This is a genomic window from Phyllobacterium sp. YR531, from assembly GCF_000282595.1.
Lineage (GTDB): Bacteria > Pseudomonadota > Alphaproteobacteria > Rhizobiales > Rhizobiaceae > Phyllobacterium.
The window spans coordinates 401159-625574 of sequence record NZ_AKIZ01000016.1 but is presented as its reverse complement, the minus strand read 5'-3'; the positions used below and the strand labels follow the sequence as shown (position 1 = coordinate 625574).

The 224416-nt window shown below is 52.1% G+C and carries 241 protein-coding genes, 4 tRNA genes and 2 pseudogenes (2 of these 247 cut by a window edge); 127 read left to right on the top strand and 120 right to left on the bottom strand.

What is annotated here, in order from left to right:
* The 5 genes from PMI41_RS10320 to PMI41_RS10300 all read left to right on the top strand — a co-directional run.
* Positions 1–186, top strand: partial view of a hypothetical protein gene (locus PMI41_RS10320; protein WP_008124451.1) — the final stretch only. 816 nt of this gene lie to the left of the window's left edge; the window shows 186 of its 1002 coding nt (coding positions 817–1002); its start codon lies beyond the left edge, outside the window; its stop codon occupies positions 184–186.
* A gap of 373 nt (positions 187–559) precedes the next feature.
* Positions 560–1081: a hypothetical protein gene (locus PMI41_RS10315; RefSeq protein WP_008124448.1), complete on the top strand. Its 522-nt coding sequence runs from the start codon at positions 560–562 to the stop codon at positions 1079–1081.
* An 8-nt stretch (positions 1082–1089) separates the two neighbouring features.
* Positions 1090–1407 (top strand): hypothetical protein, encoded by a 318-nt coding sequence (locus tag PMI41_RS10310; protein ID WP_008124446.1) that lies wholly within the window; start codon positions 1090–1092, stop codon positions 1405–1407.
* 57 nt (positions 1408–1464) lie between these two features.
* Positions 1465–2559 carry a phage major capsid protein gene (locus PMI41_RS10305; RefSeq protein WP_008124444.1) on the top strand — a complete coding sequence of 365 codons (1095 nt, stop codon included), beginning with the start codon at positions 1465–1467 and terminating at the stop codon, positions 2557–2559.
* A 238-nt stretch (positions 2560–2797) separates the two neighbouring features.
* On the top strand, positions 2798–3178 hold the full coding sequence (locus PMI41_RS10300; protein ID WP_008124442.1) for a hypothetical protein: 381 nt from the start codon (positions 2798–2800) through the stop codon (positions 3176–3178).
* Positions 3179–3182: 4 nt separating this feature from the next.
* Here PMI41_RS10300 and PMI41_RS10295 read toward each other — a convergent pair whose 3' ends face one another.
* Positions 3183–3620: a hypothetical protein gene (locus PMI41_RS10295; RefSeq protein ID WP_008124440.1), complete on the bottom strand. Its 438-nt coding sequence runs from the start codon at positions 3618–3620 to the stop codon at positions 3183–3185.
* A 105-nt stretch (positions 3621–3725) separates the two neighbouring features.
* Here PMI41_RS10295 and PMI41_RS24220 point away from each other — a divergent pair, with 105 nt between their 5' ends.
* The 3 genes from PMI41_RS24220 to PMI41_RS24215 are packed head-to-tail and all read left to right on the top strand — an operon-like array spanning position 3726 to position 6712.
* Positions 3726–4076: a gene transfer agent family protein gene (locus PMI41_RS24220; protein WP_008124438.1), complete on the top strand. Its 351-nt coding sequence runs from the start codon at positions 3726–3728 to the stop codon at positions 4074–4076.
* A complete protein-coding gene (locus PMI41_RS10285) occupies positions 4069–4533 on the top strand; it encodes an HK97-gp10 family putative phage morphogenesis protein (protein ID WP_008124436.1) in 465 nt (154 codons plus the stop codon). Before PMI41_RS24220 ends, PMI41_RS10285 begins: the two co-directional genes overlap by 8 nt.
* A complete protein-coding gene (locus tag PMI41_RS24215) occupies positions 4520–6712 on the top strand; it encodes a tape measure protein (protein ID WP_008124434.1) in 2193 nt (730 codons plus the stop codon). The genes PMI41_RS10285 and PMI41_RS24215 overlap by 14 nt, the downstream gene beginning before the upstream one ends.
* 523 nt (positions 6713–7235) lie before the next feature.
* Here PMI41_RS24215 and PMI41_RS10275 read toward each other — a convergent pair.
* Complete coding sequence (locus tag PMI41_RS10275; protein WP_008124427.1) at positions 7236–7484, bottom strand: hypothetical protein; 249 nt, start codon at positions 7482–7484, stop codon at positions 7236–7238.
* 562 nt (positions 7485–8046) lie between these two features.
* On the opposite strand from PMI41_RS10275, the gene PMI41_RS10270 reads away from it, so the two are divergent.
* Positions 8047–8448: a type II toxin-antitoxin system death-on-curing family toxin gene (locus PMI41_RS10270; RefSeq protein ID WP_008124423.1), complete on the top strand. Its 402-nt coding sequence runs from the start codon at positions 8047–8049 to the stop codon at positions 8446–8448.
* On the opposite strand, the gene PMI41_RS10265 is transcribed toward PMI41_RS10270, so the two are convergent.
* From PMI41_RS10265 to PMI41_RS10245, 5 genes are all read right to left on the bottom strand, one after another.
* Positions 8445–8969 (bottom strand): hypothetical protein, encoded by a 525-nt coding sequence (locus PMI41_RS10265; RefSeq protein ID WP_008124420.1) that lies wholly within the window; start codon positions 8967–8969, stop codon positions 8445–8447. The genes PMI41_RS10270 and PMI41_RS10265 overlap by 4 nt on opposite strands.
* Positions 8966–9178 (bottom strand): hypothetical protein, encoded by a 213-nt coding sequence (locus PMI41_RS10260; protein ID WP_008124419.1) that lies wholly within the window; start codon positions 9176–9178, stop codon positions 8966–8968. Before PMI41_RS10260 ends, PMI41_RS10265 begins: the two co-directional genes overlap by 4 nt.
* Positions 9179–9233: 55 nt before the next feature.
* Positions 9234–9743, bottom strand: a complete 510-nt coding sequence (locus tag PMI41_RS10255) for a hypothetical protein (protein ID WP_008124417.1) — start codon at positions 9741–9743, stop codon at positions 9234–9236.
* 122 nt (positions 9744–9865) lie between these two features.
* A complete protein-coding gene (locus PMI41_RS25035; protein WP_008124415.1) occupies positions 9866–10030 on the bottom strand; it encodes a hypothetical protein in 165 nt (54 codons plus the stop codon).
* Positions 10031–10551: 521 nt separating this feature from the next.
* The gene (locus PMI41_RS10245) at positions 10552–11100 is read right to left on the bottom strand and encodes a hypothetical protein (protein ID WP_008124412.1); all 549 of its coding nucleotides are present in this window, start codon (positions 11098–11100) and stop codon (positions 10552–10554) included.
* 128 nt (positions 11101–11228) lie between these two features.
* Here PMI41_RS10245 and PMI41_RS10240 point away from each other — a divergent pair, with 128 nt between their 5' ends.
* The 3 genes from PMI41_RS10240 to PMI41_RS24625 all read left to right on the top strand — a co-directional run bounded on the left by PMI41_RS10240 (position 11229) and on the right by PMI41_RS24625 (position 13539).
* On the top strand, positions 11229–11507 hold the full coding sequence (locus PMI41_RS10240; protein ID WP_008124410.1) for a hypothetical protein: 279 nt from the start codon (positions 11229–11231) through the stop codon (positions 11505–11507).
* Between the two features lie 6 nt (positions 11508–11513).
* Positions 11514–11593, top strand: a tRNA-Leu gene (locus PMI41_RS25030).
* 344 nt (positions 11594–11937) lie between these two features.
* Positions 11938–13539, top strand: a complete 1602-nt coding sequence (locus tag PMI41_RS24625; protein WP_081497124.1) for a recombinase family protein — start codon at positions 11938–11940, stop codon at positions 13537–13539.
* On the opposite strand, the gene PMI41_RS10235 is transcribed toward PMI41_RS24625, so the two are convergent.
* Positions 13496–13572 (bottom strand) — tRNA-Met (locus PMI41_RS10235). The genes PMI41_RS24625 and PMI41_RS10235 overlap by 44 nt on opposite strands.
* A 354-nt stretch (positions 13573–13926) precedes the next feature.
* Between PMI41_RS10235 and PMI41_RS10230 the strand changes: the two genes are divergently transcribed.
* Complete coding sequence (locus PMI41_RS10230; RefSeq protein WP_008124408.1) at positions 13927–14889, top strand: Gfo/Idh/MocA family oxidoreductase; 963 nt, start codon at positions 13927–13929, stop codon at positions 14887–14889.
* Between the two features lie 165 nt (positions 14890–15054).
* The gene (locus tag PMI41_RS10225; RefSeq protein ID WP_008124407.1) at positions 15055–16179 is read left to right on the top strand and encodes a DegT/DnrJ/EryC1/StrS aminotransferase family protein; all 1125 of its coding nucleotides are present in this window, start codon (positions 15055–15057) and stop codon (positions 16177–16179) included.
* Positions 16180–16213: 34 nt separating this feature from the next.
* On the opposite strand, the gene mnmA is transcribed toward PMI41_RS10225, so the two are convergent.
* On the bottom strand, positions 16214–17401 hold the full coding sequence (gene mnmA, locus PMI41_RS10220) for a tRNA 2-thiouridine(34) synthase MnmA (RefSeq protein WP_008124406.1): 1188 nt from the start codon (positions 17399–17401) through the stop codon (positions 16214–16216).
* Between the two features lie 303 nt (positions 17402–17704).
* On the opposite strand from mnmA, the gene PMI41_RS10215 reads away from it, so the two are divergent.
* Positions 17705–17980, top strand: coding sequence for a DUF1153 domain-containing protein (locus PMI41_RS10215; RefSeq protein WP_008124404.1), 276 nt, complete (start codon positions 17705–17707; stop codon positions 17978–17980).
* Positions 17981–18062: 82 nt separating this feature from the next.
* Here the strand turns inward: PMI41_RS10215 and PMI41_RS10210 are convergent, their stop codons facing one another.
* Complete coding sequence (locus tag PMI41_RS10210) at positions 18063–18515, bottom strand: paraquat-inducible protein A (protein WP_008124403.1); 453 nt, start codon at positions 18513–18515, stop codon at positions 18063–18065.
* 170 nt (positions 18516–18685) lie between these two features.
* Here PMI41_RS10210 and PMI41_RS10205 point away from each other — a divergent pair, with 170 nt between their 5' ends.
* Complete coding sequence (locus tag PMI41_RS10205; protein WP_008124402.1) at positions 18686–20803, top strand: carboxy terminal-processing peptidase; 2118 nt, start codon at positions 18686–18688, stop codon at positions 20801–20803.
* A gap of 31 nt (positions 20804–20834) precedes the next feature.
* Positions 20835–21131: a GNAT family N-acetyltransferase gene (locus PMI41_RS10200; protein ID WP_008124401.1), complete on the top strand. Its 297-nt coding sequence runs from the start codon at positions 20835–20837 to the stop codon at positions 21129–21131.
* A 55-nt stretch (positions 21132–21186) separates the two neighbouring features.
* Here PMI41_RS10200 and PMI41_RS10195 read toward each other — a convergent pair whose 3' ends face one another.
* A complete protein-coding gene (locus PMI41_RS10195) occupies positions 21187–21573 on the bottom strand; it encodes a hypothetical protein (RefSeq protein WP_008124400.1) in 387 nt (128 codons plus the stop codon).
* A gap of 488 nt (positions 21574–22061) precedes the next feature.
* Here PMI41_RS10195 and ctrA point away from each other — a divergent pair, with 488 nt between their 5' ends.
* Positions 22062–22763, top strand: a complete 702-nt coding sequence (gene ctrA / locus PMI41_RS10190; protein ID WP_008124398.1) for a cell cycle two-component system response regulator CtrA — start codon at positions 22062–22064, stop codon at positions 22761–22763.
* 65 nt (positions 22764–22828) lie between these two features.
* Here the strand turns inward: ctrA and PMI41_RS10185 are convergent, their stop codons facing one another.
* On the bottom strand, positions 22829–23788 hold the full coding sequence (locus PMI41_RS10185) for a quinone oxidoreductase (RefSeq protein WP_008124397.1): 960 nt from the start codon (positions 23786–23788) through the stop codon (positions 22829–22831).
* 88 nt (positions 23789–23876) lie between these two features.
* Here PMI41_RS10185 and PMI41_RS10180 point away from each other — a divergent pair, with 88 nt between their 5' ends.
* Positions 23877–24737, top strand: coding sequence for a LysR family transcriptional regulator (locus PMI41_RS10180; RefSeq protein ID WP_040854226.1), 861 nt, complete (start codon positions 23877–23879; stop codon positions 24735–24737).
* Between the two features lie 3 nt (positions 24738–24740).
* On the opposite strand, the gene PMI41_RS10175 is transcribed toward PMI41_RS10180, so the two are convergent.
* The 3 genes from PMI41_RS10175 to PMI41_RS10165 all read right to left on the bottom strand — a co-directional run bounded on the left by PMI41_RS10175 (position 24741) and on the right by PMI41_RS10165 (position 26390).
* Entirely contained in the window at positions 24741–25127 is a 387-nt protein-coding gene (locus PMI41_RS10175; protein WP_008124394.1) for a cupin domain-containing protein, read from the bottom strand.
* Between the two features lie 132 nt (positions 25128–25259).
* Complete coding sequence (locus PMI41_RS10170) at positions 25260–25616, bottom strand: response regulator (RefSeq protein ID WP_244423921.1); 357 nt, start codon at positions 25614–25616, stop codon at positions 25260–25262.
* Between the two features lie 144 nt (positions 25617–25760).
* Positions 25761–26390: a histidine phosphotransferase family protein gene (locus PMI41_RS10165; protein ID WP_008124389.1), complete on the bottom strand. Its 630-nt coding sequence runs from the start codon at positions 26388–26390 to the stop codon at positions 25761–25763.
* A gap of 329 nt (positions 26391–26719) precedes the next feature.
* Here PMI41_RS10165 and PMI41_RS10160 point away from each other — a divergent pair, with 329 nt between their 5' ends.
* Positions 26720–27253, top strand: coding sequence for an EipA family protein (locus PMI41_RS10160; RefSeq protein ID WP_244423929.1), 534 nt, complete (start codon positions 26720–26722; stop codon positions 27251–27253).
* 116 nt (positions 27254–27369) lie between these two features.
* Entirely contained in the window at positions 27370–28419 is a 1050-nt protein-coding gene (locus PMI41_RS10155; RefSeq protein WP_008124383.1) for a hypothetical protein, read from the top strand.
* On the opposite strand, the gene PMI41_RS10150 is transcribed toward PMI41_RS10155, so the two are convergent.
* The 3 genes from PMI41_RS10150 to PMI41_RS10140 all read right to left on the bottom strand — a co-directional run bounded on the left by PMI41_RS10150 (position 28390) and on the right by PMI41_RS10140 (position 30296).
* Positions 28390–29214 (bottom strand): RNA methyltransferase, encoded by an 825-nt coding sequence (locus PMI41_RS10150; RefSeq protein ID WP_008124381.1) that lies wholly within the window; start codon positions 29212–29214, stop codon positions 28390–28392. The two genes, PMI41_RS10155 and PMI41_RS10150, sit on opposite strands and share 30 nt — an antisense overlap.
* Positions 29215–29228: 14 nt before the next feature.
* On the bottom strand, positions 29229–30008 hold the full coding sequence (locus tag PMI41_RS10145) for a DUF2470 domain-containing protein (protein ID WP_008124379.1): 780 nt from the start codon (positions 30006–30008) through the stop codon (positions 29229–29231).
* A 96-nt stretch (positions 30009–30104) separates the two neighbouring features.
* On the bottom strand, positions 30105–30296 hold the full coding sequence (locus tag PMI41_RS10140; RefSeq protein WP_008124377.1) for a hypothetical protein: 192 nt from the start codon (positions 30294–30296) through the stop codon (positions 30105–30107).
* Between the two features lie 268 nt (positions 30297–30564).
* Here PMI41_RS10140 and PMI41_RS10135 point away from each other — a divergent pair, with 268 nt between their 5' ends.
* Positions 30565–31467, top strand: a complete 903-nt coding sequence (locus PMI41_RS10135) for a cell wall hydrolase (RefSeq protein WP_052025865.1) — start codon at positions 30565–30567, stop codon at positions 31465–31467.
* 52 nt (positions 31468–31519) lie between these two features.
* Here PMI41_RS10135 and PMI41_RS10130 read toward each other — a convergent pair whose 3' ends face one another.
* From PMI41_RS10130 to PMI41_RS10110, 5 genes are all read right to left on the bottom strand, one after another.
* Positions 31520–31906 carry a DUF930 domain-containing protein gene (locus tag PMI41_RS10130; RefSeq protein ID WP_008124373.1) on the bottom strand — a complete coding sequence of 129 codons (387 nt, stop codon included), beginning with the start codon at positions 31904–31906 and terminating at the stop codon, positions 31520–31522.
* A gap of 111 nt (positions 31907–32017) precedes the next feature.
* Entirely contained in the window at positions 32018–32698 is a 681-nt protein-coding gene (locus PMI41_RS10125) for a hypothetical protein (RefSeq protein WP_157179351.1), read from the bottom strand.
* Positions 32699–32725: 27 nt separating this feature from the next.
* Positions 32726–33316, bottom strand: coding sequence for a protein-S-isoprenylcysteine O-methyltransferase (locus tag PMI41_RS10120; protein ID WP_008124369.1), 591 nt, complete (start codon positions 33314–33316; stop codon positions 32726–32728).
* A complete protein-coding gene (locus PMI41_RS10115; protein ID WP_040854220.1) occupies positions 33313–34509 on the bottom strand; it encodes a hypothetical protein in 1197 nt (398 codons plus the stop codon). The genes PMI41_RS10120 and PMI41_RS10115 overlap by 4 nt, the downstream gene beginning before the upstream one ends.
* 128 nt (positions 34510–34637) lie before the next feature.
* Positions 34638–35399: a 3-hydroxyacyl-CoA dehydrogenase gene (locus PMI41_RS10110; RefSeq protein ID WP_008124365.1), complete on the bottom strand. Its 762-nt coding sequence runs from the start codon at positions 35397–35399 to the stop codon at positions 34638–34640.
* A 318-nt stretch (positions 35400–35717) separates the two neighbouring features.
* On the opposite strand from PMI41_RS10110, the gene PMI41_RS10105 reads away from it, so the two are divergent.
* The 6 genes from PMI41_RS10105 (at position 35718) to PMI41_RS10080 (ending at position 41380) form a co-directional block, all read left to right on the top strand.
* The gene (locus PMI41_RS10105; RefSeq protein WP_008124364.1) at positions 35718–37325 is read left to right on the top strand and encodes an ABC transporter substrate-binding protein; all 1608 of its coding nucleotides are present in this window, start codon (positions 35718–35720) and stop codon (positions 37323–37325) included.
* A gap of 115 nt (positions 37326–37440) precedes the next feature.
* Positions 37441–38445, top strand: a complete 1005-nt coding sequence (locus PMI41_RS10100) for an ABC transporter permease subunit (RefSeq protein WP_008124363.1) — start codon at positions 37441–37443, stop codon at positions 38443–38445.
* Between the two features lie 11 nt (positions 38446–38456).
* A complete protein-coding gene (locus tag PMI41_RS10095) occupies positions 38457–39368 on the top strand; it encodes an ABC transporter permease subunit (RefSeq protein ID WP_008124362.1) in 912 nt (303 codons plus the stop codon).
* A 2-nt stretch (positions 39369–39370) separates the two neighbouring features.
* Positions 39371–40228 (top strand): ABC transporter ATP-binding protein, encoded by an 858-nt coding sequence (locus tag PMI41_RS10090; protein WP_008124361.1) that lies wholly within the window; start codon positions 39371–39373, stop codon positions 40226–40228.
* Positions 40225–41058, top strand: coding sequence for a dipeptide ABC transporter ATP-binding protein (locus PMI41_RS10085; RefSeq protein WP_008124360.1), 834 nt, complete (start codon positions 40225–40227; stop codon positions 41056–41058). Before PMI41_RS10090 ends, PMI41_RS10085 begins: the two co-directional genes overlap by 4 nt.
* A 58-nt stretch (positions 41059–41116) precedes the next feature.
* Positions 41117–41380 carry a hypothetical protein gene (locus PMI41_RS10080; RefSeq protein WP_008124359.1) on the top strand — a complete coding sequence of 88 codons (264 nt, stop codon included), beginning with the start codon at positions 41117–41119 and terminating at the stop codon, positions 41378–41380.
* A 48-nt stretch (positions 41381–41428) separates the two neighbouring features.
* On the opposite strand, the gene choV is transcribed toward PMI41_RS10080, so the two are convergent.
* From choV to PMI41_RS10065, 3 genes are all read right to left on the bottom strand, one after another.
* Positions 41429–42472: a choline ABC transporter ATP-binding protein gene (gene choV / locus PMI41_RS10075; RefSeq protein WP_008124358.1), complete on the bottom strand. Its 1044-nt coding sequence runs from the start codon at positions 42470–42472 to the stop codon at positions 41429–41431.
* Complete coding sequence (gene choW / locus PMI41_RS10070) at positions 42469–43311, bottom strand: choline ABC transporter permease subunit (RefSeq protein ID WP_008124356.1); 843 nt, start codon at positions 43309–43311, stop codon at positions 42469–42471. Before choW ends, choV begins: the two co-directional genes overlap by 4 nt.
* Positions 43312–43406: 95 nt before the next feature.
* Positions 43407–44348 (bottom strand): choline ABC transporter substrate-binding protein, encoded by a 942-nt coding sequence (locus tag PMI41_RS10065; RefSeq protein WP_008124354.1) that lies wholly within the window; start codon positions 44346–44348, stop codon positions 43407–43409.
* Positions 44349–44535: 187 nt separating this feature from the next.
* On the opposite strand from PMI41_RS10065, the gene PMI41_RS10060 reads away from it, so the two are divergent.
* The 6 genes from PMI41_RS10060 to PMI41_RS10035 all read left to right on the top strand — a co-directional run bounded on the left by PMI41_RS10060 (position 44536) and on the right by PMI41_RS10035 (position 51858).
* Positions 44536–45117: a thymidine kinase gene (locus PMI41_RS10060; RefSeq protein WP_040854218.1), complete on the top strand. Its 582-nt coding sequence runs from the start codon at positions 44536–44538 to the stop codon at positions 45115–45117.
* Between the two features lie 137 nt (positions 45118–45254).
* Positions 45255–46343: a hypothetical protein gene (locus PMI41_RS10055; RefSeq protein ID WP_008124350.1), complete on the top strand. Its 1089-nt coding sequence runs from the start codon at positions 45255–45257 to the stop codon at positions 46341–46343.
* Between the two features lie 3 nt (positions 46344–46346).
* Positions 46347–47498, top strand: coding sequence for a hypothetical protein (locus PMI41_RS10050; protein WP_008124349.1), 1152 nt, complete (start codon positions 46347–46349; stop codon positions 47496–47498).
* A gap of 13 nt (positions 47499–47511) precedes the next feature.
* On the top strand, positions 47512–49422 hold the full coding sequence (locus tag PMI41_RS10045; RefSeq protein WP_008124346.1) for an AAA family ATPase: 1911 nt from the start codon (positions 47512–47514) through the stop codon (positions 49420–49422).
* Positions 49422–50708 (top strand): DUF6638 family protein, encoded by a 1287-nt coding sequence (locus PMI41_RS10040; protein ID WP_008124345.1) that lies wholly within the window; start codon positions 49422–49424, stop codon positions 50706–50708. Before PMI41_RS10045 ends, PMI41_RS10040 begins: the two co-directional genes overlap by 1 nt.
* 10 nt (positions 50709–50718) lie before the next feature.
* A complete protein-coding gene (locus tag PMI41_RS10035) occupies positions 50719–51858 on the top strand; it encodes a DUF2333 family protein (protein WP_008124344.1) in 1140 nt (379 codons plus the stop codon).
* A 76-nt stretch (positions 51859–51934) separates the two neighbouring features.
* Here the strand turns inward: PMI41_RS10035 and PMI41_RS10030 are convergent, their stop codons facing one another.
* On the bottom strand, positions 51935–52396 hold the full coding sequence (locus tag PMI41_RS10030; protein WP_008124343.1) for an Lrp/AsnC ligand binding domain-containing protein: 462 nt from the start codon (positions 52394–52396) through the stop codon (positions 51935–51937).
* A gap of 110 nt (positions 52397–52506) precedes the next feature.
* On the opposite strand from PMI41_RS10030, the gene putA reads away from it, so the two are divergent.
* The 8 genes from putA to PMI41_RS09990 all read left to right on the top strand — a co-directional run bounded on the left by putA (position 52507) and on the right by PMI41_RS09990 (position 65362).
* Positions 52507–55596 (top strand): bifunctional proline dehydrogenase/L-glutamate gamma-semialdehyde dehydrogenase PutA, encoded by a 3090-nt coding sequence (putA, locus tag PMI41_RS10025; RefSeq protein ID WP_008124341.1) that lies wholly within the window; start codon positions 52507–52509, stop codon positions 55594–55596.
* An 87-nt stretch (positions 55597–55683) separates the two neighbouring features.
* Complete coding sequence (locus PMI41_RS10020; protein ID WP_008124340.1) at positions 55684–57363, top strand: formate--tetrahydrofolate ligase; 1680 nt, start codon at positions 55684–55686, stop codon at positions 57361–57363.
* 232 nt (positions 57364–57595) lie between these two features.
* Positions 57596–59779 carry an anthranilate synthase gene (locus tag PMI41_RS10015; protein WP_008124339.1) on the top strand — a complete coding sequence of 728 codons (2184 nt, stop codon included), beginning with the start codon at positions 57596–57598 and terminating at the stop codon, positions 59777–59779.
* A 17-nt stretch (positions 59780–59796) separates the two neighbouring features.
* Positions 59797–60726 carry a cation diffusion facilitator family transporter gene (locus PMI41_RS10010; RefSeq protein WP_008124338.1) on the top strand — a complete coding sequence of 310 codons (930 nt, stop codon included), beginning with the start codon at positions 59797–59799 and terminating at the stop codon, positions 60724–60726.
* Positions 60727–60751: 25 nt separating this feature from the next.
* Positions 60752–61333, top strand: a complete 582-nt coding sequence (locus tag PMI41_RS10005) for an NUDIX domain-containing protein (RefSeq protein WP_008124337.1) — start codon at positions 60752–60754, stop codon at positions 61331–61333.
* 287 nt (positions 61334–61620) lie between these two features.
* Entirely contained in the window at positions 61621–62565 is a 945-nt protein-coding gene (locus PMI41_RS10000) for an alpha/beta hydrolase (RefSeq protein WP_008124336.1), read from the top strand.
* Between the two features lie 301 nt (positions 62566–62866).
* Entirely contained in the window at positions 62867–64570 is a 1704-nt protein-coding gene (leuA, locus tag PMI41_RS09995; RefSeq protein WP_008124334.1) for a 2-isopropylmalate synthase, read from the top strand.
* Positions 64571–64747: 177 nt separating this feature from the next.
* The gene (locus PMI41_RS09990) at positions 64748–65362 is read left to right on the top strand and encodes a hypothetical protein (protein ID WP_040854483.1); all 615 of its coding nucleotides are present in this window, start codon (positions 64748–64750) and stop codon (positions 65360–65362) included.
* A 19-nt stretch (positions 65363–65381) separates the two neighbouring features.
* Here PMI41_RS09990 and PMI41_RS09985 read toward each other — a convergent pair whose 3' ends face one another.
* Positions 65382–66287 (bottom strand): metallophosphoesterase, encoded by a 906-nt coding sequence (locus PMI41_RS09985; RefSeq protein WP_008124332.1) that lies wholly within the window; start codon positions 66285–66287, stop codon positions 65382–65384.
* An 85-nt stretch (positions 66288–66372) separates the two neighbouring features.
* Here PMI41_RS09985 and PMI41_RS09980 point away from each other — a divergent pair, with 85 nt between their 5' ends.
* Entirely contained in the window at positions 66373–66843 is a 471-nt protein-coding gene (locus PMI41_RS09980; protein ID WP_008124331.1) for an NUDIX domain-containing protein, read from the top strand.
* Here PMI41_RS09980 and PMI41_RS09975 read toward each other — a convergent pair whose 3' ends face one another.
* The gene (locus tag PMI41_RS09975; RefSeq protein WP_008124330.1) at positions 66844–67830 is read right to left on the bottom strand and encodes a glutathione S-transferase family protein; all 987 of its coding nucleotides are present in this window, start codon (positions 67828–67830) and stop codon (positions 66844–66846) included. It abuts the gene before it with no gap.
* A 307-nt stretch (positions 67831–68137) separates the two neighbouring features.
* Between PMI41_RS09975 and PMI41_RS09970 the strand changes: the two genes are divergently transcribed.
* Positions 68138–68644, top strand: coding sequence for an N-acetyltransferase (locus tag PMI41_RS09970; RefSeq protein WP_008124328.1), 507 nt, complete (start codon positions 68138–68140; stop codon positions 68642–68644).
* A 3-nt stretch (positions 68645–68647) separates the two neighbouring features.
* Here the strand turns inward: PMI41_RS09970 and PMI41_RS09965 are convergent, their stop codons facing one another.
* The 4 genes from PMI41_RS09965 to PMI41_RS09950 are packed head-to-tail and all read right to left on the bottom strand — an operon-like array spanning position 68648 to position 75479.
* Complete coding sequence (locus tag PMI41_RS09965; protein ID WP_008124326.1) at positions 68648–70729, bottom strand: hypothetical protein; 2082 nt, start codon at positions 70727–70729, stop codon at positions 68648–68650.
* Positions 70730–70732: 3 nt separating this feature from the next.
* On the bottom strand, positions 70733–73561 hold the full coding sequence (locus PMI41_RS09960; RefSeq protein WP_008124324.1) for a DUF4159 domain-containing protein: 2829 nt from the start codon (positions 73559–73561) through the stop codon (positions 70733–70735).
* On the bottom strand, positions 73558–74472 hold the full coding sequence (locus PMI41_RS09955) for a DUF58 domain-containing protein (RefSeq protein ID WP_008124323.1): 915 nt from the start codon (positions 74470–74472) through the stop codon (positions 73558–73560). The genes PMI41_RS09960 and PMI41_RS09955 overlap by 4 nt, the downstream gene beginning before the upstream one ends.
* The gene (locus tag PMI41_RS09950) at positions 74472–75479 is read right to left on the bottom strand and encodes a MoxR family ATPase (protein ID WP_008124320.1); all 1008 of its coding nucleotides are present in this window, start codon (positions 75477–75479) and stop codon (positions 74472–74474) included. Before PMI41_RS09950 ends, PMI41_RS09955 begins: the two co-directional genes overlap by 1 nt.
* 123 nt (positions 75480–75602) lie before the next feature.
* On the opposite strand from PMI41_RS09950, the gene PMI41_RS09945 reads away from it, so the two are divergent.
* The 3 genes from PMI41_RS09945 to PMI41_RS09935 are packed head-to-tail and all read left to right on the top strand — an operon-like array spanning position 75603 to position 78117.
* A complete protein-coding gene (locus PMI41_RS09945) occupies positions 75603–76211 on the top strand; it encodes a DUF1285 domain-containing protein (protein ID WP_008124319.1) in 609 nt (202 codons plus the stop codon).
* Positions 76208–76849 (top strand): CoA pyrophosphatase, encoded by a 642-nt coding sequence (locus PMI41_RS09940; RefSeq protein WP_008124317.1) that lies wholly within the window; start codon positions 76208–76210, stop codon positions 76847–76849. The genes PMI41_RS09945 and PMI41_RS09940 overlap by 4 nt, the downstream gene beginning before the upstream one ends.
* The gene (locus PMI41_RS09935) at positions 76846–78117 is read left to right on the top strand and encodes a CCA tRNA nucleotidyltransferase (RefSeq protein WP_008124315.1); all 1272 of its coding nucleotides are present in this window, start codon (positions 76846–76848) and stop codon (positions 78115–78117) included. Before PMI41_RS09940 ends, PMI41_RS09935 begins: the two co-directional genes overlap by 4 nt.
* Here the strand turns inward: PMI41_RS09935 and PMI41_RS09930 are convergent.
* Positions 78114–78296, bottom strand: coding sequence for a DUF1059 domain-containing protein (locus tag PMI41_RS09930; RefSeq protein ID WP_008124313.1), 183 nt, complete (start codon positions 78294–78296; stop codon positions 78114–78116). The two genes, PMI41_RS09935 and PMI41_RS09930, sit on opposite strands and share 4 nt — an antisense overlap.
* A 96-nt stretch (positions 78297–78392) precedes the next feature.
* Positions 78393–79304, bottom strand: a complete 912-nt coding sequence (hemF, locus tag PMI41_RS09925; protein WP_008124311.1) for an oxygen-dependent coproporphyrinogen oxidase — start codon at positions 79302–79304, stop codon at positions 78393–78395.
* A gap of 154 nt (positions 79305–79458) precedes the next feature.
* Here hemF and PMI41_RS09920 point away from each other — a divergent pair, with 154 nt between their 5' ends.
* A complete protein-coding gene (locus PMI41_RS09920) occupies positions 79459–79731 on the top strand; it encodes a hypothetical protein (RefSeq protein ID WP_008124309.1) in 273 nt (90 codons plus the stop codon).
* A gap of 219 nt (positions 79732–79950) precedes the next feature.
* Complete coding sequence (locus PMI41_RS09915; protein WP_008124307.1) at positions 79951–81054, top strand: ABC transporter substrate-binding protein; 1104 nt, start codon at positions 79951–79953, stop codon at positions 81052–81054.
* A 44-nt stretch (positions 81055–81098) separates the two neighbouring features.
* On the opposite strand, the gene PMI41_RS09910 is transcribed toward PMI41_RS09915, so the two are convergent.
* On the bottom strand, positions 81099–81572 hold the full coding sequence (locus PMI41_RS09910) for a tRNA (cytidine(34)-2'-O)-methyltransferase (RefSeq protein WP_008124305.1): 474 nt from the start codon (positions 81570–81572) through the stop codon (positions 81099–81101).
* A 354-nt stretch (positions 81573–81926) separates the two neighbouring features.
* Here PMI41_RS09910 and PMI41_RS09905 point away from each other — a divergent pair, with 354 nt between their 5' ends.
* The 6 genes from PMI41_RS09905 to PMI41_RS09880 all read left to right on the top strand — a co-directional run bounded on the left by PMI41_RS09905 (position 81927) and on the right by PMI41_RS09880 (position 89352).
* Positions 81927–83759 (top strand): ABC transporter ATP-binding protein, encoded by a 1833-nt coding sequence (locus PMI41_RS09905; protein WP_008124303.1) that lies wholly within the window; start codon positions 81927–81929, stop codon positions 83757–83759.
* Between the two features lie 132 nt (positions 83760–83891).
* The gene (locus PMI41_RS09900; RefSeq protein WP_008124301.1) at positions 83892–85742 is read left to right on the top strand and encodes an ABC transporter ATP-binding protein; all 1851 of its coding nucleotides are present in this window, start codon (positions 83892–83894) and stop codon (positions 85740–85742) included.
* Between the two features lie 185 nt (positions 85743–85927).
* A complete protein-coding gene (gene petA / locus PMI41_RS09895; RefSeq protein ID WP_008124300.1) occupies positions 85928–86491 on the top strand; it encodes a ubiquinol-cytochrome c reductase iron-sulfur subunit in 564 nt (187 codons plus the stop codon).
* Between the two features lie 20 nt (positions 86492–86511).
* A complete protein-coding gene (locus PMI41_RS09890; protein WP_008124298.1) occupies positions 86512–87810 on the top strand; it encodes a cytochrome b N-terminal domain-containing protein in 1299 nt (432 codons plus the stop codon).
* Positions 87811–87830: 20 nt separating this feature from the next.
* The gene (locus PMI41_RS09885) at positions 87831–88700 is read left to right on the top strand and encodes a cytochrome c1 (protein WP_008124296.1); all 870 of its coding nucleotides are present in this window, start codon (positions 87831–87833) and stop codon (positions 88698–88700) included.
* Positions 88701–88806: 106 nt separating this feature from the next.
* Positions 88807–89352, top strand: coding sequence for an adenine phosphoribosyltransferase (locus PMI41_RS09880; RefSeq protein ID WP_008124294.1), 546 nt, complete (start codon positions 88807–88809; stop codon positions 89350–89352).
* A gap of 4 nt (positions 89353–89356) precedes the next feature.
* Here the strand turns inward: PMI41_RS09880 and PMI41_RS09875 are convergent, their stop codons facing one another.
* The 15 genes from PMI41_RS09875 to PMI41_RS09805 form a co-directional block, all read right to left on the bottom strand.
* Positions 89357–90292, bottom strand: coding sequence for an alpha/beta hydrolase-fold protein (locus PMI41_RS09875; protein WP_008124293.1), 936 nt, complete (start codon positions 90290–90292; stop codon positions 89357–89359).
* Between the two features lie 80 nt (positions 90293–90372).
* Positions 90373–90849 (bottom strand): MaoC family dehydratase, encoded by a 477-nt coding sequence (locus PMI41_RS09870; protein WP_008124290.1) that lies wholly within the window; start codon positions 90847–90849, stop codon positions 90373–90375.
* Positions 90846–91307, bottom strand: coding sequence for a MaoC family dehydratase (locus tag PMI41_RS09865; RefSeq protein ID WP_008124285.1), 462 nt, complete (start codon positions 91305–91307; stop codon positions 90846–90848). Before PMI41_RS09865 ends, PMI41_RS09870 begins: the two co-directional genes overlap by 4 nt.
* A 9-nt stretch (positions 91308–91316) precedes the next feature.
* A complete protein-coding gene (ychF, locus tag PMI41_RS09860; RefSeq protein ID WP_008124283.1) occupies positions 91317–92420 on the bottom strand; it encodes a redox-regulated ATPase YchF in 1104 nt (367 codons plus the stop codon).
* Between the two features lie 12 nt (positions 92421–92432).
* A complete protein-coding gene (gene pth, locus PMI41_RS09855; RefSeq protein ID WP_008124281.1) occupies positions 92433–93152 on the bottom strand; it encodes an aminoacyl-tRNA hydrolase in 720 nt (239 codons plus the stop codon).
* 24 nt (positions 93153–93176) lie between these two features.
* Positions 93177–93815 carry a 50S ribosomal protein L25/general stress protein Ctc gene (locus PMI41_RS09850; protein ID WP_008124279.1) on the bottom strand — a complete coding sequence of 213 codons (639 nt, stop codon included), beginning with the start codon at positions 93813–93815 and terminating at the stop codon, positions 93177–93179.
* 212 nt (positions 93816–94027) lie between these two features.
* Positions 94028–94960 carry a ribose-phosphate pyrophosphokinase gene (locus PMI41_RS09845; RefSeq protein WP_008124277.1) on the bottom strand — a complete coding sequence of 311 codons (933 nt, stop codon included), beginning with the start codon at positions 94958–94960 and terminating at the stop codon, positions 94028–94030.
* Positions 94961–95104: 144 nt separating this feature from the next.
* Positions 95105–95725: a hypothetical protein gene (locus PMI41_RS09840; protein ID WP_008124276.1), complete on the bottom strand. Its 621-nt coding sequence runs from the start codon at positions 95723–95725 to the stop codon at positions 95105–95107.
* Between the two features lie 62 nt (positions 95726–95787).
* Complete coding sequence (locus tag PMI41_RS09835) at positions 95788–96939, bottom strand: Xaa-Pro peptidase family protein (RefSeq protein WP_008124274.1); 1152 nt, start codon at positions 96937–96939, stop codon at positions 95788–95790.
* Positions 96940–96943: 4 nt separating this feature from the next.
* The gene (gene pgeF / locus PMI41_RS09830; RefSeq protein WP_040854214.1) at positions 96944–97729 is read right to left on the bottom strand and encodes a peptidoglycan editing factor PgeF; all 786 of its coding nucleotides are present in this window, start codon (positions 97727–97729) and stop codon (positions 96944–96946) included.
* Between the two features lie 73 nt (positions 97730–97802).
* Complete coding sequence (locus tag PMI41_RS09825; protein ID WP_008124270.1) at positions 97803–98885, bottom strand: class I SAM-dependent methyltransferase; 1083 nt, start codon at positions 98883–98885, stop codon at positions 97803–97805.
* The gene (lgt, locus tag PMI41_RS09820) at positions 98882–99733 is read right to left on the bottom strand and encodes a prolipoprotein diacylglyceryl transferase (RefSeq protein ID WP_008124267.1); all 852 of its coding nucleotides are present in this window, start codon (positions 99731–99733) and stop codon (positions 98882–98884) included. Before lgt ends, PMI41_RS09825 begins: the two co-directional genes overlap by 4 nt.
* Before the next feature lie 150 nt (positions 99734–99883).
* Positions 99884–100726, bottom strand: a complete 843-nt coding sequence (cysE, locus tag PMI41_RS09815) for a serine O-acetyltransferase (RefSeq protein WP_008124265.1) — start codon at positions 100724–100726, stop codon at positions 99884–99886.
* Between the two features lie 52 nt (positions 100727–100778).
* Positions 100779–102542, bottom strand: a complete 1764-nt coding sequence (locus PMI41_RS09810; protein WP_008124262.1) for a family 2A encapsulin nanocompartment cargo protein cysteine desulfurase — start codon at positions 102540–102542, stop codon at positions 100779–100781.
* Positions 102535–103452 carry a family 2A encapsulin nanocompartment shell protein gene (locus tag PMI41_RS09805; RefSeq protein WP_008124260.1) on the bottom strand — a complete coding sequence of 306 codons (918 nt, stop codon included), beginning with the start codon at positions 103450–103452 and terminating at the stop codon, positions 102535–102537. Before PMI41_RS09805 ends, PMI41_RS09810 begins: the two co-directional genes overlap by 8 nt.
* A gap of 417 nt (positions 103453–103869) precedes the next feature.
* Between PMI41_RS09805 and PMI41_RS09800 the strand changes: the two genes are divergently transcribed.
* Positions 103870–104166: an accessory factor UbiK family protein gene (locus PMI41_RS09800; RefSeq protein WP_008124257.1), complete on the top strand. Its 297-nt coding sequence runs from the start codon at positions 103870–103872 to the stop codon at positions 104164–104166.
* Between the two features lie 21 nt (positions 104167–104187).
* On the opposite strand, the gene PMI41_RS25025 is transcribed toward PMI41_RS09800, so the two are convergent.
* Positions 104188–104361, bottom strand: a complete 174-nt coding sequence (locus PMI41_RS25025) for a hypothetical protein (protein ID WP_008124254.1) — start codon at positions 104359–104361, stop codon at positions 104188–104190.
* Positions 104362–104915: 554 nt separating this feature from the next.
* Between PMI41_RS25025 and PMI41_RS09795 the strand changes: the two genes are divergently transcribed.
* Both PMI41_RS09795 and PMI41_RS09790 read left to right on the top strand, forming a co-directional pair.
* Complete coding sequence (locus PMI41_RS09795) at positions 104916–105416, top strand: YbjN domain-containing protein (RefSeq protein ID WP_008124252.1); 501 nt, start codon at positions 104916–104918, stop codon at positions 105414–105416.
* A gap of 254 nt (positions 105417–105670) precedes the next feature.
* Entirely contained in the window at positions 105671–106006 is a 336-nt protein-coding gene (locus tag PMI41_RS09790; protein WP_244423920.1) for a tRNA-binding protein, read from the top strand.
* A gap of 61 nt (positions 106007–106067) precedes the next feature.
* Here PMI41_RS09790 and PMI41_RS09785 read toward each other — a convergent pair whose 3' ends face one another.
* The 3 genes from PMI41_RS09785 to PMI41_RS09775 all read right to left on the bottom strand — a co-directional run bounded on the left by PMI41_RS09785 (position 106068) and on the right by PMI41_RS09775 (position 108712).
* Positions 106068–107639 carry a GMC family oxidoreductase gene (locus PMI41_RS09785; protein ID WP_008124249.1) on the bottom strand — a complete coding sequence of 524 codons (1572 nt, stop codon included), beginning with the start codon at positions 107637–107639 and terminating at the stop codon, positions 106068–106070.
* A 44-nt stretch (positions 107640–107683) separates the two neighbouring features.
* Entirely contained in the window at positions 107684–108250 is a 567-nt protein-coding gene (locus PMI41_RS09780; RefSeq protein WP_008124247.1) for a hypothetical protein, read from the bottom strand.
* A gap of 66 nt (positions 108251–108316) precedes the next feature.
* Entirely contained in the window at positions 108317–108712 is a 396-nt protein-coding gene (locus PMI41_RS09775) for a VOC family protein (protein WP_008124245.1), read from the bottom strand.
* 213 nt (positions 108713–108925) lie between these two features.
* Between PMI41_RS09775 and PMI41_RS09770 the strand changes: the two genes are divergently transcribed.
* Positions 108926–109246 (top strand): ribbon-helix-helix domain-containing protein, encoded by a 321-nt coding sequence (locus tag PMI41_RS09770; protein ID WP_008124241.1) that lies wholly within the window; start codon positions 108926–108928, stop codon positions 109244–109246.
* Positions 109247–109254: 8 nt separating this feature from the next.
* Here the strand turns inward: PMI41_RS09770 and PMI41_RS09765 are convergent, their stop codons facing one another.
* The 3 genes from PMI41_RS09765 to PMI41_RS09755 all read right to left on the bottom strand — a co-directional run bounded on the left by PMI41_RS09765 (position 109255) and on the right by PMI41_RS09755 (position 111972).
* On the bottom strand, positions 109255–110595 hold the full coding sequence (locus PMI41_RS09765; protein WP_040854477.1) for an ATP-binding protein: 1341 nt from the start codon (positions 110593–110595) through the stop codon (positions 109255–109257).
* 112 nt (positions 110596–110707) lie between these two features.
* Positions 110708–111436 (bottom strand): response regulator, encoded by a 729-nt coding sequence (locus PMI41_RS09760; protein ID WP_008124237.1) that lies wholly within the window; start codon positions 111434–111436, stop codon positions 110708–110710.
* Between the two features lie 32 nt (positions 111437–111468).
* The gene (locus PMI41_RS09755) at positions 111469–111972 is read right to left on the bottom strand and encodes a MarR family transcriptional regulator (protein ID WP_008124234.1); all 504 of its coding nucleotides are present in this window, start codon (positions 111970–111972) and stop codon (positions 111469–111471) included.
* Between the two features lie 247 nt (positions 111973–112219).
* Between PMI41_RS09755 and PMI41_RS09750 the strand changes: the two genes are divergently transcribed.
* The 3 genes from PMI41_RS09750 (at position 112220) to PMI41_RS09740 (ending at position 114323) form a co-directional block, all read left to right on the top strand.
* Positions 112220–113110, top strand: coding sequence for a branched-chain amino acid aminotransferase (locus PMI41_RS09750; RefSeq protein ID WP_008124232.1), 891 nt, complete (start codon positions 112220–112222; stop codon positions 113108–113110).
* A 137-nt stretch (positions 113111–113247) separates the two neighbouring features.
* Complete coding sequence (locus PMI41_RS09745; protein WP_008124230.1) at positions 113248–113559, top strand: hypothetical protein; 312 nt, start codon at positions 113248–113250, stop codon at positions 113557–113559.
* 119 nt (positions 113560–113678) lie between these two features.
* Positions 113679–114323 carry an MBL fold metallo-hydrolase gene (locus PMI41_RS09740; protein ID WP_008124228.1) on the top strand — a complete coding sequence of 215 codons (645 nt, stop codon included), beginning with the start codon at positions 113679–113681 and terminating at the stop codon, positions 114321–114323.
* Between the two features lie 44 nt (positions 114324–114367).
* Here PMI41_RS09740 and PMI41_RS09735 read toward each other — a convergent pair whose 3' ends face one another.
* The 3 genes from PMI41_RS09735 to PMI41_RS09720 all read right to left on the bottom strand — a co-directional run bounded on the left by PMI41_RS09735 (position 114368) and on the right by PMI41_RS09720 (position 116633).
* Positions 114368–114796, bottom strand: coding sequence for a BA14K family protein (locus PMI41_RS09735; RefSeq protein ID WP_008124226.1), 429 nt, complete (start codon positions 114794–114796; stop codon positions 114368–114370).
* Positions 114797–115179: 383 nt separating this feature from the next.
* The gene (locus PMI41_RS09725; RefSeq protein WP_008124224.1) at positions 115180–115395 is read right to left on the bottom strand and encodes a cold-shock protein; all 216 of its coding nucleotides are present in this window, start codon (positions 115393–115395) and stop codon (positions 115180–115182) included.
* Positions 115396–115763: 368 nt separating this feature from the next.
* Positions 115764–116633, bottom strand: coding sequence for a lytic transglycosylase domain-containing protein (locus PMI41_RS09720; RefSeq protein ID WP_008124222.1), 870 nt, complete (start codon positions 116631–116633; stop codon positions 115764–115766).
* 123 nt (positions 116634–116756) lie between these two features.
* Here PMI41_RS09720 and PMI41_RS09715 point away from each other — a divergent pair, with 123 nt between their 5' ends.
* Complete coding sequence (locus PMI41_RS09715; protein ID WP_008124220.1) at positions 116757–117458, top strand: HAD family hydrolase; 702 nt, start codon at positions 116757–116759, stop codon at positions 117456–117458.
* Here the strand turns inward: PMI41_RS09715 and PMI41_RS09710 are convergent, their stop codons facing one another.
* Both PMI41_RS09710 and PMI41_RS09705 read right to left on the bottom strand, forming a co-directional pair.
* Positions 117459–118976, bottom strand: a complete 1518-nt coding sequence (locus PMI41_RS09710) for an ATP-binding protein (protein WP_008124217.1) — start codon at positions 118974–118976, stop codon at positions 117459–117461. It lies immediately after the preceding gene.
* Positions 118977–119078: 102 nt separating this feature from the next.
* The gene (locus PMI41_RS09705) at positions 119079–120107 is read right to left on the bottom strand and encodes a hypothetical protein (RefSeq protein ID WP_008124214.1); all 1029 of its coding nucleotides are present in this window, start codon (positions 120105–120107) and stop codon (positions 119079–119081) included.
* 158 nt (positions 120108–120265) lie between these two features.
* Here PMI41_RS09705 and PMI41_RS09700 point away from each other — a divergent pair, with 158 nt between their 5' ends.
* Positions 120266–120862 (top strand): TetR/AcrR family transcriptional regulator, encoded by a 597-nt coding sequence (locus PMI41_RS09700; protein ID WP_008124212.1) that lies wholly within the window; start codon positions 120266–120268, stop codon positions 120860–120862.
* Here PMI41_RS09700 and PMI41_RS09695 read toward each other — a convergent pair.
* Positions 120859–122163, bottom strand: a complete 1305-nt coding sequence (locus PMI41_RS09695; protein WP_008124210.1) for an MFS transporter — start codon at positions 122161–122163, stop codon at positions 120859–120861. The two genes, PMI41_RS09700 and PMI41_RS09695, sit on opposite strands and share 4 nt — an antisense overlap.
* Positions 122164–122285: 122 nt before the next feature.
* Here PMI41_RS09695 and PMI41_RS09690 point away from each other — a divergent pair, with 122 nt between their 5' ends.
* Positions 122286–122870, top strand: a complete 585-nt coding sequence (locus PMI41_RS09690) for a TetR/AcrR family transcriptional regulator (RefSeq protein ID WP_008124207.1) — start codon at positions 122286–122288, stop codon at positions 122868–122870.
* An 8-nt stretch (positions 122871–122878) separates the two neighbouring features.
* Here the strand turns inward: PMI41_RS09690 and uvrB are convergent, their stop codons facing one another.
* The 5 genes from uvrB to PMI41_RS09665 form a co-directional block, all read right to left on the bottom strand.
* On the bottom strand, positions 122879–125695 hold the full coding sequence (gene uvrB / locus PMI41_RS09685) for an excinuclease ABC subunit UvrB (protein WP_008124205.1): 2817 nt from the start codon (positions 125693–125695) through the stop codon (positions 122879–122881).
* Positions 125696–125819: 124 nt separating this feature from the next.
* Positions 125820–126719 (bottom strand): HNH endonuclease, encoded by a 900-nt coding sequence (locus PMI41_RS09680; RefSeq protein ID WP_157179350.1) that lies wholly within the window; start codon positions 126717–126719, stop codon positions 125820–125822.
* Between the two features lie 120 nt (positions 126720–126839).
* Complete coding sequence (locus tag PMI41_RS09675; protein WP_008124201.1) at positions 126840–127097, bottom strand: SemiSWEET transporter; 258 nt, start codon at positions 127095–127097, stop codon at positions 126840–126842.
* 111 nt (positions 127098–127208) lie between these two features.
* The gene (locus tag PMI41_RS09670; protein ID WP_008124198.1) at positions 127209–128378 is read right to left on the bottom strand and encodes an alpha/beta fold hydrolase; all 1170 of its coding nucleotides are present in this window, start codon (positions 128376–128378) and stop codon (positions 127209–127211) included.
* A 131-nt stretch (positions 128379–128509) separates the two neighbouring features.
* Positions 128510–129706, bottom strand: a complete 1197-nt coding sequence (locus PMI41_RS09665) for a mandelate racemase/muconate lactonizing enzyme family protein (RefSeq protein ID WP_008124197.1) — start codon at positions 129704–129706, stop codon at positions 128510–128512.
* Between the two features lie 148 nt (positions 129707–129854).
* Here PMI41_RS09665 and PMI41_RS09660 point away from each other — a divergent pair, with 148 nt between their 5' ends.
* Positions 129855–130244, top strand: a complete 390-nt coding sequence (locus PMI41_RS09660) for an acyl-CoA thioesterase (RefSeq protein ID WP_008124195.1) — start codon at positions 129855–129857, stop codon at positions 130242–130244.
* On the opposite strand, the gene PMI41_RS09655 is transcribed toward PMI41_RS09660, so the two are convergent.
* Positions 130241–130663: a VOC family protein gene (locus tag PMI41_RS09655; RefSeq protein ID WP_008124190.1), complete on the bottom strand. Its 423-nt coding sequence runs from the start codon at positions 130661–130663 to the stop codon at positions 130241–130243. The genes PMI41_RS09660 and PMI41_RS09655 overlap by 4 nt on opposite strands.
* A gap of 280 nt (positions 130664–130943) precedes the next feature.
* Here PMI41_RS09655 and PMI41_RS09650 point away from each other — a divergent pair, with 280 nt between their 5' ends.
* Positions 130944–132128 carry a low temperature requirement protein A gene (locus tag PMI41_RS09650; protein WP_008124188.1) on the top strand — a complete coding sequence of 395 codons (1185 nt, stop codon included), beginning with the start codon at positions 130944–130946 and terminating at the stop codon, positions 132126–132128.
* An 8-nt stretch (positions 132129–132136) separates the two neighbouring features.
* Here the strand turns inward: PMI41_RS09650 and PMI41_RS09645 are convergent, their stop codons facing one another.
* From PMI41_RS09645 to PMI41_RS09635, 3 genes are all read right to left on the bottom strand, one after another.
* On the bottom strand, positions 132137–133075 hold the full coding sequence (locus PMI41_RS09645) for an extensin family protein (RefSeq protein WP_008124186.1): 939 nt from the start codon (positions 133073–133075) through the stop codon (positions 132137–132139).
* 76 nt (positions 133076–133151) lie between these two features.
* A complete protein-coding gene (locus PMI41_RS09640) occupies positions 133152–134057 on the bottom strand; it encodes a DMT family transporter (protein WP_040854472.1) in 906 nt (301 codons plus the stop codon).
* A gap of 76 nt (positions 134058–134133) precedes the next feature.
* A complete protein-coding gene (locus tag PMI41_RS09635; protein WP_008124182.1) occupies positions 134134–135279 on the bottom strand; it encodes a PQQ-dependent sugar dehydrogenase in 1146 nt (381 codons plus the stop codon).
* 287 nt (positions 135280–135566) lie between these two features.
* Between PMI41_RS09635 and greA the strand changes: the two genes are divergently transcribed.
* Both greA and PMI41_RS09625 read left to right on the top strand, forming a co-directional pair.
* On the top strand, positions 135567–136040 hold the full coding sequence (greA, locus tag PMI41_RS09630) for a transcription elongation factor GreA (protein WP_008124180.1): 474 nt from the start codon (positions 135567–135569) through the stop codon (positions 136038–136040).
* Entirely contained in the window at positions 136031–137107 is a 1077-nt protein-coding gene (locus PMI41_RS09625) for a glycosyltransferase family 4 protein (RefSeq protein ID WP_244423928.1), read from the top strand. The genes greA and PMI41_RS09625 overlap by 10 nt, the downstream gene beginning before the upstream one ends.
* Positions 137108–137110: 3 nt before the next feature.
* Here the strand turns inward: PMI41_RS09625 and PMI41_RS09620 are convergent, their stop codons facing one another.
* Together PMI41_RS09620 and PMI41_RS09615 are read right to left on the bottom strand one after the other, a co-directional pair.
* Entirely contained in the window at positions 137111–137581 is a 471-nt protein-coding gene (locus tag PMI41_RS09620) for an Lrp/AsnC family transcriptional regulator (RefSeq protein WP_008124177.1), read from the bottom strand.
* A 95-nt stretch (positions 137582–137676) separates the two neighbouring features.
* A complete protein-coding gene (locus PMI41_RS09615; protein WP_008124176.1) occupies positions 137677–139077 on the bottom strand; it encodes a TrkH family potassium uptake protein in 1401 nt (466 codons plus the stop codon).
* A gap of 280 nt (positions 139078–139357) precedes the next feature.
* Here PMI41_RS09615 and trxB point away from each other — a divergent pair, with 280 nt between their 5' ends.
* Both trxB and PMI41_RS09605 read left to right on the top strand, forming a co-directional pair.
* Entirely contained in the window at positions 139358–140332 is a 975-nt protein-coding gene (gene trxB / locus PMI41_RS09610; protein ID WP_008124175.1) for a thioredoxin-disulfide reductase, read from the top strand.
* 57 nt (positions 140333–140389) lie between these two features.
* On the top strand, positions 140390–141286 hold the full coding sequence (locus PMI41_RS09605; RefSeq protein ID WP_008124174.1) for a LysR family transcriptional regulator: 897 nt from the start codon (positions 140390–140392) through the stop codon (positions 141284–141286).
* Positions 141287–141636: 350 nt separating this feature from the next.
* Here the strand turns inward: PMI41_RS09605 and PMI41_RS09600 are convergent, their stop codons facing one another.
* The gene (locus PMI41_RS09600; RefSeq protein ID WP_202949291.1) at positions 141637–142101 is read right to left on the bottom strand and encodes a GNAT family N-acetyltransferase; all 465 of its coding nucleotides are present in this window, start codon (positions 142099–142101) and stop codon (positions 141637–141639) included.
* 74 nt (positions 142102–142175) lie between these two features.
* The gene (locus PMI41_RS09595) at positions 142176–143378 is read right to left on the bottom strand and encodes a pyridoxal phosphate-dependent aminotransferase (protein WP_008124172.1); all 1203 of its coding nucleotides are present in this window, start codon (positions 143376–143378) and stop codon (positions 142176–142178) included.
* A gap of 241 nt (positions 143379–143619) precedes the next feature.
* Here PMI41_RS09595 and PMI41_RS09590 point away from each other — a divergent pair, with 241 nt between their 5' ends.
* Positions 143620–144234 carry a glutathione S-transferase family protein gene (locus tag PMI41_RS09590; protein ID WP_008124170.1) on the top strand — a complete coding sequence of 205 codons (615 nt, stop codon included), beginning with the start codon at positions 143620–143622 and terminating at the stop codon, positions 144232–144234.
* Between the two features lie 9 nt (positions 144235–144243).
* On the opposite strand, the gene PMI41_RS09585 is transcribed toward PMI41_RS09590, so the two are convergent.
* Positions 144244–145161, bottom strand: a complete 918-nt coding sequence (locus PMI41_RS09585; RefSeq protein WP_008124169.1) for a LysR family transcriptional regulator — start codon at positions 145159–145161, stop codon at positions 144244–144246.
* Positions 145162–145272: 111 nt separating this feature from the next.
* Here PMI41_RS09585 and PMI41_RS09580 point away from each other — a divergent pair, with 111 nt between their 5' ends.
* Together PMI41_RS09580 and PMI41_RS09575 are read left to right on the top strand one after the other, a co-directional pair.
* Entirely contained in the window at positions 145273–146304 is a 1032-nt protein-coding gene (locus PMI41_RS09580; RefSeq protein ID WP_008124168.1) for an NAD(P)-dependent alcohol dehydrogenase, read from the top strand.
* 98 nt (positions 146305–146402) lie between these two features.
* Entirely contained in the window at positions 146403–147077 is a 675-nt protein-coding gene (locus PMI41_RS09575) for a type 1 glutamine amidotransferase domain-containing protein (RefSeq protein ID WP_008124166.1), read from the top strand.
* An 86-nt stretch (positions 147078–147163) separates the two neighbouring features.
* Here PMI41_RS09575 and PMI41_RS09570 read toward each other — a convergent pair whose 3' ends face one another.
* Positions 147164–147376: a cold-shock protein gene (locus tag PMI41_RS09570; RefSeq protein ID WP_008124164.1), complete on the bottom strand. Its 213-nt coding sequence runs from the start codon at positions 147374–147376 to the stop codon at positions 147164–147166.
* A gap of 333 nt (positions 147377–147709) precedes the next feature.
* Here PMI41_RS09570 and PMI41_RS09565 point away from each other — a divergent pair, with 333 nt between their 5' ends.
* On the top strand, positions 147710–149494 hold the full coding sequence (locus tag PMI41_RS09565) for an ABC transporter ATP-binding protein/permease (protein ID WP_008124163.1): 1785 nt from the start codon (positions 147710–147712) through the stop codon (positions 149492–149494).
* Between the two features lie 28 nt (positions 149495–149522).
* Here PMI41_RS09565 and carB read toward each other — a convergent pair whose 3' ends face one another.
* A complete protein-coding gene (gene carB, locus PMI41_RS09560) occupies positions 149523–153008 on the bottom strand; it encodes a carbamoyl-phosphate synthase large subunit (protein WP_008124162.1) in 3486 nt (1161 codons plus the stop codon).
* A 336-nt stretch (positions 153009–153344) separates the two neighbouring features.
* On the opposite strand from carB, the gene PMI41_RS09555 reads away from it, so the two are divergent.
* On the top strand, positions 153345–154259 hold the full coding sequence (locus PMI41_RS09555) for a neutral zinc metallopeptidase (RefSeq protein ID WP_008124161.1): 915 nt from the start codon (positions 153345–153347) through the stop codon (positions 154257–154259).
* 15 nt (positions 154260–154274) lie between these two features.
* Here the strand turns inward: PMI41_RS09555 and PMI41_RS09550 are convergent, their stop codons facing one another.
* Positions 154275–154997 carry an aspartate/glutamate racemase family protein gene (locus PMI41_RS09550; RefSeq protein WP_008124160.1) on the bottom strand — a complete coding sequence of 241 codons (723 nt, stop codon included), beginning with the start codon at positions 154995–154997 and terminating at the stop codon, positions 154275–154277.
* A 142-nt stretch (positions 154998–155139) separates the two neighbouring features.
* Here PMI41_RS09550 and PMI41_RS09545 point away from each other — a divergent pair, with 142 nt between their 5' ends.
* Both PMI41_RS09545 and PMI41_RS09540 read left to right on the top strand, forming a co-directional pair.
* Positions 155140–155604, top strand: coding sequence for an Lrp/AsnC family transcriptional regulator (locus PMI41_RS09545; protein WP_008124159.1), 465 nt, complete (start codon positions 155140–155142; stop codon positions 155602–155604).
* Between the two features lie 158 nt (positions 155605–155762).
* The gene (locus PMI41_RS09540) at positions 155763–157034 is read left to right on the top strand and encodes a tetracycline resistance MFS efflux pump (RefSeq protein WP_008124158.1); all 1272 of its coding nucleotides are present in this window, start codon (positions 155763–155765) and stop codon (positions 157032–157034) included.
* On the opposite strand, the gene PMI41_RS09535 is transcribed toward PMI41_RS09540, so the two are convergent.
* Both PMI41_RS09535 and PMI41_RS09530 read right to left on the bottom strand, forming a co-directional pair.
* Positions 157031–157588, bottom strand: a complete 558-nt coding sequence (locus PMI41_RS09535; RefSeq protein WP_008124157.1) for a TetR/AcrR family transcriptional regulator — start codon at positions 157586–157588, stop codon at positions 157031–157033. The two genes, PMI41_RS09540 and PMI41_RS09535, sit on opposite strands and share 4 nt — an antisense overlap.
* 5 nt (positions 157589–157593) lie before the next feature.
* Positions 157594–158067 (bottom strand): nuclear transport factor 2 family protein, encoded by a 474-nt coding sequence (locus PMI41_RS09530; protein WP_008124155.1) that lies wholly within the window; start codon positions 158065–158067, stop codon positions 157594–157596.
* 146 nt (positions 158068–158213) lie between these two features.
* Between PMI41_RS09530 and PMI41_RS09525 the strand changes: the two genes are divergently transcribed.
* Positions 158214–159134, top strand: a complete 921-nt coding sequence (locus PMI41_RS09525; RefSeq protein WP_008124153.1) for an aldo/keto reductase — start codon at positions 158214–158216, stop codon at positions 159132–159134.
* On the opposite strand, the gene carA is transcribed toward PMI41_RS09525, so the two are convergent.
* On the bottom strand, positions 159131–160372 hold the full coding sequence (gene carA / locus PMI41_RS09520; RefSeq protein WP_008124151.1) for a glutamine-hydrolyzing carbamoyl-phosphate synthase small subunit: 1242 nt from the start codon (positions 160370–160372) through the stop codon (positions 159131–159133). The two genes, PMI41_RS09525 and carA, sit on opposite strands and share 4 nt — an antisense overlap.
* A gap of 283 nt (positions 160373–160655) precedes the next feature.
* Here carA and PMI41_RS09515 point away from each other — a divergent pair, with 283 nt between their 5' ends.
* The gene (locus tag PMI41_RS09515) at positions 160656–161105 is read left to right on the top strand and encodes a GatB/YqeY domain-containing protein (protein ID WP_008124149.1); all 450 of its coding nucleotides are present in this window, start codon (positions 160656–160658) and stop codon (positions 161103–161105) included.
* A gap of 84 nt (positions 161106–161189) precedes the next feature.
* Here the strand turns inward: PMI41_RS09515 and cml are convergent, their stop codons facing one another.
* A complete protein-coding gene (cml, locus tag PMI41_RS09510; RefSeq protein ID WP_008124148.1) occupies positions 161190–162386 on the bottom strand; it encodes a CmlA/FloR family chloramphenicol efflux MFS transporter in 1197 nt (398 codons plus the stop codon).
* A 397-nt stretch (positions 162387–162783) separates the two neighbouring features.
* Entirely contained in the window at positions 162784–163317 is a 534-nt protein-coding gene (locus PMI41_RS09505; RefSeq protein WP_008124147.1) for a DUF1003 domain-containing protein, read from the bottom strand.
* Between the two features lie 118 nt (positions 163318–163435).
* Between PMI41_RS09505 and PMI41_RS25020 the strand changes: the two genes are divergently transcribed.
* The gene (locus tag PMI41_RS25020) at positions 163436–163600 is read left to right on the top strand and encodes a hypothetical protein (protein ID WP_008124146.1); all 165 of its coding nucleotides are present in this window, start codon (positions 163436–163438) and stop codon (positions 163598–163600) included.
* Positions 163601–163616: 16 nt separating this feature from the next.
* Here PMI41_RS25020 and PMI41_RS09500 read toward each other — a convergent pair whose 3' ends face one another.
* Positions 163617–165287 (bottom strand): Na/Pi cotransporter family protein, encoded by a 1671-nt coding sequence (locus PMI41_RS09500; protein WP_008124145.1) that lies wholly within the window; start codon positions 165285–165287, stop codon positions 163617–163619.
* Between the two features lie 361 nt (positions 165288–165648).
* Here PMI41_RS09500 and dnaG point away from each other — a divergent pair, with 361 nt between their 5' ends.
* On the top strand, positions 165649–167613 hold the full coding sequence (gene dnaG, locus PMI41_RS09495) for a DNA primase (RefSeq protein WP_008124144.1): 1965 nt from the start codon (positions 165649–165651) through the stop codon (positions 167611–167613).
* 303 nt (positions 167614–167916) lie between these two features.
* The gene (gene rpoD / locus PMI41_RS09490; protein WP_008124143.1) at positions 167917–169944 is read left to right on the top strand and encodes an RNA polymerase sigma factor RpoD; all 2028 of its coding nucleotides are present in this window, start codon (positions 167917–167919) and stop codon (positions 169942–169944) included.
* A gap of 144 nt (positions 169945–170088) precedes the next feature.
* Here the strand turns inward: rpoD and PMI41_RS09485 are convergent, their stop codons facing one another.
* Together PMI41_RS09485 and PMI41_RS09480 are read right to left on the bottom strand one after the other, a co-directional pair.
* Complete coding sequence (locus PMI41_RS09485) at positions 170089–170613, bottom strand: TIGR00645 family protein (protein WP_008124142.1); 525 nt, start codon at positions 170611–170613, stop codon at positions 170089–170091.
* Positions 170614–170731: 118 nt separating this feature from the next.
* Entirely contained in the window at positions 170732–172834 is a 2103-nt protein-coding gene (locus tag PMI41_RS09480) for an OmpA family protein (RefSeq protein ID WP_040854461.1), read from the bottom strand.
* Between the two features lie 244 nt (positions 172835–173078).
* Here PMI41_RS09480 and PMI41_RS09475 point away from each other — a divergent pair, with 244 nt between their 5' ends.
* On the top strand, positions 173079–173531 hold the full coding sequence (locus PMI41_RS09475; protein ID WP_040854458.1) for a YcgN family cysteine cluster protein: 453 nt from the start codon (positions 173079–173081) through the stop codon (positions 173529–173531).
* A gap of 61 nt (positions 173532–173592) precedes the next feature.
* Here PMI41_RS09475 and PMI41_RS09470 read toward each other — a convergent pair whose 3' ends face one another.
* On the bottom strand, positions 173593–174321 hold the full coding sequence (locus PMI41_RS09470; protein ID WP_008124137.1) for an SIMPL domain-containing protein: 729 nt from the start codon (positions 174319–174321) through the stop codon (positions 173593–173595).
* A gap of 142 nt (positions 174322–174463) precedes the next feature.
* Here PMI41_RS09470 and PMI41_RS09465 point away from each other — a divergent pair, with 142 nt between their 5' ends.
* The 4 genes from PMI41_RS09465 to PMI41_RS09450 all read left to right on the top strand — a co-directional run bounded on the left by PMI41_RS09465 (position 174464) and on the right by PMI41_RS09450 (position 178276).
* Positions 174464–174757: a hypothetical protein gene (locus PMI41_RS09465; protein WP_008124136.1), complete on the top strand. Its 294-nt coding sequence runs from the start codon at positions 174464–174466 to the stop codon at positions 174755–174757.
* Between the two features lie 185 nt (positions 174758–174942).
* Entirely contained in the window at positions 174943–175974 is a 1032-nt protein-coding gene (locus PMI41_RS09460; protein ID WP_008124135.1) for a thiamine pyrophosphate-dependent dehydrogenase E1 component subunit alpha, read from the top strand.
* A 4-nt stretch (positions 175975–175978) separates the two neighbouring features.
* Positions 175979–176977 (top strand): alpha-ketoacid dehydrogenase subunit beta, encoded by a 999-nt coding sequence (locus PMI41_RS09455; RefSeq protein ID WP_008124134.1) that lies wholly within the window; start codon positions 175979–175981, stop codon positions 176975–176977.
* 3 nt (positions 176978–176980) lie between these two features.
* A complete protein-coding gene (locus PMI41_RS09450) occupies positions 176981–178276 on the top strand; it encodes an acetoin dehydrogenase dihydrolipoyllysine-residue acetyltransferase subunit (RefSeq protein WP_008124133.1) in 1296 nt (431 codons plus the stop codon).
* Here PMI41_RS09450 and PMI41_RS09445 read toward each other — a convergent pair.
* Positions 178257–178895: a hypothetical protein gene (locus tag PMI41_RS09445; RefSeq protein ID WP_008124131.1), complete on the bottom strand. Its 639-nt coding sequence runs from the start codon at positions 178893–178895 to the stop codon at positions 178257–178259. The genes PMI41_RS09450 and PMI41_RS09445 overlap by 20 nt on opposite strands.
* 199 nt (positions 178896–179094) lie before the next feature.
* On the opposite strand from PMI41_RS09445, the gene PMI41_RS09440 reads away from it, so the two are divergent.
* Genes PMI41_RS09440 through ptsP form a run of 5 tightly spaced genes read left to right on the top strand, consistent with a single transcriptional unit; the run spans position 179095 to position 183767 of the window.
* Positions 179095–179529, top strand: coding sequence for a transcriptional regulator GutM (locus PMI41_RS09440; RefSeq protein ID WP_008124129.1), 435 nt, complete (start codon positions 179095–179097; stop codon positions 179527–179529).
* A 41-nt stretch (positions 179530–179570) separates the two neighbouring features.
* Positions 179571–180329 carry a PTS glucitol/sorbitol transporter subunit IIC gene (locus PMI41_RS09435; RefSeq protein ID WP_008124128.1) on the top strand — a complete coding sequence of 253 codons (759 nt, stop codon included), beginning with the start codon at positions 179571–179573 and terminating at the stop codon, positions 180327–180329.
* A gap of 17 nt (positions 180330–180346) precedes the next feature.
* Positions 180347–181369 carry a PTS glucitol/sorbitol transporter subunit IIB gene (locus tag PMI41_RS09430; RefSeq protein WP_008124127.1) on the top strand — a complete coding sequence of 341 codons (1023 nt, stop codon included), beginning with the start codon at positions 180347–180349 and terminating at the stop codon, positions 181367–181369.
* Between the two features lie 29 nt (positions 181370–181398).
* The gene (locus PMI41_RS09425; protein ID WP_008124125.1) at positions 181399–181776 is read left to right on the top strand and encodes a PTS glucitol/sorbitol transporter subunit IIA; all 378 of its coding nucleotides are present in this window, start codon (positions 181399–181401) and stop codon (positions 181774–181776) included.
* Between the two features lie 38 nt (positions 181777–181814).
* Entirely contained in the window at positions 181815–183767 is a 1953-nt protein-coding gene (gene ptsP, locus PMI41_RS09420; RefSeq protein WP_008124124.1) for a phosphoenolpyruvate--protein phosphotransferase, read from the top strand.
* Here ptsP and PMI41_RS09415 read toward each other — a convergent pair.
* Positions 183764–184504, bottom strand: coding sequence for a hypothetical protein (locus tag PMI41_RS09415; RefSeq protein ID WP_008124122.1), 741 nt, complete (start codon positions 184502–184504; stop codon positions 183764–183766). The genes ptsP and PMI41_RS09415 overlap by 4 nt on opposite strands.
* A gap of 195 nt (positions 184505–184699) precedes the next feature.
* On the opposite strand from PMI41_RS09415, the gene PMI41_RS09410 reads away from it, so the two are divergent.
* Together PMI41_RS09410 and PMI41_RS09405 are read left to right on the top strand one after the other, a co-directional pair.
* On the top strand, positions 184700–185698 hold the full coding sequence (locus tag PMI41_RS09410; protein ID WP_244423926.1) for a sugar-binding transcriptional regulator: 999 nt from the start codon (positions 184700–184702) through the stop codon (positions 185696–185698).
* A 97-nt stretch (positions 185699–185795) separates the two neighbouring features.
* A tRNA-Ile gene (locus tag PMI41_RS09405) sits at positions 185796–185872 on the top strand.
* A gap of 61 nt (positions 185873–185933) precedes the next feature.
* On the opposite strand, the gene PMI41_RS09400 is transcribed toward PMI41_RS09405, so the two are convergent.
* The 19 genes from PMI41_RS09400 to PMI41_RS09315 form a co-directional block, all read right to left on the bottom strand.
* Entirely contained in the window at positions 185934–186458 is a 525-nt protein-coding gene (locus tag PMI41_RS09400; RefSeq protein ID WP_008124118.1) for a hypothetical protein, read from the bottom strand.
* Positions 186455–187564, bottom strand: coding sequence for a tyrosine-type recombinase/integrase (locus PMI41_RS24620; protein ID WP_008124116.1), 1110 nt, complete (start codon positions 187562–187564; stop codon positions 186455–186457). Before PMI41_RS24620 ends, PMI41_RS09400 begins: the two co-directional genes overlap by 4 nt.
* A gap of 9 nt (positions 187565–187573) precedes the next feature.
* Positions 187574–187822: a hypothetical protein gene (locus tag PMI41_RS09390; protein ID WP_008124114.1), complete on the bottom strand. Its 249-nt coding sequence runs from the start codon at positions 187820–187822 to the stop codon at positions 187574–187576.
* A 224-nt stretch (positions 187823–188046) separates the two neighbouring features.
* A complete protein-coding gene (locus PMI41_RS25015) occupies positions 188047–188328 on the bottom strand; it encodes a hypothetical protein (RefSeq protein WP_008124111.1) in 282 nt (93 codons plus the stop codon).
* Positions 188321–188593: a DUF3850 domain-containing protein gene (locus PMI41_RS09375; protein ID WP_008124109.1), complete on the bottom strand. Its 273-nt coding sequence runs from the start codon at positions 188591–188593 to the stop codon at positions 188321–188323. Before PMI41_RS09375 ends, PMI41_RS25015 begins: the two co-directional genes overlap by 8 nt.
* The gene (locus PMI41_RS09370; protein ID WP_040854203.1) at positions 188594–189121 is read right to left on the bottom strand and encodes a hypothetical protein; all 528 of its coding nucleotides are present in this window, start codon (positions 189119–189121) and stop codon (positions 188594–188596) included.
* A gap of 80 nt (positions 189122–189201) precedes the next feature.
* Positions 189202–189498: a hypothetical protein gene (locus PMI41_RS09365; RefSeq protein WP_008124105.1), complete on the bottom strand. Its 297-nt coding sequence runs from the start codon at positions 189496–189498 to the stop codon at positions 189202–189204.
* Positions 189495–189635 (bottom strand): hypothetical protein, encoded by a 141-nt coding sequence (locus PMI41_RS25010; protein WP_008124103.1) that lies wholly within the window; start codon positions 189633–189635, stop codon positions 189495–189497. The genes PMI41_RS09365 and PMI41_RS25010 overlap by 4 nt, the downstream gene beginning before the upstream one ends.
* Positions 189632–190045, bottom strand: coding sequence for a DUF968 domain-containing protein (locus tag PMI41_RS09360; protein WP_008124102.1), 414 nt, complete (start codon positions 190043–190045; stop codon positions 189632–189634). Before PMI41_RS09360 ends, PMI41_RS25010 begins: the two co-directional genes overlap by 4 nt.
* Positions 190045–190218, bottom strand: coding sequence for a hypothetical protein (locus PMI41_RS25005; protein ID WP_008124100.1), 174 nt, complete (start codon positions 190216–190218; stop codon positions 190045–190047). Before PMI41_RS25005 ends, PMI41_RS09360 begins: the two co-directional genes overlap by 1 nt.
* Entirely contained in the window at positions 190218–190415 is a 198-nt protein-coding gene (locus PMI41_RS09355; RefSeq protein ID WP_008124098.1) for a hypothetical protein, read from the bottom strand. The genes PMI41_RS25005 and PMI41_RS09355 overlap by 1 nt, the downstream gene beginning before the upstream one ends.
* The gene (locus PMI41_RS09350) at positions 190412–190933 is read right to left on the bottom strand and encodes a hypothetical protein (RefSeq protein WP_008124096.1); all 522 of its coding nucleotides are present in this window, start codon (positions 190931–190933) and stop codon (positions 190412–190414) included. The genes PMI41_RS09355 and PMI41_RS09350 overlap by 4 nt, the downstream gene beginning before the upstream one ends.
* A 20-nt stretch (positions 190934–190953) precedes the next feature.
* Positions 190954–191574, bottom strand: coding sequence for a lambda exonuclease family protein (locus PMI41_RS09345; protein WP_008124094.1), 621 nt, complete (start codon positions 191572–191574; stop codon positions 190954–190956).
* Positions 191571–192341 (bottom strand): ERF family protein, encoded by a 771-nt coding sequence (locus tag PMI41_RS09340; RefSeq protein ID WP_008124092.1) that lies wholly within the window; start codon positions 192339–192341, stop codon positions 191571–191573. The genes PMI41_RS09345 and PMI41_RS09340 overlap by 4 nt, the downstream gene beginning before the upstream one ends.
* Positions 192338–192526 carry a hypothetical protein gene (locus PMI41_RS09335; RefSeq protein WP_008124091.1) on the bottom strand — a complete coding sequence of 63 codons (189 nt, stop codon included), beginning with the start codon at positions 192524–192526 and terminating at the stop codon, positions 192338–192340. Before PMI41_RS09335 ends, PMI41_RS09340 begins: the two co-directional genes overlap by 4 nt.
* A 148-nt stretch (positions 192527–192674) precedes the next feature.
* On the bottom strand, positions 192675–192980 hold the full coding sequence (locus PMI41_RS09330) for a hypothetical protein (RefSeq protein ID WP_008124089.1): 306 nt from the start codon (positions 192978–192980) through the stop codon (positions 192675–192677).
* A gap of 145 nt (positions 192981–193125) precedes the next feature.
* Positions 193126–193473 (bottom strand): hypothetical protein, encoded by a 348-nt coding sequence (locus PMI41_RS09325; RefSeq protein WP_008124088.1) that lies wholly within the window; start codon positions 193471–193473, stop codon positions 193126–193128.
* A complete protein-coding gene (locus PMI41_RS09320; RefSeq protein ID WP_008124087.1) occupies positions 193466–193723 on the bottom strand; it encodes a hypothetical protein in 258 nt (85 codons plus the stop codon). Before PMI41_RS09320 ends, PMI41_RS09325 begins: the two co-directional genes overlap by 8 nt.
* A 45-nt stretch (positions 193724–193768) precedes the next feature.
* Positions 193769–194581, bottom strand: coding sequence for a LexA family transcriptional regulator (locus PMI41_RS09315; RefSeq protein ID WP_008124086.1), 813 nt, complete (start codon positions 194579–194581; stop codon positions 193769–193771).
* Between the two features lie 38 nt (positions 194582–194619).
* Between PMI41_RS09315 and PMI41_RS09310 the strand changes: the two genes are divergently transcribed.
* The 3 genes from PMI41_RS09310 to PMI41_RS09300 are packed head-to-tail and all read left to right on the top strand — an operon-like array spanning position 194620 to position 195767.
* Positions 194620–194838: a hypothetical protein gene (locus PMI41_RS09310; RefSeq protein ID WP_157179349.1), complete on the top strand. Its 219-nt coding sequence runs from the start codon at positions 194620–194622 to the stop codon at positions 194836–194838.
* Positions 194835–195449: a GIY-YIG nuclease family protein gene (locus tag PMI41_RS09305; RefSeq protein ID WP_008124083.1), complete on the top strand. Its 615-nt coding sequence runs from the start codon at positions 194835–194837 to the stop codon at positions 195447–195449. The genes PMI41_RS09310 and PMI41_RS09305 overlap by 4 nt, the downstream gene beginning before the upstream one ends.
* Positions 195450–195767: a hypothetical protein gene (locus PMI41_RS09300; protein ID WP_008124081.1), complete on the top strand. Its 318-nt coding sequence runs from the start codon at positions 195450–195452 to the stop codon at positions 195765–195767. It abuts the gene before it with no gap.
* Between the two features lie 11 nt (positions 195768–195778).
* Here PMI41_RS09300 and PMI41_RS09295 read toward each other — a convergent pair whose 3' ends face one another.
* Positions 195779–196156, bottom strand: a complete 378-nt coding sequence (locus tag PMI41_RS09295) for a hypothetical protein (protein WP_157179348.1) — start codon at positions 196154–196156, stop codon at positions 195779–195781.
* A 29-nt stretch (positions 196157–196185) separates the two neighbouring features.
* Here PMI41_RS09295 and PMI41_RS09290 point away from each other — a divergent pair, with 29 nt between their 5' ends.
* The 10 genes and pseudogenes from PMI41_RS09290 (at position 196186) to PMI41_RS09250 (ending at position 201827) form a co-directional block, all read left to right on the top strand.
* Complete coding sequence (locus tag PMI41_RS09290; protein WP_008124077.1) at positions 196186–196551, top strand: hypothetical protein; 366 nt, start codon at positions 196186–196188, stop codon at positions 196549–196551.
* Positions 196552–196632: 81 nt separating this feature from the next.
* A pseudogene (locus PMI41_RS09285) lies at positions 196633–196842 on the top strand (repressor LexA); the annotation flags it as partial.
* 11 nt (positions 196843–196853) lie between these two features.
* Positions 196854–197504: a hypothetical protein gene (locus tag PMI41_RS09280; RefSeq protein ID WP_008124072.1), complete on the top strand. Its 651-nt coding sequence runs from the start codon at positions 196854–196856 to the stop codon at positions 197502–197504.
* A 112-nt stretch (positions 197505–197616) separates the two neighbouring features.
* Entirely contained in the window at positions 197617–198012 is a 396-nt protein-coding gene (locus PMI41_RS25425) for a hypothetical protein (protein WP_008124068.1), read from the top strand.
* Positions 198005–198304, top strand: coding sequence for a hypothetical protein (locus PMI41_RS25420; protein ID WP_008124066.1), 300 nt, complete (start codon positions 198005–198007; stop codon positions 198302–198304). Before PMI41_RS25425 ends, PMI41_RS25420 begins: the two co-directional genes overlap by 8 nt.
* Complete coding sequence (locus tag PMI41_RS09270) at positions 198301–198663, top strand: DUF1064 domain-containing protein (protein WP_008124064.1); 363 nt, start codon at positions 198301–198303, stop codon at positions 198661–198663. The genes PMI41_RS25420 and PMI41_RS09270 overlap by 4 nt, the downstream gene beginning before the upstream one ends.
* On the top strand, positions 198660–198863 hold the full coding sequence (locus PMI41_RS09265) for a hypothetical protein (RefSeq protein ID WP_008124062.1): 204 nt from the start codon (positions 198660–198662) through the stop codon (positions 198861–198863). The genes PMI41_RS09270 and PMI41_RS09265 overlap by 4 nt, the downstream gene beginning before the upstream one ends.
* On the top strand, positions 198860–200290 hold the full coding sequence (locus tag PMI41_RS09260; RefSeq protein ID WP_008124059.1) for a DnaB-like helicase C-terminal domain-containing protein: 1431 nt from the start codon (positions 198860–198862) through the stop codon (positions 200288–200290). Before PMI41_RS09265 ends, PMI41_RS09260 begins: the two co-directional genes overlap by 4 nt.
* Before the next feature lies 1 nt (position 200291).
* A complete protein-coding gene (locus PMI41_RS09255; RefSeq protein WP_008124058.1) occupies positions 200292–201203 on the top strand; it encodes a DUF1376 domain-containing protein in 912 nt (303 codons plus the stop codon).
* A 27-nt stretch (positions 201204–201230) separates the two neighbouring features.
* The gene (locus tag PMI41_RS09250; RefSeq protein WP_008124055.1) at positions 201231–201827 is read left to right on the top strand and encodes a transcription termination/antitermination NusG family protein; all 597 of its coding nucleotides are present in this window, start codon (positions 201231–201233) and stop codon (positions 201825–201827) included.
* 120 nt (positions 201828–201947) lie between these two features.
* Here the strand turns inward: PMI41_RS09250 and PMI41_RS09245 are convergent, their stop codons facing one another.
* Together PMI41_RS09245 and PMI41_RS09240 are read right to left on the bottom strand one after the other, a co-directional pair.
* A complete protein-coding gene (locus tag PMI41_RS09245; RefSeq protein ID WP_040854191.1) occupies positions 201948–204302 on the bottom strand; it encodes a DGQHR domain-containing protein in 2355 nt (784 codons plus the stop codon).
* Between the two features lie 35 nt (positions 204303–204337).
* On the bottom strand, positions 204338–205129 hold the full coding sequence (locus tag PMI41_RS09240; RefSeq protein ID WP_008124049.1) for a Dam family site-specific DNA-(adenine-N6)-methyltransferase: 792 nt from the start codon (positions 205127–205129) through the stop codon (positions 204338–204340).
* A 241-nt stretch (positions 205130–205370) separates the two neighbouring features.
* Between PMI41_RS09240 and PMI41_RS09235 the strand changes: the two genes are divergently transcribed.
* Positions 205371–205862, top strand: coding sequence for a hypothetical protein (locus tag PMI41_RS09235; RefSeq protein WP_008124047.1), 492 nt, complete (start codon positions 205371–205373; stop codon positions 205860–205862).
* Positions 205863–206009: 147 nt separating this feature from the next.
* On the opposite strand, the gene PMI41_RS09230 is transcribed toward PMI41_RS09235, so the two are convergent.
* Both PMI41_RS09230 and PMI41_RS09225 read right to left on the bottom strand, forming a co-directional pair.
* Positions 206010–206462: a DUF6678 family protein gene (locus PMI41_RS09230; RefSeq protein ID WP_008124045.1), complete on the bottom strand. Its 453-nt coding sequence runs from the start codon at positions 206460–206462 to the stop codon at positions 206010–206012.
* Between the two features lie 104 nt (positions 206463–206566).
* Positions 206567–206866, bottom strand: a complete 300-nt coding sequence (locus PMI41_RS09225; protein ID WP_008124043.1) for a DUF982 domain-containing protein — start codon at positions 206864–206866, stop codon at positions 206567–206569.
* A gap of 1098 nt (positions 206867–207964) precedes the next feature.
* Here PMI41_RS09225 and PMI41_RS25000 point away from each other — a divergent pair.
* Positions 207965–208041, top strand: a tRNA-Met gene (locus tag PMI41_RS25000).
* Between the two features lie 452 nt (positions 208042–208493).
* Here the strand turns inward: PMI41_RS25000 and PMI41_RS09220 are convergent.
* Complete coding sequence (locus PMI41_RS09220; RefSeq protein ID WP_008124035.1) at positions 208494–208781, bottom strand: hypothetical protein; 288 nt, start codon at positions 208779–208781, stop codon at positions 208494–208496.
* 92 nt (positions 208782–208873) lie between these two features.
* The gene (locus tag PMI41_RS09215) at positions 208874–209212 is read right to left on the bottom strand and encodes a hypothetical protein (protein ID WP_244423919.1); all 339 of its coding nucleotides are present in this window, start codon (positions 209210–209212) and stop codon (positions 208874–208876) included.
* A 473-nt stretch (positions 209213–209685) separates the two neighbouring features.
* Between PMI41_RS09215 and PMI41_RS09205 the strand changes: the two genes are divergently transcribed.
* The 8 genes from PMI41_RS09205 to PMI41_RS09165 all read left to right on the top strand — a co-directional run bounded on the left by PMI41_RS09205 (position 209686) and on the right by PMI41_RS09165 (position 217107).
* On the top strand, positions 209686–210108 hold the full coding sequence (locus PMI41_RS09205) for a terminase small subunit (protein WP_008124029.1): 423 nt from the start codon (positions 209686–209688) through the stop codon (positions 210106–210108).
* Positions 210105–211508: a PBSX family phage terminase large subunit gene (locus tag PMI41_RS09200; protein WP_008124027.1), complete on the top strand. Its 1404-nt coding sequence runs from the start codon at positions 210105–210107 to the stop codon at positions 211506–211508. Before PMI41_RS09205 ends, PMI41_RS09200 begins: the two co-directional genes overlap by 4 nt.
* An 8-nt stretch (positions 211509–211516) precedes the next feature.
* A complete protein-coding gene (locus PMI41_RS09195) occupies positions 211517–213352 on the top strand; it encodes a phage portal protein (protein WP_008124025.1) in 1836 nt (611 codons plus the stop codon).
* 253 nt (positions 213353–213605) lie between these two features.
* Positions 213606–214766, top strand: coding sequence for a DUF2213 domain-containing protein (locus PMI41_RS09185; protein WP_008124019.1), 1161 nt, complete (start codon positions 213606–213608; stop codon positions 214764–214766).
* Positions 214766–215230, top strand: a complete 465-nt coding sequence (locus PMI41_RS09180; protein ID WP_008124017.1) for a DUF2190 family protein — start codon at positions 214766–214768, stop codon at positions 215228–215230. The genes PMI41_RS09185 and PMI41_RS09180 overlap by 1 nt, the downstream gene beginning before the upstream one ends.
* 11 nt (positions 215231–215241) lie before the next feature.
* Entirely contained in the window at positions 215242–216180 is a 939-nt protein-coding gene (locus PMI41_RS09175) for a DUF2184 domain-containing protein (RefSeq protein ID WP_008124015.1), read from the top strand.
* Between the two features lie 11 nt (positions 216181–216191).
* On the top strand, positions 216192–216560 hold the full coding sequence (locus PMI41_RS24995; RefSeq protein ID WP_008124013.1) for a hypothetical protein: 369 nt from the start codon (positions 216192–216194) through the stop codon (positions 216558–216560).
* A 52-nt stretch (positions 216561–216612) separates the two neighbouring features.
* Positions 216613–217107, top strand: a complete 495-nt coding sequence (locus PMI41_RS09165) for a DnaT-like ssDNA-binding protein (protein WP_008124012.1) — start codon at positions 216613–216615, stop codon at positions 217105–217107.
* A gap of 3 nt (positions 217108–217110) precedes the next feature.
* Here the strand turns inward: PMI41_RS09165 and PMI41_RS09160 are convergent, their stop codons facing one another.
* Positions 217111–217539: a hypothetical protein gene (locus tag PMI41_RS09160; protein WP_008124010.1), complete on the bottom strand. Its 429-nt coding sequence runs from the start codon at positions 217537–217539 to the stop codon at positions 217111–217113.
* 43 nt (positions 217540–217582) lie between these two features.
* On the opposite strand from PMI41_RS09160, the gene PMI41_RS09155 reads away from it, so the two are divergent.
* The 7 genes from PMI41_RS09155 (at position 217583) to PMI41_RS09120 (ending at position 221444) form a co-directional block, all read left to right on the top strand.
* Positions 217583–217945 (top strand): hypothetical protein, encoded by a 363-nt coding sequence (locus tag PMI41_RS09155; protein ID WP_008124008.1) that lies wholly within the window; start codon positions 217583–217585, stop codon positions 217943–217945.
* Positions 217946–218211: 266 nt separating this feature from the next.
* A complete protein-coding gene (locus PMI41_RS09145; RefSeq protein ID WP_008124004.1) occupies positions 218212–219252 on the top strand; it encodes a phage minor head protein in 1041 nt (346 codons plus the stop codon).
* Complete coding sequence (locus tag PMI41_RS09140) at positions 219252–219737, top strand: hypothetical protein (RefSeq protein WP_008124003.1); 486 nt, start codon at positions 219252–219254, stop codon at positions 219735–219737. The genes PMI41_RS09145 and PMI41_RS09140 overlap by 1 nt, the downstream gene beginning before the upstream one ends.
* Entirely contained in the window at positions 219737–220156 is a 420-nt protein-coding gene (locus PMI41_RS09135; RefSeq protein WP_008124002.1) for a DUF4128 domain-containing protein, read from the top strand. The genes PMI41_RS09140 and PMI41_RS09135 overlap by 1 nt, the downstream gene beginning before the upstream one ends.
* A gap of 54 nt (positions 220157–220210) precedes the next feature.
* A complete protein-coding gene (locus PMI41_RS09130) occupies positions 220211–220702 on the top strand; it encodes a hypothetical protein (RefSeq protein ID WP_008124001.1) in 492 nt (163 codons plus the stop codon).
* 11 nt (positions 220703–220713) lie between these two features.
* Positions 220714–221124, top strand: coding sequence for a hypothetical protein (locus PMI41_RS09125; RefSeq protein ID WP_008124000.1), 411 nt, complete (start codon positions 220714–220716; stop codon positions 221122–221124).
* Positions 221125–221252: 128 nt separating this feature from the next.
* The gene (locus PMI41_RS09120; protein WP_157179347.1) at positions 221253–221444 is read left to right on the top strand and encodes a hypothetical protein; all 192 of its coding nucleotides are present in this window, start codon (positions 221253–221255) and stop codon (positions 221442–221444) included.
* A gap of 16 nt (positions 221445–221460) precedes the next feature.
* On the opposite strand, the gene PMI41_RS09115 is transcribed toward PMI41_RS09120, so the two are convergent.
* A complete protein-coding gene (locus PMI41_RS09115) occupies positions 221461–221805 on the bottom strand; it encodes a hypothetical protein (protein WP_008123999.1) in 345 nt (114 codons plus the stop codon).
* A 56-nt stretch (positions 221806–221861) separates the two neighbouring features.
* On the opposite strand from PMI41_RS09115, the gene PMI41_RS09110 reads away from it, so the two are divergent.
* Positions 221862–224351: a phage tail length tape measure family protein gene (locus tag PMI41_RS09110; RefSeq protein ID WP_008123997.1), complete on the top strand. Its 2490-nt coding sequence runs from the start codon at positions 221862–221864 to the stop codon at positions 224349–224351.
* Positions 224351–224416: pseudogene (locus PMI41_RS25630) on the top strand (carbohydrate binding domain-containing protein) (its annotated part continues 621 nt past the right edge of the window); the annotation flags it as partial. The gene PMI41_RS09110 and the pseudogene PMI41_RS25630, both read left to right, overlap by 1 nt.

The following is a 224416-nucleotide window of genomic DNA, read 5'->3' as shown; positions in this document are numbered from 1 at the left end:
CCTGAAGCCGAGGCGCGCATATTGGAAGAGGCACTATCAAACGCTACGTTTGCCGATATTGGCACACGACTTGGCTACAAAGGCAGGTATGCCGATAGGGCTGGCAAGCATGCCTTCCTGCGCGCCGTCGACACACTCATGGCAGCAAACGACAATTTTGCAGAATTATTGAAAAAGTCTGCTTAAAAACCTGACTTTCTCGGAACTCACCACCCTATATATATAGGGTGCAAGAGAAGACGCACTGCAAAAATTACAGGTCTAATGTTACAAACCGTGCCGCCTGAGCGCGTATATAGTAGAGCATGAATTCAAGGTCGCTTCGGCGGCCTTTTTCTTTGCGCGCGTCCTTGGCGGTTCGCGTTGACCACCTTAACGGGTGGTCTTTTTCTTTTCAGTGTGACCGCGGATGTACCGGCACACTTTAAAATCGGCGTCGCGCACAACGCTGATCCGGCTATGAGCGCAGTTGAGTGGCGGCATTCATCTGCGCTCGCTTGGCCATCACTGCGTTTTTTTGAACGCTCATCTTTAATTCGTAAAAATAGGAGGCGCCCGGATGCGAAAGTCTTCCGTCGTCGAGATTCTGGCGCGCCGTCTTGGGCGGGGTGCTGGACGTATAGAAGCAATTGCACAGCGACTTGCGGAAGCAGGGATGGTGTCCCGTGCGGAGGGGAGTAAACGCTACCCACCTGATCTAGACAACATCGAAATGCTCACAATTGTACTCGCAACGCTAGCGGACAACGGGCTCGGTCATGTCAGACAGTCAGTCGAAACATTTGGCACACTTCAAAATGAGCACGGCCAACATTTCAGCGACGTGCTGTCTGACCTTCTATTCGGCCCGCCTGCGGATATTGGGCACGTCATAATTCGCCATGACCCTGCAGGCGTGTCCGCTGTAATCAATGGCAATCACACGGTCTTTGGAGCGGAAGCTCCAGCAAAAACCGCCGCGAAAGCGTCGATCGTGCCGGGATATGCCCTCGTCGCCATTGCAGCAGAACTTCAAGGCCAGCCTCCAGCACAGGCAGAGTCGATGATCGAATTGGCCCGCTTGCAAAGAGCATTTCGATAAGGAACCAAATGACAAATCTACCAAAAGGTCTGTACCCGCTCCCCGCAGGCCAAGACGTTTCTATTTTCTTCTCAGAGGATACGAAACTCACTAAAAGCGAACAACGCGAACGAGCGTTCTTCATCATCAACGAATTCATTGCGCAACAGGATGCCGGTGACAATGATAGTGCGGCGCTGGAGAAATTGGCGTCTCTGCTCGGCACATCCAATCCTAAAGGCAGCACTACTAGGCATCCAGCCGAGCGAGAGGCTGCACGTATAGATGCGCGCTGGAACACTCGCCGTGCCTGTAGGGCTGCAATCGAAGCAGGCTACCGGCCTTAAACGCCCCAATCACAACAAAAACTACACAACCGGCCCATAGGGCCGAAAGGTACATCTATGACTCAATTAGCTACCCAAATTGGCGAAATCGCCACTGCTATCGAATCCTTCAAATCCGAGTACAACAGTCGTCTATTCGGTCTTGAACAGCGCGCCGCCCGCGAGAAAGATATGTCTGGCGAAGATGTCGGCACATCTCTCGGCGAGCTTGTCGCAAACCACGACGAGATCAAAAACATTACCTCTAGTTTCCGCGGCAAATCCCTTATTCAATTAGAGAGAGCGGCGCTCACATCGGCTAATACTACGGTTGGTGCGGGACGTTCTGCAGGTACTTCTCTGGTGCAAGCTGATCGTCGCCCCGGTATCGTCGCACCTCCAGAGCGTCGATTCACGATTCGTGATTTGATTCCGAGCACTTCTACGACTTCGAACTCAATTGAATATCCAAAAGAGACCGGCTTTACCAACAATGCTGCACCAGTTGCTGAAGGTGCGCAGAAGCCCTACTCGGACATCACGTTCGATCTCGTGACTTCTCCAGTCCGCACGCTCGCCCATCTCTTTAAGGCCAGCCGACAGATTATGGATGATACTCCAGCGCTTGCGGGTTACATCAATACACGTGGCCAATACGGCTTGAAGCTTGTTGAAGAAACCCAGCTGTTGAACGGCAACAATACGGGTCAGAACCTCAACGGTATCATCCCGCAGGCCAGCGCATATGAAACTTCGCGCACGGCTTCAGGCGACACAGAACTAGATATTCTGCTTCACGCCATCAGCCAGGCCGAAGAGGCAGAGCTACCTGCATCTGGTATAGTGCTCTCTGTGCGCGATTGGCGCCGTATTCTCGGCATAAAAGACTTGGGTGGTAACTACTTGTCGGATGGCCCGTTCGGCACCACTGCACCACGTATTTGGGACCTCCCAGTAATTCCAAGCATGGCAATGCCTGTTGGTAACTTCCTGCTAGGCGGCTTCGAAACGGGTGCGGAAATCTTTGATCGGCTCGAAATCGAATTTCTTATCTCGAGTGAGAATTCCGACGATTTTGAGAAGAACCTCATAACTGCGAGAATAGAGGAACGTCTCGCCCTTGCCGTCTATAGGCCGGAAGCTTTCGTCAAAGGCTCGCTTGTAGTCGCGTAAACAATCAGGCGGGTAGTTGGGAAGGCTCGCTCGGTCGCAGTTGGATGAAGGCCCGCCATTTACTCCTTTCCTTCATCCGACATGAGCACAGCACCGCGTGGGTCCCCTCGGCTTCGGCCTTGCACGCGGTGCATCGTTCACGCAGGGGTGCCACCGAAGTCGGCAACACCTCCGGCATAGGACCGGTGTGGCTGCTTTCCGCGCATTTCCACACATCAAACTATGGGGGCAGACTTTTATGGCACCACCACGAAAACCACTTGCCTTAGCCCATCTATCCGGCGCAGTTAGCAAGAATCCACAGCGTTACCGCAACCGAACAGAGGCAAAACTCGGTGAGCCTTTAGGGGCACCACCAAAATGGTTGAAACCCGAAGCAAGGGAAGCATGGAAGGAACTTGATGCGCGCTTACCTTGGCTGGATAAAAGCCACCGCTGCATTGTCGGATTGGCGTGCTACCTACAGGCAAAGGTGCGAGACGGCACACTCGGTGTCCCAGGGATGAACCTGTTGCGCCAGATTCTGGGGCAGCTTGGCGCTACACCAGTGAGCGCTGGCAAGATCAATTGGTCGCCTCAGGTCGACGACCCTGATGATGAGTTGTTTCGGCGCTCATAGCTAGTCAGAGCAACTCGCAATTAGTTCTGCGAAACTTCGACTCTGCTAGATTCTTCCAAAGTCCAGAGTCGATCGGTTTGCCATCTTGTGCAATCCGGACCTCCTTACCACTATTGTCAGAAGCGGTCATCCATATGACCCCAAGTGCGAAATCTGTACTTGGGCCAGACATGTTAAAGCTGAACCCCCAAGGAACGATGGAATTAGCGTCTTTTCCCTCAACTTTATTTTGCTTAACAGCATCAATGAATATCTTACCCAGATCATAGCCCATCTTGAAAAGACGCTCATGTTCCTCTTTCAACTCGGCAGTGGAAGCTAGCGCTGCGCATTCAAAAGCCGACCAAGAACGCTTTGCCATCTGTGCGTATTCTTTCGAGCTTTGCGACCAAGCAGACGTGTTCATCAAAGCTAACGATACTAAGCAAATAATTATTCTCATTTCATTCCCCCTCAATGCGTCATCGGCATAGCAGTCGTGCAGTCGTTCGTCGATACGCGCTCAACGTAACCCGCCCTAGCGCGGGCTTTTTACTATGGAGAATCCATGGACAACGACCACAGTTACGCCCGCATCACTCAGCCTTTTGGCGACGGCAACTACGACTTTCAATTCGGCTGGCCGGAAGCGCTCGAATGGGAAGCTAAATATAGCCGTAGCCTGTTCGGAACGTTCAATCGCATGCATCGCGAAGGCATTTATCTGATTGGTGATATCAAAGAAATTGTACGGCTCGCCCTGGTTGGCGGCGGCACCAAGCCTGTTGATGCTCTACGTCTTGTTGAGCGATACGTCGAGAAGCGTCCACTGACGGAAAACATGGCTCTTTCCTTGATGATCCTCGAAGCTTCGTTCTTCGGTAACGATACCCCGGCTGTTGTGCCCGTCGATGGCTAACGACGGCGGCCTGGCACGTATCCAGCGCAAAATGCTTGCAATCGTCAAGGCAGGCGAGATCGCCGCTTATGACGCCATGGAAGTCGGCGCCGAAGAGATTGTAACCATGATGCGCAATCTCGTCGCTGTAGATGATGGAGACTTGAAAGCAAGCATTGGCTGGACGTGGGGCAAAGCTCCCAAGGGCGCAATGGTTATCGGCAAGGTCAAACCTGCCAGTGGCAACGCAACCATCACGATATTCGCTGGCAACGCCAAAGCTTACTACGCGCGCTTCGTTGAGTTTGGCACGGCTCCCCATTTGAACGGTGGCCGGTTTGCTGGGTCAAAAAATCCAGGAACATCGAAGCAACCCTTTTTCTACGTGTCGTATCGGGCCAATCGGAAGCGCGTAACGCGACGGGTCAATACGGCAGTTCGCAAGGCGGTCAGGAAGGTATGGAATGGCAACGGATGAAGAAAAGCTTCTGCTCTCAATAGAGGCGCGTACAGCGCTTCTAGAGCGGCAGATGAAAAATGCCTCAAAGGTAACGGGACGCGAATTTAAAGGCATGCAGAGGCAGGCCGAGTCCGCTGCGGCAAAAATGAATGCTGCCTTTTCCAAAGTTGGCCGCGCCGGTGGATTTTTGGCTGGTGGTTTCGTGGGAGCGGCTGCACTGAAGAGCGCTTCGTCACTGATCGACAGCAGTATCAAAATCGAAAATTCATTGAAGTCCGCTGGTCTGGCTGGTGAAGACCTAACGAACGTTTACGATCAACTTTTTGCAGCCGCGCAGCGTAATGCAGTGCCTATTGGCGACCTTGCAACCCTGTATGGACGTGCATCACTTGCTGCGAAAGATTTGGGAGTTAACCAGGGGCAACTGGTCAAATTCACCGACAATGTCGCCTTGGCTCTTCGTGCCGGCGGTCAGTCGGCATCCGAATCCGCAGGCGCCTTGCTTCAGCTAGGGCAGGCCATCGGCGGCACCAAAATTCAGGCCGAAGAGTACGGGAGCTTGATCGACGGCGCTCCTGCTCTTTTGCAAGCTGTTGCAGCCGGTATGAAAGAGACAGGCGGTTCTGTCGGAGCGCTGACCCGGCTGGTGAAGGACGGAAAAGTCTCATCAAAAGCGTTTTTTGACGCGTTTGCGGCCGGTGCACCAATCTTGCAAGAAAAGGTTGCTGGAGCAGAGCAAACAGTATCGTCAGGCTTCGTTCGGCTGTTTAATGTGCTCACGGATGTTGCCGGTCGTTTCAACAAATCTTCAACGGCTGCCAAAACCTTTGGCGGTGCCATGGATGAGATCGCCACCGAAATATCGTCGCTCAACTTCGAGACGTTCATTGGCAACATCAATGCCATTGTAACGGCATTCAAAGAGGCTCAGCAGGCGGGCCAAAATTTCTTTACCGAGGCAGGACATTGGACTGGCCTTGATAATATTGGCAAGTTCCTGGCTGGACCAACGGGCGAGCGTAGTTTCCTGGGCGGTGCAATCGGTATCAAGTCGACCGCCACACCTGAAAGACAAGCACTTGATATCTCCAACAAACGCCTGGAGATCGAAAAGAAGATCAGCGATCTTCAGAACAGTCCACTCAAAAACAGCCCGCTGGTGAAGCGGGATATTGGCCAGTATCAGGCGCAGTTGCTGCAGTATCCAGAGCAAGCCAAGCCCGCCTTCAAGATGCCGAGCAGGCCATTTACGCCGACGCCGATCCTGCCTGAAAAGGTTGTGCCCGTTTCGCTGGCGGACTATCCAGTGGATCCGACTAAGACACCAAAGACACCGAAAGCTAAGGCGGCACCGCGGACCGCTGACAGTCGAATCACTGATGACATACAAGCCATCCGTGATCGTACAGAAGCGCTGAAAGTTGAACTGGGGCTCGTTGGACAGTCCTATGAGGCGCAAGAAAAGCGTCGCATGTCCCTGGACCTAGAACAGGCTGCGCTGGCTGATTTGAAGGAAGAGGCCCGCAAAAAAGGCCAAACGGACCTCGACAGCATAAAACTGTCACCAGAACACATTTCGCAAATCGACGCTGTATCGACTGCGTACGCAAGACAGGCTGATGAATTGCGTAGGGTGCAGGATTCTCAGGAACGCGCCGAGCAAGCGTCATCTGAGTTCTATGACACGTTCAAGTCAGGCGCGATGGATGCCCTTACAGGTGCCGCAAGCCTGTCAGACGCCTTGAGCAACCTGGCGAAGAAGCTAGGCGACCTTCTTTTGAACTCTGCCTTTGATGCGTTGTTCAAGCCTGCTAGTGGCGGCAGCGGAGGTGGCGCATTCGGCGGAATATTTGGTGCCATCGGCAAGATTGTTGGCTACGCCAAGGGCACAAATAATGCTCCAGGTGGTCTATCTGTTGTGGGTGAAAAAGGCCCGGAACTGATGAACGTCCCAAAGGGCGCTCAGATTATTCCAAACCATAAATTGCGTGCGCCAAGTATGCCTTCTTTGAAGGCGGGTGGTGTCTCTGGCGGTGCTGGAACCTTCACCTACGCTCCGGTTATCGACAATCGTGGTGCTTCGGCTGAGGCAGTTTCACGTCTTGAAATGGCTTTAGCCAAAGATAGGGCTTCATTCGAAGCTAACACCATCAAGGCTATCCGCAAGGCCAATAAGACAAATACGAGATTGAATTAAAGCAAGGAAACCTATGAAAATTCATCACGACGCACCCGCTCGATTTTCGGCAACTTTGGAAGTCACAAGCGGCAATACATTCCGCCCGTGGCTTGGTGATACCGGGCCCGGTTCGTCGCTTAATGTGCAGGTTATTCATTTCGCAATAGGGAGTTGGTTCTAGTTGGATGGTGAGGCCTGACACTACTGCTTAGGGTGTAGCATCAGGCCTCGTGCTGACGGGGATCAGCAGAGAGCGATACGCAGCGGTGGTGTGGTTGGATCAATGGTCCCGGTGCGCACCCTACCCATAGTACCAACCAAAGTAGAGTGATGTTCCCGCAATTATGATGAACACGATTACATACGGCCATATCCGTGTCATGTACGGATCATAGTCGGTGTCATTGTCGTTATCGTTCGAGAGCGGCATGTCGGTCTCGCTTTACTTGACATTTCTGCCAGATAGATTCGACAGATAATTCAAATCAACAACAAAGCAGTACGGCACAGTGCAGCAATTGGATCAAATCAATTGGTCACATTACCAGTATTCGCCCTCGAACCATATTCCCTGTCCAATGCCGTTGGAAATCCCAAAAACAATGCCCTTCTCTTCTAAAGCGGCAACAAGGGCAGACACATCTGCTTCTGGACCAAAAATAACCCCTGAATAGGATTCAATTTCGATAAGAGAAAGTACTTCTATTTTTGCGAGGTTAGCTAGATCGATTTGGCCCAAATCTAGAACTACCCGTGCTGCAGCTATCTGGTGGCCTGTTATCGGGTCCATGGTGCCGTCCCTCTGCTCGACGCTCGCCAAGCGACGAGGGAACGCAATTGCAATTATAGTATGAGCCCGCCTGCAAACTACTCAGAACAAAACGCACCGGGCCATTATTGCTGACAATAGGTCAGGCACAGGCAGGGTGCGCGCAGTTGGTTAAGGGATGGTGAAGGTGCACTTGTTAGACCCCGTAGTATGTTCTACATGAACTGAAGTGGCAGCGTGGTGGAAGCATGAGAAGACATTACATTAGCACACCGACGCAATGACCATCAGGAATGTCATTACGCGACCATCAGGAATATCATCGCAACTAATTGTTCAACTAGGTGTTGAATAATTAAGTTATGCATGCCATGTGTATGACACACACGCGCACATTAACATCTAGCATGAAGGGAGAGCGTGATGGTTTATAGCACAACTGCGTTCACTCGCACAGCTAATGCTACACGTGAAGCGACAGGTAATGATACCAGGTTCCAAGCACGTCCAACAAGCAAGAAGACGGATTATGCTGCCTTCACTAAGGACGTGATTAAGCGATTTCCTAAGGTGATCGCAGAACTTGCCAAATGAACCTAGGTGGCTGCCTTTAGAGGCGGTATTAGAAATCAACGAAGCTCACGTCGCTGATTCAGGAGAGTATCACGCTCTCCTGTCTCAGGCTAAGCTTGAAGGCGCATTGATGCGTCCTCAGAACATTTACCATTACAATGATGAATACAACGTAGTCACACTTAGCGTGACCCTAATGTTCGCTATCGCGGAGGCGCACGCCTTTGAGCAGGGAAACAAACGGACCGGATTCACATCGGGACTAGCGTTTCTAAGCGACAACGGTTTCAACTACGTGGGCCCAGATACTGTAGAATTTGCTACTCATTTCAAACAAGTTGTTGAAGGACAGAAGCCATATGATTGGTTTCAAGCCAAATTCGTTGAATTTGTCGTACCTGTTGAAGACTAATACTTCTGCGGTGACAGCCAAGGCCTTTGACTGGCGCCCATTCGAACTGGCGGTTTATCATTCACATAAGATAGCGCTACTCGCAAATTCTTGAGTTCGAACTTATGTCGAAGAACGAAACGATAAAGATAAGCATAAACGTGCGCGTTTTCAGTGGCTTCGCGTATGACTTCCAAAACGTCGGGATTTCGTTCCATTATCTCCGTCACGTCGACCACCGAATCCATTAAAAATTCGCCAGCAGCACCTTTCGCCATTCCATCGTAAATTACCGCACAGGTCAGCTCCAGGAGATTGACCAAATGGATTACGTCGTCATTCCACTTTACAGCGTCATTGTTTCTTTGATGATCTCCAAGACGCTCCATGCAATCTCTTAATTCAACACTCTGAGATGCAAGAGCGGCATGGGCACTGGCAATTCTTGATAGTCTTATTTGATAGCCGATAACAAAAAATCCAACAATGGTCACACACGCGGCGATAGCTTCGATGTTTTTGCTATCCAGCCATTCAATCATTTCTTGCTGTTAGCCGAGGCTGTAGGTTGGACCGTTGGCTGCGGTGCTGGTTCAGGAGCGGTGAGTTTGGGCGCCAGCGCGGCGAAGGACTGCCCCTTCTCAATATACTGGCCGGGCCTGGTGAGCTTGCCCTCGAGCGATTTCGCCGATAGTGAGTCACCAATAAACACTCGTGTAGTTGTGGGTTTGTTACTCTTTTCATCACTCATTGTTCCGCCTCCTGTTTTAACTATGAAAGATAAATGGGACAGATACCGGCAACCTTCAACTAGGTGATTCAACTTTTGTGCCAAACTCAAATATAGGAGTAGATTTTAAGCTGTTGTAATCTTGCTCGTTGGCCCAAATTCGCCATTTGACAACAGGGGATCCTTCACTGTCTGCCTTAGACGAGAACTTCATGGTTTCCAAATCGAGCCAGTTTGGTCTACCTACACCGCGTCCGTCCGATAGCTGCAATATCTTGCCGTTATGGCCTAGCGTGATCGTGCCATCTGCATGAGCCGCATAGTTTCCTGGCCATGTCTCGTCCGAATCTAGGAGCTCAATAACATAGTCGGTACCGAAGCTTAGGATTGTGTCTGACGTAAAAAATGTGGAGTGGATCGGCAACGAGGACTGTCCGGTCTCTCGAAGTGCTGCCACACTCAATCGCCCCTCCGCATTTGATAGCACAAATCCCAAACCCCATCCTCTGGCGGTTTGATATTTGATTAGCTCACCAGTCTTAATCTCAGCTTCTCTTTTCACCACAAAATTGGAATGAATTGTCATCACCTTCCCCTTCACAAACCACTGATTAATCTTCTTGTTTTTTCACATCCAAACCCTCACACCGCAACTGCGATTCACCAGCCAGATAGCGCTTCGGGAGTGAGGTCTGGCTAGTCGCCGGGCTATCTCTCTAATCTACCCAGGACGGCACCAAAACCGAGCGAAAGAACTCCAAAGCCGAAAGCCGTTGTCGCTAATATCTCGTGAATCGCAGATTTGGAGCCAATAGCCACAAATATGGCCGCCACGATCTGCAGGATGCCCAGCACGTATATAAATTGTTTCATATCCCCTCCCGTTGTTCAAGCAAGCTTGCACGGCATTGGGAGGAACGCAATTGCAATTGTAGCGGGAGTTTGTTTGAGTAAAAACTGAATAACCAGCATATTCATATGAGGGAACTGTGATGCGGTTAACTATTTTTACAATTGCCGCCCTGATGTTTGCAAATCCGGCGTCCGCTGAGGTCTACAGATGCATTTATACTGGTGGGTATCCCTATGACGGTCACGGTAAGAGTGGAACCCCGTTTATCCTTGCTGTCTCTAACACTGATATAACCTACGTAAACCAAGATGGATTTAGTTTTACATTTCGCACCTGCAATCGAACTGCTAGCTTATTCCTCTGCGATGCATATCAATCGAAGAAGAAACACATTTTCGACTACGACACAAAGACCTTTACGCAAATAAACCAGTCATCTGATTCTGAATCCTTCTATCAATGCAGGTCATTTGAAATCAGATAGATCAGAAGGTTAATTGCTGTCGCGACCATCTGAGAGTCTGGTGGTCGACAACAACAATCACCTACGCAAGTCCTTCAGAAGATCACCTATCATGCCGATTGAAGTGTGTGTGAACTTCGCAGTGAATTCAAAGTCACCCTCCCATTTATAGGGATGGGGAGGGGTTTTCGCCGCAGGAAAATTATAGTGTCTTTCCGTATCGCCTATACTTATCTCAATCTTTGCGCTCGGCTTTGGGCCATACATGAGGACGTTGATATAAAATTCACGATCATAAACATAATCCGGTGACGCTTCTAGCATTGCTGCAATTGCATCACCAAACGTTCCTCCACGCTTGTCTTCCTCCCACATGTAATCGCCATCTAGCTTTAAGGGCGCATAGGCATTAACGACCAGTGCGCTGTCTTTGACGTTGCGGGAAGCAGTAACGGCGATGAGCAGGTTTGCCGCATCTTGGTATGTGACGGACGACTTTCCTCTGCCGCGCTGTCCTTCTGTTCGCAATCCGGTAGCCATTAAGTTCCGATCGTGCTGGACAACTGTGTTTTCGGGAATCCCCGTTGCTTCAGAAACTTTGCTTACCAATTCTTTAGGTGTGGCCATGTGGTTCTCCTCGTGTGGTGTCGAAAAGTGCTCAATATGTCTATTTTACGTATTATGCAAAATAAATATTGCATATGTTCTATTTTACGTTATATAGAAAATATAAGCCAACGAAGGAGCACACCTAAATGATAACCCATCCGACCAGATTGCAAAACATGTCCGGCCTTCTCACGAAGATTCTGGATGCACAATACCACTCTTACATGCCGGATGACGCCATGGATAACCTGCGCGATGCCGTCTTGTCAGTAGTGGATTCCATTGTTGAGGACGATGCAGACAGTAAGGAAGACCGGCAGGCAAAGCTCGACGCTATTATAACCCTCACTGCACGCAATCAGGAAAGCGCACATACCCGCGAAATCACTCGTATCGTCGGCAGTTTGGATCGAGCGGCCGCATAAATAATCGCCCACGTAGCGGCACGCGTTTCTACCGCGCACACCGTAAAGGATGGAAGATGCACGTTCGAATCGTGCCGTGGGCTCCAACTTGCATTTTCGATATCTACCACCCGTAATAAGAAAAGTTGACACACCCATCTGAGTCACTTTGTAATTATAAGCACACCAAAAAAGATGGGCCTAGGCTAGCAGGGCAACCAGTTCGACATCGAAACCCAATGGTGAGCCGTCGCCCTGCGACTTACCAACCGTGGCCAGCGGAATGATACCGCGCGTCTATAAGAGGAGAACTAAGAATGAGGCATCAGCCCGCACAGAATGAAGTTACGCCATCCGACTCGCTCTTGAGCATGATCCGGGCAATGGCGCGTCGACAGGCCCGCCTAGATGCACGTATACCGGAGGCTGTAAACGATAACAGGCGATCGCATTGAAACGTGCTGCCATCTATGCGCGATTCTCTACTGACCTCCAGAATGACAAGTCAGTAGACGACCAAATAACGCTGTGCTCGGAGTATGCTGTGCGTATCGGGTGCAGCGTAGTCGCTTGCTATTCGGATAAGGCCCGTTCCGGCGCATCTATGTTCGGAAGGCCAGGACTTGCCGACCTTATTGAGTCTGCTCAAGAGGGCGGTTTCGACGTTTTGATATCGGAAGCTCCCGATCGCATTAGTCGAGACATGGAGGACCTGGCCGGTATCCACAAAAGACTCAGTTTTCGCGGCATTGAAATCAATTGCGTGAACGGAGGTAAACAGGATTCTTTACAGATCGGCATGCACGGCATTGTTGGCCAGATGCAACGCGAGGAGGGCGCCCGTAAGGTAAAGCGGGGCCTGATGGGCGTCATTGATGATGGGCGCAACGCAGGCGGCAAAGCCTATGGCTACAGCCCTGTACTGGGCAAGCCTGGCGAATTAAACATAGTTCCTGCGGAGGCCGAAACCGTCCTACGTATTTTTAAGGCATATGCCGCTGGACAAAGCCCGCGCGACATCGCTGGCATGTTGAACCGGGATGGCATTCCGGCGCCTCGTGGCACGCGATGGTCTGCACCTACCATCAACGGCAATGGCAAGCGCGGAAATGGTATCTTGCGCAATCCACTCTATTCTGGCCGCATCGTCTGGAATCGTGTGCGCATGGTGAAAGACCCCGCGACTGGCAAGAGAGTATCGCGTCCCAACGATTCGTCAGAGTTTCGGCAAGCGGATGTTCCGCACCTTCGGATAGTAGACCAAGCGCTTTTCGATACTGTGCAGGCGCGCAAAGAAACCGTTGGCGGAGAACATGCAAGTCATGCGCCACGTAATAAACGAGTCCTGAGTGGTTTGCTAAAATGTGGCGCTTGTGGTGGCGGGCTGGTTATGATTGGCCACGATCGGAGCGGGCCACGTGTCCAGTGCAGCACACATCGAGAGTCGTGGTCCTGCAGCAATTCCGCACGATACTACATAGAGAAGGTGGAGATACACGTCATTGACGCACTCCGCCTCCAGTTCTCAGATCCAACGATAATCGCAGAGTATGTCAAAGCCTATCGAGATGAGCGACGGCGAATTGAGTCTGATGCACGCAGGAACCGTAGCACAACCTCGCAGAAACTGGCCGATACACAGTCGAAGCTGGATAGATTGATCGGAAAGATTGCAGCCGACCTTATTTCTGATGAAGAAGCAAAACCGCTGTTGGCAACACTTAGGGCAGAGAAAGAGCGACTCACCGGTGATTTGGCAACGGCAGGTGAGGCAACTAATGTTATTGAACTTCATCCGCAGGCCGTCGAACGCTTCCGGGAAAACATAGAGAATCTAGCGGCTATCCTTTCGCAAGGTAATGTCGCGCCTGATAGTGAGCTCATCGGTTCATTCCGAGAGCTCGTCGCAGAAGTAATCGTAATGCCCCGCCAGAAAGGCGAGAAATACACGATTCAAATCAAGGGTTATCTTTCAAGTCTACTGGGTGCCGACCTGTCGGCTGTGACGATGGTAGCGAAGGAGGGATTCGAACCCCCGACACAAGGATTATGATTCCTCTGCTCTAACCTACTGAGCTACTTCGCCCCATATATCTTACGACCCATAAATGGTTGCCTCATAAAGCTGACCTGGGAGCGTACTGTCATTCGCCAAAGACGGGCGACAGGGACGTGGGCGGATATATGTGGGTGCAATGAGCCTGTCAAGCAATCTTATCCGCATCCAAGTTGGGAAGTTGTGCGAAAAGAAATTCTACTGCCCTCTATGCCTATAAAAAGCCCGAAACCAATCCCAATTGTGAAACTGCCCGATTAGCCACGGCAACATTTACCATGCTTGTCCACTGTATGGGTTGAATTCTTGAGCAGGCACGCTTGCAACACTTGTGTTCGTTAGTTGCTCCAGATATTGCATGCGGACATGAACAAGGCTGAAAAGATGGCTCCACGAATTGCAGTGCTCGGTTGTGGTTATTGGGGCAGCAATCATATCCGTACTCTGAAAAGTCTCGGCGCGCTTTACGCTGTGGCTGACCAGAATAGCGATCGTGCTGCCGGCTTTGCTGCCGAGCAGGGTGTATTGCACATTGAAGTGGAAGATCTTTTCACTCACCCTGATGTCGATGCTATTGTCATGGCGCTCCCACCACAGTTTCATGCTGCTGCTGCGATACGCGCTGTCAATAATGGCAAAGACGTTCTCGTTGAAAAACCAATTGCGCTGACTGTGCCTGATGCGGAAGCTGCCGTGAAAGCAGCACGTGATAATGGCCGCATATTCATGGTTGGTCATGTCCTCCGTTTTCATCCGGCTTTCGAGAAACTGCTGGAACTTATCAAGGTCGGTGATCTTGGCGATGTTCGCTATATTCACTCGCACCGTCTTGGCCTTGGCAAATTCCACACAGAGAACGATGCGCTATGGGATCTTGCTCCCCATGATCTGTCGATGATCCTTGCTATTACCGGCACGGAGCCATTGGAGGTTCGGGGTGAGGGCGCTGCAGTGCTGGATCATCTCAGTGACTTCGCTCATTTGCATCTGCGTTTTCCAAACAACGTTCGTGGCCATCTGTTTGCTTCACGTCTCAATCCTTATCGCGAGCGCCGCCTGACAGTAGTCGGTACGAAGGCGATGGCTGTATTTGACGATATGGAACCATGGGACCGGAAGCTTGCGGTCTACAAACATTCCATCTGGCAGGATAATGGCCAGTGGGCTTCGACGACGGAAGAGCCAACCTATATCAAGGTTGCGCAGGGCATGCCCCTCACACGCGAGTGCCAAAGTTTCATTCACAGTATTGAAACACGTGAAGAACCGAAAACCGATGGTGAGGAAGCCGTTCGCGTGTTGAGAATACTCACCGCGGGTACCGTCGCGCACAACAAGGCTGATTGAGCTTTTCATTGCCCTTGGAGCTTGGCGTTGGTACAAAGCCCACGCCTTGTTACAACAAGAGGCAAACTTTGAACGGCAACATCTGGCGGTCTTTGGTCTGCCCTTTTAAAGAGTTGCCTAGATCTCGCCCGCAATGGATTCGCGGGAACTTTTATTGGAGCAATGATGCAGTTCATCGATCTCGGCGCACAGCGTGAACGGATTAGCGATAAACTTGATGCAGCCATCGCCAAAGTAGTGCGCGAAGGAAAGTATATTCTCGGCCCGGAAGTGGGCGAATTCGAGAAGCGTCTCGCAGAATATATCGGCGTCGAGCACGTCGTTGCCTGCGCCAATGGCACGGATGCACTGCAAATTCCACTGATGGCAAAGGGCATCGGGCCCGGTGATGCGGTATTCGTTCCCAGCTTTACCTTTGCAGCGACGGCCGAAGTGGTGGCGCTTGTTGGTGCGGAGCCTGTGTTTGTTGATGTGGATCCCGATACTTACAACATCAATGTTGAACAGTTACAGGCAGCCGTGGATGCAGTCCGTGCCGAAGGACGCTTGCAGCCGAAGGCGATTATTCCCGTCGACCTGTTTGGTCTGGCCGCAAATTACACCTCGATTTCCTCTGTTGCGGCTAAAGAGGGTCTGTTTGTGATTGAGGATGCTGCGCAATCCATCGGCGGAAAGCGTGACAATGCCATGTGCGGCGCGTTTGGTGACGTTGGTGCCACCAGCTTCTACCCGGCAAAACCGCTCGGTTGTTATGGAGATGGCGGTGCAATTTTCACCAATAATGGTGAGCTGGCAGAAATAATGCGCTCGGTTCTTTTCCACGGTAAGGGCGAGACGCAATATGACAATGTTCGCATCGGCCTGAACTCCCGTCTTGATACGATTCAGGCCGCGATTCTCATTGAAAAACTCGCGATTCTTGAAGACGAGATGGAAACACGACAGGTTGTCGCCAAGCGCTATGCGGCGGGTCTGAGGGATATTGCCAAAGTTGCGGTTATGCCGGAAGGCTCACGTTCTGCCTGGGCGCAATATGCTATCGAAGTAGATGATCGCGATGCCTTGAAGGCGCATTTGCAGGCCAATGGCATTCCGTCCGTAATTTACTACGTAAAGCCACTGCATCTGCAAGATGCGTACAAGCATTATGGCCGTGCACCAGGCGGTCTGGTCGTTTCTGAAACACTGCCAAAAAATATTCTGTGTTTGCCAATGCATCCGTATTTAAGCGCGGATGATCAGGATAGAATCATCGGTACTATTCGTGACTTCCAAGAAAAAGGGGCCTAGTGGCCCCTAATTTATTTGAGTGATGTTGATTTGATCAGGCGTGCTGGCTCTGTGAAGCAAGTTTTTTCAGCATGGCCTCTGCCTGTGGGGCGCGTTCCGAACGACCAATGAAACCACCCCCGAAAACACGGGCTGTATTGCTGTCGTCTGAATAAAGAACGCAAGCCTGACCCGGGGCAATTCCGCTTTCGCCATCGACCAGTTCAACCCATGTTTCGCCTGCCTGATGGTGAAGAACTGCCGGGCGAGGTGGACGCGTTGAGCGAACCTTGGCGTAAACTTCAATGCCGCCTTCTGGAACATCGCCCAAAGCTTCATCGCCAAGCCAATTAACGTTGCGAAGGAAGACTTTACGGGTCTCGAGGGCTTCGCGCGGTCCAACCACGACGCGCGCATTTCCGGCGTCAAGATGCACGACATAAAGTGGGTCGCCCGTTGCCACGCCAATACCGCGCCGCTGGCCGATTGTATAATGAACGATGCCTTCATGGCGGCCTAGAACACGTCCATCAATATGGACAATGTCGCCAGGGTTTGCCGCTTCCGGCTTCAATTTGGAGATAATGTCAGAATATTTGCCCTGCGGGACAAAGCAGATGTCCTGACTGTCCTGCTTGTTGGCAACAGTGAGGCCAAGTTCTTCAGCAATGGCTCGCGTCTCCGCCTTGGTCAGTCCACCAAGCGGGAAACGCAAATAGTCGATCTGTTCCTGCGTGGTAGCAAAGAGGAAATAGCTCTGGTCTTTGTCGGTATCGACAGGTCTGAAAAGTGAGCGATGTTCGCCATTGGCACGACTACGAATATAATGACCCGTCGCAAGCGCATCCGCACCAAGATCACGGGCAGTCTGCAGCAGGTCAGCGAATTTCACTGTCTGATTGCAGGAAACGCAAGGGATGGGCGTTTCCCCGCTGACATAGCTTGCAGCGAACGGATCAATAACAGCTTCGCGGAAACGAGCTTCGTAATCGAGCACATAATGAGGAATGCCAATGCGCTCCGAAACCCGGCGGGCATCCTCAATATCCTGCCCTGCGCAGCACGAGCCTGCACGGTGTGTTGAGGCGCCATGATCGTAAAGTTGCAGGGTAACACCGACTACATCGTAGCCCTGACGTTTAAGAATGCCTGCAACAACAGAGGAATCTACGCCGCCGGACATGGCAACGACGATGCGGGTGTCTTCCGGGCGGGCCGGTAGATCGAGACTGTTCAGTGTCATAAGCATTTCCAATTGGATGCAGCGGCATATAGGCGCACGGCTGTTATCCGACCTATATAGGTGAAATGCATCAGCCTGCCAACAATAACCGGCATCACAAGTATTTTTTCCGTGGAGTCTATTTCGATCGCCTGATTTGAGCGGAGCAGTCGACGCTCATGCGTCTTCGGCTAAAGTTTAACGAAAACAATATGACTCTATTAACGGAAGTTACCAGAGAGTGACCACGTGTTTAGTCAATTATTAAAGCCCTGCATGTAATGTCAGCTGCGATAGGTCTTGAAGTTAAGTGTAGAGAGTACAATGACCGATCTTGTTCGACCGAGAGTAAAATATGTAATCGGCCCGGATGGCAGCCCGCTGACCATCGCCGATCTTCCGCCCGCTAGCACGCGGCGTTGGGTAATTCGCCGCAAGGCCGAGGTGGTTGCCGCTGTACGCGGCGGTCTTCTCAGTCTTGAGGAAGCCTGCCAACGCTATACGCTGACGGTGGAGGAGTTCCTTTCCTGGCAGTCGTCGATCTCCGATCACGGCCTGGCAGGTCTCAGAACGACCCGGATACAGCAATATCGTCATTAGATGATGGTGCATGCGAACGCGAAAAAGGCTGGTCCTCGGACCAGCCTTTTTCTTTTAGTTTCATGCGGCACGCGTTTTAGCGCTAACCAGCAGCTTCCTTGCGAAGCACGATATGGGTCGCAATGGCTGAAAAAATGGCCGATATGGCGAAGAACCATAGTCCGGGTTGAGCAATCGCTGTGGCAAGGCCGCTGGTTTTTGCACCGAAGATTACCAATGCCACGAGCAAGACATCCAGCATCGACCACTTCGACAGGAGTGCGATGGAATGGTGCCACGCGTGCGTTACTGGAGCGGTCTCCATCGTCGCCATTTGCGCAACTCCAAGCTTTGTGATTGGCAAAACAACCGAAAAGAGTGCGACAATTATTGCGAGCAATTGGTCGCCCTCGCTCCACAACGACTGGATGATGCCGAGGAGTGACGGGTTTTCCTCGAAGAAATAGAGTTTACTGACATTCATGAGAGGCATGGTCAGCCCGAGTGCCAATGTGAATGTTGCAACAAACAGAAGTAACGGGACGATTGACCGCATTAAAAAGGATTTCCGGTTAGCTGATCAGGCATATCACATGGCATGATGGCATTTATCCAGAGCGAGATAATTTTTGGTGGCTTTTGCATCTTTAATTTCTGGCCGGACGGGAACAAACACGATACAGACTTGGGATAGTCTTGCAGGCAAAGATATTGGATCGAAATCATATGCGTACTAGAATCGGCTTTCTATTGGTTTTCATGGGGCTGGCAACATCGGCCTTTGCCTTGGAGAGCGGTACGCCGCCAGTTCTGAAACCTCTCGAAGAACAGGCACAGGCCGCCCATTTAAGCGCGCAATTTCTAATCCAGTATCATTACAAGACTGTACCGCTAGGGGATGAACTATCGGAGCAGATATTGGGCCGCTATATCAAGGCGCTCGACCCAGAGAAGTTTTTCTTTTCGCAGGCTGATATTGATGTCTTCAATGCCGATAAAGACAAACTTGATGATGGCATCTATGGGGAAGATCTGACGATCCCTTTCACCATATTCAACCTTTATGAGCAGCGCGTGGTTGAGCGTCTTAACTTTGCCCGTGACTTGCTGAAGCAGAATTTTGATTTCAGCGTCAAAGAAGATTTTCCAATTATCCGTGACGACGAGCCATGGCCCAAAACAGAAGCTGAAAGCCGTGATCTTTGGCGCAAACGCGTGAAGAATGATTGGTTGCGCCTGAAGTTGGCTGGAAACGATGACGCGACAATCCGCACCACGCTCGGCAAGCGATATGCGAATTCGCTTTCACGTGCTTACAAATACAAGAGCGAAGACGTTTTCCAGATATTCATGAATGCCTACACAAACTCGATAGAGCCACACACGGACTATTTCGGCCCAACTGCCGCTTCGGATTTTGACATTTCCATGCGGCTTTCACTGGTGGGCATTGGTGCTGTCCTGCAAGAACGCGAAGAATACACGACCATTCGTGAACTGGTCGCGGGTGGACCGGCACAGCTTTCCGGCCAACTTGGTGTTGGCGACAGGATTGTCGGTGTAGCGCAGGGCAAAGATGGCGAGATGGTTGATGTCGTCGGTACGCCGCTGCCTGATGTGGTTAAACTTATCCGTGGCACCAAGGATACGGTGGTTCGCCTCAGCATATTCCCTTCCGATGCCGGACCGGATGGCAAGCATCGCGAGATCAGCCTTGTTCGCAACACGATCAATCTGGAGAAACAGGCGGCCAAGAAGACAATCCTTCAGGTCAAGAATGGTGACGTGACCAACAAAGTTGGTGTGATTACGCTGCCGACCTTTTATGAAGATTTCGATGGCCGACGGAAAGGCGACAAGAACTACCGGAGTGCCAGCCGCGATGTTTCCAAGCTGTTGAGCGAACTGAAAAAGGAACAGGTAGACAGCGTTATTATCGATCTGCGTAACAATGGCGGTGGATCGTTACCTCAAGCCATCGAAATGACGGGTCTCTTTGTCGGCAAGGGTCCGGTGCTTCAGCAGCGCAATCATGATGGTCAGATCAAGGTCAATGGTTCTGATACACGTACTGCAGCGTGGACCGGACCGCTTGGCGTATTGATCAACCGCGGCTCTGCCTCGGCATCGGAAATTTTCGCAGCGGCCATACAGGATTATGGCCGTGGCATTGTCATTGGTGAGCCAAGCTTCGGCAAAGGAACCGTGCAAACTGTGGTCAACCTTGACGAAGAGGCGAATAATCCGAAGCCGGAGTTTGGCGAGCTGAAAATGACAGTCGCCCAGTTTTTCCGTATCAATGGTGGCACAACCCAGTTGAGAGGCGTTTCTCCGGACATTAGTTTGCCTGGGTTCTCCGATCTCGAGAATATGGGTGAGGCAAGTTACGACAATGCCTTGCCATGGCTACAGGTGAAAAAGGCAGATTATAAGCAGTTGGGTGACATAAAGGATGTGTTGCCTCAAGTTCAGAGCCTTCATGATACCCGTGTGGCCAAGGACAAAGACTTCCAGCGGCTCGTGGAAGATGCGACTGAACTGGATCGCCGCCGTAAACAGAAAACCATTTCACTGAATGAAGCAGACAGACGTAGTGAACGAGAACAGCAGCTCAGTCGCATCAAGGCTCGTGAAAAAGCTGATGGTGTAACACCGCTTGACGCAGCCTTTCAGGAGGACGGGCTGCAAGCCAATGAGCGAAGCCTGACCGCAGACATTGCAAGCGAAAAAGCGTTGAAGAATGCCAAGGACGCGCTGCTTGAGGAGTCCGCTCACATTCTCGTCGACGTTACTGGACTTTTGAACACCGCGTCGAGCACGGTCGGAAAAGCTGCGAAGCAATAATTGCGCTCGCTTGAAACCCAAGGAGTCTTGGATGTCCGAGAAAATCAAGATTGAAAAAGAAGAAGCGAGGAGTGGGGGCCGCTATATAGCAACTGTTTCCGGCAATGAGGCTGAGATGGCCTACTCCCGCGCGAGTGCGCATCTTATCATTATTGATCATACGGCCGTGCCGGATGCATTGCGCGGCCAAGGCGTGGGGCAGGCCTTGGCGCTACACGCGGTTGAAGATGCAAGGACAGGTGGCTGGAAGATCATTCCGCTATGCCCTTTCATGCGCGCCCAATCGCTCAGGCACGAAGATTGGGCTGATGTCATTCAGCAGAAATGAGACATTTTGATAGATTCGCGCGCTTACTGCTGAACTCTATCAAAAAGTCTCCGGACTAACCGATCATTGCGCGGCGGTCTGGCACAACGACTTCTTCGGTATCACGTGGCTTGCCGTCACGCTGCTCTAAAGCTTCAGCCTTTGCCAGTTCCGTTTCCGATTCGACAAGCGCGGCTTCTGCATCATCTTTTTGATTCTTCAGATCTCTGATCGATACAAAAAGATTGTCGCGACGCTGACGCGCAGCTTTTGCGAATGTCGGATAGGCAAAATGTGTGGTGTCTGTGATGCCGGCTTTTGTCTCTTCAGACGTGATTTGCGCGTCCAATTCTGCAGCCATGCGTTCGAATTCGCCCATCATCAGATCGAGCTGGCCGAGTTGGCGCCGCTTTTCCTTGACCTGAAAGAGCTTCAATCGAACCAAACCTTCATGCGACTTCATATTTACAACCCCCGTAACGCTTCACCAAAAGCTGGTACTCTGAGCACCACAAAATGTTTCTGGACACTCATCCAGCCCCATTTGACCCGAATCACCTGGGTAAAATGAAACAAAAACTTAAAGTCAGGCCCGCTTGGTAACCTTTCCTTTACGTTCAGCATTAATCATACGCCTTAAGACTTAAAGCTCTGTAAACCGATGCATCAAGTTTTGAAGCGGCAAGTTTATTGAGTCGAATGAATCGCTTAAGCGAAAAACCTGATGCTTTGGCTGATGGTTTGGGGCGGGCGGTTGACCTTATGAATCAATGCAGTGTCTGTGATTTTTAATTTATGAGTCAAAGACACTTGCAAAGCGGAATTAGATTTTGTTAACCATTCGGTGGCAATCTTAACGTTATGGAAACGGCTTGTTTCGCGACCTGACTCGGGATTGCCTGACCAAGGGTTTTGGGCAACCCATTTCAGCGGCGGGAAAAGGGGAATGATATGCGGGTTCTTTTAATCGAAGATGATAGTGCAACGGCCCAGAGCATCGAATTGATGCTCAAGTCGGAAAGCTTCAATGTTTATACGACGGATTTGGGCGAAGAGGGTGTCGATCTCGGCAAACTCTACGACTATGACATTATCCTCCTCGACCTCAATCTGCCGGACATGTCCGGTTATGAAGTCCTGAGGACCCTGCGTCTGTCGAAGGTGAAAACACCAATCCTTATCCTGTCCGGCATGGCTGGCATTGAGGATAAGGTTCGTGGTCTCGGCTTCGGCGCTGACGACTATATGACCAAGCCGTTCCACAAGGATGAACTGGTTGCCCGAATCCATGCGATCGTGCGCCGCTCGAAGGGGCATGCCCAATCGGTCATCACCACTGGTGATCTGATCGTCAATCTGGATGCGAAGACGGTAGAAGTGACCGGACAGCGCGTTCATCTGACTGGCAAGGAGTACCAGATGCTGGAGCTTCTTTCGCTCCGCAAGGGTACTACGCTTACCAAGGAAATGTTCCTCAATCATCTTTATGGCGGCATGGACGAACCAGAGCTGAAGATCATCGACGTCTTCATCTGCAAGCTGCGTAAAAAGCTCGACAATGCTTCGGGTGGCATCAATTACATCGAAACAGTCTGGGGTCGCGGTTACGTATTGCGCGAGCCTGATGCTGCTGATCTGCGCGAAATCGCCTGATTATTATCGGTTTGATTGGTTAAAGGGCTCCGCTCAATGCGGAGCCCTTTCCTTTTGCGAGCGGTTCAGACTGTAAGAATGACACTTCCAGTTATTCTTCCCGCCTCAAGGTCGCGATGCGCTTGTGCCGCATCGCGTAATGGATATTCGGCGCCAATCGGATTTATCAATCCATCTTGCAGGGCACTCATCAAGGCTTTTGACCCTTCCTGATAAAACTCAGGATCGTTCACTGAGGCAATGACACTGGGCCGCATCAATCCGATATTGCCAAGATCGCTCAGAGCCACCGGAGGGATTGGTCCGGCGGGATGTCCGATGCTAGCCGTCATCCCAAAAGCGCGGACAGTTTTGAGTGTCTGTTCCAGGATTGTCCCGCCGATGCCATCGACTGCAAGATGGACGCCACCTGTCAATTTACGGACCTCATCCACCCAATCTGGCTGCTTATAAAGTATAATCTTGTCGGCGCCTGCTATGCGAGCCTTTTCGATCTTACCGGCTGAACCCACGGTGCCAATGACGTTTGCGCCAAGACGTTTTGCCCATCGCGTTGTGATCTGGCCAAGGCCGCCTGCAGCAGCATGAACCAACACCCAATCTCCCGGACTGATTTTGCGAACCTTGTGTAAAAGCATATAGGCAGTGAGCCCGCGTAACATGGTGCTTCCGGCAATATGGTCGGTTACACCGGCAGGTATTCGTATAAGCCGGGTTGCAGGCAGTAATCTGGTTTCTGCATAGCCGCCAAGAGGCATTCCGGCATAGGCAACCCGATCGCCGACCCTTACGTTCGCTACGCCTTCTCCAACGCTCTCTACATTCCCCGCACCTTCAAGCCCGAGCACTGCAGGTAATTCAGGGACTGGGTACAGACCTTGGCGAAAATAAACATCGACAAAATTGACGCCGAGGACTTTTTGGCGAATGCGAACTTGGGCGGGGCCGGGGTCGCCAATTTGACGGTGTGCAGGGATCAGTACATCTGGTCCACCGTGAGCGGACATTTCCATAACAAGTGACATCAACAATTCTCCTTTTGAGCATAAAGACATGAGTCAAAAGGTGAGAAAATTCTGTATAACCTCACATTACATGTGCAATAATGCACTAATGATCGATTGGCAGGATTTGCATTATTTCGCGGTCCTTGCTCGCACCGGCTCTTTGTCTGCTGCCGCGCGTGAGCTTGGCGTTGATCATGCGACTGTTGGACGACGAGTTGCGGCGTTGGAAAATATGCTTGATTTAAGGCTTATCCATCGTCTGCCGCGCAGTACCAGCTTGACGAATGATGGTTTGGCTATTTCGGCGCTTGCGCAAGGAATGGAGCAATCAGTTCACGATATTGATCGTGTTGCACGTAGATTGAGCAAGTCGACAGTTGCGACTGTGAGAATAAGTGCACCGCCCGCGGTTGCGGTCAAACTGATTGCGCCGCATGTGGCTGCATTTCATGATGCCAATCCGGAGATCATGTTGGTATTATCAGGCACTGCGCAGAATGCGGCACTGGATCGGGGAGAGGCAGACATTGCTATCCGCATGGCAAAGCCCGAGGCGGCCGAGTTATTGATCCGGCGTATTGGCGCAATGCATTTCGGGCTTTATGCAACGACTGTTGTGGCGTCCGGGCCGGAGCAAGGCTTGAAGTTCATAGCCTATGATGCAGCCTTGGACCACCTTGATCAGCAAGTGTGGTTGCGGGCAATACTTGCCGGGCGTTCCATTGTTTTTCAGGCGAGTGATCTTTTCGGTCAGCTCGAAGCGGCGCGTGCCGGGCTCGGTGCAGCGGTATTGCCCCGCTTCATGGGAGATTCTGACCCGATGCTGGTTGAACTGAAAACCAGTGTCCCACCACCTGTGCGAGACTTGTGGCTGACGACTTATAGCGATCTCAGAAAGGTACCGGCGATCCGCCTCGTTATGACTTTCCTTGCCGACATCATCGGCAAGGCGTGTCCGATGCGCTGATCCTTAAATCCAGATGTCGTTTTGCGCAGTACGCTGGCTGGATTCGTGACCTGTGTTAGCCACGCCTCTTGGCTCGATCAGCATAAGCTTTACCTCTTTTTCAGCAAAGGGTTTATGCTCGATCCCCTTGGGAACGACATACATCTCGCCCGCTTTCAAAGTGACTGCACCGTCGCGAAAATCAATGCGCAATTCACCTTCAAGCACGATGAAAGTCTCATCGGTATCTTTGTGATCATGCCAGATAAAGTCGCCTTCCAACCGGGCGATCTTGAATTGATAATCATTCATTTCTGCAATGACTTTGGGTTGCCACTGCTCGGAAAATAACTCGAACTTTTTGCTGAGGTTTATTGCGCGATGGGATTGTGGTGATGCGTCATTGCTCATGACAAGGCTCCTGATGATTGTTGGGTCTCATCATAGCCTGTTTCCGGCTTTGGTCAGCCACTTATTACCTTTGCCGGATAGATCATTTCGCCGCTCGTCAGCATATTTACAGATTTTTCGATCCTGCTGGCGTCAGTTCCCTAATTCTATCGACGGCATGATTTCGGCAATTGATGCGCGGTTGAATGGCTTGAGCAAGTATCCGGAAGCCCCGGCACGTTTGGCACGCATGATTTTGGCAATATCCATTTCCGGCAGGCAGAGGTAAATTCGGGTATGTTCTCCGCCAGGGAGCGCCCGGATCTGTTTAATGATCTCGGGCGCGGGCATATCGATGAGCCCATCGTCCAGAATAATCATATCCGGCATTTCCACACTGCACGCCGCTAATGTCTGGTAACCAGTGTCCGCCATCGTCACAACGACTTTGTCGCTGGAGATAAGGCGGTCAGCAACTTTTCGCACCACTGGTGAGCCGTCAACGACCATACAACGCAGCATAAAGTTCCCCCGAACTAAATAGCCAACTCGGCTATCCTGATCGTGAAACTATAGATTGGCGGTGAATAAAGAGGCAAGCTCAATGGTAAATATTGAAATACCGCACGAACTTTCAGGGCATTTCAATCAAACTCAAGCGGCGGTGAAAACAATCTCTTCCGGAGTCGCGTGAATTGAAATGCTCATACCAGATTCCTGGGCGAGCAAGAGTGTATAATAGGGCTGCACAGCGTGAGCATCGATCGCTTCTTCCGGAGCCTTGCCACTGTGAAGCTCAAGAAACTTCGGGGGCACACGAAGCATCGGTCCGCGGGAGGTAAGGACGAAACGTGGTTCCGTCTCGGGCGTCTGTAATGAAACAGACAAAGAGCCGCCACGCGGCAAAGCTGCATTGGCGATCAAAATGAGGTTAAGCAGCAATTTGACTTTGTTCTTAGGCAAAAGGACGCGATTGCCTTCCCAGCTCAGTTCAGCCTTTTCGCCCTTCATATACTGATCTGCAACATTCTGAGCATCGCCCGTATCAATCTGTACACCCGCAGAACCCGCTGCGCCGAAGGCGATGCGGGCAAACTGCAAGCGAGCAGATGCGCTGCGCGCACTCGACTTGATAAGGTTCATGGCGTCTTCATCGGCGCCACCTTCTTCCAGCAGCTCAAGACCATTGTTTATGGCGCCGACCGGCGAGATGATATCGTGGCAGATGCGGCTTGAAAGGAGCGCTCCGAGGTCCGTTGCCGAAAGGATGACGGGCAATGTCATGAGGAATCTCCTGAAAATGGCTGTTGCGCTAAGTTGCCCGCGAATCAAAGTCGCGAATCACTTGGTTCTCTTGCTTTTCTGGATACAGAGGGCGGTGCAAATGGGCAAGAACGTCATGACTCACAAGCAGAATACCTAAAAAAATGCCGTATTTACGAGCCATTGAAATGCCAAGATCAATTCATAAACTTTTATACAAGGTTTGCTGTCTTAAATAGGGTTAACGCAAACACAGATTTGCGAATCAGGCGTCAGGCAATGAGCGAACACCAAAAGGAATTATTATGGCGTCTCTACTCTTGTCTTTGAATCGTGGCTTTCTCCTTCTCATGACCGTTGTGTCATTGTTTTTCGTGCAGGCGCAGGCAGCGCATGCGCAAAACACCTACTCGATGGACGAGATTGTCAATTCCGGTCAGAGATTTTTCGGTTCGACCTCCGGAGGTCTCGCTACGGCCGTGGAAAAGGTTTTTCAGAGTTATGGATTACCAAATGGCTATGTTCTCGGCGAAGAAGGTTCAGGTGCCATTATCGGTGGTCTGACTTATGGCGAAGGCTCGCTCTATACAAAAAACGCCGGCGATCACAAAACCTTCTGGCAGGGGCCATCCATCGGCTGGGATTTCGGTGGTCAGGGCTCGCGGGTCATGATGCTTGTGTACAATCTTGATGATGTGCAGAACCTCTATGGCCGCTTTGTGGGTGTGGCTGGCTCCGCTTATCTTTTTGCCGGTGTGGGTTTCAACGTGCTAAAGCGCAATCAGGTTTTGCTGGTGCCTATCAGAACCGGCGTAGGAGCGCGTCTGGGTGTCAATGTCGGTTACCTGAAGATTACTCCTTCAGCGACGTGGAACCCGTTCTGACGCTTGACCCGGTATTTTGAAACGAAGGCGCGGGCAATCCAGTTCGCGCCTTTGTGTTTTAAATGACTGGCTGATAATAAGATTTTTGCCCGGAAGACTCCTGACAGGACTTTATCGTGATCCAGACCGCGCTTTATTTTGCTCTTGGATTTCTGGCTGCCGTTCTACTGGCATTGCTGGTAGTGCCGCCGATCTGGCGTCGTGCAACCTACCTGACGCGCAAGCGCGTTGAAGCTGAGACCCCTCTGACCTTGAATGAGATACAGGCGCAGCGTGACGGCTTACGGGCCGAACACGCTCTGGCTAACCGTAAACTGGAACTTATGTTGGAGAATGCGCAGGCGAAAGCTGGAAAGCAACTTGCCGAGGTCAGCGAAAAGGACAGGTATGTAAGAAAGCTTGCTCAGGATCTGGAGCAACGCGAGCAGAAGATTTCTGAACTTGAGGCAATGCTGACTTCAGGAAAAGAGACAATCAAGAAAGCATCCGCGACAAGTGCCGGACAGGAAAAGCTGCTTGAGCAGCGTGCAGCGGAACTGGAGCTTCTGCACCGCCGACTGGCAAGTCTTGCAACGAACGGTGACAGTTTGAAAATTGATCTGGCTGCGCAATCGACCCGAATTGATAATCTTTCGGACGATCTCAAGAGCGCTCGGCAGGATAAGAGAGATAGCGACGAGCAAAAACGCAAGGCTGAAATGGAATTGAAAGCTTTGCGTCATTCGCTGGAGCAAGAAACCAAACGCCGGTCTGAGCTGGATACGCAGGCTAACGCTTTGCTCAGGCAATTTGCAGATAGTGAGGCAAAACTTGCGCGGCGTGAAAAAGATTTCGAGCGTGCAAATGAGCGTTTGCGCAAGGTCTTGGCGGAAGGGAGAAAACAGCCTGTCATCGCCGGGGACGTGCCGCGTGGTAAGCAGGCATTTATTCAGGCTCAAGAGGATGATGTCTTGCGTGAGCAGATGAACGGTCTGGCTGCTCAAGTGATAGCGATGACTGCCAAGCTGGAAGGTTCCGGATCATTGATCGATGAACTGCTTGGGAAAAAAGGCAACGGGGATGCTGTTGCTCGCGATGCCGACGGAAATGTCATCGTCAGCTTGGCTGATCGCATCCGTACTTTGCAGAATGTGGTTTCAAAAGCTGGAAAATCGGCTGAGCCGTGACAGGGCAATTCCAGATGCTGTTGCGACGTTGAGGCTGTCGAAGCTGGTCGACATTGGAATCCTGACTGTTTGCAATTCTTGCAGAAGCGCCAAAGGCAAACCTTCGCCTTCAGTACCAAGCAGGAGGGCCGTGCGGGCCAAAGGTTCTATGGCATTGATGCTTATTGCGCCGGAGGGGCTGAGAGCAAAAATCGTAAAGCCTGCATCCTGTAAGGCCTTAACAATTTGCTCAATTGTCTCCTCACGCGCAAAGGGAACTTTTAGAGCAGCGCCAACAGATACCCTGATCGCCTTGCGATAGAGTGGATCGCAGCTTGTCTCATCCATCACGATGCAATCCGCCTCGAAGGCTGCAGCATTGCGGAAAATCGAACCCATATTATCGTGATTGGATATTCCACATAGAACAACGATCACTGCGGTTTCTGGAAGTGAGCCAATTACAGCTTGCAAGGAGAGTGGATTCTCCCGGCTTCCAACAGCCAGAATACCTCTGTGCATTGGAAAGCCCGCGATAGCATCCATTGTTGTGCGAGAGACGCAATAAATTGGTACGCTATCCGCACACAGCCGAATTTGCTCCTCAAGTCCGGCCAACCTGTTCTCAATTACAAGCAGGGATTCGATAGCGAATGAGCTGTTGGCTAACAGCACGTTAAGCACGACTTTCCCCTCTGCAATAAAGCGCCCCTCACGCCCCACCAAATCACGTTCCCGAACGTTTTTGTAAGGAGCAAGCCGTTGGTCTGCGGGGTCAGCGATACGGATTATACGCTGTTCCAGCCAATCGCCCACGTTATCCGATCCGCTCACGCCGAGGTCTGGTCCGCTTCCAGGCCAGCGCGAGCTTCGCCGGCCATGCGAACCAGGGTCATATGCATGTCTTTCGCAGACTCGAGCGGCTTTTCAAAGAAGATGCGAGCCACTTCATCACCATCTGCAATATCGAAACCGTCCGCGTCAATTCCGGTTATGCGCCATTTACCATCCGGTAACTTGGCATAATAGCGCGCATAGAGCGCTATAGCGTCGGCGTGATCCTCGTTCATATGATCGACGGCATTCTTCTCTGCTGCAGCAAGCTCTGCATTAACAGGACTGAGGCTCAACCACTCTTTCGCTTCCAACTGATAGGCGCGCCCGAAGCCGCCATTCAGTTTCGTGTTTTCGGGTTCAAGACGGAAAAACCGGAAATCACCAAGCCCGACATAGAGTTTTGATTTGGGAAGGTGGGAAAGATAACGCCATTCGATACGCGTGTGATCAGCGGAGCCTTTAATAACTTCCTTCGCTTTTGCTGAAATCGTCATACGGGCATAGGCAAGAGGATCGCCTTTGCCAAGCTCACCGACCAAAAGCGAGCAACGTGGATCTGCCAGCAGAGCAGGTGTATGAGCCGCCAATGCGGAGACCAAAGTTATCGGAGTACCGTCATGATCAGTGGAAACACCGATCCGCGTGGCAATAGGGTTACCGGTCTGAGGTTCCAGCGTGGCGATGACCGCATGGCGTGCACTTCGCATCAACCGACGTATAAGCCGGACAGCGCTGTCGTCCATTTCGCGTAAAACGTCCGTCTTTTCGGTCACATCATATCCTTCACCAGCTTGGAGTATCTGATTGATAAGATGTGCGATGATCGGCGACAAGCCCTGGATATCATTATGGCAAGCAGCTGTGAAAAGTCAGGCAGCGATTGCCTGATTTTGGTCGAGGCCCGCATCTCTCATGCAGTCCGCAAGAAGATCCAGATCGACCGGACCGATAGTGCAAAGGACAGGCGCAACATCTTCGGCGGAAACCTGCAAAGACATGAGCTCACGCAGGGCGTCCATGAGTGATTCGCGCGTATCGTAGCGTGGTGTATTGGAACGCATGGTCTGCCCTTCGGACCTCATTCAATACTTAAAGATTAACCTGATAGTGGTAAACAAATTCTTAATTATGCCATTATTAGGAATTTGGTGCTATTGCATTAGATAAAATAAACGCATAATTTCAATTGGATAGTAGTGGCGTCTTCAAGATTGTATTTCGTTGCCATTGTTTGGCCCCAAATGACATCATTCTGTGCTCAACTTCACCAGCAGGAAAAACAGCGATGAGAATTGCTTCGTGATCGGCGGTAAGTGGAAATTCCACTCAGTGGCGGGAATTGTAGCGGCGGCAGCGATGGTCAGTGGCTGCACTACGCAAAATGGGCAGCAGACCAGCAAGATCAAGCCGGAAGCTGCGACGTCACAGACTACGTCAGGTAACTACGCCTACACGCCCAAGGACAAGGAATGCCTTGAACGGGCCATGTTCTTTGAATCCAATCGCTCGAGCCAGGATGGTCTGGAAGCTGTTGGAACAGTAGTGATGAATCGTCTTGATGCGGGCAAATGGGGAAATTCCATATGCAGTGTCGTTGGCCAGAAGGGGCAGTTTGCTCCTGGTGTTTTGTCGCGTCCTATGAAGTCAGCAGCTTTGCCGGATGTTCAGGCTGCTGCTGATGCGGTTTTGAAAGGCAAGCGCAATCCTCAAGTCAAGAATGCGATGTATTTCCATACTGCTGGATTGCGGTTCCCTTACAAGAATATGCATTACACCGTCGTTGCAGGGGGCAATGCGTTCTATGAGAAGCGTGATCGCTATAATTCAGCGGAGATTGCTTCCAAGGAGGCGAGCCAGTCGATTGCCAACGCTTATATCGCGAGTATAAGGACTTCCGGTGCAGGTGGCACGCAGGTTGCGAGCGCTGGTACGACAACTTCCACGCCTACGTCTGGCCGCGTTGTTGCTACGGCACCTCAGCCTGTTCAAGTTGCGCAGGCCGATATAGCACCGCAGCAATTGGCCTTCGCCAGTGATAAGGTTGCCGTTCCCATCGATCCGCCAGTTCAGGCGATGGAGAACACGTTGCAGGCCCAACAGAACGCTCAGATGGCTCAAACCGCACAAGTCACACCGGCTGGCATACTTGCCTACGAGGCACCCACCAGCAAGAGCGTAGATGCTATAGGTCAGATGCTTCTTGCTCAGGATAGGCCCAACGCCCTGAACTAATAAAAAAGCACGCTTCGGCGTGCTTTTTTATTAAAGGACTTCGCTGGATTTCTTAAGGCACCAGAAAATGATGGTCCCATTCATTGTGGGGAACAAGCTGTCCTATCGCATATTGAAACGTCAGAATTGTCATGTGATCGGGTGAAGTCGAGCATGTATAGGACAAGTGATACCACTCGCCCTTGCTTCGAAATGCGGCACCTGTAGAACGGATTTTGTCACCCTTGATCTTCGGCTCAGCAAAAGCGTAGGCAACAAGTTCATCCGGCACCATTTTGACCGGATCTTTATGTATTCGCTCCATCGCCTCCAGATCGCATCGTTGCTCGAGTCTCGTCTGTGGATCAAGCTTCTCGAGCTGTTCGGCAGCACTGTTGTCCATTGCTGATGCCGGTGCAGAAATTGCAATGACAAGAAGAAGAGCACCAATAATTTTCATCAGTATTGCTTCCTGGCGTAACGCGCGACCCATAGGATCAAGTGCCGTGAGATACCGGTTCTTTTAAGTCGAAACTATGGAAATCAAAACCGTTAGAACATTACAATTTGTTCATGAACCAGCAGATTTCCGCCCCTTGTCACCGTTCGCTTCAATGTAGGAGTAAATATAGGAAAAGGACGGCTGTGCGCGATTGGCTGGCTCGACCAAACCGGCAACGCTACCGAGTGAGGCCGCATAATTATTGCAGTTGAAACCGAACATTCTCCAGAGGGGAGGATTGGCCAGATTGCTGCGCACCTTGCCCAGTAACTGCTGGTATTGGCTTTCGGTCAACGAGACGCGATACGCTGCTCCGGTGGAAAAGTGACAATCGGCATAGCTGGGTTTGAGCTCGGCAGGCATTGGTATTATCGCGCCGCCATAAAGCCCGACCAGACTTCCCTTTGGAAAGAGGCCGTTATACTGGCGCGTCACTGGATTGCCCTGCGCGTCCAGCCGCCCAAAGACAACGTAAAGATGTCCGCTTGGTATGCCGGGCGAAAGACGTTGACGAAATTCTATATAAGCGGGGTCACCAGGATTGGTGCGGTTGGCGGTCAATTTCACTGCATTGCCGTTAACGCTTCCATGCGCGGCGCATGTCAATTGCGGCAGCTCGGCAGCATATGCGGATACGGTGGCTGCACTTTCCGATTGCGGAGATGATTGGCACGCCGCAAGCGACAACGAAAGCAAAAGAGCCGGCAGCGCTTTTGTGGAAGATTTACGGAGCGAAGTGATTTTAAGCACGATGAGATCTTTCAGCCATTGGGCCAATCAGTAAAGGTAAGGCAGGATACGCCAAGTGCGTGCCCGATAGACATCATATTCTTCAGCAAAGGCTTCCCGCATCATGGCTTCTTCGGGACCAACGCGTGAAAAGAACAAATATCCAAATCCGACGATCCCTGCAAATCCTGCAATATAGTTAGGCAGGAGCAGTGCTTGTGCTACCGCGAGACACCAGAATGCCGTGTACATTGGATGGCGGATACGTTTGTAAATTCCAGTTGTAACAAGTTTATGGTCTTGTTTGAGCTGCAGGGAAACCGACCACATTTTGCCGAGCGCTTTATGGGTAAGCCTGAAAAGTATCAGCGCTGCTATTCCTGCCATAATGCCAAACACCAAGAGGGCAGGATGTGCTGGGTAGGAAGCGAACCATGGAAATCCGGTCGCGATATAAATACCCGGAATAATGCCGAGACCCGTTAGCGAGACAATCATCCGCAGGGTATCCGCGCCCTTGCGGTAATCAACAGTGAGGCGGCTGCGGCGGGCACGGCGATCAAAGGGCCGGCGTAGCAGATACCAGCCGACGACCAGAAGGGCCCAAAGAGCCTTCCCAGCCAAAGTAAGGCTTATCATGTGATGGCGGGCCCCACGATTTTCAGACTGTCATCAGCGCACACTGTTTGTTCGCAGGGCAACCCACCCCTTGCGGCAATATCGGCAAACCGTTGGGGGCCGCACAGAATTGCGTGCCATGAATAGCGCGTCCTCTTGTCGACGCCGAATACAAACTGGCGGTGGACCCGGAAGAAGTCACGCCGGATGGCTTTATAAGTCTCGTCACAAAGCTGATGTCTGAAACGGACTTGCATGAGAACCGGCGATCTTCCCTTTGCTATATCGAGATCGCGGATCGGGTCTGACTTGTAAAAATTCATTGGATCCGTCAGCGATTGTGCATCGATCCATGTTGTTTTGCTTTGCGCGACCTTTGCAACACAGTTGCGAAGGCGGGTAGCGGCAGGATGCAAAGCAACTTTGAGCAGGCTGGAACCAACAGTAAGCAGTCCGTAGCGTCTTGATTGATTATGCTTCAAGGCCTCATCAATAACGGGAAGCGCGCAAATGGCTCCAAGACTATGAGCGGCAACAATCACTTCTGTGTCATTTGAAGTCTGGCTGATCTGTCTGGCAGCATCTGCAATGACATTCTCCATCTTTGTCATAACCTCCGGACATTTGCCACGCGCCATGTCACGAGCAAAGGTCCAGTCGTCCATCAAGAGCAGGAGATGCAGTTTCGCAGATGCAAACCATAACAGGCATGTGAAGGCCAAGAGAGCCGTGCCAGGCAGAACAAATGGGCTGTTCGGGAATATGTCATCAATCAGGTAACCTGCACCGAGCGATGCTGCGGCAATACCTGCAAGAACCAGCAGTGGATAGACGAAGAATAGAGCATAACGCCAACTGGTCGTTACAAAGCGGAAAAATGTGCCACTGACAATAAAATCAAGTAGCGCGAACAACCCGCTTAGCAGGCGGATGACCGGATTTCTCGATGCATAAAAAAGCGTAATATCGCCGAGCCCATAAAGGACAAAATCCGTCCGGACCGACGAGTCATCGCCCTGTGTATCCAAACTGAAGCGGCCTGTTTCTACGCCAGCTTCCGCCGTCGATGTTTCAAGTGAGGATGGTTCCGTAAAACGCATGCCATAAACAGGCGCAGTTTTGCCGGCCTCGCGGACAAAACGTCGATAATGTGCCTCCACGGGCATATGTTCAAAGCCTGGCAGCAAAATCACCAGACGCTTGACGATGGACATCCGCATCCTTTCCTCATCGATCACCGATGATTGCGATCTACCTTACTTCGCTAACAAGGATTTTAGATGACCAGCGTTAACAGAACGTCGTCAGCGATTAAAAGTTGCAACAATCAGTGATGCAACTTTTATTTTGGTGCCATGCGGATCGCGCCGTCAAGCCGGATTGTTTCGCCATTGAGCATTGGGTTCTCGATAATATGCACAGCAAGTGCTGCATATTCTTCTGGTTTGCCAAGTCTTGACGGAAAAGGGATGGAAGCGGCTAGCGAATCCTGAACTTCCTGCGGCAAGGCGAGCAGCATGGGCGTTCCGAAAATACCGGGGGCGATTGCCATGACACGAATGCCGAAACGAGCAAGCTCGCGCGCTGCCGGCAACGTCAGACCGGCAATACCGGCTTTCGAGGAAGCATAGGCCGCCTGTCCTATCTGGCCGTCGAAGGCCGCAACAGAAGCCGTGGAGATAATTACGCCACGCTCGCCCGTTTCCAGAGGATCAAGCTTTGCTGCTGCATCGCCTACCAGTCGTAACATGTTGAAAGAACCGATCAGGTTGACCTCGATGACGCGCCGGTAAAGCTCCAGATCATGGGGGCCGTCTCGACCTACGATACGTCCGGCATTGGCAATCCCTGCGCAATTAACGAGAACACGCGGCGTGCCAAGCTTTGCCGTTACCTGCTGGACAGCGCTTTCGGCATCGCTGGCACTGGAAACATTGCAGCTGAGTGCCAGTCCACCAATCTCCTGCGCAACTTTTTGAGCGGCATCGAGATTGATATCGAAAAGAGCAACTTTCGCGCCGTTTTCCGCCAAAAGACGGGCCGTTGCTGCACCAAGACCAGAACCACCTCCGGTTACTATCGCAGTATGTCCTTCAAGATTCATAGTTCGCCTCCCTTGCAAAATGTGACGACTGTCGCAGGCGCTTATCATGGCAATGCTGGAGACGATAGTCGCAACTCTGGTCTATAAGACACATGTATTGGTCTCAGGCTGTCGAAAATGTTAATGGACGGTTTTATAGTGAAATTCACTATTTTTGCATTTATGTGCTCGAGTTTCCCCAGAATCGTGAATTATGGTTCTTCGGATGGGTTGACTGCGAATAAATCTGCTTGCATTGCGACATTGCAAAGGCTTCCATGCAACTTCGGTTGCAGGCAAGGGGGCCGGCAACAAAAAAACCTCTGAAGGTGGAAAAACATGAAGACCTACAAGAAACTCATTGCGGCGACTGCGCTTGCAATGTTGACAGGTGGGCTGATGGCAGGTGGAGCCGCAGCTAAAACTTTCGTTTATTGCTCGGAAGCATCGCCGGAAGGCTTTGATCCCGGTCTCTATACCGGCGGTAATACATTCGATGCCGCAGCTCATACGGTTTATAACCGTTTGCTCGAGTTCAAGCCTGGCACAACTGAGCCGGAAGCTGGTCTCGCTGAAAGCTGGACAATTTCCGATGATGGTCTGCAGTACACATTCAAGATTCGTCCGGGTGTAAAGTTCCAGACCACAGAATTCTTCACGCCAACCCGTGAACTCAACGCTGACGATGTCATTTTCTCTTACGAGCGCCAGTGGAAAGAAGACAATGCCTGGAACAAGTATGTAACAGGTACATCCTGGGAATATTTTGCCGGTATGGGCTTCCCAGAGCTTCTGCAGTCGATCGAAAAAGTCGACGATATGACAGTCAAGTTCACCTTGAAGCGCAAAGAAGCGCCATTCCTTGCAAACGTTGCGATGCCATTCGCTTCGATCATGTCGAAGGAATATGCTGACAAGCTTCAGGCCGATGGCAAGATGAACCAGTTGAACCAGATGCCTCTCGGCACCGGTCCTTTCTCGTTCGTTGCTTATCAGCAGGATGCCGTCATCCGCTATAAGGCCAATCCTGACTACTGGAATGGCAAGCAGAAGATCGACGATCTCGTTTTCGCAATCACCACCGACGCTTCTGTTCGTTACCAGAAGCTCAAGGCTGGCGAATGCCACCTTATGCCTTATCCAAACCCAAGCGACGTTGCAGCTATGAAGGCTGATCCAGAGCTGAAGGTCATGGAACAGGAAGGCCTGAACGTCGCTTACCTCGCGTACAACACGCTGGTTGCACCGTTCGACAAGGCTGAAGTACGCCACGCGCTCAACATGGCCATCAACAAGAAGGCAATCGTTGACGGCGTATTCCAGGGTCTGGCGACACCTGCCAAGAACCCGATCCCGCCAACAATGTGGTCCTATAACGACAAGATCGAGGACGACAAGTATGACCCGGAAGCAGCCAAGAAATTGCTTGCGGATGCTGGTGTAAAGGATCTTTCGATGAAGATCTGGGCGATGCCGGTTGCACGTCCTTACATGGTCAATGCCCGCCGCGCTGCTGAACTGATGCAGTCGGATCTGGCAAAGATTGGCGTCAAGGCAGAGATCGTGTCCTATGAGTGGGCTGAGTATCTCGACAAGTCTAAGGCGAAAGACCGTGATGGTGCCGCTATCCTCGGCTGGACTGGTGACAATGGTGATCCAGACAACTTCCTTGACACATTGCTTGGTTGCGACGCCGTTGGTGGTAACAACCGCGCACAGTGGTGCAACAAGGAATTTGATGATCTGGTGACCAAAGCCAAGGAAACGACTGACCTTGCTGAACGTACCAAGCTCTATGAAGAAGCACAGGTAGTGTTCAAGAAGGAAGCTCCATGGGCAACCCTCGACCATTCCCTGTCGCTTGTACCAATGCGCAAGGGTGTTGAAGGCTTCCATCAGAGCCCGCTCGGTGACTTCGCCTTCGATGGCGTAGACATCACCGAGTAAGACCTGAAAACTAGTAGGAAGGGCGTCCGTCAGGCGGGCGCCCTTTTTTCTTCCGAGCAAAAATGCGCTGAGGCAGCCGGAAGCACCGCCACCGATTGTGGCTGGAAGGTACGATATGTTCAGATTTATTATGGGACGCGTAGCGGTCATGGCCCTGACCTTTGTCGGGGTGTCCATCATCGCTTTTTCGTTTATTCGCATGCTTCCGGGTGATCCCGTTGCTTTGCTTTCAGGCGAGCGTGTCATGTCGCCAGAACGTCATGCAGCTATTTCGCACGATCTTGGCTTCGATCAACCAATCATAGTCCAGTACTTCAATTACCTTTGGGGTATCCTGCATGGTGATTTCGGTACGTCGATTGTCACCAAGCAGCCTGTCGTCGATCAGTTTTTCAATCTGTTCCCGGCCACGCTTGAGCTTTCAATTTGCGCGATCCTTTTTGCGGTTCTGCTCGGCATTCCGGCCGGTGTTTTCGCAGCAATCAAGCGCGGCTCCTTTTTCGATCAGTCAATCATGGGAACTGCGCTCATAGGGTTCTCAATGCCAATTTTCTGGTGGGGCCTGCTGCTGATCATGCTTGTCTCAAACACCTTGCATTGGACACCGGTTTCCGGCCGCATTTCCTTAATGTTCTTTTTCCCGCCAGTGACCGGCTTCATGCTGATTGATTCACTGCTTTCGGGTCAGTCCGGTGCGTTCAAGTCCGCTGTCAGTCACTTGATCCTGCCAACAATTGTGCTCGGCACCATTCCATTGGCAGTTATTGCGCGTCAGACCCGTTCAGCAATGCTCGAAGTATTATCTGAGGATTATGTGCGCACCGCGCGAGCCAAAGGCTTGGCTCCATTGCGTGTTATCGGCGTCCACGCACTTCGCAATGCCATGATACCAGTCGTCACAACGATTGGTCTTCAAGTTGGCGTCATGCTTGCCGGTGCTATCCTGACGGAAACCATCTTCTCGTGGCCGGGTATCGGTAAATGGCTGGTCGATTCTGTCAGCCGCCGCGACTATGCGGTTATCCAGGGCGCTTTGCTGATCATCGCTGCCACCATCATGTTGGTCAATCTCGCTGTGGACTTGCTCTACGGTCTGATCAATCCGCGCATTCGACATTGAGGGGATAGATCATGGCCCAGACAAATATTCAAAGTGGCACGTCCACTGATGCTTCGCTCCGACGCCAGCTTGCCGAGTTCTGGTACTATTTTTCGGAAAATCGTGGTGCCGTCATTGGCCTCGCTGTTTTCGTCCTACTGGTTATCATAGCTGTTTTCGCTCCTTGGATTGCGCCCCATAGCCCGGCCGATCAGTATCGCGATGCAACGCTTCTGCCGCCATTCTTTCAGGAGGGTGGGCGTGCAGATTACCTGCTGGGAACGGACGCGGTCGGACGCGACATTCTCTCGCGCCTGATCTATGGCGCACGCTACTCATTGTTCATCGGTATCGTTGTTACCTTCATTGCGCTCGTAGGCGGAATTTTCCTCGGTGTCATTGCCGGTTATTTCCGAGGCTGGGTTGACACAGTCATCATGCGATTGATGGATGTCATTCTGGCCTTTCCGTCATTGTTGCTGGCGCTGGTTCTCGTCGCAATCATCGGCCCGGGATTGACTGGAGCAATGATTTCCATTGCGCTTGTGTACCAACCTCACTTTGTGCGTTTGACCCGCGCTGCGGTAATGGCAGAAAAGACCCGTGATTATGTAGTAGCAGCGAAAGTTGCCGGCGCGAGCCCGTTGCGTCTGATGTTCAAAACGATTCTGCCAAATTGCATGGCACCTTTGATTGTGCAGGCAACGCTGTCATTCTCTAATGCGATCTTAGATGCAGCTGCACTCGGATTTTTGGGCTACGGAGCGCAACCTCCGGCATCGGAATGGGGCACAATGCTGGCCGATGCCCGCGAGTTTATCGCAAGCGGTCAATGGTGGGTGGTCACGCTGCCCGGTCTTGCAATCCTGATCACGGTGCTTGCCATCAATCTCGTCGGTGACGGATTGCGCGATGCGCTTGATCCCAAGTTGAAGAGGAGCTGAACATGGCAAAGCTACTCGAAATCAAGAATCTCTCTGTCGGCTTTGACACCAGCAGCGGAATGTTTATGGCAGTTCAGGGTATCGATCTGTCAGTGGAAGCCCGTGAGGTGCTGGCAATTGTCGGCGAATCCGGTTCTGGCAAATCTGTTGCGATGCTTGCCGTTATGGGCCTTTTGCCCAAATCGGCAACAGTGACTGCAGACAGCATGACTTTTGATGGCCATGACATGCTGAAGATGACCAGCAAACGCCGTCGCGAGATCATTGGCCGCGACGTTGCCATGATCTTTCAGGAGCCTATGGCCAGCCTCAACCCCTGTTTCACTGTAGGATTCCAGCTGGAAGAAGTCCTGCGGGTTCACATGAAACTCGACAAGAAGGCCAGACGCGCACGCGCAATCGAGCTTTTCAAACAGGTTGGTATTCCTACTCCCGAAGAACGGCTCAAATCCTATCCGCATCAGATGTCTGGCGGGCAATGCCAGCGTGTTATGATTGCCATCGCGATTGCCTGCAATCCGAAGCTTCTGATTGCAGACGAGCCGACCACTGCTTTGGACGTCACAATCCAGAAACAGATTCTGGATTTGCTGGTGGGCCTTCAGGCGAAGCACGGCATGGGGCTTATCATGATTACCCACGATATGGGTGTGGTTGCCGAAACTGCAGATCGGGTCATTGTTCAGTACAAGGGCACGAAGATGGAAGAAGCTGATGTGCTGACACTATTTGAGGCACCAAAAAGCCCATACACCCGCGCTCTGCTTTCAGCCCTGCCAGAGAATGCAACCGGCGACAGACTTTCGACTGTGGCTGATTTCATGAAAAACGAAGCAGCCAATGCAGGAGCGGCATCATGAGTGAGATCGTTCTTGAAGGCCGCAACATTGTTCGCGAGTATCATGTTGGCGGAAGCTTGTTCGGCAAGGCCAAGACTGTTCAGGCCGTAAAGGGTGTTAACTTCACCGTAGAGAAGGGCAAGACCCTTGCGATCGTTGGTGAAAGTGGTTGCGGAAAGTCAACGCTCGGCCGCATATTGACGCTGATCGACCCGCAAACATCCGGCGAACTGCTTATCGACGGCAAACCGATCAATATTGCCAAGGATAAGGTGACGACGGAAATGCGCCGCAAGGTGCAGATCATTTTTCAGAACCCGTACGGTTCGCTCAATCCACGCCAGAAAATCGGCGAGGTTCTAGGCGAACCGCTGCTGCTCAATACCAATAAGACCGCTGCCGAGCGACGCGAACTTGCCATGCAGATGCTGGTGAAAGTTGGTCTTGGGCCGGAACACTATAATCGATATCCGCATATGTTTTCTGGTGGTCAGCGCCAGCGTATCGCCATAGCACGTGCACTGATGCTCAGCCCGAGCCTACTGGTGCTGGATGAGCCGGTTTCTGCACTCGATCTGTCAGTACAGGCGCAGGTGCTCAATCTTCTTGCGGATTTGCAGGATGAGTTCAACCTGACTTATGTTTTCATCAGCCATGACCTGTCGGTGGTGCGTTATATCGCTGACGACGTTATGGTGATGTATTATGGCGAGGTGGTCGAGTACGGTACACGTGACGAGGTGTTTTCCAATCCACAGCACAGCTATACCAAGACGCTATTTGCGGCGACGCCGAAATCCGATGTCGAAAGCATTCGTGCACGTATCGCCAAGAAGAAAGCTGCCGCTTGAGCGGAACCTGCCCTGCGATCGGGCGTTCATTCATTGAGTTTTAACTGGAGGAATGCCCGTGAGCAAAAAGCAGTCGATTTCATCCGCCCCGACAGACGGAAGCAAGGTGCAGATTTTCTGGACTGATGAAGACGGCCAGGAGAACCAGTCGATCGGGCAGTATCGCTCGCTTGACCGATTGAAAGCGACCGGTGGTCAATGGGATGAAACGGATGCTGGCTGGTGGATATTTACAGATTCCAACACGCAGAAAAAAGTAACCCCGACAGGCTGGCAACCCGCGGGCAAATCGGAAGATTCCGAGGAAGCTGAAGAAGAGTAAACGCTAAAGCGATCGGGTGGTTGACCGGATCGCTTCAATGGTAGGCTGTCATGCGGTCTTTTGATGCTTGAGCAGCCCGCGAACGATATCGTCGGCAGAAATCATGCCAAGGATCGCTCCTTTTTCAACGACGCCAACATCACCGCTGTTTTTGGCAACTGCCTGCATGATTTCGCGGATAGGCGTGTCAGGTTTTGCCGTAGCGGCAAAGGGTCTGTCTGCCCGTGAACGATCAAGCGGAACCATGATGTCAGCGGCCGTCAACACGCCAAGGGGATTCATATTGGCAACGAAATCCGCCACATAATCATCTGCCGGGTTCAGGAGTATGTCCTGTGCGGTTCCGCATTGGATAATGCGACCGCCTTCCATAATGGCAATGCGGTTCCCGATCTTCATGGCCTCATCAAGATCGTGGCTGACAAAGACGATAGTTTTTTTCAGCCGGTCCTGAAGGCTCAGAAGCTCATCCTGCAGGCGATTGCGAATAAGCGGATCAAGTGCCGAGAATGGCTCATCCATTAGCAGGATTGGCGCGCCGGTGGCGAATGCACGGGCAAGGCCGACACGCTGTTGCATGCCGCCAGACAGTTCTCCGACTTTACGCTTGGCCCAGTCCTTCAGGTTTACCAGTTCCAACTGTTGTTGAACGGCCTGCGCGCGTTCGTCCTTTGGTACGCCAGACAATTCCAGCCCGAAGCCAACGTTCTCTTCGACTGTACGCCATGGCAAAAGTCCGAATTGCTGAAAGACCATGGACACGAGATGTTTGCGAAGGTTGCGCAAGGTAGGCTTGTCGGCTTTGCCCACGTCAATCGATTGGCCGTTATTATGAACGACGACCGAACCGCGGGAAATCGGATTAAGGCGGTTGATGGCACGCAGAAGGGTAGATTTTCCTGAGCCGGACAGGCCCATCAATACCAGTATTTCACCCTCAGCAATCGTTAGGGAGCAATTGTGAACGCCTAGAACATGACCGGTTTCGGCTTGAATTTCCGAACGGCTTTTCCCTTGATCAGCAAGGGCTAGGGAAGTGTCGGTGCGTTTGCCAAAAATAATGCAGACTTTATCGAGTGTAATAGCGGTCATTCACCATGCTCCTTGCCGGGGCGGAAAATACGGTCAAGCACAATGGCGACGACCACGATAACCAGACCAGCTTCAAAACCGAGAGCGGTGTTGACCGAATTCAGTGCGCGAACGACAGGAACGCCAAGACCATCAGCGCCGACCAGCGCCGCAATAACCACCATGGAAAGCGATAGCATAATCGTCTGGGTCAGACCGGCAAGGATTTGCGGCATGGCATAGGGAAGCTCAATTTTCCACAAGAGCTGCCGGGATGATGCACCAAAGGCTTCGCCAGCTTCGACCAGATGCAGCGGCGTTGATGAAACGCCAAGATGGGTGAGGCGAATGGGAGCGGGTAGAACAAAGATGGCGGTGGCGAGCAGGCCGGGTACCATGCCAATGCCAAAGAAAACAATCGCAGGAATGAGATAGACGAAAGTTGGCAATGTCTGCATCAGGTCCAGCACCGGTCGAATCGCCGAATAGAATTTGGGGCGATGCGCAGCGATAATCCCGATTGGTACACCGATACCCATACACAGTATGCAGGAAGAAAGTACGAGGGTCAGCGTTTCCATCGTTTCATCCCAATACCCCTGATTGAGAATGAACAGAAATCCCACAATCGTCAGGACAGTAACGGCAATTGAACGCCGCAGAGCATAGGCTATGGCAGCAAATATCGCGACCATGATCAGCGGGTGAGGGTATTTCAGCACGAACATAAGCCCGTCGATGAAACTCTGCATCACCAGGGCAAGTCCGTCAAAGAACCCGGCAAAATTGGTGGTGAGCCAATCGACCACAGCCTTGGCCGTTTTGCCGACGGGAATCTTGTCTTGTGTCAACCAGTCCAAACCGAACTATCCCTCTGTCGTTTAACGAATAAGCGGAAAAAGCCTCCCGACCGGATGGCCGGGCGGCTTTATTCTATCGGTATTAATGCATCAGCCTAGAGGCCGAGCTCTGACTTGACGGCGGCTATACCTTCTTTGCCATCATGGGTGGTGACGCCAGCCAACCAGGTGTCCAGGACGGCTGGATTGGCTTTCAACCATTCGGTGGCCGCCTTTGCCGGATCTTCGCCATCGTCAAGAATTTTCCCCATGATCTCGTTTTCCATAGGAAGCGTGAATTTGAGGTTGGCAAGCAGCTTGCCGATGTTCGGGCATTCCGTCGTAAAGCCGGTACGAATGTTTGTATGAACCTTTGCACCACCAAAGTCAGGCCCGAATACTTCATCTCCACCGGAAAGATAGGCGAGTTTGAAGTTTGCGTTCATTGGATGCGGTTCCCAGCCAAGAAACACAATCGGCTTCTCGCTTTTGGTATCCTTGGCGACTTGAGCAAGCATGCCTTGCTCGGATGACTCGGCAACCTGAAAATCTTTAAGGCCGAACTGATCCTTTGAGATCATGTCAAGGATCAATCGATTGCCGTCATTGCCCGGCTCAATGCCGTAAATCTTGCCGCCAAGCTCGTCCTTGAACTTGGCAATATCCTTGAAGTCCTTCAGGCCCTTGTCAAAAAGATACTGCGGAACGGCCAGCGTATATTTCGCGCCTGTCAGATTTGGTCCGAGGTCTTCCACGGTCTTGTTTTCTATATAAGGCTTGATGTCGGCTGATTGGGTGGGCATCCAGTTGCCAAGGAAAATGTCGATGTCCTTCTTGCCGAGCGAGGCATAAGTAACCGGAACCGAAAGGACCTTGATGTCTGTGCTGTAACCGAGTGCCTTGAGCACTTCGGTTGTTGCGGCAGTCGTAGCGGTTACGTCGGTCCAACCTACATCGGCGAATCGGACACTTTTACAGCTCTCGGCTTCGGCAGCCAAAGCGGTTCCTGCCGAAAGCACCAAAGCCAGGGTAACGGTAAGTCTGGATAGAGTTTTCATTGCTTGTTCTCCCCTTCCGGTTATGTCCGGTTGTAATATGCTGAACCAAGCACCAAACGCGCAGGGGTTCAAGCATAGGCGCGCATAAATCCGGTCAAATAGCGACAGTTGTTGATATTCGGTGAAAAGTGAGGGTCACGCGACGAGCAAGGCTTCAAGCCGGAACAAGAGTCTGGTTAAAGCGGTCATGGCCAAACTATATTTCAGCTATTCGGCGATGAATGCCGGTAAATCGACGCTCCTTCTGCAAGCTTCTCACAATTACAGAGAGCAGGGCATGCGCACTATCCAGTTTACTGCTGGTCATTATGCCGAAAATGGAATTGGCAAAATTACGTCGCGGTTGGGTGTCAGTGCGGAAGCGGAGCTTTATTGGGATCATGACGACCTGTTTGCGCGCATCAAAGCCGCTAACGACGGGGCCCGGCTTAGCTGTGCATTTATCGATGAAGCGCAGTTTTTGACAAAAGAACAAGTGTGGCAGCTTGCCCGCGTGGCAGACAGGCTGAACATTCCTGTCATGTGTTTTGGTCTTCGCACGGATTTTCAGGGAAAGCTTTTCCCGGGTTCCTCCGAGCTTCTGGCCATCGCCGACAGCTTGCGGGAAATCCGTACGATTTGCCATTGCGGGGCAAAAGCGACGATGGTTGTGCGCAAGGACCAAACCGGCAATGTTTTGACGGAGGGCGATCAGGTCGCCATCGAAAAGTCGGTTTATGTCTCGCTCTGCCGCAAGCATTGGGAAGATGAAACACGCCATCAGATATAGCGAGGTGATATTCTTTGCTTGCAAGTCGGTCTGTGCCGTTGTCATCTGCCTGCAGGCATTGTTTGACAGGGTATAATCGCTATATGCAACCGAGACTGCGGTTGATATTTTAATTTGAGTAGTAGGGGAGATTTATAATGGCGAGTTTGCAGAACTTCGACACCGAGATCGAAAAGACCAGAACAATGGTCAACGAAATGCGGACGAAGATTGATCAATCCAGTGTGGTTCTTGATAAGTTCGCCAAAACCGATGCAAAGATTGGCGCAGCCGATTTTGACATTGAGAATGCGCGTATCGACGATGTCCTGCGGCAGCAGAAGGTGATGGAAGGCAATATTGCCGAGCTGATTATCGGCCTTGAAGATGCGACCAATATTTTTGGTACAGAATTTGAGAGCATGAAAGGCTATTCAGGCTGGGAAAAGTTCATCGGTGTGTTTTCCAAGGACAAGATGCAGCGTTTGCGGTCCGACCGGGTTCGCAACATGTCACTCGCCGGAAATCTTCAGGAGCTACTGACCAAATCAGATCGGATCGTCGGCATTTTGAAAGAGCAGAAAGTTGTGCTTGATGCCCGCTACAAGACGTCTGAAAGCAGTCTGGCGACAGTAATTGAGCGCCGCAAGACAACCATTGCCACCCTTGAGGCTACCCAAAAGCGTATCGAAGAACTCAATCCTTTGCTGCTCGATATTGAAAACCGTATCGCTGCATCGACTGATCAAGGAACGCGTGCTCAACTTGAGGGAGAGCGTTCCAAGCTTGCTACTGAATATAACGAACGCCAGGCGAAGGAACAGGAACTGCTGGCTGAAAGCCAGACACTCGAGCGCTATACTTCAATGTTCCAGACCTTTGTCGACTCGCTCAACAATCAGATTGCTGCTCAAAGCACTCTTATCAACAAGTTGGCCATCGATACCGAACAGCGCATTGTGCTCTACAAAGCTTTGGAAGATTCACTGAAAACGGCTGCCCAACAGGACGTTGCCCATAAGATCAACACGCTTGGCAGTCAGGTTGATAAGGCGGCGGAAGAAACCATGGCAGGTGTTGGCGCAGCTGCGCAGAAACACATTGGCGATCTTCTTGAGATGCATGAGAAAAACATGGTTAGTTCGCAGGATATTCAGCGCCGCAAAAAGCTGGCTGATGATGCTTTTGCTCGCCGCTTCTCCGAAGTCCTCAAAAAGCATAATTCTGCCGGTTACGTTCAGAGCTAATTCATGGCGGACAATGCAGATCTGACTGCGGCGGAACGCTACTTTGGTGCGATCCGCGCAGCGTTGGACGGGCTTGAGGTGTTCCTGAACAATCAGGACTCTCCTCTATACAAGCATGATCTGGTCGCTCAAACCGTTGCGGAATATCTGCAGCGGCTTGATGCGTCATTTGATTGCTGGCGCAATAGGCTCGGCTTTACGGAGCGCTTTCGCATATCCAAAGCGGAAAGCGGATTTCCTGTTTTTCAGAATGTTCTGGAGCTGGAAAACGACAAAAAGGAAGCCAAGGAACGCTTGGCAGCGCTCTCCCCTGCGGAAACATTGCGAAGCGAGATGACTGATTTTATTCTGCGCCATCGTGAGTTTCCGCGCGACCTGCAAAAATCCATGGCTGAACGCATCTATCTGGAGACAGTCCTTAAGGGCGAAGTATTCTCACCATTCGTGCTACCGACAACTATTCGCGTATCAGTCAATCCAAAGACAATGCGTCCGTTTTACGTTGTTCATTGGGGTGTGTTTGATGGCGCTTCAAATCTTCCGCTCATCTATATGGCGGTCGTGGAAGACTCATCGGAAGATATGGTTGAGGCGCTCGTTCAGGAAGATGGAAAACTAAATCCTAAAGTCAGGATTCCACTTCCCGTTGGTGGATTGCTGAATCCGGATTTGGCGCGGCGTTTTGACGATTTTGCTGCAAAGAATTCCGCCTATTCCCTGTCGCCAGTGACAATCGCGACTAGCCTAGACAAGGACTTCCCCGAACTGCATCCGAAACAATTGCGACGGGTAGTGCTTGGACCATTCTATACTGCGGGCATCACGGAACATAATCAGAAGGTCGCAGACGTGCTTGAGCGCGTCCGGCGGCCGGAAGATGCTTGGTTGTTGACCTGGACAATGCAGGAAGTGTTTTCAACTGCGGAAAAGCCCGGGAAGCGTGGCATCTGGTCGTCTGAACCGTCACGCGAGGAGTTCCATATCAATACTGACGATCTGGAGGCTACCCGCCAGGGCGTCAGTCACTACGAGCAGCATGCTCTGGTTCCGCATGAGGCCTATCAGGCACTTTATGCGTCGGGAGAGGCATCCAGCATCTTTACCGGCTTTGAAACGCATATTCTGTCCAATGGACAAGTCATCAGCGGCATTTAAGGAAACTGGAATTATGGATGTCGGTCTGACAACAATCGAAGAAAAAGAAATTGCCAAGCATCTTGCTGTCGCACAGGCAATGGTTACGCGATTTGTTTCGCTGGAAGCAAATGAAGGAGGATCCGGCACTGAAATTGCTGGCACAGGCCGTCGCTTCGTTTCAACAGTGTCGACCGGCGGTTTGCGCAAGACACGTGAAGTCGAACTGGCGAAAACCATTCAGTCTGTCCGTACAGATGACCAGATGCTATCGATTGCTCAGCACACACTGCTATTCAGGGCGCGACGTGGCGTCGCTGTTGCGCTGGCGGTATCAGATGTATTCGGGCGACAGAGTGATCTTGAAAGTTTAATGGCGCGGAATGCTTCTGCCCCATTGCAAGGCGAGGATGCGAGTCATTTCAAGCGCCTGCTGTCTGCTGCGTCTTATGTTGCTGCGTTTTCGCTGTCTGCTTATTTGGCACAGCTTGTTGAAGCAGATGGCGAGCCTGCGAACGATATTGCTCAACCGGACTTTGTTTTTGACACCATTCAGGACGCACTGAAGTCCGTGATTGCCGGACTTGACCGCGCGATAGCAGGAACAACTGACGAGCAGACAATGCTGGCGAGGGCCAAGGCATTTGCGTCGCTCAGTATAGAAGGTCTTCTGCAGCGCAAAGGCCGGTTTGACGGGCTGGGTAGCTTTGAAGACATGCATCTGCGCCTTGATGGCGATGATTTCACATTGGATGGTTTTGATGTAGCTCCATCAAAGAAGCGCACGCCTTTGGTAATGACCTTCAGAAAGCCAAGTGAGGTTGTCGGCAATCACATCGCTAAATACCAGGCCCTGAAACTGTCTAAAATGTTGATGGCCTATGATTTTGACAGGCAGCTAAATCCATTTGTCGAACTTGGCGGGTTTCTGTTTACATTCATTGGTGATGGCGCGCCGGGAACGGGCAAGACGACCTTGATCCAAATGATTGCAGGTCTTGTGAATGATTATTGTCAGGTCGCCGGATATGCATTCCATTACGAAAATTTCGGTGTAGACCAGATATCATCCTATCAGGGTAAGTCAGGTCAGAACTGTAAGCAGTTCGTTACCAATGTTCTGAATCCACGCACCATTGGGTTTGGGACAATTGATGATATCGATCAGGTCGCGGCCAAGCGCTCGGATGACCGCGCTTCATCGGGTCAGCATGAAATCACTGGCGTGTTAATGGAAGCCTTTGCAGGTGCATCAACGGTGGTTCGCGGTAATTGCTCGTTCGGTATGTTTTCCAATTACCCGGAGAATGTTGACGATGCGCTCCGTCAACGTGCGGGGGCTCGTTGGCTGGTAGATGGCCCACAGACCCGCGATGACTATATTGATATTTTTGCGTTGCTGGCAGGCAAGAATCACAAGATCCCACTTGGTGATCACAAACTTTTTGAGGCCCAGCAAATCCAACGCGCCGTGGAAACGGCTTATGAGGAATTGTCAAAGCCGCAGGAGGACGGGCTGAAGGTCGTTTATGATCGATTTATCCGAGAGAATGGCGAGCCTGAGACGCTTTCCGACATTGGAACATATCTTCATATGATCAAGGAGCGCGAACCGCGCTTCACTGGTCGTGCGATCAAGAATGTTACTGACGCGATCAAAATGCGCGCTATGGATATTGAACTGCCGGATGAATGGTTTGAGAAGCCGGAAACATTCATGCATAAATCCTACGACGATAAAAAGGCCATGATTGAAGAACTGCGCAAGCCATTCACGATGGATATGGTGGTGCAGGAAACCAATCGTTACGCGGATTCGGAATTCCGTTATGCGGACAAATCTGACGATGCCGCCATCGAAAAAATGGTGCGAGATGCAAGATTGCGCGAGCGGGCAGTACGGGAAATCGAGTCATTGAAAGCCAAGGGGCAGTGGGAAGCTTGATGGAACTGCTCTATCAAAACGACCTCATCTATGGCCGGTTGCTGAAAGTTGACCAGCCGCATCTTATCGAGCGGTACAACAAGGCGCTGCAATCTTTCGGTTTTGCTGCCACGAAGCTGGCAGAATTCGACATAGACAGAACGGGTTTTTCGCCGCAGATCGCTGAAGAACTGAAAGACCCGAGCTATCTCGACCCGAATGGCGTCAACAGGCGGTTCATCATCCTGACGCCGTCGCAAGCCGGCCTGCCGGTCGTTCATACGCAATTCTCCAATACATCCCAGTTGATGTATGAGTTTTTTTCGAGCAATGCCCGGGCAATCAATGCGCTGACAATCAAGGACGTGCTTTATGGGGAGATCGAGGATTCAGTCTCGGTCGTGTCTGATATTGAGGATTTGCTTTCGATCAATCAGGTCGAGTTTCGTGTGCTTTCGGCGCAGAATGTCATGGGGCAGGCCGCGGAGCTGAGGCTACTATCTGATCGTCTTAAAAATGAACCGGATGCATGGCGTGATAATGCTATGCTGGAGCGTATGGTCGAGCTTGCCAAAGTGACCGGCGACATTCGTGAGAATTCGCTGGTTCCAGATAAGGTTCTATTCCGGCACAGTGCCTTCTGGACCAGTCATTTCGGTGGCGTCTATATCTTTGTTGATGACAATACGACAACAGTTATCGGCGACCCGTCAGTGCCGGGTTTTCGGCGCTCACGTCCCTGGCAGGTCAATTACATCTCGATCAAGGATGCAGAGCAGGTTTTTCAGTTTCTGAGCACAACCTCGCGCATTGAATTACCGCGCGCATCATGGATCGAGCAATCAGGTTATCTGGAAAACCGGGGCGAGATGATTATTCGCCAGTTGATCCAGACATTGGAACCAGAGCGTGATCTGAAAAATATCGACCGCATTTGGTTGCAGACCTGGATTCACGCCAATGCCAGCCTTATCAACCATGACGGAACATGGCCGTTCCTCAATAGCGTCAAGCGAGAGATTGGACAGACCGGGCAATTAAATATGTCCGAGATTGATCCGTCGCGACGGTTTCTCGTTGTTCGTGCACTGCCACGACATCCCGATGCCTGGCTGGTCAATCAACTGATCAGCGACTTTGTGCCTTGGGATTTTATGTCCCGTTATGTGTTCAACAAGCCGGGTTTCTATGCTGATTACCAGCGCTGGAGCCTTCCTTATCAGGAACATGTTGTTGATATTCTCAAAACAACCTATTTGAAAGACAAGGAAGGGCTGCGAAAGCGGCTCTATGGACTTGACCAGTGAAGGAAACCGAATGCTCGATCCCGTGATCAACTTCTTCAGCCGGATTTTCACCTATATCGGACGCGGTATCGGGTTCGTTGTGGGCATTCTCCTTTGGCCATTCATGTGGGCGGGCAGTTGGTATACGCAACGAGGCTTCATTCTAAAGATTGTGCTCGGCCTTGCGCTCATCCTCTGGCTGGGTCTCTACGGTTACTTCTTCTACAATACGCAGACCTGGACCAACTTTAATCCGGATTATGTTGCGTCCTATAATTTCAAGAGCCAGACCGCTCCAGCCGGCGAGCCGCTTGCTGCTCCGGCAACAGCTGCCGCAGCAGGCACGAATGTGCCAAAAACCTGTGCCCGCTCGGCTATCGTTACGGTCACAGCGGATCTGACGGATTTCAACGTCAATCAGAATGCCTGGATTTCCTCGATGCTGCTCTACAAGCTCGGATTATTCGGTATGGATTGGGACAGAACACCATTTCTCGACAATAAGGCTTCATTCCAGCGCGGTATTAATTCTGCTGTTCGCCGTACCGGTATCGAACTTGTCGATACACTTGGGCGTGTTCGCGGTACTTCGCAGATTGATGGCGACTTGCAAAAGGCCCGTGGCAATTTGCAGTTCACCGAAGATGCCTGGTATTTCGGGCTTAATCCGTTTGGACCCAAGACACCTACGCCAAGTTACTATCGCTCGGCTGTCAACGACCTGCGGACTTTCAACAGCAAGCTGGAAAACTGCAATGCAATTTTCGACGCGCGCGCTGATAATTTGATCCAGTTCATTGATCGTATCGCCAACGATATTGGCGCAACTTCTGCGATTCTCAAGGATCGCTCGGAGAACCATAATAATGGCTGGTTCGACACACGTGCTGATGACCGTTTTTGGTTCGCCTACGGTCAGCTCTATGCATATTATGGTCTGATGAACGCTGCGCAGGTCGATTTCAAGCAGGTGCTGGACGAGAAACACCTTGCTCCACTATGGGATGGCATGGATGGGCAATTGCGCTCTGCTCTCGCCATACAGCCTTGGATTATCGCAAATGGCAGCGAAGGTGGATGGCTTTTGCCAAACCATTTGACGACGATGGGCTTTTATATTCTGCGCGTGCGGTCAAATCTGATCGATATCAAACAGGTTCTGCAGCAATAGTCTGCGAGCCAAACAGAGGCGGGTCAGTGACCCGCTTTTTCTTTTCAGGGAACAGATGCACCAGAGGTTGCGCGCATCAAACTGGTAGGGCCGATGTTTCTTTGACCTCTTCCATGACCGCATAGGTATGGGTTTCACGCACGCCCGGTAGTGAAAGCAGAGCATCTGACAGGAAGCGTCGATAGTGCTCCATGTCTGCAACGCGGGCCTTGATCAGATAATCGAAGCCGCCAGCCACCATATGGCATTCCATGACATCCGGGTTTCTGCGGGTGGCTGCTGCAAAAGTGGCAAAGACGTCAGGTGTAGTGCGATCCAGTTTGATTTCAACAAAGACAAGCATTGCGCGATCAAGCTTTTTGGGCGACAATTTTGCTGTATATCCAAGGATGTAGCCGTCACGGGAAAGTCGCTTCACCCGTTCGGTTGTGGCCGTCTGCGAAAGGCTGATACGTTCTGATAATTCGGTATTGGATAGCCTTCCATCCTTTTGCAGCTCGCGCAGAATCCTGCGATCGAGACTGTCCAAATTTTTCATCTCTAAATAGTTCCCCATTTTTAGTTTTTTACTCTGCTTAAGCTGTTTTCATTGGTGAGAATAACCATGTCGAATAGATTATATGGGAAAAATCAATAAGGGAAAGCCCGATGACCAACCGTTCGCCATCTACTCAAGATTTTTCTGCTCCATATGCTGTTGATGATCAGCAATTGGTCGCTGATTTGTTGCAAACTATAGCTCTTTCCGAACCGGTAAATCGGCGCATCGATGAGCGTGCCAGCAAGTATATTGCCACAATACGCAAGGAAGCTAGCGGTATTGGTGGCGTGGAGGATTTCCTTCGCGAGTATGGGCTTTCAACGCGTGAAGGTCTTGCTTTGATGGTGCTGGCAGAAGCGCTTTTGCGCGTGCCTGACGCTGCCACTCAGGACAAGCTGATCGAAGACAAGCTCAAACAGGGCCATTGGTCCGAGCATGAGCCGAGCGGAGACACATGGTTTGTTTCTGCTTCTGCTTGGGCGCTCGGTCTTTCTGCAAAAGTTATCAAGCCCGGTGAAACACCGGAGGGCGTACTGTCATCGCTGGTCAAGCGTATCGGGCTGCCAACAGTACGCACGGCCACAAAGCAGGCGATGCGTTATCTCGGTCATCACTTTGTACTGGGTGAAACCATCAAGGACGCCTTGAAACGCGCTGGCACGAACGAAGCTAAAGGATATCGCCACTCTTTTGATATGTTGGGCGAGGGTGCCCGGACGCGCAAGGATGCACAAGGTTACTTCAAATCCTATTCTGATGCGATTGACGCAATTGGCCGTGCCACCGGTAACAAGAAACTACCTGATCGTATGGGAATTTCGGTGAAGTTGTCCGCACTTCACCCGCGTTATCTCGCGACACATCATGATCAGGTAATGGCTGAACTTGTGCCGGATCTTCTTGCTCTTGCACAAAAAGCAAAATCCTATGACCTGAATTTTACAGTCGATGCCGAAGAAGCGGATCGGCTGGAGCTTTCATTGGATGTAATCGACCGGGTTTTTGCGGATCCTTCGCTGAACGGATGGGATGGATTTGGTCTCGCTATTCAGGCCTATCAGAAGCGCGCCCTTGAAGTGATCGATCATATCGACAACCTTGCTGCGCGGCACAATCGCAAGATGATGGTGCGGCTGGTGAAAGGTGCATACTGGGATACGGAGGTGAAGCGTGCACAGGAACGTGGTCTCGCCGACTACCCCGTATTTACGCGCAAGCCTGCAACTGACGCCTCTTACATGGCGTGTGCAAAGCGCATGCTGGATGCGCGACCGCGGATTTTCCCGCAGTTTGCAACGCATAATGCGCTGACTGTCGCTATGATTCTGGAAATGGCCGGAGATGACAAGACTGGTTTTGAGTTTCAGCGTCTCCACGGTATGGGCGAAAGCCTCTACAAACAGATCACCGAGAAAAATGACAAAATTGCTTGTCGGATTTACGCGCCCGTTGGCGGTTATCGTGATCTGCTGGCGTATCTGGTACGTCGTCTTCTTGAAAACGGTGCCAATTCTTCATTCGTTTCCGTGGTTGGTGACAGCAATGTGCCGATTGCCGATCTGCTTGTTCGTCCGGCGGAAAAGCTGAATGACGGCAAGGGCTATCGCCATCCGAATATTCCCTTGCCATTGAAGCTTTACGGCAAGCGCAGCAATTCTGCCGGTGTTGAACTTGGCGACAGAAAAGCACTTGCGGGACTTTTGTCGGGCATTGCGAAGGCTTCGAAAACCGTCAGGGCACTACCGCTTATCGATGGCAAATCATCCGGAAAAACTCAGGATGTCCTCTCGCCGGTAAATGGTGCAACTGTTGGCTCAGTTGTTTTTGCAACCGCCGAAGAGGCGGCAAAGGCTGTTGGTATTGCACGCAAAGGTTTTGTCTCATGGTCCCGAGTCCCGGTAGAAACGCGGGCAAAGGCGTTGGAGAAAGCTGCTGATCTGCTCGAAGATAATCGAGATCAACTACTTGATCTTCTGTCTCGCGAAGCAGGCAAGACAATTGATGACGGTATTGCGGAAATCCGCGAAGCCGTGGATTTTTGCCGGTACTATGCCGCCGAAGCACGTCGCCAGTTTGCAACTGACAAGGCAATGCCGGGGCCAACAGGCGAAGATAACAAGCTTCGCCACCGTGGGCGCGGCGCTTTCGTCTGCATTAGTCCATGGAATTTCCCCTTGGCAATTTTCTTGGGCCAGGTCACGGCAGCGCTTGCAGCCGGTAACACCGTTCTTGCGAAGCCAGCCGAACAAACACCGCTGATCGCCTATGAGGCTGTCCGTATCCTGCATGAAGCGGGCGTTCCGAAAGATGCAGTGCTATTCGTGCCGGGCGATGGTTCTGTGGGTGCGGCACTAACGTCTCATGCGGATATTGCAGGTGTCGCTTTTACGGGCTCTACAGATACGGCTTGGGCAATCAATCGCACACTCGCCTCGAAGAAGGGTCCAATCGTTCCCTTAATCGCTGAAACTGGCGGTCTCAATGCGATGATTGTTGATGCGACGGCTCTGTCGGAACAAGTTGCGGATGATGTTGTCATGTCTGCTTTCCGCTCCGCTGGGCAGCGTTGTTCGGCCTTGCGTATTCTCTATTTGCAGGAAGACGTCGCCGATAACATGCTCGAGATGATCGAGGGTGCCGCAAAGGAATTGGTACTCGGTGATCCTGCCTTGGCGTCGACGGATATTGGCCCGATTATCGACCGGGATCAGCGCAATATGCTTCGAGACCATATAGAAGCCATGCGCAAAACTCAAAAAGTCCGTTTTGCTGGCAGCGCGCCTACCGGGGGATTATTCTTCGCACCTCACATTGTCGAGTTAGATAAGGCTGAAGCTTTGGAACGCGAAGTTTTTGGGCCGGTTTTGCATGTCGTACGCTGGAAGGCCAAAGATCTGGACAAAGTGCTCGATCAGATTGCATCGACGGGTTATGGCCTGACTTTCGGGCTTCATACGCGTATCGAAGCGACGGTTACAAAAGTTATAGACAGGCTCGATATCGGCAATGTTTATGTTAACAGGAATACAATCGGGGCTGTTGTTGGCACCCAGCCGTTCGGCGGTTCAGGTCTTTCCGGCACTGGTCCAAAGGCTGGCGGTCCATCCTATCTGACGCGGTTTGCGCTGGAGCAGGTCGTTTCCATCAATACAGCTGCCGCTGGTGGAAATGCCAGCCTGATTGCCATGGGTGAATAGAGCCATTTGGGGATAGGGACGTTCACCCTATCCCCATTTCGGTTACAGGATGCTATTTGACGTTCTTAAAACATTGGGGAAACGTCAATGGCTACCGTAAAATCCGATATCGAGATTGCCCGCTCCGCTTCCAAAAAGCCCGTCATCGAAATTGGTGCAAGTATCGGCATTCCGCCGGAGCACCTTGTGCCCTACGGTCATGACAAGGCTAAGCTTTCAGCCGAATTCATTCGCTCCAAGAAAGATGCCAAGAACGGTAAACTCATTCTGGTCACGGCTGTTAGCCCAACGCCCGCTGGTGAAGGCAAGACGACAACGACTGTTGGCCTCGGCGATGGTCTCAATCGTATAGGCAAAAAAGCAATAGTCTGTATTCGCGAAGCTTCGCTCGGTCCATGTTTCGGGACAAAGGGCGGCGCCGCTGGCGGTGGCTATGCGCAGGTTATACCGATGGAGGATATCAACCTGCATTTTACTGGCGACTTTCACGCTATAACTTCGGCGCACAATCTCCTCGCGGCGATGATCGATAACCATGTTTATTGGGGTAACGAGCTTAATCTCGATACGCGCCGCATCACCTGGCGGCGTGTGATGGACATGAATGATCGCGCTTTGCGCGGTATTGCGTCAGCGCTGGGAGGTGTAGCCAATGGTTTTCCCCGCGAATCCGGTTTTGATATCACAGTCGCATCGGAGGTAATGGCGATCCTTTGTCTCGCCGTGGACCTTGCAGATCTCGAGAAGCGCCTTGGCGATATTATCATCGGATATCGTTTTGATCGCAGCCCCGTCTATGCCCGGGACCTTAAAGCAGACAAGGCAATGGCTGTTTTGCTGAAAGACGCGATACAGCCCAATCTGGTGCAAACGCTGGAGAACAATCCCGCCTTCGTGCATGGCGGGCCTTTTGCGAATATTGCTCATGGCTGCAACTCGGTTGTTGCCACGACGACGGCGCTCAAGCTGGCGGATTTTGTGGTGACGGAAGCAGGTTTCGGGGCGGATTTGGGCGCTGAGAAGTTCTTTGATATCAAATGCCGCAAAGCAGGTCTGAAGCCGGCTGCTGCAGTTATTGTTGCTACCGTTCGGGCGATGAAAATGCATGGCGGTGTTGCGAAGGCCAATCTGGGTCAGGAGAATGTTGCGGCGGTCAAAGCCGGATGTGCCAATCTTGGACGGCATATGGAGAATGTTCGCCAGTTCGGTGTGCCGGTAATTGTGGCCATCAATCACTTCACTGCAGATACCGAGGCGGAAATAGAAACAGTTAAAGCGTTCGTTGCTACCCATGGGGCGGAAGCAGTCCTTTGCAAGCACTGGGCGCAAGGCTCGGCTGGTATCGAAGAACTGGCTCACAAAGTTGCGGCACTGGCAGAAAGCGGTTCAGCACAATTCGCACCACTGTATGAAGATGAGCTTTCACTGTTCGACAAGATCGAAACAGTCGTAAAGCGGATATATCGGGGGGCGGAAGCGGATGCCGATGCGAGTGTTCGCGATCAGTTGAGACGCTGGGAGGAAGCCGGTTACGGTCATTTGCCTGTTTGTATGGCCAAGACACAGTATTCCTTCTCGACAAATCCTGATTTGCGTGGTGCGCCGGTCAACCATGTCGTTCATGTTCGCGAGGTGAGGCTTTCGGCAGGGGCGGGTTTCGTGGTGGCGATCTGCGGTGAAATCATGACCATGCCAGGTCTGCCCAAATCGCCTTCCGCAGAACGAATACACCTCAACCAAGAAGGTCTGATTGAGGGGCTGTTTTAGACCTTTGTCGAACATGCAATTTTTGCTGTTGCAAGCGTTGCAATGTAACGCTAACAATCATGGCCATGAACACACGCATTCTCTCAACTGGCTGGTGGTGGGCTCGCTTTTAGCGGCCACGCAGCCTTTTGCATGTTTGTGAAAAAGGACAGGGCCGCAACGGGTTTTCCGGGCGGCCTTTTTGTTTGACCGCCATAAGCCCGAAAAGCCAGATGCAACAAAGGATTTGACGATGCATAGAATTGAGGGCGACGTGGAAATATTTGATACCAAGGGCGGAGTAACAATTTCCCGTTCGCGAGTGGCAACCGCTTATGCGAGCGCTATCGACAGTTATGTCGACGCACTGGATGAACGTCGCGGTGCGGTCTTTTCATCTAATTATGAGTATCCCGGCCGCTATACGCGCTGGGATACGGCCATTATCGATCCTCCAGTCGTAATTACCTCAAATGGCCGACATATGACTATCGAAGCGCTGAACAAGCGTGGTGAAGTCTTGCTGCTTCCAATCAAGCATGCGGTCGGCAAACTTGATGAAGTTACAATCAATGCCGCCAGCGTTACGAAGCTTGAACTCGAAATTGCATTGCCAACACGGGCATTCACTGAGGAAGAGCGCTCGCGCATTCCCTCAGTATTTACTGTTCTCCGTGGCATCGTTGCGCTGTTCTTTAGTGAAGATGATGCAAACCTCGGGCTTTATGGCGCTTTTGGCTATGATCTCGCTTTCCAGTTCGACCCTATCGAGTACAAGCTCAAGCGGCCGGATGATCAGCGGGATATCGTGCTTTACCTGCCGGATGAAATTCTCGTAGTCGATCATCATGCGGCCAAAGCTTGGCTTGACCGTTACGATTATGCCTATGAGGGCAAGTCAACAGAGGGTTTGTCACGTGATACGGCGAAGAAGCCGTTTCAACCCACCGACGTCATTCCGGGAAGGGGTGATCATAATCCAGGCGTCTATGCGGAACTCGTCAAGAAAGCCAAAGAGAGCTTTATGCGTGGTGATCTGTTCGAGGTTGTTCCGGGACAGACTTTTTACGAGCGCTGCGAAACAAAGCCTTCGGTAATTTCACGCAGGCTGAAAGCGATCAATCCATCGCCTTACTCGTTCTACATCAATCTTGGTGACAATGAGTATCTTGTCGGCGCTTCGCCGGAAATGTTTGTTCGTGTGGTTGGGCGCCGTATCGAAACTTGCCCGATTTCCGGAACGATTAAGCGCGGTGAAGATGCCATTGCCGACGCCGAGCAGATCATCAAACTTCTGAACTCAAAGAAAGACGAATCTGAGCTCACCATGTGCTCGGACGTGGATCGAAATGATAAAAGCCGTGTCTGCGAACCGGGCTCCGTCCGCGTTATTGGCCGCCGTCAGATCGAGATGTATTCGCGCCTGATTCATACGGTCGATCACATTGAAGGCCGCCTGCGTGAAGATATGGACGCATTTGACGGCTTCCTTTCCCATGCGTGGGCGGTAACTGTTACCGGAGCGCCTAAGCTATGGGCTATGCGCTTCATAGAAGAAAATGAGCGCAGCCCGCGTGCATGGTACGGTGGTGCCATCGGCATGGTCAACTTCAATGGTGATATGAATACCGGCCTGACACTCCGCACCATCCGCATCAAAGACGGCATCGCACAAGTACGTGCTGGTGCCACGCTGCTTTACGATTCAGTCCCTGAAGAAGAAGAAGCTGAGACAGAGCTGAAAGCATCGGCGATGATTGCGGCTGTGCGCGATGCACACAAGAGCAATGTCATTCCGGAAGAGCGTGCTGTCGCGCGGGTGGGCGAAGGCCTGCAAATTCTGCTCGTGGATCACGAGGATTCGTTTGTGCACACATTGGCGAATTACTTCCGCCAGACCGGCGCTATTGTTACCACCGTCAGAACGCCGGTTCCCGAAGAAATATTTGACCGCATCAAACCTGATCTTGTTGTTTTGTCACCTGGACCGGGTACGCCGACAGATTTCGACTGCAAGGCGACAATCAAGAAAGCACGTGCGCGCAATCTGCCGATCTTTGGCGTGTGTCTTGGGCTGCAAGCTCTGGCGGAGGCATATGGTGGCAGTTTAAGGCAACTTCACGTGCCGATGCATGGAAAGCCATCGCGTATCCGCATTACCAAGCATGGTAAGATTTTTTCAGGATTGCCCAAGGAAGTAACGGTTGGTCGCTATCATTCAATCTTTGCAGATCCTGTGCGACTGCCGGATGAGTTCGTTGTCACAGCGGAGACAGAGGATGGTGTTATCATGGCGTTCGAGCATAAGCACGAACCTGTTGCAGCGGTACAGTTCCATCCGGAATCCATCATGACACTGGGACATAATGCTGGTATGCGCATGATCGAAAACGTCGTGGCGCACTTGCCACGCCGTGCCAAGGAACGAGCGGCTTAGAGCGAGGCCTTTTCAGCATGATAGATACACGCTCGACAGTTAATGGCGAGACGACCGTTCGCCGGTTGGCATTCTGGTCGATCTTCATTGGCATTGCCGTGTTGGGTCTGAAGTATATGGCCTATCATGTTACGGGCTCGGTCGCGCTGTATTCCGACGCGCTGGAATCCATTGTGAATGTAGTCGCAGCGCTGGCTGCATTCTGGGCAATTATGGTCAGCCACAAGCCAGCTGATCAAAATCACCCCTACGGTCACCACAAGGCAGAATACTTTTCTGCGGTTATCGAAGGCGTGCTGATCATCCTTGCCGCCTTGTTGATCCTGCGCGAAGTCTGGATGGCTTGGGAAACTCCAAAAACGCTGGATGAGCCTTGGCTTGGGCTTGCGATCAATGGCGGTGCGTCAATGATTAATGCCGTCTGGGCAACTTTATTGCTCAGAAGCGGGCGTAAGCACCGTTCGCCCGCGCTGCTGGCAGACGGCAAGCATATCATGACCGATGTTGTCACTTCGCTGGGCGTTTTTGCCGGTCTTGTGGGCGCTGTCCTGACTGGTTGGACAATTCTTGATCCGCTGCTCGCCATGATCGTTGCGGTGAATATCCTATGGCAGGGTTGGGGCGTTATCAGCAACTCCGTTCAGGGTTTGATGGATGGCGGGGTCTCGACCGATGAAACCATGCGTATCCGCGATGTCATATCGGCAAACGCCGGGGGCGCGTTGGAAGTGCATGACTTAAAAGCTCGGGTTGCTGGACGTATGACCTTCATCGAGTTTCATCTCGTTGTCGAAGCAAGCATGTCTGTTGGTGACGCACATATCATTTGCGACCGCATAGAAAACGCTCTGATGCAGAACATTCCTGATGCAAGCGTTGTTATTCATGTCGAGCCGGAAGATGAGGCGAAGCTGCCCATCGGTACAGCTGCTGTTCCCTTCGCTTGATTCGTCGAAATTTTTGGAGCGTGCTATGAGTGACCACCGGGTGAAAGTCAGATCCACCGAGCTTCTTTCCGACAATTGGGGAACGCTCACCAAATATACCTATGATTTCACTCGCCGTGATGGATTGGCTGAAACCCAGACACGGGAAGTTTACGATCGGGGCAATGGCGCCACCGTATTGCCCTATGATCCGGTCCGCGGGACGGTTCTGCTGACAAGACAGTTCAGGCTCCCGGCTTTCGTGGTCGATCAGGACCCGATGTTGATCGAAGCCTGTGCCGGACTGCTGGATGACAATGATGCTGAGACCACTGCCCGCAAAGAAACAGAAGAAGAGCTGGGTTACCGGCTTGGGGACATCGAGCGTGTCTTTGACGTTTTCATGAGTCCGGGCAGCGTTACCGAACGTTTGGCTTTCTTCATTGCGACCTACAATCCCTCCGACAGAATCTCTGATGGTGGTGGGCATGAGGACGAGGGCGAGGATATCGAAGTCCTTGAGATGACACTCGATGAAGCAATGGCAATGATTGCCCGAAGGCAGATCGTTGACGCCAAGACAATCATGTTGCTCCAACACCTCAAGTTGAAACAACTGTTCCGCTGAAGATAGTTTGGTTGCAGTCATGCAACATTCCGTCACGGAATATTTCAAGCGGTCATGATTTCGTTACAATTATGTTGACATAGATGCCTCGCTGGTTGAAACGTCAGCCGGCAATGCGAACTCTCCGGGCAGAAAAAAGCGCAAAAACGCGAAGTTGGGGACAAGTTTATTTGGCAAAAGCGTCGCTTCCCGATGGTGGAAATGATCGCCAATACGCATGGCAGTGTCCAGCGGACGACCGCGGCTGTTTACAAATTTAGTTAACCTTTAACCATTAGGATTAGCTTATGGGTAAACCTTATCTTTATGCACTGATTGCTGGTCTCTCATTGATCGCAGTGGCTCAACCTGCGTTTGCGCGTAGCACGGCCGACTGCGACAAGCTGCAATCGGGCAAGGCAGAAGTATTGTCGGCAAATATTGATCCTCAGCCTGATATCGACAAGGCTGAATCTGCTGACGCCTGCCCAACAAAAGGCAAGGTCGCCGCTCAAGCTCAAGAAAAGCTGAAACCCATCAACATCCTAGCAACTGGTGGTACAGGTATTTTGAAAAAAGCTGTTAAAGGCGAAATTCTTCCCCAGAGCGAAGGATCGCTTCAGGAAGATTTGTCCTTCAAATATCGCATCTACCGGCCGGAAACTCCAAATGGCGATACCGTCGTGCTTTTGCATGGCTCGGGTCAGGATGAAACCAGCCTCGTATCCTTTGCCTCAAAAATTGCGCCGGATGCTCTGCTGCTTGCAGTCCGTGGCCGTGTCGTTCAGGATGGATCAAATCGCTGGTATCGCCGTCTGACGCCGGTAAGCTTTGACCAGAAAGATATTCGGTCCGAGGCACAAGCCTTTGCTGATTTCCTCAAGCAGGCCACTGTAAAATACAAGATTGATCTTAATCGCACGACATTCCTTGGATATTCGAACGGTGCAAATCTCGTTAACTCGGTGATGATGCTTTATCCGGATTTGGTCAAACAGGCTGTGCTGTTGCGTTCAATGCCGGTTCTTACAGGTTCAGTTGACGCCAACCTCGGCAATGCGCGTGTACTGACAGTATCCGGCGCTTCCGATCAACTTTATGCCCCATATGCACCCGCGCTTGAAGATATGTTGCGCTCGCACGGCGCCCGCGTCGAGGCACGCTCGATCAAGTCGGACCATGGCCTTGGCAAGGACGACGTAAAGGTCGTCAGTGAGTGGCTATCCGGCGCGACGGCCTCGCTCAAGAAATAACGGTCTTTCTCAAGAGCCCTTGCATCGCGGCAAACACTCGTTTAGGTGTTTGTCCATGAAAACGCGCCCGACAAACTTGTCCAATGTTCAGTCTGCCTTCGCAGGCTTGACGAATCGCGCCTTTCTTCTACCGCTTCTTCTCGACCTTATTGGCGATCGCCGGGCTCGTTGAAGGAGCGTCCGGCGGTCGAAACCGCCAAACGGCTCTCGCTCCTTATCCCTTTACAAGTTCAGTTCAACGCCTAAAAGAGTGCCATGACTGCGCCAGAAAATATGCGCATCGGCCGGAAACGAGAAGCAAATGACCGATACAGTTGCCCCCCGATCAGTTGTGGGAATGCCCGACGCACACAAGAAATATGAACCCTATCCCTTTGTTGATTTGCAAGATCGGCAGTGGCCTTCAAAACGCATTAACAAGGCACCGATCTGGTGTTCTGTTGATCTGCGCGACGGCAACCAGGCCCTGGTCGATCCCATGGGACATGACCGCAAGGTGCGCATGTTTGCACTGTTGCTGGACATGGGTTTCAAGGAAATCGAAATCGGATTTCCTTCAGCATCGCAAACAGATTTTGACTTTGCCCGCTGGTGTGTCGAAGAAGGCAATCCGGGGTCGGATGTGTCATTGCAGGTGCTCGTTCAGTGCCGCCCCGAATTGATTACTCGTACGTTTGAATCACTGCAGGGCGCACATAAACCCATTGTGCATTTTTATAACTCCACCAGCGAATTGCAGCGGCGGGTTGTGTTCAATAAGGATGTGAATGGGATCAAGAGCATCGCCACCGATGCCGCGAAAATGATCACGGACATGGCCGCCAAGGCTGGTGGCGGCTTCCGGTTCGAATATTCGCCCGAAAGCTTTACGGGTACAGAACTGGAAGTGGCCTTGGAGATATGCAACGCAGTCACCGAGATCGTCAAACCAACCCCGGACAACAAGCTCATCATCAACTTGCCATCGACCGTCGAGATGTCGACGCCCAACATCTATGCCGACCGCATTGAATGGATGTGTCGCCAGCTCGACAATCGTGAAAATCTGATCATTTCATTGCATCCGCACAATGACCGCGGGACCGGCATCGCTGCAACGGAACTTGGCTTGATGGCGGGTGCTGATCGTGTCGAAGGTACATTATTTGGCAATGGCGAGCGCACAGGTAATGTCGATATTGTAACCTTGGCGTTGAACATGTTCACACAGGGTGTCGATCCTGAGATTGATTGTTCGGATATCAACCGGATGAAAGAAGTCTACGAATACTCAAATCAGCTGATTATCCCGGAACGTCACCCCTATGTCGGTGAACTGGTTTATACGGCTTTCTCCGGTTCGCATCAGGATGCCATCAATAAGGGTATGAAGGCGATCAAACAGGCAAACAAGAGCTTATGGGAAGTTCCGTACCTGCCAATTGATCCGCAGGATGTCGGCAGGAGCTATGAGGCAATTATTCGTATCAATTCGCAATCAGGCAAGGGCGGCATCGCCTACATTCTTCAGGCTGACTATGGATTGAACTTGCCACGCGGCATGCAGGTGGAATTCCGCGAAGATATTCAGAACATTACTGATGAAGAAGGCAAGGAAATGCCTTCAAAGCGCATTTACGATCGTTTTCAGGAACTCTATGTCGACCAGCCAGATGCAAGGCTGAAATTCGTCGATCACCATACCTATCCGGATACTGAACGTAAGGGTGTTCGAATATTGTCAGCCGAAATAACCGATGGTGGTGAAACAAAGCGTATCGAGGGCAGGGGCACTGGACCAGTCGATGGCTTCATTGACGCGCTTTCGCATTATCTCGGCTTTAAAATGTCGGTGGCCAACTATTCAGAGCACTCGCTCCAACGTGGCTCCGATGCGGCTGCCATCAGCTATATGGAAATCGAGCATCCTGGTGGAAAAATCTTCGGTGCAGGGATTAACAAGAATATTGTGACCGCATCGCTTGAAGGCATTGTTTCCGCTGCCAATCGCATCATAGCGAAATAGTGCAGCAGGCTGTTCTGCTTATTTTTATCGGCTAAATAATTCGGCCCAATCCTTTGCTTAAGTCGAAGGGTTGGCCTCATTCTGACAAGTTTCAGGTGCATTGAGGGGGATGGGTTGCTAATGATCAGTAGCCCGGAACTTCGTTCAAAAACCGGTCGATTCAACTTGAAGGAACCGATGAAAGAGAACTCAAATCCCAGAGATAGATTGAGCCTTGCGGAAGCGGTGCGCGGTGCACAACTTGCTGCTGCTGATCGGAACGACTTCATCACGGATGCGAAGGAAGCTGATCTGGCCCGTATTGAGGTTCTTGCGCAGGATTTGCAGGAAGTTTTTGATGATGTGCCTGTCGATGATCCGCAGTGGCAGTTTGCAGTGTCCAAAGGGCAGCAACCGCGTTTATGGATCGATGTAACATCGCATGTTACGATGGCCAGAGATCGACGGACTTATCGTTTTGTCCGTGATACCAGGCATGGAAGGGTGCTGGTTGCTGAAGCTACTGATATAAGACCGATAGCTGATGCGGTGACCAATTACATTGCAGAGCGGATTGTTGAACGGCAGCAGATGATGGAGGGCAGCCGTATCGGTTTGACCGACGCAAAACCTGTAAAAGATTCACCACGCCAGGATTTTAACCCCGAGCTATCTCCAGTTGCTCCGGTAATTAAACAACGATCGCGACTGAGCTCATTTATTACCGCCACGTATTGGTTTTTGATCGGAGCAGCGGTAGGTACGGGAGTACTTGTAGTGGCTTTTTGGGATCGGTTTGCGCAGTACTTTTAAGCGATCGCGCCAGCTTTGCTTAGCCCCATAAATCATCTTCGCGAATAGTCTGGATGTTTATCTGCGCGTCAACCACACCGCGCTGTTTCATATGGCATGACCAGCCGGCATTGGTTTTTTCAATTGTGAACATGTTGTAGGCAGCAGGCGGTTTATGGCTCCCCGCAAAGCTTTGGCTTGCGGAAGGAACGCATATCACTGGAACAGTCCAATTCGGGCCATTGATGTCATAACGCGTCGCGAGATGGGTGTGACCGTGGAGAACAAGCTCGGCGCCGTGCTGACGTACAATACGCTGGAACAGGCCAATGCCAAGCAGCCGCTTATGGGAAGGCGCTGCTCCCCGGACGGGAGGGTGATGAATCATGATGATGCGAAACAGGCCGCGTTTGCCGGTTTCAGCTAAAATTTCGGCCAGTTTCTTCGCCTGCTTTGATCTGAGATCACCGGTCGCCATGAATGGGGCGGTGGCGCGCGCTGAGGATACGCCTATCAGTGCAACATCCCCACGCACACGCAGATAAGGAAACTCGACAGGCAGGTTTTCGGCTGCCTGTTTGTCTCCTCGCATCCATGCTTCCCAAAAGCGCCGTGTCTTCTTCAGCGCGCCGGGAACATAAGCATCATGATTGCCCGGTACGACTGATACATCCTCAGGTTTGCCTAATGTCTTGAGCCAGCGTTGTGCCGTCTCAAGCTCTTCATCAAGCGCAAGATTTACAAGGTCACCTGTAACCGCAATGTGGTCCGGATGTTCTGCCTTGAGCTCTGCCGTCAATACATCAAGGGTGCCGCCAGTCATCACGCCTTTGCGATTTGAGCGCCAGTTGATATAGCCGGTAATACGTTTTGAAATCAGCTCACGCAAAGTAAGCGCGGGCAGGGGTGACAGATGGATGTCGGAGATATGTGCAAGACGGAACATCAGTTCAGCTTTATGAGACTATTCAACAGGAATCCAGTGATACAACCGTCGCATGGTCAGACAGTTCCATTGAAAACAGCGCATCATGGCTGAAAAGCATCCCAAGTGGCGCCACCGTCTTTTCCACACCTATTTTCTGCTTCGCCGCCCAATGACTTTAGGCGCGCGCGGGGTTGTTCTGGATGAAGCTGCAAATTCAGTTTTTCTGATCCGCCACACCTATGTTGGCGGTTGGCAGTTCCCGGGCGGAGGCGTTGAAACAGGTCATACTGTTGAGCAGACACTGGCCAAGGAACTTATGGAAGAGGGCAATATCGAATTGACCGCGCGTCCTGAACTCTTTGCCATCTACCACAATGCCCACGCGTCCAAACGTGATCATGTGGCGCTTTATGTCTGCAGGTCCTTTCGCCAGATTGCTCCATTTGCTGCCAATCGCGAGATTGCCGAAGCAGGGTTCTTCAAACTGGATGCCTTGCCGGAGGATACTACGCCCTCTACCCGGCAAAGGCTTTCAGAAATACTGGGCGGACTGGAGCCACCATTGTTTTGGTAGTCACGCCTGTTCGAAGCGATCCCGATCATGCGGTGCGGCATAATCAATCTCGGGTCCAACAGGAACGATACCGGTTGGATTGATCGTTTTGTGACTTTCGTAGTAATGCCCTTTGATGTGCTGCATGTTGACAGTCGGTGCGACGCCGGGAACCTGATATAGTTCACGGGTATAGTTTGAAAGATTGGTATAGTCCGCAATACGCTGTCGGTTGCATTTGAAATGACCGACATAGACCGGGTCAAAGCGCAGGAGTGTTGTAAAGAGGCGCCAATCTGCTTCGGTCAAACGGTTTCCAGTCAGATAGCGCTGTTTGGCCAATCTTTGCTCGATCTCGTCCAATGCTCCAAATAACTGGATGAAAGCTTCTTCGTAAGCTGGCTGTGTGGTAGCAAAACCTGCGCGGTAGACCCCGTTATTGATGTTCGGGTAAACCAGCGCATTGATGGCGTCGACCTCTCCGCGCAGTTCTTGCGGATAGAAGTCCAAATCTGCATCACCAAACTCGTTGAATGCGGAGTTAAGCATGCGGATGATTTCAGAGGATTCATTGGAGACTATGGTGTTCTGTTGCTTGTCCCAAAGCACTGGTACGGTGACACGTCCTGAATAGTTGGCGTCGGCACGGGTATAGACTTCGTGCAGACGGCTGTAACCGAACAGATGGTCGGCCGTGGCACTATCCTGCCCTGAGAACGTCCAGCCTTCGTCCCCCATATAGTAATCGACAATCGAAACTGAAATCACGTCCTGCAACTGTTTCAAAGCTCTAAAAATCAGGGTTCTATGGGCCCAGGGGCAAGCGTATGAAACATAAAGGTGATAGCGGCCCGGTTCGGCTTTGAAACCAGCTTTTCCGCTCGGCCCGGCACTGCCATCTGGTGTTACCCAATTGCGGAATTGCGATTCCGAACGGATGAACCGGCCTCCGCTTTCTTTGGTGTCATACCATTGGTTATGCCAAACGCCATCAATCAACAGACCCATTTTTGAACTTCCTTCGTGAGCATCCGGTAGCGATAGGGATATGCGTATTTCCTGTGCTTACCTAGGAATTATTTAATTTGCTGCCAGGTGACTTCGAGTAAACACAGTGTCGCTTTCCCGAAGCGGTCTGCATTTTCCGGTTTACGGCGGTTCGGTTTAATGTTAGCGAGAAAAAATGGAGACAATTGTGACAGGTATCTTGTTCATCCGACGATGAAACCTTGACCGGCGCTAGTAGCGGCGGAAGTTCCTGTATTTGCCTTCTGGAAAAGAAGGTTTTGTCCCACTCCCATATGAAGATACCAGCATGCTGTCCCATGTCGTGACCTACGCACCGGAAGAACCGATGCATGATGCCGCCATCGAAGATATCAACAAGGAAGCCTTTGGTCCCGGCCGCTTCACCCGCGCGGCTTATCGCATCCGGGAAGGTGGTCCGCACGATCGCACGCTATCTTTCGTCGCTACCAATGGCGGGCATGTGGTGGGTTCAGTCAGGCTGACCCCTGTGCTAATTGGAACGACAAAAGCCATGTTGCTTGGCCCGCTCGCGGTCCGACCAGCATGGAAGAAGCAGGGTATCGGTGCGGCCTTGATGCGTACAAGCATGGAGGCAGCCCGGGTCGCAGGTCACAAGCTGGTAATTCTGGTCGGTGATGAACCCTATTATGCGCCATTCGGCTTTCGACGGATTGAGGGGCATCAGATATTAATGCCCGCACCTGTCGAGCCATCGCGTTTTCTGGCGTGTGAACTTGTGCCTCACGCACTGAAAGACGTGCAAGGTAAGGTTCGGCACGCTTCGGTGATGTGAGATTTATTTGCCTTCGCGGTACCACATGCCTCCCAGCACCAGTATCATAGCCGCAAGTCCGAGAAAGCCTGAAAACAGGGGCAGGCGGTCAACGCTTTTAAGCACGGTTTCACTGGTGGGGCGCAGTCCAATCCAGTTGTCGCCACTGGCGCTTGCGGCGCCGCGTGAAGCAACAATATTCGGGATTTCAATTAATGCCTGATCTGCATCGGCACGCAGCCGACGTGCGCCGCCGCCTGTTTCACGGGTCAGCGGTTCCAGTTTGGCCGTAGTGGAAATATTGTCTGCAAACTCAGGCGCATCAACAGGTCCAACATGTGCCAATGTCGTCAGATCGCCATTCGCGACCTGATAAAGCCCGATCTCATTCATTGGCACAGATGCCGCGAAAACACCCGGCTCTGTTTCAGCCAGAGGAATGGGCTGAGTCTTGCCGGATGGAGTGATAATACTCGCCGGATCGGCGGTCTTTGCCATAGTCTGACGACGGATTTCCAGGTTACGCCCGGTACCTTTGGCAGTCAGTGCCTCCTCTTCCAGTTCCGGCTCTTTCATTAGCCAATGGGCAATACGCCGATAAAGAGCGGCATGCGGTCCACCACCTTCAAAACCGCGTGCCCAAAGCCAGCCCTGATCCGACAGGAACATACCGACGCGTCCTTCACCCAGACGATTCAGAACCAGCAGCGGCCGGTCTCCTGCGTTCATGACAACTTCACCTTCCGGCTGATTGACGTCGATAACGCGGAACCAGCGGCTCCAGTTTGGCGGTTCCTGTGTGCTGCCTTCAAGGCCGCGAGTTACAGGATGGCGTTTTCCCTGTTCACTTAGGCGAGGATAGAATGCCTTTTCTTCAATGTTCCCTGTCGGTATTGCAGGAAGCACAGAGAGAAGTGGCGTGTTGGCTATCGACATATTCCCGGCATATTCGGGACCAGCGGCGATCAACAAGGCACCGCCCCGCTGAACGTAATCGTTGATGTAGTCGTAATAGAGCAGTGGCAGCACATCGCGGTGCTGGTACCGGTCAAAGATGATCAGGTCGAAATCTGTAATACGTTCAACGAAAAGCTCACGGGTTGGAAAGGCAATCAATGAGAGTTCGTTGATGGGTGTCGAATCCTGTTTTTCCGGCGGACGCAAGATTGTAAAGTGCACCAGGTCAACCGACGCATCGGACTTGAGCAGATTGCGCCATGTCCGTTCACCATTATGCGGCTCACCCGAGACGAGAAGCACGCGAAGATTTTCGCGGATACCATCGACCATAGCCACTGCGCGATTATTAACCTCAGTCAGCTCGCCCGGAATCGTATCAACAATGATCTCAACAATATTGACCCCCGCGCGAGGTAGCGTGACCTCCAGAGGCATATCCTCGCCGATTATAGCGTCCTGACTGCTGACTTCCGTTCCGTTGACACGCACACGTACATTGGCACGCCCACCCGCAGGTTCGCCCGCGCCGGTAACCTTGTAGGTCATTTGTTGCGGTTTGCCGGTGAGACCAAAACGTGGCGCACGGACGAATTGAATTCGCCTGTCAATTTCGTTCGGCGTACCGGTGATCAAACCATGCACTGGAGCGTTGAAACCAATGCCAGCCTTGTTGGCCGGGATATCGTGAACCTGACCATCAGTGATCATGATGGCACCACCGATACGAGCGGGCGGTACATCGCGAAATGCACTGTTCAAAGCGCCGAAAAGTCGGGTCGATGTCGCATCATTGTTCTCGGTGGCACGGCCGGTTTCTACAGTGCGAACTTCAAATTGTGGAAGCCTTGCCAATGCCGCCTGCACTTGAGCGAGTGTCGTATCGGTATCGGCAGACCTGCTGCCGATATCCTGACTCTGGCTCCTGTCAGCGACAATTGCCACCACGCTTTTAAGAGGCTCGCGCTCCTCATTGACGATAATCGGGTTAAACAGCGCCAAGGCAAGGACCGCAACTGCCAGCACACGAATAAGACTACCTCGCTGACGAAAAAAGACACCTGCCAAGGTCAGCGCAAGGAGCGGAACAATCAGGAGCGAAAGCAGCGTATTGGAAAGGAGAGGCTGGAAATCGATTGAAAGATACATGGCCTAGTTCCCCAATCGCAAAAGGAGATCCGGGACATGCACCTGATCGGATTTATAATTGCCGGTCAGCATATACATGACGATATTGATGCCCGTGCGGAATGCATGCACGCGCTGCACGGGATCATTTGGCACTGTTGGCAACAAAGGTGATCCATCAGCATTGACTGCCCAGGCACCGGCAAAATCATTGCCGGTGATAATGATCGGCGATACGCCATCACCTGCGCGGACAGGCCGATCAGCGCGTGTTTCATCGTTAAGCGATGCCTGAACCCAAAGTGGGCTGCCATGGTAACGACCGGGGAAATCCTGCAGAATGTAAAATGATTTCGTCAGAACGTGATCACCGGGCACAGGCTCCAATGGTGGTATGTTCAAACCAGCGAGGATATCCCGCAGCCTTTGGGTGGAGGGTGTTGTCGAGTTCTCGAAGTTGAATGCAGCTGCATCCTGATCGCGTGTATCAAAAAGAACAGTACCACCCTGCTGCATATAGGCATCGATTTTTGCTATTGCTTCGGATGACGGCATTTTGGCCGCGGCATCCACTGGCCAGTAAATCAACGGATAGACGGCAAGCTCGTCTCTGGCGGGATCGACACCGATAGGATCGCCGGGTTCCAGTGCAGTGCTGTCCGCCAAGGCCTTGGAAAGCCCAAGTAAACCAGCCTTGCTGATGTCATCAACACCTCCGTCCCCTGTAATGACATAGGCAAGGTGAGTCACATTGATGGCATCGAGAATGGCTTGGTCACCCGGCTTGCTGTCATTCTGTTGAGCGTATACGGGCGTGGGTGCAAAGGCGATAAGCGCTGGTAGCAACAAAATTGCCAGTGAAGCTGCAGTTGCGGTGCGCATACGTCGGCGCAGATGCCCACCGAGCCAGAGAATGGCAAGTGCATCAAGTGCCAACAGCAACGCAGCAAGAGCAAAAAGCGGCCCACGCAGCGGTACAGATTCATCAACAGCATAGCGTGCGGTCGTTACAGGAAAATTCAGCTCAGGGCGTATGAGCGGATTGATCTCCCCATCGGGCTTGAACAGGTTGAGCGCAGTCATGGCATCTTCAACACCATAAAAGCCGGGAGGATTCTCGAATGTCACAGGTGGATTGGAATCTGTTGCCGTGAGCGGTCTGGTATCCTGATTGGGGGGCATCAATGCCCCTTCACCATTAAGGGTCAAATAGGGCGGCAAAGCCTTCGCCCCGCTTGCTCCATTGTCTTGTGTGATCGATCCGGCATTTGTTGAAAGAGAGACAATCCTGTGCAGCATATCGACAAAGCTGCCGCTGATTGGGAGATTCGACCATGTCGCCTCCGGAGTTACATGAAACAGGACTAGTTGCCCGCGTTCACGTGTTTCGCCAGTAACGAGCGGAGTTCCATCCGCGAGATTCGCCCAGCTCTTTTCAAAGAGGTCTGCACTGGGATCGGCCAGAACCTGCCGTGTTACAGTCACATCTTGTGGCGTCGGCAGGCCTGCAAATGGTCCGTTTGCGGGGAAAGCGGCTACAGGCTGCGCTTCTTTCCACGATAGTGCGCCGCCCAGTGATCGTTCGCCTTTGCGCAATGTAACAGGAAGAAGCGGGTCTTCTTCACTACCACCTGCGAGGCGGGGACCGGCAAAGCGGATGAGTGTGCCTCCCTTGTTGACCCAATCCGACAAGATTTTTTCCGTCTCCGCAGGAAGCTTGCCAATATCGGCCATGATAACGACCGATGGCTTTTGCTCCAGCAGTTCAGGTACTGCGCGAACGAGTTCGGCACTACGCGGGCGAAGTAAGTCTGCAAACGGTTCAAGTGCACGAGAGATGTAGTAGAGCGGTGATAACAAAGGTTGTGACAGGTCAGCCTCAGAGCCCGAAAGCAAAGCAACCCTGCGTCGCTTGTTGTTATCGTCAATCAGATAAGTGGCTCCGGCCTGCGCTGTTCCATCAATACGCAAACTATGAAAGTCGTTTCGCAATTCATAGGGCGCTGCAATTACCGCTTCGGCAGTGGTGTCGCCAGCATTGAATACGAGGCCTGCATCAGAAATCCGGCGGCCCTTCTCGTCAAATGCCCCAACAGTGATCGCGTTCTGGCTGCGATCGACATTTGAACGAACAGCGCGCACGGTAAGGCCGTTGGCATTGTTTGTAGCCTGCCTGATCGCAACCAGTGAACCTATTGATGGTTGATACCACAGCATTGAGGCTATGCCGGAACCTTCGATTGATTTGATGGCATCTGCTGCCTGCGGTGTATCTACACCATCATTGAGATATGCCAGCCGTGTGCCCTTCGTATCTGCCAGCGCTGCTTTGAGCCGGGAGAAGGCTTGCGGACGGTCAACGGGAATTGGTCGGACTGTCAAAGCGCGAAGCCGCTCCATAGCGGTGTTCGCATCGAAAGGGCCAATTTCAGTGTTGGTTTTTTCGGCGGTTCCGACGATGTAAATCAGTGCGCCGTCGCTTTCAGTATCGGCAATCAGCCGTTCCGCAGTTTCCTTGCGGGCGGTCCATTCCTCATTCGACGACCAGCCATTATCGAGCACGATGGCGACAGGGTCCTTTCCAGACATGGTTTCAGCGCGTGGATTCCAGACTGGCTCCGACAAAGCGAGAATAACGAAAGCAGCAAGCAAAAGCCTCAGAAGTGTGATCCACCATGGGCTCTTGTTCGGTGTCTCTTCTTTTTGTTTCAGCTGCGCAAGTATCTTCAAGGGTGGAAATATTTCCAGAACCGGACGCGGCGGGGTTACCCTCAAAAGCCACCAGATCACCGGCAGGACGACAAGTCCTGCCAGAAGCAGAGGCGCACCGAAAGCCAGAGGAAGTGCATTCATGATGCCGCTCCCTGATAGCCCACATTGGCCGTCATGTTCATATGTACGGACACAAGCGCTTCGGATGCCAGCCGGTCCGTACGGTTCGTGGTGTAGCTCCAGCCGATCCGCTTACAAAAATCGCTCAATGCGGCACGTCGGGCGAAAAACAGGCGGCGATAGTCGTCGGCATAATCTTCTGCTCTGCCGAATGTCAGAGTCGAACCGGTCTCCGGATCGACAAATTCGGTTCTGCGTCGATAGGGGAAATCTTCTTCTGCAGGATCGTACACTTCGATCAGATGTGCTCGGGCACCGGAATGAGCGAGTTTTTCCAGCGTGGCGATTGTTTCATCGACAGGATCGAGAAAATCGCTGACAAGAACGACCTCTGAAAAACGTTTAACCCGACTAAGGTCAGGTTTGGCGGCTAGATTGCTTGCGTGCGCAAGGGATGTCGCCAAACGCTCTGCTCCGTTTCGGGCAGAACTTGGATCGGTAACCCCTGGAAAACCGATTCGCTCTCCACTGCGAGATAGCAGTTCCGCCAAGGCCAAGATCATGACAAGCGCGCGAGACTCTTTTGAAACTTGAGCCTGCTCTGATTTGAACAACATGGAAGGTGAAGGATCTGCCCAAAGCCACACTGTGTGTGCAGCTTCCCATTCCTGATCGCGAATATAGGTGCGGTCGTCGCGTGCAGAGCGGCGCCAGTCGATGCGCGATATGGCTTCGCCTTCTGAATAGGGCCGAAATTGCCAGAAGCTTTCACCGACACCGCTTTTGCGGCGGCCATGCCATCCGGTATTCACCGTATTGAGGATACGGCGGGCTTCGACAAGAAGATCGGGCAAAAGAGCGGCGCGTTGACGGGCGCGTGCAAGCGCATCTCCCGTGCCAGTCTTTTGGACCTGCGCGCCGATTGCTGCCATCAGATGGCGGCCTTTGTCAGGTTTCCAATCACATCACGAACATTCATTCCGTCCGCGCGAGCGGCAAAGGTGAGCGCCATGCGATGTTGCAGCACGGGCTCTGCCAGCGCCTTTATGTCATCCACTGACGGGGCAAGACGACCATCATAAAGCGCCCGCGCGCGCGCGCACAGCATCAGGGCCTGACTTGCGCGAGGGCCGGGACCCCAGGAGATGAATTTTTTGGCAATATCGTTGTCAGCACCGGGGCGCGCAGCACGAACAAGATTGAGAATTGCATCGACCACACCCTCTGGAACGGGCATGCGACGAATGAGATTTTGCATGGCGCGAAGACGTTCTGCATCGATGACTTTTGCTGCGACGGCTTCGCTCGTACCTGTTGTCGCAAGCAGGATTTGCCGCTCGGCCTCGAGTTCTGGATAAAGAATATCGATCTGCATGAGAAACCGATCAAGCTGCGCTTCAGGAAGGGGATAAGTGCCTTCCTGTTCGAGCGGATTTTGCGTTGCCAGAACGTGAAATGGCTGCGGCAGGTCATAACGCTCGCCAGCAATGGTCACGTGATATTCCTGCATGGCCTGCAACAGCGCGGACTGTGTGCGTGGTGATGCGCGGTTGATTTCGTCGGCCATCAGCAATTGTGCGAAGATCGGGCCTTTGACGTAGCGGAAAGTCCGCTTGCCATTCTCATCCTGCTCCATGATTTCAGAGCCGAGAATATCCGATGGCATGAGGTCCGGGGTAAACTGGATGCGGCGCTCGTCCAATCCAAGCACAGTTCCAAGTGTTTCGACGAGCTTGGTTTTGGCAAGTCCGGGCACGCCGACAAGAAGTGCATGCCCACCCGCCAGAAGTGCGACGAGTGTTCGCTCAATGACGCTTTCCTGGCCAAAGATGACCTTGCCGATGCCGGTTTTTATACTGGCGATGTCAGCGAGAGCTTTCTCGGCCTCAGCAACCATTTCTTTCGGATCGACCGATACCTCAGGTTTAATCACGCTCATGGGTTCACCTCTTGACTGGTATCTGCTCAGACTCTTTCTTAAATGAATCTAAATCACTATGACATGCTGACAAGCGGCTCAACGGTGACTATTTCGTGACGTATACAGAAAAAAGGTCTGGTCATGGCAGAAACAACGGGCATTCCGGCGGACGCGGCAGGGCTGGAAGCACTGATCTCGCGTGCTGCCGTTGCAGGAAAAGGGCTGCCACCTGTCGATAAATGGAATCCGGACTTTTGCGGCGACATCGATATGGAGATAAAGGCCGATGGGACCTGGTTCTATATGGGAACACCCATCGGGCGGCTTCCGCTGGTTCGATTGTTTTCTACTGTGTTGCGCAAAGACGAAGACGGCAACACCTATCTGGTTACTCCCGTTGAGAAGGTGGGAATCAGGGTCGAGGACGCACATTTTCTGGCAGTCGAGCTGAATGTTTCGGGCTCAGGCGAGGCTCAACTCATGACATTTCGCACCAATGTTGGCGATATTGTTGAAGCTGGTCCGGATAAACCGCTGCGCTTTGTCGTCGATAAGAATAATGGTGGATTGAAACCTTATTTACTGGTGCGTGGCCGCCTTGAAGCTTTGCTTGCGCGGCCTGTGATGTATGAACTGGTCAATCATGGTGAGGAGATCGAAATTAATGGCAAAGCCATGTTTGCGGTGCGCTCCAAGGGCGCTGTCTTTCCGATAATGCCCGCCAGCGAACTTGAAAAGCAAAGCCTATGAAAGAACAGGCGGTTTTAGACGAGGGGTTCTCAGCGCGTTCGTTTGCACAACGTGTGAGGCTTAAGGGCGGTCAGGACTTCGAGATTGAACATGGTGACCATGTGCTTAACCCCGATCTTGATGCGCTGATTGCCGAAAATCCATTGCGAGATGCAGCGGTGCTTGTACCGATTGTTGATCGCGGAGCTGAAGCGAGTGTTATTCTGACACTGCGAAATGCAAATATGCGCAAACATTCCGGCCAAGTTGCTTTCCCCGGAGGCGCGATTGATCCTGAAGATAATTATGAGCCGGAAGTGGCGGCATTGCGTGAAGCCCATGAAGAAATCGGGCTGGAGCGGCGCAACGTAGAGGTTATCGGTCGTCTGCCCCGATATCTGACAGCGACCGGATATTCCATCACACCTGTCCTTGGGCTGGTTTATCCACCCTTCGATTTAGCTCCAAATGCTGATGAAGTTGCCGACATTTTCGAGGTACCTTTGTCATTCCTCATGAATCCTGCCAATCACCGCCGCGAAAGCCGGGTTTGGCAGGGCAAAGAACGTTTTTATTACACAATGCCGTTTGGTGACCGCTTTATATGGGGCGCTACCGCAGGTATTATTCGAACACTTTATGAAAGGCTCTACACTTGAGCGATACAGTTTCCATTGCAGGCGAAGCAGAATGGCTTAAAGAGCCATCATTGCAATCGTTGCTGAGCATATTGTCCGTTGATGGTGAAGAGGCGCGCATCGTTGGCGGCGCAGTGCGCAATACATTGCTGGGTCAGCCTGTCTCAGACATTGATATTGCCACGACATGTTTGCCGCAAATGATACTTGAACGCACGCAAAAGGCGGGCCTCAAAGCAATCCCGACCGGAATTGACCACGGTACAATAACTGTCGTGAGTGATGGCAATCCCTATGAAATCACCAGCTTGCGCGCTGACGTCAATACCAATGGGCGGCATGCGGAAGTAGCCTTCGGCCGCGACTGGCTGGTGGATGCGCAACGCCGGGATTTCAGCATCAACGCTCTCTACGCTGATGCTGATGGTACTGTCTTGGATCTGGTTGGCGGCATCGCCGACATTGAAAGCCAGACCTTGCGTTTCATTGGTGATCCCGAGCAGCGTATCCGAGAGGATTACCTGCGTATTATGCGGTTTTTCAGGTTTTTTGCATGGTATGGCAAGGGTCGCCCGGAAAGCGAAGGATTGAAGGCCTGTGCACGTCTTAAGGACGGCTTGGAACAGCTGTCGGCAGAACGGATATGGTCGGAACTGAAAAAACTTCTCGCTGCTCCTGACCCTTCGCGCGCGCTCTTGTGGATGAGGCAGGCAGGCGTTTTGACGGCTATTTTGCCGGAAAGCGAGAAGTGGGGAATCGATAGTATTCACGGTGTCGTAAACACCGAGCAGGATTTGCGTTGGGAAGTTGATCCCATGCTGCGTCTTGCTAGCATTATTCCACCGGATGCCAATCGGGTGGCAGCGATGGCCGCACGACTGAAATTGTCAAACAGCGAACGCGAACGCTTCGAGCATTGGGCAAACGCTGTTCTTCCTTCTGCAGAAATATCCGAGACGGGTTTGGCTAAAAAGCTTTATCGAAGCAATATTCGAGGTATTGAAGACCGGCTTCGGTTGGCGATCGTCAGTGCACGCACGCAGGCGCTCAATGACAATAAAGCCATGATGCGAGCTGGCCATCTGTCAAAGCTTCTTGCATTTACGGAAAATTACCAGCGCCCAAACTTTCCGCTTTCGGGGGGGGACCTTGTGGCACAGAGCGGACTTGAAGGCCCGGCGATCGGGCAAATTCAAAGACAGCTTGAAGAGGAATGGGTAAACTCCGGTTTCGCACTAGGGCGAGATGCGCTTTTAGCGCGAATACCGGAGATTGCAGCTACAGTCTAAGCTGCTTTGCCCTTTTCAGGCTGGATATTGGCTTTGATGGTGTCCAACATCGACTCGCGGATAGCTGTTTCGCCATGTGTCTCGCGTAGATGCTCGGTCGTCCGTCGAATGATTTCAGCCTCGGTGTCGTGACGTGTATGCCACTGGCAACCAGGAACAATGCAATGAAGTTCTTTCATGGCTTCTCTCCCTATTGCGAGTGCGAGCCGCACTCGTTTCGCAACATTGGAGATTATAACGCATAAGTGGCTGAATTGATCCCTGAGATTGCCCGGTTATGGCCATTTCACTGTTGGCGGCATCGACGATAGAATGGAGTCAACATTGCCCCCTGTCTTCAAACCAAAGATTGTTCCCCGGTCATAAAGCAGATTGAATTCCACATAGCGACCACGCCGGACCAATTGTTCCTGTCGATCAGTGTCAGTCCAATCCTGATTGAAATTTTGCCTCACAAGGTAGGGGTAAACCACCGAGAATGCGCGGCCAACATCACGCGTAAAGTTAAAATCCGCGTCCCACCCACCGTTCTCTTCGGATGAGTGCAGCCAGTCGTAGAAGATACCGCCCGTTCCACGTGGCTCATTACGATGGGGCAAATAGAAGTATTCGTCACACCAGGATTTGAACTTTTCGTGGTTGGCGACAGCCGAGTGCTTGTCGCAAACGAACTTCATTGCTTTGTGAAACGCCACTGTATCAGTGTCGTCAGCTTGACGCTTGCGTTCAAGCACCGGTGTCAGATCGGCGCCGCCACCAAACCATTGTCTGGTGGTAACGACCATTCGGGTATTCATATGGACTGCTGGTACGAGCGGGCTTTGGGGATGCGCAATCAATGAAATGCCCGACGCCCAAAACCGAGGGTCCTCGTCGGCACCCGGTATCTGCTTGCGAAACTCCTGACTGAATTCGCCGTGAACTGTCGAAATATGAACGCCGACCTTCTCGAACACGCGGCCATGCATGACCGACATGGTTCCGCCGCCGCCGTCTCCATCGCGCTGCCACGGCGTTTGCTTGAATCGCCCGGGCGCACGATCGGAAAGAGGGCCATCCAGTTCGTCCTCCAACTGTTCCAGACTGGCGCAAATCTTGTCGCGCAGTTCTGTAAACCAGGCAGTTGCCGCGGTTTTCTTCTCTTCCAGAGCTTCGGGAAGGATGGCGGGAATATCGGGACGGTCCATGAGATGAGAATCCTTGTTTGCCCGGACAATAGCACAACGGATTACAGCCAAAAGACACTGCCGTTTACCCAATTCGCAAATGCACAAAAAATGACTCGTTTTTCGGGCACTCTCCACATAATCTGTGGTGTGTAGGGCAGTGAAGGATACGAGTATGATTTCCAGAGCACCCAGATCGCAATTTCCGAAACCGCCTCTCGACGGACTTCGCAAGAGATTGAAGCAAAGCCGCGAGGACGCAAGCCAACAGCGTGGTGCTTTTGTGCGTGAGAGCTTCAAGCTGCCTAGGGTTGCTGCCCGTGAAAAGGCAAAGGAATGGTTTGCCCAATACCCGAAGGCTGCTTACTGGACAGAGATAGAAAGCTGGTATGAACGCCCCGGCGACATAATTGAGTTTACCATGCGGCGACTGCCCAACGCAGACTAAAGTCGTATTTTTTCACCAAACAACAATAAAATTGATGGTTTCTTCAATAAAATGATCGATTTCCGGACGAAATGGGCTTCGTTTTGAAATTATTTTGAGTTTTTAAGCTATTTCTCTCTTATTGCGATGAATCGTGGCTGACAGCCTATTTTAAAGCCAGTAGAACTTTTTCCCAGCACCGGAGAATCTTCCGGGACGCACAAAAAATTGGAGGATACCATGCGTTTATCGTTGATCTCTGGAGTCGCGGTTGCGGCTGTCATGGCAATGACGTCATTTGCCCGTGCTGACATTGTTGTAGGCATCATCGCGCCTGTCACAGGCCCGGTTGCCGCATATGGCTTGCAGGTCAAGAATGGTGTTGAGAGCGCAGCTGAAGCTATCAACGCCGCTGGCGGCATCAAGGGCGAAAAAATCGTCACCAAGGTCTTTGACGACGCGGGCGAACCGAAACAGGGCGTTTCCGTTGCTAACCAGGTTGTGGGCGAGGGCGTAAAGTTTGTCGTTGGTCCAGTAACCTCCGGTGTCGCAATGCCGGTATCCGATGTATTGGCCGAGAACGGTATCGTGATGGTCACCCCGACTGCCACGACGCCGGAGCTGACAACGCGCGGACTTGAGACAGTTTTCCGTACATGCGGACGCGATGACCAGCAGGCCGATGTTGCCGGCAAGTACATCCTCGATAACTTCAAAGACAAGCGCATTGCCATTGTCTATGACAAGACGCCTTATGGCACAGGTATCGGCAATGGCTTGAAGGCTGTTTTGAACAAGGGTGGCGTGACCGAAGTTGTTTTCGAAGGCATCAATGCCGGTGAAAAGGACTACAGTGCTCTGATCACTCGTATCAAGTCCGAGAAGGCTGATGTCATTTACTTCGGTGGCTACCATGCGGAAGGCGGCCTGATTGCCCGTCAGCTTTCGGATCAGGGCATCAAGGCACAGCTGATCGGCCCGGATGGTCTGTCAAACACCGAGTATTGGGCAATTGGTGGTGAAGCCGCTGCCGGTACGCTCTTCACGAACAGTGCTGACCCGACAAAGAATCCTGCTGCTGCAAAGATTGTTGAAGCGCTGACAGCCAAGAACATTCCGGCGGAAGCTTTCACGCTCAATGCTTATGCCGCCTTGCAGGTTATCGCAGCGGGCATTGAAAAGGCAGGTTCAGCAGAGCCAACGGAAGTAGCTGCCAAGATCAAGTCTGGCGAAGCACTGCCAACAGTTGTTGGTGATCTTGCCTATTCAGCGACAGGCGACCTGACAACGCCGGCGTTCGTTTTCTACAAGTGGGAAGCTGGCAAGCCGGTTCAGCTTGACTGATCTCATACGTTAGAAGAGCCGTCAGCCTCTGGCTGGCGGCTTTTTTATAAAACGTGCAATTGTCGTAGTGCTTCACCTGTCGCAATCGCTGCGGAAAGAGCAAGGTTGAGTGAGCGGGCTCCCGGAACCATCGGGATTATCAATCGTGCGTCAGCAGCCTGATGCACGTTTTCAGGAACACCTGCCGATTCGCGTCCAAGCAAGAGGATATCGCCGGTTTGGAAAGAAAAGCGGGTATAGGGCGTTGCGGCTTTTGTTGAAAAGAGAAGCAGACGGCGTTTTTCGCTGAGTCGCCATTCCTGGAATGTCTCCCAATCCGCATGACGTGTCAGCGCGGCCTGTTCGAGATAATCCATCCCGGCACGCTTCAACGAGCGGTCGGAAATGTCGAATCCGGCAGGCTCGATGACATCGACCCCAATGCCAAAACAAGCCGCCATGCGCAATATGGTGCCGGTATTGCCGGGAATATCCGGCTGATAAAGCGCAATCCGCAGGTTTGAAGTGTTGTGGGTCAAGTTGACGTGCTCCATTGGCAACAGTTGTGTGAAGGAAGCATCGTACAAAATGAATGGCCCCTCGCTTTTGCTGTTCATAATCGCTATACGGGTTGCACCGCAACGGTCGAGCAAATTCTGGAGGTGTCGATGACTGAATTATTCCGACTTCTTCCAAACCGGACAGCTTTTCCAAAGGAAGCTGTGGCCGGTGTCGCGAGCGGTTCTGGGTCGATTAGTCCCTTCTTTTAAAGACGCAATCCGCATTCGTCCCAATGGTTGGCGTTTGCATGTTTCTTCCATCCTGTTTCGCTAACCAGATCCGGCAATTCCCGCTGGATATAATTTCTTGCCGATCCCGAAAGAGGTCTGACGATGTTTCGCTGGTTTGAAGAAAAGCTTGAGCCATTCCCTTCGGCCGAGCCAAGTGAGCCGCCAAAAACGCTGGTAGCATTCTGTTTGCACTACACCCGTGGTGTTTGGCCTTGGCTGGCTGTCATGGCAGTCTGCACGTCGCTGATAGCTGTTCTCGAAGTCTCGATGTATGCGTTTCTGGGCAATATCGTCGACTGGTTGTCCAATCACTCGCGCGAGACCTTTCTGGCCGATGAGGGTTGGAAACTCGCTTTATTGGCGGGTGTCGTTCTCATTGCAATGCCCGGGATAGTGCTTCTCGATTCGCTGATTATCCATCAGACCCTGCTGAGCAATTATCCCATGCGAATTCGCTGGATGGTGCATCGCTATGTGGTTCGCCAGTCAATGGCATTCTTTCAGGATGAGTTTGCCGGACGTATTTCGACAAAGCTGATGCAAACGTCGCTGGCGGTGCGTGAAGCAGTGATGAAGCTGCTTGATGTCCTGAACTATGTGATCGTCTATTTCACCGGCACCTTGATCATCGCGGCCGCCGCCGATCTGCGTCTCATGGTGCCGTTTCTGGTCTGGCTTGCGGCCTATATCGGCCTGATGTGGTATTTCATTCCGCGCCTGCAGGTTGCATCGAAGGCACAGGCAGATTCTCGCTCTTCAATGACGGGGCGTATTGTTGACAGCTATACAAACATTGCGACAGTCAAACTTTTTTCGCACTCAAGGCGTGAGGAAAGTTACGCCCGTGAGGGTATGGAAGAGTTTCTATCGACCGCTTACAGGCAAATGAGGATGGTAACCGGCTTTCACGTCACACTTTATGCGATGAACTGCCTGTTGCTTTTCTCGGTCAGTTCAATCGCAATCTGGCTCTGGCTCGGTTCCGCCATCTCGGTAGGTGCTGTTGCTGTGGGAATTGGTCTGGTGCTTCGTCTTAACGGCATGTCGCAATGGATTATGTGGGAAATGTCCGCATTGTTCGAAAACATCGGCACAGTTGAGGATGGTATTACGTCAATTTCACTGCCAAGACTGGTTATGGATGTGCCTGCTGCGCCTGATCTTGATGTTAGAGCCGGTGCTATCACTTTCGATAAAATCGGTTTCCATTATGGCAAGGGGGCAGGCGTTATTGATCGTTTGTCGCTCGATATCAAACCCGGTGAAAAAATCGGATTGGTCGGGCGCTCAGGCGCAGGAAAGTCCACTCTCGTCAATCTTCTGCTCCGGTTCTACGATCTTGAGAGCGGCAAGATAACGATTGATGGACAGGATATTTCCAAGGTCCGGCAAGATTCACTACGCGAACACATAGGAATGATCACGCAGGATACATCTCTGCTGCACCGTTCCATCCGCGATAATGTACTCTATGGGCGGCCCGACGCCTCCGAAGAACTGATGCGGCAGGCCGTAAAAAATGCGCAGGCAGATGCATTCATCGAATCCGCTTCAGACCCGAAAGGGCGACGCGGCTTCGATGCACATGTGGGTGAGCGCGGCGTCAAACTGTCAGGCGGGCAGCGACAGCGTGTGGCTATCGCCCGAGTGATGCTGAAGGATGCTCCTATCCTGATCATGGACGAAGCAACATCGGCGCTTGATTCCGAGGTCGAAGCGGCAATTCAGGACAATCTTTATCGCCTGATGCAAGGCAAGACCGTTATCGCCATTGCTCACCGGCTTTCGACGATTGCAGCTCTCGACAGGCTTGTCGTGATGGATAAGGGGCAGATCGTGGAAAGCGGCAGCCATGATGAACTCATCGCTGCGGGCGGCATTTACGCCGATCTTTGGGCGCGCCAGTCCGGCGGCTTTCTCGGATTGGATGATTAGCAGACAGCAATATGAACCAAGTTTAATTTGACGGCTGGCGGGACTCACCGGAAAGTGTTCAGCCAGTCGTGATATGGCTGCGCCCGTCATGGTTTAACAAGCCACAAGGATATTCCCAGCGATGTGGTTTGCATGAAACGCCTGTTCTCATTTTTCGAAAGCTGGGTTGATCCCTACGCCAAAGCTCCTTCCGATGGGGTGCCGAACCGCACATTGGCGTTCATGTGGTTCTATGTCCGTCAGCAGAAATATGTTTTCCTCGCCATGCTGGTCTGTGGAGGGCTTATCGCTTTTTTCGAAGCAGGGCTCTTCTGGTTCGTCGGCAAGATCATCGACATCCTGTCGTCAACGGATCGTATTGAGGGCTGGAGCGGTCTGATGGATCGCCACGGTGTAGCGTTGCTCCTGATGTTGCTGGCAGTCTTTGTAGGACGCACTTTGGTCCTCTCACTGGCGGCACTGGTTGAAGAACAGGCGATTGTCCCGGGTTTCAACAATCTGGTCCGGTGGCAGGCCCACAGCATTGTCTATCGCCAGAGCCTGTCATTCTTTCAGAATGATTTTTCCGGCCGTATCGTCACCAAAGTATGGGCGACAGGTCAGGCGCTGGGTGACTTCATGGTCACCTTGCTGCAGGCTGTTTGGTTCAGTCTGGTCTATTGCGCGACAACACTCTTTCTCATTGGTCGACTGGATTGGCGTCTGGCATCTGTCGTTATTATCTGGCTTGGCGTCTTCGGTCTGACCGCGCGTTATTTTCTGCCGCGTGTGCGCCGTGCTGCACGCGAAACAGCCGAGAGCAGTTCCGTTGCCATGGGGCAGCTTGTAGATGGCTATAGCAATATCCAGACATTGAAATTATTCGGTACGGCGAGCCGCGACGATGCCTATATCCGTCAGGGCATGGATCGCTGGCTGCATGCCATCACGACGCTTACACGGGGCTTGAGCGGCATCCGTATCTCCTTGGCGTCTACCAGTGGTGTCATGATTTGCACGGTGGCCTATGTTTCGATTGATCTGTGGCTGGCTGGTGAAATTTCATCCGGTGAAGTGGCTTTCACTCTTGGTCTCGTGCTGCGATTGAGCATGTTGTTGATCCGGATGATGGCAAATCTCAACGGCTTGCTGCGCAATTACGGCACTATTCAAAATTCCATGGAAATGCTGGCGAAGCCAGTTACGGTAGTAGATGCTCCGAGTGCGGCAGAGCTTGCAGTTCCGCGTGGGGCGATAAAATTCGAGAATATCCGGTTTCATTATGACAGTGCCAAAGTCGTCATTGATGATTTGTCGTTATCCATTCAACCTGGCGAAAAGATCGGATTGGTCGGTCGCTCTGGAGCAGGAAAATCCACGCTCGTTAATCTGCTACTACGTTTCTATGATCTTGAAGGTGGTACGATTTCGATCGATGGTCAGAATATCGCAACGGTCATGCAAGACTCCCTGCGCGCCAGTATTGGAATGGTCACACAGGATACCTCGCTTCTTCACAGGTCAGTTCGGGAAAATATCCTTTACGGGCGACCCGATGCTACCGAAGCACAGATGAGTGCAGCGGTAAAAAATGCGCAGGCCGACACATTCATAGATGGTTTGAGTGATCCGAAAGGCAGGAAGGGCCTGAATGCGCATGTGGGTGAGCGGGGCGTCAAACTCTCCGGTGGACAGCGCCAACGTATCGCTATTGCACGGGTTATGCTGAAAGATGCGCCTATTCTGGTTCTGGATGAAGCGACATCCGCCCTCGATTCCGAAGTAGAGGCAGCCATACAGGACAACCTCTATCAATTGATGCATGGCAAGACCGTAATTGCCATCGCCCACAGGCTTTCCACCATCGCAGCGCTTGACCGTCTGGTGGTGATGGATGAGGGGCGCATTGTCGAAACCGGGACGCACGACCAACTTATTGCAGCCAATGGCATTTATGCCAGCCTTTGGGCGCGTCAGTCCGGCGGGTTTATTGCCCACGACTAGGCCTGCGGTTATCCCTGCGACATCCTGCCCTTGTGGCTCTGTCAGGCTGGACAAGGCCCTGCGACACGCTTAGAAACCACCCGATATGTTGGGGATTCCGCGTGGCTCATTCTAGTGGGCCAATCTGCTATTGTTGATAGAGCGGGGGCTTCAGCTGCGTTGTTATTCGGAAAGGACCAGGCCCCGTGAGCGCACACGATACGACCGAGCCGACACGGCGTGACTTCCTCTATATTGCGACAGGTATGGCCGGTGCGGTCGGTGTTGGCGCCTTTGCTTGGCCCTTTATCGATCAGATGCGCCCGGATGCATCCACGCTGGCAGTCTCGTCCATTGAAGTTGATGTTTCGGCCCTTACTCCGGGCATGTCGCTGACAGTAAAGTGGCGCGGCAAGCCGATATTCATTCGCAACCGTACGCCAAAGGAAGTTGAGGAAGCCAAGGCTGTAGAGCTAAGCGAACTCAAGGATCCGATTGCGCGCAACGCCAATCTGCCTAGTGACGCGCAGGCAACTGACGCCGATCGTACAGCGGTCAAGGAAAAGGAAAACTGGCTGGTGATGGTGGGCGTTTGCACGCATCTCGGCTGTATTCCACTTGGTCAGCAGGGCGATTTCGGTGGCTGGTTCTGCCCATGCCATGGTTCGCATTATGACACGGCCGGACGCATCCGTAAGGGACCTGCACCAGAGAACCTGCCAGTTCCGCCACTATCATTCATTTCCGACACCGTTATCAAAATCGGCTAAGGTTTAGGGGGAGACACGACATGAGCGGTGGACATTCATCCTATACGCCCAGCACCGGTATCGAAAAATGGTTTGACGCGCGACTTCCGTTGCCGCGTCTCCTTTATGATAGCTTTGTTGCTTATCCGGTTCCACGCAATCTGAACTACGCTTATGCTTTTGGTGGCATTCTGGCCATCATGCTGGTTTCGCAGATCATCACAGGCGTCGTGCTGGCCATGCACTATGCCGCAGATACAGGCATCGCGTTCAATTCCGTTGAAAAGATCATGCGCGATGTCAACTCCGGCTGGCTGCTGCGCTATCTGCACTCCAATGGCGCATCAATGTTCTTTCTTGCGGTTTTCATCCACATTTTCCGCGGTCTCTATTACGGCTCATACAAGGCCCCGCGCGAGCTTTTGTGGATACTCGGCGTAATCATCCTGCTTTTGATGATGGCTACCGCATTCATGGGCTACGTTCTGCCTTGGGGACAGATGTCTTTCTGGGGTGCAACCGTTATCACGGGCTTCTTTACGGCATTTCCCGTTATCGGTACGCCGATTCAGGAGCTTTTGCTCGGTGGCTTCGCTGTCGATAACCCCACGCTTAATCGCTTCTTCTCGCTTCATTACCTGCTGCCATTCATGATTGCTGGCGTTGTTGTTTTGCATGTGTGGGCGCTTCACGTAACGGGACAGACCAATCCAACTGGTATTGAAGTAAAGTCGAAGACTGACACGGTTGCCTTTACACCCTATGCAACCGTCAAGGACGCATTCGGTCTTTGTATCTTCTTTATCCTCTTTGCCTATTTTGTCTTCTACATGCCGAACTATCTTGGCCATCCTGACAACTACATTCCGGCAGATTCCTTGAAGACACCGGCACACATTGTTCCTGAATGGTACTTCCTGCCGTTCTACGCGATGCTGCGCGCCATCACCTTCAACATCGGGCCAATCGATTCCAAGCTCGGTGGCGTGTTGACCATGTTCGGTTCGATTGCGATCCTGTTCCTGGTCCCGTGGCTTGATACGTCGAAGGTTCGTTCGGCTGTTTACCGTCCTTGGTACAAGTTGTTCTTCTGGCTGTTCGTCATTGATGCGATCATTCTCGGTTGGCTTGGTTCACGCCCGGCTGAAGGCCTCTATACCGTTTTCTCGCAGATCGGAACGGCATACTATTTCGGCTTCTTCATCATCATCATGCCTTTGCTTGGTTTGATTGAAACGCCGCGCCGCTTGCCGAATTCGATTACAGAAGCCGTGCTTGCCAAAACCAAGAGTGGTGGTACGCCTGCCGGTGTAACTGCCGCTCCTGAGACAAAGGGCTGAGAATCGTGAAGGAATCGACAATGAAAAAAATCCTCCTCGGTCTTGCAGTTGCCGGTCTTGGTACCGTGCTGGCTTTCAGTGGCGCTTCCGCTGCTGAAGAAGCCAACCACGCCGCAGAGCCAACACACTTCCCGATCAAGCACCCGGAGCAGATGGACTGGACCTTCGCTGGTCCATTCGGCTACTACGACAAGCAACAGCTTCAGCGCGGATTGAAAATCTACAAGGAAGTATGCTCAGCTTGTCACTCGATGAATCTGGTGCCTTTCCGTTCTCTCGAAGAACTGGGCTACAGTGAAGCTCAGGTAAAGGCTTTTGCTGCCGAGTATGAAGTGCCGGATGCTCCGAATGCTGATGGCGAGATCGTCAACCGTAAAGCTATTCCAGCGGATCATTTCCCATCACCATTCCCGAATGTGCAGGCAGCTGCTGCCGCCAATGGCGGCGCTGCCCCACCGGACTTTTCCTTGATTGCCAAGGCACGCTCGGTAGAGCGCGGCTTCCCGCAATTCCTGTACGATCTCGCTCCGTGGATTCAGTATCAGGAAGGCGGACCGGATTATATCCATGCATTGCTGACCGGGTATGGCCAGACGCCACCAGAAGGAATGCAGATTCCGGAAGGGACGCACTACAATCCGAATTTCATCGCGGCCAAGTCGCTTGCAATGGCGCAGCCACTGCAGGACGGTCAGGTCACATATGATGATGGGTCGCCTGCCACTCTGTCGCAATATTCGCAGGATATCTCTGCATTTCTCATGTGGGCCGCAGAGCCACATCTGGAAGAGCGCAAGAAGACAGGGTTCCGCGTCATGATCTTCCTCATTCTGTTTGCAGGTCTGGTCTATCTGGCCAAGCGCAGGATCTGGTCTGACGTTCCACATTGAGTGGCGAAAACATTGATTTTGAATGGGGCGCATTGCGCCCTTTTCTTTTGGCAAGAGACGCCTAGATTGCCTGATAATGGCTAAAGAAACGAAGGAATTATGAAAAATGGATTCAACCTTGAAGCAAACGCTGGTGGATGCCATTCGCAATATTCCCGATTACCCCAAGCCAGGCGTGATGTTTCGCGATATCACCACACTACTTGGTAACGCTCGGGCTTTCCGCCGTGCAGTTGATGAGCTGGTGCATCCCTATGCTGGTGGCAAAGTCGACAAGGTGGCAGGCATTGAGGCGCGAGGCTTCATAATTGGCGGTGCGATGGCGCATCAACTGTCTGCAGGCTTTGTGCCCATACGAAAGAAGGGCAAGCTGCCGCATGACACTGTGCGTATTGCCTACAGCCTTGAGTATGGTCTCGACGAAATGGAAATGCATCGCGATGCTATTACGCCCGGCGAAAAAGTCTTGCTAGTGGATGATCTGATAGCGACCGGCGGCACGGCTGAAGCAGCCGTCAAACTATTGCAGCAACTGGGCGCGGATATCGTTGCCGCCTGCTTTGTCATAGATTTGCCGGAGCTTGGCGGCCGCAGGAAACTCGAAGCCCTCGGCGTGAAAGTGCGAACACTTATCGATTTTGAGGGACACTGAGCACTCAACGCTTGGCTGGAAGCATCTCGATAATCCCTTTGGTAAAACCTGCCGGGAATACTGTGAGATGATTTTCATTCGGAAGAGTGACTGACTGTACATGCAGGTTTGGATAATTGCGTGATTTAAGCCGCTCTTCGAAAGCCGCCATGTCTTTGACCATATCTTTTGAGCGGTTGTAACGGGCATCTCCCGACTTTAAAGTCTCGTAACCACCCATATACATGAAGACGTTCGCTGATAGGTCTCTGTTGGATTTTGCATATTCTTTTTCAAGATCGAACATGATGTGATCGTCATACCAGTATGACGGGCTACCCAGAATATAACTGTTGAACAAGCTGGGCTCGCTGAGCAGGATTTGTGTTCCAAGCAGTGCTCCGTACGAATGCCCCATGAAAAGTCTCTGGGATGGGTCGGTGCGAAACTTGCCATCGACAAATGGCAGGACAGCATTCCGCAGGTATTTTTGGTATGCAGGACCGCCACCGGAAAGTGCGGCCGCTGCATTTGCTTCATTACGCGGTGCAGGCGTGTAGTCCCGTCGCCGACTGGTCATACCGTCATCGCCTTTGGCGTATGACAGACCGACGAGAATGAAGTCGCCAGTAACAGGCCCATCGAGATTGATACGTTTTGTGATACTGCGGATCAGCGGGAAACCGTAATCGGCATCGGTGATATAAAGGACAGGATAACGCCGTTTGGCTTGCTCATTATATTTTGGCGGGAGGCTTACAAACACTTCATATTCGCGTCCAGAAATTTGATCTGGAACCGGCCATACTTGTGTCCCTTCGAGGACATAGGGTTGCCCCTCAGCAGCTTGGACACTCGAGATGGTATATGTGACCAGCAGAAACGCTGTCGCAAGTACGCTTAAGAAAAGAAACCGGCTTGTTGTATTCAAAGTTCCCCCACTGCACGTCAACGTACACACTCACATCACCTGACAAGCGCCGTAAATCGCACAGCATTTCAGGCGAAATGATGACAGTCGAACTCGTTATAGTTGCAAGGTTAATTGGGCAGCGCAATTAGCGCAGCGCTATCAAATTCCATGACGCGATCGCCATTCTGATTGTACGCGGCAGAAGACATTTGCATCATTGACCAGCCCGGACGAGATTGGAGTGTTCGGATACTATTCACTGTCCGTGTGAAGCGGATTGTATCTCCGGCATAGACAGGTTTCAGCCATTTGAGGTTTTCGAAACCGGGTGAGGGGCCGAACTGCGGGGGGTGTTCTCCGCGCTTCATCGCGTCTTTGATAACGACTTTCATGCTTTCCACATTGAGCCGCATCCAGATCGCGGTGGTATGCCAACCGGAGGCGCAGAGTGCGCCGAAATTGCTTTGCTTTGCAGCTTCGGGATCAACGTGGAAGCGCTGCGGGTCATACTTCTTGGCGAAAGTAATAATTTCATCAGCGCTGAACGTATGGCTGCCAAGTTCAATCTCGACGCCGATGTGCGCTTCAATATCATTGCTCTTCATGCCGCCGGCTCCCGCAAGGAGAACATGCCGGTATTTTGCAGATCACAAACCAGCACGCCGTCCTGATTGAAAATCTCATGGCGTAGAACCACAAATCCAAGCGATGGTTTGGATTTGGATACGCGGCTTTCGATCACAGTTGTTTTGCCCGTCAGCGTATCGCCAGCAAGCACGGGAGCACGCCACCGGGCATAATCGATCCCTGGTGCTCCTTGCGAAGTAGAGTCGAGCAAATAGGCATCACACATCATGCGCATGAACATCGAAACAGTGTGCCAGCCTGAGGCAGCCAGTCCGCCGAGAATACTGGCTTTACCTGCCGCTTCATCCAGATGAAAAGGCTGTGGATCGAACTGGCTGGCAAAATCAATGATTTCGCTGGCCTCGACCTTTTTCGAACCCAGTGACCATTCGCTGCCAACCGCAAGATCCTCGAAAGCGTAGCGGGGTTCGCTCATTACTGCCTCTTATGTGTTGAAGCGGAACAGCATGATATCGCCGTCCTGTACGATATATTCCTTGCCTTCGTCGCGGGCTTTGCCTGCTTCCTTGGCAGCAACTTCGCCGCCAAGCGTGACATAATCATTATAGGCGATGGTCTGCGCGCGAATAAAGCCGCGTTCGAAATCCGTGTGGATAACACCCGCAGCTTGCGGAGCTTTTGAACCACGCTCAACGGTCCACGCACGCGCTTCCTTCGGTCCGACCGTGAAATAGGTAATGAGATGCAAAAGCTTGTATCCGGCCCGGATAAGGCGATCCAGTCCCGGCTCATCAAGATTCATGGCGTCCAGATATTCTTTGGCCTCTTCCTCGGGCAGCTGAGCTACCTCTGCCTCAATGGCAGCCGAGATGATCACAGTTTCCGCGCCCTGTGCGGTGGCCATTTCTTCGACAGCTTCCGTATGCTCATTGCCTGTTGCCGCGTCGTCCTCAGCAACGTTGCAAACATAGAGCACAGGTTTGGAAGTCAGAAGATTCAAGCCTTGCAATATTTCGAGTTCTTCAGCGGAAATGCCATTGAGCATGAAACGCACAGGCTTGCCGTCCTGCAGCAGCGCGAGGGCTTCTTCCATGACAGGCAGGAGGGTCAGCGCTTCCTTATCCTTGCTGCTTGCACGCTTGCGGAATTGCACAATGCGGCGCTCAAGACTTTCAAGATCCGACAGCATCAGTTCCGTTTCCACGGTCTCGGCGTCAGAGGCAGGATCAATACGCCCTTCAACATGGGTAATATCATCGTCTTCGAAACAGCGAAGCACGTGCACAACTGCATCGACTTCGCGGATGTTGGCAAGGAACTGATTGCCGAGACCTTCACCTTTCGATGCGCCGCGTACCAGACCCGCAATATCCACAAAGCTGATACGTGTCGGCACGATATTGGCGGATTTGCCAATCTTGGCAATGGCCTGCAGGCGAGGGTCCGGAACAGCAACCTCACCTGTATTTGGTTCAATTGTGCAGAAGGGATAGTTCGCAGCCTGGGCAGCAGCGGTCTTTGTCAGTGCGTTGAAAAGCGTTGATTTGCCAACATTCGGCAGGCCAACAATGCCGCATTTGAAACCCATAATGTGCGATCCTTATTCTTTTTTGCCAAACAGCTTGTTCAGCATATCGGCCATGGGGCCGGATTTTGGAATGTTAACTGCAGGCTTTTGAGTCCGCGCCTGCCGGATATGGCTTTGCCCGGCCGGTTTTGCAACAGGCTTTTCAGCCGGAGCTTTTTCTGCCCGCCCACCGGTTGCCAAAGCTACACGGTTCATGAAGCCAGCATCGTCCTTTTTGACGATGTAGTCGGCATTTGCGGCTATGGCATCAAGCACGGGTTCAAGCCATTCGGCATCCGATTTGGCAAAATTGCCAAGCACATGATGCGTGACCAGTTCCTTGATGCCCGGATGATCAATGCCGATGCGAATACGGCGGTAATCCTTGCCGACATGGGCGTCGATCGATTTTATGCCATTATGTCCGCCTGATCCACCACCGGTCTTCACACGTACCTTGCCCGAAGCAAGGTCCAGCTCATCGTAGATGACGGCGAGATCGCCAAGAGCAATCTTGTGAAAGCGCATGGCTTCTCCAACCGATTGGCCAGAGAGATTCATGAAGGTCTGGGGTTTTATCAGGAGGACTTTTTCACCACCAATCAGCCCGTCGGATATGAGGGCCTGAAACTTTTTGGTCCAAGGTGAAAAGTTATGGCGGCGGTGTATTTCATCCGCCGCCATAAAACCGATATTATGCCTGTTGGAGGCATATTGGGAGCCGGGATTGCCAAGACCTGCAATAAGCAGCACGCGACCAACTCCCCGTAAAGGCGATTATTCGCCTTCTTTTTCTTCTGCTTCAGTGCTTTCAACTGCAACTTCTGTTGTCTCGTCTTCATCAGCGAGAACGGCAGGAGCAGCAATGGTAGCAATGGTGAAGTCACGATCCTGAATAACCGACGTTACGCCCTTTGGCAGGGTAACTGCGGAAATGTGGATCGAGTCGCCGATAACCTTGCCGGTCAGATCGATTTCGATCGCTTCCGGAATGGCATTGGCTGGAGCATGAAGCTCAACGTCGTGACGAACGATATTGAGAACTCCGCCGCGCTTGATGCCGGGCGAAAGCTCTTCATTGAGGAAGTGAATCGGTACATGCACGTTCACGACCGACTTGGCCGATACGCGTAGGAAGTCGACATGCACTGGCTTGTCGCTAACTGGATCAAGCTGGTAATCCTTTGGCAGGACCTGGATCGACTTGCCATCAAGAATGATGTTGGCAATAGTCGTCTTGAAACCGCCGCCGTGGATTTTATAGTACAGCGTCTTATAGTCTAGGGTAATCGAGATTGGCGCCTTTTTGTCACCATAGATGACTGCTGGCACTTTACCGTTGCGGCGAATTTCTCGGGCGGACCCCTTACCGACCCGTTCGCGCGCCTCGGCCTTGAGCTCGTATGCTTCGCTCATGGCATTTCCTTTCGAGGTTCAAATCTGGAGTGTTCATGCAACGTCATGACTGACGATTCAAAAACATGAAGCGGTCCCAAGCTCATCTGAACGGGTTGCCCCATTGGCAGATGATTGACCGCCCCATTCCGCGTTGCCTCCAAGGGTGTCTACGCGGATGGCGGCTCTATAACGGAAAGATTGCTGCAGCGCAAGTTATGGGAGCTGGAAGCTCAGTCAAACAGGCTGGAAACTGACTCTTCCGATGCGGTGCGCGCAATAGCCTCGCCGATCAGGTCGGAAATAGGCAATACGCGGATATTGTGTGCCGCATTTACCGCAGGCGTTGGCTGGATGGAATCGGTGATAACCAATTCCTTCAGCTTGGAGCCGGTAATGCGGGCAACTGCGCCACCTGACAGAACACCATGCGTGATGTAGGCGGTAACACTTGTCGCGCCTTTCGCCAGAAGCGCTTCAGCAGCATTACAGAGCGTGCCGCCGGAATCGACGATATCGTCAAACAACAGGCAGTCCTTGCCGCTGACATCACCAATGACATTCATCACTTCTGACTCGCCCGGACGATCGCGACGTTTGTCGACGATGGCAAGCTGCGCATCGATGCGTTTTGCCAGCGAGCGGGCACGAACGACGCCGCCGACGTCGGGAGAAACGACCATGACGTTTGAAGTGCCGTAATGAGAGCGCACATCGCGTGCAATAACCGGCACGGCATAAAGATTGTCCGTTGGTATATCGAAAAAGCCCTGAATCTGGCCTGCATGAAGATCAAGTGTCAGGACGCGGTTCGCACCGGCTTCAGTGATCAGGTTGGCAACAAGCTTTGCGGAGATCGGCGTGCGTGGACCGGGTTTACGATCTTGGCGAGCGTAGCCGAAATAGGGCAGAACCGCCGTGATACGTTTTGCAGATGAACGGCGGAATGCGTCGATCATGATGAGCAGTTCCATCAGATGATCATTTGCCGGGTAGGATGTCGACTGCATGACGAAGACATCTTCGCCGCGGACATTTTCTTGAATCTCGACAAAAATCTCTTCATCCGCGAAACGCCGTACGCTAGCCTTGCCGAGCGGGATGTTGAGATATTTGGCTACAGATTCAGCGAGAACGCGATTTGAATTGCCCGCGAAGAGTTTCATGCCGTATTTCCTCGACGTTATTCGGAAGCGTCAGCCAAATTAAGGATATGGCGGGCCTTTTACTGTGACTGACGCACATTGCAAGCAGGCAGAGGCGATTCATGCACAATTGGATGAGGTTAAGCCCTCAAACGTGTAAATATGTCACGTCTTGGAGCCCGAAACCCACGATAGATAGCCGTTGATTGCCTTGTCAGCGATGCCTTCCATCGTTGCAGCGGGTACCGTACTCCATGGGTCGGTTGCGCCACCCGGTACTTTTTCCTGACCTTGTATACGGTGAAGGCGGGTGCCGGCAGGATCAAGGACATCCCAGACATAAATGATTGTCGTCTGGTTGCCGTCGGGAAGTGCGGAGAAATAACCCTTCATGATGTGAGTATTGTCCGTATCACCGGCAGTGCCCAGAACGATGCCCTTTTGCTTGGCAAGAGCAGAGAGGCGTTGTGATAGCGGTGTGGCTGCTGCGATCGGTGCACCAACAATGGGAGCAAAACGCAATTTTGCAGTCTGGGTGGCACCCGGGGCGGCTGGTGTTGTTGCAGTTCCCGTTGCCGTTGCGGCTGGCGCCGTACCTGGAGCAGGTGTGGCACCCGGAACCGGAACTGCTGCCGGATCAGTTCCAGTCGCTGTGTTCGTGCCATTCTGCGCGGGCGGCAGGTCGGATTTTGTAACGCCAAGAGTGTTCTCGGAACTGTTACATGCGCTAAGAGCTATCATCGCGAAAGCGGTGACGGTGCAGGTCAGTGCGTTACGCAACTTCATCTTCACTCAAACCCCGTTATGAACCGCGAAAAGCGGCTTGATAAGCAAAGCTGACAAAAGTTTTATTTTACGATCAAGTCAAGAGGTTGGCGTGAAAGCGTTTCCGCTTTTCCATTGGTAGTCAGGTATGTCTGGCCAAGCGTCATGGCGGTATTGCTGTCCGAATCCATGATGATCATGTGTGCGAACAATGTCATATCCGGCTGGATACGCTCAGGGTTACCCGAATAGAACATGGGCATATCCATCCAGGAAGGCGTAAACCGTGCGCCCACGGAATAACCGCATGCATTGAGGCGGTGGCGCGTCAGTTCGTGATCTTCCATCACTTTGGCATGTGCATCGAAGACATCGCCAAATGTTGAATCCGGCGTCATGGCGGCTTCTACAGCCTGCAATGCTTCCAGCGATGCATCATAAAGCTCCTGATGGCGTTTGGATATTTTGCCAGTCAGAACTGTGCGCATCATCGGGGCGTGATAATGGCGATAGACGCCAGACCATTCCAGCGTCAGCTGGTCGTTTTTGGTCAGCTTGCGTCGACCTGCCTTGTAACGGCAGAGCAGGGCATCTTCGCCGGAACCGATTATGAACTCGTTGGCCGGATAATCACCACCGCCAGCAAAGATTGCTCCCTGCATTGCCGCAAGAATTGCACCTTCATCAGCGCCCGCTTTGATAAGTTTCAAGGCAGCCACCAAAGCTTCATCACCCAATTCAGCAGCTTTGCGACTATAGACGATTTCTGCAGGGCTCTTGAGAACGCGCAGCTTGTCAACAAGACCCGATGCATCGACCAACTGCCCGAAAGCGGCAAGCTGTTCATCAAGCTTGCGTCCATTGGCGGCCGTCAGGCCATGGGTTTGGTATTCAATGCCGATGCGGCGGCCGAGAAGATCGAGATCGTTCAGGAGTTCACGCAGATCTGCAGCCGGATTGGCGTTGTCGCGGTCTGCCCAGACAATGATATTCTCGATATTGGAGGTTTGCCGTGCCTGTCTCAAATCAGCGGAGCGGGTCATCAGCACATTGCTGCCGTCTGCTTTGACGACAAGGCATTGGAAAAAGCAAAAGCCAAACGTGTCGTAGCCGGTAAGCCAATACATGCTTTCCTGTGCAAACAGCAGGATCGCATCAAGCTTCTGCTCTGCCATGACCATCATCAAACGATCGCGGCGTGCAGTGAATTCTTCCGGTTCGAAGTGAAGGCCCATGATGCTACTCCGTAATTGTGATAGCCGAAATTTGGCGGCCATAGTCTGGTTCATTGCGGTGGGTGGTGCGGCGATAGGAAAAGAATTGATCCTCATCGGCATAAGTGCACAGTTCAAGCAAGGACGCGTTCACGCCTGTGCGTTGAAGCTGCGCAGTAATAAATGCCCAAAGATCGAACATCTTGTGGTTCTGGTTGGCGGATTCGCGGAAAAATTTGCTGAATGAAGAATCTGTTCCAATGAACTGTTCGTAAAATTCACGGCCTACTTCATAGTTATCAGGACCTATTGTTGGTCCAAGAACTGCCTGAATACGATCACGCTTCGCACCAAGAGCAATCATGGCATCTACCGTATTTTCCAGCACCCCGCCAATGGCACCTCGCCATCCGGCATGCGCTGCGCCGATAACACCGGCTTCCGGATCAGCGAATAGAATAGGGCCGCAATCGGCAGACAGGGCTCCGATCACAATCCCGGGCGTGGCTGTCACCATGGCGTCGGCCTTTGGTCTATCGCCGGTGAAGGGGGCCGTAATGGTTACAACATCGGGCGAGTGGACCTGATGGACCGTGACAAGATGCGATAGAGGGGCGCCTAAAGCCTCGGCAACCCGACGCCGGTTTTCGGTAACATGGTCCTGATTGTCGTGGGAGCCACTACCGACGTTCAGGCCACGATAAATGCCATCCGAGACACCACCTTTTCGGGTGAAGAATCCGTGGTCGATTCGGTTTTGCGCAGGAGAGCCCAGCAGGGAAGAATGCAGTGGTGCTGGTTTGTCGTACATGTTCATGCCGGAATGCTTTCTCCCAAAGGCTGCGGATGGTGGTTTAGCTCTCGGACGAAGTCAATCTGCAGTTTCATTTTGTCTGAAATGGAAATGCATGGGTGGCAGCGTCTGTTACGCATAGTACCTTGAATAATGTTCCCATTTGGTCAGGTCCCGCCAGGCGTTCTACGTCTGAATGGATATGTCCCTGAAATTCTGCGGTCTTGCCGTGTCCCAAGGAACCGGCGCGATCAAGCAATCCCATGGCAAGAAGAAAATCGCCTTGGGTCATTGCACTGGTCTTGCAACCTTCAGAGCGGGCGGTTTGCGCAAGGCTGTAAAAGTCGACATGAGTCGTCAGATCCGCCGCACCGGGAATGCTGAGGGCATCAACAGGTGCGTGCTGGCTTAGTGCTTGCAGTGTATCGCCATATCCTTGCTGCAAGTGGCCGTAGTCAAAGAGCAGTGCCGCACCACGTTGCTGGCAAATATTTTCAGCGATATGATGCATGAGCGCATTGCGTGCAGGCGCGATCTCGAAAATGCTGCCTTCAGGTGCGTTGCTGCTGCCCTCAGGCAGCAATTTGTCGTCAATGGACCCGGACCCGGCAGCAAAGAGCAGATTTCCCTCAGGGTCGGCAGAGATTAAACGCTCTGAAAAGCGGCCTTGGTACTTCACATATTGTCGTGAGGGTATGGCATCGAAAAGTTCGTTGGCCACCAGGATGATTGGTCCTTCAGGGACTTCAGAAATGTCCTTGCACCATTTGATGTCAATCGAGCAGCTTGCCAGCGTTTCCTGTTGAATCCGGGTCAGGCGATCGCTGATTTCGACCATCGTCACCTTCGCAGTCGCGATGAAGTCTGGCGAAAGCTTTGCTGTCGTGCGGAGAAGGTCGCTCATGAGCGTTCCACGGCCGGGCCCCATCTCACAAAGTACGAAATCCTTGGGCGATCCCAGCGCTTGCCAGGCTCCAACACACCACACACCGACAAGTTCGCCGAACATCTGGCTTACTTCCGGCGCAGTGATGAAATCACCATCTTTGCCAAAGGGTTCGCGCGTTGTGTAGTAGCCTTCATCCCTGTCAAAAAGACATAGCGCCATATAGTCGGCCACGCTGATCGGACCTGTTGTCGCAATCTGCCGAAGGATGCGCTGTTTCAGGCTCATCGTTGCGTTTTTGTCTCGGGATTGCGGGCACTGAGGATGAATGCAAGTCCGATGAGGACCATGGGTATCGAAAGCACCATGCCCATGGTCAACCAGCCGCCAAATAGATAGCCGAGCTGAGCGTCAGGCTCGCGGAAAAACTCCACTATGATACGCGACACGCCATAAAGCGCTACAAATGTGCCGCTGATAAAAAACGGGTTTTTCAGTTTGCGGCCATAAAAGATCAGCAGCGCCAGTACACTGAACAGCACAATACCTTCCAGCCCAGCTTCATAAAGTTGGCTTGGGTGGCGCACTTCCGGTCCGCCAGTGGGGAAAACCATTCCCCAGGCAACATCTGTGGGTCTTCCCCAAAGCTCGCTGTTGATAAAGTTTGCAACGCGGACAAGTCCAAGCCCCACAGGTACCCCTGCTGCAACCGTATCGAGCATGCTCGCTATGTTGATTTTACGGGACCGCGCAAAAAGTACCATCGCGAGCGTTGTACCAAGCAGACCGCCATGGAAGGACATTCCGCCCTCCCATACCTTGAACACATCCAAAGGATTCGCGATGTATTTTGCGAAATCATAAAACAGAATATAGCCGATGCGTCCGCCCAGAACGACACCAAGGGCTGCCCACAGCACGAAGTCATCAAGGTCGATGGGTTTCATGGGCGGCGTATTGTTGGCCCAGAGCCGCGGTTTGCTGATAAGTTTTTTTGCGTACCACCAAGCAAATAGAATGCCGACGACATAGCCAAGGCCATACCAATGTACTGCAATAGGTCCGATTGAAAAAATAACCGGATCGATCTCGGGGAAAGCTATCGCAGCAAATGTCGGTACCAGAAGTTCGCTCACCAAAGCACTCCGTCTCGTTTCTCGCAATTTTGCGGGACCATGCGCGAGGGCGTGATGAGCGTCAAGACGCATCTGCGGTAACATTTACGCGTGGTGATATTGGCTGGCGCGGGCAAGTCCGAACATCAGCCCGCTAAACGTCGTGCCCGATCAGATAATATATTCCGGCTCGTACAATGTTTGATCCATTGTCAAGCCCGGCATGGTGGCGTGAGTGCTGCCGACTGGCCGAGCCGGAACGCCTACGACCGATGTGTAGTCTGCTACCGGTGTTACAACCACGCTGCCGGCACCTACTTTCGCGCCTATTCCGATCTCGATATTTCCGAGGATTTTTGCACCCGCGCCGATCAGCGCTCCCTGCCGAATTTTAGGGTGACGGTCGCCGGTTTCCTTGCCTGTGCCGCCCAATGTTACATTTTGCAGGATTGATACATTGTCTTCCACGACAGCGGTTTCACCAATGACCAAGCCGCTGCCATGATCCAGCATAATACCCTTGCCCATTTGTGCCGCAGGGTGAATATCGACGCCGAATACTTCCGAAATCCGACTCTGGATATGTCGGGCAAGATGTACGCGGCCATTATTCCACATCCAATGCGCAATACGTTGTCCCTGAAGTGCCAAAAATCCTTTGAAGTAAAGAAAGGGCGTGAGGGTTTCCGAATTGGAAGGGTCACGTTCCTTGACTGCAACCAGATCGGCCGCCGCCTTTGCAAGAATTCCAGGTTCGTTCAGAAACGTCTGGCAAATCAGAGCCAGTAGCTCATCCTGATCCAGCTCGGGGCTTGCGAGTTTCAGCGCAATACGATGAGCCAGTGCCTGCGCAAAACTGGCGTGGTAAAGCACAGCCGAATTCATCGATCTTGTCACAGCCGAGTCAATCTCAACAGCAGCAACGGCCTCAGCACATAGTTCATTCCAGATGAGAGTCACTACACCTGAAGATGATGGCTCGGTAGATAGAAGGCTGAAACTATTGGCTGGCATTGATGAAACTCTTTCTGCAAATATTTGATCGTGTTTCGTCCGGTTGGGGTTTTCACCCTATTTTTCGCAATGACTTGATCAGGGCATCGATATCGGCATGTGTGTTGTAGAGGGCGAAAGACGGACGTACGGAAGTTTCCACCCCAAAGCGTCGCAATGTCGGTTGAGCGCAATGATGCCCGGACCTGACCGCAATGCCATCATCAGACAAAGCCTTACCGACTTGCTCTGTTTTCAGGCCATCAAGCACAAAAGATACGGCTCCTGCCCGTTCACGGGGTTTGCCAATGAGCCGCACACCGGGAACAGTCGCCAGCTGATGCACGCAGTTTTCAATAAGGGCGTGCTCATGAGCGGTTACGTGCTCTATGCCCTGCTTTTCAAGATAGGCGAGTGCTGCTCCAAGGCCGACAGCATCAGCTATATTGCCCGTACCTGCTTCAAACAGTGACGGCACCGGTTGGTAGGTGATGGCATCGAAGGTCACGTCCCTGATCATGTTGCCGCCGCTTTGGTAAGGCGGCATTTCTTCAAGGATATGCTTCTTGCCATACAGGACGCCGATACCTGTGGGACCAAATACCTTGTGACCCGAAAAAACGAACCAGTCCGCATCCAGTGCGCGAACATCCGTACGCATATGGGAGACTGATTGTGCGCCATCGACGATCACCTTTGCTCCGGCGGCGTGCGCCATGGCAACCATCAACGCTGCAGGTGTCACGGTTCCCAGCGCGTTGGATACCTGTGTCAAAGATACCAGCTTTGTTCGTGGCCCGAGGAGTTTCGCATATTCCTCGATGATGATGTCGCCATTATCATCGACTGGCGCAACACGCAGCGTCGCTCCATTGGCCTTTGCCAAACGAACCCAAGGGACGATATTGGCATGGTGTTCAAGCCATGTGATGACGATTTCATCGCCAGAACCTATGTTGGCACGGCCCCAGCTATCGGCGAGTAGGTTGATGGCTTCAGTTGTCCCTCGCACGAAGACAATCTCGTCCACTAAACCGGCATTGATAAAACGCCGAACTTGTTCGCGAGCACCTTCATAGGCATCCGTCGCGCGCCCAGCCAAGGTGTGTGCTGCCCGATGTATGTTGGAGTTTTCGTGTTCATAAAAATAGCTCAACCGGTCGATGACCGCTCTTGGCTTGTGTGTGGTCGCGGCATTATCGAGCCAGATCAGCGGCTTTCCATTCACGCGCTCGGAAAGAATCGGAAAGTCCCGCCGGACTTTATCGGCATCAAAGCGCCCATGAGGGATTGAATTTACAATTGCAGGTGCTTTGGCTTGTGCAGGGACATATTCAGATCTCAAAAAATAAGGGCTGGCTCCCAATGTGTCCTGACCTGCAAATGCGGGTTTCTGCTGTTTGCCAAGAAGTGCCTGTAACTCGGCTTCATTGGGTAGAGTTTGATCGAGAGCCGGAATCTGCTGCGGTATTGATTGCGCACGGTTGCCAGCAACGCCGGTCAGATAGAGCGTCGAGGGATGGGCACCATGCTGATTTGCAATTGAAAGCTGGTTGGGGTCCGGCATAGCCGGAATAGCTGCAAATGGTGCATTCGTAGCTATTGTCGGAATGGCCGGTGAGGGGGTGCGGGGAACGTTGCCCGAGGGCGGTGCAATGCCCACTCCAGCAACGGCAGGAGCAGTATTAGCTGTGGCATCTGGCACATTACCCGGCAGGTTTCCTCCGGGGATGGCCCGGAAGAGTTCATTTGCCATCTGCTGAAGCAGCGAAACATCCGGAAAGCCTGCAGCGGCAGGGATTTCCGGCGTGGTGAAGCTTGGAGGTACCTCAGTCATATTTATGGAACTTCGTTATATCAACGTTCTCCAGCACAGCCACAGCATCGTCTGTGAGAATGGCCAGCGAGCAATAAAGCGAGACGAGATAAGAGGCGATGGCTTTGTCATTTATGCCCATGAAACGAACGGAAAGCCCCATGCTTTGCTCGCCAGGAAGATTTGGCTGAAACAGGCCAACGACACCTTGCCGGGATTGGCCGACGCGCAAGAGCAAAATGCTCGATCTGCCATTTTCCACCGGAACCTTGTTTGATGGGACCAACGGAATGCCACGCCATGTCAGGAAAGGAGAGCCAACCATTGTTACGGTTGCCGGCGGTACACCGCGACGGGTGCATTCGCGTCCGAAAGCGGCGATTGTATCAGGGTGAGCAAGAAAGAACGCTGGCTCTTTCCATACCTTGGCGACCAGACTGTCCATCGCATCCGGCGTGGGTAGCCCATTCGCGCTCTGGATACGCTGTGAAGGGGCTATGTTGTTGAGCAGGCCATATTCGGTGCTGGTGATCAGCTGGCTTTCCTGCTGCTCCTTGATAACCTCGATGGACAAGCGCAACTGCTCGCCGATCTGGCTGTGTGGGGAAGAATAGAGATCTGAAATGCGGGTGTGAACATCGACAACGGTGTTGACCGCACACAGCATATATTCGCGTGGGTTTTCTTCGTAATCAACGAAGGTCTGGGGAATTTCCCGTTCGTCGCGGGCAGAGCAGCCAACAGCTACCCGTTCTTCATTCTTGACCCGGTTGACCCGGAGAATACCTGCCTCGACAGGCAACCATTCGAGGCAATGGACAAGCCAGCGCGGCGAGATGCCCACCATCTGAGGAACTGTCTTGGTGGCGTTGGCCAATTGGCGTGCGGCCACATCGCCGAGCGCTGTGAAATGCGTAGGTGTTTCTGACATGAAGATATCCCGGTTTGCAAAAGGTTTTGTTAGAAAGTCAAATTTGTAATGAGGTGAATTAAATCGGATTGCTCGACTAAACAATGGATAAAATATAGAAAATTATTCTATTAATTCAATAAGTTATAATACAATTGCTTTAAGGTGTAGTGTTGGAAATATTCATACTGCCGGCAGGGGGTAATTCCTTCCCCGACATGTTTTGTGGATATTTCTGCATGAATATCGACTCATTTTTCCATCCATGAAAATGGTTGTGGCCACCATCAATATTCATCGCTGGGGCGGGAATTATTTGACCATTTGAGTTGTCACATCACCATGCCAGATAACTGGGTTTGATCAGATCATGCCAACTTGCTTGCAATCGGTACAAGCGAAGATTATTTGAAGGGTGCAACCAGAAAGGTGTTCGCCATGACCAATGGATCAAATCGCGTTCTCGACGAACTTGCAAAGCTCGTGACAGATGCTGCAGGTGCTGCCCAAGGCGTGCGCCGGGAGGTTGAAACTGCGTTTCGCGGCCAGGCGGAGCGCTTGCTCAATACAATGGACGTTGTTCAACGCGAGGATTTTGAGGCAGTGCGCGAAATGGCAATCCGGGCGCGGGCTGAAAATACAGCGCTCCAAGCCCGTATTGAGGCTTTGGAGGCGCTGGTCGGCAAAAAAGATGAAACGGCCAAGCCTGCTTCAACGCGTGCGAAGAAGGCCTGAGCCTTTTCTAAGTTAAGCCGCTTAGGCGATGTCGTCTTCGGCTAATCTTTCTTCGCCGTCTGCAATCGCTTCTTCCTCTGTATCATAGGGGCCTACCTTAGGCCCTTCTACGCCGTCGGTTGTGATGACGTAGTACCAGTTGCCATCATCATTTTTTTGTATGGCTTTGACAGTCGGTTCAGCTGCGTCGGACATGATGGTTCTCCTTTTTTGATCGCTTTAAAGTCTTGGAAAACTGCTTGGAGTTCTAAGGCTAGGATGGTTTGGTATCGGCTATATGACGAAACCTTTCTGTTCTCTAATCCATTTGAGTCCGTTCGCTGGCCTGCCTGCCCCATTTTTTCCCGCTCCGGATCGCTATCCCCAAAATAAATCTTAAGTATTTATCAACAGGTGGAAATCGCCGAAAATCGTTTCCTTAGAGTCAGTTAAAGCGACCAAGTGAATCATTTTCACAACTTCTGTCCACACCCATTCTCGTCAATTGGTCAAAAGGGGACTGGCGCTGTGACTCAGCATCAATACACTGAAATTACAGCATGATTCGTTTCGACGATCATGCAGCGGTCCATAAGTTCGTGGCCGCAACCCGGTTGGTGTGTTCTGCCCGCCGGTGAGTTTTAAAAAATGTTGCTGCGTTCAATGTGCATCTGCTTCGATGTGCCATGCAGCAAGCGTTTGGTGTGCTTGGTTTGGGTGCGCTGTACTCCCGCAGCGTTATACGAGATTCGATTTAGCAGGTAATGGCGATGAGCCTTCTGGAACTAGAGATTGCGCGTGACTTGCATCCGGTGGATGTGATCGAGCACGTAGCCCATGCAAACGAATGGGCCTTCGAGCGCACCGGGGAAGATGAGATTGCCATTACAGTTGAGGGTAGCTGGACCGATTACCAGATATCCTTTTCCTGGATGGAAGATTTTGAGGCTTTGCATCTTGCCTGCGCCTTCGACATTGCGGTTAGCGAGCCACGCATCAATGAGGTGATGCGTCTCCTTTCGCTGGTCAATGAGCAGTTGCTTATGGGCCATTTTGATTTGTGGCGTCAGGAAGGGGCGGTTATGTATCGCCAGTCATTGCTGCTTTCAGGAGGCGCAGAGCCTACAAGCAAACAGGTTGAAGTATTGCTCTCCAGTGCCCTTGATGCCTGTGAGACCTATTTCCAGGCTTTTCAGTTTGTTGTCTGGTCAGGTTCAACTGCGCGGGAATCGCTCGACAGCATTCTTTTTGAAACAGTCGGTTCGGCCTGATTGTCATAATTCAGTATACCCGATTGTGGCGGACTGTCTCTAATTTGCCATGTTTTAAACGCAATTCATGCTGGCATTGACGGGAAAAATGGGAGCAAAATCGGCCAATAGGGGAGCGAAACACCTTAATATTTCATTTGAAATGACCACGAATCTGACGTTTGGGGTGGGCTGATTACTGTCGAAGCAATGGAATACAAATAGGAATAAGTTCTCAGGTGAGAACTTTTCTGATTGTTGGAGATATGGAAATCATGACCATCAGCTTTGATGATTTCGAGAAAGTCGATATTCGCGTTGGTACAATTATAGAAGCCGAAGTCTTCCCTGAAGCGCGTAAGCCCGCCTTCAAATTGCGCATCGATTTCGGCCCGGAAATAGGCATCAAGAAGTCTTCCGCGCAGATTACCAGGCGGCATGCATTGGAGGAGTTGAAGGGTCGTCAGGTTATGGCTGTGGTCAACTTTCCGCCGCGACAGATCGGCCCCTTCATGTCAGAGGTGCTGACCCTTGGTTTTCCTGATGAGGCGGGGGAAGTAGTGCTCGCTGCTATCAGCCATGAAGTTCCGAACGGCGGCAAGCTATTCTAGCGATTGTTTGATTGCAAAGCCCCGGCTTAAGGGGCCCGGGCTTTGCGCGTTTGATAGACAGTTAAATGGCCTTAGCCGCCATTTCCTTTGCAATATAGTCCGCCTGTCGTATCGCCAGACTGACGATTGTCAGTGTGGGATTCTCTGCACCGCCAGTGGTGAACTGGCTTCCGTCGGATACGAACAGATTCTTTATGTCGTGGCTCTGGCCGTGTTTGTTGACCACGCCATCCTGTGCTTTCTCGCTCATACGGTTTGTGCCAAGATTGTGGGTTGAAGGGTATGGCGGTGTTGGAAATGCCCTTGTTGCGCCTACAGCTTCATACAGAGCTACACCCTGCTTATAGGCGTGATCACGCATGGCGATATCGTTTGGGTGGTCGCTAAAGTTAACATTGGCAATCGGCATTCCATGTTTGTCTTTTTCGTCTTTGTGCAGTGTAATGCGATTGTTCTCCTGTGGCATGTCCTCACCAACAATCCAGAGTCCTGCCATATTGGAGTATTGATCCAAAGCGGAGGTGAAGGAACGGCCCCAGCCACCGGGATCGAGAAAGGCAGCCATAAAAGGCAGGCCGAGTGAAAGCGTTTCCATCTCATAGCCGCCAACAAACCCACGAGAAGGATCGTGCCTTGCCTCGTCGCGGATAATACCTGCCATGGTCGTGCCGCGATACATGTGCACCGGTTTTTCAAAAATGCCGTAAACAGAACCCGTGGTATGGCGCATGTAGTTACGCCCGACCTGGCCGGAAGAGTTGGCCATTCCATCCTTGAACATGCTGGATTCGGAATTCAAAAGCAGGCGAGGGCTCTCAATGGAATTTCCTGCGACAGCAACAATTCTGGCCTTCTGCAGCTGTTGTTTGCCGTCCTTGTCAATATAAACAACACCGGTGACCTTGCCGCTTTTGTCATGCTCAATTTTTTGGACCATGGAGTTCGGCCGTACCTCCAGTTTGCCGGTGGCTTCACCCTTGGGAATTTCGGTATATAGCGTCGACCACTTCGCACCCCATTTGCATCCCTGAAAGCAGAAGCCGGTCTGCTGGCATGACATGCGATCATCCCGGTCGGCGGAATTGATGGCCATATTGCCGGTGTGGCATTCCTTATAACCGAGCTTGTCTGCCCCGGCTTTCAAAACCTTGAAGTTGTTATTGCCGGGCAGACCTTCAATGCCATTGGTGCGGGTCACCCCCATCTTGTCTTCTGCTTTGGCATAATAGGGTTCAAGCTCTGCCAAAGTGATCGGCCAATCCAGAAGATTTGCACCTTCGATTTTGCCGTAATGGGTGAGATCCTTGAATTCATGCTCCTGAAACCGTAGTGAAGCGCCAGCCCAGTGCACCGTAGATCCGCCTACGGATTTAACGATCCATGCGGGCAAATTCGGAAAATCCTTGGCTACCCGCCAGTCACCCGATGTCGTTCGCTTGTCGACCCATGCAAGTTGTCCGAAACTGTCCCATTCATCATTGATGAAATCTTCGTATTCATGACGTGCGCCAGCTTCCAGAATGACGACATCGATACCTTTTTGTGCTAGCTCATTGCCCAGCGTTCCGCCGCCAGCGCCTGAGCCGATTATGACGACTACGCTGTCGTCTTTAAGATCATAAGGTGCAGCCATGGTTTCCTCCCAACAGCCTCAAATACAGATGATTTCGAGTAAACTCAGAGCCACTCTATGTCGTCGAACCCGCGCGCTATGTAGCCGCCCTTTGAATAGGATTCGCCCTCGTAGCCGAAGTACGGCCAAATATCCTTTTGATTGTAGAGACCTGTAACCAATCCGCCTCGGACGGTTTGAAAGAACGGTGTTTCTTCTATTCCTCGTAGAAGAGCCAACCTGTCATCTTCCCAGCTGAGACCGATATAGCCGCCTTTTCCTGCTTTTTGATCGAGATTGGCTATGCCATCTTCAATAAGCTTCTTATGATCGGCGTCTGTTCCGGCTTTGGTATCGTAAGCCTTTATTGCGATTGCATAAAAGCGATCGGGGATTTGGTCGTGAGGGTAAATATCCCGAGCCAACTGCAGCAGCGACGCCATGGTTTCAGGCTTCAGATTTGAGGTTTCCAAACCCCAGGCCGCTTGCGGATGAATAATTGCGTTTCCACTGATGACGAGCAGGGCTCCAAGACTGAGCGTTCCACCCCGCTTCAGCAGATCACGACGCGATATGCCCGATTTTTCAACGCGTCCTGGCGGAGCCGCCTTTCGGTTGAAGATAGTGACCATAGAAGTCCTCCCTTGCTTGCTATCGGCACCCCATAGGATGCCCTTGCTGGCTAATGCGTATTCAACTCACTGATAACGTCCGTCTCGTTGCAAAACCTCAATTTTATAACCGTCTGGATCTTCGACGAAAAAGAAACGGGCCAAAAGAATGCCGTCATGTTTAAATTCAACGATGTCTCGAATTTTAAGCTCAAGCGCTTTCATGCGGGCATGCTCAGCGTTCAGGTCATCAACGCTGAATGCCAGGTGACCGTACCCGTCGCCGAGATCGTAAGGTGTCGTCCGGCCCTTATTGACAGTTAGTTCGACTTCAAAGCCGCTTTCTTCATTGCTGAGGTAGACCAGCGTAAAGGTTTCGAAGTCGAGCCGGCCTGCTGTCTGAAGTCCGAATGCTGCACTATAGAATGCTTTCGATACGTCCTCATTGAGCACGCGGATCATCGAATGTATGGCTTTTGCCAATAATACCTCCCTGATTTGTAACGACTGCGTCAAAACTACGGTTGCAGTGTCGTTCCTTGTCAGTGATTATGATCCCGGGAGAAGAGAAGTGGTGGCAATCGGCTACCACACGCGGTGTGAATAGAATTTTTTTGCCAGCTACGACACAAAGGTGGAAATTACCGCTTCAATTTCCGGCAAAACATCGCGCAATAACATCGGGAGGTCGTTTTAATGTGTAAGGTATTTGCAGAACAGGATCCGCAAGGTTACCGGCAGATCAATCGTTCTGTGCGCATTGCAGGTCATTCTACGAGCATTCAGCTGGAGTCGACATTCTGGAAACTGCTTGATGAAATCGCTGAAACCCAGAACATGACAACGCCACGCTTCATATCGACACTGTATGACGAGGCATTACAGGCGCAAGGCGAGATTCCGAATTTCGCATCAATGCTGCGCACGACATGCGCTCTCTATCTGCGTGGCGTGCAAATCTGTGCAAATGCGCAATCTGCCCAACGCGCGCCATTGGTTGGTGAGCAAGCGGCCTGATTTCGAGATCAGGCGGGCACTTTGACGATGGCCCGTAATCCGTTTTTTGGGCTTTCTTCAAGTGTGATATCGCCACCATGGCTACGTGCGATATCAAGCGCAATTGCCAGCCCCAAACCAGTGCCGCCGGCGTCCTGGTTACGCGCCTGATCAAGCCTGAAGAAGGGTTTGAACACCTCTTCGCGCATTTCTTTGGGAATGCCCGGTCCGTCATCATCGATTGTCAGGATCAGCCAGCCATCGCGATGATCTGCTGCAACATATACGTTTTTGGCATAGCGGAAAGAATTTGAGACGAGATTGGTGATCAATCGTGAAAACGCGTTGGGTCGCACGTGAATTTCTGGCCGTCCTCGCATTGTGGACGTGAAACCACGCTCCAGCAGCATACCTTCTTCTTTCAGCTTGGCGAACAGGCGTTCAAGATTGAAAGTACCGGCCTCCTCGTCGGCTTCGCCCCGCGCAAATGACAGATAGCCTTCGAGCATCGACTGCATATCATCGATATCCTGCTCCATAGCTTCCGTATCAACCTTGTTGCTCACAAGAGCGAGTTGAAGCTTGAAACGCGTCAGGATAGTGCGCAGATCATGGCTGACGCCGCTGAGCATTGTTGTACGCTGGTCGATCTGCCGCTCGATCCGCTCACGCATGACAATGAACGCAGCACCAGCGCGTCTGACTTCTTCAGCTCCACGAGGCTTGAAGTTGGGAGGCGGTGCACGTCCTTTACCGAAACTGTCCGCAGCCGTTGCAAGTTGTTGGATCGGCTTGATCTGGTTTCGCAGAAACAGGATCGCGATTGCCAACAATACGAGTGCCGACCCGGCCATCCATACCAGGAATATCAATGTGTTGGACGCATAGGCCTGACTACGCCGGGCAAACACACGCAGAACCTTGTCTTCGAGTTGTATGCGAATTTCGACGAGATCAGAGTCGCCAATCGTATCGATCCAGAACGGGCGATTGATTTGTCTCGTAATCTCTTCACTCAAAATGCTGTCGAGAATCGAGAAGAATGGTTTCGGGCCGGGCGCAGGTAGCGGATCAGGTGGCAGAATCGAAATATTCAAGGCCAACCGTTCGCGTGAAATGCGGATCAGGTTTTCATAACCGGGGTCTTGAGGAAATGTATCCATCAGATCGATGATGCCGGAAATATCCCGCACCACGGCTGTGGACAGGCGTTGTGTTACCGTCTGCCAATGCCGCTCCATGAATACGAAGGCGATAAGCGACTGCAGCAGCACCATGGGTGCAATAATGATGATGAGCGAGCGAGCATAGAGCCTTTTGGGCATCCAGCGCGCAAGCCATCTCGTGAGCTTTCGCCAAGGACCAAGCAATGTGCTCCGTTTGCGCCGCCAATGGCGTTTTTTCACGGCCAATGCGCGATTTGCGGCGTCCGGAGTTGCCATTACATCGATATCCGCTTGCGCTTTCTGTTCTGTGTAGTTGCTATTCTACACTCAACTTATAGCCAACGCCGCGCACTGTCTGCAACCAAACGGGATTGGCGGGATCATTCTCTATCTTGCGACGCAGACGGTTTATCTGAACATCAATTGTTCGCTCGCCCACATCACCTTCCTGTCCAGTCAGCTCGTGACGTGGAACGGTTTCACCAGCCCGGGCGGCGAAGATCGCCATTATATCCTGTTCGCGGTCAGTAAGGCGGATCAGGTCGCCGGAACGCTTCAGTTCGCGTTTAGCGATGACGAATGTGTAGGGTCCGAAAACGATCTGTTCTATTTTGGCCTGTGTAGCAGGAGCACCGCGCCGCAAAATATTGTTGATGCGCAGGATCAATTCGCGCGGATCGAACGGTTTTGGCAGATAATCATCGGCACCAGCTTCCAAACCAGTGATGCGGCTATCCGTTTCCGAAAGCGCAGTCAGCATGAGAATGGGAACGTTTTTTTCCTGACGAAGCGACTGCGTTAAAGCGATCCCGCTTTCACCCGGCATCATCACATCAAGAATCAGCAGATCATAATCAATCCCGGCAAGCTTTCTTCTCGCTTCGTCCGCATTGGCAGCCACCGTAATGCGAAAACCGCTGCCTGTAAGATATTGAGACAGTAGATTTCGAATTCTGGTGTCGTCATCAACGATCAGCAAATGTGGAGCATCATCCGATAGTGCTAGATCGGCGCCAATCGCTGCTGTTTCTGTGTCCTGTGCCATGCGTCCCCTCTCAACCAAGTGGAAATCTATATCTATCCTGACTTCGGCAGGCTGTCGATCTGTTGCCACTGTGCGGGATTTACCATGGCTTTGAGGAAATGCTCAATCACCGCCCGTTTGCTTGGATCAAGCTGTTCCAATGCATTGGCAATGCGGCGTGATTGCGGTGCTGCCAGTTCCAGCGCCAATTGGCGTCCCCGATGTGTTGGGTAAAGTTCGCGCTGCCGCCGGTCGCGCGGTCCCTGAATCTGCACGATATGGTCCTTATCTATAAGCTGTTTCAGGACACGGGCCAGACTTTGCTTGGTGATCTTGAGCACTTCAAGCAATTCTGCAACGGTCATGCCGGGTTTCCGGTTTACGAAATAAAGCACGCGATGATGTGCGCGTCCAAATTCAAGCTTTTCCAGTATCATGTCCGGGTCAGCAGTGAAGTCGCGATAGGCGAAGAAAAACAGCTCGATAATATCGAGTTCTTTTGCGTCTTTCTCCGTCAGGGCTGTCTCGATATGCCCATCTGGTGTATAAGATTTCATGCAAGGTCCCCGGTCTTGGAAAAGATTATGTCAGTGTTGTTGACTTAATTTTAGACTGCTGATAATTTTTGGCAAGCTGTTGGCCCGCATTTTGAATGAATCGAAAAGCCAATACGTGTTTCCAGGATATTTTCCTTAATCGAAACGCCTATTGGTGCCTACGGCAATGGTACACCAATTGGACACCGGGACCAGTTGGCGGAAGGTAAAACCCGCAAAAACATCAGGATAAGGCCTGGAGGAAAACATGGCATCCGCTCCATTTGATCAGCTTGAAGGTTACATCTGGATGAACGGCGAGTTCGTTCGCTGGGCAGATGCAAAGGTTCATGTGCTTACACATGGTCTGCATTACGCAAGTTCAGTGTTCGAAGGTGAGCGGGCGTATGGCGGTGAGATTTTCAAGCTTAACGAACATACGGAGCGCCTGCACGAATCTGCACGTATTCTTGGCTTTACGATTCCATATTCCGTTGAGGAACTTAATGACGCTTGCCGCAAGCTTTTGGCAAAACAGGGCTTTCAGGATGCTTATGTGCGTCCTGTCGCTTGGCGCGGCAGTGAATCGATGGGTGTTTCGGCACAGGCAAACAAAATCAATGTCGCAATAGCAATCTGGCAATGGCCAAGCTATTTCGATCCTGCGCAGAAGTTGAAGGGCATCCGGCTTGACATGGCTGAGTATCGCCGCCCTGATCCAAAAACTGCTCCTTCCAAATCTAAGGCAGCTGGCCTTTACATGATTTGCACGATCTCGAAGCACGCTGCTGAAGCTAAAGGCTATGCGGATGCGCTGATGCTGGATTGGCGTGGACAGGTGGCTGAAGCGACGGGAGCCAATGTGTTCTTCGTCAAGGACGGTGTAATCCATACACCCAAACCCGATTGCTTCCTGGATGGTATTACGCGCCGCACTGTTATCGATCTGGCCAAGCGCCGTGGCTACGAGGTTATCGAGCGGGCGATCATGCCGGAAGAACTGGCGGATTTTGAACAGTGCTTCCTGACAGGAACGGCTGCGGAAGTTACGCCGGTCTCAGAGATCGGTTCATACAAATTCACAGTCGGCGAGATCGCTATTAATTTGATGAATGATTATGCTGCCGAAGTAACGCCGAAGAAAGCTGCAGCAGAATAACCGCGATCATCGATTAACATTACAAGCCTGATACAACTCTATAGGTGTATCAGGCTGTTTGACATTGCCTAAAACTTAGTCATCATGATGTATGTCAGGCATGAGTCTGACGTTGAAACGTTGACGGGGTGTCCACTATGGAAGCGCTTCTTCCTATCGTTATCCAACTTATCTCTGGTGGTGTCGGCGGTAATATTGTCGGCGGTCTTCTTAAAAATCTAAGCCTTGGTACAACCGGCAATACTGTTGCTGGTGGTATCGGCGGACTAATCGGCGGTTATCTGACCCAGTATCTCGGTGCCGGTGGTGCAGCAGTTGTTGCAGATGCGGTTGCCTCATCTGGGCTGGATGTCGGCGCTATTGTAAGTCAGATCGCGGGTGGTGGTATCGGCGGTATTATTCTGACAGCAATCGTCGGTGCCATTAAGAATTCGATGGCAAGAACCTGATCACTGCTAAACGAAGATTTGTTGGGGCGGTCCTTTAGACCGCCCTTTTCATTTGCACTGTTATTACATTAGGTTCATTGCCAGATTGACAGAGACAAAGCAGGACAGGATTGAGATTTATGGGACAATTGCAGGCCGGTATTATTCCCGTTACGGCCTTTCAACAAAACTGCACCATCCTTTTCGACAGTGAAGATAAGCGGGGTGTGCTTATCGATCCGGGTGGGGACAATGATCAGGTACTTCATGCTATCCAGTCGAATGGAATCGTGATCGAAGCAATCTGGTTAACTCACGGGCATATTGATCACGCCGCGGGTGCGATGGATATGAAAGACTCATTAGCCGTCGATATTATCGGGCCACATGAGGCTGATCGCTTTCTTTTGGACAGTTTGGAAGAAAAAGCTCTTCAATACCGGATTTCGGGAGATGTGCGTAATTGCACCCCGGACCGTTGGTTGACTGATGGTGAAACTGTTTCGTTTGGGAACCATGTATTCGAAGTGTTGCACTGCCCGGGTCATGCACCCGGGCACGTTGTCTACTACAACAAGGCTGCAAAATTTGCCCATGTCGGGGATGTGCTTTTTAACGGCTCGGTAGGGCGCACCGATTTGCCGGGCGGTGACCACGCTGCACTGATAAACTCAATTAAAACAAAACTTTTGCCGCTTGGCGATGATATCGGATTTATCTGTGGTCATGGTCCCGGCGGACGTTTTGGCGAAGAGCGTAGGACCAACCCGTTCTTGAACGAATAATAAAAAAACCGCCGGATTTACCGGCGGCTTTCACAATCTTCAAATCAGTTGGCGTTACAGAAATAGTCCCGGCCGTCATAGCCGCGGAATGTTCCTGTTTCCGGATTGAATGACCGGTAGCGATCCGCACAATAGCGGTACCAATCACGCGTCCAAGGCTGGGCCGAGCCGTAATAACGAGGTGCTTCGACCTGACGATAGACCCGAACAGGGGCGCGATATGCAGGGCGGTCATCATAATCACGATAGATTACTTCTGGCTCGCGCGGCTGCGCAAGCGCACCGCCGATCAGGGCGCCGGCTGCAAGGCCGATTGCACCTGCGGCCAGTGCATCGCCGCCACCGCGATGATGATGACGATAACCGCGGTCGTAATGGCGCCAGCGATGGTCTGCCGATGCTGATGAAAGCGGTGCGATAACAGTCGCGGCTACGGCAGTAGCAAGAATGGCAATTTTCATACCCTTGTTCATTTGTGCCTCCTTGAAGCATCTTGGCGACTTTCTGCGCCACTGGATTATTTTGGGCCGGGATCAATTCAAACCGCCAGCCGTAACACTGTTTTATTCGTTTCAGAATGAATGCAGGCTGAACGGCGGACGAGGCAGTTTGTTCCTTGCTGATCCAGTCAAACATTGTTCCGAAATTGGAACAGGACACATGATTTCAGCAATTCAAAGGCATGATGGCTGCAATCCTCGTGGATTGATTGGATTGAAATTGCTTCCAAGAACACGCCATCAAGAATGGAAATCCCCGGCATGAAAGAGGGGATTTCAACAAGTCTTATACAAACAAAGTCTACTCAGTCCCGTCCATCTGACGTGGCTTTAAACTGGTAGTCTGATCACGGAACTTATTCTGTGATCGAGATATTTACGGCCTTCGGGCCCTTGCCACGGCGATCTGGTTCTGTGTCGAAGGAAACCTTCTGATTGTCTGCAAGATCTGTAAGACCGGATGCCTGCACTGCAGAGATGTGAACAAATATATCTGCTGCTCCGTCATCCGGCTTGATAAAGCCAAAACCTTTTTCGCTGTTGAAGAATTTGACCGTACCGGTCTGTGCCATGCTCAGTTCCTTTTTAAATTACCGCGTTCCCCTCCGGGCTTGCGGGATTGGTAGTGCCGTCTTCTGTACTTACGTCCGACGGAGGTCATGCAGGCAATTCTCGAATTCAGGAAAGGAGCCGATCATTGCCGGGATTACTCCCGACCCGGTATTCTTGCGGTTCCGGCGCGCCGTTCTTCCAGTCTTCCAGTGTTCATAGATGCCCGAACGCTTTGAGACTGCTAGAATAAGTCTTTTTTGGCAAGCAAAAGTTTTTCTACCACTTGAGCGAATAGGTAGAAATGCATTTCGTTCATAAGGAAGGCATGTAGAAAATACGTCATTATATGTATGTTGCAAAGCTATGCATGGTGCAGGGGAAACTAGTGTTAGCGATTACGCGTGACGATGCAGGCACCCCCGGCACTTCGCAGCTGCGTGCAGATTTGATTGGCTTCACCGCGGCTGTCGGCACCAATCCGCACTGCATAAATTCCGCGCCGTCCCATAGCTGAACGATTGCGGCTGATAATGGGCTCATGTTTGTCCAAGACGTCAGGAAAGCTGCGCTTCAGCCGTTGCATCTGACGGACTGCTGCCGATTGACGGAAATTGCCTGCAATCTGAATGCCCCAAGGTTTTGGCTTGATCTGCGCCATCGATATCGTCGCGAACCTGATTATGGGGAGCTGTCTGCAAGCTGCGTCAAAACTGAGTTTGCTGTTAAGCGGGCGATTTTTGATCTCTGCACCAGTCGAAAAGTCGTCTGCCGAGATTCCGGTTATGTCCAGAACGTACTCCTCCGTCTCCAAGGGGAGAAAGCCGCCGTTGGATATCCAGCGGGAGACCCGTGTCGGTCCCGCATTATAGGCTGCAGCTGCCAAGCCCCAGTTGCCAAAGGCAGTTTTGAGGTCCCTCAACAATTTGGCCGAGGCTGGAAGCGCTTGCGCGAAATCATACGGGTCCGTCAGATTACGTTCTTTGGCTGTACCGGGCATGAATTGTGCAATGCCCTGAGCTCCGACCGGGCTGGTGGCTGCAACATCAAAGCGGCTTTCCTTCCAGATAAGTCTGGCAAAAAAATCACGCGGCACACCATGTCCGTCGGCGTTTGTAGCTATGGCCGCGCAAATTTGGGTAATACTGGGAACCGGCAGTGCGACCGGAACCGATACCGATGGATTGTTCGCAGCCGATGCATTGGAAGCGGCAAAAATGCTGGTTGCTGCAAGCGCGAAAATCGATTTGTAGCTGGTCACAACGGCCTTTCAGTCAGTAGAGCAGTATTTTCATTAAGCATGCCTGTATTTCTGATAAAAGATGCTTGTCGGCGATTCCGCTGAGCAAGTGTCGATCAGCATTTGAAATTGAAGAGTCTCCTCATGTCACTCCCCATTACGACAATCGGTTTTGATGCAGATGATACACTCTGGCAAAATGAACAGTTCTTCAGATCATCTGAAAAGCATTTTGCCAATCTGTTGGCTCCGTATACCGACATTCCTGATCTGACGGATCGCTTGCTTGAAATAGAAAAAAGAAATCTGGATTCCTATGGATTTGGTATCAAAGGATTTACGCTTTCATTGATCGAGACGGCCGTCGAAGTGACTGAGGGCAAGGTGCCGGCAACAGTCATCGCTGAAATTCTCGATGCGGGGCGTGAAATGCTGCATCATCCGGTGGAGACCCTGCCTTACGTTACCGAAACGCTGGAGCAGCTTACGGAACGTTACAAGCTTGTGCTTGTGACAAAGGGCGATCTTTTCGATCAGGAACGCAAACTGGCCCAGTCCGGTCTTGGTGATTTTTTTGATGCAATCGAGATCGTCAGCAATAAGGATCAAGGCACATATCAGCGTATTTTCAGCAGGCACGGTGATGGAGCTGAGCAGGCTTTAATGATTGGAAACTCACTCAAATCTGATGTCGTACCTGCCATTCAGGCAGGAGCTTGGGGAATATTCGTGCCTCACGAACTCACTTGGGCATTTGAGCATGTTGAAGCGCCGGTGGAGAATCCAAGATTTCGTCAGATTGAACATCTCGGGCAGCTGGCACCGCTACTGGAGGATATAGGCTGATTATTCTGCTGCAAATTGCTCTTGGGCGGAATCGTCGGGCCCATTGGGATCGCCAGCTGCTGTTTCGCAACCCAAATCGGGGAAAGCCACAACGCGGTTTCCTGTGAAGTCGGTTCGGACCACAACTAACCCCTGTTCCTCGAAATAGGTGAGCAGGCGTCGCGCACGACGGGTTGAGTGAGTACCATAGGCCCGGGCTATCGTAGCGTCTGACGGGCAGGGGCTGGCTGTAACCGCTGCCTGTGCCACGATGAAGAATACGCCTTGTACATCGTCGGGCAGGCTTTTTGAAAGCTCCAATGCCTGTTGCCAAGGTTCGCCCTGTGCAGTCTCTCCATCAATTCCAGCTCGCGCAACCGCCAATCTGCGGCGAAATGCAGGAAGCGAAAGTTGATCTCCTGGAACACGTCGTATCCGGCAACGAACCAGAAAGTCCTGATAAAGTACCGCGTCGGTGCGGAATGACGCATCGGGATCGTTGAGCATTTCATGCATGACTGCATCAATGAGGCTGCTGCGTTCAGCTTCGTCGATTTCAGGAAACAACGTTGGTGCTGGCGATTCCGCCTGCGCCATTACCTTGGCTTGCGTCAACTGATTGAGAATGTCCGCTGTCGGCGTAGGGGCGGGCGGTGCAGGTGTCCTGCGTATGACTGTGCGGCGTTCTTCCGGGGCTGGTGTGAAGATCAAATCGCGCGCATCGTCACCCGGCTGCGGAAGTGGCGTAAGCTTTGGGCTGGAAGAGCGAGCGGATGTTTCTACGGCGCCTATCGTAACAGGAAGCGGCCGCCGGGACAGCGCAGGGCCAAGCGCAACAAAATGCCCTCTGGCCAAATCACGGAATTGCTCTGCCTGACGACGTTCCATCCCCAGCAGATCGGCCGCACGCGCCATATCGATATCAAGAAATGTACGGCCCATCAGAAAGTTCGAAGCTTCCGCAGCAACGTTCTTTGCAAGCTTGGCCAATCTCTGTGTTGCAATCACCCCGGCAAGGCCGCGTTTGCGTCCCCGGCACATGAGGTTGGTCATTGCTCCGAGTGAGAGTTTGCGGGCTTCGTCTGAAACTTCTCCCGCTACAGCAGGGGCAAAAAGCTGGGCCTCGTCCACGACAACCAGCATCGGATACCAATAGTCACGCTCGGCATCGAACAGGCCACCCAGAAACGCGGCTGCACACCTCATTTGCTGTTCGACATCAAGCCCCTCAAGATCGAGGACAACCGACACGCGGTGCTGCCTGATACGGGCTGCGATCCGCGTCAACTCGTTTTCCGAGCGCGCACCGTCAACGACAACATGTCCATATTTGTCGGCAAGCGTGACGAAATCGCCCTCGGGATCAATGACACATTGCTGAACCCACTGCGCGCTCTGTTCGAGAAGGCGGCGCAAAAGATGGGATTTTCCGGACCCCGAATTGCCTTGAACGAGCAGGCGCGTGGCCAAAAGCTCCTCCAGGTCGAGCATGGCCTTTGCGCCTGCTGGCGCTGCTCCCATGTCGATGTCGACCTTCATTCATGCTCCAGACTAGAAGTGATTCCGCGCGCGAATTTTCACGCGCGGCTTGTCTAGCATCCCTTTAAGCAGGATGCTCGGGCGTTCTGGTATTTTACGAAATTAACCCACAGGTGGTTTGCTCGTTTCCTGAAAGATCGCACCGAATTCCTTCATTCGATCAACAATGTAATCTGGTTCCATTAGGGAATCTGGCAAGTACAGCCCGGGTTTTACGGGCTCGCCGCCGTGAAGTCCGAGAAGACGCTCCAAACTGAGTGCCACGTGCAGCGCTGTCAGGGGTGCCTGACCCTCAGGATGAACAATGTCCAGCCTCGTTGTAGCGCGTTCGCCAGCGACCAGTTCACCACTTATCTCAATTGCGATTTCCGTTGAGAACGGTTCTCCACGCCGGCGGCTGGCAGATGTGCCGTAGACAAGTCCGATGCGGATGGATTTGGCATTTGTGGCAGTCGAAAGGCTAAGCACGTCCAATGGTGAATAGGCTGTAGATTCTAAGGCCATGCCGTCGATGTCTGTAAATGGTCGCTGCTTGTCATCACCCTTGACCCAGTTCCACCGGCCATTCGTCAGGAGCAATGTATTCGGTGCTGATTCCGTAAGCCGCTCATAATCTGCAAAGGCAGCAGGGCCGCCCATGTCTTCTTCGTCTAAGACGACTGTGATTGAGATGTCTTGAATTGACTTGAACTTGCTTGCAGCCTGAATTGCAGGAAAGGTTGCCGCGCCTGCCAGCCAATTGCTCGCCATCAGTATTGGTGCCGCATTGGGCTTGCTGATAGCCAAGGCCATTTCCGGCCCTACTTCGAAAACGCCGCTTGATACGCTCAGATATGGCAGGCCGTGCAACTGCGCATATTTCATGCTGTTGAGCGTGGAGTCTTTAACAAAAACTGCAATTGCGCTGTAACTGGCATCTTGATTTTGACCAAGATCGGATCGTTCAAGATCAATTTGAGCGGCTTGTGCGTTGCCGATGGCTTCAGCAACCCTTTGTGCCTTGACCAAATCTCGCCCCCCGATTGCGATGGGCAGATCAGGATATAACTGGCGCAGTATTTGGGCCGTTTTTGCTCCGACAACTCCCGATCCGCCAAGGATTAGTACCGGTTTTGTGACGGATGATGACATGATCTCGACTCCTGTTTTAAAGTAAACAATGATGAACGCGTGGCATGCTTCACATATCAACCGCGTTATGTTACTATTAGTAAGTTACTAATAGTAACATTGCAAGGTCTGGAGTTTTTTTGTTTTGTTCTGTCGGTTTGAACTGAAAGGTCGTGTGGATGGGTTTGGCTGGTGCAAAGAAAATGCCCAAGGCGCAGCGCCGTGATCAACTGCTCGCTACGGCATTTGAAGTCGTTCGCAATGAAGGCACTGACGCCTTGACGCTTGGCTACCTTGCTGAGAAGGCAGGTGTCAGCAAACCTATTGCCTATGAGCACTTTGGAACCCGCAGCGGGTTACTGATTGCATTGTTCGAGCAACTTGATCAGCAGCAGATTGATGAACTCGCCATAGCAATTGCAGAAGCACCAAAACGGCTGAATGATGTCGCGCGCGTGTTGAGCAAGGCTTATATGGCTTGCTATCAAACTATTGGGGCGGAGTGGTCGGCTATTTCAGCGGCTCTCAGAGGCGATGAAGTGATGGACGAGATCCATTGCGGTCTTATCGACAGCTATGTGGATCTCTATTGTTCAATATTGGCCCCATATACAGAAATCGCTGCCGATGAGCTTCGCTCGCGTTGTGTTGGAATTATAGGTGCGGCCGAAGCGATTTCACGCGAGATGATACGCGATAAGCTTGAGGAAGAAGCGGCTGCAGCGGTACTGCAGTCGCTCATTGTCACGTGGCTGTCCAATAAGCCCGGCGGCTAGTTAACCGGAACCGTTTCCAATACCGGATTTGGCTTGCCGTGCTTGCTCAATGTCAGCACCAGAAGTGCCGCAATGAGGCATAAAATGCCTGCCACGAAAAACGCAGGCATGTAAGTCTGGTATTCTGTACGCACAAACCCGCCGCCATAGGCTGCCGAAGCCGCACCCAATTGATGGCCAGCAAATACCCAGCCAAAGATCAGTCCAGCTTTTTCGCGGCCAAAACGGTCAGTTGCCAGTTTCACCGTTGGAGGCACTGTTGCGATCCAATCGAGCCCATAGAACATTGCGAACAGCGACAATCCATAGAACGAAAAATTGGAGTAGGGCAGGTACAGAAGTGACAGTCCACGCAGACCATAATACCAGAACAACAGCCAGCGATTGTCTACCCGATCAGAGAGCCAGCCTGAACCTATTGTCCCGAAAAAATCAAAGAAGCCCATCATAGCCAGAACACTGGCAGCCATAACCGGAACCATGCCGAAATCGCCGCACATGGCGACAAAGTGCGTTCCGACAAGGCCGTTCGTGCTAGCTCCGCACACGAAGAAAGTAGCAAATAATACCCAGAAGGTACTGCTGCGAGACGCGTCCTTGAGTGCTAGGAGTGGCATGGTGATGAGTGTAAGAAGTCCGCCTGTGACTGGTGGCGTCGCTACGACTTCTTTATCGCCATAGGCGGGCAGGCCGACATCAGCAGGCCGGTCGCGCATTAGGAAGAACACGGCAATGACTGCGACGATCAGCAAGGCGCAAATCAGCATGATCGCTGTTCGCCAGCCATAGTTCTCGCTGAGCGAGGCCATGAGTGGCATGAATGCAAGCTGGCCTGTTGCTGAGCTTGCCGTAAGCATGCCTAGGGCAAGACCGCGGCGCTCTGTGAACCAGCGGGCTGCAACTGTTGCACCCAAGACCATTGCCGTGAGGCCTGTACCGAACCCTACAACGACTCCCCAAAGCAGGATGAGTTGCCAGATTTCAGTCATTGCAAGCGATGCAAAGAGTCCACCAGTGATCAACACGAGAGCGACACAGACGACCTTCCTGACACCAAAATAGTTCATGAAGGCTGCCGCAAATGGCCCCATCAAACCAAACAGCAGAAGACGGATGGAGAAAGCTGTTGCAATTTCTTTAGTTTCCCAGCCGAACTCTTTTTCGAGCGGGACGATCAACACACCCGGTGCGCCCACAGCAGCAGCGGTGACAAGCATTGTAAGAAATGTGACGGCAACAACCACCCAGCTATAGTGAATGTTGCGCTTTGCCAGAGCGGCTGCGAGCGGATTGGAGATCATGTCGGGTCTTTCAAAAATAGGCCGCAAACAGCCATGAAATTTTAAATGATGGTCATCATGTTTGACTATTCATGACGACCGTCATATATTTTGTCAATAGTTGTTTTGAAGGGGACCGCACAATGCGCGTCAGCAAAGATCAGGCAGCGGAAAACCGCGCCCGTATCATAGAAGTAGCAAGTCAGCAGTTCCGACAAAAAGGTTTTGACGGTATTGGCGTTGCGGATTTGATGAAGAATGCCGGACTGACCCATGGAGGCTTCTATGGGCATTTTGCATCCAAGGACGATTTGATCGCAGTATCCTGCGACGAAGCAATGAAACGATCGGCGGAAAAATGGTCAGCATTGGCGGAGCAGGGGCCAGTGGAAGCGCTTACCGCTATTGTTTCATCTTACCTTGCCAAAAGTCACTCTGGTGGGCTTGCCAATAGTTGTACTATGGCGATGCTTGCACCCGATATTGCGCGTCATGGCGGAGAGGTTCAAACGAACTTTACTGATGGTACCAAGAGGCTGCTCGAGATACTTGCGAGCGTAACCGAGGGTAACTCAGATGCAGATCAGCGTGAGAAAGCCATAGCAACCATGTCTGGCTTGGTTGGCGCTGTCGTTCTGTCTCGGGCCGTCAATGATCCGGCTTTTGCCGATGAAATACTAAGCGCGGGGCGGAAAGTTTTCGGCCCCAACGAAGGCGGCGAACAGTAAGAACAAAATTACCGCCCTGGTCGCCCCGTTTTACCCGGTCTACGCTTCTTACGCGCATCGCTGGCATCCTCATACGAGCCAGCACCTGTTCTTTCCCTGCGGATAATCGTCTGATCGTTGCGATTTGTCCCTGTGAAAGCGGGCTTTTCAGGAACATTGCCCACAACCGGCTTTTCTGTGCGTCCAACCGTCATTTCATCCAGTGAATTCTTGCGGAACACCCCGGGCCCAAGCGGGCGTGTGGTATCACCGCCCATCTCGTCCAGATGTGGTTTGCGGAAGAGCGCCGAATTGGCATCGTTCTCATCCGTAACAACCCGGTGCATAGAGCGTCCAGCGTTGTGTCTACCCTTGGTGCGGCCAGTAACCGGGCTCTCCATTTCTACTTCACGAGCCATTGGATCATCTGAAACTGCAAGTTCCATTTCGCGCAAACGCTTGATTTCATCGCGGAGGCGGGCGGCCACTTCAAAGTCCAGATCATCTGCGGCGTCACGCATCTTCTTCATCAGGTGCTCAAGGTGCGCTTTGAGATTATTACCCATCATTGCGCCTTCTTCGGCAAAGCCGGAGATGTCCGCACGAACATGGTCACGCTCGTAAACACTGTTGAGAATATCACCGATATTCTTCTTGATGCTGGCAGGCGTTATTCCATGCTCAGTATTGTACGCTTCCTGCTTTTCGCGGCGGCGGTTGGTTTCCGCCATCGCACGCTCCATGGAGCCGGTGATGTTGTCGGCATACAGAACGACTTTACCGTCGACATTACGCGCAGCACGACCAATGGTCTGGATCAGTGAGGTCTCCGAGCGCAGGAAGCCTTCCTTGTCCGCATCGAGAATGGCGACAAAACCACATTCGGGAATATCGAGGCCTTCTCGAAGCAAGTTGATGCCAACCAGCACATCAAATGCGCCAAGACGCAAATCGCGCAGAATTTCAATACGTTCCAGCGTATCGATGTCAGAATGCATGTAGCGCACACGAATACCCTGTTCGTGCAGATATTCAGTCAGGTCTTCCGCCATTCGTTTGGTAAGAACCGTTACAAGCGTACGATAGCCCTTGGCTGAAGTCTCGCGGATTTCACCAAGCACATCATCGACCTGTGATTTGGCCGGGCGAACTTCCACCGGCGGGTCGATAAGACCTGTCGGGCGAATGACCTGCTCGGCAAACACGCCTCCAGATTCTTCCATCTCCCATTTGCTGGGCGTTGCAGAAACTGCAACTGTTTGCGGACGCATCGCATCCCATTCCTCAAACCGCAAAGGACGATTGTCCATGCAGGAAGGCAGGCGGAACCCATATTCGGCCAAAGTGGCCTTGCGACGGAAGTCGCCCTTGTACATCGCGCCGATTTGCGGAACGGTCACATGGCTTTCATCAATGAAAACCAATGCGTTGTCCGGGATATATTCAAAAAGCGTGGGCGGCGGCTCGCCCGGCTGACGACCTGTGAGGTACCGGGAATAATTTTCAATGCCAGCGCATGATCCGGTTGCTTCAAGCATTTCAATATCAAAGGTGCATCGTTGCTCGAGTCTCTGAGCTTCAAGCAATCGTCCGGCGGCATTCAGCTCTACAAGGCGGTGCTTCAGCTCTTCCTTGATCGATTTAATTGCCTGATTGAGAGTCGGTCGTGGTGTCACATAATGCGAATTGGCGTAAATTTTGACTGACCGCAGGTCACCGGTTTTCTGCCCCGTCAGCGGATCGAACTCTGTTATTGATTCAATCTCATCTCCAAACATTGAAATACGCCAGGCGCGATCTTCCAAGTGTGCGGGGAAAAGTTCAATCGTGTCACCCCGTACCCGAAATGAGCCTCGGGTAAAGTCCATGTCACGGCGTTTGTACTGTTGGGCAACGAGATCGGCCAGCAATGCCCGCTGATCCAGACGATCGCCAATCTTCATTTCGAAGGTCATGGCGGTATAGGTTTCCACCGAACCAATACCGTAAATACACGACACAGAAGCAACGATTATGACGTCATCGCGCTCAAGTAGTGAACGCGTTGCCGAATGGCGCATACGATCGATCTGCTCGTTGATCGAGGATTCTTTCTCGATATAGGTGTCGGAGCGCGGCACATAGGCTTCAGGCTGATAGTAATCGTAGTATGAAACGAAATATTCGACCGCATTGTTCGGGAAGAAAGATTTGAACTCACCATAAAGTTGTGCGGCCAATGTCTTGTTCGGTGCGAGAATAAGGGCAGGGCGCTGGGTTTCCTCAATGACCTTGGCCATGGTGAAGGTCTTACCCGAGCCGGTTACACCTAAAAGCACCTGCGTTTTATCTTGGTCGCTTACGCCGGATACAAGATCCCGGATGGCGGTTGGCTGGTCACCTGATGGAACAAACTCGGTCTGCATCTGAATGGCAATACCGCCTTCGGATTTGTCCGGGCGCGCTGGCCTATGCGGCTGCCAGGCCGCGCCGTTCTTGAAAAGCGGATTGCCGCTTTCGATAAGGGCAGACAAGGCTGCAACGGTTGCCGTTGCCCCGCCGGGTGCAATGCTTGACGCATCTTCCAAATTGATATCAAGCCCGGCGACGGGATTCAGACCTGCTGCCGCACGCGTTTTGGGGTCTGAAGAACCTCCAATGGACGTGCCGCGGGAAGTTCTGGACGCGTTTGATTTGTCAGCGGATGTTTTCTTCGCTTTGGCAGCTTTTGGTTGTGGCTTTTGGGTTTCTTGCGTGATTTGCGCTGCCCAGTCACCAATTGATCCAGTCAGCGGAGTGCCTTCCAGTTCAGGTTGGGGCGCTTCGCCGAAACCGTCGACGGTGTATTTGTCAGGTGATTTTGCCATAGGCACAATATGGTGAGAGTCTATGCAAATGGGAAGAGGGCTACTCTCAAAACTGCCACCCGTTGCGTGCCTACTGACACAAGGCTGTCAGGAGGCACGCCAGCATCAAAGATTTTGCTCCAGCTCACGGCTGAAAAATATACTCGCGATGGTAGTGCAGGAAGTCGGGATGCGGATGCTCCAACTCGTTCTTGGGCAAAATGATCCTGCCGGACCTATTGATCAGAAGGTCCAGCTTTGTATGGTTGTATCGCGATGAGCTGATTATCCGATAATCCCAATCAATCGAAATAAAGCCTTTGTCGAACAACCAGTGAAAAGTTCGCAACAACGGTATGCCATTGCGCACGCTATCAGGTCCGGAGTCCTTTACGGGTTTGATATGGGCACATTCAATTTCATGGCTCCCGTCAAATGCTGCCAGGGCAATGCCGGTCATTGCGCATTTCCATTCATAGGCTTCTCCGACCGCCTTACTGAACGTTCGATCACGCAAGGCTCGCGATGTCACAAAACGACTTCGGAACAAAAGTTCAGGGGGATCTTCTGCAAAACCAACATATGGTGATGGGTCAACTTTAGGCACGTCATCGATCGATCCAAAGGCGGCTGCCATAATCGCATTGTATTCGTCGACAGAAAGCAGACGTACCCGCTGCTGATTTGCGTGTCGATTCAAGCTTCCGTCGGATTCCTGCATGTTCTGTTCGTAGTAAAATCTAGCTGTCGCTGAAGGTGATGCAATACTGAAAGGTACGCTTGGAAATTCGCAGAACTCGGTGAGTCTGGCTACGGAATGGCTGTTACTACCGGAGGCCGATTCAATGGCAACCACGCGGGCTGTCGCAAAGTATCCTGCTGTTCGCCTGTGTCGATCACCTGCCCGTCGTGCGGGATGATAGTAAATGATCCAGTCGTTCATTGCGGCCTTGACCAGAGGAAGATATTTATTCTCAAAATAGAAAACCTCGTGAAGTGAGGTCGAGTTCGCTTCATTGGACTTGATTTGGAAGATTGCAGGCATGCGATTGAAATTCACCTTTTGAAACATTGGTCTGTCTCAAAATGGCGATCTCAAATATGAAGCGAAACTCACCCGGAATTGTATTTTGTATCGTTGTGCAATTGAGGATGGTGGGAATCTTCAGCCGTAGCGAATCTTCAAACCGAGAATTGTCAGGATCAGCAAAAGCGTCATTCCGTTGGCTGCCATCACAGGCCACGAGACAATCATGATGCCATAACAGAGCCAAAGAAATACGCCCAAGGCCAATGTAATATTGGTCACGAGAGAAATGCTCGCCGTGTCTCTATATTTGACAATTTTTATGATCTGGGGAATCCAGCCCATGGTTGTAATCACAGCAGCAAGGCTGCCAATGAGCTCAATGTGAATCGGCACGGCGCGATACTTTCAAAAGAGATTGTCTGCAATTGATATATGAGAGGATTCACCCTGAAAATACAGCGGAATCGTGGCGTTTATCGCCGAGGCCGCAATAATTTTCCTCTGTTAACGAACGACGCCAAGAAGTCGGCCCGGCAAGTATATGACCAGGGAGGCTGCGCCTGTTATGACAGAGGTGCCGTCTGCCAGAACGGCCTGCCCCGTAGACCGCTCATCGCCAGCCAGAACGCGCTCTGAAAGCTGTCCGCTGCGGGCCATGTTCATAAGTGTCGGAGAGCTGGCAAAAACACCATGTGCGCCACCATCGAGATCCGAAGCATCCAGCACAACAATGCCAAGTTTCTGCAGTATCGGAATACTGGACCCATCGCCGACGCGGGGGTGCCCACCGACGATCCGTCCGGATACATTCAGAGCCCTGTCAGCGCGAGAAACCAAAACGGTGAAAGGCCTTGGCAATTGCCCGATATCAGCGACTTGTGCCTGAAAAACATCGATATCAATGTCGGGAGCGGCGAGCATAACGCCGGACATTCTGCGGAATACAGCCTGCTGCCCATTCTCTGCCAGCTCACGCAACGCTTCCATGACCACAAAAGAACCCATGGAATGGCCGACCAGCAGAATCTTGCTGGCTTTTGTCTTGGCGGCGAGTCTCAAGGTTTCCGCCAGTCCATCACGACCGAAAGTTGCGCTGTCACGGTCATAGACATACAGACCCAGCGAGCCTGCAGACGGCCATGAGTAATGGACGGTGACAGCGGGGATGCCAAAATCGTAGCTCATCTGGGCAGCGCGAAAGACACTGTCTGCAAAATTGTTGTTGTATCCGTGCACAAAAATGAAAAGCTCGCGCTGATTGGCGGGACGCTTGGCAAGTTCAGCGTTGATCCTCTCAACCCAAGCATTGCCGCTATCGTAGGGTTGGAAGGTTGTTGCGGCAAAGTTGCGCGCAGGATTGGGTTTGGTCGTGGATTTCTCAACCTGCCCGTTTTTGTGGGTAGGTGGAATGCCAATGTCAATACGAGAAAAATTGAGCGTTGGTGACCGTTTGGCCGAATAGGGCAAGGACAGATTGTCAGAGCGCTCACGGCTGGTCGCAACAAAGACGGGCACCACGGCTTTGGGCCCGGTTTTGTCGTTAAGAACCGGAGCAGGGATGGCTGCATTTGCCTTCACCACACCTGTTTCATTGAGGCCGAGTACTGCACGTCCGCCACAGCCAGCCAAGACAAGCATGAGAAGCAATAGTGCCGACAAGCGCGAAAGTGTCATGGTTGAACTCCGGACTACCATCCTTGAGCTTCAAACAGCATTTGAAGGTCACTGCAACTTAAATCCCTCTTCCCCCCGCTCTATTTGACGTAGGGCGTGACAAATTTTCAACATACGTAGTTTGCTGAATTTCAAACGATCAAAGGATCACGTCCCATGTTGAGGTGAAGTTCGTTTCCTTCATAGGCGTGAGATTCGGCGACTTCTTCGTTCAATTCAACGCCAAGACCGGGCTCGGACGAGGGGACAATGTAGCCATTTTCCCACTGGATGGGTTTTTTCAGTATTTGTGCGTGAAATCCCCCAAAAGCCTGAATGCACTCAAGGATCAGGAAATTCGGGCTGCATGTCGCCAGTTGAATATTGGCCGCTCCAACGATTGGCCCGCAATAAAGGTGGGGAGCGATTTGCGCGTGAAAGGTCTCAGCCATCCCAGCGATCTTTTTTGCTTCGAGCAAACCACCCACGCGGCCCAGGTTCATTTGCAGAATATTTGCCGCGCGATTCACCAGCAGCCTCTGAAATTCATATTTCGTTGTCAGGCGTTCACCGGAAGCGATCGGGATTGAGGTATGTTGCTGCACAAAACCCATATTTTCCGGCATATCGGGTGGTACCGGTTCTTCCAGCCATAAGGGATCATAGGGCTCCAGGCGTTTTGCCAGGCGCACGGCACTTGTGGGCGTCATTTGTCCATGGGTGCCGAAAAGAAGATCAGCTTTTGAGCCAACCGCTTCTCGGACAAGGCGCACGAATTTTTCGCCAAGGTCCAATTGCTCCAGAGAGAGTTGGCGGGGATCGAACGATGTATAAGGAGCCACGGGATCAAACTTCACTGCCGTATAGCCGTCGGCAACATATTCGGCAGCTCGCTCAGCGGAAGCTTCAGCATTCCAATATATATCCGAGGTCTCGCCAAGCGCCGGCTTTGGGTAGATGTAAGTATAGCTACGCAGTTTTTCGTGAACCTGCCCACCGAGCAGTTGATAAACAGGCTTGTCAGCTTCCTTGCCGATGATATCCCAGCAGGCCATTTCGAGCGCTGACACCGCGCCCATGACCGTCACGTCCGGACGCTGGGTAAATCCACCGGAATAGGCGCGGCGGAAGAATTTCTCGATATGGTGCGGATCTTGGCCAACAAGCCAGCGCTCGGCAATATCTTCGACGACCTTCCGCATGATTTGCGGGCTGATTGTCGAATTATAAGCCTCGCCATACCCGACAACTCCAGAATCAGTGGTCAACTTGACGAAGAGAAACCACGTGCCTCCAAATGAAGGGGGTGGATTGCCGACAACGAAGGTTTTGACATCGGTGATTTTCATGGCTTCTCCAGACATTTGCCTTACAAGAGACTATGCGAGGCTTGACGCAATGCAGAAACCGCGTAACGACCCGGGATATCAGGTTTCCGACAGTTTATTGTGGGAGCCTTTATACAAATAGACCACGAAATCGCCATGGAGGCCGCAAATGACCGAACTTACCAAGCCCATCGGCGAACTGACGCTTCGCACACTCGCCATGCCGGCCGATGCTAATGCGGCCGGGGACATTTTCGGTGGCTGGGTGATGGCGCAGATGGATTTGTCCTGCGGTATCCGGGCAGCTGAGAGGGCACGCGGACGTGTCGTAACTGCTGCTGTTAAAGAGATGGCATTCGCCAAACCGGTCAAGATTGGCGATACGCTCTGCATTTATACGCATATCGCGCATGTCGGGCGTACATCCATAACGCTCAAGGTCGAAGCTTGGGCGCAACGCTATCTTTCAGACTTGATGGAGCGGGTGACCTATGCCGATTTCATCATGGTTGCACTCGACAAAGAAGGTCATCCCACGCCTGTTCCAGCAGAACTTTAACCCTGACTGCCGATCATATATTTATCCCAGAAACCAGCTTCTGCTTCGATTTGTTCAACCACGTCGATCCACAATCCTGACGGATCGTGGAAACCGAAGCGTCGCTGGCCGAATGGCTCATCGGTAAGCGGGTATTCAATTGTCAGTCCGGTAGCAGAAATCTGCTCGAATGTAGCCTTGGCGTCATCAACCTGCAGTTCAAAGCACATGCCGGTTCCGCTGAAGCTTTCTGAGCCGGGAGGCGATGATGGGTGGTCCGGGGTCATGAAGGCGATGGAGGCCGAACCGTCTTCCGCACACAGCCACGAGAACCAGGTGCTGTCGAAGCCACTGACAAAACCGAGATGCTTGATCCAGAAATCGCGGCACGCTTCCTTTCTGGCAGTTATGATAATCGGATAACGGTCAGTAAAGCTCATTATTTCCTCCAGATTTTGAGATTCGGAAGTATTTAACAGGACGTGTGAAAGCTAAGGCAAGCCCCATTTGTCAGGAATGGAAAATAGGAATAAGTTCTCAGCTGAGAACTTGGATGTAGGCATTGTGGACGCGGAATGCCAAACCTGATGACAGGCGATATAGGGTCTGCAATAACGGATAATCGGAAGATTCCGGACCGAAATACTACCATAAGTTGCAGAAATGAAGCGATAATGCTCATTTTCTGAGTAAAAATGGCCTAAAAATTAAGGTGAAAGCATGGCTTTTTTAGGGGCAATTCGTGACTACTCCCGCAAGAAAAATACGCGGGACAGTGCAAAGGTCGATTTTGTAGAGCTGTTCTTTGATCTGGTTTTTGTTTTCGCCATCACCCAGATATCGCATCTTCTCCTGCATGATCTGACGCTGAAGGGGCTGGTTGAAAGCGCGTTACTTCTCGCCGCAATCTGGTGGGTTTGGGTCTATACCACATGGGTCACAAATTGGATGGACCCTGCCACGCCGCCAGTACGCGCCATGTTGTTTGTTTTGATGCTCGCCGGACTTGTGCTGTCGACGTCCATCCCAACAGCCTTTGGTGAGCGTGGTCTCGTTTTCGCAATTGCATTTGTATTCATGCAGCTTGGGCGCTCACTGTTTATGCTTTGGGCGGTTCGCCAGCACAATCCAAGCAATTTTCGAAATTTCCTGCGCATCACGATATGGCTGGCCATTTCAGGGATATTCTGGATTTCCGGCGGTCTTGCTGACCCCGAACACCGGATATTTTTCTGGGGCGCAGCATTGGCGATAGAACTCGGCGGACCGGCCTTCGGCTTCCGCACATTTGGACTTGGCTCTTCCACAACGGCGGATTGGGATATTAATGGTGAGCATATGGCTGAGCGTGCAGCTTTGTTCATTATTATTGCTCTTGGAGAATCCATTCTGGTTTCAGGAGCAACGTTTGCTGAACAGCAATGGAATTTGATTTCATTCTCTGCTTTTCTGACGACCTTTGTTGCATCAGTTGCCATGTGGCTGATCTATTTCAATGTCGGTCAGTCTGCAGCCCATCACAAGATTGCCGCTACTGATGATCCGGGTCGCATTGCCCGTATTGCATACACCTATATCCATGTATTGTTGGTGGCCGGAATTATTGTGGTAGCTGTATCGGATGAATTGATACTCGCTCATCCTTCCGGACATACTGAACCAGCAGCCATATGGACATCCATTGGAGGGACCGCGCTCTACCTCGTCGGCAATCTTCTGTTCAAGTTCTACGTTGCGGGCCGTCCGCCGCTCTCGCACATTGCCGGTTTGGCTTTATGCGGATTGCTGGCCGCATTTTCCGGCCACTTATCGCCGCTACTGCTTGGCGCATTGACCAGCCTTATATTGATCATCGTTACAATTTGGGAACTCAAGGGAAGGCGTAAAGAGCCACATCACGCCTAAATCTGACCTTAACGGCAGGAACGTTTTCCGCTGCGCCGTTCCATCAGATCAAAATGGAAGTGGTCGCGGTGGAAAATGTCATAGCCTGGACCAAGGACAGTGGTGAAATAACTGCAGGCGTCAGAACGAACGCTATTCAATAGGCCACGCTGGCGAAACGCAAAGAGACCGGGCTTCTGGACTTTGATATCTTTGCCATTGTTCAGCGTGACTTTGGCAATATCCAGCGCATTCCCTTTCGAATGTTCGGACATGGCTCGCCCGCGTTGATTGCTCATCGTCCGACAGGAGTAGCTGGATGCCTGATGGATGGTATTAACGCCGGAAAGATAGCGAAGGCGCGATGACGGTACGAGATCGCCCTTGACCCATTTGGCGAAGGCCAAAGTCATTTGGCAGTTGAGGGTTGCAGCTGGTTTCAACTTTATACGCCCGCTGGCAAAGCCGCTGACTTTCAGTGGATGGTCAATCCGGCAAACTCCGCCATCATTGATTGGCTGGCGTTCTTGAAACACGACGCCAAGCCGCTTCAGTTGTGTACGGCAAGAAACCTCGCTGCCTGACATTGCAAATGCGCTTTCTCCGCGTGAGATCGGATCGCTGACACCGGCGGGGTAACCATAGCTTTCCTCGGAGCCGCTTTCATTACTTTCAACCGGCAATTCTTCGGCTCGCGAAAGTGGCTGTATGTTCTCGGCAGGTTGCTCGTATTCTTCTGTTGCATCCGGGGCAGGGGCGACAGTCAAAACCTGCTGATAATTCTCTTCCGCCTGTGGTTGAACATCTTGCTGTGGTTGTACTGCAATGGTGTCCTGTGAATTACCGACATCAGCAGAGGGCCGCCTCACATCGCCCATTCCGCAAGCACTCAATGAGGTGGCCAGCGCAAGAAGAACAATGATTTCAAGGCGCCGTGGACGCTTTGGGGACGACAACGCAAAACTCATGTCACCACATCCTTTGCCTAACTAACGCAAAGGTAGCGTCAAATTGTAAAGGAAAGGTCAGCGATGCGGTTAAGGTCTATGGCGAAACTGAGGCTTGGCTGTCATCAGATCGATTGAGCAAAGTCGGTATTAGCTCGACTGCAATCATCGCCGTGAATATGAGTGCGCAGCCAATCGCTCCACGAAAGGAGATGGTTTCTCCCAAAAGCAGGGCACCGAAGATTGCCGCAAACAGGGCTTCAGAAGACAGCATGATTGCTGCCTGCGCCGATGTGGTGAAACGCTGCCCTACAGCCTGCAATGTGAAAGCGATGCCGGAGGAGAAAATACCGGCAAAAATGATGAGCGGCGCGACTGACAGGATACTGGCAACATTACTATGCTCGATGCCGCCGGAAATGATCAGACCGAGCACCGCACACACAAGAAACTGCACAAGTGACAGCATGATGGGGCGGCCACTTTTAATGGCCAAGCGATTAATGAAAATGATCTGGAGCGCCCAGAACGCCGCGCAAGCTATTGTCAGCCAGTCGCCGGTCGATAATCCTTCAACCTTGCCGCCGGAAAGCAGATATATGCCAGTCAGCGCCGTGAGCGCGCATGGCCAGACAATCAGATGCGGCCATTGCCAAAATAGTACCACCGCCAGAAATGGAACCATTACGACATAGAGGCCGGTGAGAAAGCCGGAGTTTGTTACGGAAGTGGTTTGCAGCCCGACTTGCTGGAGAGCAGCGCCTGTAAAGAGCAGCGCACCAATGAAGAGGAAGCCGTAGTAGTCCTTTGGCTCCAGTTTTGCGGTGGCGCGTCGTGCTTCACGAAAGGCGAGGGGCGTAACTGTCAGTGCGGCGAGCAGAAAACGGATGCCGATGAACATGAATGGTTCGACGCCAGTCATGGCGCTTGATTGCGCGACGAAACCAAGTCCCCATATGGCTCCAGCTGCAAGTAGCAGTAAATTGGCACGCCCGCGCGTCATAATTCCCCCAATGGTTGCGACCGGCAAAGCCGTCGCCGCCATCTCTATCCATTGGCATCTGACGCGGCAAGGGCCGTTATGCGCCTGAAGCGCGGGTCAATCTGACGATCTTGCCGTTGCTGTCATCGGTAAGAAGGTAGACCGAGCCATCAGGAGCCACGCGAACATCTCTTATCCGCCCGAATTCACCTTCGAAAAGCCGCTCTTCGCTTTTCATTGCGCCGGTATCGTCCCGGTCGAGGCGGACAAGCAGTTCAAATTTCAGAGCGCCGGCCAGTAGATCACCCTTCCACTCCGGAAACATCTCGCCATTATAAGCGGCAAGGCCCGATGGGGCGATGGAGGGGTCCCAATAGTATAGCGGTTGCTCATAACCTTCCGCAGTTGTGCCTTTGCCAATTTTTGCTCCCGAATAATCCACCCCGTAGGTTATCACCGGCCAGCCGTAATTCTTGCCGGCTTGTGGCTGATTGATTTCATCGCCACCCTTGGCACCGTGTTCGAGCGTGAGAAGCGAATTGGTTAGAGGGTCCCATGTTGCACCCTGTGGGTTGCGATGACCTTTAGACCAGATTTCCGGCAAAGCCTCCTTGCCATCGGCAAAGGGATTATCGGAGGGAATGGAGCCGTCCGCGTTGATACGCAGCACGGAACCTGCATGATCCTTGAAGTCCTGCGCACGTTTCTGCGCACCGCGTTCGCCCATCGTTACGAAGAGTTTTCCATCAGGCGAGAGAACAATACGGGAGCCAAAGTGCTGACCCGCATTTGTTTTTTTGTTCATTGAAACAAGTGTGCGGACGTCTTCAAGTTTGCCACCATCGGAACTGCGAACAAGTTTTGCACTGGAGAGCGCTGTACCTGCACCACCCTGTCCCGATTGCGAATAAGTGAAATAGATTGTGCCGCTTGCTGGAAAATCCGGTGCAAGAACGACGTCCAGCAGTCCACCCTGGCCATTCGCCCAAACCTCTGGAACATTTCCGATCGGCTGCGATATCTTGCCGTTATCAACTACACGCATTGTGCCCGAACGCTCGGTGACGAGCAGGGAACCATCGGGCAAGAATGCAAGCCCCCATGGATGATCCAATCCATCTGCAACAGTTTCGGCAGAGACAGTGACGGTTTGAGTCTTGAAATCTTTAGCTGCTGCCGACAGTGGAATTGCAGGAAGAAGAGCCAGCAAGCTCGCGGTCAGAACATTGAAATTCCATCTCATGTGTCGCCTTCCTCTCGATCTGGGCATCAGTTGCACGAAGTTTGCCCGCAATATGGGTCACGGTCGTCTCACAGTGACGTGAATTGGTGCCTGATCAGCGTGAATCGATGAAACGGCAGCGTGTTTGCGACATTTTCCACTTTCTTCGTGAAATCGCGGCAAACAGTGCTATATTACAAATTGGATGACTGAACGGTTCCGAAGTCTTTAAGCTTCGGTGACCGTTTTCTTTTTGTGTTGTGAGGCCCTTGGAAGGGTACCCGACATTGACTGCGAAAGGAGAGGGCATGGAAAAGGTCCCGATGACTCAGGCTGGTTTTGACAAGCTCAAGGAGGAGCTGCGCTTTCGGCAACAGGAAGAGCGGCCACGTATTATTCTGGCAATTTCGGAAGCGCGCGCCCATGGCGACCTTTCAGAAAATGCCGAATACCACGCCGCCAAGGAAGCACAGAGCCATAATGAGGGTCGTGTCGGTGAACTCGAAGATTATACAGCGCGTGCTGAAATCATCGATATTTCCAAGCTTTCCGGCGACAAGATCAAATTTGGCGCGACTGTTGAGCTGATTGACGAAGACACTGAAGAAAAGAAGGTTTACCAGATCGTCGGCGATCAGGAAGCTGACCCGAAGGCGGGCCGTATTTCCATTTCATCACCTATTGCGCGGGCGCTGATCGGCAAGAGCGAAGGCGATACGATTGAAGTGAATGCTCCTGGCGGTGCTCGATCCTATGAGATCGTCGGATTCAAATTCATCTGAATCAAGTGCCCGAATCATTGAACGATGTCGAGGTGATAGCTCCGAACTTGAAGCGTAAGCTGTCCGGAGTCACCTCGACTATTATTCAGTTGGTTCCGCTACAACGGGCCAATGGGCTCGGCATTGTCACCATCGGGCCGGGCCTACCCGCGACGCTACCGCATATTGGTTGGGCCGATTTGCGAGGAGCCTGGTTCAAGCCGCGAAATCGGCCATTCCGCATCTGGCATGCCCGTCGCAATACTGAAATGGTCGCAGGAATTATCCTGCGCTCAGTCCTGCGTATGAAGTTCAAGCTGCTTTTTACATCTGCGGCACAACGCGATCACCGGTCTTTCACCAAATGGCTCATCCGGCAGATGGATGGCGTGATTGCAACGAGTGGTAAATCCGGAAGCTTTCTCAAGGTTCCGCATCGGGTCATCATGCATGGCATTGATACGGAAAAGTTTTATCCGCCGCAGAATGAGGAAGATGCTTTCTCAGCGTCGGGACTACCGGGAAAGTATCTGGTTGGTTGTTCGGGTCGCATTCGACCATCGAAAGGCACTGATCTTTTCGTCGATGCGATGATTAACCTCTTGCCGAAATATCCGGAATGGACAGCGGTAATGACGGGCCGCACGACTGCCGAGTTTTCGGGGTTCGAAAAGGATTTGCGCGGACGTATCGCTGCCGCTGGCTTGCAGGACCGGATTTTGTTTCTTGGCGAAGTACCTGATGTACGCGTCTGGTACAGGCGCATGACGTTGTATGTCGCGCCATCCCGCAATGAAGGATTCGGGCTGACGCCACTGGAAGCCATGTCTTCGCAGACGGCTGTTGTTGCAAGCGATGCAGGCGCATATGCGGAGATGATCGAGCTGGAGACAGGTGCAGTTGTGCCTGCTGGTGATGGTTTGGCGCTTGAAAAAGCAATCGAACCCTATCTGGCCGATCCTGCCAAATGCGAAGCCGCTGCAAAAGCCGGACTTGCTCATGTACGGGCGAACTTTCCGCTTCAAAAAGAAGCGTCCAGCATTCTGGAAGTTTATGAGACGATCTTTGCGGACGAACGCGTAGGCTAGGCTCTAAAGCACCATCAATGGTTCGTTTTTAACGGAACGGATGGTCAGCGAGGTTCGCACGCTGTCAACATTAGGCGTTGATGTCAGTTCTTCAATAACGAAGTTCTGGAAAGTGCTGAGATCTGCTGACACGCAATGCAGCAGGAAATCGGACTCGCCGGAGACCATCCAGGCGCGACGGACAATAGTCCAGCTGTTCGTCTTTTCGGCAAAGCTCTTCAGGTCCGCATCGGACTGCCTGTGCAGCCTAATCATGCAGAACGCGACGATATCCTGACCAAGTATCGCGCCATTCAGGATCGCGCGGTAGCCTTGGATAATGCCGCTTTCCTCCAGCTTGCGCACACGGCGCAGGCAGGGTGGTGCCGAGATGCCGACCCGCTCCGCCAACTCAACATTGGTGATGCGTCCATTATCCTGCAGTTGTTTCAGGATTTTCCAGTCGATAGCGTCGAGGTCCGCCTTCAAAGGCATGATTTTTGTTTATCCCCATCCCAAAGCTCAAACATCACCATAGGCGATTCCTGACGCTGTGTAATGCATCCCGCGGCGGTTGCAAACAGGTTCATTTACCTGCTCCAGAAACGCCGGGTGAACAGAATCACGATTGTGATGATCTCAAGCCGTCCTGCGAGCATCAGATAGCTCAGAACCAGCAACGAAGAATCGTTCAATGTAGAAAAGTTTCCGACAGGGCCGATCGTATCGCCGAACCCGGGCCCAACGTTTGAGAGAGCGGTCAGAGCGCCTGTGATTGAGGTTCCCAGATCATTGCCGAGCATTGTGAGGACTGTCGCTCCAATGACGAGCGAAGCCATATATAGAAAGATGAATAGCAGGGCCGATTGCGCGACATCCTGCGTTATTTCCGAGCGGCCATAGCGCATTTTTATAATGGCATTGGGTATGATCAATCGCGTCAGGCTTGCCGAGGCGAGCTGCCACAGGATGATGATGCGGTTCAGCTTGATGCCGCCTGAGGTAGAGCCGGAGCAGCCGCCGAGAAAGGTGACAAGGAAGAATATGCCGAGCGCCTCTGCGCCCCAAAGCGTGTAGTCCTCGGTCGCAAAGCCGGTGGTCGATATGACGGACACCAGGTTGAACGATGTGGCAATTAATGCATCGCCAAAGCCGATATTTGTCTCCAGCTTCAATCCGACTGCCAGAAAGAAGCTGAAGCCGATGACAATGCTGAAAAACAAAATGAGCTGTGGGTCTGCCAGCGAAGACAACCGCTGTGGCATAAGTGCCTTGATGTAAAGCACGAAGGGCAGGGCGCCCAAGATCATGAAGACTGTCGCAATTACCAGAATAGCGCGGTTATGGGCGTAAAAGCCCAGCGAAGAGTCATGTGTGGAGAACCCGGCGGTCGCAACCGTCGTCATGCCGTGATTGATGGCATCGAACATCCCCATGCCTGCAATGAAATAGAGCAGGGTGCATAACAGGGTCAGTGTTAGGTATGCGAGGATAATGCCTTGGGCGATCTGATGTATTCGCGGCAGGATTTTTTCAGATTTGTCTGAGGATTCCATATGCAGTAGCTGAATGCCACCGACGCGCAGCGAAGGGAGCAGCAGCAATCCCAAGCCTACGAAACCCAAGCCACCAAACCAGCACAGGAGCGACCGCCACATCAAAATTCCGCGTGGCATCGTATCCAGCCCCGTCAACACAGTCGCACCTGTGGATGTAATCCCTGACATGGATTCGAACAGCGCCTTGGCAAAACTGATCGGCAGTGTTGAAAAATAGAGCGGAAGCGCACCCAACAATGCTGCGGTGAGCCAGATCGCGACGATGAGCAGAAAGCCGAGACGCGGGCTGAAGCGAATTTCCGAATTGTGTGTGGCTAGAACGACCAGCCCGCTGAGAACGCCGGTAAATATCGCCGACTGTACAAATACCAGCCAGTCACTATTGCCGATGTGGAGATCGACCAAAGCCGGTATCAACATGGTTCCAGCCATGACCAAGCCAAATCGTGCGCAAATATTGGTAATGGTGCGAAGGATCGGACTGGCCTCGTAATGGCGGTTTTGACGGCTTGTATTTCATAGACTTATCTCGGAATTGACACAATCCGCGTTGAAACGCCAGTCTCACATGCACAAGCTGTGGCTAACCTTGCTATATTAACCGAAGACCTTGCAAGGGAGGGGGCTGAAACACTACCTTAGTGCCATTGAAAGCGATGGTGGTGTATGCCACCTATCGTATGTCTCGAAGATGTACCATCAAGGTCTAGTTATGACACAGCGCCATGTGCCCGTTCTCATTATCGGTTCCGGCCCAGCCGGTTATACGGCAGCTATCTATGCGGCCCGTGCCAATCTGAAACCTGTCATCGTTGCAGGTCTTCAGCAGGGCGGACAGCTGATGATCACAACTGATGTAGAGAATTATCCAGGATACGCCGATCCGGTGCAGGGCCCTTGGATGATGGAACAAATGCGGCTTCAGGCCGAACATGTTGGCACCGAGATCATTCACGACATTATTACCGAGGTTGATCTGTCGATTCGCCCATTCCGCCTCACCGGCGATGGTGGGACCCAATATACCTGTGATGCGTTGATCATCGCGACTGGCGCTCAGGCTAAATGGCTGGGAATTCCCACAGAACAGACATTTATGGGCTTTGGCGTTTCGGCTTGCGCCACCTGTGACGGTTTCTTCTATCGTAACAAGGATGTCGTCGTTGTAGGTGGTGGCAATACAGCTGTTGAAGAAGCGCTGTACCTCGCAAATATCGCCAAGTCCGTAACGATTGTGCATCGTAAGGATCATTTTCGCGCAGAGAAAATTCTGCAAGACAGGCTTTTTGGCAAAGAAAACGTCAAAGTTGTCTGGGACAATGTCATTGATGAAATTACCGGGACGGAAGCAAAGCCTCCAATGGCTGCATCTGTCTCAGGTGTACGCCTTAAGAATGTAAAGAGTGGTGAAACCACAGACCTTGAAACCCATGGCGTTTTCATTGCTATCGGTCACGCGCCTGCGGTCGAACTGTTCAAGGGGAAACTCAAGCATAAGCCGAATGGCTATCTTTGGACTGCAGCAGATTCAACAGCCACGGACGTTCCAGGTGTCTTCGCTGCAGGTGACGTAACTGACGATGTTTACCGTCAGGCTGTCACTGCAGCAGGAATGGGCTGCATGGCAGCACTCGAAGCTGAACGTTGGCTTGCCGCCCAAGAACCGGTGCGTCAGGCAGCCGAATAGGCACTGATAGAGGCCGGCCTCGATCTATGGGGCCGACAAAGGGGGAGAGACCGCGCGATGTCGCTTGATTGGGACAAATTGCGAATATTCCATGCTGCTGCCGAGGCTGGGTCATTTACCCATGCCGCTGAGACACTGCATCTATCGCAATCAGCCATCTCGCGTCAGGTCAGCGCGCTGGAGCAGGACGTTGGCGTTCCGCTTTTCCATCGCCATGCCCGCGGCTTGATTCTTACGGAACAGGGCGAAGTTCTCTATCGCACGGCTCATGAAGTGCTGATGAAGCTTGAGAACGTGCGTTCACGACTGACCGAGAGCAAGGACAGACCGTCTGGCAAGTTGCGGGTCACAACGACAGTTGGCCTCGGCTCTGGCTGGCTTGTCGAACGCGTTCAGGAATTCATTGAACTTTATCCTGAAGTGCAGCTGCAATTGCTTTTCGACAATGAAGAGCTGGACCTGACGATGCGTCATGCGGATTGCGCCATTCGCTTGCGTCAACCGCAGCAACCCGACCTGATCCAACGCCGCTTGTTTACGGTGCATATGCATGTCTACGCTTCACCGAGCTACATAGCCAAGTATGGCAAGATCGAAAGCATCGAAGAAATCGATTCCCATCGGATTGTGAGTTTCGGCGAGCCCGCACCATCTTATCTCACCAACCTGAATTGGCTTGAGGTTATAGGACGCTCCGATGGCAATTTGCGCCCCGCAGTACTGCAGATCAACAATCTCCTGTCCATCAAACGCGCTATCCAGAAGGGTGTCGGTATCGGCGTGCTGCCGGATTATATGATCGAGAAAGATTCCACTCTGGTGCGTTTGTTGCCCGAAATGGAATTACCGTCATTCGACACGTTCTTCTGCTACCCTGAGGGAATCAAGAACGCGGCCAAATTGCACGTGTTCAGAGATTTTCTTTTCAACAAGGCGCGTACCTGGTCTTATTAAGCGGTAAATTCAAAATTTTTTAGAAAGTTTTTCTTTCCAAGGATGGCTGATCCTGAGGAAGAAACTTGCTCGATTTGTGATACTCTTCGCGCGGTATTTTTGACCAGTTGAGTAAAATAGCAGCTATGCGTTTTACGCATGGCTGCTATGCATTTGTGTGGGGTTGCAACTCCGACTGGTGAAGAACATATCCATAGTACTTGACGGTGCGTCTCCTCCTCCCATTTGCGCACCGCCAAGTGTTCCCCTCTGGAGGTTCAGCCGGAAACGGCACCTTCAAAACTATAGGCCGGGCACTTGTCCGGCCTTTTTTTATTGCCAGTCATCGGAATACCAATCTCGTGGGTTATTCAGGATTTGATCGATAAGACCTTGGCCATTTCGCTGGTTGCTACCCAACCATTCCGCTCATAGATCGGCCGTCCCGCTGTCGTCGCGTGTAGGATGAGATATCCAATACCGCGAGCGGTAAACTCCTGCTCTGCAGCCTGCATCAACTGTTGAGCGATTCCTCGTCTGCGATAGCCGGGTTCTACATAGACGTTAAACACATAGCCACGGCGCGGCTCGGTTGGATGCAGGGGATGGGGTGGCCAATCAATTTCCATCAGACCAACGGCTGCCACTGCACGCCCTTCGTCTTCGATAACAAATCCGAAATATGTCCCGTTATCGAGACGTGGCCCAAGCCAATCCTTAAAAGGACCTGCCATAGCTAATAGATCATCTGGATTGCGTCCGGCTTCGGAGAACATCATCTCCCGATGGCGGCAGATCAGATCAATATCACTTGAAGCAATTTTCCGCGTTATCACCTTGATTGCTCCACTCTCGACGCCCCTATAAAAAAGGGGCCACATGGGCCCCTTTCGTAAAGCAGTTGAGGCTATCAGCGAAGGTTGGCGCAGAAGCGCTGTATCCGCTTGCCTGCCTCTTCGAGATTTGCGTCAGACGTTGCATAGGAAATGCGGAAATTTGGTCCGAGGCCGAATGCAGAGCCGTGCACGGCGGCTACAGCTTCGGTGGCCAGAAGTTCGCTGACAAAGTCTTCGTCAGTCTGAATAATCTTGCCTGACGGTGCTGTCTTGCCGATAGCCGCTGCGCAGGAAGGATAGACGTAAAACGCGCCTTCCGGCTTGGGGCATTCGAGCATTTTCGTCTGGTTCAACATCGAAACGATCAAGTCACGACGGCCTTCGAAGGCTTTCTTGAAAACAGGAAGATGCTCCTGTGTGCCATCGAGTGCTTCAACAGCAGCCCATTGCGAAACAGAGCTTGTTCCTGAAGTCTGTTGACCCTGAACCATATCCATGGCCTTAATCAGCTCGATAGGACCAGCTGCATAACCAATGCGCCAGCCGGTCATGGCATAGGCCTTCGACACACCGTTCATGGTGAGCGTACGGTCATACAAGTTTGGCTCCACCTGCGCTGGCGTGACGAACTTGAAATCCCCATAGGTCAAATGCTCATACATATCATCTGTCAGCACCCATACATGGGGATGGCGTACGAGAACGTCTGTCAGCTTCTTCATTTCGTCCCACGTGTAAGCCGCGCCAGACGGGTTCGAAGGCGAGTTCATGATAATCCATTTGGTCTTCGGCGTGATGGCACGCTCCAGATCTTCCGGCTGCAGTTTGAAATCATTCGCCTGAATCGCTGAGACAACAACAGGTGTTCCGCCGCAAAGCGAAACCATTTCCGGATAGCTGACCCAATATGGCGCTACACAAATGACCTCATCCCCGGGATTCAAAGTTGCAAGCAAGGCGTTGTAAATGACGTGCTTTCCACCTGTTGAAACGATGGTCTGGCTAGCCTTGTAGTCCAGCTCATTTTCGCGCTTGAACTTGCGGGTGATGGCCTCGCGAAGCTGCGGTATGCCCGATACTGGTGTGTACTTCGTCTCACCGCGACGGATCGCGGCAATCGCGGCTTCCTTGACATTGTCAGGCGTATCGAAATCGGGTTCGCCTACGGAAAGCGAAATAACGTCACGGCCCTCTGCTTTCAAATCACGCGCTTTCTGGGTGATCGCAATCGTTGCGGATGTCTTCACACGGGAAAGGGTGTCGGCGAGGAATGCCATGGTATCGTTCTCCTGAAACGAGCGTTGGTGACCGGTATCCGGTTTGCGGGACTGCTATGTCGCAAGACCCCGAAAATCGCAAGTAAAAGCATGCATAAAGGCTTCACTTCATGCACTTTCTGTGCAGGGTGTGACATCCCATGTCGAAATCATCAGCGTCGGTTACGTGATACGTCAATGGAACTGATTGGACATTGTCAGCGGTAGCGGGGAAATTCGCCCGCCACAGGAGAGACAGACCATGCCGAAACTCTATTCGCAAATTGATTCCGGGAATTGCTATAAGCCACGGCTTTTGATGGCAAAATTGAATCTGCCGTTCGAGCATATCCCGGTTTCATTCAACGATGGCTCTACGCGCAAACCGGAATTTCTCGCAAAGAATCCAAACGGCAAGATTCCCTTGCTGGAGCTTGATGATGGGCGGCTGCTGGCGGAATCAAATGCCATATTGCTTCATCTTGCTGAAGGTACCCGTTTTATTCCCGAAGACGCCTATGAACGCGCGCTGATGTATCAGTGGCTCTTCTTTGAACAGTACTCACACGAGCCAACCGTTGCCGTAAGGCGTGCCCTGCTTGTTTATCCTGAGCGGGCCAAGGATGCGACGCCTGAAAGATTGGCTGCTACACTGGAAGGCGGAAACAAGGCTCTGCTGGTCATGGAGAACCAGTTGCAGAAGACGCCCTATTTTGCGGGTGCTGGCTTGTCCATCGCTGATATAGCGCTTTACGCTTACACGCATGAGGCCAACAGGGGAGGTTTCGATTTGTCTGCCTATCCATCAGTAGCCAAATGGCTCAGCCGTGTTGCCGGTGATGAGGGGCATGTGCCAATCACCTGGCTGCCGGAGTGATTGCAAAGGCTATTTAATCTCCCGACCAACGCCGGTCATTCCCGGCAGAGTTGCTGCAAGCGCATCAATCAAAACTCTGATACGCGTAGGCATGTAGGGCTGCTTCGGCCACACTGCATGCGTATCAAAGATCATGTGCTCCACATCGGGAAGCAGTATCACGAGCTTTCCCGTCTCAACATGCTCGCGAATGAGCCAGCAGGGCAACCAGGCGATTCCCATACCGCGTACAGCCGCATCGGTTACCGCTTCCAGATCGTCAAGAATGATACGACTTGTGGTCTTGGCGGTATCAAATCCTTTCTTGCCATTTGGGAAAAGCCAAGAGCGAATATTGCCATCCTGACCATAGAGGATCGCCTGATGTGAGGTGATATCGTCGATGTTTCTGGGGGTTCCATGTGCCGCAAGGTAGGATGGAGACGCGCATACGGTCATCCGCTGTCGGGCAATGCGTTTTGCTGCGAGATTTGTAGTATCCGGCAATCCCGCATTGCGAACGACGAGATCATATCCTTCGGCGACAAGATCCACAGGGCGATCTGTAAAGGAAACTTCGAAGCGTAGCGATGGGTATTGCCGTGCCAGATCAAAGAGAACCGGTGCCACACACCGCCGCCCAAATAATACTGGCAGGCTGAGGCGTAAGCGTCCTGACACATTGTCCTTGCCGGAAGTGATCACAGTTTCAGCAGCGTCGACCGCTGCAAGAATGACTTGGCAATGCTCATAGAAACTATGGCCGTCATCGGTGAGTTTGAACGACCGTGTTGTTCGTTGGCAAAGGCGGGTGCCAAGTCTTTCTTCCAGTCTTGCAATTGTTTTGCCAACGGCTGAACGCGAGAGGTTCAATCTTTCAGCCGCCGCTGAGAAACTGCCTGCATCTACAACAGCAACGAACTCTTCAATGCCAATCAGTCGATCCATTTTCGAAATCCTTTGTAGAAATCAAGGATACAATTATGAGAGAAATTGGCGCAACTGTTTTGATTAAGCCTCATATAAATAGGAATTCTCGAAATTATATGAGGATTTGAGATGAGCAAATACATGAGACGCTGGCAGCTTAAAGCAGCGGGTAGAGATAATCTCGAACAGGTTCAGGCTGCCATACCGACGCCAGCATATGGGCAGATACTTGTAAAGGTCGCCGCTGTTTCACTGAATTATCGGGATAAACTGCTTGTAGATAATGGCTTTGGGATGCCTGAAACTTTGTTGGAACCGCAGGTTCCAGCCTCTGATCTTGCCGGGAGTGTCGTAGCGATTGGTGAGGGTGTCACCCGATTTACGCCCGGCGACAAGGTTATCTCTACCTTCGTACCGGACTGGATTGAAGGCGATGGTCCGGGCACTGCGCGAACGCCCAATGGCCGGACGCTTGGTGGTCCCTTGCAAGGTGTGCTGGCCGAGTACGTGGCGATAAGCGAAGACTGGGCGGTTCACGCTCCAAAAACCTTGGATCATATTGAAGCAAGTACATTACCATGTGCCGGGCTAACTGCATGGACGGCGCTGGTTGAGCGCGGGAAAATGACAGCTGGCGACAAGGTAGTCGTGCTTGGCACAGGCGGCGTATCGCTTTTTGGTTTGCAAATCGCTTTGGCGCATGGAGCAGAGGTTGTTGTTGTATCGGGTGATGACCAGAAGCTGGCTCGTGCAACCAAACTCGGTGCTCATCATGTCATAAATCGGAAGAAAGAAGATTGGGTCGAAGCGCTTTACAAAATCACTGACGACTATGGTGCTGACCACATAATCGAGACCATCGGCGGTGCGCATCTCGATAAATCGTTGCGTGCAGCGGCAGTTACAGGCCGTATCTCGATGATCGGCATCCTGGATGGCTTGGAAGTGTCCGGCGGCTTTGTACCTCTGGCGGTCAAACGATTGGTTTTGGAGGGCATTCAGGTTGGCCATCGCAAAGGATTGGAAAACTTCGTCAAGGCTGTTGATCGGCTTAAAATAAAGCCGGTGATCGATGCGGTTTATCCCTTTGACCAATTGAATGACGCTCTCGATCATCTGGACCGTGGACCGTTCGGCAAGATCGTTCTCGAGTTGAAGTGAAACATTTAGATACAAATCATAGTTGTGGCGGCCATTGAAACCTGTGGTCGCCGCGGTCATATCAGGAGCATTGGAAATAACCTCAAAGGACCGGCTCCATGAAAATCCTCATCGTTCTGACCTCTCACGACAAGCTCGGCAATACTGGCAAGAAGACGGGATTTTGGCTCGAAGAGTTTGCTGCGCCATATTATACATTTCTCGATGCGGGCGCGGAAATCACCGTAGCATCACCTAAGGGCGGGCAACCGCCACTTGATCCCAAGAGCGATGAACCTGACAGCCAAACCGAGATGACCGAGCGTTTCCGAGACGATAAAACAGCTCAGCAGGTATTGGCCAATACGAAGGTGCTCACGGAGGTGAGTGAGGCGGATTACGATGCCATCTTCTATCCCGGCGGGCATGGTCCGCTTTGGGATCTGACTTCGGATAAAGCCTCAATCAAGCTAATCGAGCAGTTCTACACGAATGGAAAACCTGTTGGTGCAGTATGCCATGCGCCAGCAGTTTTGCTGCAAGCACAGATCGATGGCGAGCCGCTCGTCAAAGGCAAACGTGTTGCTGGGTTCACCAACAGTGAAGAGGCAGCCGTGCAACTTACAGATGTGGTGCCTTTCCTCGTTGAGGACGAGTTGAAGCGCCTTGGCGGCCATTATGAGAAGGTTGACGACTGGCAGGTGCTGGCTGTTGTCGACGGTCATCTTGTGACTGGTCAGAATCCGGCTTCTTCCAGTGCCGTTGCGGGAGAAGTTCTCAAGCTCCTCGCGTAAGCTGCAAATGCAAAAAGGCGGGATAAAATCCCGCCTTTCCGAATTTCATGTGCGTTCAGAAATCAGACGATTCCCGTATGCGGCTATCAGCCTTCGACGCTAAGGTTGTCTGCGGACGACTTGCCCGAACGACGGTCCTGTACGATTTCGTAGTTGACCTTCTGACCATCATTGAGACCGCGCAAACCTGCACGCTCAACAGCGGAAATATGGACAAAAACATCTGCACCACCAGTATCGGGCTGGATGAAACCGTAACCCTTAGTGCCGTTGAACCATTTCACTGTTCCCGAAGCCATGGGAAGTTCCTTTCAGATATATAAAACAGGCAGCATGCACATATGCGGCCCAGGGAATCGAACCTATGCAATGGAGTTCGTCAGGAAGCGCAACAGGTTACGCAGGTCGCAAAGTCACTCGACCGATAAAATCGATGCGAAATACATATGACAGAATTTCTGGCAAAACAAGCCGTTTTCAAATGGGGCTTTTGGAGCTTTTCCAGTCGCCCGTTGCGTGTACAAACCATCATTATACACTTCGCGACAAAAGCCGGGTATGCCGATGCGTAGTTTCAAAAAGTAAATGTTAGAGTGTTCGTGCCGAATCACGGTCTTCGACGGGGGAGCCTAATGGCGAAGCAGAAACCCAGAAAAGTGCCAGCAACCTCCGTCGCTGGTGAAGTACAGGCAGGGCTCTTGGCCCAGCTTGGCGTTATCGTGGATATTTACTGGAACTCGCCGGTCCGCAACCGCTTGATATTGTTCATCTCCGGTGTGTTCGGCATCATCATCCTGACGTCCGTGGGGCAGGTGCTGCTCAATCGCTGGAACGTGCCGTTTTACGATGCACTGTCGCGCCGTGATTTCCCGGCCTTCCTTGACCAGTTGATGGTGTTCTTTGGGATTGCGGCCGTACTTCTGGTCTTGAGTGTGGGCCAGACATGGCTCAATCAGATGACCCGCCTGAAACTGCGTGAAGGTCTCACGCGCGACCTGATCGGCGAGTGGCTTGTGCCCCGTCGGGCATTCAAGCTTTCCAATTCCGGACCTATTGGCGTTAATCCCGATCAGCGCTTGCACGAAGATGCACGGCATCTTGCGGAAATGTCGACCGATCTGGGATTTGGCCTGCTGCAATCGACGATCCTGATGGTCAGCTTTGTTGGCGTGCTATGGGCACTTTCGAGTGGCTTTGTATTCAACGTCTATGGTTATAGTTTTTCGATCCCCGGCTACATGGTCTGGGCTGCGATCCTGTATGCGACCCTCGCATCCTGGCTGAGCTGGCTCGTTGGGCGCAAACTCATCAAATACAATGCCGATCGCTATCAGAAAGAATCGGAACTGCGCTTCTCATTGATGCGTGTGAACGAGCACATTGATGCGATCTCTCTCTATCGCGGCGAGGCGGACGAAAACCGGCGGCTCGGCTTCGATGTTGATAGCCTGCTTGCATCCATACGCTTGCTCGTAACCGCTTTGACGCAATTGACATGGGTAACCTCTGGCTATGGGTGGATCACCATTGTCGCGCCGATCCTTGTTGCTGCGCCGGTCTATTTCGCTGGTAACCTGTCATTTGGTGGGTTGATGATGGCCATTGGCGCGTTCAATCAGGTTCATGATGCGTTGAAATGGTTCGTCAACAATTTCGGGGCAATTGCGGATTGGCGCGCAACCCTGTTGCGCGTGACGTCTTTCCGGCAGGCAGTTCAGGCAACCGATGCCATGAACAGCGTTGAGCAGCGTATCAAGTTTGCAGAGTCAGATGTGGATCAGATTATCCTCGATTCACTCAAAATCACTGCTCCCCGCGCCACGGTACGCTTGAAAGAAAAGCATGCCGTGATCAAAGAGGGTGACCGTGTACTTATTACGAGTGAAGTGGGTATCGACAGAACCCTGCTGTTTCGTGCGGTCGCCGGCCTTTGGCCTTGGGGTGCTGGTACGGTGACCTTGCCGGCGAATAAAACCATAATCTACATGCCACGCCTGCCATATTTTCCGCCGGGCAGTTTGCGCGAGGCGATGTCCTATCCTTTGGGAAAAGACGGCTTTACAGACAAGCAATTGGTGGGAGCGCTGCATGAGCTTGGCCTGAAACGTCTGGAAAGCATGCTGGATTTCAGTGCGCGTTGGGATCGTGAGTTGAGCGATGACGAACAGCAATCACTCGCATTTGCGCGGCTGATGCTGCACAAGCCGGATTGGGTTGTTATCGATGAGGCGCTGGATGCGATGGAAGCCGAGGCTTACGACCGGGTGGTGGCGGTGCTGCGAGAACACCTTGCCAAATCCACCGTGGTTCATATCGGGCGTGAAGAAAAGAACGAGCATGTCTTTTCGAAAGTGCTGCACTTTGTTAGCGACCCCTCCGGCCATGGGCTGGAGGAGGAGGGGCTGCAAGGCGTTTAGGCGCTCCGTTTTTCGAAGCCGCCTGAAATCAGGCGAAATAATCCTGGAGAGGCCGTACTTCCAGCGAGCCAGCCTTGAGTGCTGCAATTGCCTCAGCAACAGCATCAGCGCCTGAAAGCGTGGTGTAGTATGGCACTTTTTGCATCAAGGTAGCTCGGCGCAGCGACTTTGAGTCCGAGATCGCCTTGGCGCTGTCTGTGGTGTTGAACACCAATTGCACCTGACGGTTGCGGATGGCGTCTTCTACGTGAGGACGGCCCTCCTGAACCTTATTGATCTTCTGTGCCGCAACACCATTTTCGCCAAGGAAGCGTGCTGTGCCCCCTGTAGCCAAAATCTTGAAACCAAGTTCCGCAAGCCGCTTCACAGGGGCGAGAATGCGCTGCTTGTCCTCGTCGCGTACAGATACGAACAGCGTACCATCACGAGGAAGATCAACACCCGCTCCCAGCTGTGCTTTTGCGAAGGCAAGGGCATAGTCATAGTCGAGACCCATGACTTCACCTGTCGAGCGCATTTCAGGTCCGAGCAACGTGTCCACGCCGGGGAAGCGGGCAAACGGGAATACGGCTTCTTTGACTGCGATATGTTTGCGACCACTGTTTGAAGGCTTGCCGCCGTAGTGCGCCAAAGCCTGTTCAAGGGTTTCGCCTGCCATGATGCGGGCTGCAACCTTGGCAATCGGCGTGCCAATGGTCTTGGCAACAAAGGGTACAGTACGCGAAGCGCGTGGGTTAACTTCGAGCACATATATTGTGCCATCCTTGATGGCATACTGCACGTTCATCAGTCCAACCACGTTGAGTGATTTGGCGAGAGCTGCAGTTTCCTTCTCAAGATCAGCCACGGTTTCCGCCGAGAGCGAGTGAACAGGCAGTGAGCAGGCGCTGTCTCCGGAATGGATGCCAGCTTCTTCGATGTGCTCCATGATGCCGGAAATCCAAGTGTCCTTGCCATCGCAAAGGCAGTCGACGTCAACCTCAATGGCTTCAGTCAGGTAGCGATCAAACAACAGCGGATTTTTGCCAAGCAGTGTATTGATCTGACCGGTCTTGTCGTTTGGATATTTCTGTTTGATATCTTCCGGTACAAGCTCAGGGACAGTGTCCAGCAGGTAGTTCTGCAAGCCGCGCTCGCCGTGGATAATCTGCATGGCGCGACCGCCAAGAACATAAGAAGGGCGCACGACGAGCGGGAAGCCCAACTCTCCGGCAATGGTGCGCGCCTGCTCGACAGAATAGGCAATGCCGTTCTTAGGCTGTGTCAGATCCAGTTTAATCAGCAGTTTCTGGAAGCGATCACGATCTTCAGCAAGGTCGATCGCATCGGGCGAGGTTCCGAGGATGGGAATGCCAGCCTTTTCAAGAGCATCAGCAAGTTTCAGTGGCGTTTGGCCGCCGAATTGCACGATCACGCCATGCAGCGTTCCCGCTGTCTGCTCGGCGCGCAGGATTTCAAGCACGTCTTCTGCCGTGAGTGGTTCGAAGTACAGGCGATCCGACGTGTCATAATCGGTCGAGACAGTCTCAGGATTGCAGTTGATCATGATGGCTTCATAGCCAGCATCGCGCAAAGCGAAGGCAGCATGGCAGCAGCAATAATCGAACTCGATGCCTTGGCCGATACGGTTTGGTCCGCCGCCGAGAATGACAACCTTTTTGCGATCGGAAATCTGGGCTTCGGAAACCAGCGCACCAGCAAATGGGACTTCGTATGTCGAATACATGTAAGCCGTGGGTGACGCGAATTCAGCAGCGCATGTATCAATGCGCTTGAACACTGGATGCACATCGAGCTTGTTGCGTAGTTTGGTCACTTCACCTGGTTCGATTTTTGCCAGACTGGCGAGACGTGCGTCAGAAAAGCCCATGCCCTTGAGCAAGCGCAGGTTTTGCGCGTCTTGTGGCAACCCGTGTTCGCGCACGCGCTCCTCTGTGGCAATGATCTCAGCCATCTGTTCAAGGAACCAAGGGTCGATCTTGCAGCCCTCGTGCACTTCTTCGACAGTCAAACCGAGACGCAATGCCTGACCGACCATACGCAAGCGGTCAGGCGTAGGCGTACCGATAGCAGCACGAATGGCATTGTTGTCATTACCTTCGCCAATACCGGGAATGGTGATTTCATCAAGCCCGGTAAGGCCGGTCTCCAGCCCGCGCAGTGCTTTCTGCAGCGACTCTTTGAATGTCCGGCCAATAGCCATCACTTCACCGACCGACTTCATGGCGGTGGTCAATGTAGGCTCTGCACCCGGGAATTTCTCGAAGGCAAAGCGTGGGATTTTGGTGACGACATAATCGATGGACGGTTCGAACGAAGCGGGTGTAGCGCCGCCTGTGATGTCGTTGTCGAGTTCGTCCAGTGTGTAACCAACGGCGAGCTTGGCTGCGATTTTGGCAATCGGGAAGCCCGTTGCTTTTGATGCAAGCGCAGAAGAACGTGATACACGCGGGTTCATTTCGATGACGATCAGACGACCGTTTTCCGGATTAACGGCGAACTGCACGTTAGAGCCGCCGGTTTCAACGCCGATCTCGCGCAGCACTGCAATCGATGCGTTGCGCATGATCTGGTATTCTTTATCCGTCAGCGTCAAAGCAGGCGCGACAGTGATGGAATCGCCGGTATGCACGCCCATCGGATCAATGTTTTCGATGGAACAGATGATGATGCAATTGTCCGCCTTGTCGCGAACGACTTCCATCTCATATTCCTTCCAGCCAAGAACGGATTCTTCGATCAGGACTTCGGTGGTTGGCGATGCATCGAGACCACTGCCAATGATCTCGTAAAACTCTGTACGGTTATAAGCGATGCCGCCGCCCGTGCCGCCCATGGTGAAGGAGGGGCGGATAATGGCTGGCAGGCCAACATGATCCAGTGCAGCGCCAGCCATGCCAAGTGCATGGGAAACATAGCGCTGCTTGCGATCACCTTCGCCGAGTTGCCATTCGGTTTCCAGCTTGTCCAATGCGGCGTCGAGTTCTGGACCGGTGTAGTTTGCGTTGACGGAATCACGCTGTTCCTGATGCAGTTTACGGTCGAGGTCTTTGACTTCCGTAGCATTGGCCAGCATTGATTTAGGCGTTTCAAGGCCAATTTTGGCCATGGCTTCGCGAAACAATGCGCGATCTTCCGCCTTGTCGATGGCTTCGGCATTCGCACCGATCATCTCAACATTGTAACGATCAAGCACACCCATGCGGCGCAGTGACAAAGCAGTGTTGAGCGCAGTCTGGCCGCCCATGGTTGGCAGCAGAGCGTCAGGGCGTTCCTTGGCGATGATCTTGGCAACGACTTCTGGTGTGATGGGTTCGATATAGGTGGCGTCAGCCAGTTCCGGGTCCGTCATGATCGTTGCCGGATTGGAGTTGACGAGAATGACGCGGTAGCCTTCCTCTTTCAATGCTTTACAGGCTTGTGTGCCGGAATAGTCGAACTCGCATGCCTGACCGATAATGATCGGGCCAGCGCCGATAATCAGAATAGATTTGATGTCGGTGCGTTTTGGCATGTTCGGTTCCCTATTAGCGGTCTGCACAAAAAACCGCACGGTTTTACCGTACGGGCAGCTACTTGAAATTCAAATGCGAGGCTAAGGCTGCCTTATAGGCAAAGGAAACGCTTTGCGTAACCCCAAAAAAGTGCCGTTTGTGCTTTTTAAGACGGTTTTAACGCTGTGTTTGCCCCTCCAAGGACGCTGTTAATAATCCATCGCAAAAGTTGATGTGTGTCAGGGCACGGCAGCAAGTTGAAAAATAACATCGCGCATGAAACAAATGCTGCATAATAGTGTTGTGCATACAGCGTATCAGCCGGTTTGGATCGGCAAGCGATCGGGAGACGGAACATGCGTTGGCAGGGGCGTAGACAGAGCGACAATGTTGAGGATCAACGCGGCGAAGGCGGCGGCGGTGGTTTTCCGGGTGGTGGCGGGTTTCGTTTACCCGGCGGCTCCGGCCTTCGGACGGCGCGTGGTGGCGGATTTTCCGGCATTATCATTCTCGCGGCAATCTTTCTGTTTTTGAAGTTCTGCACAAATATCGATCCGATGCAGATATTGGTGGATTCAGGCGGCGGGCAATTGGTGCCGGGCCAGACCCAGAGCGATAACACTGTCAAAAACAATGATGAGACGACGCAGTTCGCCAAGACGGTTCTTGCTGAAACGGAAGACGTCTGGAGCGGTATTTTCAAAGCCGAAGGACAGACATATCCCGCGCCGACAATGGTGTTGTTCAGTGATCAGGTCCGCTCTGCATGCGGTTTTGCCAGCGCTGCTTCAGGACCATTTTACTGCCCTGGCGACAGGAAGCTCTATATCGATCTGAGCTTTTATGATGAGCTGGACCAGAAATTCGGGGCGTCGGGTGATTTCGCGCAAGCTTATGTGCTTGCGCATGAGGTTGGCCACCATGTTCAGAACTTGATCGGTGTATTGCCTAAGTTTAACCAGATGCGCCAGAACATGAGCGAAGCGGATGCCAATGCGATGTCTGTCCGCGTTGAGCTGCAGGCGGATTGCTTCGCCGGTATCTGGGGGCATTTCACCGAGCAGAAAGGCATTCTTGACGTTGGTGATCTGGACGAAGCATTGAATGCTGCCCAGCAGATCGGTGACGACACGATGCAGCGCAAAACCCAAGGGTATGTTGTACCCGAGAGTTTCAATCACGGGACATCTGCTCAGCGCAGCAAATGGTTCAAGCGTGGTTTCGACAGCGGCAAGCTGGACAACTGCGATACATTCAGCGGTAGCATTTAACGTGAGAGGGACGCGTTAAACCGCGTCCCGCCTGCTCTCGACCTTATGGCCAAGCGCGTAATTTACAGCTGCGCGCGAGTGTATGGCTGTCGAGTCATAGACAGGCAATGCCAGATTATCGTCTGTAAGCGAGAGGCAAATCTCCGTGCAGCCCAGAATAACGCTGTCAGCACCGGCTTCTTTGCCGCGCACGACGATCTTCTCCAAGGCATGGCGTGAGTCATCAGTAACGATGCCACAGCAAAGTTCGTCGAAAATGACCGAGTGGACTTTGGCTCGGTCGATTTCGTTAGGTACTGCCAGCTCTATCTGAAACTGATCGCGCAGATAGTCTGCGTAAAACCCATGCTCCATTGTATAGCGCGTTGCCAGAAGGAGCGGGCGCTTCTTGCCGGCATCAGACAGGACGCGGCCAGTCTCGTGCCTGATATCGATAAGCGGGATACTGACGGCAGCGGCGACCTCGTCTGCAACGAGATGCATGGTGTTGGTGCAGATCAAAACACAATCGGCTCCAGCCGCTTCAAGGCGGCGAGCGGCGTCTGACAGAAGTGCAGCGGCATCGTTCCAGCGATTGCTTTTCTGCAGTGCAACGACTTCGGAAAAATCCAGGGATTGAAGAGCGATTTTAGCGGATGAAAGGCCACCAAGCTGGGTGCGGACTTCCTCGTTAATCTGGCGATAATAGATCGCAGTGCTCTCCCAGCTCATTCCGCCGATCAATCCGATAGTGCGCATTTCGTGTCCCTCGTTTCGTTGGCTGGATAATAACGAATGTGGCGCACAATGTGTTCGCATAGTTTGCAGAATTTGATTGTGGTTGCGCAAAAATAGAGCGTATACTTTATGTTAAAAGCTGAAAATTTGTTTGGACTTCTATATGATAGACGATCGTGACCGAAAGATTCTCGATATGTTGCAAGAAAACGCTTCCCTAAGCGTTTCCGATCTTGCTGATCGCGTCAGCCTTTCCATCTCGGCATGCTCACGGCGTATCCAGCGTCTGGAGGAGGATGGCTATATCAAGCGGCGTGTAGCTTTGCTGGATCGGCCACTTGCAGGATTGCCCACTACAATGTTTGTCATTGTTCGTACGGCCCGTCATTCCGCAGAATGGCTTGAGCAATTTCGTACCGCAATCAACGACATTCCTGAAATCGTCGAAGTGCACCGCATGACAGGCACCATCGACTATATATTGAAGCTCGTTTTACCGCGTGTCGAAGCCTATGATGAAATCTACAAAACGCTGGTCGAGAAGGTCGAGTTTTTCGACATCTCCGCATCGGTCTCAATGGAGACGCTAAAGGCAACAACGGCTATTCCTACCCATTACGCCCAATGATCTTGTCAGTATGTGGCAGGAGAAATTCTGTTTTGGTCAATTTTCTTAGCGTCAGGACATACTTTCTGATGGTGTTCTCGTATTGTTTCGCCTGAATTTATCGATTATCACCGATTTCCGCGAAAATAGCGGTCAACTTCTCCTATCGCGAGTGCCCAATGATCGACCCTGTTTCAGCAAAACGCGGGCTCAAGCTCGTTTTCGTCATGTTGCTTCTGGATGTGATCGGCATTGCGATCATCGTGCCGGTTCTGCCGGCTTATCTTGAAGAACTGACTGGAGCCAGTGTCAGCGAAGCTGCTATCGATGGTGGCTGGCTGCTGTTTGTCTATGCCGCGATGCAGTTCATCTTTGCGCCATTGATAGGCAATCTAAGTGATCGCTTTGGCCGTCGCCCGGTACTTTTGGCCTCGGTTCTGACTTTTGCTATCGATAATCTCATCTGTGCATTGGCGACGAGTTTTGGAATGCTGTTCATTGGCCGCGTACTAGCGGGCATTAGCGGCGCCAGTTTTTCGACGGCTTCCGCCTATATTGCCGACGTGAGTACCGATGAAAACCGTGCCAAAAACTTCGGTTTGCTTGGCATTGCATTTGGCGTGGGGTTTGTTCTTGGTCCGATCATCGGCGGGTTGCTCGGAGAGTTCGGGCCACGTGTACCGTTCTACGGCGCAGCCTTGATCGCCTTTCTCAATTTCGTGGTCGCTTATTTCTTCCTTCCAGAAACATTGGAAGTCAAAGACCGACGCACATTCGACCTGAAGCGCGCCAATCCATTTGGGGCTGTTAAACAGATACGCAATTACAAAGGTATTGGCTGGATTGCGCTGGTGTTTTTCATGCTCACGCTCGGACATATGGCCTATCCTTCCGTATGGTCTTACGTCGGAAGCTATCGTTATGGATGGAGCGAAGCTGATATCGGGCTTTCACTCAGCGTGTTTGGCATGGGCGGGGCGCTGGTCATGGGCTTCATCCTGCCTCGCGTGGTCGCGAAAGTGGGGGAATGGCGAACTGCCGTCATCGGGCTTGTTTTTACGATGCTTGGCTTTTTCGGTTATGCCGGGGCGTGGCAAGGATGGATGGTCTATGCCGTGATTATCGGCACTTGTCTTGAAAGTTTGGCTGATCCGGCCATGCGCAGTATTGCTTCAGCCAAAGTTTCATCTTCGGAGCAGGGCGAATTGCAAGGTGCTCTGACAAGCATGTTCAGCATAACAAATATCATCGGACCGCTGATCTTTACGCAGATGTTTGCAGTCTTCACAGCGCCTGGAGCATCGGTCATATTCAGTGGCGCACCTTATCTGCTGGGCGGCATATTTCTTCTGATCGCTTTGCTGGTCTTTGTTTTCCGGGTGGAGAAACCTGCACCCGGCATTGACGGCGCATTAACGCCGGGAGTTTTGGCAGAAGGCTCTGGTGGCTAATTGGTCAGCTGTTTTTCTATGCGCGTCATGGCGCGCTCGAATAAGGCAGAGTCGTTGAGTGCTCGCGCTATAACCAAAGCTCCCTGAACGGCGATAACAGCTTCCTCGGCAAGGGTCATCGCCGCTTCAACATTGTGCCCGAGCCTTTGCAAAGCGCTGCTCAGTGCAGTTATCCAAGAAGCAAAGTAGCCATTGATCTGAGAAGCAAACCGGTCGCGGACATTATCGAGAGCAAAAGCGCCCACGAGACAAATACGGCGGCCGGAATTGAAATAATCCGCTACAGCGCGACAGGTTGACCGAATGGCAGATGCAGGGTCTTCCGCTTCACGCAAAGGCCGGTAAATCTTTTCCTCAAACCAACTGTCGATTTCGGTCAGAACAGCCTGCGCCATCTCGGCTTTGCCGCCGGGAAAGAAGTGGTAAAGACTGCCCTTGCCAAGCCCGGTTTTCTCGGTGATCACTGAAAGACTGGCTCCTTCAAAACCGTGCTCCCGAAAAATTTCCGCAAGAACAGGGATAATGTCAGAACGCTCGGCAATTGTTTTTGCCATACGATTTATAGTCCGAGATCCGATAATCCCGGATGGTCCGTGGGACGTGGCCCAGTTTGATCCCAAAAGAACTTCCGCTCCGTCTCTTTGATTGGGAGATCATTGATGGAAGCAAAGCGTTTCTGCATAAGCCCGTTTTCATCGAACTCCCAGTTTTCATTGCCGTAGGCACGGAACCAGTTGCCCGAATCGTCGTGATACTCATAGGCGAACCGCACGGCGATCCGGTTTTCTGAGAATGCCCAGAGTTCCTTGATGAGGCGGTAATCTAGCTCCCGATTCCATTTTGCCTGCAGAAAAGCGATGATTTCAGCGCGTCCACGCAGAAATGTCGATCTGTTGCGCCAATATGAATCTGGCGTGTAAGCCAGTGCCACGCGTTCGGCATTGCGGCCGTTCCAGCCGTCTTCGGCGGCGCGGACCTTTTGCATTGCGGTCTCCCGCGTAAAAGGCGGAAGAGGTGGGCGTTGTTCGGACATGCGACATCTCCAAATTGTACCTATCGGTAAACTCTGTTCCAAAAGGTACAACTTCCATTTGGCTTGTCAATCAATATCGGCATGTCGTTGTTTTACGTATCGGATTCAGACTAAAACAATGGTGCAGCCATTTACAGGAAATCCATATGCCGTATGAAAACCGTATCCCACTAGGTCATGACAATCTCAGCCTCTCCCGATTGGTTCTCGGGGCATGGCGTCTTCTGAGTGGCCCTGATAGGCCAGATGCGGACAGCGTTGCCAAGCTGATTGAAGGAGCAATCAGTATCGGCCTGACGAGTTTCGACCATGCGGATATCTACGGTAATTATGGTGTGGAAGAGGTTTTCGGCGCTGGATTGAAGCGGTGGCGCGGTAAGCGCGATGCGATCGAGCTGATTACCAAGTGCGACATCATGCTGACAACGGATGCTCGTCCGACAAATCGCGTGAAGCACTACGATACAAGTGCGGCGCACATACGGACCTCCGTGGAACGCTCGCTAAAAAATCTGGGCACCGATTACATCGATGTGCTGCTCATCCATCGTCCTGATCCCTTGATGGATGCAGACGACACCGCCCGAGGACTTGAAGATGCGGTCAAAGCAGGAAAGGTGCGGGCTGTAGGCGTTTCAAACTTCCTGCCCTGGCAGTTTGATCTTCTTGCATCACGACTACCATTTCCGCTGGTTACCAACCAGATTGAACTATCGACCATGCATGTCGCGCCATTAACGGACGGCAGTCTCGATCACGCGCAGCGATTGAAGTACCCGCCTATGATCTGGTCGCCTCTTGGCGGCGGCAGCCTTTTTACAGGTGAGGGTGCTCAGGAATTGCGCGTGCGCAAAGCTTTGAGTGAAGTCGCGGCAGAACTGGGCAATGCAGATATTTCGGCGGTCGCCATTGCTTGGCTGCTACGCCACCCTGCCAAGCTTATCCCCGTTCTTGGAAGCCTGAAAATTGATCGACTGACGACCATGGCGACCGCTCTTGATATAGAGCTTGATCGCCAGCAATGGTTCGCAATCCTGAAGGCCAGTTCAGGACAAGACGTCGCCTAGGCGGCGTGATCGCGTTCGGACAAAAGCTCCATGCCCTTCTTCTGCCGGATCAAATTAAAGAACCGGCGGAAAAGGTAGTGGGAATCCTGAGGACCCGGAGAAGCTTCCGGATGATGCTGGACCGAGAATACCGGGCGGCCAGTAACGCGCAGACCGCAATTGCTGCCATCAAACAGTGAGACGTGTGTTTCTTCGACGCCTTCGGGGAAGGACGCTGCATCAACCGCAAAGCCGTGGTTCATCGAGACAATCTCAACCTTGCCTGTTGTGTCATCCCGTACCGGATGATTTGCGCCGTGATGACCCTGATGCATCTTCTTGGTGTCGCCACCAAGTGCCAATGCAAGCATTTGATGCCCGAGACAAATGCCAAATACCGGAATGTCTGTTTTGATCAACTCCTTGATTGCCGGAACCGCATATTTGCCTGTTGCAGCGGGATCGCCAGGGCCGTTGGACAGGAAAATCCCGTCTGGCTTGTAGGCCAGGACATCTTCTGCAGTTGCAGTAGCGGGAAGAATTGTAATCTTTGCACCAAGGCCCGCAATGAGACGCAGAATGTTGCGTTTGATGCCATAGTCAATGGCGACCACGTGAAATTCCGGTGCAGACTGTTCAGCAAAACCTTCGTTCCATATCCAAGGTTTTTCAGTCCAGACTGAGCTTTGTCCGGATGTAACGTCCTTGGCAAGGTCGAGATTGAGCAGGCCGTGCCATGCAGCAGCACGTGCTTTCAATGCCGGCACATCAAATTTGCCATCCGGATCATGGGCGATAACCGCATTTGGCATGCCCTTTTCACGGATGAGCGCTGTCAGAGCGCGGGTGTCTACACCCGCTAAGGCGATGACGCCGCGTGCCTTCAACCATGCATCCAGATGATCTGCCGAGCGATAGCTCGAAGGAGAAGTAATGTCGGCTTTGAATACTGCACCGACCGCGCCAGCCCTATTTGCCGGGGTCAGGTCTTCAATGTCTTCCTTGTTCGCGCCGACATTGCCAATATGCGGGAAAGTAAATGTGACGATCTGGCCGGCGTATGAGGGATCAGTCAGGATTTCCTCATATCCTGTGAGAGCCGTGTTGAAGCAGACTTCCGCTTCGCAAATACCTGAAGCGCCAAGGCCCTTACCCTCGATCACGGTACCGTCTGCCAATACGAGCAAAGCTGTAGGTTTGATTTCGGACCAACCCGCAGTCTTGGCTTGCGTGCCTGCTTCTATAGATGTGGCGGTCATGCGGTACTCCTGAAATGAGCTTGCGTCGCAGTGAAAAACGAGAGGCATTGAAAAATGCCTTCAAGTATTCCATATGACGTGGCTGAGCGCGATGGTTGATAATCATCCACCGCAGCAACAATAAAAATGTCTGGCTAAGTCCCAGTCCATAAACAAAGCAACGCCTCCGGTCAATTGCAAGACGAGCACTTGGTGGTAATTCATGTCGTGGATGACATGGCGGCCATTATTGATTTCGTTCGAAGCCATGACTAGTGTGCATGCATAACAGGAGAATACGGCCATGCGCGATACAATCGCCGGGGCACTGAATACAGCTATTAAATCTCAGGATAAACGCCGCGTTTCAACGCTGCGCCTGATCATGGCAGCCATAAAAGATCGTGACATCGTTAATCGTGGAATCGGAAAAGATCCGGTCAGCGGCGACGAGATCAGCATGATTCTAGCCAAGATGATCAAGCAGCGCGAAGAATCAGCCAAGATTTATGAAGAAGGCAATCGACTCGAACTGGCAGAGCAGGAACGTGAGGAAATCGAGATCATTCGCGATTTCATGCCGAAACAGTTTTGCGAATCCGACATACGCAGTGCCTGCACACAGGTAATCGGCGAAATCGGGGCCGGTGGGCTGCGCGACATGGGTAAGTGCATGAATGCGTTGAAAGAAAAATATGCCGGGCAGATGGACTTCAGCAAGGCCAGCGGGATTGTAAAAGAAATACTGCAATAACGGTAACGTCTGCTGTCCATGCAGCTGACGGAATAAGTCAGAAGGGCGAAAGACTGAGAGGTCTTTCGCCCTTCTTTATCCCGGCTATCGGATTTTTTGTGGTTTACTGCCCAGCGCTACTGCCAGCAGGACGATAGCGGGCAATGCTGTACAATAGGCAACCAATGGCCAGACTGTGCTGCCATCAAACAGAATCACCGCTCCGGTTCCTGCCAGTCCAGTAATCAGGCTTTGAATGCAGAAGTAAAAAGCCACTGCCGAGCCAGCCATATCAGCGAAGTCGGCAAGCGCACCATTGGCGGTGACTGATCCGGTTAACACGATACCGGCAGCTATGATCCACATCGGTATTACAAGGCTTGCAAAGTATGGGGCTGCTGCAAGCTGGCATATGGCAAGGATTGCAGCGCCTCCCAACATTGTCAGCATACCTCTGATCAGGCATCCCTTTGTGCCCCATTTGGCGACAAACCATTTGGCAGAGCGGCTGGTTATTATCATCGCGACTGCAACAGTGGCAAAGGTCAGGCTGAACTGCAGCTCAGAGTAATTTGCCTTGCCGATAAGTATTCGGGGTGCTGTTGAGAAGAACACAAAAAATGCCCCCATCGCTGCGCTGAAGCCAAATGTATAGGTCCAGAATGCCGTATTGCGAAGAATCGGGATGAAGGATCTCCGTTGAGTGCTGATGTTTGCGGGAAAAGTCTCATGCCAGAGAAACGCAGCCCGGAGTGTCGCCAGTGCGCCCAGTCCACCCAGTGCCACGAAAATAGCTCTCCATCCAAGAACATCCCCAATTAAGGCCCCGGCAATAGGTCCAAGCGCCGGTACAAAAGCGAGCATTGAAGTGAACAGGCCGTAAATGATGGTGCTTTCCGGGCGTTCGCCGTAAACATCGCGCACCGTTGCGAAGGTTGCCACCATTGCTGCGGATGCGCCAATTGCCTGGAGCACCCGGAACAACAGAAAGGGCAATGCTGTTGACGATGTGGCAAGGCAAAACGATGCTGCGACGAAGAGCAAAGCTCCAGCAATCAGCACGGGTCGTCGGCCTATACGATCGGACAGGGGCCCGAAGATGATCTGTCCAAGGCCCAGAAGGATCATGTAAAGGCTAAGTGAAAGTTGAACGATGTTGGGAGTGGTTTCCAAAATATCAGGCATCGATGGTACGACGGGGAGATAGATGTCCATCCCGAGCGAAGCCAGAATGTCGAATGGCGCCATCAGCAAGAGAGTTGCCGGGAGCGAATAAGCCCAGATTTGTTGTTTGATAGGCATGATTATATGTCCGCAAAATGAATTCATTTGGCGGCGTCTGCCCGTGATCAAAACGATAGGATTGGTCCGACAGGTCGCCGCAACAACAATGGAAGTTGCTGCGGCTTATTTGTCCGAGGTTTTCTGTGCACCCATTATGCTGCTCCAAACGGGACCTTGGTGTTGCGTTCCGAGTAGCAGGCCAAAGCTTCGGGTGCAACTATCGGGAGAATGCATGCAACTATTTGCATAGGTATTATGCATTATTGACGGTAGAGAAAAAAGTAGGCTTTGCTATCTTTGGGTTGTTGGGCTCTTTCCTCCCAGATATCCCAACGCCGAATGTACTGCACCTCCTCCCGCGGTACATTTACAATCAGGACCGCTGCACCTCCTCCCGCAGCGGTCCTTTTTTGTTTCAGGTTTTATCAAGCTTGGGTTTGCGAGGTTGAAGGTCCCGTACTTCCTTCCTCAAATGCACGACTTCCCGTTCGCACAACTCATCAATCTTCCGATGCAACAATTCGATCTTCTCGTGAAGAAGCTCGATTTCGAGTTCCGCCTTAATGTTGATCTTGTAATCATTGGCGGCCTCTTTCCGGTCTATATCCTGCTGCCGGTTCTGGCTCATCATGATAAATGGGGCGGCATAGGCAGCCTGAAAAGAAAGCGCCAGATTCAAGAGGATAAAGGGGTAGGGGTCCCACTCGCGCACGTAGGCGGTGACATTCAACAGGATCCAGAAGAACAGTATAGTGGTCTGGATGATGATAAAGCTCCACGATCCCATAGTCGCCGCAACACTATCCGCAATCCTTTGACCGCGTGTGAGTTGGCCGTCCATTTCTGCCAGTTTATGGGTCCTGATCTTGCGACGAACAGCGCGCAGGTGGTGGAGCAGTGTCCTTTCGGTATCGTGAAGGTTCTCCGTTACTTCGTTTGAATCAACCATTAACCGTCCTCATGCTCGAAAATCGCAAGATCATAATGGTGTGAATTCCCGCGCTTGCAAGCAAATGGAACCGAAATGACCCGATGCACGTTTATGGTTAACAAAAATGGAGGCTGATATGAAAGAACATAGCTGGTCTACAATTATCGGAATACTTGCAGGGCTTTCAATTGGCGCAGGTATCGGCGAAACCGTAATGGGCAACATGCTGCTCGGCGTTTTGATCGGCTCGGCCATGGGCGCGTTTATCGGTTCAAACACCCATATTCATCGCAACTATTGATAGGCGTTGATGCAGCTCAGCTGTGCAATGCGCGCAAACGAGTAGTGTTCAACAAACCCTGTTCTTCCAATACCGGGTAAGCCATCGAAGCCAAAAGTGAATTGATCTGCTTCAGATCTCTTATGGTATCCAGATGGATAGAGCTGGTTTCAAGGCTCCGGACAGTGCCTTCGCGTAGTCTACTGAAGTGGCGCTGGCTGCTCTGCTTTTCCAGGTCGCGCAGGTGATCCTTTTCAAGGACCAGCTGATGCGCTGTTTCCCGATCGCGGGATACGAGCACATTAAACGCCATACGGGCGTTGACCAGAACCTTCGCATGGAAGTTGCTGAGTTCCAGCCAGCCTTCGTCTGTAAACTTCAGCTTGCGATCCATTTTTTTCTGAACCAGCGCAAGCATGTTACGGACGATGATGTCGCCTACCTGTTCCAGCTTCACACATGCACCAAGCAATTCCTGCGCACGCGCTACCTCAAAATCAGTAAGTTTTTTCGTCGTCAGCTTAGCGAGATAAAGTTTGATTGCTGCATGCTTGCGATCAACCTTATCATCAAGCATTGACAATTGGTTGATGCGATCCTGCTCAGGGTTCTCATACAGCCCGATGACGCCGCGAAGCATGATTTCGACAGTTTCGCAAACCCGCACAGTTTCGCGAGTCGCATTGGCCAATGCGAGGCTTGGCGTATCCAGAACGCTTTCATCCAGTGCGCTGAGTTCCGCTTGAGCCAATGATGGAGCCTGTTCGATTGGCACATTGAGAGCAACAACTGCTTTCGTAACGCGCAGAACAAGTGCTGAAAGCGGGACGCCTGCCAGAAGAATGATAACATTGAACAGAATATGGCCGTTGATGACCTGATCCGCAGGTGTCGAACCAAGGAAGGCAACGGATGGTTTGAATGTCATGAAAAGGATCAGGATTACAATCGAGCCTGCTCCACGCATCAAAAGATTGCCCATAGGTACAATGCGCGCTTGCGGAGCAGCTGATCGGGTCAGCATTGGGGCGATGAAGGACGAACCAAGGTTGACACCGAAGATCATGACGATCCCGAGTTCTGGCTGGATAAGGCCGCGTGAGGCAAACGTTACCAGCAGAAGCACGGCCGCAATACTCGAATGGAACAGCCATGTCATGATCGCTGCAAGCAGGAATGCAGTTACAGGGTCAGTGTTCAGATAACCAACAATAACAGGGAGCAGGTCACTGTTACGCAGAGGCTCAGTCGCTTGACCAGTCATTTCAAGCGACAGCACGAGGAGGCCGATACCGACCAGAATGCGTCCGATCTGCCGCCAGTTGCTGCGTTCCGTGGACATGAAAATTACAGTGCCGGCCACAAGGCAAAGGGGCACGAGCAGGGTGAGGTCAAAGCTGAGTATCTTGACAACAAGAGCCGATCCGACTTCGGCCCCGCGCACTGCCATCAAGCCGGCAATGCCGCTGACAATGCCTGAACCGACGAATGATCCGACAAGCAGACTGACTGCCGTAGAGCTTTGCAATGCAATCGACAGCATCAGGCCCCAAAGAACAGCCAGAACCGGATTATGCAGGACGCCGCGAAGGCTCTGACGCATGCGCTCTCCATAGGCGCGCTCAACGCCTGTTCGAACCATACGTGTTGCCCAAAGCAGGAGCGCTACTGCGCCTGCCAAATGCAACAAAATTGCGGAACCGTTCACTTGCTAAAATCCTGACGTGTTGGAAGAACCGGAATAGCAACCATGCTTAGTTTGATTGCAATTTATTAATATAAGATATCATTCAAAAAGCGAAAAAAATATGTTCCGGCTAAGAATAAATGTGTCGTTTTCAGCATAAATCTGTTGGTTGTGGATAATTCGGATGTGATATTTCGATAATTTGCCGGCTTCGTAAAAATTGCAGCGCTTCCTGCTTTGGTCATGCTGTATGAGTCGGGGATGACGCGCTTGAAGGCCTTTCATAGCAATCTTATTTAAGGCACAATGATAATGGACTTGAGGCCGGTGCTCGCCACTGTCCTCACTATGCAGCAGCGCTTGGTTTAGAACGAATAGTCATATGCGATTTCCGCCATCTTTTCTCGACGAGATCAGGGAGCGTGTGCCGATCTCCAGCGTGATCGGGACGCGCGTTTCGTTTGATCGGAAGAAGACAAATGCACAGAAAGGCGATTTCTGGGCCTGCTGTCCATTTCATGGCGAGAAGTCACCCAGTTTTCATTGCGAAGATCGCAAAGGGCGATATCACTGTTTCGGCTGCGGCGTCACGGGAGATCATTTCCGCTTTCTCACCGAGCTTGAGGGTTTGAGTTTTCCTGAAGCAGTTCAACGCGTAGCAGACATGGCAGGCGTTCCGATGCCCGCACGCGATGCGGAGATGGAAATCCGCGAGGCGAAACGTGCGACGCTTTATGATGTCATGGAAATGGCAACGAAGTTTTTTGAAGACCAGCTGCAGGCGGCAGGTGGTGCGAAAGCACGTGCCTATTTGCGCGACCGTGGCCTGAGTGCTGCAACGCAGCACTCCTACCGTCTTGGTTATGCTCCAGAAAGCCGCAATGCCCTTAAAGAACATCTCGCCAGCAAAGGCGCGACGAAAGACCAGATCGAGGCTTGCGGACTGGTGGTCTATGGGGACGATAAGCCTGTTTCTTTTGACCGGTTCCGTGATCGTATCATGTTCCCTATCGAGGATTTGCGTGGGCGCATCATCGCGTTTGGCGGGCGGGCGCTAGCTCCCAATGCCATTGCAAAATACATGAACTCCAACGAGACCGAGCTTTTCCACAAAGGCAAAATTCTCTTTAATGCACTACGTGCCCGCAAAGCGGCGCAACCACAGGCTGGCCAGCCAGCCAAAGCCGTGATTGCGGTTGAAGGCTATATGGATGTGATAGCTTTGGCACAGGCGGGATTTGCCCAGGCGGTTGCGCCGCTGGGAACAGCATTGACAGAAGATCAGCTTGACCTTCTTTGGCGAATGTCACCGGAGCCAGTGCTTTGTTTCGATGGAGACAGTGCTGGCATCAAGGCGGCTTACCGGGCTATCGACTTGGCTTTACCGGCGCTGAAACCCGGTTATTCACTACGGTTTGCTGTATTGCCGGAAGGCAAGGATCCCGATGATCTCGTCAAGTCCTCAGGCTCACAGGCATTTCAGGATGTGCTCAATGATGCACGTCCCTTGGCCGATATGTTGTGGACCCGCGAAACGTCGAGCGGCGTTTTCGATACGCCCGAGCGCCGGGCCGAACTCGAAGCGCGTCTTAAACAGATGACCGCGCTCATCGCGGATGAAAATGTTCGGCGACATTACGGGCAGGACGTACGCGAACGCATCCAGCAGTTTTTTGGCTCTGGCCAGCGCGGTAATGATCGTCGGAATAATGGTGAGCACGGCAATAACCCCAACGGTTACGGTCAAAACGGATATGGCCAACGCGGAAAAGGCGCCGCTAGCGGCCGTTTTGCCGTGTCGGACAGTTTGGCCCGTTCGGTTCTTGTGAAGACGACATCGGCTGCGCCGCCATTGCGGGAAACGGCGATTCTGATGACTTTGTTCAATCATCCGCGTTTGATCGAGGAGGATTTTGAAACTGTCGTGCGGCTCGAATTCAGTCATCCGGATTTGAAGCGGTTTCACGCTGCCATGTTAAACGCGATGGCTGAACACCACGTTGCCAATGGCGCTGAAATGCGCAAGGCAATGGTCGATACCAATCATGGCGCTCTGATCGAAGCCCTTGAAGCGTTGACGCGCCGCGCAAGGATGTGGACTGCCACCGCACAGGCTGCTGAAGAGGATGCTTTGGAAGCTTTGAGGCAGGCGGTTCACTTGCATCAGCGCGCAAGCACACTACATAAGGAGCTGAAGGTCGCCGAAACTGCCTTGGCAACCGAAGCGACCGACGAAAATCTTAACAGACTACTCGATATTCAGAACGATATCCGCAATGCGCAAGCAACGGAAGCGCTGATTGAAGGGTTTGGAATCCCCTCTGGACGCTCTGGAAAGGGTTTTTGACCGAATTGATTCGCTTTTTTGACCCGAATCAGTTGAGTCGGGGTTGACGTGGGTCAATAATGACGGAATCAGATTGCGCAGAATTGTAGATATTGCGTTGATGTTTGTGGGTTTAGCAGAAATACCGGCAAATTCGACAGATATGCAGCGTGTTCGCCACCGGAATAACAAGGTTAATCCGCCATTAACAGGATTTCGGCTAGTCGATCATTTAATACCTTGATGATGTAGGGGAACCGGTGCGCTGCCGCACTCGTTGTTCTCATGCATGAAAAAAGCGAACCTCGCTTGGAGACATAAAATATGGCAACGAAGGCAAAGGAAAATGAGGAAGTAGAAGTCGAGCGCGAAGGCGCGCCAGACGGACCGCTTCTCGACCTTTCCGATGACGCTGTCAAGAAGATGATCAAGCTCGCCAAGAAGCGCGGCTATGTAACGATGGATGAACTCAATGCAGTTCTTCCATCCGAAGAGGTCACTTCAGAACAGATCGAAGACACGATGGCGATGCTCAGCGATATGGGCATCAATGTCGTTGAGGATGACGAGCAGGACGCGGACGCCGAAGAGGCTGACAACAGTGCCGACGATGAAAGCGATGCACGTGAGCTCGCGGAATCAACGGGTACTGCGGTTGCTCCGACAGTTACCAAGAAAGAACCTACAGACCGCACGGATGATCCTGTCCGCATGTATCTGCGTGAGATGGGTACTGTCGAACTCTTGTCGCGTGAAGGCGAAATCGCCATCGCCAAGCGTATCGAGGCTGGTCGCGAGACCATGATCTCCGGCCTGTGTGAAAGCCCGCTGACCTTCCAGGCGATCATCATCTGGCGTGAAGCTTTGAATGAATCGCAGATTTTGCTACGCGAAATCATTGATCTTGAAACGACCTATGCCGGTCCGGAAGCCAAGCAAGCGCCTGTTATCGAGCGTGTCGAGGAAGAAAAGCCGGCATCAGGCAACGACCGCTCGCGCAGTCGCCGTGACGATGACGACATCACAAATGTCGGTGGTGATACCCAGATCGAAGAAGACGATGATGAGGATGATGAGGCCAATCTGTCGCTCGCAGCGATGGAAGCCGAGTTGCGTCCACAGGTCATGGAAACCCTCGACGTTATTGCTGACACCTACAAGAAGCTGCGCAAGCTTCAGGATCAGCAGGTTGAGGCCCGCCTTGCTGCCTCGGGCTCGCTGTCGCCAAGCCAGGAGCGCCGCTACAAGGAACTCAAGGATCAGTTGATCAAGGCTGTGAAGTCGTTGTCGCTGAACCAGAACCGTATTGAAGCACTGGTTGCCCAGCTTTACGATATCAACAAGCGTCTCGTGCAGAACGAGGGACGCCTGCTACGTCTGGCAGAGTCCTATGGCGTACGCCGTGAAGATTTCCTGAAAGAATATCAGGGCAACGAGCTTGATCCGAACTGGTTGAAAGCTGTTTCCAACCTGACAACGCGCGGCTGGAAAGAGTTTACCAAGAACGAAAAAGAGACGATCAAGAATCTGCGTACAGAAATTCAGAACATGGCGCAGGAAACTGCGATCTCCATTTCGGAATTCCGCCGGATCGTCAATCAGGTGCAGAAGGGCGAACGCGAAGCGGCGCTTGCCAAGAAGGAAATGGTCGAGGCAAATCTGCGTCTCGTTATTTCCATTGCCAAGAAGTACACCAACCGTGGGTTGCAGTTCCTTGATCTCATTCAGGAAGGCAATATTGGCTTGATGAAAGCGGTCGATAAGTTTGAATATCGCCGTGGTTACAAGTTCTCGACCTACGCAACATGGTGGATTCGTCAGGCAATCACGCGCTCTATTGCCGATCAGGCTCGCACGATCCGCATTCCGGTGCACATGATCGAAACGATCAACAAGATCGTCCGTACATCGCGCCAGATGCTGCATGAAATCGGCCGTGAACCGACACCGGAAGAATTGGCTGAGAAATTGGCGATGCCTCTGGAGAAGGTCCGCAAGGTCCTGAAGATTGCCAAGGAGCCAATCTCGCTCGAAACACCGGTTGGTGACGAGGAAGATTCTCATCTAGGTGATTTCATCGAAGACAAGAATGCGCTTCTGCCTATTGATGCTGCGATTCAGGCGAACCTGCGCGATACGACGACACGGGTACTGGCATCACTGACACCACGTGAAGAGCGTGTACTGCGTATGCGCTTCGGTATTGGTATGAACACTGATCATACACTTGAAGAAGTTGGTCAGCAGTTCTCGGTTACCCGCGAGCGTATTCGCCAGATTGAAGCCAAAGCACTTCGCAAGCTCAAGCATCCGAGCCGCTCGCGCAAACTGCGCAGCTTCCTCGACAGCTAAGCAAATACTTTGCTGAAAATAAAAACGGGACGGATGAAAATCCGTCCCGTTTTTTTGCTGGTTACTCCATTTGGGGAGTAGGAGGCGCTGGCTGAGTATTCCTAGTCAGCCTCATAAAAACCCTGCATTTGCCAGGTCTTTTATTCAGAGCGATGGCTCATTTGATTTCTTGTCGCCCTTATCCTTGGCCATAAGCTTGTCGATATATGCGAGAAACAAGGCTGAGAACACGAAGGCAAGGTGGATGATTGTGAACCACATCAGCTGTTCGTTGCTGTACTGAGTCAGGTTCAAGAATATCTGCAACAGATGGATCGAAGAAATAGCGACGATAGTTGACGCAACTTTGATCTTGAGTGAGCCGGCATCAATCGTGCCCAGCCAATGCACCTCATCCGCCTGATCAAACCGCGATACGAAGTTTTCATAGCCAGAAATAATGACCATCACCACGAGGCTTGCAACAAGCGCAGCATCTATAAGGCTCAGCATTTTCAAGATGGTGTCGGTTTCGTTAAGGATCATGACCTTTGAGACGAAATCGACAAGCTTACCGGCGAATGAAAACGCATAGATCGCCAGCGCAATGGCCAACCCCAGATAAAAGACGACCAAAAGCCAGCGTGAAGCAAGGATGATGTTTTCGATAAAGATTTCTATGCGTTTCATTTACTCGGTCCGGTGTAAGGATAGTTTCAAGCAACAAATAGCGACCATACGCGCGAACTCAAGCGATAATCGCAAAAAACCCGGACCAAGGCCCGGGTTTTCGTCGTACTGAGGGTGATTATTTATTGCTTGCCAATGGGGCAACAAGCGGCGTGATCCTGCGGATCGCGACACGACGGTTCTGCTGCTCAGGGCCGTCTGATTTGATTTTCAGATAGCTCTCGCCATAGCCCTGCGTTGCCATGTTTTCAGGCGGGATGTCGAAGACATTTGTCAAAGCCTGCGCGACTGACTCTGCACGCTTGTCCGAGAGGACAAGATTGGCCTGATCCGAGCCCACAGCGTCCGTATGTCCTTCGATAAGGAAGGTTTCAGCGGGGTTCTTTTTCAACGTCTGAGCCATAGCCTTGGCAACACTTTCGATCCGCGCGATCTGATCCTCACCAATTTCGGCCGAACCAAAGGGGAAGGTGATGGTATCCAGATCGACACGGCGTACCTTGTCGCGAATGCGGGCAGAACGCTTTACTTCGTCGACGGAATAGAGACGTTCTACACGCTCAACCGGCGGCCTTGCGAAGAATTCGTACACATCCTCCTCAGGTGCTTCCTCAGCATCCATAATATATTCCCGTACGGGAATGGTCAGACGTAGTGGTGGAAGATCATCACCAGGATCGCGCCATTCAACCCGCTCTTCACGATCATAATCAGGCGCATAGCTCAGCACGACCTCACGCCCATCGGGCATTACGCGCGAACGTTGGATTACATCGCCATAACGATTGCGGACCGTGATGATCTGGACGCCGTTGTCGCGCACTATGGTCTCACGTGTGCGGCTGCGTGGCAGATCCTCGTAATATACATCCTGTGCATCGCGAGACATGCGAGGGCGATCAGAGCTTTCAACGAAAATATTGTTGTTCACTTCGACAATCGTGCGGTTATCGAACTGCTTGATGACCTGCACGTCATCTGGCCGCTCATCGCGCCTGCGTTCCTTGGTGCGTGTGCCTTTTTCCGTACGTACTGGTTCAATCTTGATCGGTGCCAGTTCCTGCTGCACCTCTGCATCAGATTCTGGCGGCGCAACAGGAGGCGTCGCTGGCTGCTCAACCGGCGGCTTACCAGTCACCTGATCCCGTTTGCCGCCACGACCCTTGCCTTCGCGGCCGCCCTTCACCGACTTGTCACTGTCAAGCACGGGTGCAGCGTTTTCCGGTAGCGGTGACGCTTCCCGAGGGTCAGGCTTGGCGGTTTCTCCTGCCGGAACCTCTGCCGTGCCCTCAGCAGGCCTTGTTTCCTGATCAGGTGCTGCAGGCTTTGCCTCTTCTGCAGGAGTTGCAGGAGCTTCACCAGTTGGCTTTGGTGTCACCGCCGGCTTTGGCGCTTGTTCACCTGCTTGAGGCGCAGCTTCTTCGGTAGAAGTTTCCTTGGCAGCTTCATCAGCTGCTTTCTTTGCATCTTCGGCCGCCTGTTCAGACTGTTTATCTGCAGCTTTCTGGGCGCGATCAGTCTTCTTGCGAGCTTCTTCTTCCGCTGATTTTTGAGCTTCTGCGGCTTTGTCAGCCTCTTCCTGAGCGGCCTTTTTAGCGTTTTCCGCTTCCTTGGCCGTTTCCTCTTCAGTTGCTTTTGCTGCTTCGGCCTCTGCTGCGGCTTTCTTTCGTGCCTCTTCAGCTACAGCCTTCTGCTCCTCAGCTGCTTTATCAGCCTCGGCTTGGGCGTCTCGCTTAGCCTGCTCTGCGTCCTCGGCGGCTTGCTTCTGTGCAGCCTCGGCAGCCGCTGCGTCATCAGCGGCTTTTTGTTTGGCCTCAGCTTCTACAGCCTTTTGTTCTTCAGCAGCTTTGTCGGATTCCGCTTGAGCGTCGCGTTGAGCTTGCTCCGCTTTTGCAGCAGCTTCTGCCTCAGCATCGCGAGCGCCTTGATCAGCTTGTTCTTTGGCCTGCTCGGCCGCCTGCTTTTGGGACTCGGCAGCAGCGTCCGACTCTTCCGCCGCCTGCTGTTTGGCGTCATCTACCTGTTCTTCAACCGGTTTCTTGACAGGTTCTTCTACTGCTTCCGCTTCCGGCTCCTGGTTTTCAGCCTGGGCGAGCAGCATTTGCGGCACATTGGTATTCGATGAAATATATGGCCGGTTCAAAGCTGGTTGCTCTGCCATCGCATGGGGCGAAGAAAATAGAATTGCCGTTGAGGCGAAAAAAAGTGCTGTCCGTTTCATGTCCATCCCTGTCTCGCATTTCGAAAGTCTGAAATACGTAAAATGTTTGTGACCGGAACCTGTTCCCATTTTGTGGCAACCTGTTGTCCGACGGTCGTCATAGGAGGCGGTCAGCGCGACCGAATCCGATAATGCAGGATTGCAGGCCCGGCCTGTATCTGATGTGAAGGGCCTGTTCATCCTGCGTTCATGGGTGAGACATCAAGGCAATGGACGGGATGTTGCCGGCGTTGTATTTGAGCGCATGCCTAGCGAACCATTCTGGAAAACCAAAACACTTGATGAGCTTAACCGCTCTGAATGGGAAAGCCTGTGCGATGGTTGTGGCCGCTGTTGCCTGCACAAGCTTGAAGACGAAGATACGGAAGAAATCTATTTTACAACTGTAGCATGCACATTGCTTGATGCTGGAACGTGCCAATGTTCAGATTACGTTGGCAGGAAAAAGAAAGTTCCAGATTGTGTCTTCCTCACACCGGAAATCGTTAGAACTGTTGATTGGCTTCCCGAAACCTGTGGTTATCGGCTGATAGATGAAGGACAGGATCTTTATTGGTGGCACCCGCTGGTTTCAGGCTCCGGCGATACCGTTCATGAAGCTGGAATCTCGGTGCGTGGGCAAGTGACAGCCTTTGACCATGACTTGAAATCCGATGAGGATTATTTCGAGCACATGATCAAGGTGCCGATCAGTTAGGGGACACCGACAACAAAAAGGGCGCCCTTAAGGCGCCCTCAATGTCAAAGAATGGTGGCTCTTAGTTTTTCAGTTCGAATGTTACATTCACTGACACGTTATAGGTATTCTCGCCAGCCGCTACTGGTACGGAGTCAGCGGCCATTGCCATCATCTTGCCTTGCGCCATTGGCATCGGGCGAGGATTATACGACTGCTCACTAATCTCAACGACTTTGCCGAGTTCAACACCGGCGGCTGCGCTTAACGTCTTGGCCTTTGAAACAGCACTTGCCACAGCCTTCTTGCGGGCTTCTTCGAGAATCGCGTCCGGCTTGTCATTGGTAAATGTCAGATTGCCACCCTGATTGACGCCAAGTGATACTGACTGATCGAGGATTTCACCAACCTTTTTCAAATCACGCACACGGACGGAGAGCGAGTTGGACACGGCATATCCCACGATCTTCGGTGCTTCGGGCGGCTGCTTGCCATTATTGTTTTCTGGGTAGACGTAACGCGGTTCAATGTTGAATCCCGATGTCTGAAGATCGCGATCGGCAATACCGGCCTTCTTCATTCCATCGAGGACTTTTGCCATTGATGCATTGTTTGCTGTCAATGCTTCCCGTGCCGTTGGCTTTTCTTCCATTACAACGAGCGAAAGAATTGCTGTGTCGGGTGCTACGGCAGCTTCACCTTCGCCTGTGACAATAATGCGCGGGCGCGGAGTTTCATCCGCAAACGCTGCAAAAGGAACGGCCATCATCGCAGTTGTGGCGAAAGCAAGGGTCAGGAATTTTGATGTCATGGATATCTCCCCAAATGACGTGAAGCTGCTGACTCGCAGGTCATTATGGGTGGATTAGGGCAAAAAGCAAAAAAACTGATCGCACGCAAAATATGCATCCAAAAGCGTTCTTTGACGTTCCTTCTATATAAAGGAGTGCATTATGACCGACGAAAAAGCCAAAAGCAGCACGGCCCAGAACGAAAATCAGGAAAAGCCGCTGAGAACTCCCATTGAAACTCAAGATTGGGATGAGGTGGGTAGCTCTGAAGTGCAGGCGGATGACGAACTGGTGATCTCGGGTGGACGCCAAGTGGAATCCGAAGACGCAGGCGATTTATCTGAAGATGACGATGACAATCCATATCAGGAAAGCGACGAAGCCTTGCCGGACGATAAGGAGGAGGCTGAGATTGCACTGGATCCGGAGCGTGAGGGGCGCCGCTTCGGCGATTGAACCACATATTCATTCCTACCAAAAAACGCCTACGAAAAGTGGGCGTTTTTTCTTTGTAAGCAACTCGACATTATGCACATAGGTATTGACTAAGATACAAATGTTCATTACTCGATAGAGTAGTTGCAATGCTGTTTTTCAATGCGTTGGCAGCGTAGTTGGACAATCAGTCAAGGAGCGCCGAGATGGCTTCCGCCAGAACGTCAAATGCGAAACTCAAGGATGACGGCAGCAATCTTCCGTTTGCATTTCGGCATTATTCGTCCGAGCAATTGAAAGAAGCTTTGCGCAAAATGTATCTGATCCGCCGTTTCGAAGAGGGCGCTGAAGAATCATACACGCGCGGGCTTATTCACGGCACGATGCACCTTTCTATAGGCCAAGAAGCCAGTGCTGTCGGCATATCCATGCCGCTTGCCGAAGATGACATGATTACTTCTACCCATCGCGGTCATGGCCATTGCATCGCCAAAGGCGCTGATGTTTCGAGGATGTTTGCCGAGTTCTTCGGCAAAGAGACGGGCTACTGCAAGGGCCGCGGCGGCTCAATGCATATAGCCGATGTTTCTAAAGGAAATCTTGGCGCTAATGGCATTGTAGGCGGCGGCATTCCAATTGCCGTTGGTGCAGCGCTGTCTGCCAAAAAGCAGAAGAACGGCAAGGTTGTCATTTCCTATTTTGGTGATGGCGCAAACAATGAAGGTGCCTTTCACGAAGCGCTCAACATGGCGGCTGTATGGAAGCTTCCTGTTGTCTTCGTTTGCGAGAATAATGGGTATGGCATGTCTACTTCGACAGCGCGTTCGACTGCTGTTGCCAATGTAGCCGACCGCGCGCCAGCTTATAATATGCCCGGCGTGATTGTTGACGGAAATAACCTGTCTGATGTGGCGGAAGCTTCGCACGACGCCGTAGAGCGGGCTCGGCGCGGTGAGGGGCCCACACTTATCGAGTGCAAAACGTACCGTCATCGCGGGCACTCCAAAAGCGATCGCAATCGCTATCGCACCAAAGAGGAAATTGAGGATTGGATCAGCAACCGTGATCCGATTCATTTCTTTGAGGACCAGTTGAAAGAATTTGGATTTCTTGATGATCAGCAAATTACCGTTCTTCGCGAAGGCGTGGAAAAGGAAATCGCCGAAGCGATTGAGTTTGCCAAGGACAGCCCATCACCGGATCTGAATAATCTGACGCGTGACGTATATACGGACTGATTTGATGAATGAGATAATACGCGAACTGAGCTACTCGCAAGCTATCCAGGAAGCAATGGCCATCGCAATGGAGGCTGATGACCGGGTGTTTCTCATGGGTGAGGATATCGGCGTTTACGGCGGTGCCTTTCAGGTTACAGGTGATTTGGTTCAGCGTTTTGGCGAAGATCGCGTCATGGACACCCCAATCTCCGAACTCGGTGGTGCAGGTGTTGCAGTGGGTGCGGCGCTGACAGGTATGCGTCCGATATTCGAGTTTCAGTTTTCAGATTTTGCGGCTTTGGCGATGGAGCAGATCGTCAATCAGGCGGCAAAAATGCGCTACATGCTTGGCGGTGCCGTTTCTGTTCCATTGGTCATGCGATTTCCGGCAGGCTCGGGCACTGGTGCAGCAGCTCAGCATAGCCAGAGTCTGGAAGCATGGTTCGGGCATGTTCCGGGGCTGAAGGTCATTCAACCTTCCACACCGTATGACGCCAAAGGCATGTTGCTTGCCGCCATTGAAGACCCGGACCCTGTCATGATCTTCGAGCATAAGCTTCTTTACAAAATGAAGGGGCCAGTTCCTGAGGGACATTACACTGTGCCAATCGGCAAAGCGGCTGTTGTGCGTGAAGGTACTGACCTGACGATCGTTGCCTCGGCAATTATGGTTCACAAGGCGCTTGAGGCCGCTCACGAACTAGCAAAAGAGGGTATCAACGTCGAGGTCGTGGATTTGCGTACGGTGCGCCCGATGGACAAGGATACTATCATTGCCAGCGTCAAAAAGACGTCGAAACTCATGTGCGTGTATGAGGGTGTGAAGACACTTGGCGTTGGCGCGGAAGTAAGTGCGATGATTGCCGAGAGTGAGGCCTTCGACTATCTGGATGCACCTATCGTCCGTCTTGGCGGTGCTGAAACACCAATTCCGTATAATCCTGATCTGGAAAAAGCGACCGTTCCACAAGTGCCCGGCATCGTCGAGAGTGCGCGCGCGCTCATCAAAGGGGTGCGATAGGCTATGCCGGTCGAAGTTATCCTGCCGAAGGTCGATATGGACATGGAAAGCGGCCAGATTTCACGATGGTACGCAAAAGAAGGCGAAGCCATTACGAAGGGGCAATTGCTCTTCGAAATTGAGACCGATAAGGCAGCGATGGAAATTGATGCCCCGTCCTCAGGCATTTTGCGCCAAGTAACAGCTCAAGAAGGCGCGACGGTTCCCGTAGGACAGGCTGTTGCCTGGATATATGCAGAAGGCGAAAGTTACGAAGCATCAGCATCGGTTGAAGTACAGGCAGAAGTTTCTTCAAAAAAGCTGGAAACCAGCGTACAGGCGGTAACGCCCGAACCTGAGGCTGTAAGTGATAGGAGCGAAGGCATCCGGGCCACTCCTTTGGCGCGAAGGCTCGCACGCGAGGCCGGGGTTGATCTGGCTACGGTCAAGGGTTCCGGACCAAAGGGCCGCATCCAAAAGCAAGACATTGAAGTTGAAACTCGTGCGCAGACAGGCGCTGCAAAGCCATTGGTAACTGCCAAAGGCGATGCGCCACTTAATGCGGTGTGGCTGCGGGAAGGCAAGGGCAAAGCGCTGGCGCCCGTTGTGTTGCTGCATGGTTTCGGTGCTGATTTGAATAGCTGGCGACCTATGCTTGGCGGTGGTAGCATCGATAATCCTGTGCTTGCCATCGATCTGCCCGGTCACGGTGAATCGACACTTTCCATTCCGGAAAGCCTTGAAGCGATTGCCAGTCAAATTGAGCAAACTATCGTCCGATATCATGTCGGGCCCGTCATACTCGTCGGGCATTCTTTCGGTGGTGCCATTGCTGCAGAAGTTGCAGGTAGAGGTAATCTGGATGCGCAAGCGCTGGTGTTGATAGCACCTGCTGGCCTCGGCCCGGAAATCAATGGTGCGTTTCTGTCCGGTTTTGTCCGCGCCCGCTCCGAACCAAGTCTTCTGGCATGGATGAAGCAATTGGTTGAAGACGAGAGCCTTTTAACCAAGCCTTTTGTCGCGGCGACATTACAACAATCGCAAAACAACGCTTTGCGTGAAGCGCAACGGCTTATTAGCGACCGCTTCTTTGCTGACGGCACTCAGGTTTTCAGCATAAGGCAGACACTGAATCGCTTGTCGATTCCTGTCCGCGTCATCTTCGGTGCTGCTGATCGCGTCATTCCGGCAAGTCATGCTAATGGCTTACCGGGCGAGATTGCTTTGCACCTGTTTGCTCAATCCGGCCATATGCCGCAATTGGAACGGCGTGAAGCTGTTATGCGTATCCTGAAAGAAGTCAGCCAACTGGTAAAATAGGATCGGCAGGCTTTTTGCCCAGTGTTGCACGGCGGATTGCGCTGCGTGCAGAAGCCAGATCAGGTGCTAGCCAATTGGGCTCAATACCTACAAACTTGTCGAGAAATGCAATCGCGTATGCGGGCATTTCCCCGACGTTTTCACGATAAGACCACCAAGTGCGCAGATCCTCAGCGCACTTGCTTATCTGCGGGGAAGTGCCAAATTCCTGCTCGCAGATAGCTGCGATCGCTCCAACACAATAGTTCGTATAAAGAAAACCCTCTGGCCAGAAGGCGATGATATCGCGCATTTCCGGCTGGGAAAGGGCATCATCGCCGGATTTTCCTGCCGCTTTGGCAGGGGCTTCCGTAATTAATTCTTTAAGTGCCATGCCTGCAGCAAAGATAATGAAATCTTTCCGATCAATGTCGGCATATGATTTTTGCTGTTCGATGGTTTCGATCCAATTGAGAAAGGCTCTCGTCAATTTTGTATCGTCAATCGAATAGTAATGGCCATAATGCTGTGTGATGAGTGCAGCGTTTTTGCGGAAGGCCATGCGAAACCAGCGCAACTGCCGCAGGCGATGACGCAGGTCAGGCATGAGAACAAGCTCATCCTTGAAAATAGAGTTCATCTCGCCCTACCTCGACTGCTTTTAGCTTGGATCGTTGTATTATACATATTGACACTTCAAAGAACAAATGTTCTATTTTTTCTGTTCGCTGACTAGCATATTTACCGGTTATCTATCTCGTTTCAAAAACCCATGACGGTTTTTCTGGTTATAGTTTAATCATAGCATATGCTGCGGCGAAACAGGGAGGAGAGTTGGCATGGTCATGTGGCAATGGGGGTTGCTTGCGCTCGGTGTTTTGTGGGCTTTGCAATCGCTTGGTGTCTGGTACCAGATGCGCCACTATGCGGATGTCATGAAAGGTATCACATCGAAATATAATGACGGATTTGTCGGAGCCGGCAATGTTCGGGGTCGTCTTGGCAAGGGAATGATCGTTCTGATTGTAACAAATGCCGATCTGGCCATTCAGCGGTTTCTTGTGATGAGCGGCCGCTCGGTGTTCGCCAAGTTCAAGCGGCGTCCGGAATTCGAGAATATGTCGATTGATGCCTTGCGTGAGAGCTCTTTGATGACAACAGAAGAAGACCGTGCACTTGCAAAAGCGACAGAAGTTGCAATTGCACAGATTGATCGCGCAAAGACAGAGCCGAAAAGAAACGGTCTTACGGGAATAAAGGCAGTAAACGCATAGGGACGGTCACTTCGAGGGGGTGATTGGAAGGAGGAGGGAACATGTCAATTCTGACTATATTGGCACAGCATGCGGATATCGCTGCCCACCACATATCGGTGGCCGGATCGATGGTTTCAGATGCTGCGTTACACGGCAAACAGGCAATCGATCATGCGGGAAATGATTTTGTCGTTCTTGCGCAATCGACAGGCGACATATCGGTCGAGGAGTTCAAGCAGAAGCTGCAGAATGTTCAGCAGGAAGAGCAGCTTGGCTGGTTAACGAGCATAGGCAAGTATTTTATCGGCATTTTCCAGAAGGGCGGCGAAGTGTTTGCCGGGTTTGTCACCGGGATCATTCCAACCCTTGTCGTGTTGATGACCGCCTTTTACGCGCTGACCGAGCTGGTGGGAGAGGAGCGCGTCCATGGCATTGCTCGTGGTGCAGGGCGCATCGCCTTGACACGCTACACAGTACTTCCTCTGCTCTCCGTATTTTTCCTGACCAACCCGATGGCTTACACCTTTGGATCGTTCCTGGAAGAAAAACATAAGCCTGCATTCTATGATGCAGCCGTTTCCTACGTTCACCCACCTCTCGGGCTGTTTCCGCATATCAATCCTGGCGAGTATTTCGTTTGGGGCGGTATCCTCGTTGCGCTGCTGGAACTTGAGAAGAAAGGTGCTGTTCCCACGGGCTATCACGTCAATGTCGCCATTTGGTACGCGATTGTTGGCTTGGTGGTCATCTTGCTCAAAGGCATTCTGACTGAGCGCATTACCGCCATTATGGCGCGCCGTCAGGGCATTGAGCTTTAATCCAGGGGGAGCAGATAATGTCCAAGACTTATACACCAGTAAAAATTTCCCGCGGCAAAAACGGATGGGGCGGGCCGCTCGTCATTCAGTTGACGCCCGAAAGAAACAAGGTTGTCTCCGTTACCGGTGGCGGTATTCATCCCGTTGCACGGCGCATTGCAGAACTGACAGGTGGAGAAGCCGTCGATGGTTTCAAGGCTCCTCCAGTTGAAGGGGAAATGGGGGTCGTTGTTGTTGATTGCGGCGGCACGGCACGATGCGGAGTCTATCCACGCAAACGCATACCAACCGTAAACCTGACCTCTGTGGGACAGGCTGGGCCTCTGGCGCAATTCATTACGGAAGACATCTATGTTTCGGGTGTCAAAGAAACTGACATTGAGCTGGCAGACGGATCGCAACCAAGCACTGTTGCCGGTAGTTCTTCGTCGCACTCAGCGCCGCCAACGCCAGCCGAGCTTGCCGCTTCGATGCGGGCCTCCGATACCAGTGAGAAGGGCGAGGGTGGCCTGATCGGTTTGATCAGCACTGTTGGCCGTGTAATGGGCCGTGTTGTTGGCATCTTCTTCAACGCTGGACGCCGGACGATCGATCAGGTTGTTCGTAACGTGCTGCCTTTTATGGCTTTCGTCACAATGCTCATCGGGTTCATCCTTTATACAGGGATCGGTGACGTATTGGCCCAGCCAATGGGTCCGCTTGCAAACAATATTGTGGGGCTGTTGATACTTTCGGCGATTTGCGGTTTGCCGTTCCTGTCACCAATATTGGGGCCGGGTGCTGTTATCGCGCAGGTTATCGGGGTTGCAATTATCGGGCCGCAGATTGCCAATGGCACGATTTCGCCTGCGATGGCCCTGCCTGCACTCTTCGCCTATAATACACAGGTCGGTTGTGACTTCGTGCCAGTCGGACTTGCGCTGGGTGAAGCCAAACCGAAGACGATTGAAATCGGCGTTCCTGCGGTTCTGATCAGCCGTCAGATCATGGGGCCCGTATCGGTGCTGATCGCTTGGGTTGTCAGCCTGATCGTATTTTAAACCAGAAGCAGAGATAGAGGTTCGCCATCATGTCAGTCCAATTCAAAACACGGATAACAGCCGTCGGGCCTGAAGTGGCGGATCTCGCGGAGGGTGGCGTTGTCATTCTTTTTGCCGATGGCGCTCCTCCGGAGCTGGCCGAGGTCTCGATACTTCATCTGACGGAAGAAGATCCTTCTGATTCAAGCCCCCCTGTGGGATCTGTTATTCAGATAGGTGAAGTCTCGGCGAAAATTACCGGAATGGGCGATTATGCGTGGCAGAAAGTAAAGGAAATTGGCCACGTGGTGATCACGTTCAATGGTGCCAGTAAGGTTGAGCGGCCAGGTGAAATTTGCGCCGCTGAAATATCGGCTGACAGGCTTGTATCAGCGCTGAAGGTCGGAGCCGTGATCACCATCGGGTGATTGCCGGGAACAACATCGAATACCGAAGAGAGAATTGAATGGAACGCTCGACTATTGTGCGGGTGCATGATGGATTGCATGCGCGGCCAGCTACGCGGTTTGTAAACCTTGCCAAAGGTTTTGAATGCGATATCGAACTGGTAAAGGCTGATAAGTCGATCAATGCCAAGAGCTCGGTAAAACTCATGCTGCTTGGCGTGAAGGAACATGAAGAGGTAACCGTTCGTGCAACCGGGGCAGATGCTGCGGAAGCGATAGAAGCGCTTATTGGCTTTCTTGAAAATCCGCTCTCTGGTGCTAGTGAAGCGCAGACGAAATCATCAAAACCAATAGCAAGCACAACGGCAGAAAAATCCGCAACCTCCAGCCAGTTGCGTGGAGTGGCGGCGAGCGAAGGCTTGGCGATGGGGCCGGCATTTGGGTTTTTCCCACCAGTCATCGATGAGCAGAATCTTGCTATCCCGCCGGATGCGATACCTGCTGAACTTGCCCGGTTGAGACAGGCTTTTGTTATAGTACAGGATCGCATGAGCGCATCACTTGAAACGACCGACCTTGCGACGAGTGACAGAGGAATCATTGCGGCATTGAAGGATATTGCTGGCGATGACGATCTCGTGGAAGGCGCAATGAAACTTGTCGAGGGCGGCATGGATGCGGTGTCGGCGGTCATCGGGACCACTTCGCGTATTGCCTCAGAGTTTGCTTCTCTCGACGATCCATATCTGAATGCACGCGCTGACGACATGAATGCTGTAGGACGCCAGATATGTCTGGCGCTCCTGGGGCAGAATGACGTCAATCTCGATGCCATTCCCAATGGTTCAATTCTTGTCGCGGATGATATTGGCGCTTGGGATCTGGCGAGGGCACCTTTAAAAAACATCGCGGGGATAGTTTGCGGTCGCGGAGGAGCTACCTCGCATGTAGCTATTATTGCGCGTGCGCATGGCGTGCCCGCTGTACTTGGGCTTGGACAGGACGTACAGCGCCTGAAGAATACGGGCATCATTGCCTTGGATGGCCATAATGGTGAAATCTTCGACGATCCCGATCAAGAGATCACAACCAGGTTTCAGAAGAAAATCGCAGAAGCTGCAGCAGAAAGCCAGGCTTTGAGCGTATTCAAAGATTTTGTTCCCAAACGTGCAGACGGGACGGTAATAGAGATCGCCGCCAACATTGGGTCGCTTGAAGAAATAGAAGCGGCACAGGAAGCCGGTGCTATGGGCGTCGGGCTTTTCCGCACGGAGCTTTTATTCATGCGGCACATCCACCTTCCATCGGAAGATTTTCAAACGGAAACCTACACTGCGCTCGCAACTGCTTTTGCGCCGTATCCGGTTATTGTACGAACGCTCGATATTGGCGGTGACAAGGCCATTGCCGGCATTGAATTTCCTGATGAGGATAATCCGTTTCTGGGATGGCGTGGGATACGGATGTGTCTTGACCGTCCGGACGTTTTCAAGCCTCAACTGCGAGCGCTTCTAAGGGCAGCTGCCAAAGGCAACATCAAGGTCATGTTGCCGATGGTTTCGAGCGTCGAAGAGGTGTTTGCAACGCGGGCGCTGATTGAAGAATGCGTTTCGGAACTGAAGGTTGAGGGGCGTGAATATGCGCCGTTTGATCTGGGCGTCATGATTGAGACGCCAGCGGCAGTCTTGATTGCTCCGGCGCTTGCGCGTGAGGTCGCATTCTTCTCCATTGGAACGAATGACCTTACTCAATATGTCATGGCTGCAGACCGCCTCAATCCTACGGTTGCCAAACTGAATGATGTGACGCATCCGGCCGTGATGGCGGCCATCGAAATGACCGCTCTGGCTGGTGTGCAAGCCGGAATAATGGTTGGGATGTGCGGTGAGGCGGCAGGCCGTCCGGATCTGATACCGGCTTTCATTCAAATGGGATTGACTGAACTCAGCATGAGTCCGGCCTCGATACAAAGGGCCAAAAAGTGCGTAAGCGACTTAAGCCAATCCACCTAAGGCAGGTGTGGAATGAGAAAAGCGAAAAGATCGGACAGTGCGTGAAGGTTATCGCCGCGAGTGATGGCCTGTTCGAACTTGTCCGGGCGTGCCTGCAAAGCCAACAAGGTCGTCTCGACGAGCTTCTCTCCGCTCGGCGGGTGTTCTGAATAGGTGGCTAGCCCAATTGCCAGAGCGAGTGCAGCAAAGCAAAGAAGTGTTTTGCCCTGATCAGAGGTCTGCGCACCAAACAATGATGTACTGCAATAGTGTGTCTGCAATTCCATAGTCAGGGCCGCGCATGCTTTGCCGATATTTTTCTGATCACCATTTCTCGCAGCTGCCAGCAAAATCGCATGGCGGCGAATCATGATCGAGTGCACGGAAGCGAAACTCGCTTCGTGAATAAGGGCATTCGGTTCGTGAAGAGTTTTGAGTAGGTATTTCGTCAGGTAATAAATATCGCGGCAGAAGAGTGTTGCGCCTGCCTCGTGATCTTCAGAGAAATATACCGCCAGACTACGCGCTTCCGGAGCACTGGAGTGCGCGGCGGGGTTTTGCGAAATGACTGAAATGGATAATGCTTCAACTGTCGTAAAAGCCTTATCCATCACGCGCGCCACCTTATCCAGCATGAATTCGGGTAGCTCCCGAGGCGTTAACGCCGCGTCTTGCCGACTGGCCCTGATCAGATGACGGACATCCCGAAGCCTGTCTTTCAGACCAACGACGATATCATTAGAGATGTCCCTCGGCATATTCATGACCCTGCGCAGGAAAGTGGATAAGGCTTTGTATCTTTTTTTCTTGGCTTGCTAAATAACATTCTGGTGGAGTTGTATAATAATGATCACGCAGGCGATATGCCTGCGTTCGCAGGCATAGGGGGGAGACGATTGACCGATCGACGCAAGCGACCGAATGGTGCCGCTGGCAGCCCGAAGAAAGCTGCACTGGATGTTGGCCAGCCCGATACAAAAATCAGCCGAATGCGTATGCGTGCGGCCTGGATGTATTACATCGAACAGATGACACAAAATGAGATTGCCGAAGTTCTTGGCGTAGGCCGGGTGACCATCGTGCGCATGCTGGCAGAGGCACGGGCACGCAATGAAGTGAAGATCGGCATTCAGGGCTATCTATCCGATCTTATCGCCCTGGAACGACAGGTCGAACAGCAATTCGGCTTAGACAAAGTGATTATTGCTCCTTTGTCACAAGCGGAAAGCGATCCAATACCCGCCATCAGCGCCGCAACAGGCGCGTATTTATCTGACGTTGTCAGCAATGGCATGCGTGTCGGCGTCGGCTGGGGACGGACGTTGCTCAGCACATTGTCGTTCATTGAGGCACGGGCACTGGAAGACTTTACGGTCATCTCACTTTTGGGGGGAATCAGTCAGCCCCGTCGTTTCAATCCTGCAGAATTTGCCTGGCAGTTCGCGCAATTGTTTCAAGGGGAGGGCTATCTTATTCCGGCTCCCGCCATGGTCGACAGTATTGAAACCAGAACGGCGCTGATCGAACGATGCGGATTGAAAAGCGTATTCGAAATGGCAGAAGATCTTGATATGGTCCTGCTCAGTGTAGGTGCCATTGAGACTGCATCGAGCACACCATATCGCATCGGATTTCTTAATGAAGGTCATCAAGCATCACTGGCTGAAAAGGGTGCCGTTGGTGACCTGTTGTTTCATTTCTATGATAAACAGGGAAATCTTGTCGACCACCCTGTCCATGATCTCGTCATGTCAGTCGGTATCGATACAATACAACGGGTGCCGGTGAGGGTTCTGACGTCAGGCGGGCGGGAAAAAATCAATGCACTTTACGGTGCCATGAAGCTTATCCGGCCAACCGTATTTATCACGGATGAGGAAAGCGCCAGGCAATTATTGAGCATGGCAGATGACGAAACGGTTCGTCCCAGTACTTCTTTGGGAAAAAGTTGAGGTAATTAAACTGTTTGGCCAGTCGGGGATTGCATTCAGAATTTTTCCCGTTATTGATCCCCGCACGGCTTGCGCTCGTCGCAGGCTGCCTCAGGTGGGGCCTGTAGCTCAATTGGTTAGAGCCGGCGGCTCATAACCGCTTGGTTGGGGGTTCGAGTCCCTCCGGGCCCACCATTTCTTCAAATAGTTAAATCATTTCAATATGATAGAGCTATGGTCGCTGTTGGTTAGCCATTCAGTTAGCCAGCGCGTTAGCCCGCATCTCTTTGACTAACGTTAAAAGCGGCCCTTCACCCCAGTTATTCATAGCCAAATTTACTATCTCGCAAACGATTCGAACGTTGCCCTTTGTATAGCCAAGGTGCGGGAAAACGCGATCAAGGCTCGGACGGAAGGCGTGATTGCTACGATCTTGGTCCACATTTTTTAATGGAAATGGAATACCACTCACAGAACATCGCCAGCCTTGTAACTCTAGGAGAGAAACCACGTCTGGCTCTGTAATATCCATCGGAACCAGTTGACGTGCCGATCTCGTTCTAGCTCTCTTCAGAGAGGATTTTACATATCGGTCGATCAGATTAGCTCTGTGGTTGTCGCTTAGATTAGAAATGCCATTTGCAGCGAGTTCGTACTGTCGCTCGAATTCTGGGCTTCCCGGCTCACCCTTCAAAGATATTTGTCGAGTTCCCCGTCGGTAGCGATAGCGAACTTTGCCATGCCGATCCTTGAAACTTGAAACGAAAGGATAGACTGTCATCCAGTGTTCCTTCTTACAAGCCGTATCACTTTATCCATGCCATCAGTAGCGAGTCGCGCCTGTTCGGCTTCTCGGGAATAAAGCTCGGCATGTTCGATGTCATCGTGGCCTAAAGTGTCCATAATCTGTCTTGTAGACGCTCCACCCTCTGCCAACATCTTTCCAAGCGTTTTGCGCAAACCGTGCAGGGTGAACCCCGGCTCTATGCCTGCAGCCCTTGTCCAGTCTCCCATCCGGCCTGTAAGCGACTTGGGAGAGAATGGCTTGCCATAAGCTGTTACCAGAACCGTCTCACCTGTGCGAGGCGCTGCGTCGAGAATATCGGCCATCATAGGTGTGATCGGCAGAAACAGTTCTTTTCCACCTTTGCCCTGCGTTATTCTGAAGCCGTCAACAGTCCGGGCTTGGCCGTCCATATGAACCGTTTTGCTAGTTCGTTGGTCCCAACGAAGGGTGGCAACGTCTTCCCGCCTGTTCCCCAGCCAAAGAGCGATAGCGTAAACAAGGCGCGGTGTAGTCCCCACTTCCCATCTCGCTTCGAATTTCTGCATGGCTTCCGCTGACCACGCCTTCCAGCCAGTATATTCAGGACGCCAGTTCAATTTGTAAGACGGATCAACCTCAATCCATTCCTCATCTAAAGCCACATAGATCATCTTCCGGATCGTGGTCAGGAGGTGCTTGGCCTTGTGAGGTGTGTCTGAGTATTTGGAGATGATATCTTTCAGGTGCCGGCGCTTCAGATCCTTTACTGGCACGTTCTTCCAGAGATAAGGATTGTCGTCTATGACGCGCGATTCCAGAAACATAGTGGCGAGCGATACATTCTTGGCTTTCGTCGACGGATCATAAGATTTCCAGTCGGCAGTGTCCTGAACGCGGTTCCAAGCTGCGCCAAGCGTTCTTGGTAGTGCTGCGTTGGGATGCTGGATGACTTTGCGCTTTGTCTGCACTCTACCGTTTAGTGCATTGTCGTAAGCTTGCTCAAAATCAGGCTCTCCGGGCTGTCCTAGAAGCGAAACAGTCTTTCCTCCACGACGAAACCGCCAGCGAACGGTTCCGTGGCGGTCTTTGAAGTTGGAGAGGTAGGGGCGGCTTTCGGTCATGCGGCCACGTTAAGCCGCTCTGCCACGCCCTGACAATATGGCGTCGATAATATTCTCATTGGTATCAGGCAAGTCAGCAAATGCAGCATCGAGCGCATAGCGATCCCAGATGACGCGGCCGTCAACACGCTTTCCGCGAGGCATACGGCCATCTTTGACCAGTTCATCGAACTTTGTAGCGCCTACGCCAATCCATCTGGCGGCCTCGTCCCGACACAATCCGCGAGGTGGATATGATATTGGGTCATGTCTAGCCATCGGAGTTACCCCCGTTATCCACTGTCTCCGGCCACTTTTGTTCGCAGCAGGGACATAAATCGATAAACGGTCCAATCATTCTCGCGGTGTCCAGATCGATGTTTGCTCCGTTTTCGATACGTGAAACAGTGGCTGTCGAAAGCCCTGTGTGCTTTGCCATTTCTCTAACGCTGTAATTTAGGCGAGTTCGCAGTGACATGAAGCGATAAAGCGTTTCAATCATTCTACTCTCCCTCCTGTATAACTGAGGAGAGGGCGGAGGCGGAAAGCATAACGCGGTAGATAGCAGCCACGTCTCTATACACATCGTCCGATTGGTCTTCATCTACGCCAGCAAGAATTACTTCATGGCTCGGCTCTCGCAAAGCCTCATAGACCACGGCTAGTGCTGTGATGGCCAGTTTGCGCGCAAACGCACCACCCATTTCACTACCGTTATCTTGCGCCGTATCCACGATCTCACAGGTCAAGCGCTCTATCAGCGCCCTGTTTGGCTGGTTAGTCATGGGAGGTGTCCTCCAGATCAGCCAGACCCAGAACGACATAACCGGGTTCAATACCAAACTGGCCGCCATGAAGCGTATATGAAATCCGCTTGGCTATAGCGTTTCGATAATTTTGCGGGCCTTGGTCCGGATCAAAATATTCGAGGTAGATTTGATCACCTGTCTGAAAATCGCGGTCGTTCTTTCGGACTTCAAAATTCTTGTCAGAACGGGCAACTGCTTCCCAATAGACGGGCAATGTTTTGAGGTAATGCACTTGGGCCATCTACTTATCCTCCAAGGAGCGAGCACGGCGGGTGACAAGTGCAATCTCCTTAGGCAGTTCGCTCATAAACTCTATGCTGCATTCCGGCGAAACATATGCACCACAGGCTGACGCGCTTTCTGATATAATCGAACGAAGTTTACCGTTCTCACCCTCAAGCACCGCTATACGCTCTGAGAGGAGCTTGTTGGATCGGTAGGCTTCTGACAATAAAGACGAGAAGTAGCTCTGTAATTGCTTGCCAATATCGGCGTGCGAATTGCTCGCTGCCGCCTTTATCTGTCTTACTAGTTCCACGCGTGAAATAATTGGGTATTCAATCCTCTTGCTTAGCTCTTCTCGCGCCGCATCCCTTTCCGCTGTAAGGCTTGCAATGGTGGCGGTCTGTTGGCGAACACGCTCAATCAACGCATAAAATGTTGATGGGCTTTCAGACCAAGGCGGCAGCTTGTCCGTTAAAAGGCGCAAAAGCATGTCAATATCGGCGTCTGTTATCGGATCTGGCGTGGGGTTGTTGGGGGCGGTCATGGCTGGGCCACCAACACAACAACACGTGGCAACCCCGTCAGGAGTTAAGGAGACTAAAGCACCACATTTTGTGCAGGCTCTCATTTGCGGCCCTCCGATTTCAGGGAGCGGACATAATCCAACACATCACGTACGAATGTGAATTGTCTGGCCTCCAAGCCTTTCAAGACAAAATCAATTGCTTCATTCCAACCCGCAGTAACTGGTTGATGGGCGAGGGTGGTGTCGATTACATCGGCAACCTGTCTTAATAGTTTGACGGTTCCCTCTGTATCTCCGAGATAGGATGCATCAGCACGAGCCCGAAGAACCCATGGCCAGTTTATGCTATCCGTCGCTGTCTTCTGCTCGTCCGTGGCGGGTGTTATGTCGGTCATGGCTTCACCTTGAGGACTTTCACCTTTGTTACTTGGCCTGATTTTCGCTGATTTGCTTGCTGACGGGCTTCAATAGGGTCTTCTGCGTCCACGTCTATGAAGTCACCGGATTCGTAGTGGACGCGGAAGGTTGTCATGACAAATCCCTTTCATAGCGGCCAGCATCCACAAGCAGTTGATTGATTTTGGCGGCACAGAAGGGCTCGGCATCGTCGCCCATGGCAGACCATGCTCCGAACAGGATCAGGGCAAGCTCGTGCGGGTTAATCCCTTGAGCATTCCACCAGTCACGTTCATTCGTGGCATGCTGCGCTGTATGGCATTCTGGATGCAGGGGAAGCGCCCAACGGTCATCGGCTTTCGAACCTTTACCGCGTCCGTAGTGGAGATAGTACGGATTAGCGAAACTGACGTGGGCGGCATGAACACCGTACCGGCCGGAAACGACACACGGGAGGGAATGAAGGAATGACAGGTAGTCAGCCTTCTTTGCCGCTTTGCGCTTTGGAGTTGGATCTGGGTGATACTTTGCGATCTGATAGGCCATTACTCGACCCCTTTCCAAGCAGCAGTAATGCCGATGTAGAGCCAGAAGAGAGCAAACGGCCAATGTATCCACACGGCATTGTCAGCGAACAGATTCTGAGGCGTGTCGCCATTGGCCTTTGACGCCGATGTTATTGCCTGTATCAAGCAGGCGAGGAAAACTGCAAAGCGCATCAAGTAGCCCTCCGCGAACGCTTCACTGCGCGTTCAACGATTGCGCAAAGCTCTGGAATCATGGCTTCGATAGCGCACTCGTTCTGTGCGACTTCCATTTTCAGCCGTAGTGTTGTCGCATCACGGGTTGCAACGAACTCAGCAAGGCGAGCTTTTGACCGGCGCACATGGCTCGGAGCGTAAAGGGCATAACTCATGCTGCCCTCATCTGGTTCAAGGCGGACGTACCAGGATCAACGCCTAGAAGCCCATCTACATAATCGAGAACGGCTTGTTTGGATTTCTGAAAGCGTTTTGCGCCCATGGCATGCATTGACTGCGATTGAGCCGTAAAGCGCATGAGGGTGTTTCCCTCGATCCGGACAATGCAGTACGGGTCATCGTTGGTCAGTATCTTGAACCAACGCTCTGCCTCGGCTCGGCTGGAACATGCAACGCTTGTGCTGTCGCAGAAGCCACCGGCAATAAGTGCATGCTTGCGAAGCTGATCTTCGTTGAGAAACCGCGACCCGACTTCTTCTGGCAAAGACAGCCAAGCCTCATGCAGCCAAGCAAACTGATGCTTGTGCGATACCCACGAGCGATCTTCCTGCACTTCCATGCGGTAGTTTTCGCCTACGACAAACTCTGCGTTGACCAGATTATGGTAGCGCGGGAGAGGGCGCATTACTTCACCGTCCCACTGCCAAACCACATTAATGCTTTCTCTTGGCATATCCTGTCCTCCGTCTGGCTTTAAGCTGCCGCTTGGATTGGTGTTTCGCCGTAGTGCCGGATGCTCTCGACGAGGTCCGCCAACTCTTCGTTGAAGCGATCGATCTCGGTCTTCATTTCATTGATAAATTCTTCGTCGCGCTGAACGCGCACGATCAGGACGGGAAGGCGCGGCCAAAATGATACGAAGTCCCACCACTCACGCTCTGCAATCCAGAGGTTTCCCTGCACCTGCGCCTTGTGCTCCGGCGGAAGCCGATTGCGCAAAAGCCGGTCAATCTGAATGTGTGGAAGCGCTGTCTTGATTTCCAAGCCACCAGCAGAACCGACCAGACTATCGGGGCTTGCGCCACAGTTGCCGTTCCGGATGAATCCGACCTGTTGAATGTCAGCGCTTTCGATGAACGCGTAATGGTTGCGAGCATCTTCCTCCATGAAGCTGCCACGCTCCATGTGAACATTTGAATAGGTTTCGGAAGGTTCGCCGGTTAGGATTTCACCGGCAAGCTTACGCATATACTCACTGCGCGTCTTGCCTTCGCCCTTTGCCATGACGGTGGCGAACTTCGATGCGGTGGGAATGCCAAGGCGAGCCTGAAACCAATCATCCGTGCCTTGGTCGATTTCGAAGACCTGTATCATTTGGCCATCCTCCGCTTCTTTTCTTCAAGGAGCTGGACGGCACTTTCGAAATCCTTTGCCAGCATATCTGGTAAGGCATCAATCTTGCCAAGTTCGCAGAACTTCTCCGTATCAGTCTCGGTTTCTTCAATTAGCTCGCGAACACGGGCCAGTTGTTCCTCGCTGATGAACTCAGGCTTGACGTTATTTTGGCGGTTGCCGTCATTGTCGTCGCCAGTGCTGATGTTGAACAGCATGCAAAGAAGGTAGCGACGGCCATATGTGGCGGTGCTGCCAAATGCTTGGGTGCCGGTCTTGTTGACGCCGCCCTTTGCGCCAGCGCCATCGACAGGTATTTCCCCGACACCGTTTCGGACGTGGCCTTCTTCATGAGAGATTTCCCAGAGAATGCGCAACTCGCCATTGTCGTTATATCCATCTGGCTGGAACGAAACACCAAAGCCGTACCGATGAATGATCGGCATTGCTTGTTCTTCGATTGCCGCAAGATCGGCATAAGTGGACCGCGTGTGAGTGTTGGTTCTGGTCTTGGTGACGACAGGCAAATCAGCCTGACACTTCGACATCGCCGCGAAGTAAGCCTTCTTTGCAAGCCTATCATCGGCTTCACGTGCGCGATCTTCTTTGCGTTCCAAGAGGCCCATAATTTCTTTGAGCCTGTCGATAGGAATGCTCGGGTCCATTGCAACACGCTCGATTGTGGCCCACATGGATGCATCGTTTGCTGGTGCAATATTTTGCTCTTCGTGTTTCGCTAATGCGCTCATGATGCTTTCCTCATTCTGTCCTGAAAATCGCTTGCCATTTCATCGGCGAGCATGCGTGCGCCCTCGGCACCGAACACTGAGACGGCGTCTTGAACTGCCATTTTCAGACGGTATCGAACGAATTCTTCTGATTTGTTTTGCGCACTATCGACAATGCGGCGGGTGATGATTGCGGGAGAGGTCATTGCAGCCACCCCACTGTAATGGCGGACCAGAAGTAACTGGAGCCTAAGAAAATGATGGACCAGACTAAGAAGCGTTCCACCCGTCGGGCGCGTCGGTCTTGAGCGTCGGCCATGTCGTCAAGTTCAGTGTTTGGAATGTGCGGGCTCATCAGTTTTTCCCCGCAATGTGAAGGCATTCTTCAAGAGAGATTTCGCGAGGGCCGCGTTTTTCTATGCGCATGTCCAGATACGCATTGCGGAGATACATGCCGAACTGAGCGCGATTGAACCGGCGAGGCGCAACGCCCTGACGCTGTTCGTATCCAATCACCCATTCACGGTAAGAAGCCCAAGCAGTACGCAGGGCAGATGATGCAGTTGCATTCGACCGGACCTGCTTTGCCACTGCTGGCTTAGCGATCAAGCCTGTAAGAAACTGGCCAAGGTCTGTAGTGGTTGTGTGGATTGCGGTCATTGCGTCCATCCGTTGTTTGATGGACTGAGAATGACATATCAACACGAAACATGTCAACATGAAAAGTGTCATAAACATAAATCATGTTGTAGACAGCGAAAATAAATCCGCATTATTAGCGGCTAAAAAACAAATTTGATTTTACTTATTTGGGAATGGTTCCAACAAGTTGTTGGATCTGAGTTTGGAAAAGGATAATAGCCGCTAATAGAACCGAAACGATTCCGTAAACAGAAAACACAAATCCTTTTGTAGCCATTGAAGTCTCAATTGATTTCAGGCGATCTCTAACGTCTTTCATATCGACGCGTAGTTCACCAACATCTCGTTCGATGTGTGAAACTGTCGCCTCAAGTTTTGCTACACGTGCTTCCATACCACCATATGTGCCACCGCCATCACCAGATTTCAAATGTTCATTCGAAAACTCTCGAAGCTTTTCATTTTGCTTGCGCAAATATTCGAGCGAAATGTTGCTATCCTTCTCAGTCATTGCGCTTCTTCTTCGTCAACGCGGCGGCATTAACCTTGTGAAGGGTTGCCAGTAGGTCGTCGATTCTTCTAAAGGATTCGGTTACTTCGCCATCGAATGCAGATTTCTCTCCTGCATTTGGTATTTGCACGTGCTGTGACAATTTCACAAGTGTTCCATTAACTTGGACAAGTGCTGCCGCAATTTTGATCAACTCATCTCGAAGTAATCCATATCGGAAGTCATGCCACGTATCGTTATTCTCATCCATTTGACGCTATCCTTAGGTGCAATGGCGCACAATGAATTTAAAATTCTATCGCACATTGCCGAACTTTCGTATCACGCGGCCGACGATGTACAACTCATCGGCTTTCCAAATTTTTGCTGCGTGACGAGGGTTATCGGACATCACTGAAAGTAGTATCTCGGCGGCGCCAGGTTCGCTTACAATCTCGAGCCTTTTAATGGCCATCCCCCCAATCTCATCAATGATCGCATACAAGCCATCAGGTGACGGGCGCCGATGTCGCGTATCAATGAACACAACGTCGCCTTCATCTAGCGTCGGCTGCATTGAATCGCCTTGGACAGGGAATATCGCAACATCTTTCGCAGCCAGCCCAAGCGTCACCAGAATTGCCGGGGGGAGCTTCCAATAGTCTTTGACACTCTCGGCAGAAAACGTCATGCCATGCTTCCCGAGAACGCCCTCGTTGGCGATTGCAAAACCGCCGGCGCCCATTCCGGCAGTCACGTCAATTTGAGGTGAGCTTCCTTCCGGCGCGCCGGAAAAACCGGTCTCCGAACCGAAAGACATCCGCTCGTCTAAGTCTGTTTTATCTTGAGAATCCGGATCGTAGCTGTGTATTAAACGCGACTTACCATCACGAATGCCGGTAAGAAGTTCGGCAGCACTGACGCCAAACTTTCGGGCATAAACTAATGCTTCTTCCGGCCCGTATTCATTTTGCCCGTTTTCATGTGCCCTGTATGTCGATGCTGACACGCCAAGGGCTTCTGCGGCCTTTGCAGCCGAACTAAACCCTGAATTTTCCCGCGCGTCACGCAGTCTGTCGCCCATGCTTTTCATGGAATCAACATTTGCAGAACGTTCAACATAAATCATGTTGACAATTTGACACGAAACATGTTGATATGCCGATCATGAACACGATCGAAGAAATTTTCATTGCGATTGGCGGCACTGGCGCTTTTGCCAAGGCCATAAGCGTCAAGCATTCGACTGCTTCGGAGATCCGAAGGCGTAAGTCGATACCCGTCAAGTATTGGCCAGCGCTTATAGCCAGCGCCGACTTGATGGCTGTCAGTATCGACAACGACCTTCTCGTGCGTGTCCACGTTGAACAGGACGTTGCAGCATGAGCACCTTTCCATTCCGCGAAGAAGACTTGGCCATTCAGGCAGAGGCCTTTGCCCAATCCATAACGCCAGCAAAGGCGAGGTGGCTGTACTGCTTTGAGAAGGCAACCTTTCTCAAGCCCCTCGGTAACGGAGAGAAGTTGCGTGTTCCCCACAAGAGAACTCTTCCGATCTGCGAGCGTATTCTGGGTATCCGGAAGGGGCGAGCTTGGTTTCGAATGCACCAAATCCGTCACATGGGTTTCGATGAAGCTTTTGCATGGGCAGAGACACGGCCAATCTACCAAGGAACACCGTTCTTCGGAGTCGGCCCAATGCAAGCTTGGCATGTAGGCCATATCTATTTTGCGCGTGTTCAAAGCCATCCTCACGTGTTGAAGATCGGGTTTTCTCGCCGTGTTGCTGATCGGCTGGCTGAGATCGAGAGCAAATGCAAGACCAGTGTGTACGTTAGCCCGCATGGCTTGAAGGTCGGCACCCTGGCGGATGAGCATTGGTGGCACAAAAACTGGAACGACTTCCGAATTTCCGGAGAGTGGTTTTTCGATCCGCACATGTCGGAACGTACGCTGCCAGACTTCCTCGCTGACACACACGTTTCGGAGGCCGCGTAGATGATTACGGCCGAACCAAACTACGCAGGGCTTTCCGATGAGCTTTCGCAATTGGATGAGCAAATACAAGCTCTCCAGACCGCAAAGAAGAACATCTATGGTTCCGTTCGCGACAACTTTGGCAAGAGGACTGCCGATGCACTCAAGCTTGCTGTGAAACTTAATTCCATGCCGTCCGAAAAACGCATGGATCGCGATGCTGTGGAAGAAGACGCTTTCCGCATTCTGGCGATCATCCAAGCGCCTCGCGTAGCGCGCAGCGAGCGTGCACATGGAAACATTGAACAATTTAACACAAAAACAGGCGAGGTCGCATGAGCCTCGCATCACTAACCGCCAGAGTAGGTAACACTACGATATTTCGGTTCCCGTCGTTTCGTCTGCGCGTCAGGCGGTGGCTGGCGATGGGATGGGTCTCTTGCCCCTTTAGAACCTCGAACTGCCGGTACAGCGCCGCCGACCTTATCCCTATTGCTCGCCACGTCCTCCCGACCTCCCAAGCTGGCTTGAGCAATGCTGACGGAGGGCGCCACGGCGTTGGCACCCTCCGTCCTTTTTCTCGCTTTGGCTACGTCGGACAGGACACGGGCTGCGAGAAATCCAATCTGTTTTTCCGACCAATCATCAACCTCGTGATCCCCATCGCTCCGGTTGCTGGTCGCTTCATCCACTATCTCACTGCTCTCCGTTCTGCGGCTGCTCATCATGACAGCAACCGTATTGGAGATTTTTTGTCATGGGTAACAAACGTTCTGTCGAGGACGACAAAATGACTGACGTCTACGTCAAAGAGGCCCGCGTAATGGGCGAGTTCCTTTTGCGCCGCGAGTATCGGGGCATGGGCGACACTATCGAAGCCGCAGCGCACCGTGTGCAGAGAAAGCTTGGTGCTCCGGCATCAATCCTCCTGCGCCTGCGCCACCGGCGGGAAATGAAAGACATGATGCTTTCCAGCTTCGCGGCAATCGCTGAGGCCTACCAGAAGGTGTCCGACAAAACAGACCAACTCTACGAAACTGAGAGGGAACGCCATGCACCCAATTCGAAAGCTGTGTGGCTGGGCGATCTTGTTGCTGGGAAGAGCATCGCGAACCGCAATTAATAAGGTCAGGGCCTTTTGGCGTCGATTTGTCCAGCGAGAGAAACCGCAACACCGAGAAAAGATGCAGCAGGGAGATCACAAATGACAGTAGCCGGAATTACCCCGCGTCAACGTGAATATCTCGATGCGTTTCAATCTTTCGTTGATACCAACAAATACTCGCCGTCATACGACGAAATGAAAGTTGCCTTGGGGCTTTCCTCGAAGAGCGGCATTGCTCGGCTCGTCGATGCTCTTGAAGAGCGCGGATATCTTTGCCGTCGTCCTGGTGAGGCTCGCTCCATTCAATTGGCGGTGCGGCCATGAGGGACGCGGCAATTTTCCTCTATGACAAAACCGGTATTGCAGCCCGTCCCTGGGCTGAGGCTGGCATAGAGTGCTGGTGCGTTGACACACAGCATTCCATTCGCCGTGATCGAAAAGAGGGCCTCATCAATTTCGTTTGGGGAGATGCCCGTTCTTGGCGGCCTCCGGCTGGCCTCAATATTGTCTTCGTCGGCTCCATGTCGCCATGCACTGATGTTACCCTCGCCGGCGCTCGCGATTTCGAGAAGAAGGGCGGTATTCTGCTTCGCGATGCAATCGAATTGTTCGAAGCTGGCAGACAGTGTGCCGCTTGGTCTGGCGCGCCATATTTCTGCGAGAATCCAGTAGGTGTACTTTCGGGACTGCCACATATTGGCAAGCCCGATTATTATATTCATCCTTGTCATTATGCTGGCTACGCAGACGATCCAGCCGAGGATGCTTACACAAAAAAGACTGGTCTTTGGGTTGGCAATGGCTTTGTCCTGCCAGAAAAGAAGCCGGTTGATCCTTTACTAGGATCGAAAATGTGGCTCATGGCTCCTAGCAGCGACCGTGCAGATCGCAGAAGCGCTACGCCCGCAGGCCTTTCAAAAGCACTCTTTCTGTTTAATGCCCCGGAACGCTATCGGAGGCTGGCAGCATGAACGACAACCAGCCCGACTCCATCAGCCTCCGTGATCTGCTTTTGGGAATTGTCCTCGCTATACTCTGCATAGCTTGGATTGCTGCTCCTTGGATATTCGGGGAGAGGTTCTGATGGGCAAGGCAGCATCAGCACGCGGGCTTTTCCGCGCCACTGGCAAGAAGTCTAAGCCGGTTGTTCAGCGAAATCTTGATGGAAGTTATGAGCGCGTTGAGAACCTCGAGCGTGAGGAGGATGACTTCTACCCAACACCACCAGAACCTACCCGCGCGTTCCTTCATGCAGAGATAGACCGGTTACGCGAGTTTGACCTGATCTGGGAACCGGCATGTGGTGATGGCGCGATGATCCGCGAGATGCAAGCACTAGGACTCTATACGGTAGCTTCCGACATGATCGACCGAGGCTGCGGCGCGGCTATCCAATCCTTCTACGATTTCGGTGTGTCTCAATCTCCAGCGATCATCACCAACCCGCCGTTCTCTGAATGTGGATGGGGCAATGGGTAAGGCTCGCTGGCTCAAGCATGCGCTCGATACTCTCGACGTAGAATACATGGCGCTGCTCATGAATTGGGGTTGGCCGGGTGCGGGTGGCTTGAAACACTTTTACGCCAAGCATCCACCCGCACGGGTCTATCTCATGCGCTGGAAGATCGACTTTACAGGGCAGGGCGCACCACCAATGCTCAATGCATGGTTCGTTTGGGACAAGAAGCACCAAGGCGAAACAGTCCTTCGTATGCTCGACCGGAATGCTGATGCGCGTCAATCCAATTTATTCGCGGAGGCAGCCGAATGAGGATGTCTGCCGCCGATTTCCGCAAGCGCCTTACCAAGACACCGAGCAAGTTTGGAAACGAACGCTTTGAGCTTGATGGGATTGTGTTCGCCAGCAAGGCAGAAGCGAAGCGCTATGCCGAACTTAAGCTATTACAGGCGGCTGGTGAAATCGTCGACCTTGAACTGCAGCCCAAGTTCAAGATGACGGTCAATGGCGTCGAGGTTTGCACCTATGTCGGCGACTTCCGTTATTGGCACGTTCATTCCAAAACCTGCGTCACTGAAGACGTAAAGGGCTTTGCCACAAAAGACTTCAAACTGAAGGCGAAACTGTTTCGGGCTGTGTTCGGTCACGACATCGTATTGGTGAAATCATGAGCAATGTAATTCATCTCAATTCCCGCTTCGAATCCTCTTGGGATCATTATATCGAGTGCCAGGAACGCGCCAAGCAGACTGGCAGCCTTGAGGACGGTATAGAGGCCGGTCGCGCATGGCGTCTTTGGCTCAACCTTTTTATGTCTGAAGACCAGAAAGAGGTTCTTGATAAGTGCGTTGTGATCGGAGGCAAGCGATGAATATGCAAGCTCCCGTGCAAGGTTTCATTATTGAGATCGAACAAGAGGTCCTTGGAACACTGCTTGGTGGCGGTGACTTCCGCCGTATTGCCGGCGTGCTGGAAGACCATCACTTCGTTGAAGACCTGCACCGTATTCTCTTCGGTGTCATCCGCTCCGCCCACGACCGATACAATTCCACGGCGATGCCAGTTGTCGCAAAGCTGATTTCCGAAGAATTTGCCGAAGCTGTAAGGCGAAAACTCGACAAGCCAGTCAATGCCTATCTCGCCAGCATGGTTGCGAGCACACTCAACGGTCCAGACGGTCTGGAAAAGAACGCCCGCAAGATCATTGAGCAATGGGCTCGTGTATCACTCTCAAATGAAGCGGCACGCCTTCATGCTGCTGCCAATGATCCTGCAACTAATCCTGTCGAACTCGTTACGAATGCCGGTCTGGTGTTTGACGATATTCTTTCTGATGTTCGTCGCGGACCAAAACGCAAGACACAAGTCACCGTTGGTGATGCATCCACCAACGCATTTGCCGCAACCCGCGAAGCAATAGAGCGCGGCTCCGGCCTTACAGGCGTTACTTGGGGTCTGACAGACGTTAATCGCCTTACAGGCGGCATACAGCGCCGTGACCTGACGCTGATCGGTGCGCGCCCATCCATGGGCAAAACTACAGTAGGCCTTTCTGTATCGCTCAAGGCGGCAAAGGCTGGGGCTGGTGTTGGCTTTATCTCTCTCGAAATGGATGCTGACAAACTTGCTGCCCGTGCCATCACAGACATTGCCTACGATAGGAACGTTAAGGTTCCTTATCAAGATCTGATTACAGGCAGAATTAAGTCCGGCGACCTACAGGCGCTTGAAGCCGCAACCAAGGATATGGAGCAACTACCGCTCTGGATCGAAGATCAGTCTGGCCTGTCGATTACTGACATCCGCATCAAGACCGAATCCCTGATGATTAAAGCTGAGAAGATGGGCCAGAAGCTTGATGTTCTCGTTATCGATCATCTTGGCCTGATCAAAGCTTCCAACCGATACGCCGGCAACCGGACAAACGAGATTGCTGAAATGACCGGCGCGCTTAAAACCATGGCGCGTGAATACGGAATCGCTGTTGTAGCTCTATCCCAACTTAACCGCGGACTTGAGCAGCAAGCCGACAAGCGTCCGCAACTCTCCAGCCTTCGCGACAGTGGAGCAATCGAGCAGGACGCAGATACAATCATCTTCCTCTACCGCGAGGCCTATTATCTCGACCGCGAGAAGGCTTCCAGCCCTGAGAAGGAAATGGAGCGCATTGAGAAGCTGGCGGATTGCCAGAACAAGCTTGAATTCCACATTGCCAAGCAGCGGAACGGGCCGGTTACGAACGTTGATCTGTTCGTCGATATCGCCTGCTCCACTGTCAGAAACGGGTCGAGGTATTGAGATGAGCCGTAAACATATTCCGTATTTCAGCTTCTATCCTGCCGACTTCATGAATGGTGTTCGTGGCCTTTCAGCCCAAGATGTCGGCGTCTACACCATGCTGCTTTGCCAGATTTATGAAGAGAATGGACCTGTTGCACTGAACCATTTCAGGCTTGCTACATACTGCGGAATGAGGGTTCCTGCATTCACCAGATCGGTCGAAAAGCTGATCGCCTTGGGCAAGCTAGAACTCGAAAATGGCTACCTCAAAAACAAGCGCGCAGAAGCTGAAATTCAAAAGCGTGCGGACGGTTTGAAAATCAATTCCAAAGCAGGTTTGGCAAGTGCCGAAAAAAGGCAACAAAAACAATCACCCGTTTCAACGGACGTTCAACGGCCGTTCAACCAAGCAGAAGCAGATACAGACACAGACACAGACACAGACACAGATAAAGATAATACGCCTAGCGGCGTAGTATCTTCAGCGCCGCCTGAAAAATTGGACGATATCCAAGCAAAGCTGATCGAAGCAATCGGAGAGGGGAACATCCAGCCTCATGGTGCCCTGAACCTCAGCGCCATTCTTGGCCTGATCTCTGCCGGAGTTGATCTCGAAACCGATATCCTTCCAACCATCAGGGCGAAAGCACAGCGGCTCTCGCGTCCTGTCGGATCGTGGTCGTATTTCACTGACGCGATCAGGGACGCTCACAATCGCCGTGTACAGGCCGGTCAAGGGATCATCAAGCCTTCGACACCAGAAGCCGACGACAAGCGCTGGACTGGCCGCCTGAAGCTCGCACGGGAGCGGAAATACTGGTCAACGCCTGAGTGGGGTCCAATGCCAGGATTGGATGGCTGCATCGTTCCCAAAAGCCTTCTATCGCCCGATGATGGCAAGGACTGGCACGAATTCAAAGCAGCAGCATAGCAGCGCTCTAAACGGACAGGACAGGACATGAAAGCGGGAATAGACAAAGACAAGCACTGGTATGTCGTCCGGACTATCGTGAAAGGCGAGGGAAAGGCTTTCGAACACATCCGCAAGGCTGGATACGACGTGTATTTTCCGCGGCGCCGTGTCGAGGTGCAGCATCGTCGAACAAAGGCGTATTTCGTCAAAGAGCAGCCGCTAATGCCGCGGTATCTGTTTGTTGGGCAGCCGAAGGTCAATCCTGACTTCTACCGGCTACGCAATTGCGATGGCGTTGAAGGTATCCTAGGTGTAAACGGCCAACCAACCCGAGTCTCAGAGAAAAGCGTAGAAAATATCTATCTGTCAGAAATCGAGATGGACTTCGATGATACCCGTGCTGCCCGCATTCACCGCAAGGAGGAGACTGTTTCCGTCAAGCAGAACACGAGACGTCAATTCCCAGTAGGTATGTCGGTATTTGTTACCGGAGAGGGGAGCCCGTTTGCCAGTTTTGGGGGCGTCGTTGACGAAGTCACTCAGTCTGGCAAGGTCAGAACACTGCTTGAACTGTTTGGGCGAATGACTTCAGTGGAGTTCGATCCCCAACAACTGACCATCGCATCACGATCCGCGGCTTGACGTCGTAAGACCAAATATATCTCATTGAATATTAAAACTGATTGCGACGTTTCCGTACGTAAGCCGTTATTTTTTCTTACGCGACCGAGGAGGCTCGTTCCCAAGTTTACGACGAGACCGCTAAGGGAATTTCAAACCCAGTCGGTTTTGAATCTTCGTCAAAAGCTCGACATCGCTCTTGTTCAAGCCCTTGTCCTTTGTCCCCTCATGCGCCCAGTTGTTCCGTAGGCTGTTGAAAAGCGAAATCCATTTGATTTTGTCGGCCTTGCTGTTGAAGCCGTGCCCGACATCGATCGAAAAATGCTGCTCGAACGACTCGGTGCCTGCGTCGTCGTCTGGCTTCTTTGACCAGTATTTCTCAATAATAGTTTTGTAGTCTTTGATGAAAAACTGATCCGTCCATGGTATTTCAGTACGGCCGAGCCCATCTTTATAGTTTTTTTCCATCTGTTCCTTGGCGCGCGACTCGCATTCACGTTGGATCGTGCCGATCTCGATATCCCAATTTTCGCCAAAAAGTGCTTTCAATTGTGCAATAATGAAATTCTTCATGTGTCGCTCGATCTGGGTACCGATCGCCCGTCCTCGGGTCTGGAGCGCCTTGTCTTGCCGCTCTCGCCAATCCTGCAGCTCAGGCGGGTTATAGTCAGCGAATTTGTTGTTGATGTAGCTCTGAAAAAACCGGAGCCAAGTTGTTTCTGCACCGCTGCCGAGTTTCCCGGTCAAGACTTTGGCATCCTCGGGCGTCATCGTTTTCAACGCATCGAAAAGCACGAGCAGGTATTTCCCAATTGCGGTTATCCTCTGCTCTGTGGTCGACCTTATAGAAATCGAGCCCCGTCCGGCTTCGACTGCATGAAGATCGCCGACAAGCGATATGAACGCAAAGCTACCCCTGTTCGACAAGATATAAGTGCCCAGTGCTTCCTTGCCTTGTCCAAGGTGTTCCTCTGCAAGCTCATAGCTGGCGGTGATAAGGCCAACCGCTCTGCTGCGCGCCTTCATCATTTCGTCACCGTGTTCGAGGTTGGCGGCGTCGTATAAAGATGGCACAGTGGTTCCCTCAACAAAGCTGTTGCCCCTGGCTTCGGGCAACAGCTTGCACTTGATTAGTGCATCCGCGAACGGTTTAGCTTGCAGTATAGCTCTGTCTTCACCGAGTGAAATTTTGTTGTAAAGCGGACCGGAAGGATCACCCCCCAACGCCCGAACCACCGAGGACCTTAGCGCTTTGAGCCGAGAATCCAGACGGCTGGCATTCCAGTATAGATCTTCCTCCAGAGTAATTCGTAGCGTCGGGCTAACGGCCTTCTGATTCTCGTTGATCTGCATAAACAGTTCGAGCTGATCGCTCGGGTCGAGGTTCTTGAATGCGACGACGGGTATCGTGTTGTTCGACTTGTATTTCGAGTTTGCGTAGCCGTAGATCCGGTGTTGGCCGTCGATGATATAAGCGATCGCGAACGCATTTGGAATCTTCAACACCCCAGTTCGTGAGGCTGTGTCCTTCGAACGTGGCTGACCGTTGAATTCGAGTTTCGTATCGCGTTCGTTAAAATTCAAGATGGCCGAATTTGGAAAGAATCCGCCGCCGTCAATGAATTTGGTGATCCCCTTTAGCCGCGACGGGACGAGGAGACGCTGGTAGGTAGGCATCTCGGACTCGTTTGCCCGAGTTCGGTGCAGGACAAATCCGATTTTAAGCAGCAGCTTAGGTTCCAGCGAAAACATGTAATATGTTTTGCCGCCCATCGCGCCTTCGATGGCGGGAACCTCAATCTTTTCCTTATTGATGCTCTGTCCCTTCATTATCAGCCCCATGAACTGATAGTGAGCAGCACCCCGGTAAGCCTTTAAGAGGCTATCGATGTATTCGAATGTATTATCATTGTAGTAAAACCCGCCCGACTCCACGAGTCTTATGATATCTGCAGAATCCCGACTTAGCCTCAGGTTCCTGGTTGCGAAAATATACTTTAGGCGTTTGCCAGAACCAAAAGTTTGATCGATTGCCTTTCTGTAACCATCTAGGCGGAGACGCAAGGCCTCGAATTCGGTCTTGTACGATAGCGGCTTGGCCGGATTTTCGCTGGATTTGCATTCGACGAGCAAGACACTGTCTTCATCCATTGCAACGACGTCTATCTGCTTCTTGTCAGACGGATTGGGCCCGAAGGGCAGAGAAAAGTTTTCGTCCACATTTAGGATGCGGTAGCCTAGGCGGTAAAGCTGACACCAGATGTCGTCTTCAAATTTAACATTGTGGCTTTTCGGCTTACGAAGACGTGTCTTGGTTTTCAGCGGTTCGCCATATTCCTCCCAACCTTCTTCGAGTAATCCCTCAACTAGGCTGTGTTCGACGCTGCGGGAATGGAACTTCGATGACTTCGCGATAAAGATTTTGCCAAGCTGCGACTTGTCGCTGCTCATTTTGTTACGAAGCCCGGCGGCTTCAGCTGGATCAATAATCGACAATGTACCCCCCCCAACAGTAGACGGCATGAGCTTTCTTAGAAAATAAACAGTGCCTCGGTGGTGGAACGCCTCGAACCCACCGATCCCGATATCACTGAAGGGCGAGAAACTACTGTCGGCGCGCCAAGCTCGACATAAAGCTTGTGAATACTTCCGTGATCAGCGTTCGTCAGAACCACGCGAGCGCCGCGCTGTATGGCGTCACGAGTCGCTTCCATCAGCCTCTGTTGATCACCCCAAGTGAAGATCTTCTGATTATATTTGACAAAGCCATTAAAATTATGGGCGGTTGTATAGGGGGGGTCAAGGAAGACGAGATCGCCTTCCATTGCCTCCGCTACGATAGCTTCAAAGTCGCCAGTCCGGAGGTCGGCACGAGACAGTATCTTGCTCGCCAATTCGAAATTGTCGTCGGGGAGAGAGACTTGGGTTTTCGTCCCCAGAGGTACGTTGAATTGTCCCTTGAGATTTTCCCGGTAGAGTCCGTTGAAGCAGGTCCGGTTCAGATAAAGAAATTGCGCCGCGCGGAGATGGGAGCTTGAATGCTCTCGGCTTCGCTCTTCGTAGTAGAATTCTTTCGAGTGTTTCTCTTGGAATTCGGCGAGGCTCGCCTGCACTAGGCGCCATTCGTCACGAATGGACTTGTAGGTAGCGATCAGCCGCTCATTCGCGTCGGACAAGATCGCGTCAGGCGGCTCGAGATGGAAGAATAAAGCTCCGCCGCCCAGAAACGGTTCTATATATCGTCCAGAGTATTCGGGAAGGCCAAAACTTGGGTCATTAAGGAGCCATCTTTTGCCGCCGGCCCATTTGATAAATGGCTTCAAATCTATGCTCTCCTCCGCGATCTAGGCGACCGCCCTACACTATTGCGGGCAAATTCCGCTTGTGCAACCTGCCGGTCTGATAAATTGAAACAATTCGCAGCAATGCTGTCCTCTGCGAATTAAATCTTCATGCCGGTAGAATTGTTATGTTGGTGGTGTGGCACCGATTGAGGTAAATTGGCACGAGCGTAAAGACGGTCATTGATCCAATTTATCGCCTGATAGTCAGCCGGGGGGGTATATGTTCAAACATTTGCATGGAAGTAACGAACTGCCTCGAGAGGCTGCGGAGTTTTTCATAGTTTTCTCTCGATATGAGTTTGCATTAAAGAGGGCGGGTTTTGTGAACGGAACGGTCGGAAAAGCCGCCTCTCCAAACTGGGATGGCTACGGAAAGAAGCTAGGCACTACTTTTTTTGGAATAGTGACTGCTAGTGAGCAGGCAAAGATATTTTTTGAAAAGCCACCGAAACGCTTAGACCTGCAAGAAGATAGAACGTTGAAGTTTCTCGAAGTTGAAGCGGTTACGAATAATAAAAAGCTCTTTGATGCGGTTAAACGAGTTCGCAACAATTTATTCCATGGCGAGAAGATCAGTATGGGAGAGCGAGATAAAAAACTGATCGCGGCGTCACTGCACGTCCTTGAGTTGGCAATGGACAATCCGGGAATTTCGGAGGAATGCAAGAGAGTCGTACAAACCTTTCAATATTCACCGTCGTCTGGCCAATAGAGTTCAGATGGGGAAAATAAACCTTTCATTAGGTTTAAAATCAGCCTATATTGAGATAGGATGATTTGATGTTCAGTGCGGACCTTTTGACAGGGAACACTCGCCGGTCAAACCCAGCCCGAGCAATAGCTTGAGGCAGATGGAGGTTTATGGAGCTTCCGCAGGTGGTTGATCGTATTGCCAATTCCCATCAGAAGCGTAGCCGTAAATCATAAAGTACCCGTTTTTGCTTACAAACGGAATTTGATAGCGCTTAAGAATTGCGAGTAATTCTACTTCGCAGGAAACAACTTCAGGCGAGATTAGTTGTCCCCTGTGTTTCAAGTAGCGTGGGCGAATTTTCAGCCATTCGATTGAATACAGCGGATAGAGAGTTTCTACAGACCAATCCCCTAAAAAAGATACATCCTCAAGAAACGCATCACTTGGCTCTGGACCAGCCACATCCTTGCGATCGTAGGGCGGACTAAATGGCAGTTCATTCTCGATAGCCGCCTGTAACTCCATCCATTTTGTATCGTTCATATAGGATGTCAGCCCACGCCGTTGGATTTCGTACTGAACTTCTTCGCGAAACTTCTGATCTGACGTCTTTTCCATTTGGCAACTTTAAAGAGCAATAGAAGGCATGGGAAGAGCTTCACGGCTTCCCGCTAGGGAGGTTTATGGCAAAAGGGCCGCCCCGAAAGAACGGCCCCGCACACTCAAGCAGTCATCAGGCCACCGCCAGATTTTGAATTTATGATCCACGGCATAACCGATGCAGGGTCTTCAAGTATCTTTGCCTTGCGGGCGAAACCTTCAAACGCTGAATGAGCAACGCTCAGCGGCTTATGACCATCGAAAACTTCACAGCATGTGCGCCATGCAGTTTCATAAATAAGATCGCGATGGGCCTCCGGCCAGTTGTCCAGGAATTCAATCGCATCATCAAGACTTGCGATTTCGCGCACAATTCGTGACCCATCTTTTACAAAGATTGGGCTTTCGAAATAAAAGCTCATCAGTTCCTCCAGAAATGGTGGACAGAAAAATAGCTCGGGTGTGATTAGGTTCTTCTTGAAGATCTTACGCGCTGGCGCATACAACCGCCTTTTGCCTTACGTAGTATCTCGGAGATTGTTTCAGGCGGTGAGTAGTCTCGAACCATCTGAGCCTTGATTTTTGTAAGAAGCTCCGGCGGAGCTACGCGATTAACAGAGGTTTTTTGAGTCAGTCCTTCCATGTTTTGCCACTCCCTGAAGAATAACAACCTGCGCCCGCGTTCAAGTTCGCGGGGTAGCATTTTGGGTTGATTGGATGCCAATTATTATAGTTTTGCACAAAACGGGTTTCAAGAGTTTTGCCGAAATATTCAGTGCCATGCTGGCACTCGTCAGTTGTCATTGTTGTTGGAATAAAGTCGCTCTTTTGCTCGCCGCTGCATTTCTTTCTCAAACGGCGTTAATCGTCTCTGCGAAAGTAACCCCGCCGCGAACACCACACTTATCAAAAACGGCCCTCCGATTAGTATCAACAGCCAAAAGTGCTCGCTCATTCTGTTTCCGTAGGTTATCGCATTCTACCGCGGATAATATAAAACGCACAAATACAAACAAATGCCAAGATGACTGCGACCGGATACATCAACCAATAGCTGGTCAACATGTTTGCTGGAATGGTAACGTCACTCATGGCGATTACTTTCGGTTATAGAGTCAGCGTCCCTGATCATTGAACGCGCCATCAGACTGCATGTTCCAACACTGCTTTAAGCACTGTTGGGCCGGAGAATGATCAGATGGAAGGATAAATAACTTGTCTATTCTGGCATAGCATCGACCACAACTTCGACCAAGCACGAGTACGGGCTTAAATATCGGAAGTATCGCGATACAACTACCCAGAGCTTTTCAGTTTCGGTGTCGAAATTATAGAAACTGACGAAGTCACCCGGAAGCGGTACTTCGCTGCTTTGATTGCTGGATCGTTCTTGTAGTAACTGTGAGTTTAGCTCTGTTTCGGAAGGCAATGTCTTGAACTGGACCATCGTATTCATGGTCATTCCCCTTATGGTTGTCCTCCCAAAGTGATCAACGAATTAATAGGGAAAAAGTTCAACTTGCGGAGTGGGGAAGTGGTCATCCTGTCTGGCTCATACCCGGAAGATTCTCGGTCGAAATGCGATCTGCCGCAACCAATTCATTCATCGATCGTTCATTTCGTGGAATTACATTCCAAAGAGCGGGGGCTTTTTAGTATGAGGATTCTGCAATGTCACTTAAATCAGCGTTTTACGCGCTAATTCTAGCACTAGGGTTCTTCGCTTTCGCTGCTCCGGCCGGGGCCGCCCCATTTTCTTACAATCCCGGCAGTCCCGAAATTTCTAAGCCGATTGAGAACGTCGGTTGGCGTTGTGGTCGGGGCTGGCGGATGAACAAATACGGAAATTGTGTTCCAAATCGCCGCGCTGCGGTTTGTGGCCGGGGCTGGAGGTTAAACCGCTATGGCGAATGCGTCAGGATGAGACCTGTCGCTCGGGTTTGTGCCCGTGGTTACCATCTCACACCGCGTGGATTTTGCGTTCGGAACTGGTAGATAATCTATTACCGCACGTTGGTGCGCCTGCGGCAGCCTCATCAGGGCTGCCGTTCACTTTTTCGATGTGCCTTGTTCTTTTAGAGCTTGAACAAACTCCGTTAAAGAATGGATTGGGTCAGTTGCAGGAACAAGGCGGTCAAGGGCTTCCGCCACATTTAAACATTCGTCCGGTAACAGAGACCGTAAACTTGAGGTGACCTTGTTGAAGTCTGGCGTTCCTCGGCTGGCAATTGAGCGCAGGATCATAAAGGTTTCGGCAGCACCATCTTCTCGCTCAACAAATAATGCTAGTGAACCACCGTCCGCTGCCGCAGCGCTGTCATTCACTGATTTGAACATCGTACCTACTCCCACGATCCTTATCGCCCATCTTCCATACCAGTATGAGGCCATCTCGATAACAAACGATCTAGCCAACGCAGTGGTTAGGACTAGTATGAAGCTGGTCGGATAAGAGATTGAGCGTTAGCCCTGGCTCTTTCAGCAAAATCGTTTTCCAGTTCCGACTGCGGCTCAAGCCCGGTTATATAGGTTTCGATAGTTTGAAGTATACGATGCCGCAGATCAGGGTCAGTAGCGCTGGCATGTTCAATCAATGCCCTTATCGCGATATCAATCGCTAGTTTTCGTGCGCCTTCAGCAACTTCTACTGTATCTGTCTTTTCGTCGTTCACTGCTATCATTCTCCAAGGTGTCTCATGCCAGTACTGAAAAACGCACGGCACGAGAAGTTTGCCCAAAGCTTGGCAAAGGGCAATCACAATGTTCATGTCTCGCTTGCTACCACCTGAAACAATCACTGCTGTTGATGCGACAATTACCTTTGCACCCGCTCCCGAACTGGTTGAGTGGACAACGTCATTTTCCTTGGATTACCGCCAGAACTTTTGCATTGGGGACGCCTGTGCTTAACAGGTCACGCGTATCATTCGATGTTAGTCTCCCATTCTTTGCGCCATCGATGAGTCGCTTACAGTAGAGTGGGATTGGATTCTTCAAGTTGGTTTTCATATAAGCGGCGAGCATTCTATTCTGCTCTGGAGTGCGCCCAGCACTCTTGCTTAAGCATTCATTCAACTTGGATTTATAAAACCCGGAATTAGTGCGGTAGAGCTCCCTAACTCCTTCGTCGTTGGCATTAGTATTGCAGCCAGCCAATGTTATGAGCGCGAGCGCAAAATAGTTCAGTCGGATAGTGCTCATAATCAGTTCCCCTAAGTCATATCAATAGGACGAAGAGAACGTGAGTCTAACAGCAAAGCAAGAGGCGTTTGCCCGAGCATATGTCGAGACGGGCAATGCGTCCGAGGCATACAGAACGGCTTATGTCGTTAAGCTAAAGACAAAGCCAGAAACCATATGGCAGGAATCCTCACGACTGCTCGCCAACCCCAAGGTTTCCGCAAGGGTAAAAGAACTGCAGGACGAGGCAAAACTGCTCACAATGGTGACAGTGGAAAGCCTGACAAATGAACTCGAAGAAGCCCGTCGCTTGGCTATGGCCGATGAGAAGGGCGCAAGCGCCGCTGTTGCTGCCGTAATGGGCAAGGCAAAGCTGCATGGCCTCCTGATTGAGAAGAACGAACACACCGGCAAGAATGGCGGACCTATCCAGACCGAGACACGCTCATGGCGTGATGTTCTCCGCCAAAAGGTTGCAGAGTGAATGCGCATGTTTCCCTTACAAATCCTGCGCTGTTTGATTTCTGGGAGCAGGTATTCCTAGGGCAGGCTGATATCGCCGTTTTGCACGGTGGCCGGTCAAGCTCAAAGACAAGAGACACAGCTTGCCAGTTAGTCAGACTGGTCGACCATGTTCACGTCAAGATGCGTGTCTTGTGCATCAGGCGGTTTCAGAACCGAATTCAGGAATCCGTATACACAGAACTGAAATGGGCAATCAGTCATCTTGGACTGTCCGAAGCCTTCGATGTTCAGAAGACGACCATCATCCACAAGGCGACTGGCTCGGAATTCATATTCTACGGTATCGAGCGCAACCTTGATGAGATCAAGGGAACGTCTGACATCGACATCCTCTGGGTGGAAGAGGCAGAAAAGCTTACTAAAGATCAATGGGAAGTTATAGCGCCGACAATCCGCAAGGAAGACAGTCTCGCAATCCTGCTGTTCAATCCGAAGTTGGTCACCGATTACGTTTGGAAGAACTTCGTAGTCAACGTGCCGCCACACTGTGTCGTCAGGCGCATCAATTACACCGAAAACCCATTCCTGTCACAAAAGGCATTGCGCGACATCGCGGTAATGAGGGAGCAAGATCCTGAGACGTTCGAACACATCTATGGTGGCGTTCCTCTTGGTGATAGTGAGCTCTCTATATTCAAACGCCGTTGGCTCAATGCCTGTGTTGATGCTCACCTCGTGCTGGACATCAATCTTACCGGCCGGAACGTCATAGGCTTCGATCCTGCCGATGATGGCGAGGATAATTGCGCAACTGCCGACAAGATTGCAGGCGTCTTTACAGACGCGAATGATTGGGCGTCGGGCAAAGATGAGCTGGTTCAGAACGCCAAGCTAGTCTGGGCAAAGGCAAAAAACAGCGGGGCTCTTGTTTCCTACGATACGATTGGCGTGGGTGCCTTCATTGGCGGTTACATCGATGAGCAGAACAAGGCTAACGGGGCAAAGGTAAGGCACTACGCCTTCCATGCTGGCAATGCGGTGATGGATCCTGACAAGCCAAGTGATCGGCTGAACAGCAACAGCCCGCTCAACAAAGACGAGTATTTAAACCTGAAAGCGCAGGCTTGGGCCAATACGGCTCGCCGCGCCATGCTCACATTCAATGCTGTTACGCGTGGCCAGTCGATTAGGCCCGAGGATGTCCTGTCATTTGCTTCAGCGATGGGCGCGGAAAAGCTGGATGCGCTGTTTACCGAGCTTTGTGTGCCTTGGTGGGTCGAAAGCGATGGAAAGAAACGCGTCGTTCCAAAGCTCAAGCTCAAGAAGGACTTGGGCGTCAAATCTCACAACTTGGCTGACGCGCTGATCGCTGCGGACAATGTCAACATTACATCGACTTTCACCCTCGACAACATTTAGGAGCGGACATGGGAAATATTGTCACCTTTGCCCGCGATGGACTTGCCACGATAGGCGATAGCCTGACCAGCTTTGTTGCAAACATCAACACCAAGCGGGACAAGGCAGCTTCTACATTCTATGCCCAGCCTTTGCTTTCAGATGAGGAAATACTGAACGCCTATCGAGGTGCTTGGCTTCCTCGCAAGATCATCGATATTCCAGCCTTTGATAGTGTGCGGGCATGGCGAGACTGGCAGGCCAAGGGCGGCCAGATCGAACTGATCGAGGCCGAAGAAAAGCGTCTTAATGTGAAGGGCAAGCTACTTCAGGCCCGCATTCGTGCGCGGCTCTGGGGTGGCGCTGCTCTTATGATCGGTACAGGTGAAGCTGACCTTGCAAAGCCGCTCAAAGTCGAGAAGGTAGGCAAAGGCGGTCTGAAGTACCTGACAGTGCTCACCCGTCGGCAACTGACGGCCGGAGAGATCGAGCGCGATCCAGCGTCAGAGTGGTATGGAAAGCCACAAGCATTCCGTTTGACGTCAACGCTTCGCGGCCAGGTCGATATCCATCCCTCACGCCTTGTCATGTTCAGTGGCAATGAGCAGCCGGACGATGATCTATCGATTGGCGCGTATCAGGGCTGGGGCGACAGTGTTCTTGTATCGGTAATGGATGCGATCAAACAAGCCGACGGTACCGCAGCGAATATCGCCAGCTTGGTATTCGAGGCAAAGGTCAATGTAATCCGGATTCCGGAATTCATGCAGAGCCTTGGTGATCCCGTCTACCGTGAGAAGCTTCTGGAACGTTATACGCTTGCCGCCACTTCAAAGGGCATCAACGGCGATCTACTGCTCGATAAAGACGAAGAATTTGAACAAAAGACGGCCAGCTTCGCGCAGTTACCTGAAGTTCTGATGTCATTCCTTCAGATCGTGTCCGGTGCATCGGATATTCCTGCTACGAGGCTTCTGGGGCAGTCACCTGCGGGCATGAACGCGACCGGCGAAAGCGATCTGCGCAACTACTACGACCGCCTTCAGGCCATGCAGGAAGTCGAGATGACCCCTGCGATGTCCGTCATGGACGAATGCCTGATACGAAGCGCTACCGGCGCACGCGATAAGGATGTGCATTTCACATGGGCTCCGCTCTGGGGCATGTCCGAAAAGGAAAAGGCCGACGTATTCAAGACGAAAGCCGATGCTGGACGCGCTCTTGCTGGTACGAACACCTCGCCAGCCTTGCTGCCGATCGATGCTCTTTCTGATGCACTCGTGAACACTTTCATCGAAGACGGCTCTCTGCCCGGTCTCGAAGCCGCGATGGAAGAATACGGCAGGCTTTCAGAGCAGGAAGACAAGGACGAGGACATCGAGGCTTCAACAACACCTGAGAAGGTGGAAGAGAAGCCACAGACCGCCAACGATGCTGCACCACGCACGCTTTATGTTCGTCGTGATGTCCTGAATGCCAAGCAGATTATCGCATGGGCAAAGAAGCAGGGTTTCAAGACCACGCTCCCTGCCGACGACTTGCACGTTACCATCACTTTCAGCCGCCAGCCGGTTGACTGGATGGAAATGGGCTCAACTTGGGAAGACGAAGTCAAGATTCCACGCGGTGGCGCTCGGTTGATGGAGAAGTTCGGCGAGGCTCGCGTGCTTTTGTTCAACTCGAACATGCTGCGTTGGCGTCATGAAGAGATGGTCGAGAAGGGCGCTACCTGGGATCATCCCGAGTATAACCCACACATCACCATTTCATATGATCCTGACGCGCCGGATTTAACGAATGTCGAGCCATATCAAGGTGAGATCGTGCTCGGACCGGAGATGTTCGAAGAAGTCAATGAAGACTAGCTGGCTCTGCCTAGTTTCACTTCGACGTCTTCGTCCATCAAGTTGACATCGGGATAGTTCATTCGAAACGTATCCATTGCCGAACTAAACTGGTCGGAAAACGAATAACCGACTTGCAGTAAGAGCTCGTGAGAAAAAAACACTGTTCCCGATTTTAAAACCTGCACCTGATAGATCATCGCTTACTCCTCCCTGTTGAGGAGTTTGCTTCGCACATCTTGACCCTTCGTGTCGAGGGTTGCCGGAGGAAGTCATGCAATTCACAGACGCTGTAACCGTCGCGGGAACGCGCCGGCGTGATGACGGCTACCTTGTTGCCGACGCTCGTATCGCCCGTACCGGTATTCAGAACTATCTGGGCTGGGAAGTCGGCAAGCCAGACATGGCCGAGGTTCGGGTCTATCGGCCGGGTTCCGAGGTGTTTAGCGACGCCACGCTCAAAAGCGCAGCACATCGACCTGTTACCAATGACCATCCTGACGAACAGGTGACATCCAAGAACTGGAAGGACGTAGCTGTCGGCCAGACAGGCGATGAAGTCTCAGGCGAAGGCATATTCATTCGCGTTCCTCTCATGGTCAGCGATGAGAAAACCATCCTCGCCATCGAAGGCGGCAAGCAGGAGTTGAGCGCGGGTTACACCTGCGATCTCGACTGGACTGCCGGCAAGACGCCAACCGGTGATGAGTATGACGCCATCCAGAAGAATATTCGGCTCAACCACGTTGCCATCGTGCAGCAGGGAAGGGCCGGAAAACAGGTTCGCATCGGTGATGCGAGCGTATGGGGCGCTGCCCCGATCACCAATGATCAAACACCAGAGAAGGAAAAGATCATGACCTTGAAGACGGTTACCGTCGATGGCATCCCGGTTGAAGTAACCGATCAGGGTGCCACGGTGATCGGCACGCTGCAGACGCGGCTTGCTGACGCCAATACCAAGCTTGCGGATGCAGAGAAGGTTCATCAAACGGCTCTTGACGTGAAAGATGCCGCCCTCGCTGCCAAGGATACCGAAATCGCGAAGAAAGACGCTGAAATCGATGCGACGAAAGCCAAGGTGCTTTCCGATGCCGATCTCGACAAGCGCGTCCAGGCACGCGCCGATCTGATCACTGTGGCGAAAACAATCGCCAAGGATGTGAAGACGGAAGGCCTGACAGATGCCGCTATCCGCAAGGCTGCCGTTGTCGCCAAGCTTGGCGATGAAGCAGTGAAGGACAAGGCTGAGGCCTATATCGATGCTCGCTTCGACATCCTTGCAGAAGACGCAAAGAAGGTCGCCGACCCATTCCGCACCGTTGTGCAGAACGGCATCCAGAACAACGATAGCGCGCAGAATTCCAATGACGCCTACACGGCAATGCTCGCTCGCGATGCAGCCGCATGGCAGGGCAAGAAGGAGTCCGCATAATGGCTTTCCCACCCGTATCCTATTCGCGTGATACTCCGGCGGGTTATCCCGGCATGATCGCGACCACGGAACCGCATCACATCATTTCGATGATCGTCAATGCGACTTCCGGCAACATTCCTTTCGGTAGCGGCGTTCTGTTCGATACCGTCGAGGATACCGTGAAGCTGCCAACAGCAATAGGCAAGTTTGCCGGTGTTGCTGTTGTTGATCGTACGCTGCCCTTTGCCAATGGCGAGGTTTACAAGCCTTACGATCAAATCAGCGTCATGAAGAATGGCTCCATCTGCGTTACTGCGCTTGTCGCCGTTGCTCAGGGTGATCCTGTCTACATGACCCCTACCGGCGGTTTCACCAACGTTGCGAACTCTGCCGCAAACCAACTCATCGAAAATGCCGAATGGGCAAGCGTCACGTCTGGTACCAACCAGCTTGCACGTCTCCGCCTTGGCGTCACCAAGTAAGGAGAACGAGCATGTTCACCAATGACGCGCCCGCACTGGCGCTGAACTTCCTGCGCACGGCCCAGAATTACATTGAGCCGGGCATCTACGCCCGAGAGTATCCGGACTTCCAGTACCGGGAACTCGTGCCCGTCGATAACTCGGCACCTGACTGGACAACGGCCATCGACTTCTTCTCGATGGGCGATGACGTTGGTCAGGCCCGAGAAGTTGCAGCGGATGGCGATGACATTCCGTTTGTCGATTTCAAACTCGACAGCGGCAACAGCCGTGTTTTCATGGCTGGTATCGGTTATCGATACAATCTTCAGGAGCTGGCGCATGCACAGGCTTATGGCGTGCGCTTGGAAAGTGATCGTGCCGATGCTGCCCGTCGAAAGTACGAGCTGTTTGTAGACAATGTCGCCTTCCTCGGCCGGCCTAAACTCGGAATGACAGGTTTGCTGAACGCGACTAACGTCACAGCACTGACTGCCGCAAACGGGGTTTCTGGAACTGCAACGTGGCCAACGAAAACCGCCGACGAAATCCTGAAGGACGTCAACGACGTTCTGAGCGTCATCTTCACTGCCTCCAACGGTATCGAACAGGCAAATACGCTCCTTCTGGATCAGGATCGGTTCGCTCTAATTGCCACCAAGCGTCTGGATGCAACTATGACGACTACCGTGCTGGAGCATATCCAGCGCGCTAATATCTATACGCAGCGCACGGGACTTCCTCTCACAATCCGAGCCGTGTTTGGACTTGAAAATGCGGGTGCTGGGGGCACGCACCGACTGGCGGCTTATCGACGTTCGCCGGATGTCGTGAAAATCCACATTCCCATGCCCCTACGCTGGCTTCAGGCTGAGCAGCGTCTCTTGAAGTTCGAGGTTCCCGGCATTTTCCGATTGGGCAGTGTCGAAATACGCCGCCCGGGTGCCGTGCGCTACCTTGACGGGATTTGAGGAGAAACCAGATGTCCAAGATCACGATCACGAATATCCGTCCCGGAGGCTTTGGCATTCCGGGCGGTCCGGTCATTGCTGGCAACAATGGCAGCCTCGAAGCCGAGCAGAAGGATTGGGACGGTGTCAAAGACCATCCAGTCGTCAAAGCTTGGCTTGATGCCGGTCATCTGAAGGTTTCAGGTGCAAAGGCAGAGAAGCAGGAAGCCGGTAACGGCGGCGGCGGCGATGAGTCAAAGACAGCAGAGCAGGTTCTGGCGCTTCAGGGCGGTCAGTTCATGACCTTCAAGTCTGAAGCAACGAAGCTGCTCGGTGAAAAAACACCTGCAACCAAAGCCGAGATCATTCTCGCCTTGGAAGAGCTCGCGACCCAGCCATAACGATCTGCCCGGCCGGAAACTGCCGGGCACCCCATTCGACCGGAGAATGACCATGGCCGCTTACGGTACAAAAGAAGGTTTCCAGCAATATGCTGAGGACCATGGCTATGTCATTCCCGATGGAACGACCGATCCGCAGATCGTAGCCGCCATGTTGCGCGGCTCTCTGGTAATTGATCGGTATGAACCCAAGTTTTCAGGAACACGTGCGGGTGGATACAACCAAGAGCGTGCGTGGCCGCGCACTGGCGCTGTGACCTACTACGGCCAAGAAATCCCTGCTGATGCTGTTCCCCAGCCAATCATCAACGCTTCTTACGAAGCTTCCTTCCTTGAACTGATCACCCCCGGCAGTCTATCGCCGGTTGTGACGGGCAACTCGATTGCCAAGAAAGAAAAGGTTGGCGAGCTTGAGGTTGAGTATGCCGTGTCGAGCAGCACTTCATCTGCTGACGTTGTGGCCGCTGCCACTCCCGTTGTAACCATCATTGATGGCTTGCTCTGGCAGTTCTTCCGCCAGATCACGCCTTGGGCTCTGGTGGTGTAAATTTTACATGACGTGAACCATGTCGAGATAGAGGACTGTCGCATGACCTTCCGTCTCAACAGAGAATGTCGCTGTCAGATCACTCCAGTAACCATCGAGCGGCAGATCGAACCAAACAGAAATAAGTCCCTCATCACGATCAACTTCATGACGGGGCCAAGGGTTGTTGACGGGTTCATCACCGGGTCTGTATTCGGCGGTGTCAAGCGGACTTAGCCTATGAGGGTATTCTCCCGATTGGTTATATCCATCATAACCTTCGATGGTTTTTCGCAATTTCTCGGCGGTCCATCCTGGAGCACGCACCATAGAGCGCGCGCCTTCGTAGTCTTCGGCAGCAAGCGCTGCACACCATGTCCTGACTGCGTTCAAGATTTGCTGGTCGGATGCTTCTAACGGAAGTCGTATCAATTTTGTGTCGTTGTCGCCCATGCCATCCGCCTAAAGTTGTGTTTCTACGAGGTAACACCCGAATATGAGTAAGTTCAACTACGACCGCGCACAGGCAACTGCGCTCCGTTTACTGGACAAGTTCGGGCAGGCTGGTTCTATTGTGCGCGACATGCCCGGCAACGGTCCGATCTATGATCCGGGTGAGCCGGTGCCAACGCCATACCCATGCGTTGCAGCCGTACTGGCAATTGAACTGAAAGATGTTGACGGCACACTCGTCAAATCGACCGATAAGACCGCCTACGTCGCTTCAAAGGGTTTGGCGATCGAGCCAACCACGATTGACCGGCTCATGTTCAACGGCAAGAGCTACACCATCGTCAAGGTTGCGCCACTCCAACCGGCGGCAACCATTGTTTACCACAAACTATTCGTCCGGAGCTAAAGGCTCGATGCGGCTTCACTGAGCAAGGATTTAGCGATTTCCAATACTCGGGCACGCTCATCAGCCTCGGTCTCGTCTGGTATCGGCGGGTCTAAAAATATAACTTTTGCGATGGGAAGCTTAAGTACGTTCAATGTGACAGTGCAAAATCGGCCGGTTGGCTGTTCGCTGAAGTTTACAGTGGTCTCGGTAAAAGTAGTCATTTTGTCCCTCTGCTTTTGATTGAGTAGCTAACCAAAAGCTTTGTACAAGTCGAGAGAACATTCATGCTCAAGCGCCTTTCAGCCCGCGAGAAGTTCGAGCAGCTTATTGCCGATTTCGAACCGCTCCTACGTAATGCCTTCATGGAGAGCGTTGCCGACATCAAGAGCAATATCCAGATCAAGCGGATTGTCGAACGGCTGGAGCGGAACGATATCCCAGGCGCAATTGAAGCGCTGTATCTCGATCCCGCGGCATTCCGGCCATTGGATCGCGCCATTGCTCAGGCTTTTGAGGGCGGTGGCGTTGCTGCTGTTTCGGACATGCCGACGCTCAGGGAGCCGAACGGTGCAAAGTTTATTACCCGCTTCGATATGCGCAACTATCGCGCCGAGGCGGTCTTGCGGGAGCGCGGCAGCAATCTTATCGGCGGCATTGTTGAAGATATCAAAGTTGCCGCCCGTACCACCATGGAAACAGGCCTTGTTGAGGGGCGCGGACCTCGGTCAATCGCACTTGATCTTGCAGGGCGCATAAACCGCGTAACCGGCTCGCGTGAGGGTGGTATCATAGGCTTGACGAGTACACAGGCTGGATATGTGCAATCAGCGCGTGACGAGCTTATTTCGAACGATCCTGAACGTTTGAAGCATTACCTGACACGCAATCGGCGCGACAAACGCTTCGATGCTACGGTTCGGAAGACAATATCCACCGGCAAGGCAATTCCGGTCGAGATGATCGACCGCATGGTCACTCAGCAATATGCAAACCGGCTTCTGTTGCTTCGTGGTGAAACAATCGCCCGGACTGAAACAATGGGAGCATATGGCGCAAGCCAGATGGAAGCCTATCAGCAACTTATCGACAGCGGAGCAATATCGGAATCAGTGGTTCAACGTGTCTGGCACTCCACAAATGACGGTAGGGTTCGTGATACGCATCGAGCCATGAACGGCCAGACAGTCGGGTTTCGCACGCCGTTCCTTTCACCTCGTGGTGCATCGCTTCAGTTCCCGGGTGATCCGAATGCGCCGGCATCTGAAATCGTCAACTGCCGGTGCCGCATGAGCATCAAGATCGATTTCCTCGCGGATTTGGACTGATGTCAGTTTCGAACGCCTCGTTCTCCAGTATGGTTCAGGATTGGGTGCGTGAAACAGAACGGCGGATGATCGCGGTGTTTCGCACATCTGCCAGCATGGTCATCGAGCAGATGCAGTTGACTGATACCGAAGGCGGCTTGAACCGTAAGGATTTGGGTCATCATCTTGCCTCCCTGCAAGTAGGTATCAATACACCGCCGCAAGACGCAATTCAGAAGGCGCCGGATACGCCCGCGAGGCCATTTGCTATCGGCGCAGTCGATGCGACGATTGCAGGTGCTGAACTTGGAGATACCGTCATGGCCTCCTACGGCATGGCTTACTCGCTGCGCCTTGAATATGGGTTCGAAGGCACTGACAGCCTTGGCCGCAAATACAGCCAGAAACCTTATGCTTTCGTACGCACCGCTGCGCAAAATTGGCCCCAGATCGTTGAACAGGCAACAGAATTGGCGAAAGCCCGAGTTGCGGCGAGGAACGCATAATGGCTGCTTCAACAATCGAGGGCATGATTCCGGATGCGCTTCTTGCTCACCTATCAGCTTTAGTGTTGTCGCCAGAACTTCCGATTGCTTACCCGGATATCGCATTCACGCCGCCATCGTCGGCTTATCTCAAGGCCTATTACATCCCGAACGGCAATCAGCGCATTTGCATCACGCCAGGTTCGCCGAACCGCTATCAAGGTATCCTACAGGTCAGCGTAGTGTTTCCGTCGGGGCAGGGCGCAGTTAAACCAAACGATGTGGCTGGAAAGATTGCCGATCATTTTGCGGAAGGCACTCAGTTGCAAACCGCTGCCGGTCCCGTCCGCATCGATAAACGTCCAAGCGTTGAACGTCCCATGCAGGACACAGACAGAATACAGATACCCGTCTCCATAGATTGGGTTGCCTACCTCTAGGCGAATGCCGTTCCCATCCCTTCGGCAAGGATAAATCAAGCATAGGAGGCCACCATGGCCACTCTTTACCCTGTCGCGGGGATGAGAATCTATATTGGTCCGGCAATGGACCTCCCTGATGTCGATGTCGTTGCTGGTGACTTCACGTCGGTAGTGTGGACCGAAATCAAGAATTGGACGCAGCTTGGCGCATTTGGCGATGCTGCTGCACTCATCACTACTCAGCTAATTGACCGCAAACGTGACGTAAAGCAGAAGGGGACGCGTAATGCTGGCTCGATGCAGAATGTCTTTGCTGTTGCTGCTTCGGACGCAGGTCAGATTGCACTCATTGCGGCTGAGAAAACAGATCTGAACTACCCGTTCAAGATCGAGGGCAATGACAAGCCTGCCGTTGGTGCTGCGCCCAAGAATTCGCTTCGCTACTTCATAGGCTTGGTGACTTCCGCCCAGGAGGCTGGTGGCGCTGCAAACACAGTTCAGAGCCTTAACTCCACAGTCGAAATCAACACAAACATTGTGAAAGTCGCGGCTTCGGCCACGTAAGGAGAGCAATCATGACAACCAAAGCAGATAAAATGAATGATCTTGCTGCCTTCGACGGTCTGAAGGATGCGCAGGAAGCCGGTATTGATGTCGAGATCAAGGATCCAAAAGGCAAGCCCATTGGTATCTCAATCAAGGTTGCTGGTCCTGACAGCGAGCGCCAGCGCAAGGCTATCAAGGCCCTGACTGATCAGCGCATCAACAGCGAAGACCTCACAACGGCAACGGCTGATGACTTTGAGAATAACACAGTCAAAATCCTTGCTGCTAGCGTGATCTCTTGGACTCCAATCGTACTGGACGGTGCTGATCTTCCGTATTCGGAAGAAAACGCCATTCGCTTGTTCTCCCGATTCCCGTTCATTCGTGAGCAGATCGAGAAGAAAGCAGGCAAGCGCTCGGGTTTTATGACGCCCTCATAAGGGCACTCTGCGCAGCAATCAAAGACAATCATGCTAATCGGCGGCCTCGTATTCCCGCCGCCGGTCAGCACGTGTGGGAATGGTTCGTCTATCTCGACCGAAAGCGCTTCCATAACGGCTACGCATATATGCCCATAAGTCATCTCGAAATCGACGCTTGGGCACGGCTGCACGGTGAAACACCAGCAGCGTGGGAACTGCGAGCCTTGAGCGCCATGGATATCGAAAAGATGCTTCTGCTCAACGCGTCAGATGACGAGAGCAAGGACGTCGTGTCGTCGAGACCGATGTCTATGGAGCTGTTCGACGCGTTGTTTTAATGAAATCGAGCGGTCCTTAGGAATTACCGAACACTTGCCAAAGGCCAGTTTTCTCTAATTCATTCTTTGTAAAATCACCCATATTAACCCTGCGAATGCATAAGCCAAGATCATGAGCGGTTACATCAGATACCTGAGATGGCTGGGTAATGGGCTGTTTTGCATGTTCAGCAACGACATCATTCACGATCTTGAAGCATCTATCAGCCGCTAGGCTCTCAACTCGTCTTGAATCTTCGCGGTTCTGAGACAAGGACGTTGATTGTTGATTTTCTTGGTACTCGCTCCAAGCGTAATACCCGCCGCCCGCTATCACTACCATGCAGGCAGCTGCAATCAATGTTTTGAGCCAGTTATCCATCAACCCCTCCACAATCGGTCCGGACGATATATCTCCGACTCGCAAGGATCAATCCCATGACTATTGCTTCTCTGGGACTTGCTGTTGATTCATCTCCAGCAGTTCGTGCTGCTGTCGATCTGGACAAATTGACGACGGCTGCGGTTAGCACTGAAACTGCTGTCAACAAGTTGGGAACGAGTGCGCCTGCAGCGTTGGCAAAGGTGGCGGCCGGGACAGGTCCGATAACGCAAAAACTGCGCGAGGCTGCAAACGATGCTGAAAGCTTCGCAGCCCGCGTCAATCGGGCGCTCAACGTGAGAACCGATTTCGGTGGAATGGCACGCGGTGCCGAAATTGAGGCCTACGGGCGCCAATTGGATGGTTTGCGGGCCAAGTTCAATCCTTTGTTCGCTTCCGTCCAGCAATACAAAGTGGCGCAAGCAGAGATAAGGCAGGCTCACTTAGTCGGTGCGATCTCTGCGAATGAGATGACTGCTGCCCTTTCGCGGCAGAGACAGGCTGCGCTGGCGAGTATCGACGCCCTTAAGCAACGCAATGCCGTGATTTCTGATACGCCAATGCAAAGATCGGTGAGCAGCACGTTCAATACATCTAACATCGCTGCTCAGTTTCAGGATATCGGCGTTACCGCTGCCATGGGCATGTCCCCGTTACAGATTGCGCTTCAGCAGGGTACGCAGCTATCAGCAGTTTTCAACGACATTAAAGCCAAGGGGCAGAGCATTGGCCCGGCCTTGGTGACATCATTTAGCTCTATAATTAGCCCTGTATCACTTATTACAGTAGGTCTAATCGCTGCAGGTGTCGCTGCCGCCCAGTTCGCATTCGAGTTTCTGCAGGGAAGCGACAAGACGGCTGAAGCCTTGGAAAAAGAAGCGGCTCTTATCCAATCAGTCGCCAACAAATGGAATGAGGCGCTTCCAGCCCTCACGGCTTATGCAAACGAGAGGCAGCGCATCGCAGATCAGAAAGATATCTCAGACGCGACTAATGCTGCTGTAGACGACAGATTTGGTGCCGCAAAGGAACAGGTTGGGGGCATTGCTTCCGCTCTTGAGGATGCAGAAAGTCAACTGAGAAGCTTTGGGCAAAGATCAACAGATATCCAAAAAATCAGAGATGAATTCTCGATGCTTGATAAAGCTGTAAGAGAAAACAAAGGTGCCACCGAAGAAGCAATTAGAATAGGAGTGGCGCTTTCAGCCCATTTCAACCAGACACAAATTCCGGCGCTTGATGATCTGGCAAAAAGGTTTTTTGCTCTGGCCGGCGCAATCAGTGTTGCCAATTCAGAAGCGACAAAACTCAGCGCTGAGGCGTTACTACATGATGCGAGTAAAAACGTTCTCCCCACTCTTGGGACACTTTCTCCGGTTCTGAGTGCAGGTGGCGGTTTCATCGATGAGGCCGAGCTACAAAAACGGAGGGCGGACGCTGCAAAGTCAAAGTACGAAATTGAACAGGAAAAGCTGGAACGTCAGCGTAGTCGGGTGTCACCAGGAGAACGTGCAGCTCAGAGAGAAGCAAACGCTTACCGCGATCTGATAAAATCTGTCGATGACCGAATAGGCCAGATGGAACTTGAGGCACAGCTTGTTGGTAAAACCGGTGTAGAGGCGGATACACTCCGCTTGCGTTTGGAACTGCTTCAAAGCGCTGAAGACAAGGGCAGACACGCCAGCCCAGCACAGGTCAAAGAGATCGAGAGCAAGGTTGCTGCCTATCGAAAACTGGCAGAAGCAACTGCAAAAGCCACGCTGGAAGCAGAACTTCAGTTCGAGCGCGAGCAGATGTTCAGGTCGGACATTGACCAAACAATCGCGTCAAGACTTAAGGATGCCGGGCTGCCGATAGACTTTGACTCCGTGCAAGCCGGTCTGATCCGGACGAACGAACAATTGAAAGAAGCGCGCGCCTTGGCAGGTGACTTCGCCAGCACGTTTATTCAGGGCATTGAGAGCGGTAAATCTGTGTTTGAAAGCCTTGGCGATGCTGCCCTGTCTGTTCTCGACCGCATTACCGATAAGTTGCTCAATGACGTCCTCAATGCCTTATTCGAAGTCAACAATGCAGGATCTGCAGGAGGTGGGGGAGGTATCTTTGGCTCAATCCTTGGTGCTCTTGGTTTAGGCGGTGGCGGCAGTTATGGGAAAGGCTACTTTCCTCCGGCGCCATCCATGAGCGGAAGAGGGCTTTACGCCAATGGAGATGCCTTCCCTAATGGCATCAGTGGTTTCTCCAATTCCATCGTGAATAGCCCGACCCTGTTCAAGTTTGCGAAGGGTACGGGGATGATGGGTGAAGCAGGACCGGAAGCTATCATGCCACTCAAGAGGGACAGTGCAGGGCGTTTGGGTGTGTCTGCTCAAACGGGTAGCCCTGCCAACAACAATCGCCCGCAGGAAGTCACCCTTCGTATTCTCAATGAAGAAGGGCCGATGTTCCGCACCACGATCCGGGCTGAAAGTGAAGAAGTCTCGGTCAAGGTTGTTCAGCAGAACAATGAAAACCAGAAAAACTACAAGCAGAACGGCGGCGAATAATGGCTACTCTGATTTCTTTGCCATCGGTTGGCTATGTCGAGTGCGACTTCAAGTCAGTCCGCCCA

Excerpts from the sequence above, each read along its gene's own strand:
- PMI41_RS09945 (WP_008124319.1), top strand. The coding sequence starts at position 75,603 with ATGGCAGAAACAACGGGCATTCCGGCGGACGCGGCAGGGCTGGAAGCA.
- PMI41_RS09390 (WP_008124114.1), bottom strand. The coding sequence starts at position 187,822 with ATGGCTAGACATGACCCAATATCATATCCACCTCGCGGATTGTGTCGG.
- PMI41_RS09840 (WP_008124276.1), bottom strand. The coding sequence starts at position 95,725 with ATGAAGTTGCGTAACGCACTGACCTGCACCGTCACCGCTTTCGCGATG.
- PMI41_RS24995 (WP_008124013.1), top strand. The coding sequence starts at position 216,192 with ATGTCCAAGATCACGATCACGAATATCCGTCCCGGAGGCTTTGGCATT.
- PMI41_RS09400 (WP_008124118.1), bottom strand. The coding sequence starts at position 186,458 with ATGACAGTCTATCCTTTCGTTTCAAGTTTCAAGGATCGGCATGGCAAA.
- carA (WP_008124151.1), bottom strand. The coding sequence starts at position 160,372 with ATGACCGCCACATCTATAGAAGCAGGCACGCAAGCCAAGACTGCGGGT.
- PMI41_RS09280 (WP_008124072.1), top strand. The coding sequence starts at position 196,854 with ATGAGGGACGCGGCAATTTTCCTCTATGACAAAACCGGTATTGCAGCC.
- PMI41_RS09330 (WP_008124089.1), bottom strand. The coding sequence starts at position 192,980 with ATGACCGCAATCCACACAACCACTACAGACCTTGGCCAGTTTCTTACA.
- PMI41_RS09810 (WP_008124262.1), bottom strand. The coding sequence starts at position 102,542 with ATGACTGAGGTACCTCCAAGCTTCACCACGCCGGAAATCCCTGCCGCT.
- cml (WP_008124148.1), bottom strand. The coding sequence starts at position 162,386 with ATGCCTATCAAACAACAAATCTGGGCTTATTCGCTCCCGGCAACTCTC.
- PMI41_RS09295 (WP_157179348.1), bottom strand. The coding sequence starts at position 196,156 with ATGATGAGCAGCCGCAGAACGGAGAGCAGTGAGATAGTGGATGAAGCG.
- PMI41_RS10260 (WP_008124419.1), bottom strand. The coding sequence starts at position 9,178 with ATGAGTGATGAAAAGAGTAACAAACCCACAACTACACGAGTGTTTATT.
- PMI41_RS10005 (WP_008124337.1), top strand. The coding sequence starts at position 60,752 with ATGAGTGACCACCGGGTGAAAGTCAGATCCACCGAGCTTCTTTCCGAC.
- PMI41_RS09175 (WP_008124015.1), top strand. The coding sequence starts at position 215,242 with ATGTTCACCAATGACGCGCCCGCACTGGCGCTGAACTTCCTGCGCACG.
- PMI41_RS09990 (WP_040854483.1), top strand. The coding sequence starts at position 64,748 with ATGAAAGAGAACTCAAATCCCAGAGATAGATTGAGCCTTGCGGAAGCG.
- PMI41_RS10265 (WP_008124420.1), bottom strand. The coding sequence starts at position 8,969 with ATGATTGAATGGCTGGATAGCAAAAACATCGAAGCTATCGCCGCGTGT.
- PMI41_RS09870 (WP_008124290.1), bottom strand. The coding sequence starts at position 90,849 with ATGAAGAGCAATGATATTGAAGCGCACATCGGCGTCGAGATTGAACTT.
- PMI41_RS09225 (WP_008124043.1), bottom strand. The coding sequence starts at position 206,866 with ATGAGCTTTTATTTCGAAAGCCCAATCTTTGTAAAAGATGGGTCACGA.
- PMI41_RS09975 (WP_008124330.1), bottom strand. The coding sequence starts at position 67,830 with ATGGGTCTGTTGATTGATGGCGTTTGGCATAACCAATGGTATGACACC.
- PMI41_RS10205 (WP_008124402.1), top strand. The coding sequence starts at position 18,686 with ATGCGTACTAGAATCGGCTTTCTATTGGTTTTCATGGGGCTGGCAACA.
- PMI41_RS09575 (WP_008124166.1), top strand. The coding sequence starts at position 146,403 with ATGAAAATCCTCATCGTTCTGACCTCTCACGACAAGCTCGGCAATACT.
- PMI41_RS25015 (WP_008124111.1), bottom strand. The coding sequence starts at position 188,328 with ATGACTAACCAGCCAAACAGGGCGCTGATAGAGCGCTTGACCTGTGAG.
- PMI41_RS10045 (WP_008124346.1), top strand. The coding sequence starts at position 47,512 with ATGGATGTCGGTCTGACAACAATCGAAGAAAAAGAAATTGCCAAGCAT.
- PMI41_RS09250 (WP_008124055.1), top strand. The coding sequence starts at position 201,231 with ATGAAAGCGGGAATAGACAAAGACAAGCACTGGTATGTCGTCCGGACT.
- PMI41_RS10035 (WP_008124344.1), top strand. The coding sequence starts at position 50,719 with ATGCTCGATCCCGTGATCAACTTCTTCAGCCGGATTTTCACCTATATC.
- PMI41_RS09270 (WP_008124064.1), top strand. The coding sequence starts at position 198,301 with ATGAGGATGTCTGCCGCCGATTTCCGCAAGCGCCTTACCAAGACACCG.
- PMI41_RS09865 (WP_008124285.1), bottom strand. The coding sequence starts at position 91,307 with ATGAGCGAACCCCGCTACGCTTTCGAGGATCTTGCGGTTGGCAGCGAA.
- PMI41_RS10315 (WP_008124448.1), top strand. The coding sequence starts at position 560 with ATGCGAAAGTCTTCCGTCGTCGAGATTCTGGCGCGCCGTCTTGGGCGG.
- PMI41_RS10015 (WP_008124339.1), top strand. The coding sequence starts at position 57,596 with ATGCATAGAATTGAGGGCGACGTGGAAATATTTGATACCAAGGGCGGA.
- PMI41_RS10210 (WP_008124403.1), bottom strand. The coding sequence starts at position 18,515 with ATGCGGTCAATCGTCCCGTTACTTCTGTTTGTTGCAACATTCACATTG.
- PMI41_RS09980 (WP_008124331.1), top strand. The coding sequence starts at position 66,373 with ATGGCTGAAAAGCATCCCAAGTGGCGCCACCGTCTTTTCCACACCTAT.
- PMI41_RS25425 (WP_008124068.1), top strand. The coding sequence starts at position 197,617 with ATGGGCAAGGCAGCATCAGCACGCGGGCTTTTCCGCGCCACTGGCAAG.
- PMI41_RS09845 (WP_008124277.1), bottom strand. The coding sequence starts at position 94,960 with ATGAAACTCTTCGCGGGCAATTCAAATCGCGTTCTCGCTGAATCTGTA.
- PMI41_RS10255 (WP_008124417.1), bottom strand. The coding sequence starts at position 9,743 with ATGACAATTCATTCCAATTTTGTGGTGAAAAGAGAAGCTGAGATTAAG.
- choV (WP_008124358.1), bottom strand. The coding sequence starts at position 42,472 with ATGACCGCTATTACACTCGATAAAGTCTGCATTATTTTTGGCAAACGC.
- PMI41_RS10170 (WP_244423921.1), bottom strand. The coding sequence starts at position 25,616 with ATGGTCGTTGACGGCTCACCAGTGGTGCGAAAAGTTGCTGACCGCCTT.
- PMI41_RS10275 (WP_008124427.1), bottom strand. The coding sequence starts at position 7,484 with ATGGACCCGATAACAGGCCACCAGATAGCTGCAGCACGGGTAGTTCTA.
- PMI41_RS09690 (WP_008124207.1), top strand. The coding sequence starts at position 122,286 with ATGCGCGTCAGCAAAGATCAGGCAGCGGAAAACCGCGCCCGTATCATA.
- PMI41_RS10305 (WP_008124444.1), top strand. The coding sequence starts at position 1,465 with ATGACTCAATTAGCTACCCAAATTGGCGAAATCGCCACTGCTATCGAA.
- PMI41_RS09165 (WP_008124012.1), top strand. The coding sequence starts at position 216,613 with ATGGCCGCTTACGGTACAAAAGAAGGTTTCCAGCAATATGCTGAGGAC.
- PMI41_RS09960 (WP_008124324.1), bottom strand. The coding sequence starts at position 73,561 with ATGAATGCACTTCCTCTGGCTTTCGGTGCGCCTCTGCTTCTGGCAGGA.
- PMI41_RS09180 (WP_008124017.1), top strand. The coding sequence starts at position 214,766 with ATGGCTTTCCCACCCGTATCCTATTCGCGTGATACTCCGGCGGGTTAT.
- PMI41_RS09135 (WP_008124002.1), top strand. The coding sequence starts at position 219,737 with ATGGCTGCTTCAACAATCGAGGGCATGATTCCGGATGCGCTTCTTGCT.
- PMI41_RS09525 (WP_008124153.1), top strand. The coding sequence starts at position 158,214 with ATGCCGTATGAAAACCGTATCCCACTAGGTCATGACAATCTCAGCCTC.
- PMI41_RS09160 (WP_008124010.1), bottom strand. The coding sequence starts at position 217,539 with ATGGGCGACAACGACACAAAATTGATACGACTTCCGTTAGAAGCATCC.
- PMI41_RS09350 (WP_008124096.1), bottom strand. The coding sequence starts at position 190,933 with ATGCCAAGAGAAAGCATTAATGTGGTTTGGCAGTGGGACGGTGAAGTA.
- PMI41_RS09300 (WP_008124081.1), top strand. The coding sequence starts at position 195,450 with ATGATTACGGCCGAACCAAACTACGCAGGGCTTTCCGATGAGCTTTCG.
- PMI41_RS10085 (WP_008124360.1), top strand. The coding sequence starts at position 40,225 with ATGAGTGAGATCGTTCTTGAAGGCCGCAACATTGTTCGCGAGTATCAT.
- PMI41_RS09645 (WP_008124186.1), bottom strand. The coding sequence starts at position 133,075 with ATGAGTTTTGCGTTGTCGTCCCCAAAGCGTCCACGGCGCCTTGAAATC.
- PMI41_RS09905 (WP_008124303.1), top strand. The coding sequence starts at position 81,927 with ATGTTTCGCTGGTTTGAAGAAAAGCTTGAGCCATTCCCTTCGGCCGAG.
- PMI41_RS09740 (WP_008124228.1), top strand. The coding sequence starts at position 113,679 with ATGGGACAATTGCAGGCCGGTATTATTCCCGTTACGGCCTTTCAACAA.
- PMI41_RS10000 (WP_008124336.1), top strand. The coding sequence starts at position 61,621 with ATGGGTAAACCTTATCTTTATGCACTGATTGCTGGTCTCTCATTGATC.
- PMI41_RS09970 (WP_008124328.1), top strand. The coding sequence starts at position 68,138 with ATGCTGTCCCATGTCGTGACCTACGCACCGGAAGAACCGATGCATGAT.
- PMI41_RS10065 (WP_008124354.1), bottom strand. The coding sequence starts at position 44,348 with ATGAAAACTCTATCCAGACTTACCGTTACCCTGGCTTTGGTGCTTTCG.
- PMI41_RS10120 (WP_008124369.1), bottom strand. The coding sequence starts at position 33,316 with ATGATAAGCCTTACTTTGGCTGGGAAGGCTCTTTGGGCCCTTCTGGTC.
- PMI41_RS09120 (WP_157179347.1), top strand. The coding sequence starts at position 221,253 with ATGCCCATAAGTCATCTCGAAATCGACGCTTGGGCACGGCTGCACGGT.
- PMI41_RS09130 (WP_008124001.1), top strand. The coding sequence starts at position 220,211 with ATGGCCACTCTTTACCCTGTCGCGGGGATGAGAATCTATATTGGTCCG.
- PMI41_RS10195 (WP_008124400.1), bottom strand. The coding sequence starts at position 21,573 with ATGAAGTCGCATGAAGGTTTGGTTCGATTGAAGCTCTTTCAGGTCAAG.
- PMI41_RS09255 (WP_008124058.1), top strand. The coding sequence starts at position 200,292 with ATGAGCCGTAAACATATTCCGTATTTCAGCTTCTATCCTGCCGACTTC.
- PMI41_RS10160 (WP_244423929.1), top strand. The coding sequence starts at position 26,720 with ATGACCGTTGTGTCATTGTTTTTCGTGCAGGCGCAGGCAGCGCATGCG.
- PMI41_RS10100 (WP_008124363.1), top strand. The coding sequence starts at position 37,441 with ATGTTCAGATTTATTATGGGACGCGTAGCGGTCATGGCCCTGACCTTT.
- mnmA (WP_008124406.1), bottom strand. The coding sequence starts at position 17,401 with ATGACACTGAACAGTCTCGATCTACCGGCCCGCCCGGAAGACACCCGC.
- PMI41_RS09185 (WP_008124019.1), top strand. The coding sequence starts at position 213,606 with ATGCAATTCACAGACGCTGTAACCGTCGCGGGAACGCGCCGGCGTGAT.
- PMI41_RS09320 (WP_008124087.1), bottom strand. The coding sequence starts at position 193,723 with ATGGATGAGAATAACGATACGTGGCATGACTTCCGATATGGATTACTT.
- PMI41_RS09790 (WP_244423920.1), top strand. The coding sequence starts at position 105,671 with ATGACCATCAGCTTTGATGATTTCGAGAAAGTCGATATTCGCGTTGGT.
- PMI41_RS09515 (WP_008124149.1), top strand. The coding sequence starts at position 160,656 with ATGCGCGATACAATCGCCGGGGCACTGAATACAGCTATTAAATCTCAG.
- PMI41_RS09940 (WP_008124317.1), top strand. The coding sequence starts at position 76,208 with ATGAAAGAACAGGCGGTTTTAGACGAGGGGTTCTCAGCGCGTTCGTTT.
- PMI41_RS09125 (WP_008124000.1), top strand. The coding sequence starts at position 220,714 with ATGACAACCAAAGCAGATAAAATGAATGATCTTGCTGCCTTCGACGGT.
- PMI41_RS09965 (WP_008124326.1), bottom strand. The coding sequence starts at position 70,729 with ATGTATCTTTCAATCGATTTCCAGCCTCTCCTTTCCAATACGCTGCTT.
- PMI41_RS10240 (WP_008124410.1), top strand. The coding sequence starts at position 11,229 with ATGATAACCCATCCGACCAGATTGCAAAACATGTCCGGCCTTCTCACG.
- PMI41_RS09425 (WP_008124125.1), top strand. The coding sequence starts at position 181,399 with ATGTCAGTCCAATTCAAAACACGGATAACAGCCGTCGGGCCTGAAGTG.
- rpoD (WP_008124143.1), top strand. The coding sequence starts at position 167,917 with ATGGCAACGAAGGCAAAGGAAAATGAGGAAGTAGAAGTCGAGCGCGAA.
- PMI41_RS10020 (WP_008124340.1), top strand. The coding sequence starts at position 55,684 with ATGGCTACCGTAAAATCCGATATCGAGATTGCCCGCTCCGCTTCCAAA.
- PMI41_RS09485 (WP_008124142.1), bottom strand. The coding sequence starts at position 170,613 with ATGAAACGCATAGAAATCTTTATCGAAAACATCATCCTTGCTTCACGC.
- PMI41_RS09670 (WP_008124198.1), bottom strand. The coding sequence starts at position 128,378 with ATGACACTTTCGCGCTTGTCGGCACTATTGCTTCTCATGCTTGTCTTG.
- PMI41_RS09900 (WP_008124301.1), top strand. The coding sequence starts at position 83,892 with ATGAAACGCCTGTTCTCATTTTTCGAAAGCTGGGTTGATCCCTACGCC.
- PMI41_RS09665 (WP_008124197.1), bottom strand. The coding sequence starts at position 129,706 with ATGAAAATCACCGATGTCAAAACCTTCGTTGTCGGCAATCCACCCCCT.
- PMI41_RS10055 (WP_008124350.1), top strand. The coding sequence starts at position 45,255 with ATGGCGAGTTTGCAGAACTTCGACACCGAGATCGAAAAGACCAGAACA.
- PMI41_RS09340 (WP_008124092.1), bottom strand. The coding sequence starts at position 192,341 with ATGAGCGCATTAGCGAAACACGAAGAGCAAAATATTGCACCAGCAAAC.
- PMI41_RS09620 (WP_008124177.1), bottom strand. The coding sequence starts at position 137,581 with ATGCCTTTGAAGGCGGACCTCGACGCTATCGACTGGAAAATCCTGAAA.
- PMI41_RS10295 (WP_008124440.1), bottom strand. The coding sequence starts at position 3,620 with ATGAGAATAATTATTTGCTTAGTATCGTTAGCTTTGATGAACACGTCT.
- PMI41_RS09535 (WP_008124157.1), bottom strand. The coding sequence starts at position 157,588 with ATGGCAAAAACAATTGCCGAGCGTTCTGACATTATCCCTGTTCTTGCG.
- PMI41_RS09850 (WP_008124279.1), bottom strand. The coding sequence starts at position 93,815 with ATGAGCGAAGCATACGAGCTCAAGGCCGAGGCGCGCGAACGGGTCGGT.
- PMI41_RS09605 (WP_008124174.1), top strand. The coding sequence starts at position 140,390 with ATGTCGCTTGATTGGGACAAATTGCGAATATTCCATGCTGCTGCCGAG.
- PMI41_RS10300 (WP_008124442.1), top strand. The coding sequence starts at position 2,798 with ATGGCACCACCACGAAAACCACTTGCCTTAGCCCATCTATCCGGCGCA.
- PMI41_RS24620 (WP_008124116.1), bottom strand. The coding sequence starts at position 187,564 with ATGACCGAAAGCCGCCCCTACCTCTCCAACTTCAAAGACCGCCACGGA.
- PMI41_RS09195 (WP_008124025.1), top strand. The coding sequence starts at position 211,517 with ATGGGAAATATTGTCACCTTTGCCCGCGATGGACTTGCCACGATAGGC.
- PMI41_RS09705 (WP_008124214.1), bottom strand. The coding sequence starts at position 120,107 with ATGTCATCATCCGTCACAAAACCGGTACTAATCCTTGGCGGATCGGGA.
- PMI41_RS09715 (WP_008124220.1), top strand. The coding sequence starts at position 116,757 with ATGTCACTCCCCATTACGACAATCGGTTTTGATGCAGATGATACACTC.
- PMI41_RS10115 (WP_040854220.1), bottom strand. The coding sequence starts at position 34,509 with ATGTCCATCGTCAAGCGTCTGGTGATTTTGCTGCCAGGCTTTGAACAT.
- PMI41_RS10185 (WP_008124397.1), bottom strand. The coding sequence starts at position 23,788 with ATGTCACTTGTTATGGAAATGTCCGCTCACGGTGGACCAGATGTACTG.
- PMI41_RS09370 (WP_040854203.1), bottom strand. The coding sequence starts at position 189,121 with ATGACCGCCCCCAACAACCCCACGCCAGATCCGATAACAGACGCCGAT.
- PMI41_RS09545 (WP_008124159.1), top strand. The coding sequence starts at position 155,140 with ATGATAGACGATCGTGACCGAAAGATTCTCGATATGTTGCAAGAAAAC.
- PMI41_RS09955 (WP_008124323.1), bottom strand. The coding sequence starts at position 74,472 with ATGGCAGCAATCGGCGCGCAGGTCCAAAAGACTGGCACGGGAGATGCG.
- PMI41_RS10230 (WP_008124408.1), top strand. The coding sequence starts at position 13,927 with ATGGCTCCACGAATTGCAGTGCTCGGTTGTGGTTATTGGGGCAGCAAT.
- PMI41_RS10050 (WP_008124349.1), top strand. The coding sequence starts at position 46,347 with ATGGCGGACAATGCAGATCTGACTGCGGCGGAACGCTACTTTGGTGCG.
- PMI41_RS09795 (WP_008124252.1), top strand. The coding sequence starts at position 104,916 with ATGAGCCTTCTGGAACTAGAGATTGCGCGTGACTTGCATCCGGTGGAT.
- PMI41_RS09470 (WP_008124137.1), bottom strand. The coding sequence starts at position 174,321 with ATGACATCAAAATTCCTGACCCTTGCTTTCGCCACAACTGCGATGATG.
- hemF (WP_008124311.1), bottom strand. The coding sequence starts at position 79,304 with ATGGACCGTCCCGATATTCCCGCCATCCTTCCCGAAGCTCTGGAAGAG.
- dnaG (WP_008124144.1), top strand. The coding sequence starts at position 165,649 with ATGCGATTTCCGCCATCTTTTCTCGACGAGATCAGGGAGCGTGTGCCG.
- PMI41_RS09950 (WP_008124320.1), bottom strand. The coding sequence starts at position 75,479 with ATGAGCGTGATTAAACCTGAGGTATCGGTCGATCCGAAAGAAATGGTT.
- PMI41_RS10040 (WP_008124345.1), top strand. The coding sequence starts at position 49,422 with ATGGAACTGCTCTATCAAAACGACCTCATCTATGGCCGGTTGCTGAAA.
- PMI41_RS09885 (WP_008124296.1), top strand. The coding sequence starts at position 87,831 with ATGAAAAAAATCCTCCTCGGTCTTGCAGTTGCCGGTCTTGGTACCGTG.
- PMI41_RS09660 (WP_008124195.1), top strand. The coding sequence starts at position 129,855 with ATGACCGAACTTACCAAGCCCATCGGCGAACTGACGCTTCGCACACTC.
- PMI41_RS09770 (WP_008124241.1), top strand. The coding sequence starts at position 108,926 with ATGTGTAAGGTATTTGCAGAACAGGATCCGCAAGGTTACCGGCAGATC.
- PMI41_RS09335 (WP_008124091.1), bottom strand. The coding sequence starts at position 192,526 with ATGACCTCTCCCGCAATCATCACCCGCCGCATTGTCGATAGTGCGCAA.
- PMI41_RS09375 (WP_008124109.1), bottom strand. The coding sequence starts at position 188,593 with ATGGCCCAAGTGCATTACCTCAAAACATTGCCCGTCTATTGGGAAGCA.
- putA (WP_008124341.1), top strand. The coding sequence starts at position 52,507 with ATGACCAACCGTTCGCCATCTACTCAAGATTTTTCTGCTCCATATGCT.
- leuA (WP_008124334.1), top strand. The coding sequence starts at position 62,867 with ATGACCGATACAGTTGCCCCCCGATCAGTTGTGGGAATGCCCGACGCA.
- PMI41_RS09725 (WP_008124224.1), bottom strand. The coding sequence starts at position 115,395 with ATGGCACAGACCGGTACGGTCAAATTCTTCAACAGCGAAAAAGGTTTT.
- PMI41_RS10030 (WP_008124343.1), bottom strand. The coding sequence starts at position 52,396 with ATGAAAAATTTGGACAGTCTCGATCGCAGGATTCTGCGCGAGCTGCAA.
- PMI41_RS10110 (WP_008124365.1), bottom strand. The coding sequence starts at position 35,399 with ATGAATCTTGAAGGACATACTGCGATAGTAACCGGAGGTGGTTCTGGT.
- PMI41_RS10010 (WP_008124338.1), top strand. The coding sequence starts at position 59,797 with ATGATAGATACACGCTCGACAGTTAATGGCGAGACGACCGTTCGCCGG.
- PMI41_RS09805 (WP_008124260.1), bottom strand. The coding sequence starts at position 103,452 with ATGTCAGAAACACCTACGCATTTCACAGCGCTCGGCGATGTGGCCGCA.
- PMI41_RS09460 (WP_008124135.1), top strand. The coding sequence starts at position 174,943 with ATGGCTTCCGCCAGAACGTCAAATGCGAAACTCAAGGATGACGGCAGC.
- PMI41_RS09325 (WP_008124088.1), bottom strand. The coding sequence starts at position 193,473 with ATGACTGAGAAGGATAGCAACATTTCGCTCGAATATTTGCGCAAGCAA.
- PMI41_RS09640 (WP_040854472.1), bottom strand. The coding sequence starts at position 134,057 with ATGACGCGCGGGCGTGCCAATTTACTGCTACTTGCAGCTGGAGCCATA.
- PMI41_RS09480 (WP_040854461.1), bottom strand. The coding sequence starts at position 172,834 with ATGAAACGGACAGCACTTTTTTTCGCCTCAACGGCAATTCTATTTTCT.
- PMI41_RS09220 (WP_008124035.1), bottom strand. The coding sequence starts at position 208,781 with ATGTTCAAATCAGTGAATGACAGCGCTGCGGCAGCGGACGGTGGTTCA.
- uvrB (WP_008124205.1), bottom strand. The coding sequence starts at position 125,695 with ATGGCAAAATCACCTGACAAATACACCGTCGACGGTTTCGGCGAAGCG.
- PMI41_RS09835 (WP_008124274.1), bottom strand. The coding sequence starts at position 96,939 with ATGGGCCTTCACTTCGAACCGGAAGAATTCACTGCACGCCGCGATCGT.
- PMI41_RS09590 (WP_008124170.1), top strand. The coding sequence starts at position 143,620 with ATGCCGAAACTCTATTCGCAAATTGATTCCGGGAATTGCTATAAGCCA.
- PMI41_RS10060 (WP_040854218.1), top strand. The coding sequence starts at position 44,536 with ATGGCCAAACTATATTTCAGCTATTCGGCGATGAATGCCGGTAAATCG.
- PMI41_RS09505 (WP_008124147.1), bottom strand. The coding sequence starts at position 163,317 with ATGGTTGATTCAAACGAAGTAACGGAGAACCTTCACGATACCGAAAGG.
- PMI41_RS10140 (WP_008124377.1), bottom strand. The coding sequence starts at position 30,296 with ATGCGTTCCAATACACCACGCTACGATACGCGCGAATCACTCATGGAC.
- PMI41_RS10180 (WP_040854226.1), top strand. The coding sequence starts at position 23,877 with ATGATCGATTGGCAGGATTTGCATTATTTCGCGGTCCTTGCTCGCACC.
- ptsP (WP_008124124.1), top strand. The coding sequence starts at position 181,815 with ATGGAACGCTCGACTATTGTGCGGGTGCATGATGGATTGCATGCGCGG.
- PMI41_RS09360 (WP_008124102.1), bottom strand. The coding sequence starts at position 190,045 with ATGGCCTATCAGATCGCAAAGTATCACCCAGATCCAACTCCAAAGCGC.
- PMI41_RS09825 (WP_008124270.1), bottom strand. The coding sequence starts at position 98,885 with ATGAGCCTGAAACAGCGCATCCTTCGGCAGATTGCGACAACAGGTCCG.
- pgeF (WP_040854214.1), bottom strand. The coding sequence starts at position 97,729 with ATGTACGACAAACCAGCACCACTGCATTCTTCCCTGCTGGGCTCTCCT.
- PMI41_RS09635 (WP_008124182.1), bottom strand. The coding sequence starts at position 135,279 with ATGAGATGGAATTTCAATGTTCTGACCGCGAGCTTGCTGGCTCTTCTT.
- PMI41_RS10105 (WP_008124364.1), top strand. The coding sequence starts at position 35,718 with ATGAAGACCTACAAGAAACTCATTGCGGCGACTGCGCTTGCAATGTTG.
- PMI41_RS09215 (WP_244423919.1), bottom strand. The coding sequence starts at position 209,212 with ATGAACATTGTGATTGCCCTTTGCCAAGCTTTGGGCAAACTTCTCGTG.
- PMI41_RS09365 (WP_008124105.1), bottom strand. The coding sequence starts at position 189,498 with ATGACCGACATAACACCCGCCACGGACGAGCAGAAGACAGCGACGGAT.
- PMI41_RS25020 (WP_008124146.1), top strand. The coding sequence starts at position 163,436 with ATGAAAGAACATAGCTGGTCTACAATTATCGGAATACTTGCAGGGCTT.
- PMI41_RS09580 (WP_008124168.1), top strand. The coding sequence starts at position 145,273 with ATGAGCAAATACATGAGACGCTGGCAGCTTAAAGCAGCGGGTAGAGAT.
- PMI41_RS09655 (WP_008124190.1), bottom strand. The coding sequence starts at position 130,663 with ATGAGCTTTACTGACCGTTATCCGATTATCATAACTGCCAGAAAGGAA.
- PMI41_RS09435 (WP_008124128.1), top strand. The coding sequence starts at position 179,571 with ATGTCAATTCTGACTATATTGGCACAGCATGCGGATATCGCTGCCCAC.
- PMI41_RS09615 (WP_008124176.1), bottom strand. The coding sequence starts at position 139,077 with ATGGCTGGAACCATGTTGATACCGGCTTTGGTCGATCTCCACATCGGC.
- PMI41_RS09345 (WP_008124094.1), bottom strand. The coding sequence starts at position 191,574 with ATGATACAGGTCTTCGAAATCGACCAAGGCACGGATGATTGGTTTCAG.
- PMI41_RS09785 (WP_008124249.1), bottom strand. The coding sequence starts at position 107,639 with ATGGCTGCACCTTATGATCTTAAAGACGACAGCGTAGTCGTCATAATC.
- PMI41_RS09680 (WP_157179350.1), bottom strand. The coding sequence starts at position 126,719 with ATGCCTGCAATCTTCCAAATCAAGTCCAATGAAGCGAACTCGACCTCA.
- PMI41_RS09760 (WP_008124237.1), bottom strand. The coding sequence starts at position 111,436 with ATGGCACAGGACACAGAAACAGCAGCGATTGGCGCCGATCTAGCACTA.
- PMI41_RS09465 (WP_008124136.1), top strand. The coding sequence starts at position 174,464 with ATGACCGACGAAAAAGCCAAAAGCAGCACGGCCCAGAACGAAAATCAG.
- PMI41_RS10200 (WP_008124401.1), top strand. The coding sequence starts at position 20,835 with ATGTCCGAGAAAATCAAGATTGAAAAAGAAGAAGCGAGGAGTGGGGGC.
- PMI41_RS09550 (WP_008124160.1), bottom strand. The coding sequence starts at position 154,997 with ATGCGCACTATCGGATTGATCGGCGGAATGAGCTGGGAGAGCACTGCG.
- PMI41_RS25420 (WP_008124066.1), top strand. The coding sequence starts at position 198,005 with ATGGGTAAGGCTCGCTGGCTCAAGCATGCGCTCGATACTCTCGACGTA.
- PMI41_RS09450 (WP_008124133.1), top strand. The coding sequence starts at position 176,981 with ATGCCGGTCGAAGTTATCCTGCCGAAGGTCGATATGGACATGGAAAGC.
- cysE (WP_008124265.1), bottom strand. The coding sequence starts at position 100,726 with ATGCCAGCCAATAGTTTCAGCCTTCTATCTACCGAGCCATCATCTTCA.
- greA (WP_008124180.1), top strand. The coding sequence starts at position 135,567 with ATGGAAAAGGTCCCGATGACTCAGGCTGGTTTTGACAAGCTCAAGGAG.
- PMI41_RS09555 (WP_008124161.1), top strand. The coding sequence starts at position 153,345 with ATGCGTTGGCAGGGGCGTAGACAGAGCGACAATGTTGAGGATCAACGC.
- PMI41_RS09755 (WP_008124234.1), bottom strand. The coding sequence starts at position 111,972 with ATGAAATCTTATACACCAGATGGGCATATCGAGACAGCCCTGACGGAG.
- PMI41_RS10130 (WP_008124373.1), bottom strand. The coding sequence starts at position 31,906 with ATGAAAATTATTGGTGCTCTTCTTCTTGTCATTGCAATTTCTGCACCG.
- PMI41_RS09565 (WP_008124163.1), top strand. The coding sequence starts at position 147,710 with ATGGCGAAGCAGAAACCCAGAAAAGTGCCAGCAACCTCCGTCGCTGGT.
- PMI41_RS09695 (WP_008124210.1), bottom strand. The coding sequence starts at position 122,163 with ATGATCTCCAATCCGCTCGCAGCCGCTCTGGCAAAGCGCAACATTCAC.
- PMI41_RS09230 (WP_008124045.1), bottom strand. The coding sequence starts at position 206,462 with ATGGAAAAGACGTCAGATCAGAAGTTTCGCGAAGAAGTTCAGTACGAA.
- PMI41_RS09530 (WP_008124155.1), bottom strand. The coding sequence starts at position 158,067 with ATGTCCGAACAACGCCCACCTCTTCCGCCTTTTACGCGGGAGACCGCA.
- PMI41_RS09700 (WP_008124212.1), top strand. The coding sequence starts at position 120,266 with ATGGGTTTGGCTGGTGCAAAGAAAATGCCCAAGGCGCAGCGCCGTGAT.
- PMI41_RS09445 (WP_008124131.1), bottom strand. The coding sequence starts at position 178,895 with ATGAACTCTATTTTCAAGGATGAGCTTGTTCTCATGCCTGACCTGCGT.
- PMI41_RS10095 (WP_008124362.1), top strand. The coding sequence starts at position 38,457 with ATGGCCCAGACAAATATTCAAAGTGGCACGTCCACTGATGCTTCGCTC.
- PMI41_RS09315 (WP_008124086.1), bottom strand. The coding sequence starts at position 194,581 with ATGATTTATGTTGAACGTTCTGCAAATGTTGATTCCATGAAAAGCATG.
- PMI41_RS09455 (WP_008124134.1), top strand. The coding sequence starts at position 175,979 with ATGAATGAGATAATACGCGAACTGAGCTACTCGCAAGCTATCCAGGAA.
- PMI41_RS09265 (WP_008124062.1), top strand. The coding sequence starts at position 198,660 with ATGAGCAATGTAATTCATCTCAATTCCCGCTTCGAATCCTCTTGGGAT.
- PMI41_RS09475 (WP_040854458.1), top strand. The coding sequence starts at position 173,079 with ATGCCTAGCGAACCATTCTGGAAAACCAAAACACTTGATGAGCTTAAC.
- PMI41_RS09145 (WP_008124004.1), top strand. The coding sequence starts at position 218,212 with ATGCTCAAGCGCCTTTCAGCCCGCGAGAAGTTCGAGCAGCTTATTGCC.
- PMI41_RS09710 (WP_008124217.1), bottom strand. The coding sequence starts at position 118,976 with ATGAAGGTCGACATCGACATGGGAGCAGCGCCAGCAGGCGCAAAGGCC.
- PMI41_RS10215 (WP_008124404.1), top strand. The coding sequence starts at position 17,705 with ATGACCGATCTTGTTCGACCGAGAGTAAAATATGTAATCGGCCCGGAT.
- PMI41_RS10310 (WP_008124446.1), top strand. The coding sequence starts at position 1,090 with ATGACAAATCTACCAAAAGGTCTGTACCCGCTCCCCGCAGGCCAAGAC.
- trxB (WP_008124175.1), top strand. The coding sequence starts at position 139,358 with ATGACACAGCGCCATGTGCCCGTTCTCATTATCGGTTCCGGCCCAGCC.
- PMI41_RS09890 (WP_008124298.1), top strand. The coding sequence starts at position 86,512 with ATGAGCGGTGGACATTCATCCTATACGCCCAGCACCGGTATCGAAAAA.
- PMI41_RS09750 (WP_008124232.1), top strand. The coding sequence starts at position 112,220 with ATGGCATCCGCTCCATTTGATCAGCTTGAAGGTTACATCTGGATGAAC.
- PMI41_RS09115 (WP_008123999.1), bottom strand. The coding sequence starts at position 221,805 with ATGGATAACTGGCTCAAAACATTGATTGCAGCTGCCTGCATGGTAGTG.
- PMI41_RS09260 (WP_008124059.1), top strand. The coding sequence starts at position 198,860 with ATGAATATGCAAGCTCCCGTGCAAGGTTTCATTATTGAGATCGAACAA.
- PMI41_RS09305 (WP_008124083.1), top strand. The coding sequence starts at position 194,835 with ATGAGCACCTTTCCATTCCGCGAAGAAGACTTGGCCATTCAGGCAGAG.
- PMI41_RS09915 (WP_008124307.1), top strand. The coding sequence starts at position 79,951 with ATGCGTTTATCGTTGATCTCTGGAGTCGCGGTTGCGGCTGTCATGGCA.
- PMI41_RS25035 (WP_008124415.1), bottom strand. The coding sequence starts at position 10,030 with ATGAAACAATTTATATACGTGCTGGGCATCCTGCAGATCGTGGCGGCC.
- carB (WP_008124162.1), bottom strand. The coding sequence starts at position 153,008 with ATGCCAAAACGCACCGACATCAAATCTATTCTGATTATCGGCGCTGGC.
- PMI41_RS09880 (WP_008124294.1), top strand. The coding sequence starts at position 88,807 with ATGGATTCAACCTTGAAGCAAACGCTGGTGGATGCCATTCGCAATATT.
- ychF (WP_008124283.1), bottom strand. The coding sequence starts at position 92,420 with ATGGGTTTCAAATGCGGCATTGTTGGCCTGCCGAATGTTGGCAAATCA.
- PMI41_RS09355 (WP_008124098.1), bottom strand. The coding sequence starts at position 190,415 with ATGAGTTATGCCCTTTACGCTCCGAGCCATGTGCGCCGGTCAAAAGCT.
- PMI41_RS09140 (WP_008124003.1), top strand. The coding sequence starts at position 219,252 with ATGTCAGTTTCGAACGCCTCGTTCTCCAGTATGGTTCAGGATTGGGTG.
- PMI41_RS24220 (WP_008124438.1), top strand. The coding sequence starts at position 3,726 with ATGGACAACGACCACAGTTACGCCCGCATCACTCAGCCTTTTGGCGAC.
- PMI41_RS25010 (WP_008124103.1), bottom strand. The coding sequence starts at position 189,635 with ATGACAACCTTCCGCGTCCACTACGAATCCGGTGACTTCATAGACGTG.
- PMI41_RS09650 (WP_008124188.1), top strand. The coding sequence starts at position 130,944 with ATGGCTTTTTTAGGGGCAATTCGTGACTACTCCCGCAAGAAAAATACG.
- PMI41_RS09735 (WP_008124226.1), bottom strand. The coding sequence starts at position 114,796 with ATGAACAAGGGTATGAAAATTGCCATTCTTGCTACTGCCGTAGCCGCG.
- PMI41_RS09310 (WP_157179349.1), top strand. The coding sequence starts at position 194,620 with ATGAACACGATCGAAGAAATTTTCATTGCGATTGGCGGCACTGGCGCT.
- PMI41_RS09570 (WP_008124164.1), bottom strand. The coding sequence starts at position 147,376 with ATGGCTTCGGGAACAGTGAAATGGTTCAACGGCACTAAGGGTTACGGT.
- PMI41_RS09235 (WP_008124047.1), top strand. The coding sequence starts at position 205,371 with ATGTTCAAACATTTGCATGGAAGTAACGAACTGCCTCGAGAGGCTGCG.
- PMI41_RS10165 (WP_008124389.1), bottom strand. The coding sequence starts at position 26,390 with ATGACATTGCCCGTCATCCTTTCGGCAACGGACCTCGGAGCGCTCCTT.
- PMI41_RS09415 (WP_008124122.1), bottom strand. The coding sequence starts at position 184,504 with ATGCCGAGGGACATCTCTAATGATATCGTCGTTGGTCTGAAAGACAGG.
- PMI41_RS09110 (WP_008123997.1), top strand. The coding sequence starts at position 221,862 with ATGACTATTGCTTCTCTGGGACTTGCTGTTGATTCATCTCCAGCAGTT.
- PMI41_RS10245 (WP_008124412.1), bottom strand. The coding sequence starts at position 11,100 with ATGGCCACACCTAAAGAATTGGTAAGCAAAGTTTCTGAAGCAACGGGG.
- PMI41_RS09440 (WP_008124129.1), top strand. The coding sequence starts at position 179,095 with ATGGTCATGTGGCAATGGGGGTTGCTTGCGCTCGGTGTTTTGTGGGCT.
- PMI41_RS10225 (WP_008124407.1), top strand. The coding sequence starts at position 15,055 with ATGCAGTTCATCGATCTCGGCGCACAGCGTGAACGGATTAGCGATAAA.
- PMI41_RS09155 (WP_008124008.1), top strand. The coding sequence starts at position 217,583 with ATGAGTAAGTTCAACTACGACCGCGCACAGGCAACTGCGCTCCGTTTA.
- PMI41_RS09780 (WP_008124247.1), bottom strand. The coding sequence starts at position 108,250 with ATGGTCACTATCTTCAACCGAAAGGCGGCTCCGCCAGGACGCGTTGAA.
- PMI41_RS10175 (WP_008124394.1), bottom strand. The coding sequence starts at position 25,127 with ATGAGCAATGACGCATCACCACAATCCCATCGCGCAATAAACCTCAGC.
- PMI41_RS25005 (WP_008124100.1), bottom strand. The coding sequence starts at position 190,218 with ATGCGCTTTGCAGTTTTCCTCGCCTGCTTGATACAGGCAATAACATCG.
- PMI41_RS09430 (WP_008124127.1), top strand. The coding sequence starts at position 180,347 with ATGTCCAAGACTTATACACCAGTAAAAATTTCCCGCGGCAAAAACGGA.
- PMI41_RS09930 (WP_008124313.1), bottom strand. The coding sequence starts at position 78,296 with ATGAAAGAACTTCATTGCATTGTTCCTGGTTGCCAGTGGCATACACGT.
- PMI41_RS09920 (WP_008124309.1), top strand. The coding sequence starts at position 79,459 with ATGATTTCCAGAGCACCCAGATCGCAATTTCCGAAACCGCCTCTCGAC.
- ctrA (WP_008124398.1), top strand. The coding sequence starts at position 22,062 with ATGCGGGTTCTTTTAATCGAAGATGATAGTGCAACGGCCCAGAGCATC.
- PMI41_RS24215 (WP_008124434.1), top strand. The coding sequence starts at position 4,520 with ATGGCAACGGATGAAGAAAAGCTTCTGCTCTCAATAGAGGCGCGTACA.
- PMI41_RS09595 (WP_008124172.1), bottom strand. The coding sequence starts at position 143,378 with ATGGCATTCCTCGCCGACACCCTTTCCCGTGTGAAGACATCCGCAACG.
- PMI41_RS09585 (WP_008124169.1), bottom strand. The coding sequence starts at position 145,161 with ATGGATCGACTGATTGGCATTGAAGAGTTCGTTGCTGTTGTAGATGCA.
- PMI41_RS10285 (WP_008124436.1), top strand. The coding sequence starts at position 4,069 with ATGGCTAACGACGGCGGCCTGGCACGTATCCAGCGCAAAATGCTTGCA.
- PMI41_RS09540 (WP_008124158.1), top strand. The coding sequence starts at position 155,763 with ATGATCGACCCTGTTTCAGCAAAACGCGGGCTCAAGCTCGTTTTCGTC.
- PMI41_RS25025 (WP_008124254.1), bottom strand. The coding sequence starts at position 104,361 with ATGTCCGACGCAGCTGAACCGACTGTCAAAGCCATACAAAAAAATGAT.
- PMI41_RS09985 (WP_008124332.1), bottom strand. The coding sequence starts at position 66,287 with ATGTTCCGTCTTGCACATATCTCCGACATCCATCTGTCACCCCTGCCC.
- PMI41_RS09745 (WP_008124230.1), top strand. The coding sequence starts at position 113,248 with ATGGAAGCGCTTCTTCCTATCGTTATCCAACTTATCTCTGGTGGTGTC.
- PMI41_RS09290 (WP_008124077.1), top strand. The coding sequence starts at position 196,186 with ATGGGTAACAAACGTTCTGTCGAGGACGACAAAATGACTGACGTCTAC.
- PMI41_RS09800 (WP_008124257.1), top strand. The coding sequence starts at position 103,870 with ATGACCAATGGATCAAATCGCGTTCTCGACGAACTTGCAAAGCTCGTG.
- PMI41_RS10090 (WP_008124361.1), top strand. The coding sequence starts at position 39,371 with ATGGCAAAGCTACTCGAAATCAAGAATCTCTCTGTCGGCTTTGACACC.